199 protein-coding genes, 1 tRNA gene and 1 other RNA gene (2 of these 201 running past the window's edge) are annotated in these 230,686 nt (G+C 42.8%); 112 read left to right on the forward strand and 89 right to left on the reverse strand.

The window, feature by feature from the left end; translation table 11 throughout:
- On the reverse strand, positions 1-505 hold the 5' portion of the coding sequence (locus ACYVNW_RS02775) for a DUF3667 domain-containing protein (protein WP_460678317.1). 230 nt of this gene lie to the left of the window's left edge; 505 of the gene's 735 nt are visible here — the first part of the coding sequence; the start codon lies at positions 503-505; its stop codon lies off the left edge, out of view.
- Positions 506-853: 348 nt separating this feature from the next.
- Here ACYVNW_RS02775 and ACYVNW_RS02780 point away from each other — a divergent pair, with 348 nt between their 5' ends.
- The 26 genes from ACYVNW_RS02780 to ACYVNW_RS02905 all read left to right on the forward strand — a co-directional run bounded on the left by ACYVNW_RS02780 (position 854) and on the right by ACYVNW_RS02905 (position 37,801).
- Positions 854-1,180: an ArsR/SmtB family transcription factor gene (locus tag ACYVNW_RS02780; RefSeq protein WP_460678318.1), complete on the forward strand. Its 327-nt coding sequence runs from the start codon at positions 854-856 to the stop codon at positions 1,178-1,180.
- 40 nt (positions 1,181-1,220) lie between these two features.
- Entirely contained in the window at positions 1,221-1,799 is a 579-nt protein-coding gene (locus tag ACYVNW_RS02785; protein ID WP_460678319.1) for a DUF6428 family protein, read from the forward strand.
- Between the two features lie 13 nt (positions 1,800-1,812).
- On the forward strand, positions 1,813-2,232 hold the full coding sequence (locus ACYVNW_RS02790) for an arsenate reductase ArsC (protein ID WP_460678320.1): 420 nt from the start codon (positions 1,813-1,815) through the stop codon (positions 2,230-2,232).
- Positions 2,233-2,236: 4 nt separating this feature from the next.
- Positions 2,237-3,325 carry an ACR3 family arsenite efflux transporter gene (arsB, locus tag ACYVNW_RS02795; protein WP_460678321.1) on the forward strand — a complete coding sequence of 363 codons (1,089 nt, stop codon included), beginning with the start codon at positions 2,237-2,239 and terminating at the stop codon, positions 3,323-3,325.
- 1,062 nt (positions 3,326-4,387) lie between these two features.
- A complete protein-coding gene (locus ACYVNW_RS02800) occupies positions 4,388-5,119 on the forward strand; it encodes an ImuA family protein (RefSeq protein ID WP_460678322.1) in 732 nt (243 codons plus the stop codon).
- A 19-nt stretch (positions 5,120-5,138) separates the two neighbouring features.
- Positions 5,139-6,623: a Y-family DNA polymerase gene (locus tag ACYVNW_RS02805; protein WP_460678323.1), complete on the forward strand. Its 1,485-nt coding sequence runs from the start codon at positions 5,139-5,141 to the stop codon at positions 6,621-6,623.
- Positions 6,624-6,636: 13 nt separating this feature from the next.
- Positions 6,637-9,822: an error-prone DNA polymerase gene (locus ACYVNW_RS02810; RefSeq protein ID WP_460678324.1), complete on the forward strand. Its 3,186-nt coding sequence runs from the start codon at positions 6,637-6,639 to the stop codon at positions 9,820-9,822.
- Between the two features lie 193 nt (positions 9,823-10,015).
- Positions 10,016-11,269, forward strand: coding sequence for a YdcF family protein (locus ACYVNW_RS02815; protein ID WP_460678325.1), 1,254 nt, complete (start codon positions 10,016-10,018; stop codon positions 11,267-11,269).
- Between the two features lie 18 nt (positions 11,270-11,287).
- Positions 11,288-12,166, forward strand: coding sequence for a hypothetical protein (locus ACYVNW_RS02820; RefSeq protein ID WP_460678326.1), 879 nt, complete (start codon positions 11,288-11,290; stop codon positions 12,164-12,166).
- Positions 12,167-12,613: 447 nt separating this feature from the next.
- Positions 12,614-15,835, forward strand: coding sequence for a SusC/RagA family TonB-linked outer membrane protein (locus ACYVNW_RS02825; RefSeq protein ID WP_460678327.1), 3,222 nt, complete (start codon positions 12,614-12,616; stop codon positions 15,833-15,835).
- Between the two features lie 22 nt (positions 15,836-15,857).
- Positions 15,858-17,393: a RagB/SusD family nutrient uptake outer membrane protein gene (locus ACYVNW_RS02830; RefSeq protein ID WP_460678328.1), complete on the forward strand. Its 1,536-nt coding sequence runs from the start codon at positions 15,858-15,860 to the stop codon at positions 17,391-17,393.
- Between the two features lie 60 nt (positions 17,394-17,453).
- A complete protein-coding gene (locus ACYVNW_RS02835; RefSeq protein WP_460678329.1) occupies positions 17,454-19,505 on the forward strand; it encodes a glycoside hydrolase domain-containing protein in 2,052 nt (683 codons plus the stop codon).
- A gap of 14 nt (positions 19,506-19,519) precedes the next feature.
- On the forward strand, positions 19,520-20,431 hold the full coding sequence (locus tag ACYVNW_RS02840) for a glycerophosphodiester phosphodiesterase family protein (protein ID WP_460678330.1): 912 nt from the start codon (positions 19,520-19,522) through the stop codon (positions 20,429-20,431).
- 1,197 nt (positions 20,432-21,628) lie between these two features.
- Entirely contained in the window at positions 21,629-24,718 is a 3,090-nt protein-coding gene (locus tag ACYVNW_RS02845; RefSeq protein WP_460678331.1) for a SusC/RagA family TonB-linked outer membrane protein, read from the forward strand.
- Between the two features lie 10 nt (positions 24,719-24,728).
- Positions 24,729-26,276, forward strand: coding sequence for a RagB/SusD family nutrient uptake outer membrane protein (locus ACYVNW_RS02850; protein WP_460678332.1), 1,548 nt, complete (start codon positions 24,729-24,731; stop codon positions 26,274-26,276).
- A gap of 31 nt (positions 26,277-26,307) precedes the next feature.
- Positions 26,308-27,165, forward strand: coding sequence for a PKD domain-containing protein (locus ACYVNW_RS02855; protein ID WP_460678333.1), 858 nt, complete (start codon positions 26,308-26,310; stop codon positions 27,163-27,165).
- Positions 27,166-27,215: 50 nt separating this feature from the next.
- The gene (locus tag ACYVNW_RS02860) at positions 27,216-28,064 is read left to right on the forward strand and encodes a glycoside hydrolase family 16 protein (RefSeq protein WP_460678334.1); all 849 of its coding nucleotides are present in this window, start codon (positions 27,216-27,218) and stop codon (positions 28,062-28,064) included.
- Between the two features lie 118 nt (positions 28,065-28,182).
- Positions 28,183-29,760, forward strand: a complete 1,578-nt coding sequence (locus tag ACYVNW_RS02865) for a glycoside hydrolase family 30 protein (RefSeq protein WP_460680989.1) — start codon at positions 28,183-28,185, stop codon at positions 29,758-29,760.
- A 52-nt stretch (positions 29,761-29,812) separates the two neighbouring features.
- On the forward strand, positions 29,813-31,048 hold the full coding sequence (locus ACYVNW_RS02870; protein WP_460678335.1) for a multiheme c-type cytochrome: 1,236 nt from the start codon (positions 29,813-29,815) through the stop codon (positions 31,046-31,048).
- A gap of 793 nt (positions 31,049-31,841) precedes the next feature.
- Positions 31,842-32,117: a PqqD family protein gene (locus tag ACYVNW_RS02875; protein WP_460678336.1), complete on the forward strand. Its 276-nt coding sequence runs from the start codon at positions 31,842-31,844 to the stop codon at positions 32,115-32,117.
- Entirely contained in the window at positions 32,117-32,587 is a 471-nt protein-coding gene (locus ACYVNW_RS02880) for a lasso peptide biosynthesis B2 protein (RefSeq protein ID WP_460678337.1), read from the forward strand. Before ACYVNW_RS02875 ends, ACYVNW_RS02880 begins: the two co-directional genes overlap by 1 nt.
- Positions 32,584-34,398: an asparagine synthetase B family protein gene (locus tag ACYVNW_RS02885; RefSeq protein ID WP_460678338.1), complete on the forward strand. Its 1,815-nt coding sequence runs from the start codon at positions 32,584-32,586 to the stop codon at positions 34,396-34,398. Before ACYVNW_RS02880 ends, ACYVNW_RS02885 begins: the two co-directional genes overlap by 4 nt.
- A 53-nt stretch (positions 34,399-34,451) precedes the next feature.
- On the forward strand, positions 34,452-34,595 hold the full coding sequence (locus ACYVNW_RS02890; RefSeq protein ID WP_460678339.1) for a hypothetical protein: 144 nt from the start codon (positions 34,452-34,454) through the stop codon (positions 34,593-34,595).
- A 153-nt stretch (positions 34,596-34,748) separates the two neighbouring features.
- Positions 34,749-35,696, forward strand: coding sequence for a hypothetical protein (locus ACYVNW_RS02895; protein ID WP_460678340.1), 948 nt, complete (start codon positions 34,749-34,751; stop codon positions 35,694-35,696).
- On the forward strand, positions 35,680-36,759 hold the full coding sequence (locus ACYVNW_RS02900; RefSeq protein WP_460678341.1) for a hypothetical protein: 1,080 nt from the start codon (positions 35,680-35,682) through the stop codon (positions 36,757-36,759). Before ACYVNW_RS02895 ends, ACYVNW_RS02900 begins: the two co-directional genes overlap by 17 nt.
- Positions 36,746-37,801: a prenyltransferase/squalene oxidase repeat-containing protein gene (locus ACYVNW_RS02905; protein ID WP_460678342.1), complete on the forward strand. Its 1,056-nt coding sequence runs from the start codon at positions 36,746-36,748 to the stop codon at positions 37,799-37,801. The genes ACYVNW_RS02900 and ACYVNW_RS02905 overlap by 14 nt, the downstream gene beginning before the upstream one ends.
- Here ACYVNW_RS02905 and ACYVNW_RS02910 read toward each other — a convergent pair.
- Positions 37,798-39,006, reverse strand: a complete 1,209-nt coding sequence (locus ACYVNW_RS02910; RefSeq protein WP_460678343.1) for a nucleotidyltransferase family protein — start codon at positions 39,004-39,006, stop codon at positions 37,798-37,800. The genes ACYVNW_RS02905 and ACYVNW_RS02910 overlap by 4 nt on opposite strands.
- Before the next feature lie 1,913 nt (positions 39,007-40,919).
- Entirely contained in the window at positions 40,920-41,606 is a 687-nt protein-coding gene (locus ACYVNW_RS02915; RefSeq protein WP_460678344.1) for an ADP-ribosyltransferase, read from the reverse strand.
- 116 nt (positions 41,607-41,722) lie between these two features.
- Here ACYVNW_RS02915 and ACYVNW_RS02920 point away from each other — a divergent pair, with 116 nt between their 5' ends.
- Both ACYVNW_RS02920 and ACYVNW_RS02925 read left to right on the forward strand, forming a co-directional pair.
- The gene (locus ACYVNW_RS02920) at positions 41,723-43,429 is read left to right on the forward strand and encodes a hypothetical protein (RefSeq protein WP_460678345.1); all 1,707 of its coding nucleotides are present in this window, start codon (positions 41,723-41,725) and stop codon (positions 43,427-43,429) included.
- 19 nt (positions 43,430-43,448) lie between these two features.
- Entirely contained in the window at positions 43,449-44,771 is a 1,323-nt protein-coding gene (locus tag ACYVNW_RS02925; RefSeq protein ID WP_460678346.1) for an HNH endonuclease, read from the forward strand.
- 287 nt (positions 44,772-45,058) lie between these two features.
- Here the strand turns inward: ACYVNW_RS02925 and ACYVNW_RS02930 are convergent, their stop codons facing one another.
- Complete coding sequence (locus ACYVNW_RS02930; RefSeq protein ID WP_460678347.1) at positions 45,059-46,717, reverse strand: DUF4209 domain-containing protein; 1,659 nt, start codon at positions 46,715-46,717, stop codon at positions 45,059-45,061.
- Between the two features lie 53 nt (positions 46,718-46,770).
- Positions 46,771-48,441, reverse strand: coding sequence for a hypothetical protein (locus ACYVNW_RS02935; RefSeq protein WP_460678348.1), 1,671 nt, complete (start codon positions 48,439-48,441; stop codon positions 46,771-46,773).
- An 86-nt stretch (positions 48,442-48,527) separates the two neighbouring features.
- On the opposite strand from ACYVNW_RS02935, the gene ACYVNW_RS02940 reads away from it, so the two are divergent.
- Positions 48,528-52,856, forward strand: coding sequence for an NACHT domain-containing protein (locus ACYVNW_RS02940; RefSeq protein ID WP_460678349.1), 4,329 nt, complete (start codon positions 48,528-48,530; stop codon positions 52,854-52,856).
- 76 nt (positions 52,857-52,932) lie between these two features.
- On the opposite strand, the gene ACYVNW_RS02945 is transcribed toward ACYVNW_RS02940, so the two are convergent.
- The 3 genes from ACYVNW_RS02945 to ACYVNW_RS02955 form a co-directional block, all read right to left on the reverse strand.
- Positions 52,933-53,793, reverse strand: a complete 861-nt coding sequence (locus ACYVNW_RS02945) for a restriction endonuclease (protein ID WP_460678350.1) — start codon at positions 53,791-53,793, stop codon at positions 52,933-52,935.
- A gap of 97 nt (positions 53,794-53,890) precedes the next feature.
- Complete coding sequence (locus tag ACYVNW_RS02950; protein ID WP_460678351.1) at positions 53,891-54,694, reverse strand: hypothetical protein; 804 nt, start codon at positions 54,692-54,694, stop codon at positions 53,891-53,893.
- Between the two features lie 36 nt (positions 54,695-54,730).
- Positions 54,731-55,558: a hypothetical protein gene (locus ACYVNW_RS02955; protein WP_460678352.1), complete on the reverse strand. Its 828-nt coding sequence runs from the start codon at positions 55,556-55,558 to the stop codon at positions 54,731-54,733.
- 560 nt (positions 55,559-56,118) lie between these two features.
- Between ACYVNW_RS02955 and ACYVNW_RS02960 the strand changes: the two genes are divergently transcribed.
- The 7 genes from ACYVNW_RS02960 to ACYVNW_RS02990 all read left to right on the forward strand — a co-directional run bounded on the left by ACYVNW_RS02960 (position 56,119) and on the right by ACYVNW_RS02990 (position 63,576).
- Positions 56,119-56,880 (forward strand): hypothetical protein, encoded by a 762-nt coding sequence (locus ACYVNW_RS02960; protein ID WP_460678353.1) that lies wholly within the window; start codon positions 56,119-56,121, stop codon positions 56,878-56,880.
- Between the two features lie 148 nt (positions 56,881-57,028).
- A complete protein-coding gene (locus ACYVNW_RS02965; protein ID WP_460678354.1) occupies positions 57,029-57,295 on the forward strand; it encodes a helix-turn-helix domain-containing protein in 267 nt (88 codons plus the stop codon).
- Positions 57,292-57,615, forward strand: a complete 324-nt coding sequence (locus ACYVNW_RS02970; RefSeq protein ID WP_460678355.1) for a hypothetical protein — start codon at positions 57,292-57,294, stop codon at positions 57,613-57,615. The genes ACYVNW_RS02965 and ACYVNW_RS02970 overlap by 4 nt, the downstream gene beginning before the upstream one ends.
- Before the next feature lie 239 nt (positions 57,616-57,854).
- Complete coding sequence (locus ACYVNW_RS02975) at positions 57,855-58,409, forward strand: BfmA/BtgA family mobilization protein (RefSeq protein ID WP_460680990.1); 555 nt, start codon at positions 57,855-57,857, stop codon at positions 58,407-58,409.
- A gap of 43 nt (positions 58,410-58,452) precedes the next feature.
- A complete protein-coding gene (locus tag ACYVNW_RS02980) occupies positions 58,453-59,388 on the forward strand; it encodes a DUF5712 family protein (protein ID WP_460678356.1) in 936 nt (311 codons plus the stop codon).
- On the forward strand, positions 59,388-59,531 hold the full coding sequence (locus tag ACYVNW_RS02985) for a hypothetical protein (RefSeq protein WP_460678357.1): 144 nt from the start codon (positions 59,388-59,390) through the stop codon (positions 59,529-59,531). Before ACYVNW_RS02980 ends, ACYVNW_RS02985 begins: the two co-directional genes overlap by 1 nt.
- Before the next feature lie 238 nt (positions 59,532-59,769).
- Positions 59,770-63,576, forward strand: a complete 3,807-nt coding sequence (locus ACYVNW_RS02990; protein ID WP_460678358.1) for a DUF7149 domain-containing protein — start codon at positions 59,770-59,772, stop codon at positions 63,574-63,576.
- On the opposite strand, the gene ACYVNW_RS02995 is transcribed toward ACYVNW_RS02990, so the two are convergent.
- A complete protein-coding gene (locus ACYVNW_RS02995) occupies positions 63,559-64,467 on the reverse strand; it encodes a TaqI-like C-terminal specificity domain-containing protein (RefSeq protein ID WP_460678359.1) in 909 nt (302 codons plus the stop codon). The two genes, ACYVNW_RS02990 and ACYVNW_RS02995, sit on opposite strands and share 18 nt — an antisense overlap.
- Before the next feature lie 142 nt (positions 64,468-64,609).
- On the opposite strand from ACYVNW_RS02995, the gene ACYVNW_RS03000 reads away from it, so the two are divergent.
- Complete coding sequence (locus ACYVNW_RS03000) at positions 64,610-65,203, forward strand: master DNA invertase Mpi family serine-type recombinase (RefSeq protein WP_460678360.1); 594 nt, start codon at positions 64,610-64,612, stop codon at positions 65,201-65,203.
- A gap of 113 nt (positions 65,204-65,316) precedes the next feature.
- Here the strand turns inward: ACYVNW_RS03000 and ACYVNW_RS03005 are convergent, their stop codons facing one another.
- The 7 genes from ACYVNW_RS03005 to ACYVNW_RS03035 all read right to left on the reverse strand — a co-directional run bounded on the left by ACYVNW_RS03005 (position 65,317) and on the right by ACYVNW_RS03035 (position 70,269).
- Complete coding sequence (locus ACYVNW_RS03005) at positions 65,317-65,628, reverse strand: hypothetical protein (protein WP_460678361.1); 312 nt, start codon at positions 65,626-65,628, stop codon at positions 65,317-65,319.
- Positions 65,629-65,637: 9 nt separating this feature from the next.
- The gene (locus tag ACYVNW_RS03010; RefSeq protein WP_460678362.1) at positions 65,638-65,811 is read right to left on the reverse strand and encodes a hypothetical protein; all 174 of its coding nucleotides are present in this window, start codon (positions 65,809-65,811) and stop codon (positions 65,638-65,640) included.
- A gap of 108 nt (positions 65,812-65,919) precedes the next feature.
- Complete coding sequence (locus ACYVNW_RS03015; RefSeq protein ID WP_460678363.1) at positions 65,920-66,441, reverse strand: ORF6N domain-containing protein; 522 nt, start codon at positions 66,439-66,441, stop codon at positions 65,920-65,922.
- A 124-nt stretch (positions 66,442-66,565) separates the two neighbouring features.
- Positions 66,566-67,783, reverse strand: a complete 1,218-nt coding sequence (locus tag ACYVNW_RS03020) for a site-specific integrase (RefSeq protein WP_460678364.1) — start codon at positions 67,781-67,783, stop codon at positions 66,566-66,568.
- A gap of 248 nt (positions 67,784-68,031) precedes the next feature.
- Positions 68,032-68,399: a transfer-messenger RNA gene (ssrA, locus tag ACYVNW_RS03025) on the reverse strand.
- A gap of 157 nt (positions 68,400-68,556) precedes the next feature.
- Positions 68,557-69,789: a pyridoxal phosphate-dependent aminotransferase gene (locus tag ACYVNW_RS03030; protein ID WP_460678365.1), complete on the reverse strand. Its 1,233-nt coding sequence runs from the start codon at positions 69,787-69,789 to the stop codon at positions 68,557-68,559.
- A gap of 87 nt (positions 69,790-69,876) precedes the next feature.
- Positions 69,877-70,269, reverse strand: a complete 393-nt coding sequence (locus tag ACYVNW_RS03035) for a DUF1573 domain-containing protein (RefSeq protein ID WP_460678366.1) — start codon at positions 70,267-70,269, stop codon at positions 69,877-69,879.
- Positions 70,270-70,404: 135 nt separating this feature from the next.
- Between ACYVNW_RS03035 and ACYVNW_RS03040 the strand changes: the two genes are divergently transcribed.
- The 3 genes from ACYVNW_RS03040 to ACYVNW_RS03050 all read left to right on the forward strand — a co-directional run bounded on the left by ACYVNW_RS03040 (position 70,405) and on the right by ACYVNW_RS03050 (position 74,640).
- The gene (locus ACYVNW_RS03040) at positions 70,405-72,837 is read left to right on the forward strand and encodes an alpha-ketoacid dehydrogenase subunit alpha/beta (RefSeq protein ID WP_460678367.1); all 2,433 of its coding nucleotides are present in this window, start codon (positions 70,405-70,407) and stop codon (positions 72,835-72,837) included.
- A 63-nt stretch (positions 72,838-72,900) separates the two neighbouring features.
- Complete coding sequence (locus ACYVNW_RS03045; protein ID WP_460678368.1) at positions 72,901-73,479, forward strand: nitroreductase family protein; 579 nt, start codon at positions 72,901-72,903, stop codon at positions 73,477-73,479.
- A 366-nt stretch (positions 73,480-73,845) separates the two neighbouring features.
- Positions 73,846-74,640: a murein L,D-transpeptidase catalytic domain family protein gene (locus ACYVNW_RS03050; protein WP_460678369.1), complete on the forward strand. Its 795-nt coding sequence runs from the start codon at positions 73,846-73,848 to the stop codon at positions 74,638-74,640.
- 64 nt (positions 74,641-74,704) lie between these two features.
- Here the strand turns inward: ACYVNW_RS03050 and ACYVNW_RS03055 are convergent, their stop codons facing one another.
- The gene (locus ACYVNW_RS03055) at positions 74,705-76,267 is read right to left on the reverse strand and encodes a L,D-transpeptidase scaffold domain-containing protein (RefSeq protein WP_460678370.1); all 1,563 of its coding nucleotides are present in this window, start codon (positions 76,265-76,267) and stop codon (positions 74,705-74,707) included.
- Positions 76,268-76,466: 199 nt separating this feature from the next.
- Between ACYVNW_RS03055 and ACYVNW_RS03060 the strand changes: the two genes are divergently transcribed.
- Positions 76,467-77,015, forward strand: coding sequence for a DinB family protein (locus ACYVNW_RS03060; protein ID WP_460678371.1), 549 nt, complete (start codon positions 76,467-76,469; stop codon positions 77,013-77,015).
- On the opposite strand, the gene ACYVNW_RS03065 is transcribed toward ACYVNW_RS03060, so the two are convergent.
- The 4 genes from ACYVNW_RS03065 to ACYVNW_RS03080 all read right to left on the reverse strand — a co-directional run bounded on the left by ACYVNW_RS03065 (position 77,004) and on the right by ACYVNW_RS03080 (position 81,246).
- The gene (locus ACYVNW_RS03065; protein WP_460678372.1) at positions 77,004-77,630 is read right to left on the reverse strand and encodes an HAD family hydrolase; all 627 of its coding nucleotides are present in this window, start codon (positions 77,628-77,630) and stop codon (positions 77,004-77,006) included. The two genes, ACYVNW_RS03060 and ACYVNW_RS03065, sit on opposite strands and share 12 nt — an antisense overlap.
- Before the next feature lie 67 nt (positions 77,631-77,697).
- On the reverse strand, positions 77,698-78,933 hold the full coding sequence (locus ACYVNW_RS03070; RefSeq protein WP_460678373.1) for an MFS transporter: 1,236 nt from the start codon (positions 78,931-78,933) through the stop codon (positions 77,698-77,700).
- A gap of 77 nt (positions 78,934-79,010) precedes the next feature.
- Positions 79,011-80,318: a UDP-N-acetylglucosamine 1-carboxyvinyltransferase gene (gene murA / locus ACYVNW_RS03075; protein ID WP_460678374.1), complete on the reverse strand. Its 1,308-nt coding sequence runs from the start codon at positions 80,316-80,318 to the stop codon at positions 79,011-79,013.
- A 193-nt stretch (positions 80,319-80,511) separates the two neighbouring features.
- On the reverse strand, positions 80,512-81,246 hold the full coding sequence (locus tag ACYVNW_RS03080; RefSeq protein ID WP_460678375.1) for a DUF4290 domain-containing protein: 735 nt from the start codon (positions 81,244-81,246) through the stop codon (positions 80,512-80,514).
- Positions 81,247-81,459: 213 nt separating this feature from the next.
- Between ACYVNW_RS03080 and ACYVNW_RS03085 the strand changes: the two genes are divergently transcribed.
- Positions 81,460-82,560: a mandelate racemase/muconate lactonizing enzyme family protein gene (locus tag ACYVNW_RS03085; protein WP_460678376.1), complete on the forward strand. Its 1,101-nt coding sequence runs from the start codon at positions 81,460-81,462 to the stop codon at positions 82,558-82,560.
- Here ACYVNW_RS03085 and ACYVNW_RS03090 read toward each other — a convergent pair.
- From ACYVNW_RS03090 to ACYVNW_RS03110, 5 genes are all read right to left on the reverse strand, one after another.
- A complete protein-coding gene (locus ACYVNW_RS03090; protein WP_460680991.1) occupies positions 82,550-83,902 on the reverse strand; it encodes a deoxyguanosinetriphosphate triphosphohydrolase in 1,353 nt (450 codons plus the stop codon). The genes ACYVNW_RS03085 and ACYVNW_RS03090 overlap by 11 nt on opposite strands.
- Positions 83,903-84,269: 367 nt before the next feature.
- The gene (locus ACYVNW_RS03095) at positions 84,270-84,395 is read right to left on the reverse strand and encodes a hypothetical protein (protein ID WP_460678377.1); all 126 of its coding nucleotides are present in this window, start codon (positions 84,393-84,395) and stop codon (positions 84,270-84,272) included.
- A 100-nt stretch (positions 84,396-84,495) separates the two neighbouring features.
- Complete coding sequence (locus ACYVNW_RS03100; RefSeq protein WP_460678378.1) at positions 84,496-85,875, reverse strand: dipeptidase; 1,380 nt, start codon at positions 85,873-85,875, stop codon at positions 84,496-84,498.
- Between the two features lie 667 nt (positions 85,876-86,542).
- Entirely contained in the window at positions 86,543-86,716 is a 174-nt protein-coding gene (locus ACYVNW_RS03105) for a hypothetical protein (protein WP_460678379.1), read from the reverse strand.
- A gap of 61 nt (positions 86,717-86,777) precedes the next feature.
- Complete coding sequence (locus tag ACYVNW_RS03110; RefSeq protein WP_460678380.1) at positions 86,778-87,053, reverse strand: hypothetical protein; 276 nt, start codon at positions 87,051-87,053, stop codon at positions 86,778-86,780.
- A 395-nt stretch (positions 87,054-87,448) separates the two neighbouring features.
- On the opposite strand from ACYVNW_RS03110, the gene ACYVNW_RS03115 reads away from it, so the two are divergent.
- Complete coding sequence (locus ACYVNW_RS03115) at positions 87,449-88,885, forward strand: tetratricopeptide repeat protein (RefSeq protein WP_460678381.1); 1,437 nt, start codon at positions 87,449-87,451, stop codon at positions 88,883-88,885.
- Positions 88,886-88,905: 20 nt separating this feature from the next.
- Here the strand turns inward: ACYVNW_RS03115 and ACYVNW_RS03120 are convergent, their stop codons facing one another.
- The 3 genes from ACYVNW_RS03120 to ACYVNW_RS03130 all read right to left on the reverse strand — a co-directional run bounded on the left by ACYVNW_RS03120 (position 88,906) and on the right by ACYVNW_RS03130 (position 92,335).
- On the reverse strand, positions 88,906-89,205 hold the full coding sequence (locus ACYVNW_RS03120; protein WP_460678382.1) for a hypothetical protein: 300 nt from the start codon (positions 89,203-89,205) through the stop codon (positions 88,906-88,908).
- Positions 89,206-89,438: 233 nt separating this feature from the next.
- Entirely contained in the window at positions 89,439-89,816 is a 378-nt protein-coding gene (locus ACYVNW_RS03125; protein WP_460678383.1) for a helix-turn-helix domain-containing protein, read from the reverse strand.
- A gap of 239 nt (positions 89,817-90,055) precedes the next feature.
- Complete coding sequence (locus ACYVNW_RS03130) at positions 90,056-92,335, reverse strand: ATP-dependent helicase (RefSeq protein ID WP_460680992.1); 2,280 nt, start codon at positions 92,333-92,335, stop codon at positions 90,056-90,058.
- 128 nt (positions 92,336-92,463) lie between these two features.
- Between ACYVNW_RS03130 and ACYVNW_RS03135 the strand changes: the two genes are divergently transcribed.
- From ACYVNW_RS03135 to ACYVNW_RS03145, 3 genes are all read left to right on the forward strand, one after another.
- The gene (locus ACYVNW_RS03135; RefSeq protein WP_460678384.1) at positions 92,464-92,961 is read left to right on the forward strand and encodes a hypothetical protein; all 498 of its coding nucleotides are present in this window, start codon (positions 92,464-92,466) and stop codon (positions 92,959-92,961) included.
- 86 nt (positions 92,962-93,047) lie between these two features.
- Positions 93,048-95,063 (forward strand): thioredoxin domain-containing protein, encoded by a 2,016-nt coding sequence (locus tag ACYVNW_RS03140; protein WP_460678385.1) that lies wholly within the window; start codon positions 93,048-93,050, stop codon positions 95,061-95,063.
- Between the two features lie 27 nt (positions 95,064-95,090).
- A complete protein-coding gene (locus ACYVNW_RS03145; RefSeq protein WP_460678386.1) occupies positions 95,091-95,591 on the forward strand; it encodes an FKBP-type peptidyl-prolyl cis-trans isomerase in 501 nt (166 codons plus the stop codon).
- Between the two features lie 50 nt (positions 95,592-95,641).
- On the opposite strand, the gene ACYVNW_RS03150 is transcribed toward ACYVNW_RS03145, so the two are convergent.
- Complete coding sequence (locus tag ACYVNW_RS03150) at positions 95,642-96,343, reverse strand: hypothetical protein (protein ID WP_460678387.1); 702 nt, start codon at positions 96,341-96,343, stop codon at positions 95,642-95,644.
- 22 nt (positions 96,344-96,365) lie between these two features.
- Positions 96,366-96,584, reverse strand: coding sequence for a hypothetical protein (locus ACYVNW_RS03155; RefSeq protein ID WP_460678388.1), 219 nt, complete (start codon positions 96,582-96,584; stop codon positions 96,366-96,368).
- A 148-nt stretch (positions 96,585-96,732) separates the two neighbouring features.
- On the opposite strand from ACYVNW_RS03155, the gene ACYVNW_RS03160 reads away from it, so the two are divergent.
- A complete protein-coding gene (locus ACYVNW_RS03160) occupies positions 96,733-96,873 on the forward strand; it encodes a FeoB-associated Cys-rich membrane protein (protein WP_460678389.1) in 141 nt (46 codons plus the stop codon).
- Positions 96,874-97,101: 228 nt separating this feature from the next.
- Here ACYVNW_RS03160 and treY read toward each other — a convergent pair whose 3' ends face one another.
- From treY to ACYVNW_RS03190, 6 genes are all read right to left on the reverse strand, one after another.
- Positions 97,102-101,322, reverse strand: a complete 4,221-nt coding sequence (treY, locus tag ACYVNW_RS03165; protein WP_460678390.1) for a malto-oligosyltrehalose synthase — start codon at positions 101,320-101,322, stop codon at positions 97,102-97,104.
- A 156-nt stretch (positions 101,323-101,478) separates the two neighbouring features.
- Positions 101,479-103,311 carry a malto-oligosyltrehalose trehalohydrolase gene (treZ, locus tag ACYVNW_RS03170; protein WP_460678391.1) on the reverse strand — a complete coding sequence of 611 codons (1,833 nt, stop codon included), beginning with the start codon at positions 103,309-103,311 and terminating at the stop codon, positions 101,479-101,481.
- Positions 103,259-105,436, reverse strand: a complete 2,178-nt coding sequence (gene glgX, locus ACYVNW_RS03175; protein WP_460678392.1) for a glycogen debranching protein GlgX — start codon at positions 105,434-105,436, stop codon at positions 103,259-103,261. Before glgX ends, treZ begins: the two co-directional genes overlap by 53 nt.
- Positions 105,437-105,695: 259 nt before the next feature.
- On the reverse strand, positions 105,696-106,901 hold the full coding sequence (locus ACYVNW_RS03180; RefSeq protein WP_460678393.1) for a BamA/TamA family outer membrane protein: 1,206 nt from the start codon (positions 106,899-106,901) through the stop codon (positions 105,696-105,698).
- A gap of 114 nt (positions 106,902-107,015) precedes the next feature.
- The gene (locus ACYVNW_RS03185; protein ID WP_460678394.1) at positions 107,016-107,594 is read right to left on the reverse strand and encodes an NUDIX domain-containing protein; all 579 of its coding nucleotides are present in this window, start codon (positions 107,592-107,594) and stop codon (positions 107,016-107,018) included.
- A gap of 87 nt (positions 107,595-107,681) precedes the next feature.
- On the reverse strand, positions 107,682-107,987 hold the full coding sequence (locus tag ACYVNW_RS03190; protein ID WP_460678395.1) for a glycine zipper domain-containing protein: 306 nt from the start codon (positions 107,985-107,987) through the stop codon (positions 107,682-107,684).
- A 227-nt stretch (positions 107,988-108,214) separates the two neighbouring features.
- Here ACYVNW_RS03190 and ACYVNW_RS03195 point away from each other — a divergent pair, with 227 nt between their 5' ends.
- The 13 genes from ACYVNW_RS03195 (at position 108,215) to ACYVNW_RS03255 (ending at position 121,673) form a co-directional block, all read left to right on the forward strand.
- Entirely contained in the window at positions 108,215-110,014 is a 1,800-nt protein-coding gene (locus tag ACYVNW_RS03195; protein ID WP_460678396.1) for a glycoside hydrolase family 15 protein, read from the forward strand.
- Between the two features lie 227 nt (positions 110,015-110,241).
- Positions 110,242-110,490, forward strand: coding sequence for a hypothetical protein (locus ACYVNW_RS03200; RefSeq protein ID WP_460678397.1), 249 nt, complete (start codon positions 110,242-110,244; stop codon positions 110,488-110,490).
- Positions 110,491-110,687: 197 nt separating this feature from the next.
- Positions 110,688-111,194 carry a GbsR/MarR family transcriptional regulator gene (locus tag ACYVNW_RS03205; protein ID WP_460678398.1) on the forward strand — a complete coding sequence of 169 codons (507 nt, stop codon included), beginning with the start codon at positions 110,688-110,690 and terminating at the stop codon, positions 111,192-111,194.
- A 71-nt stretch (positions 111,195-111,265) separates the two neighbouring features.
- Complete coding sequence (locus ACYVNW_RS03210; protein ID WP_460678399.1) at positions 111,266-112,087, forward strand: thiol-disulfide oxidoreductase DCC family protein; 822 nt, start codon at positions 111,266-111,268, stop codon at positions 112,085-112,087.
- Between the two features lie 6 nt (positions 112,088-112,093).
- Positions 112,094-113,014 (forward strand): TIGR01777 family oxidoreductase, encoded by a 921-nt coding sequence (locus ACYVNW_RS03215; RefSeq protein ID WP_460678400.1) that lies wholly within the window; start codon positions 112,094-112,096, stop codon positions 113,012-113,014.
- Between the two features lie 11 nt (positions 113,015-113,025).
- Entirely contained in the window at positions 113,026-113,532 is a 507-nt protein-coding gene (locus tag ACYVNW_RS03220; RefSeq protein WP_460678401.1) for an SRPBCC family protein, read from the forward strand.
- A complete protein-coding gene (locus tag ACYVNW_RS03225) occupies positions 113,489-114,013 on the forward strand; it encodes a hypothetical protein (RefSeq protein ID WP_460678402.1) in 525 nt (174 codons plus the stop codon). Before ACYVNW_RS03220 ends, ACYVNW_RS03225 begins: the two co-directional genes overlap by 44 nt.
- Positions 114,010-114,396, forward strand: a complete 387-nt coding sequence (locus ACYVNW_RS03230) for a ribosomal maturation YjgA family protein (RefSeq protein WP_460678403.1) — start codon at positions 114,010-114,012, stop codon at positions 114,394-114,396. Before ACYVNW_RS03225 ends, ACYVNW_RS03230 begins: the two co-directional genes overlap by 4 nt.
- Before the next feature lie 140 nt (positions 114,397-114,536).
- On the forward strand, positions 114,537-115,298 hold the full coding sequence (locus ACYVNW_RS03235) for an oxygenase MpaB family protein (RefSeq protein ID WP_460678404.1): 762 nt from the start codon (positions 114,537-114,539) through the stop codon (positions 115,296-115,298).
- A 279-nt stretch (positions 115,299-115,577) separates the two neighbouring features.
- Complete coding sequence (locus tag ACYVNW_RS03240) at positions 115,578-117,170, forward strand: DHA2 family efflux MFS transporter permease subunit (RefSeq protein WP_460678405.1); 1,593 nt, start codon at positions 115,578-115,580, stop codon at positions 117,168-117,170.
- 28 nt (positions 117,171-117,198) lie between these two features.
- Entirely contained in the window at positions 117,199-117,642 is a 444-nt protein-coding gene (locus tag ACYVNW_RS03245) for a MarR family winged helix-turn-helix transcriptional regulator (protein WP_460678406.1), read from the forward strand.
- 53 nt (positions 117,643-117,695) lie between these two features.
- Positions 117,696-118,544 carry a universal stress protein gene (locus tag ACYVNW_RS03250; protein ID WP_460678407.1) on the forward strand — a complete coding sequence of 283 codons (849 nt, stop codon included), beginning with the start codon at positions 117,696-117,698 and terminating at the stop codon, positions 118,542-118,544.
- Between the two features lie 192 nt (positions 118,545-118,736).
- Complete coding sequence (locus ACYVNW_RS03255) at positions 118,737-121,673, forward strand: M16 family metallopeptidase (RefSeq protein ID WP_460678408.1); 2,937 nt, start codon at positions 118,737-118,739, stop codon at positions 121,671-121,673.
- Between the two features lie 190 nt (positions 121,674-121,863).
- On the opposite strand, the gene ACYVNW_RS03260 is transcribed toward ACYVNW_RS03255, so the two are convergent.
- From ACYVNW_RS03260 to ACYVNW_RS03275, 4 genes are all read right to left on the reverse strand, one after another.
- Entirely contained in the window at positions 121,864-122,808 is a 945-nt protein-coding gene (locus ACYVNW_RS03260; RefSeq protein WP_460678409.1) for a hypothetical protein, read from the reverse strand.
- Positions 122,792-123,430 (reverse strand): Fe(II)-2OG oxygenase family protein, encoded by a 639-nt coding sequence (locus tag ACYVNW_RS03265; protein WP_460678410.1) that lies wholly within the window; start codon positions 123,428-123,430, stop codon positions 122,792-122,794. Before ACYVNW_RS03265 ends, ACYVNW_RS03260 begins: the two co-directional genes overlap by 17 nt.
- A gap of 602 nt (positions 123,431-124,032) precedes the next feature.
- Positions 124,033-124,734, reverse strand: coding sequence for an endonuclease III domain-containing protein (locus ACYVNW_RS03270; RefSeq protein WP_460678411.1), 702 nt, complete (start codon positions 124,732-124,734; stop codon positions 124,033-124,035).
- 123 nt (positions 124,735-124,857) lie between these two features.
- Positions 124,858-127,236, reverse strand: coding sequence for a mechanosensitive ion channel family protein (locus ACYVNW_RS03275; RefSeq protein ID WP_460678412.1), 2,379 nt, complete (start codon positions 127,234-127,236; stop codon positions 124,858-124,860).
- 188 nt (positions 127,237-127,424) lie between these two features.
- On the opposite strand from ACYVNW_RS03275, the gene ACYVNW_RS03280 reads away from it, so the two are divergent.
- Positions 127,425-127,685 (forward strand): hypothetical protein, encoded by a 261-nt coding sequence (locus ACYVNW_RS03280; RefSeq protein WP_460678413.1) that lies wholly within the window; start codon positions 127,425-127,427, stop codon positions 127,683-127,685.
- Positions 127,686-127,698: 13 nt separating this feature from the next.
- Here the strand turns inward: ACYVNW_RS03280 and ACYVNW_RS03285 are convergent, their stop codons facing one another.
- Positions 127,699-128,091, reverse strand: coding sequence for a VOC family protein (locus ACYVNW_RS03285; RefSeq protein ID WP_460678414.1), 393 nt, complete (start codon positions 128,089-128,091; stop codon positions 127,699-127,701).
- Positions 128,092-128,206: 115 nt separating this feature from the next.
- On the opposite strand from ACYVNW_RS03285, the gene ACYVNW_RS03290 reads away from it, so the two are divergent.
- On the forward strand, positions 128,207-128,608 hold the full coding sequence (locus tag ACYVNW_RS03290; protein WP_460678415.1) for a hypothetical protein: 402 nt from the start codon (positions 128,207-128,209) through the stop codon (positions 128,606-128,608).
- A gap of 175 nt (positions 128,609-128,783) precedes the next feature.
- Here ACYVNW_RS03290 and ACYVNW_RS03295 read toward each other — a convergent pair whose 3' ends face one another.
- Positions 128,784-129,125 (reverse strand): HopJ type III effector protein, encoded by a 342-nt coding sequence (locus tag ACYVNW_RS03295; protein WP_460678416.1) that lies wholly within the window; start codon positions 129,123-129,125, stop codon positions 128,784-128,786.
- A 104-nt stretch (positions 129,126-129,229) separates the two neighbouring features.
- On the opposite strand from ACYVNW_RS03295, the gene ACYVNW_RS03300 reads away from it, so the two are divergent.
- The 3 genes from ACYVNW_RS03300 (at position 129,230) to ACYVNW_RS03310 (ending at position 132,101) form a co-directional block, all read left to right on the forward strand.
- Positions 129,230-130,090 carry a hypothetical protein gene (locus tag ACYVNW_RS03300; protein ID WP_460678417.1) on the forward strand — a complete coding sequence of 287 codons (861 nt, stop codon included), beginning with the start codon at positions 129,230-129,232 and terminating at the stop codon, positions 130,088-130,090.
- Between the two features lie 297 nt (positions 130,091-130,387).
- Positions 130,388-131,044 (forward strand): hypothetical protein, encoded by a 657-nt coding sequence (locus ACYVNW_RS03305; protein ID WP_460678418.1) that lies wholly within the window; start codon positions 130,388-130,390, stop codon positions 131,042-131,044.
- The gene (locus ACYVNW_RS03310) at positions 131,031-132,101 is read left to right on the forward strand and encodes a phosphoadenosine phosphosulfate reductase domain-containing protein (RefSeq protein WP_460678419.1); all 1,071 of its coding nucleotides are present in this window, start codon (positions 131,031-131,033) and stop codon (positions 132,099-132,101) included. The genes ACYVNW_RS03305 and ACYVNW_RS03310 overlap by 14 nt, the downstream gene beginning before the upstream one ends.
- Positions 132,102-132,125: 24 nt before the next feature.
- Here ACYVNW_RS03310 and ACYVNW_RS03315 read toward each other — a convergent pair whose 3' ends face one another.
- Positions 132,126-133,574 carry an RtcB family protein gene (locus ACYVNW_RS03315; protein ID WP_460678420.1) on the reverse strand — a complete coding sequence of 483 codons (1,449 nt, stop codon included), beginning with the start codon at positions 133,572-133,574 and terminating at the stop codon, positions 132,126-132,128.
- 203 nt (positions 133,575-133,777) lie between these two features.
- Between ACYVNW_RS03315 and purL the strand changes: the two genes are divergently transcribed.
- The 4 genes from purL (at position 133,778) to ACYVNW_RS03335 (ending at position 137,952) form a co-directional block, all read left to right on the forward strand.
- A complete protein-coding gene (gene purL, locus ACYVNW_RS03320; protein ID WP_460678421.1) occupies positions 133,778-136,144 on the forward strand; it encodes a phosphoribosylformylglycinamidine synthase subunit PurL in 2,367 nt (788 codons plus the stop codon).
- Positions 136,144-136,533 carry an SMU1112c/YaeR family gloxylase I-like metalloprotein gene (gene gloA2 / locus ACYVNW_RS03325; protein WP_460678422.1) on the forward strand — a complete coding sequence of 130 codons (390 nt, stop codon included), beginning with the start codon at positions 136,144-136,146 and terminating at the stop codon, positions 136,531-136,533. The genes purL and gloA2 overlap by 1 nt, the downstream gene beginning before the upstream one ends.
- A gap of 2 nt (positions 136,534-136,535) precedes the next feature.
- The gene (locus ACYVNW_RS03330; RefSeq protein WP_460678423.1) at positions 136,536-137,249 is read left to right on the forward strand and encodes a tRNA1(Val) (adenine(37)-N6)-methyltransferase; all 714 of its coding nucleotides are present in this window, start codon (positions 136,536-136,538) and stop codon (positions 137,247-137,249) included.
- A gap of 190 nt (positions 137,250-137,439) precedes the next feature.
- Positions 137,440-137,952 (forward strand): metallophosphoesterase family protein, encoded by a 513-nt coding sequence (locus tag ACYVNW_RS03335; protein ID WP_460678424.1) that lies wholly within the window; start codon positions 137,440-137,442, stop codon positions 137,950-137,952.
- On the opposite strand, the gene rnhA is transcribed toward ACYVNW_RS03335, so the two are convergent.
- Positions 137,949-138,404, reverse strand: a complete 456-nt coding sequence (rnhA, locus tag ACYVNW_RS03340) for a ribonuclease HI (RefSeq protein WP_460678425.1) — start codon at positions 138,402-138,404, stop codon at positions 137,949-137,951. The genes ACYVNW_RS03335 and rnhA overlap by 4 nt on opposite strands.
- 115 nt (positions 138,405-138,519) lie before the next feature.
- On the opposite strand from rnhA, the gene ACYVNW_RS03345 reads away from it, so the two are divergent.
- Positions 138,520-138,593: transfer RNA gene (locus ACYVNW_RS03345), tRNA-His, on the forward strand.
- Here ACYVNW_RS03345 and ACYVNW_RS03350 read toward each other — a convergent pair.
- Positions 138,585-138,821 (reverse strand): hypothetical protein, encoded by a 237-nt coding sequence (locus tag ACYVNW_RS03350; protein ID WP_460678426.1) that lies wholly within the window; start codon positions 138,819-138,821, stop codon positions 138,585-138,587. The two genes, ACYVNW_RS03345 and ACYVNW_RS03350, sit on opposite strands and share 9 nt — an antisense overlap.
- A gap of 486 nt (positions 138,822-139,307) precedes the next feature.
- Between ACYVNW_RS03350 and ACYVNW_RS03355 the strand changes: the two genes are divergently transcribed.
- Positions 139,308-140,831, forward strand: coding sequence for a DEAD/DEAH box helicase (locus ACYVNW_RS03355; protein WP_460678427.1), 1,524 nt, complete (start codon positions 139,308-139,310; stop codon positions 140,829-140,831).
- 127 nt (positions 140,832-140,958) lie between these two features.
- On the opposite strand, the gene cysM is transcribed toward ACYVNW_RS03355, so the two are convergent.
- The 3 genes from cysM to ACYVNW_RS03370 all read right to left on the reverse strand — a co-directional run bounded on the left by cysM (position 140,959) and on the right by ACYVNW_RS03370 (position 143,589).
- Positions 140,959-141,831, reverse strand: a complete 873-nt coding sequence (gene cysM / locus ACYVNW_RS03360) for a cysteine synthase CysM (protein ID WP_460678428.1) — start codon at positions 141,829-141,831, stop codon at positions 140,959-140,961.
- 12 nt (positions 141,832-141,843) lie between these two features.
- Positions 141,844-142,656 carry a serine O-acetyltransferase EpsC gene (gene epsC, locus ACYVNW_RS03365; protein WP_460680993.1) on the reverse strand — a complete coding sequence of 271 codons (813 nt, stop codon included), beginning with the start codon at positions 142,654-142,656 and terminating at the stop codon, positions 141,844-141,846.
- A 159-nt stretch (positions 142,657-142,815) separates the two neighbouring features.
- A complete protein-coding gene (locus ACYVNW_RS03370) occupies positions 142,816-143,589 on the reverse strand; it encodes an SDR family NAD(P)-dependent oxidoreductase (RefSeq protein WP_460678429.1) in 774 nt (257 codons plus the stop codon).
- Positions 143,590-143,774: 185 nt separating this feature from the next.
- On the opposite strand from ACYVNW_RS03370, the gene ACYVNW_RS03375 reads away from it, so the two are divergent.
- On the forward strand, positions 143,775-145,043 hold the full coding sequence (locus tag ACYVNW_RS03375) for a glycoside hydrolase family 2 TIM barrel-domain containing protein (protein WP_460678430.1): 1,269 nt from the start codon (positions 143,775-143,777) through the stop codon (positions 145,041-145,043).
- A gap of 127 nt (positions 145,044-145,170) precedes the next feature.
- Here the strand turns inward: ACYVNW_RS03375 and ACYVNW_RS03380 are convergent, their stop codons facing one another.
- The gene (locus tag ACYVNW_RS03380; protein WP_460678431.1) at positions 145,171-146,667 is read right to left on the reverse strand and encodes an MFS transporter; all 1,497 of its coding nucleotides are present in this window, start codon (positions 146,665-146,667) and stop codon (positions 145,171-145,173) included.
- Positions 146,668-146,963: 296 nt separating this feature from the next.
- Here ACYVNW_RS03380 and ACYVNW_RS03385 point away from each other — a divergent pair, with 296 nt between their 5' ends.
- Entirely contained in the window at positions 146,964-147,350 is a 387-nt protein-coding gene (locus ACYVNW_RS03385) for a transmembrane 220 family protein (RefSeq protein ID WP_460678432.1), read from the forward strand.
- Positions 147,351-147,469: 119 nt separating this feature from the next.
- Here the strand turns inward: ACYVNW_RS03385 and ACYVNW_RS03390 are convergent, their stop codons facing one another.
- The 5 genes from ACYVNW_RS03390 to ACYVNW_RS03410 all read right to left on the reverse strand — a co-directional run bounded on the left by ACYVNW_RS03390 (position 147,470) and on the right by ACYVNW_RS03410 (position 152,339).
- A complete protein-coding gene (locus ACYVNW_RS03390; RefSeq protein WP_460678433.1) occupies positions 147,470-148,996 on the reverse strand; it encodes a TolB family protein in 1,527 nt (508 codons plus the stop codon).
- A gap of 108 nt (positions 148,997-149,104) precedes the next feature.
- Complete coding sequence (locus tag ACYVNW_RS03395; protein WP_460678434.1) at positions 149,105-150,361, reverse strand: aspartate kinase; 1,257 nt, start codon at positions 150,359-150,361, stop codon at positions 149,105-149,107.
- Positions 150,361-151,176 (reverse strand): DUF3298 and DUF4163 domain-containing protein, encoded by an 816-nt coding sequence (locus tag ACYVNW_RS03400; RefSeq protein WP_460678435.1) that lies wholly within the window; start codon positions 151,174-151,176, stop codon positions 150,361-150,363. Before ACYVNW_RS03400 ends, ACYVNW_RS03395 begins: the two co-directional genes overlap by 1 nt.
- On the reverse strand, positions 151,173-151,646 hold the full coding sequence (locus ACYVNW_RS03405) for a GNAT family N-acetyltransferase (RefSeq protein ID WP_460678436.1): 474 nt from the start codon (positions 151,644-151,646) through the stop codon (positions 151,173-151,175). Before ACYVNW_RS03405 ends, ACYVNW_RS03400 begins: the two co-directional genes overlap by 4 nt.
- Positions 151,647-151,649: 3 nt before the next feature.
- Positions 151,650-152,339, reverse strand: a complete 690-nt coding sequence (locus ACYVNW_RS03410; protein ID WP_460678437.1) for a YggS family pyridoxal phosphate-dependent enzyme — start codon at positions 152,337-152,339, stop codon at positions 151,650-151,652.
- Positions 152,340-152,342: 3 nt separating this feature from the next.
- Here ACYVNW_RS03410 and ACYVNW_RS03415 point away from each other — a divergent pair, with 3 nt between their 5' ends.
- A complete protein-coding gene (locus ACYVNW_RS03415) occupies positions 152,343-152,771 on the forward strand; it encodes a DUF4296 domain-containing protein (protein WP_460678438.1) in 429 nt (142 codons plus the stop codon).
- On the forward strand, positions 152,752-155,115 hold the full coding sequence (locus ACYVNW_RS03420) for an endonuclease MutS2 (RefSeq protein WP_460678439.1): 2,364 nt from the start codon (positions 152,752-152,754) through the stop codon (positions 155,113-155,115). Before ACYVNW_RS03415 ends, ACYVNW_RS03420 begins: the two co-directional genes overlap by 20 nt.
- A 400-nt stretch (positions 155,116-155,515) precedes the next feature.
- Here ACYVNW_RS03420 and ACYVNW_RS03425 read toward each other — a convergent pair whose 3' ends face one another.
- Positions 155,516-156,220 (reverse strand): hypothetical protein, encoded by a 705-nt coding sequence (locus ACYVNW_RS03425; RefSeq protein ID WP_460678440.1) that lies wholly within the window; start codon positions 156,218-156,220, stop codon positions 155,516-155,518.
- Between the two features lie 167 nt (positions 156,221-156,387).
- On the opposite strand from ACYVNW_RS03425, the gene ACYVNW_RS03430 reads away from it, so the two are divergent.
- Both ACYVNW_RS03430 and ACYVNW_RS03435 read left to right on the forward strand, forming a co-directional pair.
- Positions 156,388-157,086 carry a CoA transferase subunit A gene (locus tag ACYVNW_RS03430; protein ID WP_460678441.1) on the forward strand — a complete coding sequence of 233 codons (699 nt, stop codon included), beginning with the start codon at positions 156,388-156,390 and terminating at the stop codon, positions 157,084-157,086.
- 11 nt (positions 157,087-157,097) lie between these two features.
- On the forward strand, positions 157,098-157,754 hold the full coding sequence (locus ACYVNW_RS03435) for a 3-oxoacid CoA-transferase subunit B (protein ID WP_460678442.1): 657 nt from the start codon (positions 157,098-157,100) through the stop codon (positions 157,752-157,754).
- Between the two features lie 127 nt (positions 157,755-157,881).
- Here the strand turns inward: ACYVNW_RS03435 and purE are convergent, their stop codons facing one another.
- Positions 157,882-158,406 (reverse strand): 5-(carboxyamino)imidazole ribonucleotide mutase, encoded by a 525-nt coding sequence (gene purE, locus ACYVNW_RS03440; protein WP_460678443.1) that lies wholly within the window; start codon positions 158,404-158,406, stop codon positions 157,882-157,884.
- 123 nt (positions 158,407-158,529) lie between these two features.
- Positions 158,530-159,669, reverse strand: coding sequence for a 5-(carboxyamino)imidazole ribonucleotide synthase (locus tag ACYVNW_RS03445; RefSeq protein WP_460678444.1), 1,140 nt, complete (start codon positions 159,667-159,669; stop codon positions 158,530-158,532).
- Positions 159,670-159,933: 264 nt separating this feature from the next.
- On the opposite strand from ACYVNW_RS03445, the gene ACYVNW_RS03450 reads away from it, so the two are divergent.
- From ACYVNW_RS03450 to ACYVNW_RS03460, 3 genes are all read left to right on the forward strand, one after another.
- Positions 159,934-161,394, forward strand: coding sequence for an NADP-dependent isocitrate dehydrogenase (locus ACYVNW_RS03450; RefSeq protein ID WP_460678445.1), 1,461 nt, complete (start codon positions 159,934-159,936; stop codon positions 161,392-161,394).
- A gap of 219 nt (positions 161,395-161,613) precedes the next feature.
- On the forward strand, positions 161,614-162,855 hold the full coding sequence (locus tag ACYVNW_RS03455; RefSeq protein ID WP_460678446.1) for an MFS transporter: 1,242 nt from the start codon (positions 161,614-161,616) through the stop codon (positions 162,853-162,855).
- A 32-nt stretch (positions 162,856-162,887) separates the two neighbouring features.
- Entirely contained in the window at positions 162,888-163,505 is a 618-nt protein-coding gene (locus tag ACYVNW_RS03460) for a hypothetical protein (RefSeq protein ID WP_460678447.1), read from the forward strand.
- A gap of 3 nt (positions 163,506-163,508) precedes the next feature.
- On the opposite strand, the gene ACYVNW_RS03465 is transcribed toward ACYVNW_RS03460, so the two are convergent.
- The gene (locus ACYVNW_RS03465; RefSeq protein WP_460678448.1) at positions 163,509-163,985 is read right to left on the reverse strand and encodes an NADH-quinone oxidoreductase subunit B; all 477 of its coding nucleotides are present in this window, start codon (positions 163,983-163,985) and stop codon (positions 163,509-163,511) included.
- A gap of 2 nt (positions 163,986-163,987) precedes the next feature.
- The gene (locus ACYVNW_RS03470; RefSeq protein WP_460678449.1) at positions 163,988-164,602 is read right to left on the reverse strand and encodes an NADH-quinone oxidoreductase subunit A; all 615 of its coding nucleotides are present in this window, start codon (positions 164,600-164,602) and stop codon (positions 163,988-163,990) included.
- Here ACYVNW_RS03470 and ACYVNW_RS03475 point away from each other — a divergent pair.
- Complete coding sequence (locus ACYVNW_RS03475) at positions 164,601-165,818, forward strand: BaiN/RdsA family NAD(P)/FAD-dependent oxidoreductase (RefSeq protein ID WP_460678450.1); 1,218 nt, start codon at positions 164,601-164,603, stop codon at positions 165,816-165,818. The two genes, ACYVNW_RS03470 and ACYVNW_RS03475, sit on opposite strands and share 2 nt — an antisense overlap.
- Before the next feature lie 71 nt (positions 165,819-165,889).
- Here the strand turns inward: ACYVNW_RS03475 and ACYVNW_RS03480 are convergent, their stop codons facing one another.
- A complete protein-coding gene (locus tag ACYVNW_RS03480) occupies positions 165,890-166,570 on the reverse strand; it encodes a hypothetical protein (RefSeq protein ID WP_460678451.1) in 681 nt (226 codons plus the stop codon).
- A gap of 4 nt (positions 166,571-166,574) precedes the next feature.
- Positions 166,575-167,213, reverse strand: coding sequence for a hypothetical protein (locus tag ACYVNW_RS03485; RefSeq protein WP_460678452.1), 639 nt, complete (start codon positions 167,211-167,213; stop codon positions 166,575-166,577).
- A gap of 52 nt (positions 167,214-167,265) precedes the next feature.
- Between ACYVNW_RS03485 and ACYVNW_RS03490 the strand changes: the two genes are divergently transcribed.
- Positions 167,266-168,282: a threonine aldolase family protein gene (locus ACYVNW_RS03490; protein WP_460678453.1), complete on the forward strand. Its 1,017-nt coding sequence runs from the start codon at positions 167,266-167,268 to the stop codon at positions 168,280-168,282.
- 188 nt (positions 168,283-168,470) lie between these two features.
- On the opposite strand, the gene ACYVNW_RS03495 is transcribed toward ACYVNW_RS03490, so the two are convergent.
- Positions 168,471-169,484 carry an aldo/keto reductase gene (locus tag ACYVNW_RS03495; RefSeq protein WP_460678454.1) on the reverse strand — a complete coding sequence of 338 codons (1,014 nt, stop codon included), beginning with the start codon at positions 169,482-169,484 and terminating at the stop codon, positions 168,471-168,473.
- 109 nt (positions 169,485-169,593) lie between these two features.
- Here ACYVNW_RS03495 and ACYVNW_RS03500 point away from each other — a divergent pair, with 109 nt between their 5' ends.
- A complete protein-coding gene (locus ACYVNW_RS03500; RefSeq protein WP_460678455.1) occupies positions 169,594-170,679 on the forward strand; it encodes a DNA topoisomerase IB in 1,086 nt (361 codons plus the stop codon).
- Between the two features lie 45 nt (positions 170,680-170,724).
- Here ACYVNW_RS03500 and ACYVNW_RS03505 read toward each other — a convergent pair whose 3' ends face one another.
- On the reverse strand, positions 170,725-173,097 hold the full coding sequence (locus ACYVNW_RS03505) for a M56 family metallopeptidase (protein WP_460678456.1): 2,373 nt from the start codon (positions 173,095-173,097) through the stop codon (positions 170,725-170,727).
- A gap of 10 nt (positions 173,098-173,107) precedes the next feature.
- Positions 173,108-173,470 (reverse strand): BlaI/MecI/CopY family transcriptional regulator, encoded by a 363-nt coding sequence (locus ACYVNW_RS03510; protein ID WP_460678457.1) that lies wholly within the window; start codon positions 173,468-173,470, stop codon positions 173,108-173,110.
- 167 nt (positions 173,471-173,637) lie between these two features.
- Here ACYVNW_RS03510 and ACYVNW_RS03515 point away from each other — a divergent pair, with 167 nt between their 5' ends.
- Together ACYVNW_RS03515 and ACYVNW_RS03520 are read left to right on the forward strand one after the other, a co-directional pair.
- The gene (locus ACYVNW_RS03515) at positions 173,638-174,489 is read left to right on the forward strand and encodes an SDR family oxidoreductase (protein WP_460678458.1); all 852 of its coding nucleotides are present in this window, start codon (positions 173,638-173,640) and stop codon (positions 174,487-174,489) included.
- Positions 174,490-174,602: 113 nt separating this feature from the next.
- Positions 174,603-175,118, forward strand: coding sequence for a c-type cytochrome (locus tag ACYVNW_RS03520; RefSeq protein ID WP_460678459.1), 516 nt, complete (start codon positions 174,603-174,605; stop codon positions 175,116-175,118).
- A 53-nt stretch (positions 175,119-175,171) separates the two neighbouring features.
- Here the strand turns inward: ACYVNW_RS03520 and ACYVNW_RS03525 are convergent, their stop codons facing one another.
- Positions 175,172-176,335 carry a DUF1624 domain-containing protein gene (locus tag ACYVNW_RS03525; protein WP_460678460.1) on the reverse strand — a complete coding sequence of 388 codons (1,164 nt, stop codon included), beginning with the start codon at positions 176,333-176,335 and terminating at the stop codon, positions 175,172-175,174.
- A gap of 93 nt (positions 176,336-176,428) precedes the next feature.
- Here ACYVNW_RS03525 and accC point away from each other — a divergent pair, with 93 nt between their 5' ends.
- Positions 176,429-177,913 carry an acetyl-CoA carboxylase biotin carboxylase subunit gene (gene accC, locus ACYVNW_RS03530; RefSeq protein ID WP_460678461.1) on the forward strand — a complete coding sequence of 495 codons (1,485 nt, stop codon included), beginning with the start codon at positions 176,429-176,431 and terminating at the stop codon, positions 177,911-177,913.
- 317 nt (positions 177,914-178,230) lie between these two features.
- On the opposite strand, the gene ACYVNW_RS03535 is transcribed toward accC, so the two are convergent.
- Positions 178,231-178,689, reverse strand: a complete 459-nt coding sequence (locus tag ACYVNW_RS03535) for an NUDIX domain-containing protein (protein WP_460678462.1) — start codon at positions 178,687-178,689, stop codon at positions 178,231-178,233.
- 89 nt (positions 178,690-178,778) lie between these two features.
- Here ACYVNW_RS03535 and ACYVNW_RS03540 point away from each other — a divergent pair, with 89 nt between their 5' ends.
- Positions 178,779-179,363, forward strand: a complete 585-nt coding sequence (locus tag ACYVNW_RS03540) for a riboflavin synthase (protein WP_460678463.1) — start codon at positions 178,779-178,781, stop codon at positions 179,361-179,363.
- A gap of 61 nt (positions 179,364-179,424) precedes the next feature.
- On the opposite strand, the gene ACYVNW_RS03545 is transcribed toward ACYVNW_RS03540, so the two are convergent.
- Positions 179,425-180,567 (reverse strand): tetratricopeptide repeat protein, encoded by a 1,143-nt coding sequence (locus ACYVNW_RS03545; protein WP_460678464.1) that lies wholly within the window; start codon positions 180,565-180,567, stop codon positions 179,425-179,427.
- Positions 180,568-180,658: 91 nt separating this feature from the next.
- Between ACYVNW_RS03545 and ACYVNW_RS03550 the strand changes: the two genes are divergently transcribed.
- Positions 180,659-180,958 (forward strand): hypothetical protein, encoded by a 300-nt coding sequence (locus tag ACYVNW_RS03550; protein ID WP_460678465.1) that lies wholly within the window; start codon positions 180,659-180,661, stop codon positions 180,956-180,958.
- Positions 180,959-181,031: 73 nt separating this feature from the next.
- Here ACYVNW_RS03550 and ACYVNW_RS03555 read toward each other — a convergent pair whose 3' ends face one another.
- Positions 181,032-181,265 carry a hypothetical protein gene (locus ACYVNW_RS03555; RefSeq protein ID WP_460678466.1) on the reverse strand — a complete coding sequence of 78 codons (234 nt, stop codon included), beginning with the start codon at positions 181,263-181,265 and terminating at the stop codon, positions 181,032-181,034.
- 275 nt (positions 181,266-181,540) lie between these two features.
- A complete protein-coding gene (hscA, locus tag ACYVNW_RS03560; RefSeq protein WP_460678467.1) occupies positions 181,541-183,397 on the reverse strand; it encodes a Fe-S protein assembly chaperone HscA in 1,857 nt (618 codons plus the stop codon).
- Positions 183,398-183,560: 163 nt separating this feature from the next.
- Here hscA and ACYVNW_RS03565 point away from each other — a divergent pair, with 163 nt between their 5' ends.
- Positions 183,561-186,350, forward strand: a complete 2,790-nt coding sequence (locus ACYVNW_RS03565; RefSeq protein ID WP_460678468.1) for a TolB-like translocation protein — start codon at positions 183,561-183,563, stop codon at positions 186,348-186,350.
- Positions 186,351-186,609: 259 nt separating this feature from the next.
- On the opposite strand, the gene ACYVNW_RS03570 is transcribed toward ACYVNW_RS03565, so the two are convergent.
- The 3 genes from ACYVNW_RS03570 to ACYVNW_RS03580 all read right to left on the reverse strand — a co-directional run bounded on the left by ACYVNW_RS03570 (position 186,610) and on the right by ACYVNW_RS03580 (position 189,835).
- Positions 186,610-187,353 (reverse strand): copper homeostasis protein CutC, encoded by a 744-nt coding sequence (locus tag ACYVNW_RS03570; RefSeq protein ID WP_460678469.1) that lies wholly within the window; start codon positions 187,351-187,353, stop codon positions 186,610-186,612.
- Positions 187,354-187,415: 62 nt separating this feature from the next.
- Entirely contained in the window at positions 187,416-188,432 is a 1,017-nt protein-coding gene (locus ACYVNW_RS03575) for a N(4)-(beta-N-acetylglucosaminyl)-L-asparaginase (protein ID WP_460678470.1), read from the reverse strand.
- A 71-nt stretch (positions 188,433-188,503) separates the two neighbouring features.
- The gene (locus ACYVNW_RS03580; RefSeq protein ID WP_460678471.1) at positions 188,504-189,835 is read right to left on the reverse strand and encodes a dihydroorotase; all 1,332 of its coding nucleotides are present in this window, start codon (positions 189,833-189,835) and stop codon (positions 188,504-188,506) included.
- Positions 189,836-189,963: 128 nt separating this feature from the next.
- Between ACYVNW_RS03580 and ACYVNW_RS03585 the strand changes: the two genes are divergently transcribed.
- The 9 genes from ACYVNW_RS03585 (at position 189,964) to ACYVNW_RS03625 (ending at position 199,795) form a co-directional block, all read left to right on the forward strand.
- Positions 189,964-190,383: a DoxX family membrane protein gene (locus tag ACYVNW_RS03585; RefSeq protein ID WP_460678472.1), complete on the forward strand. Its 420-nt coding sequence runs from the start codon at positions 189,964-189,966 to the stop codon at positions 190,381-190,383.
- A 77-nt stretch (positions 190,384-190,460) separates the two neighbouring features.
- Positions 190,461-191,813 (forward strand): DEAD/DEAH box helicase, encoded by a 1,353-nt coding sequence (locus tag ACYVNW_RS03590; protein WP_460678473.1) that lies wholly within the window; start codon positions 190,461-190,463, stop codon positions 191,811-191,813.
- Positions 191,810-192,085, forward strand: coding sequence for a hypothetical protein (locus tag ACYVNW_RS03595; RefSeq protein ID WP_460678474.1), 276 nt, complete (start codon positions 191,810-191,812; stop codon positions 192,083-192,085). The genes ACYVNW_RS03590 and ACYVNW_RS03595 overlap by 4 nt, the downstream gene beginning before the upstream one ends.
- Positions 192,086-192,099: 14 nt before the next feature.
- The gene (gldC, locus tag ACYVNW_RS03600) at positions 192,100-192,432 is read left to right on the forward strand and encodes a gliding motility protein GldC (RefSeq protein ID WP_460678475.1); all 333 of its coding nucleotides are present in this window, start codon (positions 192,100-192,102) and stop codon (positions 192,430-192,432) included.
- Positions 192,433-192,437: 5 nt separating this feature from the next.
- Positions 192,438-192,845, forward strand: coding sequence for a hypothetical protein (locus tag ACYVNW_RS03605; protein ID WP_460678476.1), 408 nt, complete (start codon positions 192,438-192,440; stop codon positions 192,843-192,845).
- Positions 192,846-192,944: 99 nt separating this feature from the next.
- Complete coding sequence (locus tag ACYVNW_RS03610; protein ID WP_460678477.1) at positions 192,945-196,406, forward strand: response regulator; 3,462 nt, start codon at positions 192,945-192,947, stop codon at positions 196,404-196,406.
- Positions 196,407-196,408: 2 nt separating this feature from the next.
- Positions 196,409-197,248 carry a CheR family methyltransferase gene (locus ACYVNW_RS03615; protein ID WP_460678478.1) on the forward strand — a complete coding sequence of 280 codons (840 nt, stop codon included), beginning with the start codon at positions 196,409-196,411 and terminating at the stop codon, positions 197,246-197,248.
- The gene (locus ACYVNW_RS03620) at positions 197,238-197,825 is read left to right on the forward strand and encodes a chemotaxis protein CheB (RefSeq protein ID WP_460678479.1); all 588 of its coding nucleotides are present in this window, start codon (positions 197,238-197,240) and stop codon (positions 197,823-197,825) included. The genes ACYVNW_RS03615 and ACYVNW_RS03620 overlap by 11 nt, the downstream gene beginning before the upstream one ends.
- 29 nt (positions 197,826-197,854) lie before the next feature.
- Positions 197,855-199,795: a response regulator gene (locus tag ACYVNW_RS03625; RefSeq protein ID WP_460678480.1), complete on the forward strand. Its 1,941-nt coding sequence runs from the start codon at positions 197,855-197,857 to the stop codon at positions 199,793-199,795.
- Positions 199,796-199,804: 9 nt separating this feature from the next.
- Here ACYVNW_RS03625 and ACYVNW_RS03630 read toward each other — a convergent pair whose 3' ends face one another.
- Entirely contained in the window at positions 199,805-200,293 is a 489-nt protein-coding gene (locus ACYVNW_RS03630; RefSeq protein ID WP_460678481.1) for a methylated-DNA--[protein]-cysteine S-methyltransferase, read from the reverse strand.
- Between the two features lie 59 nt (positions 200,294-200,352).
- Here ACYVNW_RS03630 and ACYVNW_RS03635 point away from each other — a divergent pair, with 59 nt between their 5' ends.
- From ACYVNW_RS03635 to ACYVNW_RS03690, 12 genes are all read left to right on the forward strand, one after another.
- On the forward strand, positions 200,353-201,036 hold the full coding sequence (locus ACYVNW_RS03635; protein ID WP_460678482.1) for a heme exporter protein CcmB: 684 nt from the start codon (positions 200,353-200,355) through the stop codon (positions 201,034-201,036).
- 125 nt (positions 201,037-201,161) lie between these two features.
- A complete protein-coding gene (locus tag ACYVNW_RS03640; RefSeq protein ID WP_460678483.1) occupies positions 201,162-202,337 on the forward strand; it encodes a carboxypeptidase-like regulatory domain-containing protein in 1,176 nt (391 codons plus the stop codon).
- Between the two features lie 37 nt (positions 202,338-202,374).
- Positions 202,375-203,076: a cytochrome c biogenesis protein CcsA gene (gene ccsA / locus ACYVNW_RS03645; RefSeq protein ID WP_460680994.1), complete on the forward strand. Its 702-nt coding sequence runs from the start codon at positions 202,375-202,377 to the stop codon at positions 203,074-203,076.
- A gap of 6 nt (positions 203,077-203,082) precedes the next feature.
- Positions 203,083-203,298, forward strand: coding sequence for a CcmD family protein (locus tag ACYVNW_RS03650; protein ID WP_460678484.1), 216 nt, complete (start codon positions 203,083-203,085; stop codon positions 203,296-203,298).
- 111 nt (positions 203,299-203,409) lie between these two features.
- The gene (locus tag ACYVNW_RS03655) at positions 203,410-204,843 is read left to right on the forward strand and encodes a Glu/Leu/Phe/Val family dehydrogenase (RefSeq protein WP_460678485.1); all 1,434 of its coding nucleotides are present in this window, start codon (positions 203,410-203,412) and stop codon (positions 204,841-204,843) included.
- A gap of 179 nt (positions 204,844-205,022) precedes the next feature.
- Positions 205,023-205,433, forward strand: coding sequence for a cytochrome c maturation protein CcmE domain-containing protein (locus ACYVNW_RS03660; protein ID WP_460678486.1), 411 nt, complete (start codon positions 205,023-205,025; stop codon positions 205,431-205,433).
- A 9-nt stretch (positions 205,434-205,442) separates the two neighbouring features.
- On the forward strand, positions 205,443-207,956 hold the full coding sequence (ccsA, locus tag ACYVNW_RS03665; protein ID WP_460678487.1) for a cytochrome c biogenesis protein CcsA: 2,514 nt from the start codon (positions 205,443-205,445) through the stop codon (positions 207,954-207,956).
- A 113-nt stretch (positions 207,957-208,069) separates the two neighbouring features.
- Positions 208,070-208,831 carry a Rossmann-like and DUF2520 domain-containing protein gene (locus ACYVNW_RS03670; RefSeq protein WP_460678488.1) on the forward strand — a complete coding sequence of 254 codons (762 nt, stop codon included), beginning with the start codon at positions 208,070-208,072 and terminating at the stop codon, positions 208,829-208,831.
- A 40-nt stretch (positions 208,832-208,871) separates the two neighbouring features.
- Positions 208,872-209,204: a 2Fe-2S iron-sulfur cluster-binding protein gene (locus ACYVNW_RS03675; protein ID WP_460678489.1), complete on the forward strand. Its 333-nt coding sequence runs from the start codon at positions 208,872-208,874 to the stop codon at positions 209,202-209,204.
- Positions 209,205-209,243: 39 nt separating this feature from the next.
- Positions 209,244-209,486, forward strand: coding sequence for a Fe-S cluster assembly protein IscX (gene iscX, locus ACYVNW_RS03680; RefSeq protein ID WP_460678490.1), 243 nt, complete (start codon positions 209,244-209,246; stop codon positions 209,484-209,486).
- A 103-nt stretch (positions 209,487-209,589) separates the two neighbouring features.
- The gene (locus tag ACYVNW_RS03685) at positions 209,590-210,102 is read left to right on the forward strand and encodes a KdsC family phosphatase (RefSeq protein WP_460678491.1); all 513 of its coding nucleotides are present in this window, start codon (positions 209,590-209,592) and stop codon (positions 210,100-210,102) included.
- 24 nt (positions 210,103-210,126) lie between these two features.
- Positions 210,127-210,696, forward strand: coding sequence for a Maf family protein (locus ACYVNW_RS03690; RefSeq protein WP_460678492.1), 570 nt, complete (start codon positions 210,127-210,129; stop codon positions 210,694-210,696).
- A 2-nt stretch (positions 210,697-210,698) separates the two neighbouring features.
- Here the strand turns inward: ACYVNW_RS03690 and ACYVNW_RS03695 are convergent, their stop codons facing one another.
- The 8 genes from ACYVNW_RS03695 to ACYVNW_RS03730 all read right to left on the reverse strand — a co-directional run bounded on the left by ACYVNW_RS03695 (position 210,699) and on the right by ACYVNW_RS03730 (position 218,088).
- Complete coding sequence (locus ACYVNW_RS03695) at positions 210,699-211,637, reverse strand: Ppx/GppA phosphatase family protein (protein WP_460678493.1); 939 nt, start codon at positions 211,635-211,637, stop codon at positions 210,699-210,701.
- Between the two features lie 133 nt (positions 211,638-211,770).
- Positions 211,771-213,021, reverse strand: coding sequence for an ABC transporter permease (locus ACYVNW_RS03700; protein ID WP_460678494.1), 1,251 nt, complete (start codon positions 213,019-213,021; stop codon positions 211,771-211,773).
- Positions 213,022-213,023: 2 nt separating this feature from the next.
- Positions 213,024-213,932: an ABC transporter ATP-binding protein gene (locus ACYVNW_RS03705; RefSeq protein ID WP_460678495.1), complete on the reverse strand. Its 909-nt coding sequence runs from the start codon at positions 213,930-213,932 to the stop codon at positions 213,024-213,026.
- A gap of 133 nt (positions 213,933-214,065) precedes the next feature.
- Complete coding sequence (dnaJ, locus tag ACYVNW_RS03710) at positions 214,066-215,229, reverse strand: molecular chaperone DnaJ (protein ID WP_460678496.1); 1,164 nt, start codon at positions 215,227-215,229, stop codon at positions 214,066-214,068.
- A gap of 113 nt (positions 215,230-215,342) precedes the next feature.
- Positions 215,343-215,939 (reverse strand): nucleotide exchange factor GrpE, encoded by a 597-nt coding sequence (locus tag ACYVNW_RS03715; protein ID WP_460678497.1) that lies wholly within the window; start codon positions 215,937-215,939, stop codon positions 215,343-215,345.
- A gap of 208 nt (positions 215,940-216,147) precedes the next feature.
- A complete protein-coding gene (locus tag ACYVNW_RS03720; protein ID WP_460678498.1) occupies positions 216,148-216,828 on the reverse strand; it encodes a cell division ATP-binding protein FtsE in 681 nt (226 codons plus the stop codon).
- A gap of 6 nt (positions 216,829-216,834) precedes the next feature.
- Positions 216,835-217,038, reverse strand: coding sequence for a fructose-6-phosphate aldolase (locus ACYVNW_RS03725; protein WP_460678499.1), 204 nt, complete (start codon positions 217,036-217,038; stop codon positions 216,835-216,837).
- Positions 217,039-217,062: 24 nt separating this feature from the next.
- Positions 217,063-218,088: an aldehyde dehydrogenase family protein gene (locus ACYVNW_RS03730; protein WP_460678500.1), complete on the reverse strand. Its 1,026-nt coding sequence runs from the start codon at positions 218,086-218,088 to the stop codon at positions 217,063-217,065.
- 100 nt (positions 218,089-218,188) lie between these two features.
- On the opposite strand from ACYVNW_RS03730, the gene ACYVNW_RS03735 reads away from it, so the two are divergent.
- Together ACYVNW_RS03735 and ACYVNW_RS03740 are read left to right on the forward strand one after the other, a co-directional pair.
- Complete coding sequence (locus ACYVNW_RS03735; protein WP_460678501.1) at positions 218,189-218,542, forward strand: 4Fe-4S dicluster domain-containing protein; 354 nt, start codon at positions 218,189-218,191, stop codon at positions 218,540-218,542.
- A gap of 101 nt (positions 218,543-218,643) precedes the next feature.
- The gene (locus ACYVNW_RS03740) at positions 218,644-219,414 is read left to right on the forward strand and encodes a C40 family peptidase (RefSeq protein WP_460678502.1); all 771 of its coding nucleotides are present in this window, start codon (positions 218,644-218,646) and stop codon (positions 219,412-219,414) included.
- Here the strand turns inward: ACYVNW_RS03740 and ACYVNW_RS03745 are convergent.
- The 7 genes from ACYVNW_RS03745 to ACYVNW_RS03775 form a co-directional block, all read right to left on the reverse strand.
- Positions 219,399-219,626 carry a hypothetical protein gene (locus tag ACYVNW_RS03745; RefSeq protein ID WP_460678503.1) on the reverse strand — a complete coding sequence of 76 codons (228 nt, stop codon included), beginning with the start codon at positions 219,624-219,626 and terminating at the stop codon, positions 219,399-219,401. The two genes, ACYVNW_RS03740 and ACYVNW_RS03745, sit on opposite strands and share 16 nt — an antisense overlap.
- 74 nt (positions 219,627-219,700) lie before the next feature.
- On the reverse strand, positions 219,701-223,036 hold the full coding sequence (locus ACYVNW_RS03750; protein WP_460678504.1) for a T9SS type A sorting domain-containing protein: 3,336 nt from the start codon (positions 223,034-223,036) through the stop codon (positions 219,701-219,703).
- A 164-nt stretch (positions 223,037-223,200) separates the two neighbouring features.
- Complete coding sequence (locus ACYVNW_RS03755) at positions 223,201-224,604, reverse strand: exonuclease domain-containing protein (RefSeq protein WP_460678505.1); 1,404 nt, start codon at positions 224,602-224,604, stop codon at positions 223,201-223,203.
- Between the two features lie 783 nt (positions 224,605-225,387).
- Positions 225,388-227,205 carry a membrane protein insertase YidC gene (gene yidC, locus ACYVNW_RS03760; protein WP_460678506.1) on the reverse strand — a complete coding sequence of 606 codons (1,818 nt, stop codon included), beginning with the start codon at positions 227,203-227,205 and terminating at the stop codon, positions 225,388-225,390.
- A 20-nt stretch (positions 227,206-227,225) separates the two neighbouring features.
- Positions 227,226-228,836: a CTP synthase gene (locus ACYVNW_RS03765; RefSeq protein ID WP_460678507.1), complete on the reverse strand. Its 1,611-nt coding sequence runs from the start codon at positions 228,834-228,836 to the stop codon at positions 227,226-227,228.
- 140 nt (positions 228,837-228,976) lie between these two features.
- Complete coding sequence (locus tag ACYVNW_RS03770; protein WP_460678508.1) at positions 228,977-230,302, reverse strand: peptidoglycan DD-metalloendopeptidase family protein; 1,326 nt, start codon at positions 230,300-230,302, stop codon at positions 228,977-228,979.
- A 51-nt stretch (positions 230,303-230,353) separates the two neighbouring features.
- Positions 230,354-230,686, reverse strand: the 3' portion of a protein-coding gene (locus ACYVNW_RS03775; protein WP_460678509.1) for a hypothetical protein. It continues 294 nt past the right edge of the window; only the last 333 of its 627 coding nucleotides appear in the window; the start codon falls outside the window, past its right edge — the gene reads right to left on this strand; the stop codon is at positions 230,354-230,356.

Raw genomic sequence — 230,686 nt, forward strand, 5'->3', positions numbered from 1 at the left:
TACCAATACCCATCACAAAACAAAGGAGAATAAGTATTTCGTAAAAGTTGTAACCATATTTCCGGAAAAATAATTTTGTCCACATAGCGATCATCATGCCCATCATGATATTGGCATAGCCGTAATGTGTCTGAAACCAATTGATCATTGCACTGGTAGCAGGCATTTGACTGCCCTCAAATTGAATGTATTCCTCCTCTATATGAAAAAAGTGATTGATAACTGTATATATTAGTGAAGTTACAATGATGAATATGATCGGTTTGACAAGCCTGCTGCGGTTTTCTTCTATAAAGTGCCGCACACTTTGGCCTGGTCTTAACAACAACTCCTTAACCGTATACAAGATTCCTTTTTCAAAGTGCAGCAGATGTTCTATCTCGTGAATGATGTAGTGGCTATTGATTCGCTTTATCACTGCTGGCTGCCCACATTCGGGGCAAAATTTACTTACGATTGGTGCATTACAGTTCCTGCAATCCATAATTATCTGATCATTGATCATAGAATTCACTTTAATTAATACGAGATGCAACCATTGAAAAACTGGTGGCGCCAGTAAGAAATCACATTTCGGGACGCCTTAAAGCTTAGGCATTAAATACCCCTAAGGTACAAAACTTTACTACATATAAATTTAATTTGCAGAGGAATAAGTTCCACATGTTGTTTTACCATTGACCCCGACCTGGTTTTACGACGGACCTTGAATATGAAAGTTCAGCCTATAAAAAAAGTTAATCCAAAAATGATTACTTGCTTATTAATTATATCAATAGGTTTTTGAATGCCTCAACCATCGAAAATTTAATTATTAATGGAGTGAAATTAATTGTAATATTGCAATATAATTATGGGCTTAACCAAAACAGAAATATTTACCGAAGAGCAGAATAGGCTGGCTACCATGCTGAAGGCCATGGCACATCCCGCCCGTATTGCCATCCTTCAACATATTGTAAAAGCGAATGCCTGCATCTGCGGTGATCTTGTTGAAGAATTAGGATTGGCTCAAGCAACTATCTCACAGCACCTGAAAGAGTTAAAAAATGCAGGACTGATACAAGGTACTATAGAGGGGGTTAGTGTTTGCTATTGCATAGAACCAAAGGCTTGGGCAAAACTGCAAAAAGAATTAGGATATTTTTTCGCTACTTACAAAGAACCTAATTGCTGCTAAAAAAATTTGAATGTATTAATCGCAATATTGCAATAATGTAATGAAAACTAACGTGAATACTGCAAACACCATGAACTGGCAATGCTTTAAGGAAATACTTTGGCAATATCCTGATCTTAACCTGCAATTCCGATATGCCGATGGCAAATTAGTGGATGCAGCTTACCATATCACAGAGATTAGACAGGCCCCAATCACATCAGTGGATTGTGGAGGTGTAATGAACGCTTGGACAGAGATCGTTGTACAACTTTGGGTGCCGGAGAACCAACATCAGGAACATTGTATGAAAGTGAGTAAGGCGCTTTCCATTATCGCTATCGTGGAACAGAGGCTGCCATTGAATCCGAACGGCATTGTTAAAATAGAGTTTGGCAATTCCGAATTTGATACCCGCCAGATGTTCCCGAATGAGCTTGCCGTAAACGGTGAAAGCTTATTAGTTGATCTCCGTCCTGACGCGGTGCAGTGCAAAGCCATTACCAGGGGTGGAAGCTGCGGCACTAACAACAAGGGGGAGGAATGCTGTACCCCTGCAAGCACTGAAAAACTGAAAATGCAATTGATTAATCTCGCTGCAAAAGAAAATACCTGCACTCCCGGAAGCGGTTGCTGCTAACAAATATATAAAGATGAAAAAAAACATTTTAGTTTTATGCACCGGCAATAGCTGCCGTAGTCAAATTGCAGAAGGATATTTACGGTTTTATGCAGCCGATAAGGCGAATATCTATAGCGCAGGGATTGAAACGCATGGCGTTAATCCGAAAGCTATTCAGGTGATGGCCGAAGATCATATTGATATATCACGCCATACTTCCAACCATGTTGATGAATACAGCAATATCTCTTTTGATATGGTAATCACGGTTTGTGATAATGCAAATGAAGCTTGTCCATTTTTTCCTGGCAGAGTTGAGCGCTTCCATCAAAATTTTCCTGATCCTGCCAAAGCGACGGGAAGTGAAGCAGGCATCATGGATGAATTCAAACGTGTGCGCGACTTGATTAAAAATTATTCGGCGACGTTTATCAATCAACATTTAAGCTAAACCTATGTCAGTAAATCATTGTGCTCCCGCGTCCGAACGAAAAAGATTAGGGTTCGTTGACCGGTATCTTACACTATGGATTTTCTTGGCCATGGGTATCGGTATAGCACTCGGTTACTTTGTGCCATCAACCGCCGGTTTTATTAATTCCTATTCAAGCGGTACTACCAACATTCCGCTTGCCGTTGGTTTGATCCTGATGATGTACCCACCGCTTGCCAAAGTGAAATACGAGAATATGGGTGAGGTATTTAAAAACACCAGGGTATTAACGGCCTCACTGGTTTTAAACTGGATCATCGGCCCGATACTAATGTTTGTCCTTGCTATCACATTATTGCGCGACCATCCTGATTATATGGTGGGCTTGATTCTGATCGGCCTTGCCCGTTGTATCGCAATGGTGGTTGTTTGGAATGAACTGGCCGAGGGCAACCGTGAATACGCCGCAGGACTTATCGCTATGAACAGCATTTTTCAAGTGTTGTTGTATAGTGTTTACGCCTATGTTTTTATCACTTTTCTGCCACCACTATTTGGTATGGAAGGATTAGCAGTAAACATTACCATTGGCGAAATAGCCAAATCTGTAGGCATTTATTTGGGTATCCCTTTTGCTGCTGGTGTAATTTCCCAATATGCGCTTATCCAATTGAAAGGCGAGGAATGGTTTCAAACCCAGTATGTACCGTTTATTTCGCCTGTTACGCTGATTGCTTTGCTTTTTACCATTGTGGTCATGTTCAGCCTGAAGGGCAATCTGATTGTACAGATACCATTTGATGTGGTGCGTATTGCAATACCTTTGGTAATTTATTTCGCCATCATGTTTGTTATCAGCTTTTTTATCGGCAAATCATTTGGTGCCGATTACAGCCGCAGCACCTCAATTGCCTTTACCGCTACTGGTAACAACTTCGAGTTGGCAATAGCCGTTGCCATCGGTGTATTTGGCATCAATTCAGGCGAGGCTTTTGCAGGTGTGATAGGTCCATTGGTAGAAGTGCCTGCGCTGATCGCCCTTGTTAATCTCGCTTTTTGGTTCCGCAAAAGATATTTTTCAAGCAACCTTGAGAAAAGTATATTACATTAACCCGTTGGCGGTATTAATTCTATTTAATAGAATTGATCTTAAAGTTATTTTTGAGCATTCTTTCATCAAAATGTCTAACAAAAGCTTCTGCTACATTGTCTCATAAATTGGCACCAATTTCGAGTTAGTAAGTTGTTGCAATATTGCATTCGTTGGTGCAGAAGAAAAGTTGGTTATTCGTAGATCACTGTGTTTATCTGTGATTATATAAAAATCTTCAATGTTAGAGATACTCTTCTGTGCTAATGGCGTTTCATGGTATACAGTGAGGAATCCCAACCCAGGCTTGCCACTAAAAATAGTTTTAATAGCGAAAAAATTTTCCACCTAAATATCGAAAGAACATCCTTTCATCTACTAATTTCACATTTGATATTTTTTCCGTGTTGTATTGGAGCTATATCAACAAAAATGTCATCCAATATTTCATTAATCATCCGTAGATTTATTTTTGTTGTAAATTCAGAATCTTCAATCGTAAAAGTATGGAGTGATGTTATTATTTGACCTCCTATATTAAATGTTAGCTTTTTCATAGTGAATAATGTAGTACACCATAACTCTAATGTAAATGCTAATCATCAGCGCATACATCACTTCACTCACATATTTCCCTTTAATGCAATTGTTCCTATATTGTAACACCGTCATACCAGCAACTTTTTGCTATCTTTTTCATAAATATCTGTAAGCTACCATAGATGGCGCATGTGGTCACATAATCTAAATCGGTAATCGAAATTTCAATTGTTTTTAAGTTAGCTGTCAATCCCGCCCAAAGTCATATAAAGCTGTTTGAATTAAATTTTATGACTTATTTCAAAAGTTGGTAACTGGTAACCTTAACCATTCTACCTCATTTAATTGGTATATTTTTGAATTCAACAATAAATGTGAAGTTAAATAGCGCCTCATTAAGGGTTGCTATTTATAGATTAATACCGAATTTCTTTCAAAAGCAGCATTAATCCTTGCGTTTGCTAAATTTTTTAGCATAAATTTGTAGTGTATCAATCACCGCAAACATGAAATCATCTCTATCACAGTTAACGCACTATGCTTATGCTTGAAGCCAAACAAAGCATCATACAACAACTACAAGCCGATATCCTTGAGTGGCAGGGTATATATATACCAAAAATAAACCATAGTCATTTAACCGGATTAGAGGTTATAGAAAAGGCTTTCCCAAATGCCTTGTTTCCTATAGGTGCCTTGCATGAATTCGTTTGTGCCGAGCAGGAACACCGTGCGGCTTGCGGTGGCTTTATTGCAGGTTTGCTGGCTTCATTAATTAAAGATAACGGCCTATGTCTCTGGATTAGCACCTCCAGGCAGCTGTTTCCACCTGCATTAGCCATGTTTGGCATTCAACCTGATCATGTCCTGTTTGTAGATGCGGCAACCGAACGGGATGTATTATGGGCTACCGAAGAAGGATTGAAGTGCCGTGGAATTACTGCAGTAATTACCGAAATAGCAACATTTACAGTTGCACAGACCCGCAGGCTGCAATTGGCCGCAGAGCAGCACCATTCTACCTGTTTCCTGTTGCGCAACTGTGTGCAGGGTAACCGCGCATCTTTATGTGCCGCCAGGTGGCAAATTACCCCCATGCCCAGCAAGCCATTGCAAGGAATGCCAGGTGTGGGGTTACCACGATGGGAAGTGGAGTTGCTAAAGGTTCGTAATGGCACGCCAGGTAAGTGGATGGTCGAATGGTCATCCGGTATATTTACCGTAATTGCGGAACAACAAAATACAGTAAAACACATGAACAGAAAGGTAGGATGAGCAGATGGAGCAGCGCTTTATGTCTTTATGTTTTCCCTACCTGATTACCGACTGGCTCACGCTTCGTAAGCCGGAACTGGCGGGTTCTCCTATTGTATTTGCATTGCCGGAACGGGGAAAAATGATTATTTCCGCTGTTAATTTAGTTGCAGCAAAGCAAGGTATTAAGGCAGGTACACTTCTGGCCGATGCAAAAGCAATAGTTACCGGTTTACAGGTTTTTAATGATAAACAGGAAAGAGAAACTAAGCTATTAACCGCCCTTGGTGAGTGGTCTATCATCTATACGCCCATAATCGCCATTGATCCACCTAACGGATTAACTTTCAACATCAGCGGCTGTACCCATTTATGGGGTGGTGAGCACAATTATATAACAGAAGTTACCAGCAGGCTCAAAAGTAAAGGGTATGTAGTTAAGGCAGCTATTGCCAGTACCATTGGGGCAGCATGGGCTAATGCACGTTTCGGCCAGCAGAACAAAATCATTGCACCACGGCAGGAAAGAGCTGCCATATTACATTTGCCGCCTGCGGCTTTGCGATTGGACGGCATTGTGCTGGATCGCCTACATAAGCTGGGGCTTACTGCTGTCCATACCTTTATAGATATTCCTCGTTCCAATCTTAGGAGACGTTTCGGTGAGGGCTTACAGCTTCGGTTAGACCAGGCGTTGGGCATCAGAACTGAGCGCCTGCAACCTTTGCAACCTCAGCAACCTTATCAAGAACGTCTGCCTTGTCTGGAGCCCATTTATACGGTTATTGGAATTGAGATTGCTATTGAGCAGTTATTAGCTATGCTTTGCCAAAGGCTGGAACAGGAAGGTAAAGGGGTACGTGCTGCTACATTAAAATGCTACCGTGTAGATGGCAAGATAGAACAAGTAAATATTGGAACCCGTAAAGCTTCTCATCAGGCAGCGCATTTGATGACATTATTTGAACTGCAAATTCCTTCCATCGAACCGGCATTTGGCATTGAGCTGTTTGTGATGGATGTTACCGAGGCAGAGAAGGTAGAAGTGCAACAGGAACACTTATGGATAGAGAGATCGGGTTTAAATGACAATGGCGTAGCTGAACTTTTAGACCGTATCTCGGGCAAATTGGGTGCTAAACGAGTACACCGTTATCTTCCCCAGCAGCACCACTGGCCCGAATGGTCGGTGAAAAGCACTGTGTCATTGTTAGAAGTGCCGGTAAACAATTGGCCAACTGATAAGCCACGTCCCACACAGCTTTTGTTGCGTCCGCAGCCCATAGAGGTCAGCGCCCCTATACCGGATGATCCGCCAATGCTGTTTCGTTATCAAAATATAGTGCATTATATAAAGAAAGCGGATGGTCCCGAACGCATTGAGCGGGAATGGTGGCTCAATCAGGGAGAGCATCGCGATTATTATGTAGTAGAAGATGATGCCGGCAGGCGTTACTGGCTATTCCGCTCAGGTCATTATGCAGCAGCTCCACATCAATGGTTTTTACATGGCTTCTTTGCTTAATTCAACGCTGACAATGTTATATAGCGAATTACAAGCCACTAGTAATTTTAGCTTTCTGCGTGGTGCCTCTCATCCGGAGGAACTAGTGAGGCAGGCTGCCGCATTAGGGTATAAGGCGATTGCTATCACCGATTATAACAGCATGGCAGGGATTGTACGCGGCCATGCAGAAGCCAAGAAGCAAGGTATACAATTCATTCCCGCCTGTAGATTGAACCTGATAGATGGCCCGGCCTTGTTGGCTTATCCCACAAATAAAGCTGCTTACAGCAGGTTATCTGCTTTGCTGACGTTGGGCAATTTGAGAGCCGAAAAAGGAGAATGTCATCTATACAAGGAAGATGTGTATCAGCACCAATCCGGTATCTGCTTTGTGGTGGTTCCACCTGCAGGCCTGAATGATGCATTTGATTTTGAGCAAAACTTTATCAGCGCAATCAAAGAGTATCGGCAAAAATTTAAAGCCCAGTTGTATTTAAGTGCAAACCGCACTTATCAGGCCAATGACCATAAGCGTTTATTTCGCTTATCGCAGTTGTCCAAAAGGTTGGATATACCTATAATAGCTACCAACGATGCATATTACCATGTGCCCGAGCGAAGAGAGTTGCAAGATGTACTGACTTGTGTTCGGGAGAAATGCACAATTGACCGTGCTGGCTTCCTGTTATATCCTAACGCAGAGCGTTATCTGAAACCAGTTATTGAAATGCAGCGCCTGTTCAAGCAGTATCCAGCCGCCTTGGCCTGTACTGATGCCATTGCGAATGTCTGCACGTTCTCGTTGGATGAACTGAAATATATTTATCCTGAAGAAATTTGCAATACGGGCCGTACACCGCTGGAAGAACTGAAGTACTTAACCTGGAAAGGTGCCAGGGAACATTTTGGTAGCACAATTCCGGAAAAGGTTGAAAGTACACTGCACCATGAGTTGAAGTTTGTCGAGGAGATGAGCTATGCTAATTATTTTCTTTTTGTGTATGACATTGTTCGCTTCGCCCGCGAACAAGGCATCCTGTGCCAGGGGCGAGGCTCTGCTGCTAACTCTGCGGTATGCTTTTGTTTAGGTATAACCTCTGTTGACCCTTCCAAGTTTGACCTGCTCTTTGAGCGCTTCGTTTCCTCAGCCCGTAACGAGCCGCCTGATATTGATGTGGACTTTGAGCATGAGCGTAGGGAAGAGGTGATACAATATATTTATAATAAGTACGGCAGGGACAGGGCTGCCATTGTAGCTACTGTTACGCAGCAACGGCAAAAGGGCGCGATACGTGATGTGGGTAAAGCAATGGGATTATCCGTAGATACGGTGAACCGTTTGTCTGCTGCTATTTGGGAGCATACAGATGAATGGTTTGATGCCAGGCGGCTGGTAGAGCAAGGCCTCAGCCCTGATGAACCATTGCTCAAAAAAGTAATTGAGCTAACAGCTCAGATGCTAGGCTTTCCGCGTCAGTTGGGGCAGCACACAGGCGGCTTTGTGGTAACCCAAGGTAAGCTCTCAGATTTGTGCCCGATCATGAATGCACGTATGGTCAACCGTACCAACATTGAATGGAATAAGGATGATATTGATGTTTTAGGCTTTTTAAAAGTAGATGTTTTGGCCTTGGGTATGCTCACCTGCATCAGTAAAGCTTTTAAATTGTGCGAACAGTATTACAATCATCCGCTAACACTGGCCACCGTACCGCAGGATGACCCGGGTGTTTACCAGATGGCTAGCCGTGCCGATACCATTGGTGTATTCCAGATCGAAAGCCGTGCACAGCAGGCTATGCTACCCCGTTTAAAACCTAAAAAGTTTTATGACTTGGTAGTTGAAGTTGCTATTGTAAGGCCAGGCCCGATTCAAGGTGATATGGTGCATCCTTATATACTAAGGCGTAATGGTGAAGAGCCGGTAGAATATCCATCGCCCGAATTAGAAGCTATATTGAACCGCACATTAGGCGTACCATTATTTCAAGAGCAGGCCATGAAGATAGCCATAGTAGCTGCAGGTTTTACACCGGCAGAGGCAGATGAACTTCGCAGAAGTATGGCCACCTTTAAATTTAAAGGGCTGGTCAATAAGTTTCAGGAAAAGCTAATAAATGGTATGCTTGAGCGGGGTTATACCGAAGAATTTGCCCAGCGCATCTTCAAACAGTTAGAAGGTTTTGGCAGCTATGGTTTTCCGGAGAGCCATGCAGCCAGCTTTGCCTTGCTAGTTTATGTATCGCTATGGTTAAAGTGTTATTATCCGGATGTATTCGCAGTTGCATTATTGAACAGTCAGCCAATGGGTTTTTACCATCCGGCACAGATTATTATTGATGCCCGCAAACATGGAGTGGAGTTTAGGCCTGTAGATGTCAACTATTCTGAATGGGATTACACTTTGGAGAAACGAATTGCCTATTATGCTCCAGTGCGTATAGGCTTCCGGCAGGTGAGAGGGGTACGTGATCAGGATATCATCACCTTAATTGCCAACAGGGGCCAGCCTTATCAAACCATTGCAGAGCTGCACAGCGTCGGGGTATCACAAGCGACCCTGGAAAAGCTGGCAGATGCGGATGCATTTGGTTCTATGAAGTTAAGTCGAAGGCAGGCACTATGGGAGGTGGCCGCTTTGCAGGATACGCCACTGGGTTTGTTTAAAGATCAACCTTCAGAAAATGCAACAGAAGCACAAATCCAGTTGCCTTTCATGCATCCGGCAGAACAAGTGATGCAGGATTATGCATCATTATCGCTATCCCTAAAAGCACATCCGATAAGCTTTATTCGTCAGCAGCTTTCACGTTTAAACATACTTTCCAGTGAAGAGATTACTAATACAAAAGCTGGTACTAAAATTAAAGCAGCAGGTGTAGTGCTCTCCCGCCAGCGCCCTGGTACGGCAGGCGGCGTATGCTTTATAACCATTGAGGATGAAACCGGCACGGCCAACTTAGTATTATTCGAAAAGCTATTTGATATTTACCGAAAAGAAATACTCGGGGCTAAGCTGCTGATGGTCGAAGGCTGGTTACAACGTGAAGGGCAAGTTGTTCATGTGATTGTTAATAGCTGCCATGATCTCACTGGTATGTTCAGCCAAGCACTTGCCAAAGGTACAGAAATGCCATTTCAGGTGGATAACAAGCGGACACAGGTACGGGAAAATGCTGTTGGGGAAGTGTTGCCCAAAGCACGTAACTTTAGATAACAAAGCAGTATAGTGATAATTATTTAAATTAGTGAGTTGCCTTTAAATAATAAAGCCAACAAGCGCAATGTTGTAAATTTTACAAATCACAATTACTATCGGAGTTTAAGAAAGTATTAAATAAATCCAAATATTAATGTTGATTTGATATTTAGTTCATGCTTATTTATGTTTTTTGTTGAGATTATTATTTATGAAAAGATTAATATATTCCGCTTTACTATTGCTGATTTCGTCCAATTTGGCATTATCTCAATATAATAACACATCAGCGGTGAAATCTCCCTCTTCAGCCGATGAGTGGATAACGATGAAAAATTATTACCTGTTGTATTTGATTGAACAGAATACTGCGGTAAAACAACTGCTCACAACAGATACATCATTAAACAGCCTGACTCAATTAAAACGTACCAACTTGCAAAATGCGATTAGCAGTTGCAAAGAGGCTGGATGCCTGGTGGAAAGCATGAAGTTTACCGATAGCGAAATCAAGCAGGTAAGCAGCCGGTTGGCTAAGCTTTATCAGCCCGGCAATGCGCTGGGTAAACTGGTACAAACACAACTCATTCCTTCAGCGGCATATTACCTTTACAAAAGTTCTGCCCCGGCTGATTTTCTGGTAAAGGCATGGGAACAGGATGCCGCAGGAATTAACTACACCATTGATGTATATGCCGGTGGGAAGAAGCCTAATTATCCGCTTATTGATTCTATAAGTTTTAACACTAAACGCAAGGGATATTTCCCTTTGGTGTATGATGCTGTAACGGTTTTATCGGGCGATTCAAAGGCCGACCGCCTGTTTTTTCAATCGCCTTTAAGAGCCGCATTATTATTTCTGCAACTCAATGAAAGGCAGGATCCGGCTCATTATGAGCCGATGGCTGCTACTATCAACAAAGCTGCTGTTAACCAGGTAGCCCGCACCAATTGGAAGCAATATCCTTATACTGCCCTGCTGGTGCTGGGCGCCGGCCCGGATGACTTAACCACGCCCCTTAGTGCCGAAGGTATGCTCCGCTGCCGGCTGGCTGCACAAAGCTACCAGCAAAAGTTAGCGCCATTCATCATTGTTTCGGGCGGTAATGCGCATCCTTATAAAACAAAATATAACGAGGCCGAAGAAATGAAAGCCTACATGATTAAAGTACTGCACATTCCTGAACAGGCGCTAATTGTTGAACCCCATGCCAGGCATACCACCACCAATATGCGCAATGCAGTGCGTTTAATTTATCGTTATCATATCCCTACTGATAAACCTGTATTGGCTGTAACCGACAGATTGCAGCATAACGGCATTATCAATATGGCAGCGCGCTGTGAGCGGGAGTTAAAATATGTGCCTTACCGTTTAGGCAAATCTGTTGATGATACCGGGGTAGAGTTTTACCCGATAATAGATGCCTTCCAGATTAATCCTTATGAACCGCTCGATCCTTAGTAGCAATCTATAACCAGTATGAAGTATAAACTATTAACAGGTGTAATTGCACTGGCTTTGTTAGGCTATGCATTTACACACAAAGCCACAAACATGGCATTAACCCGCGAAACAACTATAGATTCGCTGGGTGCCTGCCAGGGTATATCTTATCAGAAAGGTAAAGTATTTCTATATGGCGACCGCGAAGTGGGTATCATACGGGAGTTCAAATGGGTTAACGACAGCCTGGTTGACCAGCACCACGAAATGAAGCTGACCCAAAACGGGCAGGATGTAATTAACCATCCTACCGGTATAGCCTGCCATGGCAATGCCCCGGTATTTATAGGCAATTCTATCCGCTTGAATACTGAAGGCACCAAATGGCGGGCTGTTATTTACTGTGTTGATTGGCAGGGGCTGCAAAAAACAGGCACACTTGATGGAAATTTACTCAACACCATTGAAGACGATGCTTGTATACAAGGCACCCGGCCCGAGTATGTACAATACAAGCATAAATGGTATGTAGCCACTGCCGATTATGGTGGCACCAATAACGAAGTACGCCTATATGACCCGGAAAAATTAAAAGTATGTAAAAAAACGAGCGATCCCGGTGTGCTGGTTAAAAAGTTCAGTTGTATGCCCTGGGTGCAAAACTTACACTGGGTAGCTGATAAAGGTATGCTGGTATTGATACAAAACCAGATAGAAGGGCGTAAGTGGCGGTTTACCTATGTAGATTTAGAAAAATCAATAAGTTCAGGTAAAATGCAGGCAGCCGACGAAATTGACATCAATAGCCGCCAGGATGAACTGGAAGGCTTTTCCTTATTAAATAACAGCAAACAAGGTATAGCAGTAACCTCATCGCGCAAAAACAATGTGAATTATATGAGTACCAACTGGTAGCTACAACGGGCTTGTTTCCATCATTTAAAAAGGCATCACAATACGTGGTGCCTTTGTTGTTTGTGCTTAATATAAACTTAATACAGTTGTACTATTGGCTTAAGGTTGCGCCTATACTTTTGTTGCCAATATCATAACTATTTAGCGCTGCTGTTGGCAAGTACTTATACAACAGATGTTCATTTTAACAATCCTTTAAATTACTGTCTGGTTCCATCCGCTATTAACCCAAGTGCCTATGTAAATAAGCTACCACATATTTCAATTGTGTACACAAAAAAGCCGAAAAATGCGCCAACATTTTCCGGCTCTGAAATCAATTGCCAATAACTCACAAAGCGGTCGCCTGCTTTACAGTTTTAACAATCAAAAATTAAACTTATGAATAAAAAGATTACTCCTAATCTTTTACCTGCCCTTTTAACAAAATTTAACCTTTTTCTCGTCTTGTTTATAGTTGGGATAGCTAATGTGCACTCAAGCGCTTTTGCTGCAACATCACCTTTCAAAATAGTATCAGGCACGGTTACCGATGACAATAACGAACCCTTACCAGGTGTAAGCATTTACGATAAAAACAACCGCGCAAAAGGTACTACTACCGATATAAACGGTAAATACAGTATTAATATTGAAGAAGGTACTACACTGGTATTCAGCTTTGTGGGTTACATTACCCAAGAGGTAAGCACCTCACAGGCCACCCCTGTTAATGTTAAACTCAAGCCACAATCAAATTTACTGAATGAGGTAGTGGCTATTGGTTACCAAACCCTGCGTAAAAGTGATGTTACCGGTGCCATCTCCAGCGTTAAAGCCAATGAGCTTAACCTTACTGCACCTACTTTAGGGCAGGCCCTGGTAGGTAAAGTTGCCGGTGTACAGGTATCGCAAACCAGCGGTGCGCCTTATCAGTCTACTAAAATACGGGTTCGGGGCATTGGCTCCTTTATTGCCAATTCCGATCCGCTGTATGTAATTGACGGTTACCCGGCGGGTAATGATGTATACATCAACCCGGAAGATGTGGAATCAATTGACATTCTGAAAGATGCGGCTTCTGCTGCCATTTATGGTTCGCGGGCTGCGGGTGGTGTAGTTATCATTACTACCAAACGCGGTAAAGAAGGCAAAGGCAAGTTTGAATATGACGTGCAAACCGGCTTTAGCCAGCTGGCCAAAAAAGTAAAGCTGCTAGATGCCGACCAGTTTGCGCAGCTGGTAATTGATGGCCGCAACAACGCCTATTATGATTTATGGACCAACTCGGGCAAAACATGGAACAACTCCATGTATTCAGACAATAATGCCACCCGTATTGCCAATGTAGGCAATGCCAGCAGTGTGAGCATTCCGCCTTATCTGTATGATTTTGCAACGCAAAGCCTTATTCATCAAACGGTAAATACCGACTGGCAGGATGAATTGTATCACAACGCTTTTTACCAGCGCCATACCTTATCGTTTTCGGGCGGCTCTAAAGATATCCGATACTATGTAAGTGGTGGTTATCAAAACCAGGATGGTATCATCCTGACTTCGGGCCAAGAGCGTTACAATTTCAGGTCAAATATTGAAGCCGATGTAAACAGCCGCCTGCATGTAGCTGCCAACATCGGTTATACGCAGAACTATAATAAGGAAATACAAGAAGGCCGCTTTGACCATGGACCTGTATTAGGGGCTTTAATTTATATGCCTTTCTTTCCGGCTTATAATGCCGATGGCAGTTTAGCTACCAATGCTGCAGCAGCACAATCATCAGCTTACGGTTATCAGAGTATTGAAAACCCGGTGGCACTGGCTACCCGTACCAAAATTACCCGTAAAGGTTATCGTACTACCATTAATGCCAATGCCAGCTACAAAATTTTGCCTGAATTGATTTTTAAGGCAAATCTGGGTACGCAAAACTATAATGAGAAGTATGAGTATTACTTGCCTACTACGCTAAGCAGCGGTGCAAACCCTCCGGGTTCGGCAGCTTCTATTGCAGCTGCCAATGCAGTAGCCACTACCACCAGCGTTAACGATCTGTTGGCTGAGTTTACATTAAACTACAATAAAAACTTCGGCAAACACCATATTGATGCCTTAGCAGGTAATACCGTACAACGCACAAATACCGATATTATAAGTGTTACAGCACGGGGTTTTCAAAATGATAAACAACCAGAAATTACAGGCAAGGGAGCCGATCCGTCGTTTTTTACATTGAACAACAATACAGGAAAAATAACTACCACCCTGTTTTCATACCTAGGCCGTATCAATTACAATTATGCCAGTAAATACTATTTAACGGCTTCTTTTCGTGCAGATGGCGCTTCCCGCTTTGGCCCTAAAAATAAATTCGGTTATTTTCCGTCGGTAGCTGCCGGTTGGACGTTATCCGAGGAGCCGTTCTATAACAACTTGCTGGGCGAGCAGTCTACAGTTAAATTACGGGCCAGCTGGGGTAAAAGCGGCAACTATAACATCAGCGATTATGGTTATTATCAATACTATTCGAACCCTACCGGTGTGGTATTCGGTAACAGCAGTGCAGTGGCCTCTGCAATTTATCCGCTGGGCATTGCAGATCAAAGTTTAAGCTGGGAATCAACATCACAGTACAATTTTGGTGCAGATATAGGCGTATTAAAAGGCAGGCTCTCGTTTATTGTAAACTATTACCTGAGTAACTCGCAGGATATATTATACCGCCAGCCTATTTCGGCTATATCGGGCAGTACTACAGTACTTACCAATTTACGCAATTCGCAAATCCGTAACAAGGGCTTGGATTTCCAGTTGGATGGCCGTGTTGTGAATGCTAAAGATTTTACGTTTAACCTGAGCGGCAATATTTCTCTCAACCGCAACATGGTAACCAAGCTGAGCGGCAACAATACCATTATTGTTAACGGCGCAGAGCGCTCGTACCTTACTAATATTACCCAGCAAGGCCAGCCTGTGGGTATGTTCTACGGTTTTAAAGTAGGTGGCATGGTTACCCCCGAAAACATTGGCAAGCTGGCCCCTTCGGCCTCGCAATCCAACCCGCTGCACGTAGGCGATTTATGGTTTGTAGATACCAATGGTGATGGTGTTGTAAATGATAACGATAAAACCGTTATCGGCACTCCTTACCCTAAATTCACGTATGGTTTTGCCTTAAATTCTACTTATAAAAAACTGGATTTCAGCGCCTCGTTCAACGGCTCACATGGCAACAAAGTGCTTGATGGCCAGGATTATTATCTGTACAACATGGAAGGCTCGGGCAACCAGTATGCAGATGTAGCCAACCGCTACCGCAATGCAGATGCACCTGGCGATGGTACTGTTTACCGGGCTTCGCGCGCGGGTACGCAAAGCAACAGCACGCGCTTGTCTAATTTCTACTTACAAGATGGCTCTTTCTTACGCTGTACCAATATTACTTTGGGCTATACCCTTCCTAAATTATTGAACGGTAAATTGGGTATTACCAATGCCCGGATTTTTGCCAGCGTAGTTAATGCATTTACCATTACCAAATACAAAGGCTACAACCCCGAGGTGGATTATAACTACAGCTCAGGTGCTTCAAACAACACCCAACCTGCCAACCTGGCTCCGGGTATTGATTATGGTGTATACCCGTTGGTGCGTTCGTACAACTTAGGTTTAAGGGTAACTTTCTAAATCATCAATTAAAGAAAACGAAATGAAAAAGAAGATATTGACTATTACCTGCTTTACCGCCCTGGTTGTTGCAGGTACTGCGTGCAGAAAAGGCGCATTAGATCAGGTTCCGCGTAACCAGGTAACCCTTGCAGCTGCATTAACCACGCCGAGCGATGTACTTACTGCCGTAAATGGTATCTACCAATCGCTGCGCAGCAGCAATAACATTGGCGAAAACAGCGGCCTCTGGACAGATGAACGCTCAGATGACACCGGCCGTAACGATAACCAGTCGAACGCAGGTGAGCCGTTTCAATTCAATGATTTTTCGTTACTGCCCAGCAACACTTACTTAAAAAGCCATTGGGTTTCTTTGTATGGTACCATTTCGAGAGCTAACGTGCTGTTATCGAACATTGACCAGGTGCCGTTTACCGACCCAAATCAAAAGCAGCAGTACATTGCAGAAGCTAAATTTTTAAGGGCATTAATGTATTTTCATCTGGTGCGCCTTTGGGGCGATGTGCCGCTGGTAACTACCAACTTTTCAACAGTAGATGAGGTAACCTCAGCTACTTACCGCGAAAAGCAGGCTACCGTATATGCACAAATTGTAGCTGACTTAAAAGATGCTTTAAACAGCAATCTGCCTAACCTGCAAACCGGTGCTGGCATTGGCCGTACCTCCAAGGCCGCAATTAATGCCACTTTAGGCCAGGTATATTTAACCATGGCCACCATGCTTGATCAGGCTAACCGCCAGGCCAATTTAAATAATGCCAAAACCTATTTGTTAAATGCTTACAACATGAAAAATTTTGGCACATTAAGCAGCATCCCTTATTCTGATGTTTTTGATGTAACCAAAAAGTCAACCTGCCCCGAACTGATTTTTCAAATTGTGAACAAGCAGGGTGATCCTACCTATAGTTCTTCTGTGGCAGCCAACAACCAGGCAAAAGGTGAAACCATTAATTCTTTAATTGTATCTTCGGGAGTGGGCGGCAATGTAAAGCCGGATTTAATTAAGGATTATGAAACCGGCGATCCGCGCATGGCTTATTCTGTTAAATATGCCAATGATCCTATTGTGAAGGATTACTTCATCACCAAGTTCAGGGACAACAGCGCCGCAGCATCAAATTTGGGTTATGGCGGTAACGATTGGATTTTAATTCGTTATGCTGATGTAATACTGATGCTGGCCGAAGTAAGTAATTACTTAGGTGATACCGGCAGCGCCATACAGTATTTAGATATGGTACGTGCCAGGGCAGGTATGCCAAGCTATGCCGTATCTATGGCAAACGCTGGCTACAGCAGCAAATATCCTACTTTAAAGCTGGCCATTTTGCACGAACGCCGTGTGGAACTGGCTTTTGAACATCATCGCTGGTTTGATTTGCTGCGTACCTTTACTACCGATGAACTGATAAGCTATTTTAGAAGCAAGAGCCAGGCTGATTATGGTATTGCCAAAGTAAGTAACTTTAGCAGTAAAGACCGTTATTATCCTATACCATTTGATGAGTATAAACTTAATCCGGAAAAGATGTATCAGAACCCGGGTTATTAATTTGTTTCAAACCTGTTTAAGGAGGAACAGTTGTTCCTCCTTTTTCTTTTATTTAGGCTTATGAAGTATTTATCTGCCCTTTTGTTATTATTTGTTTCCGCCCTGGCGGCAGCACAGCCGGCCAAACAGGTTAATGTATTCGTAGGCTCCTCGGGTGATCACGGGCAAATGTCGCCGGCTGCTTCTTATCCCTTTAGTATGCTCAGCATCGGGCCGCAAACCTATCCTAATTTGCACATGGGGTACGAGCATAAAGCCAAAATGTTTCTGGGCTTTACCCATAACCGCTTTGAAGGCGTAGGTTGCCAGGGCAGTGGAGGTAATATATTGATCAAACCCTTTATCGGTACCGATTCTGCAACAGCTTTACTTAAAGCTACAGAAAGCGCCGGGCCCGGGTTTTATCAGGTGGGTTTCACCAATGGCATAAAGGCAGAATTTGCCGTTGAAAGAAACTCCGGTACAGAAAATTATACTTTTCCCGCAGGTGTTCAAAAATGCTTTATGCTTGATTTAAGCCATACGCTCGCTAACCGTTTTGTAGCCGAAGAGCACCAAATACAAGGCAACGAAATTAGCGGTTGGATTGACTCGCGTACTACCTGCAATGTGGGTACTTACCGCGTTTATTATGCCATCAGGTTTGAGCAGCCGGTTGAGTTCGATGCCGTTAATGAGCATTGGCTTCTGGCAAAAAATAAAATTAAAACAAGCACTCAGGTGCAACTGCATATTGCGTTTTCTTCTGTTGATGTAGCGCATGCCCGTAATTCTTTAAACATTAACAGTTACGCACAGCTAAAAGCAAAAAGCGAGCAAGGATGGAACCAAGTGCTTGGTGCAATACAAGTTAAAGGCAGTGCCGAGCAAGAAAAGCTGTTCTATTCCATGCTTTACCGCACTGTGCAATCGCCGTATGTGGTATCTGAGCCTGATGGTACTTACCGGGCTACCAACGGCAACTTACAGCACACCAACACCGCAGTTTATAACGGCTGGGCTGTATGGGATAATTACCGTACCCAGCTGCCGCTGCTATCATTGCTTTTTCCTGACCGGTATCAGGGCATGATGAATTCAATTGCCCAATTATATACTTATGGCAAAAAGGATTATGCCACGCAGCATGAACCGTCTAACACTGTGCGTACCGAACATGCCATTGTTGTACTGTTGGATGCTTACCGCAAAGGCTATAAAATGAACTTCAGCCAGATTACTGATTCGCTTATTGCCGAGGTAAACCGCTTGGATTTTTCCCACCCCGATAAAGCTTTGGAATCGAGCTACGATACCTGGGCGCTATCCCAGATACTGGCGATAAGCGGCAACACTACATTAAGCCGTGAGTATTTGCAAAAAGCCGCTGATTATCAATCTTACTGGAATAAGGATTTTAAAGATTTAAGCAAGCCCGATGTTGACCGTGTTTCTGCACGGGGTATGTACCAGGGTACCGTATGGCAATACCGATGGCTGGTACCGTTTGACGTAAAAGGATTAATCGCCTTAACCGGCGGTGAGCAGGCTTACCTGCAACAGTTGGATACTTTCTTTGACAACGATTATTACAACCATGCCAACGAGCCTGACATACAAGCGCCGCTGATGTACAACTTTACGTCTCAGCCCTGGAAATCGCAAGCCCTGGTGCATAAGTATGCGGCAGATACGGTAGTGCAATATTACTTCAATGACAATAGCCGGGGCATTGATCCTTTTGTGGGCGTTATTTACCAAAACAAGCCCGATACCTATGTGCGCACCATGGATGACGATGCGGGTGCTATGTCGGCCTGGTATGTGTTTGCCGCTTGCGGTATTTCACCCGCTTGTGTGGGCTGGCCGGTATACTATCTGAACGTGCCTTTGTTCAAGGAAGTGAAGTTTAACCCCGAAGGTGGTAAAACCTTTATTATACAGGTAAAAAACTTTGCGGCTAATCATAAATACATTCAATCTGCTACGCTCAACGGCAAGCCACTCGACCGCAACTGGCTCAGCCACAAAGAGGTTACCACAGGTGGCATGCTGGTTATCACAGCAGGCCCAAAGCCGAATAAAAGCTGGGGAACTACCCAACAGTGGATATCAAGTATCGATGCAAAATAGAAGCTATAACAACAATGAAATTTAAATTTTTAACTGTGCTTTTGTTGCTTTCAGCAGGTATAAGTAATTTGTATGCACAGCGCAAAAGCCATGCAGACAGCTTAGTTGCTCAGCTGCACAACCCCAACGATAAGCATGTAATGGTTGCCGCCCACCGGGGCGACTGGCGCAACGCGCCTGAAAACTCATTACCGGGTTTTAAAAGTGCTATTACTATGGGGGTAGATATTATTGAACTGGATTTAAACAGAACTAAAGACGGCGTTATTGTAATTATGCACGATGCCACCATTGACCGTACTACCGATGGCAAAGGGAAACCATCTAACTATACTTGGGAGGAACTGAAAAAGTTTCATCTTCGCAACGGCTTGGGCCGGGTAACACAAAATTCAATACCAACGCTGTTTGAAGTGATGCAACTGGCTAAAGGCAAAGCGTTGATTAATTTAGACAAGAGCTATAATTATTACCCCGAGGCCTATCAGATATTGAAGCAAACCGGAACATTAAGGCAAGCCATATTCAAAGCCGAAGCACCTTATGAAGAGATAAGCAAACGTTACCCGGAACTGTTAGACAGCATTGCCTACATGCCTATTGTAAACTTAGATCAACCCGATGCCCGGCAAATCATCACTACCTACCAGCAGCACATGAAGACGGTAGCGTTTGAAATGAATTTTAAAACGGATACTTCGGCAATACTAACCAATACAAGTTTCATCAGGGCACACGGCTCAAAAGTATGGATTAACTCCTTATGGCCAAGTTTGAATGCAGGGCATGATGATGACCGCGCCGTTGAAAACGGAGATGTGAAAAACAGCTGGGACTGGATTATTGCACGTGGAGCAACCATCATTCAGACCGATAGGCCCAAAGAGTTGCTTGCTTATTTGAAAAAGAAAAAGCTACATTATTAACTATCTGCTTAGGTAATTCTTTATCAAGATAGGTGTACCTGTGTTTTTCAACTGGCTTGATCTAAGGTAAACGGAAAATGTTGCTGTAGCGAAATGCATCAGTTCTAAAATCTTCGGTGTCTATACTAAAGTTGCTTTCCTGACTCACTTGTACGAAGCGTCATTTAAAACTAACAACAATTTAAAACCTTTCATCATTCGCTGTCCGGTATTTTTTATACGCAACTTGAACGAAAAGTTCTGATTTCATCCGAATTTTTCTCTTGGATCAAATTGTTGCATAGGCAATAATTGGTGTGGCAAACTGTAACTTAAATAATGATACAGAGTAATTTCGCCACGTTGCATTTGGTCAATTATTAATATAATTAAACTTTTGGAGGCTTGTACACGTACGTCTACATGTTTTTGACTTTCTGATTTTTCGGTAGGGGCATTGTAATGACCGACTTATTTAAGGCCGGCTTGAGATTCATGGGCTTCTGAATTTTCAGTAGCGCATGATTAATGGTCATCCTCTCTGTTGATCTGTCAATTTAATGAATTTTCCGTTTTGCACCGGATTGGATTGTGTTTTAAACCACCATCGACGGGCCCAAAGGAAGCAGCACCTTGTTGCCTTCGTATATATCGGAATCTGTTTCGATTTCAGCAGGGCATTGTTCAAAACTTCCACCAAAGCATTTCAAAATCTTACCAATTCTTGGGGGGTAAATAATACCGGGTGAACCAGGAAAAAAGAACAACCTTCCCTCTCATGATTCAAAAAAATAACAGATATCAATGGCGGTTTTTTTAAAGAAAAAACAACTAAAAACCTATTGTATTTAACTTAATTTCTAAAGTTAATTAAGAGCGTTAATTTATTTCCTAGATGCTTTTTAAAGACATAAAGTATTGACTATTAATTAAATAACAAATTTTGCTCTTGTCCATTAAATATATTGGCAAATTTGTAAAAGTCTTATTTACAACTGGTTATATAATCTCTTATATGATTAGGCCTTAATTATATACATTTGCGCAACCAATTACTGCCTGGCACTTCAGGCAGACAAACAAAAGGTAAATCATTTTAAACTTTTAAATTATGCATGTAAAAACATAAGATAAACTTTTATTGCTCTTGCGCTATGCTGTAATAGCATTATTAACAATAATAATTTTTCAAATTCACAATCAATTTAATTTTAATCCATGAGAAGGAAACTTACTCTCTTTTTCTTTTTACTACTTGGCTGTATTGGTATAGCCAGTGCGCAAAGCACCATTACCGGTACAGTCACTGATAAGTCTGGTCAGTCTCTTCCGGGGGTAACTGTGCGTGTGCGCGGAACTTCAAGCGCTGCAGCTACAGATATCAATGGCAAATACAAAATTTCTACACCTCCAAATGCAACATTGATATTTTCATTTGTAGGATTTACCAATCAAGCTGTGGCAGTAGGAGATCAATCTGTGGTTAATGTTACATTAACCGAAACTACCAATAGCTTGAATGACGTTGTTGTGGTTGGTTACGGAACACAGCGTAAAAGTGTTACCACCGGTGCAATAGCAGGCGTAACCGCAAAGGAGTTCGAAGATCAGCCAGTTACTCGTATTGAGCAAATACTTCAGGGCCGCACCGCAGGGGTAACCGTTGGTACCAGCAGTGGTCAGCCAGGTGATGGTGGCTCAGTTCGCGTTCGTGGTATTACATCATTTAACAATAACGATCCGCTATGGGTAGTTGATGGTGTAGTAGTAGACAACGGTGGTATTGGTTACCTTAACCAATCAGATATTCAATCTATAGAAGTATTAAAAGACGCTGCTTCGCAAGCTATTTATGGTACACGTGCTGCTGCGGGTGTAATTTTAGTAACTACTAAAAAAGGTCAGTCAGGCCGTTTGCAAATCAATTATTCCGGTTGGGTAGGTACACAAGCACCAGCCCGTAAGCTTGATTTGTTGAACGCTACCCAGTATGCTACACTGCGTAATGAGTCAAGCGTAAATGCCGGAGGTGCCGTTAAATTCGCTAATCCAGCGTCATTAGGACAGGGCACCGATTGGCAATCGCAAATTTTTAACAATAGTGCAATTAAGCAAAATCATGAGTTGAGCGTTAGCGGTGGTGGCGATAAATCTACTTTTTACACATCTTTTGGCTATTTAGATCAAAAGGGTATAGTTGCCTCTCCAATTTCACAATACAAAAGGATAAACTTCAGGGTTAATGAAACCTACAAACCAGCTAAATGGTTAACTTTTGGTGAAAATATAGGTTATACTTATAACAAAACCTTAGCAGTTGGAAATACCAACAGTGAATTTGGTGGTCCTTTAAGTTCAGCTATTAATCTTGATCCTACAACTCCTGTTTTAATAACAGATGCAAATGCTGCATCACAAAGCCCATACAATAATACCGGAATTGTACGCAATGCACAAGGTTACCCATATGCAATTTCAAGCAATGTTGGCCAGGAAATTAACAATCCGCTGGCTTACATTCAAACCCGTTTAGGTAATTATAATTGGGCACATAACATAGTGGGTAATGCATATGCAGAAGTTGAACCCATCAAAGGTTTAAAGTTCCGTTCTACACTGGGTACAAAACTTTCATTTTATGGTAGCGAAGCATTTACACCGGTGTCTTATCTAAACTCATCGACCATTACTTCGCAAAATAATTACAATCGTCAATCTACCCGCTTAACTAACTGGAATTTAGAAAATACTGTTTCCTATACCAAAACGTTCGGTAAGCACAACCTTAACGTATTGTTAGGTCAGGGCGCTTACAGTGACAATAACAGTTATAGTACAGGAGCAGTTTATTACAATTTACCGGTTAATACCTTTAATGATGCTTCATTAAACTATAACATACCAGCTACGCAAAGAATAGCTAATGGTAGCGAAGGCCAAGAGCACCATGTGAGCTCATTGTTTGCACGTTTAAATTATGACTACCAGGAAAAATACATTTTTCAAGGTATTATTAGAAGAGACGGATCATCAAGATTTGGTGCAAATTATAAGTATGGTAACTTCCCATCGTTCTCATTGGGATGGGTACCTACCAAAGAAAGTTTCTGGCCAGAAAACAAAGTGGTTGATTTCTTGAAAGTAAGAGGTGGCTATGGCGTAGTTGGTAGTGATGCGATTGCTGATAATGCGTTCCTTTCTACAATTGGTAGTGGCCGTAATTACAGCTTTGGAACAGGAGATACCTATTTAATTGGTTACAGCCCCAACGCACCATCTAATCCTAACCTGAAGTGGGAACAAACGGCTCAAACCAACATTGGTATAGATGCGGTTTTATTCAATGACTTTACGATTACCTTAGAGTGGTTTAAGAAGAAAACTACAGGAATTCTTCAAAATCCGCCTATTCCGTTTTACACAGGCGCAATTTCTAACCCGGCAGCCAACGTAGGCGATATGAGCAATTCCGGCCAGGAATTGTCTATAGGTTATCACCGTAATGTTGGTAAATTTAAACTTGGTTTTGACGGTAACGTGAGCCACCTGAAGAACGAAGTTACCTATTTGGGTAATGCTCAGCAATACTTAGATGGTGCTGGTTTCCAAAACATTCAGGGTGGCATAACCAGAACTACTGTTGGCCAGCCCTATGGCGCATTTTTTGGATATGAAAACTTGGGTATTTTCCAAACTCAGTCGGATATTAATACGTACGTTTCAAGCAAAGGTACCCGGATACAACCTAACGCACGACCAGGTGATTTTAAGTTTGCTGACATAAACGGAGATGGTCAGATTACTGATGCCGACCGTAATTATATTGGTAATCCATTCCCATCATGGCAGTTTGGTTTTACTTTCACGGCAGCATATAATAACTTCGACTTTTTAGTGTTCGCACAAGGTCAGGCAGGTAATAAAATATTCCAGGGCTTGCGTCGTTTGGATATCACCAATGCTAATTATAACACCAGAGCGTTAACCAGATGGACAGGCCCGGGTACTTCTAATACTTACCCGATATTGGTAGATGGCGACCCGGATGGTAACTTTAACAGAAACTCAAGCTTTTATCTTGAAAATGGCTCATACCTGCGCTTCAAAACTATCCAGTTAGGTTATACTTTGCCTAAATCATTAATTGGCCATGTTGGCATGCAGAGAGCACGTGTGTATGTGAGCGGCGAAAACTTAATTACGTTAACTAAATATGACGGATACGATCCTGATATCAGCGGCAGTGTTGACCGTGGTTATTATCCTCAGGCGCGTACCTTCCTGGTTGGTTTAAGTGTAGGATTTTAATAATTAAATAATGAAAAGACATATAAAATATTTATCAATTTGTGCTGTAGCAGGAACAGTTGCAGTAGTTTCCTGCAAACGCAGCTTTTTAGACGTAAAACCTAAAGGCACTGATTTGGAGTCAAACTATTACACAAACCAAACAGAAGCTTTTAATGGCTTGATAGCTATATATGATGTGGTAGGCTGGCAGGGCGGAGGTTTGGTAACCAAAGAAGGTGCTATGGATGCCGCCTCTGATGACCATTATGCTGGTGGTGGTAGTGCGACAGATGTTACCGATTTGCAAGTAATGTCTAATTATACATTGAATTCTGCTCAAGGTCCGTCTAACGAATTATGGCGGGCTGGTTTTTCAGGTGTGTTTAGGGCAAACTTTTTGCTGTCAAAACTTCCCAGCGTTCCAATGGACGAAAATACTAAGAAGAGATATGCAGCCGAGGCTAAAGCGCTTAGGGCATATTTTTATTTTGACCTTGTTAGGCTGTTCAAAAATGTACCATTGTTAACTACGCCAGTAGCAGCCGACCAAGTGTTTAATGTGCCGCAAGCTACACCTGCAGCTGTATATGCTCAGATAGAGCAGGATTTAAAAGATGCTATCGCTGAGTCTAATCTGCCTAATACAGTTAATGTTACAACTGATGGTGGCAGAATAACAAAAGGTGCTGCGCATGCGCTATTAGGTAAAGTTTACTTATATGAACAAAAATGGGCTAATGCTGCAACTGAACTTAAAGAAGTAAATGGTACCCCGGGGCAGTTAAATGCTACTTATGGCTATCAATTGCAAAGCAACTTTGCAGATTTGTGGAAAACGAAAAATAAATTTAATAGCGAATCTATTCTTGAAGTAGCTCACTCTTCGCAATCAGGAGGTAACTGGGGATGTACTGCATGTACTGAAGGCAACATACTGAATGTAATGGTAAACCCGCGTGATTACACACAACTTAAAGCAGGAGCGCCCGATTATATTGCGGGTTACAGCTTTTTGCCTTTTACTGTTGATTTCTTTAACTTTATTCACAATGATCCGCGTAATGCTGCTACTGTGGCTAACTTGGATAGTTTGAAAAAAGCGGGTATTGCTAATTATACACCAGGCTACATGAATACAGGCTACTTTATCAACAAATTTGCCGGTCATACTGCCGACAAAACAACCGGAGGTGGAGATGCAGTGTTAAATTACCCTCAAAACATTTATGAAATCCGCCTGGCAGATACGTACCTGATGGAAGCAGAAGCTATAATTAAAGGCGGAGGCGATATGAGCCGCGCTGCTGCTTTAATGACTGCTGTTCATACACGTGCTTATAGAGACGGTACTACCCATGCATTACCAGCAACTTTGGATGCCATTAAAAGTGAAAGACGCGCCGAACTGGCGGGTGAAGGCCACAGATGGTTTGATTTAGTAAGATGGGGTGATGCTGCAAATGTACTTAGATCAAGAGGATTTGTAGCCGGCAAAAACGAGATATTACCTATACCTATGTCTGAGCTAAATAACACACAAATAAAGCAAAGCAAAGAGTGGGGAGGAACATTATAATTTACCTTAGTTAATTAATGTATTTTAAAATATGAAACTTAGAAAGAAACAAGCATGTGCATTATTAGCATGTGCGCTTACAGCCGGCATTTATGCCGGTTGTAAACCTGAAAAATTTGGTAACGGTAATGGTTTGGATGCACCGAACCTTTCATCTTCATTCACTGCTACCCCATTAGCTAATAAGCCTAATTACTATATTTTAAAAGCAGATGAAGCGGGCGTAACCAGCTACAAGTGGGATTTAGGTGATGGTGGTGGCTCAAACAAAGGAAGTTCAATTGATACCGCGTTTTTCCCTGATGCTGGCAAATATACAGTGACACTATCCGTTTCAGGAGCAGGAGGTACAGTAAAAACGTCTTCAAAAGATATCACCATAGCCAACTCTGACCCAAAATCAGGCAATCTGGTTTTAGGCGCAAAAATGCAAACCGGTGATGATGCTTACTGGAAACATATTACTATCTCACCAGGTGTAACAATGACTATGACTAATGGTAAAATGGTTGCCATTGGCGGAAATAGTGGTCATGCTGCTGTTTATCAACCAATCAACGTGGTTGCAGGCCAAAAATACAAAGTGGATATGGTTGTTTCAGGAAGCGGTGCAACTGATACCTGGTTTGAAGTTTATGTAGGTACTGATGTACCAAAAGATGGCCAGGATTATAGCTCAGGGGGTAAACTGATTTCGTTAAACACATGGTCAGGTTGCGGAAAGTCCAATTTTAGCGGCAAATTATCTTCTTTAAGTTGTGACGGTCCAGGAAATACAATTACTTTCAAAAATTCTGGTGTAGTATACTTAGTGATTAAAAGCGGTGGTGCTAATTTAGGAACTACTGGAATATCCTTTAGCAATGTTGAGCTTAGGGGAGTAAATTAATTATATTTCACAAGCCGCCTGCAAAGCAGGCGGCTTTTATTTTTTTGTAAATGAAGATAACAATACTAATTACAGGTTCCGCTATTATATTAAGTGTTTTATCATGCTCAAAAAAGACGAGCGATACACTACCCGATTTTGTGCCAATTCAACAAGCACCCAAAAATTACACTTTCGAAAGTACCCCATCCTGGTCGGATGATTTTAATGCAGATGGCGCACCCGACGCTTCCAAGTGGGGTTATGATGTAGGTGGCAGCGGATGGGGAAACCACGAGTTACAATACTATACTAATACAACCGATAATGCTGTGGTTAGAAATGGTATGTTGAATATCATAGCAAAGAAAGAACCTATGGCGGGCATGAATTATACATCTGCCCGTATGGTTTCAAAAGCGCCTGCTAATTTGTTATATGGTCGTGTTGAAGTAAGGGCAAAAATTCCTGCAGGTTTAGGTACATGGCCCGCCATTTGGATGTTGCCTAACGATTATGCTTATGGCAGCTGGCCCAATTCAGGAGAGATAGATATTATGGAACATGTTGGGTATGATCCGGGTAACGTTCACTTCAGTATTCATGATCAAGCCAACTATGCTACAAATTCGAAGACAAGCACAGCTTATATTCCAAGTGCCATGGCAGAATACCATTTATACCGTATGGATTGGACACCTGAAAGCATAAAAGGCTATTATGATGATCAAATTGTTTTTACCTTTTTGAATGATGGAAAAGGCTCATTTGCAACCTGGCCTTTTGATAAGCCTTTTCATATAATGCTCAATTTAGCTGTAGGCGGAGATTGGGGTGGTGTCAAAGGAGTTGATGATAAAATTTTTCCTGTTGCAATGCAGATTGATTACGTTCATTATTACAAGATGCTCACAAACTAATCGCAGGTATTTAAAATATAGTAGCAAGCGTGTAGATTTCAAGCTATTGGTATTAAAAATAGTACCAGATGGCTGCTCTTCAATATTCAGCCTTTGAGGCATCACCCAGCAGCTGTTGATGCAAATTACTATAACCCGCAAAAGCTACCCAACGACAAATAATAATTACGATTTTGTATCATTTCAAATCCTGTTTTTACCTTTTTCTCATCTCAAACATTTTCCTATGAAATATACACATAAACCGGGGCTAATTTTAAATTTATTGATCGTATTGATACTGGTGCAGTTCGGTTGTAAAAAGAAAGGTGATAGCAATAATGAACAACCAATCAGTCAAAATAAACCACCGGTTACCACTGGTAAATCTGATGTGGCGTTGTGGCTTACGATGCCTGATCGGACAGTACAATTTGCTAAACAAAATGTAGGCTTAAATTTTTCAACGGAAGTAAACAATAATCCAACTATTGTAGTAGATACCACCCAAACATACCAAAGTATTGATGGATTCGGATTTACTTTAACGGGAGGGAGCGCCAGTTTAATCAACAGTTTGAGTGCCGACCAGCAGAACAACTTATTGAAAGAACTGTTCACAACAGACAGCACTTATATTGGCATCAGTTATCTTCGGATAAGTATTGGAGCATCTGATTTAAGTGCTACAGCTTTTACTTATGATGAGCTGCCGGCAACAGTTAATGAAGATCCTAATCTGAATTATTTTAATATTGATAAAGAGCGAGCCGATTTAATTCCCGTATTAAAAAAGATCATTGCGCTCAATCCTTCCATTAAAATTTTAGCATGTCCCTGGACTGCTCCGACCTGGATGAAAAGTAATGGAAGTTATTCAGGCGGAAGCTTGAAAACACAATATTATGGAGTCTACGCACAATATTTTGTAAAATATATCCAGGCCATGAAGGCGGAAGGCATAACCATCGATGCAATTACACCACAGAATGAGCCCTTAAATCCTACTAATAATCCGGCTATGGTGATGCAGGCTGATGAGCAGAACTCCTTCATAAAAAATAATTTAGGGCCGGCATTTAGAAATGCAGGTATAAATACCAAAATAATCTGTTACGATCATAATACTGATCGGATAGATTACCCAATAATTTTATTGAGCGATCCGGTGACTAGTCAATACGTGGATGGTTCTGCTTTTCATTTGTACGTAGGTACAATAGATGCGCTTGCACCTCTGCACAGTGCCTTTCCAAATAAAAACATTTACTTTACTGAACAGTGGACATCATCAACAGGCAGCTTTAGTGGTGATTTGCAATGGCACATTAATAATCTCATTATTGGCGCTACGCGTAACTGGAGCCGCAATGTAATTGAATGGAACCTGGCTGCTGATGCAAATACAGGTCCTCATACCAACGGCGGATGCACTACCTGCCAAGGAGCACTTACTATTTCAAATAATAATACAAGTCGTAATGTATCATATTATATAATTGCCCATGCTTCCAAATTCGTTCGGCCAGGTTCTGTGCGTATTGCCTCAACAGTAATTAGTAATTTACCTAATGTGGCATTTAAAACGCCAGATGGAAAAAAAGTACTAATTGTATTGAATAACAGCTCTACTTCACAGAATTTTAATATTAAGTTCAATAACAAATTGGTAAGCCCGGTATTGAATGCCGGTGCTGTAGCTACATTTATCTGGTAACACTAAAGGCTCTATAAGAATAAATTACTTGTGTTAGATTACCTTAGTTTACATGAATAAAGGCAGATTAATATTATATGCAGCAATATTTATGTTGCCTGTCATGTTAATTTTTTCGCAATGTTTTACAGACCTTCCATCTAAAGATCCGCGTGGTATATTGTATGCAGGTTCAAAAACCTGCATACAATGCCACAAGGATATTTACTCGAATTATTTACATACAGCGCATTTTCAATCTGTACAACTGGCAAGCAGTAAATCAGTGAGTGGTAGCTTTGAGGCGGGCAATAATAGTGTTTTATATAATGACGGTTTTGAAGTTGTAATGCAGAAGTGCAAATCAGGATTTTATCAAGCTGCTTATAGGGATGGCAAGCGCCTGCATACTGAGCGAATAGATTTAGTTTTTGGAGGCGTAAAGGCGGAAACTTATTTATATTGGAAAGGAAATGAGCTTTACGAATTACCAGTCTCTTACTTCAAACGTTTACATCAATGGACTAATAGTCCTGGGTATGCAGCCGGTCAACCCAATTATAGTCGTATGATTGTTAAGCGCTGCTTCGAGTGCCATAGCTCATTTGTAAGCGAAGCTTCAACACAAACGTATACCATGCATTCTTCTACGAAATACAATAAAAGCTCGTTAATATTAAACATCGACTGTGAACGTTGCCATGGCCCTGCTGCTAATCACGTGAATTACCACAATGCCTATCCCGGTTTAAAGAATGGGATGTACATTGCGCGTTACAGTAAACTTACCAGAGCGCAAAAAGTTGATATGTGTGCGGTTTGTCATTCGGGTAATAAAGGCGCAATGTACAAATCTACTTTTTATTTTAAACCCGGCGATACTCTAGCCACCTATCAGGAGCCGGATTTTGTACAGCAACACACTAATCCAGCCACTTTGGATGTGCATGGCAATCAAACCCAAATGCTTGCCGCCAGTGCCTGCTTTATCAAGAGCAGTATGGATTGTGCTACCTGTCATAACACCCACCAGCAAGAACGTGATAATTTAGCTATGTATTCGAAACGCTGTATGCAATGCCATAGCACTACAGACCACAAATTTTGTAAAATGCTTCCTAAGCTTGGAAGCGCAATATTAAACAATTGTATTGATTGTCATATGCCTGCTAAGCCATCAGATGCTATCCGTGTACAAACAGGTAATAAAGCACTCGTTGCACCTTACATGGTAAGAAGCCATCGAATTGCTATATATCCTGATATTACAAAACTGAAATCTTACGTAAAAAGCATATCGCATTCGTAATAAAATGAAAAATAACGTATTCTTATAATAATTGCGATAAGCAGCAAAGAAAGAAGTGTATTGCTTTTTTATATGTAGGCAAAAGCCAAAGGCAGATTTTTTCCGAGTGTATATAAATGTTCAGTGGGCTTAGCCTTGCAATATCATAGATGAATGACAATATTGAACCTTTAAATTCATCTACTACCAAAGCATCAATAATATAGCCAGTTGGGTAAATGGGGTATGCAACCAACCGGAATACCGTAAAACAGCATCGGGGTACTTCTTGAATGAGCCAACCGGTTTAAATGGATAGGCATTTAAAGCTGCAATATTGAGCCAGGAAAAAGAGAATGTTTACACCGCCATTCTCAGGCACAAGACAAAGTGCTACGAATAAAGCATCTACCAAAGAGCAACTGCTTGATTGATTTTCAGTAAAACAATTAATGCATTAAGGGCTAATGTAATAGAAATCTGCTTCTGAACTGCTTAAATTATTTAGCTTCCGAAGCAGCTTATACGTTTTAATATAGTAATTAATAAATCTCCCATTCCTATTTTTAGATAGAATTGTAAGTAAATATAGATTATAGACAATAATTTTTATTTAATTAAAAACGAGTTATATACAGAGATTTGTTGAATATTTTTAACTCCATTCCAGATCTTAGCCTAAACTGCTTTAGCTGTAAAATGTCTCAATGATTGAACATTATTTATATAATTTATTTTCTTGAAACTCACTCATAGATATTTGAGTTCATATACTATACAGCAATTTAATTCAGCCAATAATAAATCTGCAACTATGAATATAAAAGAAAAGAGTGTTGTTATTTTGGAGGATACTTTGACCCAGAAACTGGGTGATAAACTTGTGGTAATGAATTTAAGCACCGAACATTTTTATGAACTGGATGAAACCGGCAAGCGCTTTTGGGAACTACTGGCCGAACATCATGAAGTTGATAAAGTAATCCGGCTACTGATGCAGGAATATGAAGTAAGTGAAGAGTTGCTGCAAGAAGATATGACACGCTTAATTGAAGACCTTGTTAAAAATAAGCTAATTAATGTAAGTTGATGTACAAGAGAGCAGATTTTAATTTATTAAGTCAATCTTTAAAGTGCTACCGGCATTCGGTTTACAAAAGCCGCCTTTTGGTGATGTTAATTGAGGTGGGGCTACTTACTGTCGGACTGCAAAAGACAAAAGCTGTTTTAAACCGCTTTTTTACTGCTGCTGCTGCACAGCCTGATGCTGATGCGGCTTTCATAATTCTTGATCGCTACGCAACTGTGTTCAACGAAATTAAAGTACAGCCTTTTTTAAAGGGTCGGTGCCTTTCACGTTCGCTGGCTATGCAGTACGCATTACTCCGTCGGGGAGTAAGTACAGATTTGCGCATCGGTGTTAATATTGAAAAAGGAATATTTGATGCACACGCTTGGCTGGAGCGAAAAGGTATCATATTAAACGACCATCCTGTAAACACCGGTAACTACTTTGTATTACCTTCTGACAAATTGCAATCAGCATTGAAATTCAAATGAGCGGATTCATTGGCTTAATTTCCCCGAACCTTCAAACCTCTAGTAGCGCACTGTTAGATAACTGCCAGCAAGAAATCGCTTCATGCTGTAATGATTATTTAGGTAACTGGAAAAGTGCCAACGCTGATATGCGGTTTGGCTGGCTCCGGGTAGCTGATGATACTGAAAGTGAGCAGCAGCCATTTACTGTTAACCAGCAAATCTATATTACCGGCGATGTGCGGCTGGACAACCGTGAACGCTTAATCGGGCAGCTTTGCCAGCACTTTAATGCCATTGACACCTGCACGCCTGATACCTATATAGTACTATATGCCTACATGCACTGGGGCGAAAAAATGATGCAGTACCTGAGTGGTGACTTTGCGTTTGCGATATGGGATGAGCAGACTGAAACCCTATTTTGCGCCCGCGACCACTTCGGTATTATTCCACTGTACTATGCCCAAAATGAGCATGGGTTTTTCTTTACCAACTACTACCGGGCGCTAAAGCATGTACCCGGCCTGATGCAGGATCTGCAACACCAGGTACTACTGGATTATTTTTTTGCCGGAAGAAATCAAAGTTTTGAGCATACAGTGTATAAAGACATTTATAAACTTCCGCCTGCGCATCAGCTTGTATATAAACACCACGGCAAATTTACAATCAGCCCTTATTGGCAGTTACCACAAAGCACAGCGCCATTACCTGACACTACTGCCGAAGTTTATGCTCACAAATTCCAAGAGCTGTTTAAGCAATCAGTAACTGACCGTATTCGTAACCGGCGTATTTCCTGCCATTTAAGCGGGGGCATGGACAGTTCATCTATAACTGCGGTGAGTAAAAAGGTAATGGCTGACAGCTATGGTGATAATTTTCAGTTAACTGCCTATAATTATACTTTAGGGTTGCCAGTAATAGAAAGCGAAGGTTTTTTTTCTGAGCGCATTGCCCGACATTTGGTTATTCCCATCAAGCATTATCTGGCCGACAATGAGAAAAATAAAGGTTCGTTGTCTCAGGCCACGTGGTTTCCTGAACCGGCTGAGGCAACTGTAGCGGCGCCTGAAGGTGGTATGATTGCCGATACCCTTAACGCGTCAAGAATCACCTTATGTGGTTTCGGAGGCGATCCACTATTTGAGTACCAGCCGGCTTTATGGCTGCAACACATCAAAAGTTTACAATTAGGCCGATTGGTAACCAACAGCTATAATTTTGTAAAAACCCACGGGCGGCTCCCACCTTTGCATTTAACCAGCTTTATAAAAAAGCACATGAGAACCGAGCAGACAAGGCTCATTGCGGTACCTGCCTGGTTTAAACCTGGCTTTTTTACAGAAGATTATCTTGCACGTAAAAAAGCGCTTATGGCCTCGCCCCAACGTTTATCAAGTGGCATGTTCACACATCCGTTTTGGTCTTTTTTGTTCGAAATCAGTCACCCTGGTTTTAGCGGTTTACAGATGAAATTTAGGCAACCTTTCTTTTCGCTTGATTTATTTAATTTTATACAGAGTGTACCACCGCATTTATTGTATAATAAGTTACTCATGCGGCTGGCTATGATGCCTTATTTGCCAATAGAAGTTTTACAACGGCAGAAAACGTTAGCTTACAGTACGTCGCCATTGCAACAGCTTAAAAATGATGGTATTGTTGAGTTACTGAATAAACACTTGCAATCCCCACCAACCTATCTGGAATCTATCATTGATATTCCTGCCCTACTGGAAGTAATAAATGATCCGGCAAATTTGAAAAAAGCAGATTACTTAAAAATCAATACTTTAACTAATATTTTAACCTGGAACAATTTGTGATATATTTGTTTTAACTAAATAATTATAAAAAACACTCTTAAAACAATTTATTTATGCAAACAGAAAACAGCACAAAGAAAGTTTATCAATCGCCTGTTTTAAAAGATCTAGGTAAAATTGGCGAAGTTACCAATACTGGCCCGGTACAATCTCCAAACGGTTTTGACAGTGCCGGTGTTGGCAGCTACAATTCCTAAAGATTACATGCAAAAAAACTTTTTCAAGTTTTTTCCCAGAATGAGGGAGATGATCGTTTCTCTTCCCCCTCATTTTGCTTACAAGCAAATCTTTACACCACACAGCAACGATATAAGGTAGTATTGAACTGCCTGCAGTCAATCAAATAACTTATGCAGTACAATATCAGCTTTACACAAGTAACTAATGCTGAGTTCAAAAAGCTAACTAATACATTTTCATTTAACTTACTAAGTAGTAGCACCTCCGTAAATGGTGATGGTGAAAAGGCGTTTGCAGGCATTGCTGACACAGGTGATACTTGCATGCTATTTGAATATTTTGATTTGACGGATAAAGCAAACTTCTTAATATCAGCAAATGGCAAATTGGTACAATACACCTTCACGGAAGCCGCTTCCCCTGAAACTATACAAGCATTAATCAGGGGCAGTATCACCAAATATTGCCTGCAGCAGCAGGGCTATTTTTGCCTTCATACGGCGGGTATACGGATAAACAATAAAATTATACTTTTTTTAGGTCGTAAAGGAGCCGGGAAGTCAACGCTATCTGCTTATTTTAGTTTGCAAGGCTGGCCGGTTTGGTGTGATGATTACGGAGTACTTGTACAGCACCTCAACGGTTTTGATGTTGAACAGGGAGAGCAGCTATTAAAAGTAACGGAAGCTACCGTTGCCGCTTTGCAGTTGCCGGCAAACCAGCTGAAAAGTGTTTTTACATATGCAGATAATTATGCACCCCATACACCTGACCGGCACATGGATGGTAAATATTATTTTGGAAGCAATGATAATATGCAAAGTCACAAACCGCTGCCTTTGGCCGCTGTATATTTGCTGCAGCCTCGCGAACACGCGCCACAGCACCTACTTGGCAGGCCACTATCGGGAAGCGCTTTTACACTGCTGATGAATGAAATTATGCTGCCGGGTTTAAATTCAAAAAAGTATCTTCAACTGTATTTTAATTCAGTTAAAACCCTGCTAGATCACGTACCTATATATGCAGTTTATGCACCTGATGATATTACAAGAATAAATGAAGTATACCAAGCTGTTTTAAACACTGTTATTACCCACAATGAGCCTGCCTGCTAAACCTTACTCACTTGCACAAGCGATCGAAGGCTTCTTTGGTGTGTTGCCTGAAGCTTTGGTTTCTGCCACGCAACTGGACCTATTGAAAGGAGCCGCCCAATTACTACCGCCAATTACCAGGTTAGGAATAGAATGCCGTTTGAACAGGCAACAACAGGTAGATTTACAACTATGCCTGCGCCGAGATGAAGACGACTTAGACAATCTGGTGCACTGGGTGAAAGAAGAAATTAAAATTGAGGCGGCAGAACAGGCCGGATTAATTAATTTTTTTGAGCACTGGGCCGATAGTTCAACTACTTATCACCAATATATCGACGAAATTTATCTGGAACTGGATGTGCTGCCATCGGGCTACCAAGTGCCGTTGCTTTTCTTTTCCCTTGAGCAAAAGTTATCTTCTTCTGGCCACAAACAGCACTATTTATCTATGTTAAATAACATAGCCGGCTCCGGGCGCAGTTATTACCCGCTGCTCGATAAAATTATTGCTGCTTGTCCGGATGGAGCGTTTGTAGCCTATCTCGGAATTTTATTTTCGCGGGATATTGATGTGTTGCGGGTTAACGTGAAAAGAATACCCGCACATGAAATCATATACTTTTTACAGCAGATCGGTTATGCTTATATAACACCAGAATTGAAATCATGGATTGACTGGGTTCATAATTATGCTGACCGTGTTACCTTGTGCCTGGACATTGGCGCAGACATTTATCCAAAAGTTGGTTTTGAATGCTTTTGGAATGATCAGTTGCTGAGTATAACTGCTCTTGAAAAGTTTTTGGAAGAACTAACAATAATGGGGTTATGTGAGGCTGAAAAAGTAGAAGCCGTGCTCAATTGGACTCAGGATATTTTTCCTGGTGACATTGCATCCTGGCCCGAGCACCTTTGGGTAGAAACCTTGCATCGGCCCGAGCACGAATTTACTTACCTGCGCAAACTAATATCACATATTAAGCTTAGCTATCAGCCCGGGCACCAATTAGAAGCAAAGGCTTACCTCGGCTTTGGTAATTTGTGGATGAAGTTAAATACACATACCGTTGAACCTAACTGATCATATTACTGCAAGTATTAAAAAAGGCATTGGGTTTCTTGCAGCCAGTCAGCTACCTGATGGTAGCTTTACTTGTTACGTTTCTAACAATGAACCTATGTTTGGCTTTGGTAAGCCTTCAAAATTATGGTGCATTGAAGATAAGATTATATTCCCATCAATACTCATCGGAAATGCGCTACTATCTATTAAGGAACACCCCAAAATTGAGGCTATGTTAAACAACATTGCCCGGTTTTTGATGCAACATAGAGAGCAGGGCAGCGTATGGAAGCATTACGTCCAAGGGCACCCCCTGTATAAAGTAAGCCCTTGCGATATAGATGATACAGTTTGTGCCTCTGCTTTTTTAAGCGCCATGCAAGTAAGCTTACCACCCAACAAAAATGCTATACTTAGTAATGTTGAACCCAATGGGCTACTCTACACTTGGTTTACTTTAAGGGCTAACTTAAATTTTAACGCCACTTATCTCCGCTTAGTTTTAAAGGAACTGGCAATGCCAATTGCTTCATTTAAATTTTGGAATACATATAGCTGCAGCCGAAAAGATGTTGATGCGGTTGTAAATGCTAATGCATTGTATTACTTAGGCGACTCTTTCAACACTCAGCCCATAATTGATTTCCTGATCAGCATTATCCAACAGCGGCAGGAAGCAGATTGTGATAAATGGTACCGTAACGTTTTTACGGTATATTATTTTATGTCGAGAAACTATAAAAAAGGCATTGATAAACTGGAAGCAATAAGGCAGCCGATCATTAACCGGATTTTGAAATCTATTAACCCCGATGGCTGCATAGGTAACAGCATTTTGGACACTTGCCTTGCACTTTGCACTTTATATAATTTTAATTCTTACAATGAGGTGCTAGCAAGTTCAATACAATATATCATACAAAATCAAGCGAGTAATGGCAGTTGGGTAAGAAGACGCTTTTATTACAGCGATGCAGCCCAATCCGTAGGGTGGGGTTCAGAAGAACTGACTACAAGTTTATGCCTAGAGGCACTGAACCGCTATAACAAGATTCTTTAATCGTTTTTGCGGTCGGCATTTGATTGTTCATACAGTATTCTGAAAGGTTTTGTAAGTACCAGTAAAGGTACTGCCCAAGCCGGCAGATTAAGCTTTAAATCATTTAAATTGGGTTTAAAGATACTTAACAGGGCTTTTGTATTAAAATTTAAACTTTGACTAAAAGTTTGGTGTGAGTTAATTACTTTAAGCAATTGCAGGTAACTCCTGTTATAATTTTGCGGATACTTTTCAATAAGAAATAACTGGTATAAAGTTGGTGAATACGTTTTACAACTGAAATTAATTCCTAAAATTTCCGAAAGGGCTGTTAATCCCGAATACAGGAACTTCTCATAGCCATATGTTTTAAATATGCCAGTAATTACATCCCAGGTGTATCGGTTACCAGCAGTTTGTATCATGCATGCCAAATCAATCAAGTATTTAAATTTCCATAAAGGTTCTTTAATAAGATGATGAGAGGCGGTACAAATAAAATCATAAGTTTCGGTCAGGCCGATCTCATCAGGCTCAGTTTGCCAGCGTAATGCTTTGGCAAAAAAATTATAGTCTGGAAAATTACCGAAATAACTTTCCAACAAACGCCATTGAATCTCTACCGAGCAATTCAATCCTGATGTATGAAGAGGGGGGGTAAAAGAAAGCTCTTTGTAATTTTCAATTAGATAAGGTAAATATTTATCGGCTGCATCAAATTTAGGTTTATAACCATTCTGTTTTAAATAACTGCGTATGCGGCAGACATCGTCAACCTTTACAAGAAAATCAATATCAGAGCTCTCCCTTAAAAATGGATTTTTATAGTAATTATTGGCAAGCATGCTTCCTTTATAAGGAATAACCGTAATGGACAGCGACTTAAAATCATTAAGTAATTGCCGTGTAAGCTTGAACTGATAAAAACTTTTCTGCGTAATTACCCTGGCGTCAATTTTTAACTGGTTAAAAATTAAGCTATCTATTTGAACATGATGGTTGATTACAACATCATATATAAAACCCCTGATGTTGTTTATACATACAATACGGTAAAATGCAGGCCAATTGACTGTAGTACACTTCAAATAAGCATGTATATGATTTGCTTGCTGAATACCGAAGTATAATCTTGATAACAGAATGATTAGTACCTGCTCGGTACTATAGGTCGATTTTAACTGATCAATCGATTTTACTTCTGTCTGCATCAGTTGTTTTTGCATTCGCTTTATATTTGACCCATCGCATCTTCCAATCAATCATAAAGGCTTTTTCTAAATCAATTAATGAGAACTCGTAACCATTGCTAAATGCATGTATCAATACATCACTTAAGGATATCAATTGAACTGATAACTTATCATTCTCACGATATTGACTGATAAAAATTAACGCTTTCTGGACAGACATACTGAAGGATCAAGGAGTTGAGATACTTTATCATGTAAAGATACCAATATTGAACAAGCAGTACAAAGCAATCCTGAGAATCAATACCCTTTACTATTAAAGATTTTAATAGTAAAGCTCTTATTAATTTTTATTCTTGTTTGGTTGTTAATTGCTCAGAGAGTTATTAACTACAAGGCTGTCCAATAAGTGAAAGAGTATTTGCAAACAACTCGTTAATTGTTGCATTTGCGAAAAAATGTAGTCTGTGTAAAGACGTAGAATTAGTTTGTTTGTAAAATATAAGAAACTAACAAAGCACTTCGGCCTCATCGTAAGTTCATCTTGAAGAAGATAAAAACTGATACTAATATAAGCAAAAAGCCTCAATTAAATATATAATGAGGCTTTCTATTCGTAAATTAGTGGAGCCGGAGGGAACGCTAAAAATAGCGTTACAGGCTCTTATTCGATATCTATTTGTTGGTATATAGCCCTGCTCACCGGGTGCTCACCAAATGGCCACTAATTGACCCCTAAATTATGCTACTTAGTGTATTGAATAAAGATAAGAACTATCAATGAATTGTGCAAATTTAAACGTTTTGATCTTTGAATCAGTTAGATGAATGCAAAATAAACTTATCTATTTAACATCAACTTTTCGGTTTTTATAAGTTTGCACGGCTGTTAATTTCGGATTTTTACAAATATTTTACAACTGCTTGAATTTTAATGACTTGTATAAAGGTAGTAATAAATTGCGATGGTACAATTTATTCCAAAATAACAATTAGTGTAATGTGCAATAAGCCAATCATTGATAATGTTTAGTTATCCATTATTCGACTTTAATTAAATATGGCAAAATTGTGTCTAAGAATCCGTTGCCTTGAACAGCTTTTTGTTGCTGAAAACTTAAAGCAAAATAACCAAAGATATCCCCATGTAATTTTTGTCAATAATATTACTCGTGATAATCTTGCTGGCGGCTCCGCCAGGCGGAGCCCTTGAACCCGCTTTTGATATTGCAGATTCCCAATTTGATCAATAGCCAATCAATGCGCCGAGAGGTAGTTACCAACTCACTGGCGTAACGCGCTGAAGATCAATGTTGGTGTTTGCAGGATCTAATGGAACCTGCATAAAACTCTTCAAGCTCTGCGGAGAAATACAGGGTGTTGCCTCCCGCTCGCGAATGACGCACCCGAATTGGTCATCCCGGTTGGCACGGCAGCATTTCCCGGTCCGATGTACGCGTATAATGGTAAAGTGTTTATCGGCAGCCAGTTCCATCAGCTCGACGCCCCCAAAACGTTTGCGCAAACTTATATGTGACATATAAAAGAGAATGCGGGATAGCGTTTTGATCGTACTTATACATTGAAGTTTACTAGCATTTGATAGATTATTTCAGCTAAGTTTGTATGTGCTTGTTGGCAAGCCTGCTCGTTCGTGCAAAGATTTCATCAGCCATTCGTAAACCAATAATTTGAAGGGCAGGTTTGCGCAAAAATTACAGAGATAAGAAAGAAAATTGTATCGTTTGAGGACAGCGTCGACAGAACTCGCTTTGCTTTAAACGGATTGGGACTATAGAAAAAGGAATTTTACTAACACTTCAATCAGCAATACAGCTCAAATTGCTCCCGCTTTAAAAGTTTACGCGAAAGAACTTTCGGATTTTGATTTTGAGCTTATCAAACAACCGCCTACAAGGAAACAGCGTAAAGGGAAATAGTACCTGTCAATCAAACAAACCTGGTTTTTCTTTCTGATTGGCGATCTTTAAATTGCGATTATAGTTTAAGACTTCGTCAGCCTCTTCTGTCGTCTCCTCCATTTCAACAATTAGCCGGTCATCTTTTTCTACAATTGACTTTATTAGCAACTTTGTGCCTTTAATAAATAACACTTCGTTCTCTATGGCATTGTTTGTTGATCTCGATATATCACGGGCATTACTTTCCGATTTGAGCGTTTTGATCCCGTAGATTAATTTTTCAGAAATCCATTCATCCTTGGAAGTCGACATGTAGCAGGGATCGATTAATACCTTTCCCTTTTTACTTTCAAAATAGGTTTTATAGGAATTTATATCTTCCACGTATTTCGTCATCCGGTAAACAGTTTGATCATTATAAGGAGGAACTGATTGTAAAGCTTTCAGCAGCGCTTTGTCATAGGCTGCAACCTTAACTGTTAAGTCAAGGTAATTACCTCTTATTGCTCTGTTTAATGCTTTGCTTAAGTCGCCGGAATAATTAGTAATGGCATCGGCATCGACAAGTGAAATGCTGCCATCAATTACATCTTTGAGATTGGCAGTTTTAGCAGGGTTTTTCAAATATTCTTTAGTGAGAGGAACATACCTTTTGTCGTAAATGCCCTCTTCGTTTTTAGCCGCTTTGATTTTTTCTTGACTTTTATCCATGGTGAATAAAAAGGTAAAAACTTAGCAAAGTTAAGCTATTTGTAATTTTTATTAGGTCGTCATTTAGAACCAATGCCAACCATTATATTTGATTGACTTAAACCAATTGTCATAAGATGCAGACACCGAAATATCTAAATGTATTAATAAGCTATAAAGAATTATTTGGAACAGATGGTACGCAAGAAGAAGCTAAACAACTGATCGCAGGGATCAATTCCGCCACCATTCTATACAAATTTGCCCACATAAATTTGTACATGTATCTGGCACAACCAGGGCCGGAAGGGAAGGCACTACAGCTCAAAATGCTGAAAAGCTTCCTTTCATTTACAAACATTGAATTTTCGCAGCGATTCTTAGTAGCCATAAACCAGGTCGAAGCCGACGGGCAATGGCCAGCGGTCTTTTGGGAACATTCCACATTATTGTTCTTTGATTTGATCTTTGAAAACTTTGTTGACGGTCCCGTGCAAAGGCTCTCCGAAATAGAAACAGAGAATATCCTTAAAGCTTATCTGATTATCAATAGCATAACCAATAACCGTTTCACCGTAACTCAGGAAGAAATTCAGTCCGCTGTTGAACTGGACAAATTGGAGGACATTTTTCTTCCTCACTTCATTTACCAGCGCGATTACGAATCGAATCTGGATTTTAGCAACCAACTTAACAGAGGCGTAGAGCTTTTTAAATATTTAGAAAGCTCTACGGTATATAGACCTTACGTTCAAGGCTACTATAATTCCTTACAGGTAAAAGATTATAAAGACCTCTTTTATAATACGCTGACGGTTTGGGCTCAGGCGGAAATTGACGGTCCTGTTGGTGATCGCAGAGCGCAGATTTCATTTTCCCAGCTATTGCCACTTACCAATATCGCTTTCATTGACACATTGGCGATCAACGGTCAACTGCAAAATTATAAGTCCGATAAAAGTTTTACGGCAATAAGGCAACAACCATTATTTAAGATTGGGCCTACAGAATATTTGATACTGGACATCAACTTTTTGAACGACAAACTTTACAAAGGTCAGCTTTTTAGTTTCAACACCTTCCTTAAAACAAACGGTTATCGGGGTAATTTTCTTTCCGTAAAAGGAAAGGAGTTTATGGAGGATATATATTTCCGAGCATTAATGTTAAGGTGCTTCCCCACATTCAAGAATTTAAACGGAGATGAGGCTGTCAAAATCGACGGCGGCGAACTTTGCGATCATTACGCTAGGAAGGTCAATAAGGTGCTGTTGATAGAGTTCAAAGATGTGCTATTGAACGCTGATATTAAAGAAAATGCTGATTCAGCAGCGATCGATTTAGAACTGAATAAGAAATTTATGGCTAATCAGTCCAATAGCCCAAAGGGCATTACCCAACTTTATAATGCTGTCAAATATCTTGAGACAACAGACGTCGTTAATGATAGCTTAGATCGCACTTCTAAGACCGATATCTATCCGGTAATTGTTTATACAGATCGCTCGTTTGGCCATGATGGCATTAATAAAAAGTTCAGACTCGAATTCCGCAAATTGTTGGAACAAGACACTTGGGTAAACCTACATATCAATGATGTGTGCTTTGTTAACCTTAATTATTTTGAGGTACACGAACAATACTTAGCAGGGGAGTTGATTGACATCTTTAAACTGTTTGATGAATTCGGCAAATATGTCGATCAACCTGATAATAGCCTCACCCGGTTCGAAGTCTTTTCGCGTGCGTACTTTGAGGAGAATGATTTGCCGGATATTAAAGATAATCCAATATTCGCCTCAAATGTTGCAGCAATCATGCCTCAGCCAAATCCTGAAAACTAATTGATCAAAATCAATAGACATGGCCGATAAAAATAGCACTGAAAGCAAGTCAGAACCTGAAAAGTTTAAGTTGGAGTTTTTGCTTAAATCCTTGAATGAGTCATTTGGATTTAAGCTCGCTACCCGTAATCCAAACAATATTCACAATTTTTTTCAGGCGTTTTTGGGCATTTTTCCCGGCGTGCTTGATTATGAAGCCCGAACGATCACTTCATTAACGGTGGTGACGGATGAAATGCGAAGTAATTTGCGTGCATTTGTAAGCCAACATGAAGCAAAATTGAAAGTGCTTAATGGAGTAGAATCTTTTATTAGCCGCCTGTCAAATGGGGACCAGTTATTTATCATACCTCAAATCAAACCTACACAACAGCAAAGTATTGCTTTGCATAATTATTTGGTTGCGGAGGGTGATGAGGAAAGATACATTCAGCTTAGCGCTCAGACTAATGATATGTTTAAAGACCTAATGGAAGATTACCTATTATTTCCTTATGGCGCTAAACGTCAGACAATCGGAGAACCAATTAAGGCAAACAGGGTTTGTCGATTTTGTGGTAAGAGCATGCCGGAAGTTACTTTTACCAAAAAAGCCCATGCCATATCGGAAGCACTGGGAAATAAAACCTTAGTGCTCACAGAAGAATGCGACGATTGCAATCAGAAATTTGCTACAACCATTGAACCGGATTTGATCGAATACTTTGCTCTTAATAGAGCCATTTACGGCATTAAAGGCAAGGGTGGTGCAAAAAACTACGAGGGAAAAAACTTTAAGATCTTTCGCGATGAGAAATTAGAACTACATTATTATGATAGTAATAATAATGGCGATCCGGAAGAACGTCGGGGGGTGGATATGCCCGGGGAAATTACCTTGGAAAGCAATAAGGAAGTCGCCAAACAAAATATTTACAGGACGCTCGTCAAGTATGCACTGAGCGTAATTGATAGTAGTTATTTAAAGCATTTTACAAAAACGATAAAGTGGATCAACGCAGACTTCGACGCCGATAAATTGCCGCCCGTCGCAGTATTCTTCTTTGATACGATTATTGACCAACCAACTATTACGCTATACATCAGGACAAGCGAAAAAATGGAATTCCCATTCGCGGTTGCAGAGTTACACTTCGCTTTGAGTAAATACTGCTTCATTATTCCATTCTCAGACAAGGACGATAAAGGCTTTATTACTCAGGAAACTTATCAGGTTTTCTTTGACAAATTTAAACACTACACGTTGTTAAAGAGCTATGCTACATTTACCGATCTTTCTGACCCGGTCTCAAAGCCCTTTGCTATGCGTATAAATTTTGAAATGAAAAATAAAGGGGAATAACCTATATAAACGGTTAAACTCGGCTCTTATTCTGTTCAATATAATTGTAGTACTGCGATCTTTTAGAATTGGTCAACGGCAGCTTATCAAAATTAAAGCCGAATTGCTCCGCCGACAATTCAAGTCCAATACAGGCAAAACCCCAGATAAGATCATTATTAATATTCGGTAATCGTTCAAGCGCATTAGTAAGTCTGTCTTCTGCATTTGGATGTCGCCCTTGCCCCCTGTTTACAAGCTGATGGAATTAGTGATATAAACAGGAGGCGTTTCAATTAAAAACTGAGTTAGACAGATTGTTTTAAAAGATACTTGTCAAGTTGCAGGCTTAATTTTAATGCAAGCCACCATGTGTAAAATCCAGCAGGAGCGAAAAAACGTGAGGTGCTATATTTACCGTGGGCTACCAAGTTTCTAATGTTGTTGCCAAACGATTCATTTAGCAATCCTTCCAGGTCAAATAGTAGATCTTCTGTAAGAATCTCTTTCAAATGACTAAAAAAGAACGCCAGGCTATTCTCAGTTTGAATATCTTCCAAAATTTTCTTTGTAATTATTCCATGCGTTTTGAGTACATGCCGCAACCCGTTTTCGATCTGCGGAATCAACAATTGAACCGCGACGGCAAAATTTCCGCAAAAGCCATGGTATAGCCCGTGGGTGAAAATATCTATTCGGTCTTCAGGAACAAATTTGCTTTTCTCAATCAGCCAAAATATCTCCGTCTCGCTTATCGCGAACTTATCGGTAAATTTATCGTAAGCCGGTCGCAGTAATGTTTTACAATGTATGTCTCTCGTCATCGCCGCATCTCTGTAAATAAGATCAGCATTATCGGGGCTTACTGCGACAGTGTTTCCTTCTTCATCGGTCATAGTTGATCCCATGAACTTGAGAAATAAATACTCCTCAGTTTTATCTTTCAAATCATCGACGAATTTCTGCTTAACAGGAAATTCTCGATCGATGAGCCAATATATTCCCTGAAACACATGTTGAAAGTCAGGAATCTCAAATTCTAATTTCTTCAATGGTATTGGTGGCAACTGGCCGATTTTTTCCTGTTGCTGCGCCGCCAATTTTAGAATCTCGACCATCTTTGTTCGAAGTCCCTCAGTTTCAGAACTCTTTATCTTCAATTGGCTGAAAACTCGAATGCCTTTCTTGTATAACTCAGCTACCGAAAATAGTAGAGCGTTACCCCGTGAATGGTATTCATCCGCCTCCATAATATAGCCTCTCGCAACTTCTGTCCCGAATGTCAAAGAATCGTTAGGTAATAATAACGCCAGCACATGGTTGCATTCGCGGTAATGCCTAAATTCTCTTAGGCTCAAAAATGGCTGAACAGCAAGCTTTATTTTATTAGTTAACAATTCATACTTCTCCTGGTCCATAAGAAGGGGAATCATTTCTTCACTTAACTTCGTAATGGAATAACAATCACCCATCATATCTGCGTCCATTGTGTCCTGCCAGATCGGATTTGCGATCTCTTCCAAAAGAGCTGTCCTCCCTTTACCTAAACCGGATAAAATCCTTAAAATCCGGATGTAGACATCCCTTTTTTCACTCAAACTTTCATGTTCCGCAGTTAGTGACAAGTAAGCTTCAATTGATCTTTTAGCATTACTGAACTTATCCTTCCTATTGATCTGCAAAATGTCATAGAAATACGCCCGGATGATTGGATTGATAATTTGGGGGGTTATTTCCGTAAGTACAGCCAACGTTTCCTGTCCGGGCCGATGTTCATTGATATCCTTTACTTTACTGTTACCATTCAAAAGATCAAGTTTTAAGACCGCCTCTAAGTAGGTCATTAACTCTCGCTCGCTTTCGCTTAAATTGATATCTGCTAACTTTCTCTCAATTGTTAATTGTATTTGACCGAGTCTGTGGTCGGCATTGAAATTTAAATTTAGGATGCTTGCAGCGTCGTTCATATTGTTGATGAGATTTTGGTCTTTTATAAAAGGTTCGTTTGAATATGCTGCGTCTATTTTGTTTGGTTAAAAATGGCTTTGATTTGGTCTGCGATCGCCAGTTGATCTTCTTTATAAATCCCTTCGAATCCAATACTATAATTGTCGAAATCGGCCATTGCCTTGCTAAAATTGGCAGTAGAATTGACCTTTAACCACTGCTTTTTCCTTTCCCGGGTTCCTTTGTGGTAGCGTAGTATCGCATCCTTTAAAAGCCTCTTATTCTTACTCAGCAATTTGCTATTCTCGAGAAAAAAATCACAACTGATCATCGTCACCGGCAAAATGGCTTTGAATTTTGATGAGAGCTCAATTGAGAGCTCAGGGCCATTATTGATGATGAAATCATTGACAGCTACTACACCTGCGTGTGGTTCAGAATAAATTATTATTGGATAAATTTTCAATTTTTTTAACGGGATGCTAATCTCAAATAATTCCTTTGGATGGTCAGAAAGATGTTGAAGACATTTATGTAATTGAACAACTCCTTTTTTATCGCTTATAAAATTATCGTTCAGGTACTTTTTAAAAGCATTCAGATTCTGTTCCTGCCAATCTTTATAATGAACCGTCGATGTCTTGATCTCTATAATGAAAATATCGGTCTCGTTTAAAATGAGCGTCATATCCGGCGTTTTTTTGTCGTCTGATGGGATCACTCTATATCCTTTTTGATGAAATGATTGGAACACTTTTCCTAACAGAAATTTCTCCACATAGTAGCCAAAAAAAGCCTGGAAGCTCGACTTTGAAAACTGTGGGATGTAAGACGACAACGATCCCTCTTTAAACAGAAAATAGCCCCAACCCAACTCAGAGATCAACGATAGATCATGAGTTCCTGTGAAACTCAAATTGCCATTTGACAAACGGATAAATGGTTTCATCATGATATCAAAGACTGAAAAGGCAACATCGTTTTTTCCAGGCTCTAATACCAAATTCAAATTGTAAAGTGTTTGATGGATGGGATCCTCCGGCGGGATGCAGATCAAAGGATCGCTTGTTTGAATTCGTTTATCTTGCTCGATCTGTAAAGCTAGGTATAGCAAGCTAACATCGCCCAGTTTGTTAATTCCAAGCATTTCGCAAATCGCTTTTTCAAACGCCGGATAACCAGTCCCTGTAATTTGTTCCAAAAAGTCTATAAAAATGGCTTGCTTCATCCCACCAGTACGAACAAAGCTCGAAGAATTGGCGCCGTTCATATCCTGCATCATCATTATTTGCCATAGAAGATCATGGGTATCAGATTTTTCACCAATACCGATTTGTCGAAAATGATGCTCATTATAGATCATTATCGTTTCCAATACGGCCAAAGCGATGTAATCAGGACGCTCATACATAGGCTCCAAACTCGTTTCAGTTTTCTGGAATAGGTCAACCAGGATTTGGTTTACAATTAAAGGCGTAGTTAGAAAATGCTTAGGGAAGCCATCGAATACTAAATGTCGGAACCGTTCACCATGTGAATCCGGCAGTTTAGAAACAAACCAATTGATGAAGGGATTATTAATATCTCGCTCACTGCTTCGGGATAGCGTCATTTTTAAACGGCAGAACAAATTAAATACAACGTCTCGATTCAACCCGTCTAATCGCTCAACGTTTTTTTCGGGGATGTCATTTTGAGGATAGAATGCGGAATAGGTTAAAACCGCGTGATACTGTTGATCCATTTAGCATTTATAATTGATTAAAGATAATGCTTTAAAAAGCACTAAATCTGTCTTTCGATGTCTCTATCTCCAAAATATTGATAAAAATGCCGACCTTAACCTTACCGATTATGCCAGAAAATTATCAAGAAATAAATCAAAAAGAATTCTTAGCCGACTATGAAGATTTCGCCATTACTCCTCCGGCGAAGTATAATTTTGATCAGTTACCATTCAAAGATCTCCCTCCACGCAGATTTGAGCAATTATGCCTTAAATATTGCTATAGGAACTATGGCATGGAACGCTGTACGCTTTATGGAAAGCCAGGTCAAAAGCAGTTCGGGCTCGATATTTTGGTTACCGGGGAAGATGATGATTATATACTTTATCAGTGTAAACGGGTAAACGAGTTCTTGGGCACCGACCTTGCAGATGCTATCAAAGTTTTTCAGGACGAAAAGCATCAGGAAAAATGGTACGCAAAAACTTCAGAATTTATTCTATTTTCTTCAAATGAATTGATTGAAACCTCCTTTGTCGAGGAAATGGAACGTCAACGCAAAGTTTTACATGAGGTAGGCATAAAGCTGAATAAATTAGGCAGTATCGAACTATCTGAACTTTTGAAAAATGAAGTTGAGATTGTATATGAGTTTTTTGGAGAACAATGGGTTAAAGGTTTTATTAAACCTGAAATATATCAACCCTATTTGGCAAACCTTGTCATCTTACCCGAAAAGAAAATTTATAGTGAGGTACGGGACTACATCCCTCGAAGTTTGACAAATCCCGAAAAATCTAAAGAGAGTTTAGGATATAGGTTTTACGACGCAGAGCCGTTGACCGACTATATCAAAGAGCTTCATGCGGATAATAAGCCTGCAAGAGTGATGATTCGATCAGATGCGGGACTTGGGAAAAGTAAAGAGCTGGAACATCTCGCAAATCTTTATAGTAAGCCAGGCAGGTATTATCCGGTCATCATTCGCCTCAAATTGTACCAGGGCGACCTGGAAAAATTAATTGGCGCATTCTATGAATTTTGGAAATCAATACCCAGGTCAAGGCTTTTTTTGCTTTTCGATGGATTAGATGAGGTTCCGAATATTCACCTGGACACCTTCATCTCGCAGTTCAATCTGTTTTTGCAAGAGTATGAAGCAGCAAATATTTTGGCGACTGTGCGTAATAGCTTTTCTCTGCGTTCTGTTGGAGATGGCGTTGACGAGAATAGTGTTTTAAAGCCGCAATATCTCAAACCTCTCGATCAACGGGAAATTGAGAAATATATAGCAGATCGAGGCAATTCCAGTATTCAAATCAAGCGATTTCTGGATCTTTGTGTTGACAGACGTCTGAGCGATCTCCTCAGTAATCCTTTTTACCTCAAAAACTTAGTCGATTTATACCAACATGCGTCCCTTAAATTCCCTGATGACCGGGCTGATGCGATAGCACAGATCATAACTTTAAAGATGGAGCAAGATCGTTTCAAGTTTCCATCAATGCCATCAGCCGATCGCTTTTTACTTCTTGGGAAAAAATTAGCGGTCTATCTGACATTGACAGGCAGAAATTCTTTTCCGGAAAGCCAACTGACCGAGCTAACCGATCTGAATATTTCTGAGATCAGATATTGCTCACTATTTAGTTGTGAAGAGAATGACAATACATTATCTATCTATTTTGAACATAATAACTTTCAAGAATTTCTTACTGCCGCATATTTAAGTAGTTTAAGCTGGTTAGAACTAAGACAACTTCTTTTCCATGAACCGGCCTTCTTGATTCTTAAGCCCAGGCTGGTTAATACGGCTAATTATCTATTTACTTTGATGGATAAGGATAGTGAACTATATCTCAATTTCTTCAATACCTTGAAAAGTCATAATGCCGAACTTTTGTTGAAGTTTGAGAAGGATAAGATTGACTCAAATACGCGTTTCGAGATATTTAGGTACTTGGTGCTGGAGGGTAAACGGGAAGGGATAAATTACCTTCGTGGAAAGTACGAAGTAGAAGAGCTATTAGCCTATGTTCTACACAGTCCAACAATTCTGAATTTCCTCTTTGAAGAGCTTGAAGATCCGTCAAGTTCGGCTATCCATAGACTTTGCTTGTTAGAGATATTGAGGGATCTCAATACAAGTTCTATTATAGGAAAAGAACGAAAATATCTTCACCTCTTACTAAAGAATATCATTAAATCTCAGGAAACGCCGGCAGTCCATGACATGGCGATTGATGTCATGGTTCGCCATCTCTTCGTTGACAATGCTGATATAAACTTGTGCGTTAAGAAATGCCCCAACAGAAACACCAAGATTGTCCGTGAGAACATTCTCAAAATGATCAGAATTGGTGGGGATGGAAAGTATTTTGACTACATTTTAGAAAGCGCTGACTTACTTTTCCGAACTGACAGCAATACTTATTCCCAGTTAGGGAATGATTTTCTCGAAATCGTCCTTAACTTACTCAATCCAATTACTGGAGTTAAATGGTTAGCCTTCGCAAAAACTAACATAGAATTATTAGGAATTCTATTAGACGGTCTTTACGATCCGTCGGAACGAATGGTCATTCAACAAATCAACCTGAAACTTGCCACACTATATAAGCAAACTAAAAATGACGTCATATTGGACGAGTATATGGAGTTTGTTCACGCTATACACCGCAATCTTTCTGAAGGTAAATGGGGAAATCTTGCCTTATTCTTTATTAACACTGATACAATTGAAAGGGCATTTTTTGAATTGCTGAAGAAAGAAGATACCGTTTTGTACCGAAGCTCGATCGGTGCAGACCTTGCAAATCCAACGATCATAGATCTTTTGATAGAAAAAGTTCGTTCTGGGCTGATACCTCAAGATTCTATAAGATTAACCGGTAACTTTATTCATTACTTTAAACGATTCGACCTATTCAACTACCTTAAAGATCAAGTGAATTTGTTGATACCTGATTTCTTTAAACCTGTTGTCGAAACACAAGTTAATTGGCACGAGTTGAATGAACGGCGAACTGCGAGAGATTTCGAGCTATTAAAAGGTAAAGAAATTTTTCTTGCAGAAGCCGCAATGATTTTCAAGGAAGTAGCACGACTCAAAGATTTTGAAGATGATTGGTTTAATCTCGAGTATAGTGAGAAAGCTGAGATTAAAAAGATCGTTACCAATAATATTATTTTTCGAATGATCGAACGCGGGCGTATTACTGGCTACAACGCTTTTGTTGAATGGATTGATGAGTGGAATTGGGATTACTACGTATTTACCCAACTGACCAAGTTTGCGTTGGAAATGAAAAAGGTGATACCTGAATTTTGGTCTAATTGGATGCAACTATATGTAACTAATGTATTGTTATCGGAAATAGATTTTAAAAAATCTTTGAAGAAACTTGATAATGGTGGATATACAACAACGAATGGAGCAAGGCAAATACGTGGTCTATTCATGGCTGATTTTATAGTGCTGCCGCAAGACGTACTCTTTGACATACCAATCTCTGACACAAGTGGTTTCAGTCAGTTGAAGCCTTCGCCGGTTAAAAAAGACTATTTATTTTTAAAGGTCATTGACAAAGTCGAAGACGTCGATGCTTTCAAACAGCGTATTCTTGTCAACTTAACAAAAGATTTCCCAGTACCAATAGTACTTGAAACTCACTGTAGCATTTGCAATTACTTACAGATAGTTGAGGCTATACCATTACTGATCGATCATTTGCGGAAAAAATCAACCCCTACAGATGTTAAAGAGTCAATTGTGATTACCTTGAATATGCTTGACATTGATCCGGTCATTCTCGTAAACGAACTAAAGGAGTTGACAACCATTACAGCTCCCTGGCATTGGGAATTATTTAAGCCAGTTTTCAACGAAATTGTTAGCGGGAACATCATTTGGGATCGATCAGAATGTCTTAATTTGATTGAAAGGTCAATTCAAAAAAATAAAAACGAGTCCCGTTTAAAATGGCGACTTATCAAATCTGCACTAAAGTTGGGGTCTAAGAAAGCAGCAGATCAATTCTTTGCATTTATGGGCAACACCAAGAGTTGGAGTGATTATGCAGATGTCGAAGCCAAAGACTTCACTAACGTTGTTACTTATGATCCTAAGAAATTAATAACCAAGTGCATAAGTTTGCTCAAAGAATCGGTATTGAGTAAAACGAGAGAACGACCAGAAATGGTCGAACGTTTTGTAACCCAGCTCATAAGGCAAATCGCAGTACAAAGTTATGACCTGATGCTGTTTTCGCTGAGTAGCTATGAGTCTTTGATTGTTAAACTTATCGCCATTAAACCGGAATTGGTTCACCTCCGTTGGTACGAAAAAGATTTGGTTAGCGACTATTACATTCAAGCTGCAACATTCGAAGAGGAAAATACTGTGCTTAACATGATAAGATCAATTACATAATCAGACGCGTTGCCCAGATAATGGTTAGATGAAGCTTTCAGAAAAAAAAGATACGAGAACAGATTGCGAGGTTATCCTAACCAGGATGTGACAGGTTCCAAATTAAACCGCTTTTTGACAATGCCAAATGCCTTTTATCAAATAGTTCTTTCATGATCATCCAAACCTGATCAGTTAGTGCAAATGACCTTTTTGAGCTTTTATCAAGTTTTGCAAAGTGTCCCGTGATGGATATCCGTTGAAAAGACGTTTCCCCTTCATCGTGTTTCAAAAGCAGTTTCCGGTTGAGAGGATAATCTATCGTCATTGTTTTTAATAGCTCGCCCCGTCTTTGTCTCTCTTTGGAAAATTCCCCCAGAAATTTACTTAGTGAAATGGTGTTTCCATTAAGATCATGAAGTATTACGTTGTGCATGGCGAACATTTCTTCTTCATTCGCGACGTCAATCCTCTTATCACCAAAATCTACGCTGGTAACAACGCCACGAGAGACAATGGCACCGATGTTAATATTCAGGGTACCGAGCTCAAAAGTCTTGTTGTACGCGTTATCATTTTCACCGGCCTCCCACAATTCAACAAGCTTTATGCCTTTGTAAGCAGCGTAGGTAAGGGTATTTGGCGTATATCCAGACTTGCAAACTATAATGCCACTTGTTATATCTGAATCCTCCATGATACCAGCCAGCTTCATAACGACATCTTCATCAACTTTTTTATTCCAGTACTTACATTCTATAGCGGTGAGTAACCTTTTCTGACCGTCGAATTGTTCAGTTAAGACGTCAACCTGATGTTCAATCGTGGATTTTCCTTTAATTTTACAATTCTGGCCATAACCAATTATTTTAATTCCATCGCGTTTTCCAAGTGAAGTGTAGATATATTTGGTAATAGCTTCGTATTCCTTCCAATCAAGTTCGTATTCTTCCGCCATGACTTTTTTGCGATTTTTTGGGTTGTTAGATGTGGTTTCTAAGCATAATAAACAGTTCCAAATCCTGATTTCCAGTATTAATGAACAAATCAGCAATTTATTTGGTCGGGCCGTTCCTTTCGCCGGTTTTGACAGCTCCGAGGTCATCCCATGTTTTTAACTTAACCTTTGCAACATTTTCCGTCTCGTAAAGCATTGGCATTTCCTTGTTATATGGCAGGGCAGCGTGCATTTCTTTGATCAACGACCTTGCTGAGTCAACGAGCTTAAATATTCGCGGCTGTAATAGTTGGTAATCGATTCTATCTTCAGTTTTTATATCTTTCGGCGCGACATTTCGGGTGTGAATGACCTCATTTCTGATATCCTCTAATTTGCTGAACGTTGAGTATGATTTGAATTGGCCGGGGTCCTTCATTTTTAAAGCGTTTGGTAAAATTTGCCTGAGCTTTTGTGTCGTGGATTTCCACCGCTGAACTTCTTTTACATCCCATATTCTCTCACCATCTTTTCCTTTTTCAGTGTAGCTATATCCCGGTGGTATCAACGCATTACATAAGCATTCGACAGCAGTGTAAGCCATGATAATAGCAACCTTTACATGCTCAAAGTAATCATATATCTGGGTTATTTCGTCGTTGGCCAAAACGTAAAGAGTTCGAGTTGAGAGCTTTGGTTCGATTAGATTTTTATAAATTGACTTTGCGAGTTTCAATTCGCGATCGGATGCGTTTAGATACATTGCAGTGGCATTCGGCATATCGAAACTAATCGTTGATTTGCCAATTCTGAGTGTGGCGATCTCTTGCATAGCAATATCTTCATTGAGATCTTCAACTTCATAGATCAGTAGTTTTGCCTTTCTTTTATCCGAAATATGGTGTGTTATTCCATCTGCCATGTCCTAAAGTTTTTAGTTGCATTTATGATGCGTTATCTATTCGTTATCTAAAGTAAAATCCACGCGTTGATAACCGTAAGAGATGTAAAGATAGGGGGGCTTCAAAGCTTCCTGTATATCGTTTTGAATAATAAATCCTCGTCGATATTTTGTCTCTTTTAAAATTTTCCCTTCCTTGTCAAATTGACGCTCTATTATACCGCTGATTTTGAAAATCTCATTATTGAATGACCCAAACTGCAGTGCTCCGCCAACTGCCTTATCTTTCTCAGACAATATGACTTTTTTGATGATTTGCAGCGGAGTCAATCCGGGTTCGTTTTCAGAAACCTCTTCTCCTAATTTACTACCGGAGCCAAAAAACAATAAGCCATCTTCAGTCAATATTTCTTCGAAGTCATAGGTTATGCTGTCGGGGTTAATCGTTGCAAAGAACCTCATTATTCTGACTCTTTTCTCATGCAGACAATATCCTCCGAGTATGATCTCACTAAGTCCGTTTTTTTGAAGGATTGGCACAAGTTCTTCTGAAACCTCCTTGTAAACTTTAAATACCAAAGCACCGATTGAAGGAATTGACAAATCGGATAGATTTGTCATCACAGTTATGTTATTCAAAACTTCACTAATTGCATCTTTGACTGAGTAGGCGTTTATTGAACTTCCCACTACAGCGAGGCCAAATTGAGTTTCGTAGGCCCATTTATCGAAGTCAGCTTTTGAACTTGCAGGCTCTTTTATTCTAAACGGAACAGCGAACAACTTGATGCCTTTATCCATGTGACCTGCGTCTCCAAAGGAAATCCTTGAATCAGCACTAAATGAAACTCTCTCGCCATCTCTCTTAACAATTACTAACGTCATGATATAGATTTCTAGAAACTAAGCTAAATAAAAGTAATATATCAATGTAACGATTTTGACGACACCCTTGTATGCGCTTGGTTGAGCCCAAAACAGTTACCCGGTCAAAACCATCCGGATTTTTTTAGTATTTTCGGGTCTATATCGGTATTTTTGTACCATTAGAGAGGTGAAACACTAAAACGGCGACCATGGCCTGATGAATTCATCGTAAGCAATTGAAATTTTGCACGAAATAGAAATATGAGTGTTGCCCAGGTGAGCGCAAGATATAATTAATGCAGTTTCTTCGCACAAGAAAGAATGTCTTATCTATAGGCGATTTATAGCTTCGTATAGCACATTCCGGCATTTGTATGGACGATAGGTTCATCCTAACTTCCGAAGTAGCGCAAAGTAGTTCCCACGTGCAAAGCACAATATCTAGTTTTTTGACACCGAAACAAAATTAAATGATAATCAAGAACAGATAACTATTTATTATCGAATTACCGACAATGTTAATTTGAGCATACAAAACCATCTTTTGGACTAAGCGTTTTCTAATAAACGTTTTTCCTATGTCTAGCCCAAGCCTATATTTCAAATTCCGAGATCCTTTCGACTTTTCACCAAACCGTTTCGAGATAGGCAATGCCATCATCCAGAACAAAGGGCTAGCCGACAACTTCTTTTTAAAGAAACTTTATGATTTAGAGGAAGATGAATACGGCCCGTATTATTACTTCCATTTTGATTATTTTTCAATAAGCCATCCTGATCAGGAAGAACAGTATTTCAATCATGTGACGGATATAGTGATCAATCGCATCGATCATTATAAAAAGAAAAGCCCTTTTTCCTCCAGTTATCCCGATCACATGGCCAGCGTAAAGAAGTTGGAAGCATTCTTAGCCTTTCTGAAAACCATTGACCGCTGGCATAAGCTTGAACCAATAGAATCAGTAATAGCCGAGAAAGACCGGGAGATAGATAGGTTAAACGCTAAAATCGAAATGCTGGAAGCGCAACTGAAAGAAGCGACTAAGTATGATGCCAGTGAAAAGATCGTACTTAGCAAAGGCGGTTTGGTTGTATTTATGGATCTGATACACCAGATACAAGAGCTGAAACTATCTAATGGTAATAAGCTGGCCCGCTCGCAAGGGCAAAGCCCGTGGTATAAAATGATCGCCAAGTACTTCAAACACGGCGATAAAAACATCTCTATTGATACCGCACATAACTATTTCCCGGCTAATAAAGACGACAAACCAGCCAAGTATATTGACATCGCTGAAGAAGATAAGCTTTTCAAAATAACCCCTACGGACAAGGAATAGCGTTTACGCTTCAAATCTGACCAAACGCCATCATTGGTCATTCATTTAGCCCTTTTGCCCCCGACTTTTGAACCATTGCGTTCAAGGGAATCCAAATGATCGTCCCCTTGAACCGGTTTAATGATTAACTCAAAACACGAAGGGCAGAATGAATTTAGAGATCATCACCAAAGAAGATTTAAGGGAGTTTGAAGGTAGGCTCCTAACAGAGATCAAAAAGCTTATACAACTCGACGGGCAGGGCGCGTCTAAGAAATGGCTTAAAAGCAAAGAGGTCAGAAAGCTGCTGAAGATCTCACCCGGTACTTTACAGAATCTGCGGATCAATGGCACGCTCAGCTTTACCCGCATTGGCAGCATCATCTACTATAAGCTGGAAGATATTAACAAGCTGCTGGAAGGAGGCGTCAAATGAAGACAGCCATTTCAACACCGGCACTTGCTGGTTACGCGAAACTGCTTTGCCAAATGAGTAAGGACGAGCGGCTAAGTGCGACGCATGTCAGCCTGTTTACAGGACTCTTTGTCCACTGGCAGCGCAACGGCTTTGCCAGTCCTTTTGCCATTACGCGTAAGGCACTGATGGCTTATAGTAAAATTGCGTCGATAGCGACTTACCATAAGTGTATCAGGGAACTGGATGCTTACGGTTATATCAGCTACCAACCGTCTTACCATCCCAAGCTCGGCAGTCAGGTTTGCTGGCCTGCTGATTGGCAAATCTTAAGAACATGATGAAAAGGAATATCTCAGTATCGACCGATCTATGGATCAACCTATCGAGATATCTTATGTCCCTTCGCGAAAGCGGGGGGGAGCGAGCGGAAGTCGGGCGCACCCGACTTTTTCCGCTCGCCCTGCGGGGCTGAGGCGGTTTTGCGTATACCGATGGTATACTTTGCCCCCCGCTTTCTGCTATAAAAAAGGAAAACAGTATACCAAGCGGTATACCGGACAATGAAAATGTGTGAATGATGGCGACAAATGAAAATAACAAAACGATAAGGTTTTCAGAGAAAACAGATAACAAGCTGCAAGCTGTCGCTAATAAATGCGGCTTGTCAAAGCTGGATCTGTTTACCTACATGGTAGATTATTTCTACAAGACCAAGAAAGATCCAAGAGACCTGAACGACGATTTGCTAAAGAATGCGATTAACCGAAAGACCGATAATATTGTGGCATTTATTAAAACGCAGGAGCAAGACTTGTTGATACCCATCAAGAAAGACGGTGAGAGGCTGGGTGCTTCGCAAAGACAGATCATTGAGTATTTCAACAAGCAGATCATTGCTCATAATAAACAGCAAAAAGAATCTTATGATGGGCAAGTATTGGCTATTGGCAAAGTCGTCGATTACCTAAGTAAGTTGGATACTGCACAACTTGATAAGAATAAATTGAAGAAACGTTTCAGCGGCATATTGGAACATTACATGACAGAGCGGGAGAAAATGACCATGCTCAGTAAGCAGGCAGATAAAGAGGAACTGACGCGCTTTACCAGGGAACAGGTAAATAACCTATAGATGATCAAATCCACAGAGCGACTATAGTTAAAGAGTAACGAGTATGCATATCAACATCACCAAGAGCGAGACCGGCAATAACAAGGGCAGCAGTAGCCAGTTAGTCGCCTATCTCGAAAAAGAAAACCGGCTGGCTGAAAAGCTGGATCAGTATCATCAGCCGGAACAATGGTTTAGCCATGGCCGGGATAACATCCAGCCTTATGAGGTCAGGCAGAGCATCGATAATAATGTTGCCAAGCTTTCGAAGGACGACGCCAAGTTCTTCCTGATCAATATCAGTCCGAGCGAAAAGGAGTTGCTGTATCTGAAGGAACAATATGGAACAGAAGGCGCAAAAGCTTACCTGAAAGACTATGCCAATTTAGTTATGGATACTTATGCTAAGAACTTCAAGCGTAGTGGTATCGATGGCAACAAAGACCTGGTTTATTTCGGCAAGCTGGAGCAGAACCGTTACTATTCTTATAAAGACCTGGAGGTACGCAAAGGCAGAGCAGTAAAAGGCGATATTAAACCTGGTGAAAAGATGCACATTCAAATCATCGTTAGCCGCAAGGATGCGAGTAACAGCATTAAGCTCAGCCCGCTCAATAACTCGAAAGGGAAGAATGCTGCCCACAGCCAGAAGGTCGGTCAATTTGACCGGGTTGAGTTTAAGCAATTATCCGAAGCTTTATTTGATCGCATGTTTAATTATGACCGGGAGGTTAAGGAGTCATTTAAGTATGCCAACACGCTTAAACATGGTACTTATGAGCAGAAAGAGGAAGTCAAAGAACTATACCGGATTGAGCAGGCTAACAAAGTTTTCACTGGGCAAGGCCACAGTCATGGTACTGGCCTAGTAGATACTTTGTTAAAAGGAGGTCAATATATAGGCGGGGCACCTGCGCAGGATGACCACCAGCGTCGGAAAAGGAAAAGAGGTCGCGGCTATGGGCATGATAATGATCAAAGTCAAGGGTATTCAATGTAATGGAAATTGAACACCATGCGGCTGCGGCAGGTTGCTGCATTACACCATGCGCTTCGCGCCGGGTTCCATTCCGCAGCCAGCCTCGCCGCCGCACGCAGGCAAGTATTCGTTTCTCATACACGCCTGCTTTCCAGCGCACATAACAGTAACGGTCACCGCACCGCCACCATAAAAATACCCGCGCAGGGAAATTGTCAAGGGTACATAAACAACGGCTATCGCCGTTGCCCTTGACAATTTCCCTGCTTACGGCTCCGGTTGTTTAAGCGGTGCAATGACCTCGTGTGTGCAGCAAACGGGAATTCAAACGCTAATAAGTGCAATCGAAAATTTTTATTGTCTAATAAAATAATACCTTTAAATTCGATATATTTTCAGCTAATGACTATTTCCTTTATCACCCTAGTTCAAAGTTTAAATAAGGCGTATCGGTTAATCAAACCTCGTCGTGAAGATTTGGACGAATTTAAAAGCAATTTCTTAAAGCTATTAAGCCGAATAGACGAAAAAGAAAGCGAGGAAAATGTTAAGGGGCATTTAGCTGATTTCCTAAAATCTACCTATTATAAAGATAACCATTTGATTGCCACTAAGGAACGTGCAGATTTAGTAATCCATTTGGATAAGGATGCCAAATCACCTGTTGGGGTACTATTTGAAGTTAAAAAGCCTGGCAATAAGGCGGATATGATCACAAAGGATAATTTGAATGCAAAAGCAATGCATGAACTCATCCTTTATTTCTTACGAGAACGCTTTAATAACAAAAACATATCACTTACCCACTTAGTCATTACCAACATTTACGAATGGTTTGTATTTGACGCTTCTTTATTCGAAAAAGCGTTTGCACAAAATAGTCAATTACAGAAAGCATACAAGGAATGGGAGGCTGGCCAAAAGGTAAGTTCTAAGACTGATTTATTTTACAAGGAAATTGTTAAGCCGTTTTTGCATGAGCTTGATAAGGAATTTTCGTTTACTCATGTTGATATCAGAGAGTATAATAAATACTTAAATAGTGACCGGGAAAAAGATGATAACCAGCTTATACCTCTTTATAAGTTCTTCACACCCGTTAACCTGTTAAAACTGCCGTTTATCAATGATAGTAATTCGCTTGATACCGGCTTCTTCAAAGAACTTCTACATATAATTGGTCTTGAGGAAACAAAAGAAAGCGGTAGAAAAATTATACAGCGTTTACCTGAAGTTAAACGGCATCCCGGATCATTACTTGAAAATGCGATAAACATTTTAGAAGTTGAAGGTACGGTAAGAAAGGTTTCTAACAGATTTCTAACAGGAAAAAATTATGAAGAGCAGTTGTTCAATTTGGCACTTGAACTTTGCATCACTTGGGTCAACAGAATACTGTTTCTTAAATTGCTTGAAGCACAGTTATTGAAGTATCATAACGATAACTCAAAATTCCGTTTCCTTAATGTCCAAACGATTAGAGACTATGATGAGTTATATAAATTATTTTTTCAGGTACTCGCTCGACAAAGCAACGAACGAACAGCTCTCATTCAACAAAAGTATAGTCATATCCCATATTTAAATAGCTCTCTATTCGAAATATCTGCCTTGGAGGATGTTTCTATTAAGATTAATGGATTAGATGACAACCTCGATATCGATCTGTATTCCTTTTCAATCCTAAATAAAAAGAAGCAGAAAGGTGTAAAGGAGGTAAAATCAATGAATACGCTTCATTACTTCTTTGCATTTCTTGATGCTTATGACTTTTCTTCTGTTGGTAAAGAAGAGGTGCAGGAGGAAAATAAAACAATCATCAACGCTGCTGTCTTAGGCTTGGTTTTCGAGAAAATTAATGGTTACAGGGATGGGTCAATATATACGCCAGGAGCAGTGACTATGTTTATGTGTCATGAAACCATACGAAAAGCCGTAGTTCAAAAGTTTAATGATACCTATGGATGGCTTTGTGAGACGTTAGAAGATGTTAAAAACTACATTTCAGATAAAAGAAACAGGAAAGATATTCTAGAATTTAATAAAGTAATCGAATCGATTCGCATCGCAGATCCAGCAGTAGGATCAGGCCACTTTCTTGTTTCCAGTTTAAACGAGCTTATCTCTATCAAAGCAGAACTTGGGATTTTAGCAGACAATGAAGGAAATCGGTTGAGTGATATTGATGTTAGTATTGCAAACGACGAATTAGTTATTACTTACCACAGGACACAAACTTTTTTTGACTATGCTGTCAATAATACCACATCTGGCGGCTTTCAAATAGCCCCTGAGATTCAAAGAATTCAACAAACTTTATTTGATGAGAAAAGAAAAATAATTGAGGGTAGTTTATTTGGTGTAGACATTAATCCTAATTCAGTTAAAATATGCCAACTAAGGCTGTGGATAGAATTACTTAAGCACGCTTATTATAGGTCGGAGGAGAATTACACACAGCTTGAAACGTTACCTAACATTGATATTAATATTAAGCATGGTAATTCTTTGCTGAACAAGTATTCATTGACGGAAGATCTTTCAGACGTATTTAAAAAACAGAAATTTGGGGTTAATGACTATCGTTTAGCTGTCGAGTCTTATAAAAATGCCCCAAACAAAGAAGCTAAGGCTGAACTACAAAATTTCATAAAGACTATAAAAGAACAGTTTCATGAAACAGTAAGTCGTCGAGATCCCAGACGTAAACGCCTGTCAGAGGTAAGAGGACAGTTGGCACTTGCTCAAAATAATCTTGATCTCTTTGGAAAGAAGCGAACTGAGAAAGAGATGGAATCTGAGGTAAAAAAGCTGGCTCAAAATATCGAGAAAATTGAGAATGAAATTTCTGAGATCGAAAACAATGCAATCTACCGTAATGCATTTGAGTGGCGTTTCGAGTTTCCCGAAGTCCTAAATGAAAAAGGGGACTTTGAAGGCTTTGAAGTGATCATTGGGAATCCACCTTACATACAATTGCAAAAGATGGGAGCTGACGCAGATGCCCTCGAAAAAGGTAAATATTCGACTTTTGTGCGCACAGGTGATATTTACTGCCTATTTTATGAACAGGCAATAAAGCTTTTAAAACAAAATTACTATTTCGGATTTATCACCTCAAATAAATGGATGCGGGCAAACTATGGAGTCGCAACACGTAAGTTTTTCTTAGAAGAAACAAACCCTTTACTATTAGTAGACTTTGGTGGATACCAAGTCTTCGATTCTGCCACCGTAGATACAAACATCTTGATATCCCAAAAAGCCAGTTATCAAGGAGAGACACAAACATGTTTGTTAAATAAGAGCATCGGTAGTCTAGAAAAAATGAGCGATTTTATTCGACAAACTATATACAGTCAAAGTAACTTAAAGCCAGATGAAGGCTGGGTCATTTTATCTGCAATTGAAGCCGGTATTAAAAAGAAGATTGAAACATTTGGAACGGCACTAAAAAGTTGGAATGTGAAAATCAATTTTGGCATTAAAACGGGATTAAATGAGGCTTTTATAATTGATAAAGAAAAGCGGTCTGAACTGCTGAAAAAATGTCCTAAAGCAGATGAAATTATACGTCCAATTATTCGCGGCAGGGATGTAAAGAAATTTAAAGTAAAGTTTGCGGACAAATGGCTTATACATTCTCATAATGGAACAGCTCGCGAAGAACGCATTGACCTCGAATCGGACTACCCGGAAATATATAAGGAGTTATTAAAAAAGGAAAGTGAACTACGGAACCGTTACGATAAGGGGCAGCACTGGTCTAACTTAAGGAATTGTGCCTATTTAGACGAATTTGAGAAGCCGAAAATAATATGGATTGAGTTATCTGACGAACCGAAATTTGCTCTAGATAAAGCTGGTTATTTTGTAGAGGCGACTGCTTTTTTTATGACTGGCCCTAATTTAGAATATCTTGTGACTTTTTTAAATTCCAAAGTAGCTGATTGGTATTTTGATAAAATTACAACAACCTCAGGTGTTGGAACGAATAGATGGAAGAAGGTATATATTGAGAATCTTCCAATCCCCGTACCCAACGGTGAGCAGATGACGCGGTTGAAAGAAATTTCTGAAATTTTAACAGGCGAAACATCAAAAGACAATGAAGTGATTGAATGTAGATCTTTGATGGACAATTTAATATTTGAACTCTGCAACTTAACAGACGAAGAAATAGCCATTATATCAAGTTTCAGGCGTTGAAATTTTATTAAATGACTTTATATACTCCCGTTCTTCCAAGTCAAAACCATAAAGTTCAAAAAATATTTCATCGATTTGTTGTTCTAATTGTGATATATCAGAGCCGTTTTTCAGGTTCAAGGTTTCGATGCACTGATCTACAAGCCCCTCAACTGCCTTTTGCTGAATATGAGAAGGTTTGGGAACTAAGTGAGGCTCTAATGCTTGAACACTTACGATAACATCGCCTGTGCCGGTTTGCGGGGAATTTTTTAATAATTCCATTTTACTAACGGATGAATTTAAATACCCAACTATAAATTTCAAATCCCTACCGATTGCAAAACAAACTGTGTCCAAACAATAAGCGCCTGTGGTATCATAGGAAAATCTTAACGCAGAACCAACTCTTTTCCATAATATTTTGGGTTTTTCAAAATCTGCCCAATAATTGGAGCCAAATCTTTGTAAAGCGTACCATTCATACCTTATACCGGTTTCCGCTTTGTTACGTTTTTTTAATAAATCCTTATAATTTTCTAGATGGCGGTACACTGCATTGTATTCATTTTTAAAGCTTTCCTCTGCTTCTAAAGATGCTTTTTTTATATTTTCATCTGTGTGGAAAGGAAAGTGCCATGGTATAAATAATAACGAATCAGTTGAATAATTCGCGTGAAATTTAAACGTATCCCTGCCGCGAATAATTGGACGTATAATTTCTGCATTTTTTGACGATTCATTAACTAGTCTATTCTTAGTATCAGAATCAATTATAAACGCTTCATTACATCCTGTAAGAACGCCTCGATACATTTGAATATTCCAATCTTTCAATGGAGTCCCAGCGGCCAGAATTTTGTCCTTTATTCTAGCCTCCTGTATCGTAAGGATAGCCCATCCTGCTTCCATAGAGAACCCATCTTGTATAGAATGAAATTGTCGAATATAATCGCTCCTTATTCTTCAGAAATAAGTGCTGTAGCTAATACTATTAGTGGCTTAGTTTATACTTGTCCTGTTTAAATAAATTACTTTAAAAACTTATACAATTATGAATTACGGCTATATCCGCATTAGCACGGACAAACAAACTACAGATAATCAAAAGTTTGAGATTCAAAACTTTACATCTAAAAAGGAAGTCATAATAGACGAGTGGATTGAGGAAACCATTAGCTCAACAAAAAAATTAGAGGTTCGAAAGTTCGGCGCTTTGTTGCAGCGAATGCAAAAAGGAGATGTGTTGTTTGTGTCAGAGCTATCTCGTCTAGGCAGAAATTTAATGCAAATTATGAAAATCCTTCATGACTGCATGGAAAAGGATATCATGGTATATACTATTAAAGAGAACTATGAATTAGGAAATAATATCAATTCTAAGGTTCTTGCTTTTGCTTTTGGGCTATCTGCAGAAATTGAACGCAATTTAATTTCCCAACGCACTAAAGAATCACTCGCCCGTAGAAAGGCCGAAGGGCAAATTCTAGGAAGACCTAAAGGTAGTAAATCCCAAGTTCGTAAACTTTCCGGTAAAGAGGACGATATCAAATCGCTAATGAATAAAAAGATATCTTATAGTGCTATCGGGAGAATTTTGGGAGTTCACCGCTTAACTGTTTCTTCTTTTGTGAAGGAAAAGATTTAATGATGAGATTATTAAAAGAATAAATAAACCAGTAACTACCATTATTTGGTAGTTACTACATATAGGTACAAGTTTTAATGTCCAATAAGTGATAGCCCTATTAGACCACTTATTCACTTAAGCGAGGAGAGGTTGAAAATATATAAATCATATTTTTCTGCCTCTCCTAAAGTTGGCCACCAGCATTTGTCACCTTCGGTTATCAATACGTCATCATTGGTTTCCAAGCGTACAGTTTCTAGAAAGTCTAAAATAAATAGGGCCTCATGAAAATTTGCTACTGCTTTTATTCCACTCCAACCGTAGCTGTTATCGCCATTATTAATACCTAAATCAATCAAACCAACAATTCTTGCCAATTCGACGTGAACTGAGTGGTCAGGATTGTGAAGATTAATACCGTCGCCTGTAGCATAAATTTTCATAATATGGATCTAATGATTTTTTGTTAGTGGATAATGCGCCAACTCATACTCTTTAATCAGTACACTCAATGCCTCCATTTCTTCTGACGCTTCTGATCCTTCTTTTACATCACTCTGCATCAAGTCATACAGACGAGCTAAGGCGTCTTGATATTGCTCTTCTGTCTTAATCCGCTTTGCCATATTTTAATTAAATATAAATTATCCTTTTAATAATTAAAGCTGTTGATTCAAAAATATTAAGGGGTCACAATTTGTGACCCCTTAATATAACGCAAATGTCAAAGCTAACTATCTCTTTAATTTGAACCCTACTGGCTCCCTTGGTTCATTCTTCTGCTGTATTATTTGCTTTAGCGCTTGAAAGATAGATTGAATATCATCGTCGTGCTGAACGACTAATTTCTCTAACTGCTCAAATTTAAGCAGCAAATCTTTTTGAGAGATGAGCATTTCTCGGAATTTAACAAACACCTCAATGATTTTAATACTCATCGCTATTGCCTGTTGACTCTTAATCACGTTTGCAAGCATTAGAATTCCGTGTTCACTAAAAGCGTAAGGCAAAGACCCGCCTAATGACTGGCGTGAAGGTATCGCATTTTGCGATACCATAAAGTCTACTTCTTTATCAGAAAGTTGAAACATGAAATGCTGTGGAAAACGATCAAGGTTACGTTTAACCTGTTGTCTTAAACGTTTTGGCATAGTTCCATACATTTGGGCCAAATCCTTGTCCAACATCACTTTAATTCCTCTGATAAGAAATATTTTTTCAGCAATCTCCTGATCGCGCGTGCTAAGTTCTTCCATTTTTACTGTTTTAAGATGATTTTAAGTTTTAGCTCTAGCGTTTTTGATTTTTATCTGTGCTGCCAAGCTGAAAGTTATTTGATGTTCCAAAATGGAACATCAAATGTCGTGTTGTTTTATCGTGCTAGCTGGTTTGCAGCTTCTTTCGTAGTGCTCCCATATCTTCACCAACCTTTAGATCTAAAATCCGAGCATAGTGCTGAGTTGTTTTGATATTAGTATGTCCAAGCATTTTAGATACGCTTTCAATAGGCACACCGTTTAACAAGGTGACGGTGGTAGCAAATGTGTGCCTAGCAATATGAAAGGTTAAATCTTTATCAATACCGCATAGGTCTGCTATTTCCTTCAAGTAAGCATTCATTTTCTGATTGCTCAATATCGGTAATAACCGATCCTCAATTTCGCATTGTGGATGATCCCGATATTTCTCAATGACGGATAGTGCATAAGGTAATAAAGGAATTCGTGATGGGGTGTCAGTTTTTTGACGGCTGGTAAAGATCCATTGCTCGCCATCGAAACCGCGAACGATCTCTGAACGCTTTAGCTTTTGTACGTCCACATATGCCAAGCCGGTATAGCAGCTGAATAAGAAAATGTCCCTAACCTGATCCAACCTGGTACTCACAAACTTTTTAAAAGCCATCAAGTCAAGCTCTTCTTTTGAAAGGAAAGGGCGGTCAACTTTTTTGATTCGAATCTTGTAATTTAAGAATGGGTTAACTGTTATCCACCCGTTGGCTAAACAGATACGGACAATCTTCCCAAAGTTTTTGATGTATTTAAATGCCGAGTTGTTATTGCACTTTCTGACAGACCGGAGGTAAAACTCAAATTCGGTAATGAAATGGTGGTCTATCTGTTTAACCCGGATGTCTTTCTTTTTGTACTTCCATTGCATAAAATCAATGGTATGTTTTAATGTTGTTTCATATCGGGTTGCGGTTGCGGGAGCAAACTCTCGGTTGACCAGAGCCATCACTTTTCGGTTATGCTCTTGAAAGACCTCCACTAACATCATCGGTTTTTCAATTTTACCTAAATACCGATTTTTGATTTTCTCTGCTGTAATCTCTTCATCGTAATCCTTGAGATAGCGGGCCGTGTCATTAATTTTCATCTCCAATCTGTTTAGAGTTGAATTGACTTCCTCTATCTCAGGCGTCCTTCCTTTGGCTCGTCCTTCACTTGGATCCCATAATTTGGGCTCAATTCTTTCACCGGTTGCAAGTTCAACACGTTGTCCGTCCACAGTAATCCTCATGTAAACCGGAACTTTCTGCTCTTTGGCATTTGCTCTCTTTTTCAGATAAAAGAGAATAGCGACATTTTTAGTCATAAAAAAAAGCTGTTAAAAGTTAAACAAAATTAACTTCGCAGCATAGTTTAAACAAGATGTTCACTCGCTGAACATGTTGATAGTCAGACATTTTAATACCTTCTGGTGAGCAGCTTAGTGTAAAGTGACCTGCTCACCAGAATAGTCACCAAAATGGACGTTCAACGGTGAGCAAATCAAACCAAAATGTAACAAAAAACCCCTCAAACATAGCGTTTGAAGGGTTTTAGTGGTTTTTGATACCTACTTAGTGGAGCCGGAGGGATTCGAACCCTCGTCCAAACATGGTATAAGGTAAGCTTTCTACATGCTTAGTACTGTTCGGTTGTCGGGAAGGGGAAGGTCAGTTACTCACCTGTACCGTCTTCCGTAGGTGCTTTATCTTGCTCGCTTATCACACCTTAAGCAAGCCAGTTTTGTTTATCGATGCCCCATATACCGGTTCAACAAAACGGAACACCGGCGGGACAAAAGCTATGCTAATTCTAAATTAGGCAGCTAAGGCGTAGTTATTTTCGCCATTTGAAAGTTTGAGCGTTCAGATTATAGCGCTAATTCACACAACGCGCTGCATGCTTACTTACTTATCTCCATCCTGTCAATTCCGGTCGACCCCATATTGTTGGTGTTGGCAGATGCCAGCAGGTGATATCTTTACAAAGATACAAAATTTGAGCCAGACTTGTTTGACCTGCCAGCAATGAATTATTGACAGTACTCTATTTACATAGCGAACATATAGAAATAAAGTACTGCCAATAATGGCCGGTTGACTAAGATTGCACTGTGTTTTCAGTTAAAGCAGAGTTTTCTACTCGGCCGGGGTATTGCCGTAGTGCTTGATTTAAACAGAGCATGGCACGTTGTAAATCGTATGCATTTAATACGTATGCCATGCGTACTTCGTTAATACCGGCGCCAGCAGTACTGTAGAAACCCGTGGCCGGTGCCATCATTACGGTTTCATTCTCATGGCTGAATTCTTCCAACATCCACTGGCAAAATTTGTCCGCATTGTCAATAGGAAAACGGGCCACTACATAAAATGCGCCGCCAGGGTTAGGGCAAAATACGCCTTCCATCTGATTAAGGGCATTTACTAACAGATTACGTCGGTGGGTATATTCAATACTGACTGTTTCAAAATAACTATCTGGGGTATCTACAGCGGCTTCGCCGGCAATTTGCTCCAGCATACCTGGGCTCAAACGCGCCTGTGCAAATTTAAGGGCGGTAGATAACACTTGTTTGTTTTTAGTAATCAGGCAACCCAAGCGGGCACCACAGGCGCTATACCGTTTACTTACCGTATCCATTACAATTACATTTTCTTCCAGGCCTGCTAAGTGCATGGGCGAAATGAAATCGCGGCCGTCATAGCAAAACTCACGGTAAGCCTCATCAGCAAACAGGTATAAATCATATTTCAGAACCAGTTGCTTCAAAGCTTCCATTTCTTGCTGAGAATATAAGTACCCCGTAGGATTATTAGGGTTGCAGATAATAATGGCCTTGGTTTTGTCAGTAATCAGTTTCTCAAACTCGCTGATTTCGGGTAAGGCAAATCCGTTTTCTATATAAGAAAGGATTGGTTTTACCACAATATCGCTCTGGCAGGCAAAACCGTTGTAATTGGCATAAAACGGTTCGGGAATTATCACTTCATCACCTGGGTCCAGGCAGGTCATCATGGCAATGGTAATCGCCTCTGAGCCACCGGTGGTTACAATAATGTTCTCCGGGGCAATGCCATAATTAAGCTTATTGTAATACTCTACCAGCTTTTTGCGGTAGGAGAGGGTACCTTCTGACGCTGTATAAGCCCATACTTTAAAATTGATGTTTTTAATGGCATTGAGCATGCCTTCGGGCGTTTCAATATCAGGCTGGCCAATGTTGAGGTGATATACTTTTTTACCTTCGTTTTTGGCTTTATCAGCAAATGGGGTAAGCTTACGTATAGGCGAAGCAGGCATGTGCTGCCCTTTCAATGAAATTTGTGGCATAGGTTACAAAATTAATAATTTCTGGTAAAAAGAAAGGGAGATGCCTTATCAGCATCTCCCTTACAGTATGTGTAGTAAAAATATTACTTAGCGTGTGTTGGCTGCAACAACCTCGCCTACAATGTTTAAGTATTTTGTAGGTGTTTTTGAATTAGATGTTACAATAATGGTTTTGTTAAACGGCTGCGCTACAGCGGCGTTGTAAGTGATTTTAATGCTGCCATGTTCACCTTTTTTAACCGGGGTTTTGGTGTAATCAGCAATGGTGCAACCGCAGGTAGGTTTTACTTCAGTTAAAATCAGTGGTTCCTGGCCAACGTTTACGAAGTCAAAAACGGTGGTAACCGGTTTGCCTTGTGCAATCTTACCAAAGTCGTGTTTCTCTTCGTTGAATTTAAACTCAGCTTTGTTGTCGTCCTGTGCAGAGGCTTTAAAGGCAAAACCCAAAACAACCATGCACAATATCAGCAATTTTTTCATGTTCTTATTTTTATTACACAAATATAATTTTAATTATGCAAAATCAAAATAGCACCCTGACAAGTTATTCTATATAGCCGGTCTACCAATTACCGAACAGAATTTTATACTTTTACCGCAAAAACAAAATTATATATGCCTGAAGCCGCAACACAGGCAACCGGAGGGTTCAATCCTTCTGAGTTGAGTTTTGATGATTTCAAACAAATTGTAATTAATGATTACCGAGTAGGCTTTGAAAGTCGGCAGGCTGCTTTGCTGGGCCGTCGTGAAGTGCTTACCGGTAAAGCCAAATTCGGCATTTTTGGCGATGGCAAAGAAGTAGCGCAAATTGCAATGGCCAAAGCCTTTAAGGCGGGCGATTGGCGCGCTGGGTATTACCGTGACCAAACTTTTATGTTTGCGACCGGTATGAGTACGCTTAAAGAGTTTTTCGCGCAGCTGTATGCCAACCCCGATATTGAAAAAGACCCTGCATCTGCCGGCCGGCAAATGAATTGCCATTACGCCACCCGTTATGCCAATACTGATGGTACCTGGGTAAATCAAGCCGAAAGTATGAACTGCTCGGCAGATATATCTACCACCGGCGGTCATATGCCGCGTTTATTAGGCTTGGCTTACGCTTCGAAGTTATATCGCCAAAACCCCGGTTTGGTTGATATGAAGCAGTTTTCGGTAAATGGTAATGAGGTGGCCTTTGGCACTATTGGTAATGGTTCTACTTCAGAAGGCTTGTTCTTTGAGGCTTTCAATGCAGCGGGTGTATTGCAGGTGCCTATGGCTATTTCTGTGTGGGATGATGCCTATGCCATATCTGTACCTGCCAGTTTGCAAACTACTAAAGAGGATATATCTGAAGTGTTGAAAGGTTTCCAGCGTGAGCCCGGTACCAACGGATATGAAATATTTAAAGTACGCGGATGGGATTATGTAGCTTTATGTGAAACCTACGAGCGTGCTGTTGAATTATGCCGTACCGAGCATGTGCCGGTACTGATACATGTAGTAGAAATGACGCAGCCGCAAGGCCATTCTACCTCGGGTTCGCACGAGCGTTATAAAACTAAAGAGCGTTTAAATTGGGAGGCAGAGCATGATTGCCTCTTGCAGATGCGCCGCTGGATGGTAAAATCAGTCATTGCTACCGATGAGGAAATGGATGCTTTAGAGGCAACGGCCAAAAAAACTGTACGCGAAGCCCAGCGTGAAGCTTGGGATGACTTGGCGAGCGAAATAAAATCTGAATTAAAACAGGCGGTTCAACTGATTAACGAATTGGCAGGTACAGCATCGGCAGCTGATGAGTTATATAAAATAGGCACCGAATTAAATAATTTTTTAGACCCCAGTCGCCGAGAGGTAATGGTTGCAGCCCGGAAAGCCTTGCGCTTAACGGTTGCTGATGCTAAGGCTCAACGTGAACCATTAATTCAGTGGTTGAAACAGCAGGCGGCTGATAATGATGAACGCTTCAATTCAAAATTATTTACCGATACGCCACAATCACCTTTAAACGTAGCTGAGGTTAAACCTGAATATGGTACAGACAGCAAATTGATGGACGGCCGGGAAGTATTAAATACCTGCTTCGACCTGCAGTTTGGCCGCAACCAGGCTTTAGTAGCTTTCGGTGAAGACGTGGGCGCTATCGGTGATGTAAACCAGGGCTTTGCCGGTTTGCAGGCCAAATATGGTAACCTGCGCATTACCGATACCGGCATCCGTGAGGCTACCATTATTGGGCAGGGTTTAGGCTTAGCCATGCGTGGCCTGCGCCCAATCGCCGAAATACAGTACCTTGATTACCTTTTATATGCTATCACCGTGTTGAGCGATGATCTGGCCACCTTAAGCTATCGTACACGAGGCGGACAAAAAGCACCGCTGATTGTGCGTACACGGGGCCACCGCTTAGAGGGCATCTGGCACTCTGGTTCTCCACTTGGCGTACTTTTAAATACTATGCGTGGCGTTCATATCTGCGTACCGCGTGATATGACCCAGGCTGCAGGCATGTACAATACGTTGTTACAAGGTGATGAGCCTGCTATAGTGATTGAATGCCTGAACGGTTACCGCCTGAAAGAAAAATTACCGACCAACGTAGCCGATTTCACAGTGCCTTTAGGCAAAGCAGAAATTATGCAGGAAGGTACCGATGTAACTGTAATTTCTTATGGTTCAACCTTGCGTATTGTGATGGAAGCTGCACAGGAATTAAAGGAGATAGGCATCAACATAGAAGTAATTGATCCGCAAACCCTGTATCCGTTTGACCGGGAACAGCTATGTGCTGCCTCCCTGCAAAAAACCAATAAACTGCTGATTATAGATGAGGACATTCCGGGCGGAAGTTCCGCTTATATTTTGCAAAAAGTGCTGGAGCAGCAGAAGGGCTATTATTACCTGGATGCCGAGCCGCGTACCTTATGTGCCTATGAGCACCGTCCACCTTATGGCTCTGATGGTGATTACTTCTGTAAGCCATCTACCGAGGATGTAATAGAAACAGTATACGCGATGATGCACGAGGCCAATCCGGCCAAATTTCCCTCAATGTATTAATTGGTATAGCATAGCTACCACATATTCCCTAATTTAGCGCCTGCCAAAACAGGCGCTTTTTTTATGAATGAACAATTTAACGCGATAGCCCAAACTATCAAGTCACGCCGCAACATCAAACCGGCAACCATGAATGGCCAAAAGATTGCCAAAGCAGATATTGAAGCTTTGATTGCCCTGGCCGACTGGGCGCCCAACCATGGTTCAACCGAGCCCTGGCGCTTTGTAGTATATGAGCAACCCACAGCTTTTTGCCATAAACATGCAGAAATGTATCAGCAAAATACAGCAGAAGAGAATTTTAAACCTGCTGTACATCAAAACTTGATGAGCATGGGCGATAAAGCCTCTCACATTATCGTGGCTTATACCAAACGTGGTACCAATCCTAACATTCCGCAATTCGAAGAAATAGTAGCTACATCTTGTGCTATTGAAAACCTGCTTTTAGGCGCTACTGCTGCCGGTATTGCGGTTTACTGGGGCACAGGCGGACAAACGCTTAAACCAGCCATGAAAGCTTATTTAGGCCTGGGTGAAGAAGATCAAGTAATGGGTGTATTTTATTTAGGTTACACTGATGACCAGCCCGAAGGTAAGCGTAAAACACCGCTCGAAGAAAAGGTGAATTGGGTGGAATAATTGACTTTAAAAGTTAATTTATATTATCCGGCAAATCTTTGATATTTATTACGTCATTGCGAGAACGAAGCAATCTTTATGTGCCTAACCAAACAGCGCATAGAAATTGCTTCGTTCTCGCAATGACGTTTCTTGTTTTTTAAAGTAGCGAGTGTGGAATTACTGGCTGTTCAGAATTAACTTTCAGGAAATTTAATACTCGATATAGTCTATTGATTAACTATAATGATAATCAGATGACTTGACAAAGCCACTTTTATGTGTATATTTGTTATACAATCACAAAGCAATTATAGGCCCTTCTAACTTAAGCCCGCTGACCTTTTTATTTTGTTCTTAATTTAGAATTAAATTCTCAACGGAAATATGAAGAAAAACATTTGGTGGATTGCAAGTTTACTGATTATCGCTTTTATCTCAGTATTCAGCCGTGAAACGGTAGTTGCAAAAAAAACACAAAAGCTTCAACAAGCTGCTTTTAAAGTAGCAACTTCACAAAAAGACTTATTTAATCAATATATAGACAGCGTTTATCAAACTGCTCAGTTAGCTGAAGCCAGTTTAGATGTAGCTGTATTTCAAAAAGCAGTAACCGGTTATTACAACCTGAAAATGGATGGCAAGTTGCCGGCCAACAGTTCGGTAGTAACTGTGGTAGATTTTACCAAATCAAGCCGCACCAAACGGATGTGGATTGTAGATTTGATGAAGAAAAAGTTATTGGTAAATACCTGGGTAGCCCATGGACAGGGTAGTGGTGATGATATGGCCAGCCAGTTTTCAAACACTGCAGAATCACATCAGAGCAGTTTAGGTTTTTATATTACCGATGATATTTATTACGGTAAACACGGCCGTTCTTTACACTTGAATGGTATGGATGCCGGTTTTAATGATAAAGCCCGTGCTCGCGATATCGTGGTACATGCTGCTGATTATGTGTGTGAAAAAACTATTGCTCAATTAGGCCGCATTGGCCGCAGTTTTGGTTGCCCTGCGGTATCGCCACTGGTATCTAACCAGGTAATTGATATCATTAAAGGTAAATCAGTGTTGTTTATTAACGGTAATGATCAGCGTTATACTTCAAAATATTTGAATGCCGATGCCGCTGCTAATTTTGCTTTAACACCTTCAAAAGAGAAGTTAGCTACTATATAAATCTATTTTATATCCTCTTAATAAAACAAGGGCCCTGTATTTATAAATACAGGGCCCTTGTTTGTTATATGGCGTGTTGCTCTTTGGTAATTTTATGTTTTTGCATGTGGGCAAATAACACCATGTCCAAACCATATACATCTTTCCTAAACTGGATAACATTCGTTGCCGGGTCCAGCCAACAAGTCATGTAGGTGATGTATACCGGCACCTTTTTAGGCAAAGTTAAATTTTGCGGCTCGGGGTTATCTTTTCCCATATCCTGCTCAATGGTTTGATATTTCTGTCCATCGCCAAATAAGGCATGCGCTAAATCTAAGGGGCGCTCTACACGTACACAGCCATGGCTTACGGCACGCATCGATAAATTGAAAGCGCCTTTGGCTGGGGTATCGTGTAAATAAACACTACTGTTATTTGGGAACAGGAATTTAATTTTACCTAAAGCGTTACCATCACCGGGCTGCTGTTTAAATGAATATTCACTGGCACTGGCTGAACCCCAGTCAATGGTTTCAGTATCTTCTACCTTTTTACCGCCTTTATAAACGTCAATATTTTGATTCGACAGGTAGTAAGGATCGCTGGCGGCATGTTTAATGATTTCGTTGTTGGCAATGCTTTCCGGAATATTCCAAACCGGATTGACCTGAGCTACATTAATCATGCTGTTCAATTGCGGGGTTTCGCGAGAGAAGGGGCGGTCTTTGTCGCTGCCTTCATTGTATTCAGCCAGGGTGATTTCATTATCCATATTGCGACCCTGACCTACACAAACTTTCATGTTCATGGTAGATTTACCATTTTCCATCACATCCAAGCGATAATCCGGAATGTTTACAACTACATACTTGGCAGCATCAGGTTTATTCTTCCAGCGCAGGCGTTCCAGGTTTACACGTATGGTGCGCTCGGTTTCTTCTTTGCTCATGCCTGGTGCCAACACGCCGCTGGCCAGTGCCTTTTGTAAGGCCACATACTGCGCACTTTTAGGCTGAATGCTATCCAAAAATGATTTAATGTTGGTAGCATTTAGTGCCGCGTTCATGGAGGCGCTATCAGGGCGCAGGGTTTTAGTATAATAACGGGCGTAGATTTTACGCGGGCTAATTACTCCATACTCCAGTGCGTTGGCATAATCAACCAGTGAGTTGGCCGCTAATAGTTCTAAATGAGCCATAACTTCGTAAGCCTCTTTTGGTGATTTGATGGCTGATTTGCTGGTAATTTTGTTGACCAGTGCCATCATTTCATCACCTTTGAATTGCTCAGGGTTGAGGCCATGCTGACCGGCGCGCTGGCAATAATCTGCCAGGCTGCGTAAATCATTATTTTTCAAGTGGTCCATTACAAAAACCGGGTCATTCTCATTGGCTTCGTAAAAGGCAGTAATCTGATTCGGATTAGTGAGCGTGCCTTTTTCTTGCTCCAGTACTTCTTTAAATACCGGTTCGTATTCTTCAGGTGTTATCTTTTTATACACCTTATTTTTACTGATTTTGTACAAGGCTTCGCCCATGTCAGAGCGGCTCTTTTTACGACAGCTTTGCATCAGCAGGGCCAGGGTAACCAGCGCCAGGCTAAGTGAAAGCAGTACACGGCTTCGGGAAAGTATATTCATTTTCATAGCGTAAATATTCATGTGCACATCAGAATGCAATACTTATACCACTGCTTAAATTGTATGCACACCTTTAGGTTGTAATCAAAAATGTAAGCTAAAGCTCTTACACAAATGATATTTTTATGTAACTAACGACATTGCCACCTTTATTTTGTTGTATATTATTGTAGGCACAATCAATTTTAAAAAGCGAATTTAAATCATGACTGAATCCCAGTTACCCGAAGTTTGGATGCGCGGCCCTCAGCCCCAAATACCGGCCCTATTACAACCAATAGCTTTTGCACTGCAGCAGGCACGTGAAGAAATCGTTGCCCTGATGCAAGATTTTCCCGAGCACTTATTATGGCTGAAACCCGCTGGGCTGGCTTCACCCGCCTTCCATTTGCAGCATTTGAGCGGGGTGTTGGATCGTTTGTTTACTTATGCAAAGGGCGAAGCTTTGAACGAAGACCAACTAATTTATTTGAAGGCTGAAGGTAAACCGGAAGCCACTGCTGGAGTATCACAGGATTTTGTCAACCAATTTAACAAACAGGTGGATAAAGCGATTGCACAATTACAACAAACGGATACAAATACGCTTACCGAGGCGCGGGGGGTAGGGCGTGCGCAGCTGCCCTCTACCGTAATGGGGCTATATACGCATGCTGCCGAGCATACCATGCGCCATTTTGGGCAATTGTTGGTTACTGTAAAAATTTTAAAAGCCGCCGGGCTTAACCCGGCGCTTAGTCAGTTATTGGAATAATTCGCTCATGTGTTCGAGCGTAGGGTACTGGTAGGTGGCTGTGCCGGCAGGATAGTCGCCTTTTTCATCGCGCAGGTAGGTGGGCATCCCTAAATCTTTCCCGGCTTTAATTTCAGATTCTACATCATCACCCACAACTAATACTTCTTCAGGTTTCAGGTTGTATTTGGTGATGATTTCTTTGAAGGCATCCAGCTTCTTTTTATCAGTTTTTTCGGGGTCAACTACAATGGTTTCCTGATAGTCTGCTCTTAAGTTCAACATATCGAATTTGCTTTCCTGCATTTTGGTGAACCCCATGGTCACTAAAAACTTTTGTGCTTTAACCTGCTGCATGAAGTGATAATCCGCATAAGCCTGCATAGGTTGATCGTAAGCTAAATTGTTTAACAGGTCGATGCCTTGCTGCTTCAACTCCGGCGATACACCATGTTTATCTGCCACCTGCTGAAAAGGCTTTTTCATGATTTCTTTTTTAATTTCCTGAATAGCGTCTTCCCCAATTTCATTCTTATGTTCTTCCAACAAATCAATCAAAGGTGCAAAAAGGCGGTCGCCAATAGAGTTTACGGGGTATATGGTGTTGTCGAGGTCGGTAATAATCGCTTTTATCATTTTATTTGTGGGGTTAAGCTGACTTAACAACTGTAAAGAGCCAGGGTTTCATTGGTGACAACAATCCTCAGCTTAAACTTGAAGCTACCTTTGTTTTACTGATGCTTCGGTATAAAGCTAATGTTCCTAATGCGCCAGCGCAGCAAGCAGTACCTACAACATACCAAAGCGCACTGTAACTTGCATGCAGTACCAGCTGACTGCCAATGGTAGGTGCCACTATGGGGGCCAATGACCACGCCATGGTATATAACGCAGCATACTGCCCACGGTTGGCAGGGGTAGTGCGCGCTACCCAAAATGAGTTCATAAAAGGCATACTGATGATCTCGCCCACTGAAAGCAGGATAATACTTATAACAGCAACTACAATGCCTGCGGGCAATACATTTTGTACTGCATAACCAATACCAATTACCACTGTGCCCAAGGCAATGTAAATCAGCGGATGTTTCTTGCCATCCATATAATACACCAGCGGCATTTCAATTAAGGCGATAAGCAAACCGTTGAAACCCATTAATGCACCGATGACACGCTCGCTTAAATGCCATTGTGTTTTAAAAAATTCAGGTTGCAGGGTGAACATCTGGAAAAAGCAGGCTGCATATAAAACGATTAATGCAATGAACATGAGGTAAGTGCGATCCTGATAAGGAGAGCGCATTTCATCAGCAATGGCTTTGACCTGGGTTTTTATTGTTTTTACAGCAGAAAAGGGTAATACTTTTATCAAAATCAATGCGGCAAACAGATTGGTACAGCCATCTACCCAAAACAACAGGTGATAATCAATGGCTGCCAAAAAGCCACCCACCGCACCGCCGAAAGCCCAGCCTAAATTAATAGCCAACCGGTTTAATGAATAGGAGCGCGTAGTGGTCTCAGGCGAACTATAATGCGCTATGGCTGCTGAGTTAGCAGGGCGAAAGGCCTCATTACATACGCTTAATATAAAGGTGCCTATGCCAAGGGTAGCGAATGTTTTTTGATAGCCTAACAGCATATATAACAAGCCGCCGCTAATTAATGCCATTAGCTGCACGCTGTAAAAACCTAACTTATCTGTAAGCCTGCCACCCAAAAAAGCACCCGCAATTGAGCCTGCACCAAACAAGGCCATAATATAACCGGCTTGTGTAATGCTGAAGTGCAATTGCTGGGTACAATAAATAGTCATGAACGGAATGACCATCGTACCGCTCCGGTTAATAAGCATTACTAATGACAGGTGCCAGCTGTTGGCTGATAAACCGTTGTAGGTGCTGGCATAAATACGGAAGGGGTTGGGTAAGCGGGGCATGACAGGTTGAATTTGAAGGTACAAAAAAAGCACCGGGGTTTGGCCGGTGCTTTTACAAAATGATTGTTAAAGGTTAACTATATTCTTGTAATATCGGCACCCAAGGCTTTCAGGCGGGCATCAATATGCTGATAACCACGCTCAATTTGCTCGATGTTGTAAATGGTGGATTTGCCCTTGGCAGACAGTGCTGCAATCAATAATGATACACCGGCGCGAATGTCAGGCGAGGTCATGGAAATACCGCGCAGCTGGGTTTGTTTATCTAAACCGATTACGGAAGCACGGTGCGGATCGCACAGGATGATTTGAGCGCCCATATCCAGCAGTTTATCCACAAAGAACAGGCGGCTCTCAAACATTTTTTGGTGAATTAATACTGAGCCTTTGGCTTGGGTGGCTACCACCAGTACGATGCTCAGCAAATCGGGGGTGAAGCCCGGCCATGGCGCATCAGCAATGGTCATGATGGAACCATCAATAAAGGTTTCAATCTCGTAATGCTCTTGTGCGGGGATATAAATATCGTCACCACGCAGTTCCAGCTTAATACCTAAACGGCGGAAGGTGTCAGGAATAATACCCAGCTCCTTATATTGTACATTTTTAATGGTAATCTCAGAACCGGTCATGGCAGCCAAGCCAATGAAAGAGCCAATCTCAATCATATCCGGCAGCATCCGGTGCTCAGTTCCTTTTAGTTCGGTTACCCCCTCAATGGTAAGCAGGTTAGAGCCAATACCGCTGATGTTGGCGCCCATGCGGTTCAGCATTTTGCAGAGTTGCTGCAGGTAAGGCTCACAGGCTGCGTTATAAATAGTAGTAGTTCCTTTAGCTAACACAGCAGCCATTACAATATTTGCAGTACCGGTTACCGAAGCTTCATCCAGCAATATGTAAGTGCCTTGTAAGTCTGAGGCATCTACGTTGAAAAAGCCCTCTGTTGGGTCGTAGTTAAATTTAGCGCCAAGTTTTTCAAAACCCAAGAAGTGCGTATCTAAACGGCGACGGCCAATTTTATCGCCACCTGGTTTTGGGATGGCAGCTTTACCAAAGCGTGCCAGCAAAGGGCCTACTATCATGATGGAGCCACGCAAACCGCTGCCTTTGGCTTTAAACTCATCTGACCGGAAGAAATCCAGGTTGATATTTTTAGCTTCAAAAGTATAGGTATCAGGACTTAAGCGTTCCACGGTTACGCCCATATCGCCCAGTAATTCAATCAGCTTATTTACGTCCTGAATATCAGGTACATTGCTGATGGTCATCTTTTCGGGTGTTAATAATACAGCTGAAATAATTTGTAAGGCTTCGTTCTTCGCTCCCTGTGGTACAATTTCACCTTTTAGCGGTTTGCCGCCTACAATTTCAAATGCATTCTTCATATCGTCGGTTTAATAATTTATAACAAAGCCAAAGCTTAATTGGCTGCAAAGATTGTACAAAAATTGCACATTGCGAATAGTACATGCCGAATAGTGCTATAAACTATACCCTTTGCAGCAAAACAAAAAAGGGTAATTACATAGCGCAGGTACGCAATTGATAATTACCCAATAAATTTTGTAAACAGTAAGCTTATTGTGGCCGCTGGCGGTTTTGGTTGTTATTCCGCTGGTTTTGATTACGATTCTGGTTGTTGTTATTCCGCTGGTTGTTATTGCGGTTTTGCATATTCTGGTTGCTGCCCCGCGGATTGTTGTTGCTGCGGCCGCGTTGGTTGTTATTGGTAGGTACCGGGGTGCGATATTCTACTTTATTGAGGTTGATATTTTCCTCCAGTTTAAGCTCCCCGCGCGAAAGTTCATACAAGTCAGAAAGAATACTTTCATCGCTTACCGAATCCTTGTTCCATTGCACATAAGCCATTTTCATGAAGTTGGCTATCGATTGTACCATGTGCTGCTTACGTACCGGCTCGTCAATACTTTTGGCCTTTTCAATCATCAGCTCGATGGTTTTGCCGTAGTGCTTGTACCTGATGCGTTGGTTGGGGTACTTCAAAGGCTCCGGCTTAAACAGCGCCGCTTCGGGTTCAGGCTTCGGGTAGGGCGCATCTACATCAATGCTATAATTAGAGATAATATAAAGGTGATCCCAAAGCTTGTGTTTAAAGTCGGCCACATCGCGCAGGTGCGGGTTTAAAAAACCCATCAGGTCAATTACTACCTGGGCGTAGCGATTACGTTCTTCCTTGGTAGGCAGTTTCACAATATATGCCACCATGTTTTGCACATTGCGACCGTATTCAGAAAGGATGAGTTTACCCCGCGTAGAGTTATAATCGAAAATTGGCGTAGTTTCTAATGCCATGTATTGTATTTATAAAATAAGTTTTATTCGCTCTTTTATTTATTGCAGCTGTTTAGCACAGCAAAAGAGACAAAACAGGATAGTAAATGCTATTTTATTAAAGCGGTAACGCAAATATAAGCTAATTGTGTTGAAGCTGCAAAAGAATATTTATGGTACACATTTATGTATCTTCAATTGTATTGTTTAATATTTTGCCTCAATTTTAATTTTATGCAAATTACCCACATCGACATCTACCGTTTCAGTATCCCCATGGAACCCTTTACCATTGCTACCGGCACTATGGATTCGGCACAAAATACCTTCATCCGGGTACATACCGATGCAGGCTTTTATGGCGTGGGCGAATGTTCGGCCTTCCCTATGATTACCGGCGAAACGCAGGATACCTGCCTGGCTATGGCACGTGATTTTGCTAAACTATGGATAGGTACCAACCCACTTGAAATAGAACACCGCTTACAAGAACTGCATGATGCCGCTGCTTTCAACAACACCATTAAGAGTGCTTTTGATATGGCATTGTATGATATTGCTGCTAAAAATGCTAACCAGCCTCTGTACCAGTTTTTGGGCGGCCGCCGAAAGGATATAGAAACGGATATTACTGTGGGTATTTATGCGCCCGAACTGATGGCTGAAAAAGCATTGGCCTTTTCACAACAGGGCGCTTCAGTAATAAAGGTAAAATTGGGTATGGATGCAGTAATGGATGTAGAACGGATCCGGCAAATCAGGCTGGCGGTAGGGCCGGAGTTGAAACTCAGGGTAGATGCCAACCAGGGTTGGAGCTTTGAAGAAGCCGTACTGGCTTTGCAAGGTATATCGAAGTTTGATGTGCAGTTTTGCGAGCAGCCACTGCGTACCTGGAACAATCATCGCCTGCCAGAACTGCGTAGTTTATCGCCAGTGCCTATTATGGCCGATGAAAGCGTGTACAATCACCATGATGCCCGGCAGCAACTCACCACCGGTTCCTGCGATTATATTAATATTAAGTTCGCCAAATCGGGAGGTATCAACGAAGCTATGAAAATTCAGGATTTGGCGGCCAGCTATCAGGTGCCCTGTATGATGGGCGGTATGCTGGAGAGCCGCATTGCCCTAAGCGCCCAACTGCATTTTGCCATGGCTATGCCCAATATTAAATTTTACGATATGGACACCTGTATGCTGGGCCATCGGGCCGACCCATGCTTAGGCGGCGTTCAATATCAGGGTTTCCATCTTACTATTGATGATACGCCCGGTATAGGTGCCGATGCCAGAGAAGAATATTTGGCTCAATGCGAGCGCTGGACTATCGGATAGACGGAAACTCGATGCCTTTGATGTGCTTGTAGAGCTCAACCGCGTATAAGTCCGTCATTCCTGATACAAAGTCCAGTACGCTTTGTATTTTGGCGTATAGGCTGTCATCCGTACTGATGAATTGCTTTGGAATTAAAGCCACCAGCTTTTTATGGTACTTACTGTTGTTTTCAATAAGTGCAGGGATAAATTCTTCCAACAAGCCGCCCATCACTTTGTAGCCGGCTATTTCAATCTGCACTACGGATGAATAGTTATAGATCTTTTCAATCGAGATTTTTTCAATAGCTTTCCATGCGGTTAACAATGGCTCGGGCAGGGCATCAGTTAATGCCTTATCAAATTCGCCTTTTAATAATGCTTCCTGATAGTCTAAAAATAGCTGGGCGCAGGCTTGGGTAATGGTATTGATGGCACGGGCCCGTAACAAACCTACTTTCGCATCTTCATCGCTGTAATCGGTTTTTAGCCGGTCGGCCAGGGTGCCGCTGCTGCTGTTACAGAGTGGGAGCAGTAGGGCTTCTATTTGTTCGTAAGTAAGTATTTTAAGGCGATGTGCATCTTCTAAATCAATAATATTATAGCAGATATCATCTGCCGCTTCAACCAAATAAACTAAGGGGTGGCGTTTGTAAACCAAAGGGTGATCTCCGGTTTGTAGCATTCCCAGCTCTTCGGCTACCTTTTTAAATGTGCCTTCTTCCGACTGAAACCAACCGTACTTTTTTTGATGAATATTGCCTTTTTGGTGCCCGGCCAGTGCTTCGCAAGGGTATTTAACGATCGAAGCTAAAGTGCTGTAAGTTAAAGCAAACGCGCCGTTGCCTTTGCCGGTAAAAGGATGGGTAAGTATTCGTAATGCGTTGGCATTACCTTCAAAATGAATCAGATCCTCCCACTGCCCGTCGGTTAACTCAGCTTTGTATTTGATGCCGGGCCCGTTACTGAAATAGTAAGAGATAGCAGCTTCGCCCGAATGCCCGAAGGCCGGGTTACCCATATCGTGCGCCAGGCAGGCGGAGGCCACAATATTGCCCACTTCGCTGATGAGCGGCAGCCGTTCATCCAAATCGGGTTCCTGCTTTTTTAAAGCGTTGTAAAATATGCGCCCTAATGAGCGGCCTACGCTGGCTACTTCCAAACTGTGCGTTAACCGGTTGTGTACAAACACACTACCAGGCAAGGGAAACACCTGTGTTTTGTTTTGCAGCCGGCGGAATGGAGAAGAAAATATTAAACGGTCATAATCGCGCTGAAACTGTGAGCGGGCCTCATCTTCATCAATAGCCGTGTAGTTTTCAGCACTCCAGCGCTTGGCCGAAAGCAGTTTTTCCCATTGCATCATTTGGTAAAAATAAGGGTTTGCGCGGAAATGCAGGATTAATAGAGTTGATTGTTCGTGTTAAAGTAAATGTTACAATGGATGTTAAATTGCTGCGAACCTTAAACTGCGATTTACTTGTAATACTTTGTTGTAACGGATTGACTATATAGTAATTCACCACCCGCTGTCATGCTGAGGCCCTCGAAGCATGGGTGCACAGGTTTAACATCGTAGGATTTCTGCAACCATGCTTCGAGGGCCTCGGCATGACAACATCAGTTCACAAATAAGAGATAAGATTGCTTAAGATAATACCATTAGCTTTAAAACAGCAAAGCCGGTAATAGTCATCACCGGCTTTGCTGTTTATTATCCTGAAAGAATTTTACTTCTTTTTCTTATTACCGCTGCTCATTTCTTTGGCGGCTTCACTTTTCTGCAGTTTTGAAGCTTTTGGGTCTTTCATTTCTTTTGAGGCTTCGCTTTTTGAATTTGATTTTGTAGTTGCCATGATAGATGTTTTAATAAAGTTGATACTAAACAATTACATCTGTATCAGTACAGCTACTGTGCCAAAACATGTATTTATTGAAAATAAATTAACTTTAAGTTTATTTATTGCTGTTGCTCAACTCATTAAAATGTTTGTAAAACAACGGAATGGTTTCAATACCCTTATAATAATTAAACAAATCGTATTTTTCGTTAGGCGAATGCAAGGCATCACTGTCCAGTCCGAAGCCCATCAATACAGTTTTAATACCCAGCTCTGCCTCAAAAAGCGCTACAATTGGGATGCTGCCACCGCCACGTGTAGGTATAGGCTCTTTCCCGAAGGATTCGGTAATTGCCTGTTGTGCTGCGCGGTAAGCAACACTATCTGTTGGTGTAACCACCGGCTCGCCACCATGATGCGGGGTTACTTTCACTTTAATGTAAGGCGGTGCAATCTTGGTAAAGTGCTCGGTAAACAATTGAGTGATTTTTTGCGAACTCTGGTTTGGCACCAAACGCATGGATATTTTGGCATTGGCTTTTGATGGCAACACCGTTTTGGCGCCTTCACCTATGTAGCCACCCCAGATACCGTTTACCTCAAGAGTAGGTCGGGTTCCTGTACGCTCTAAGGTAGAATAACCCTTCTCGCCCCAAACATCATTAATATCCAGGTCTTGCTTATACTCTTCTTCATTATAAGGCGCAGCGTTTAAGGCATCACGTTCTTGCTGGCTCAATTCAATTACATCATCGTAAAAACCCGGGATGGCGATATGGTTATTTTCATCGTGCAGGGAAGCAATTAGTTTAGCCAGTATGGTTGCCGGATTGGCAACTGCACCGCCGTATACGCCCGAATGCAAATCGCGGTTGGGGCCGGTTACTTCAACTTCGAGGTAAGATAAACCGCGTAAACCTGTTTCTAAAGATGGGTTTTTCATGCTCAGCATTGAGGTATCCGAAATCAGCACCACATCAGCTTTCAGGCGGTTTTTGTTTTCCTTTACAAAGGTGCCCAAATTGTCGGAGCCGACTTCCTCTTCACCCTCAATCATAAATTTAACGTTGCAGGAAAGAGTATTGGTTTGCATCATTAACTCGAAAGCCTTAATGTGCATGTAAAACTGGCCTTTATCATCGCAGGCACCACGGGCATATATTTTTCCGTCACGTATGGTTGGTTCAAATGGCGGACTTACCCACAAGTCCAGCGGATCGGGCGGCTGTACATCGTAATGCCCGTACACCAGCACGGTAGGTTTGCTTTGATCAATAATCTTTTCGCCATATACAATAGGATAGCCGGCAGTTTGGCACACTTCCACATTTTCTGCACCGGCATCTTTCAGGCGTGCAGCTACATAGTCGGCAGCTTTAAGTACGTCAGCTTTATATTTAGGGTCGGCGCTTACTGATGGAAAGCGCAACAAATCAAACAATTCGTCCAGCATGCGCTGTTTGTTTGCTTCTACATAATTTTTAATGGTATCCATAAGTACATATGTTTACCTGCAAATATATAAATGCTATACCGCCTTGCACTAAAAAGCCGAATTTTTTAAACATGGAATCAGCCAGATGTTAGACGACAAAACAGGTAACCAATTAGTGTGGAAAACTTTACGGATATATGGAGAATAAATATAGAAACAGCAAATGTTAACTAATATTAAAATAATATTTTTGTAATAACCTAAACTGTGGTTGATATATCATTTGCTATAAAGCAGTTATATCAGAGAGGGTAGTGTGGTAAGATTAGGTGGTGTATTAATGAATTGAAGAACTGAAATTAATTATCAATGCTTATTGTTAGGCCAGTAGCTAATTAATTTCAAAGCTTTTACCATTTTAATCAAGAGATAATTGCCTATGAAATAACCTTATTTACAACGCGCACCAGTATTTTTTTGCAGTTAGCATATCATTTATATCAAATGTGAAGCCTACCTTTTGTTTAGGGCCTTTTGAATTGATAGGAGAGAATCACAACAGCTTTATCTGTTGCTAAAAACTGATAAGCCGGTGTATTAATTTATTCAATACAGTATAATAAACAATAGTAGTGTGCAGCTTTAATAAGTTATTGACTCGTGTCAATAATATTTCGGTTTGCAAAACTTAAAAACAAGCTTTGCAAACCGAAGAGTATAGCTTTTACTATTGTATTGTTCCTAAATCACTTTTAGCGCTACTTGTGCTTCTTTCTGCAAAATCAGCTTTTAAAGTGCTGGCATTAACCGGCGGCTTTGCTGCAGTACTCTTTTTAGTAACCGATAATGCGGTAACACCTGAAGTTAAGATAATTGCAGCTGCAATAAGTGCTTTTTTCATGACTATATGGAATATAGGTGATTATGTATTAAACAGGACCTCAGAGAAATAATTGAGATAATTATTTTGACTTGGCTTTAGTAGTTGTTGTAGTAGTTGTAGTAGTAGAGTTAAACTGAACTGTACCTACATCACTCTTGTCACCTGCAACTTGTACAGTGCCTACATCGCTTTTGTCGCCTGCTACCTGAACGGTACCTACGTCGCTTTTGTCGCCTGCAACTTGAACGGTGCCTACGTCGCTTTTGTCCAATTTAGGCTGTACGTTTTCTTTGCTGCAAGAGGTCATTGCAAAAGTAGAAACTGAAATTAAGGCGATAGTAAATAGCTTTTTCATGTGATTATAATATGGATGTTAATAACTAATTAATTTGTATGTAATGATTCTATTAAAATAAAGTGCTTACTGAACGATGCCCACGTCGCTTTTGTCGGCAATTTGAACGGTGCCTACGTCGCTTTTGTCCATTTTAGGCTGTACATTTTCTTTGCTGCAAGAAGTCATTGCAACCGTTGATGCGATTAGGGTAATTATTGCTAATATTTTTTTCATAAAAAGTTACAAGCTAATGTGTTGTAATGTTTATTTGAATTAACACTACAAATGTAATTATGGTTTTTTAATTCCCAAAAAAAAGTTGAAATTTTTTTGAGCTACGCTTTTTTTAAAGAATGATGCATAATTTTTTTTATATTATAACTTTAATTAATATTGAGCGTATTACCACATCAATGAAAAAACTGTACTTAGTGCTGATGCTATGCTTTGGAGTTCTGTATGTGTACGCGGACGTGATGCCCGATGTTGCTGCGAATGACACCAACGAAGTAAACAGGCTGAATAAGTTAGCTTACAACAACTATCGTGATAATGCGGATCAAACTTTGATTTATGCGCAGCAGGCTTTAGCTCTGGCCAATAGGTTAAATTACAATAACGGGAGGGCGGAGGCATACCGCTTGGTTGGGATTGGAAATTCTACACTTAACCAACCTGATAAAGCCATTCATAATTACTTGATAGCTCTTAATTATTTCAAAGCTGCAAAAAACATGGCGGGCGAAGCTAAAGTGTATAATAACATTGGTAATGAGTATCAAGAAATAGACTTTGATAAAGCGCTCCAGTTCTTCGACCAGGCACTCACTTTAGCCACACGGCTTAATAATAGTAAACTCATTGCTGCCCTAAATTTGAATATGGGTAATGTGTATTACCGTAAAAAACAATTTACCAGCGCTATAAAAGCCTATAAAGTAAGTGAGCGTATTTTTACCGAACTTAAGGATACAGCTGATTTAGTGCAAAGCTGGAGAAATGAAGGGGTGATTTATTTTAAAACCCAGGATTTTGCTGAAGCTAAACGGTTGCTTACTTATGCGCATGACCAAGCCAAGGTGCATGATATGAATACTATTGTGGCTGGTGTGAATTTGACGCTTACAGCGCTATACGCTGCCGAAAAGAACTTTACTGAGGCTGAAAAGGCTTTAAACGAAGGTCGATCATATGCTGAGTTAACAAGAAACACTAAGCTGTTGTACGATTACCTGATTACAGCTTACGAAATGGAATTTAAACGTCAGAACTATAAGGCAGCTGTGTATTATCTGCGAGAGATATACAAAAAGGATAGTATAGATAACCGATCAAACAGTTCAACCAAGCTTACCTTATTGCAGGAACAGTTTAAACAGCAGGATTTGCAGCAAAAAACCTTGTTGGAACTGCAGCGTCAAAGTTATAACCGTTACCGCTTTATTGCTGCAACTATAGTAGCAGGTTTGCTTATTGTAGTGATAGCTTTGTTAGTTGGTAACATTAAACGCAAAGCAGAAACTAATAAGCGTTTGACTGACTTGAACGCTGAGGTGAATTATCAGAAGGATAATTTAGATCGTATCAATCATCATCTCGAAGAAATTATTGATGAGCGCACCAAAGATTTACAGGATAAGAATGCGCGCTTATCAGAATACTCGTCCTATCTTTCGCACCAGATACGCGGACCTATTGCCACATTAAAGGGATTGCTCAACTTGGAAAAGGAAAGCCTGTTAAGCCAACGTGAATGCCTTAATATGATGGATAAGTGCGTTACTGATATTGATGAAAAAATCATTGATATCAGCGATATGCTTCACGATAGCGAAAATAAGGTACTATAAAGTTTGTTAGCAGTAATTAGCTACCTGTAAATAGAAGGTAAACTGGAGTGTATCTGCGCTTCCATCAGGCCCAGGTACATGCAATACCAGGCCACCATGTGTAAAATAAGCAATTGCCTGTGGTGCTTGTAGCCTTTGGTCTCAAAAGCCAGCGTTTCGTTACCTGCGGTTACAAAAAAGCTCACTTCGCCCTTTTGAGGAACAAATTTGGATTTTAAAAGATCCACTACCTTTACTTTAAGCTTTGTAGACGGATCATGTATAGTGCTGCCATTTTTAGGTGCAGCATTCCGGGTTAAAGAAACAAAGTAGTTTGACATCACTGGTAGATTTAATGCAACAGTGATTGAACAATTATTACTCCAAAATGGCTATTTAGGGTCAGAAAAATAATTTTTGTGTATTGGGTAATTTATAGCCTATAAATTACATAAACGTTATTATACTTAACTCAAAGTATATCTTGTGCTAAGTATAATAATCGTGTATTATGCAGGGAGAGATGTAATTAGAGAAGAAGTGTCAATAATTTTAAACACTTATTATAAGGTAATTATACAGCAAGTGATTTCTTAATGTATAGTTCCTCGTACAATTCAATTACCTTTTTTTGTAAAGAGGCAATTTCATTTTCGCGTTCGGCAAGTTTCTTTTGGGCAGCGCTGTTAACACCAGCGGCAGGTTCCATTTGCGCTACATTCTCTTCAGGCATTAGCAAATTGGTTACATTCATTTCAAATATTGCCGCAATCTGTTCAAGGCGCGAAAGATTGACATCGGTAACACCGGTTTCAATTTTCGACAAAGCAGGTATAGAAATACCAAGACGTCCGGCTACCTGCTCCTGACTCCATCCATACTTATGCCGGATCATCCTGATATTTTTGCCTACCTGTTTGTTGGCTTTGTTTTGGGTTAATACATCACTCATCGTTTAATCTTAATTAATTTAGGGAAAAAGGGGTATTTAAGTAAGTGCAAACCCAGTGCCAATGCTTAACTATGCCTTAAATGCTGCTTTTTAAGCAATTAATTAAAAAATGAGGCAAGGTTTGGGGTGACGTTTCCCCATAACTTGGGTAATTGTTGCACCATTTATTTACAAAAACTTAACACAAAAAGGCCAGGGCTATAAAGCCCTGGCCTTGTACGTTCAATATTTATAAGTCTTTACTCGGGTTGGCCGCTCACAATACGCAGTTTAGCGAATTTGAGCAGCAGTTGTTTCTGTCCGATTTCCTTAAAAAATATAGTGGCTTTTACATCCGGCTTTTTGCCATCAAGACTTACTACTTTGCCATAACCAAAACGCTCGTGCTCTACTTCCTGGCCAACCTGTAAATTGCCGGTATCAGAAGGTGCAAAGTTTGCAGAAGGCACATGTGCTTTAGCCAGCAGCGAAGTAGTTTTTACTTGTGGCTTCGGTTTAGAGAAGCTATCTTGGTTGCGGCTCCAGGCGGTGCGTTCCTGATCAAAGAACGGGTTGCTGCCTGCAGCAGGCTTGGCAGTAAAATCAAGCTCGAGATACTTGGCATCAATTTCATCTAAAAAGCGGCTCGGCTCACAGTTAATAAGGGTGCCGAATTTAAAGCGCGAGGTTGCATAACTTAAAGTTAGTTTATACTCTGCACGGGTAACAGCCACGTAAAACAAACGCCGCTCTTCTTCCAAATCACTGCGCGAGTTTAATGACATTTGGGAAGGGAACAGATTCTCTTCCAATCCAACCACAAATACCTGCGGAAACTCCAGGCCTTTGGATGAGTGGATGGTCATTAATGATACGGTATCAGCATCTTTGTTTTTGTCGTTGTCATCGTTAGTCAATAAGGCTACATCCTGCATAAATACATCCAAGCCTTTTTCTTCCAAATCTTCACGTTCTGAGAACTCTTTAATACCGTTAAGCAATTCTTGGATGTTCTCGTATCGGTTTAAGCCTTCTACAGACTTATCCTCATACAAATCTTTTAACAAGCCCGAATGCTGGGCGATGTGCAAAGCTGCATCATAAGCCGGGCTTTGCTGCGCCAAAACTTGGAAGCTTTGTATCATGTTACTGAAATTTCCCACAGCTGTAGCACTGCGGCTATCCAGGTAATGCGAAGGGTTGGTAACTACATCCCAAAGGGTCGTATTATTTTGACCGGCAGCCAAAATAAGTCGGTCAACAGTAGTGTCGCCAATCCCACGGCGCGGATAATTAATTACCCTTTTAAGAGCTTCCTCATCATTTGGGTTAAAAGTGAGCCTGAAGTAAGCAATTAAATCCTTAATCTCTTTACGCTGATAGAAGGAGAGACCGCCGTATATTTTATACGGAATATTGAGCTTACGTAATGCCTCTTCCATGGAACGCGATTGCGCGTTAGTGCGGTACAAAATAGCAAAATCATGCCATTTAAGTCCTTTGGTAGTGCGCTCCTGCATAATGGACTCGGCTACGGTTTTGCCTTCCTCGTTATCACTAAAAGAGCGGCTTACTTTAATTTTATCTCCACTTTCCTTTTCCGAAAAAACATCTTTTTTAAGCTGGTCCTTATTATTGGCAATAATGCTGTTGGCAACGTTTACAATGTTTTGTGTAGAACGGTAGTTTTGCTCCAGCTTAAATACTTTCAGATCGGGATAATCCTTCTCAAAATTTAGGATGTTCTGAATGTTAGCTCCACGGAAGGCATAGATACTTTGGGCATCATCACCCACCACACAGAGGTTTTCGTTAACAGCAGCCAGGCGTTTCACAATCAGGTATTGCGAAAAGTTGGTATCTTGATACTCATCCACCATCAGGTACCTGAATTTGTGCTGGTATTTGTTCAATACCTCAGGATAATTGCGTAAAAGCTCATTGGTTTTAAACAGCAAATCGTCAAAATCCATCGCCCCGGCACGGTAGCATCGGGTAGCATACATCTCATATACTTTGCCCAAATTCCCCCGGCCCGATGAAAAATCATCAGTCTGGATAGCCGCATTCTGCTGGTACTCCTGCCACGAAATGAGGTTGTTTTTAGAAGCTGAAATGCGGTTGTATACAAAGTTAGGGTTGTACAACTTGTCATCCAGGTTCATCTCCTTCAGCACTGCGCGCAGTACGCTCTTGCTGTCGTCGGTATCATAAATGGTAAAGTTGCTGGGGTACCCCAGTTTGCTGGCCTCCACACGCAATATTTTGGCAAATACCGAGTGGAAGGTACCCATCCATATATTCTTGGCTTCGGTGCCTACTACCTGCGTGATACGATCTCGCATTTCGCGGGCAGCTTTATTGGTAAAAGTAAGCACCAGGATGTTAAAAGGATCAACCCCTTTACGCACCAGGTGCGCTACCCGGTAAGTAATTACTCTGGTTTTGCCCGAACCAGCACCGGCTATAATCATTACCGGCCCCTCAGTTTGCTCTACCGCATCGCGCTGAGCCGGATTCAGACCTGCTAAATAATTCAAATTCTCTCCCATATCAATGCCCGCGAAATTAAGGTTTTTAACTTAATGAATTACTAATGTTTTTGGGATTAAAATTTCAGCTCTGAAAAGAACAATAAGGTATGTTTTCGATGTTTTAGTCAAATAATATGATTAACCGCTTTTTTCAGTTGTTGGGCGTTACTATTTTACTTTTGGGGTATGTGATTATTATGGCTGATACCATACAAATCCTCGCAGCAGATAACATCAATACAATAATACTTACTGGTAAACTTGCCACTATAAAACAGCGAAAATACCGGGGAAATTACTCATATTATATTTACCTGCTTAATACGAAAGAACGTTTTGTGATCGGAGGTCATGAAGTGGGTTGTTTTGATTATGGTGCTTTTCAAAAGAAAGTGCGGCCCCATCAAACTGTTTATTTGCGCTTAATGAAAAGAGGGGGGCTTTTGTTACCAGCCGACCATCAATCGGTTATTGATATCATGGCGGACAATATGCATTACTTAAATATGGAATGTGTTAAAATAGAGGCAAAAAAGCTTTTATTTTGGCTGGCTAGCGGCCCCTTTATTTTATTTTTTGTGATTTGGTTGCTGTATAAGAAACACCAGGTGAAACAAATTTTCAACCGATAATGAATACATAAGGGCACTTTGTTGTTGAGTTACTGCAAACAATTATAAGTTTGCATCTTTATAACCAAAAGTAATCATCTGCCTACATGAATCGTCTCGCTCAATCTTCATCCCCTTATTTACTGCAACATGCCAATAACCCGGTCGATTGGTACCCTTGGGGGCCGGAAGCTTTACAAAAAGCTAAAGACGAAAACAAACTGATACTGGTAAGCATCGGCTACTCGGCCTGCCACTGGTGCCATGTTATGGAGCACGAAAGTTTTGAAGACCAAGGTGTTGCCGCCGTGATGAATGAACATTTTGTATGCATTAAAGTGGATCGTGAGGAGCGCCCCGATGTAGACCAGATTTATATGAGCGCCGTACAATTAATGACCGGCCGTGGCGGCTGGCCGCTCAACTGCATTTGTTTGCCCGACCAGCGACCTATTTACGGCGGCACCTACTTTCCGAAAAATGATTGGGTAAGCCTGCTATTCAACCTGGCCGATTTCTATCAACAGAAGCCGCAGGAGGCAGAAGATTATGCTGTACGATTAACGGATGGTATCAAACAATATGAATCGGTCAATTTTATTGAGCATCAATCCGAGTATAAGAAAGCCGATTTGGAACTGATTGTAACCAATTGGAAGAAGCATTTTGACATGAATGAAGGTGGTACAGGCCGTGCCCCCAAATTTCCGATGCCCAACAACTGGCAGTTTTTAATGCGTTATGCGCACTTAATGCAGGATGAAAGTATTACGCTGGCCGTAAAACTTACCTTGCACAAAATGGCTTATGGTGGTATTTACGACCATATAGGCGGCGGCTTTGCCCGGTATTCGGTAGATGGCCGCTGGCACGTGCCGCATTTTGAAAAAATGCTGTACGATAACGGCCAGTTGGTAAGCCTCTACGCCGAAGCTTATACGTGGCAGCAAAATGAGTTGTACCAGCAGGTGGTAAAAGAAACGGTAGCTTTTTTAGAACGCGAATTAATGTCGGTTGATGGTGGCTTTTATTCTGCCCTTGATGCTGACAGCGAAGGAGTAGAGGGCAAGTTTTACACCTTTAACAAAACCGAACTGGATGACTTATTGGGTGAAAATGCAGCTCTTTTCAATGCTTACTACCATGTAACTGATGAAGGCAACTGGGAAGAGGAAGAAACCAATGTGCTGTACCGCAAAGAGAGCGACGAATTGCTGGCCAAACAGTATAACCTCAGCCTGTCCGAGCTGCGAAATATCATCCACACCAGCCGCGAAACAGTGTTCAATTACCGCAGCAAGCGCATCAGGCCGGGTTTGGATAATAAGATACTGGCTTCATGGAACGGCTTAATGTTAAAAGGATTATGCGATGCCTACCGTGCTTTTGATGAACCTCAGTATTTAGAACTGGCATTAAAGAATGCCAGATTTTTACAAGCGAACATGATTACGCCCAATCAGCGTTTAATCCGGATTTACAAACCCGGAGCCAACCAGCAAAGCGGCCCGCATATTGCTTTTTTGGATGATTATGCCAATGTGATTGATGGTTTTATTGCCCTGTATGAAGTTACGTTTGATATAGCATGGCTCAATTTAGCCAAACAACTAACTGAACAAGCCATTGCCCACTACTATAGTGGTACCGAAGGCATGTTCTTTTACACCGCCGAAGATGATAAGCAGTTGATTGCCCGTAAAAGTGAAATAATGGATGGAGTGATTCCTTCATCCAATTCAGTAATGGCTACTAATTTGAAAAAGTTGAGCCTGTTTTATGCCGATCAGCAGTTTGAAGATATAGCTGCCCAATTGCTGCGCAATTTGATGCCTTATATGGCTAAATATGGTTCTGCGTATTCTAATTGGGCCAACTTACTGCTGTTAGAAATTGCCGGAATCAACGAAGTAGCAGTTACCGGGCCCGAAGCTGAAACTTTGCGCTGGGAGATGGAACAGCAATATGTACCCAATAAAATAATATTGGGCGGTATGCAGGAAAGTTTACCTTTGCTGCAGCAGCGCATTACTCAGGAGAGCCGTATTTTTGTGTGTAAGGACAAAACCTGCGGCCTGCCGCTGACCTCTGTTGCTGATGCCTTAAAACAAATTAAAGCCTGAAGGCTTATTATACTTAAAAACAACCCGATGAAAGTACAACCCAATCACGTAGTGTCATTAACCTACGATTTGTATGTAAACAACCCCGAAGGCGGCGAATCGCATGTAGAAAGTGCTACACAAGAGCAGCCCCTTACGTTTTTATATGGCGCTGGTCAGATGCTGCCTAAATTTGAAGAAAACTTAAGTACATTATCAACAGGTGATAGCTATGATTTCCGTTTAGCTGCCGAAGATGCTTATGGCGAATATAGCGATGAGGCAGTAGCCAGCTTGCCTAAAGAAATGTTTCAGGGTACTGAAATGCCCGAAATTGGCGCCGTATTGCCTTTGCAGGATAATCAAGGCAACCGTTTCCAGGGCCAGGTAGTATCTATTGCCGAAGATGGTGTGGTGGTAGACTTAAATCACCCAATGGCTGGTCAGGAACTGCATTTCAAAGGCCAGATCATTAACGTTCGCCCGGCTAACCCTGAGGAGTTACAGCACGGCCACGCACATGGTCCTGATGGTCATCACCAGCACTAATTATAAAAGCAAAAAACCGGATATTATCCGGTTTTTTGCTTTTAATGTCTTTATAATTCCAGATTTGAGCCTTTGAGTTTGCAACTCAGTAATATTCGGCACGAAATTTCCCTGCCGTTTAATGTAGCAGGGTAGAAGCTTTTGTCATCATCGCTCAGCTGGTCGATCTTTACAGCCAGCACTTTTTCTCCGTATACATAAGATTTGATATGCACCCTGTAATCGGCCAATCTTCCTGCCGGACTAATTAGAAATTCTAAGTACACAGTGGGTTCTCCATATCCGGAAACATAAGCAAAATCGTATAAATCTTTAGGAAGCCTGAAAAGGTTTAGGTAGGGCAGATACCCGAAATACCGGCCTCCAATGCGAATGGGTTTTGTAATTGTATCGCTTTGCTTAAAGTCTTCATCTACTACATACTTTATTCCTGAAGTACTGTCGTCAGGTGCCTCGTAAGTCAGCAAATGTTTAGTGTAATTGTAATGCTGCATTAACTTACCGGTTTTATCAAAAAAATGCCATGTGCCGGCTTTCTCATTATGTTCATACAGGCCGCTGGCAACGGGTGTATTTTTTTTGTAAAAAGCCTGATATAAGCCTTGCATCACTTTCTTATTGGCACTAAGTACGTGGTATTTAATACTTACTTCCGGGGTAATTTTATCTTCTACCTGTGTGGTGGCCTCTTGTGCGTATGCACAAATGCTACAAAGAAGAAACAGGGTTGATAGCAAATATTTAAAGCTCATTTCTGTGCAACATAGCATTAATCTATCTCAATAACAACTGTTCGCCGATGCTCTGTATGTCATCAGCATCCAGGCTGCTGCTACCTTCCGTTGCCCACGTAAACATTGTGTCTTTGAACAAAGTGAGCGTAAAATTATCAGTCACTACTTCATAATAAGTTTTATCATCCTGCTCATAAGGATGTACGCGTGCGGGTAATTGCTGGCTGTTAAGGGCTAAAGTAATATCAAAATCTTCCATCAAAAAACAATTTTTATCATTATAAAACCCCAAACCGGCAAGAGGGTTTGTATGTACATCACATCTATTACTTGTATTGTTATACCGCAGAACAATGCTTTAAAACACACGTTGTAATAATTAGCGAACCAGTTAAAAATTACTCGTCATGACATTACCCATCGCCACCGGAATTGTAGGACTTATAATGGTACTTGCCGTTTTTCTGATTATCAGGCAAACCATAAAGCAAGGAAAACAGAAAGAGCGGGAAGAAGCCAACAAAATAAGCGACAGTAAGAGGATTTAAAATTTGATAACGTTTGGGCTATTAACGCATTATGGGGCTTTTGGGAAATAACCGATAAACAAACCTTGCCCAGGCCTGTTGATTTAACTATAACTAAAAAATAAAATTATGTTTCCTCCCATTTTAGGTATCGCACTTTTTGTTGGTTTTATTGCGCTTGCGTTGTTTCTGGTGTTCAGGCAAAAAAGCGGCAGAAAAGATTAAGCTGTATAGAACAGCTTATCCAAATCAAAGTCGGTGGTATAGCTTCACCCAATTGAGCAGCTTTGCCGCCAGTTTCTTGCTTAACCGCTTTTCCGACAGGCGCCACAGCCAATTGTTCTCTTCGGAAGCCGGATTATTAATTCTGGCCTGTTCATCTAATCCTAATATATCCTGTACCGGAAGTATGGCAACTTCTGCCGCCGATGCGTAAGCCATTCGTGCCAGCACTTTGTGAATATTTTTGGCCGATACCTTTTGCCCGATATATTCTTCCAGTTGCCGTTTCACGTTTTTATCCGCATCCTGCCGGTACCAGCCTACCGAAGTGTTATTATCATGGGTTCCGGTATATACAAAATAATCAGGTTCGTAATTATGCGGAATGTACAGGGATGATGGCATTGTATCGCCAAAGGCAAACTGTAATACCTTCATGCCAGGTAGGCCAAATTCATCGCGCAGCGCAAAAACTTTTTCGTCAACATCACCCAAATCCTCAGCTATAAAGGGTAATTCGCTTAAGGCTGATTTGATAGCGGAAAAGAACCCGCTGCCCGGCCCGGTTTTCCATTCGCCGTTGCGGGCGGTGGTTTCATTGGCCGGCACTTGCCAATAAGCCTCAAATGCCCTGAAATGATCTAAACGAAGCAAATCGAATAGTTCCATGTTTTTGCGCAGGCGGTTTATCCACCATTGGTAGCCCGTGGCTTTCAACTGGTTCCAATTGTATACCGGCATCCCCCACAGTTGCCCATCAGCATTAAAATAATCTGGCGGAACGCCGGCTACACCTATGCGGTTACCCTGGTTATCAATACTAAAGATGTTACGGTTGGCCCACACATCGGCCGAGTCATAGCTGACATAAAATGGTAAATCACCAAACAGCCGAATGCGGTAGGTGTGGCAGTATTCTTTTAATTGGTGCCACTGTTGTGTAAATTGAAATTGCAGCCATTTTACCTTATTTAAAGCGGCTTGGTTGGCTTTGGTAAAGCGGTTAATGGCTGCCGGTTTTCGTAATTTTAAGTCGTCGGGCCACTGGTACCAGGGTTGACTGTTTTGCTGCTCGCGGATAACGGTATACAGCGCAAAGTCATTCAGCCAGTAGGCTTCGCGTTGGGTAAACGCTTCAAACTGCTGCTGCATGCCTGCAGGCGTATCTTCCAGATACCGGTGATAGGCTTTGGTAAACAGCGCCTCTTTGCTGGCAGTTACCTTTTCAAAATCAACTTTATCATTTAAGGGCAACCCGTGCTGTTCCAGTTCATTGGCTGTAAGTAAGCCTTGTTTAGCCAGTTCATCCGGACTAATCAATAATATATTACCCGCCATGCTACAGGCCGAACTGTAAGGTGAGAACTGCTGGTCGGCACTCACCGGGTTAAGTGGCAGCAGCTGCCAGATGCTTTGCCCAGCCTTGCTTAAAAAGCGGGCAAAGCGGCGTGCCCCCGGGCCAATATCTCCAATGCCATAAGCTGAGGGAAGCGAAGTAATATGCATTAGAATACCGGCGCTGCGTTTGTTTTCGGGCTGGTGGTATAATTTTAGTAAAGCCATCGGCAGCCTGCCCAACACGTCTTGTACTTGTAATTCGGACTGGTTAATGCTGCCCTGGGTATTCACTAACTGATGTTGCCACTGAGCGGGCGCTTCTTCGGGTAGTACAATGCAGGTATCTTTCCAATTTATTTCAGTTAACGCAGATGGCGCTGCAACTTGGGCTAAGCCAACAGGAACAATCACCACTGCCCACTCTGCATGATACCGGCGGGCGAAGGCTACAATGTGATCTGCATACGTGCCTTTTACCTTTAAAGGCAGATAATGACCTTTAGTGAATAACTCGGCAGATTGCTGCCGCTGCTTAAACAGCAGCTGAGTAAACCAAAGTTTAATTTGCCCGTTGTAACGGTTGCTCCATAGTTGATTGATTAAATCCTCTGGCTCCTGGTTATCTTCGTTTAACTGTTGCAGTAACTGGTTGCGTAATTTATAATCCACCGGGCGGCGGTTATCGGGGTCTACTAGGCTTAAATCCCAAAGTTCGCATCCCTGATATACATCTGGCACGCCCGGGCAGGTAAACTTTAACAGCACTTGTGCCAGTGAATTAATGATGCCATAATCGGCTATGCGCTGTTGAAATTGGCTGAATGATGCCCAGAACTCCCGGTTTTTATTCAGCAAACCAGTTGCAAAGTTAAGTGCCGCCTGCTCATACGTTTCGTTGTTATCGGTCCAAGTGGTATTTACTTTGGCTTCGCGCAAGGCTTTGGTTAAATATTCAGATAACCGTGTACTGATGTCGTCTTCATACTGGCCCGGCATGGCATACACGCCGGTTAGGGTTTGGTAAATGAAATATTCATCATTGGCATCGGGTGCGGTATCTTGTTTGAGATCTGCATTTAATTCCTGCCAATGGCGTACAGCCTGCAGCCATTCTGCGGGCAGGTCAGTTAACACATTCAGGCGGGCGCGTACATCTTCGCCGCGTTTGGTATCATGTGTAGAGGTGCCGTTAATGGATAGCGGCCAATATTTCTGGCGCTCCTTCATCAACTGGTGAAATTCCTTGATGCCGCTGCCGAATGCTGCGGGCGCATCGCCAACCTCATTATGACCGATAAAGCGGTTGTAAGTATACATCAGGGTATCTTCAACCCCCTTTGCCATCAGCGGCCCGCTAAATTGCATTAGGCGCTGGTAAAATTGCAGCGCCCGTTTATTGTAATCAGCCTTGGCATGCTGTGGTTTGCGGAGTACTACCTCTGAAATCAAGTCAAAGGCTGATGTTAGTTCCGGATGAGCACTTGCAGCGGTATGAATTAATTTTTTGAGTGTTTGTTCATCTTCATGCTTCAGCGGCATTTGGTTGCCATAGTATCTGTACACCGGGCAATGAATGAGCAATTGACCAATGGCTTCTTTCAATTGCTCTGAAGAAATATCAGTCAGTAACTTTTTATCGCCTAATTTGAGTTGATAAAACAGCTGGCACAAATTGTCCAGTTCGCCGCCCATGTGCTCTTTTAAAATGTGAGCCTTCTTTTGTAAAATCTGTTCTTCAACCGGTGTGTCATCGTTTACCAATTGCTGATAGAACCGGGTGAAATGCTTTTCGGCACCGGTATTTGTAAACAGGTTATTCACCTGTGCTAAAAAATCATAACCGGTATTGCCCTGCACCGGCCATTCATGCGGCATATCTTCGCCTTGTTCCAAAATCTTTTCGGTAACAATGTAAGTTTCAGGGCCAGCTAACTGACGAAGGCGGTTAAGGTATTGTTCAGGATCATACAAACCATCAATATGGTCAATGCGTAACCCCTGAAAAATGCCCTGATCGGTAAGTGTTTTTATGTATTGATGAAACTCGTTGAATACGGCCTTATCTTGTATATTAAGGCAAATTAAACTATTAACCGTAAAAAAACGGCGGAAGTTAATGCGTTGATCGGTTTCCTCGTAGCTGCATAGGCGGTAAGCTTGCTCGTCTGCAATCTCGGTCAATAAATCCGGACTGTTGTTAACGGCTTTAAGTGAACGGTTAATGTATTCTTTGCCTTTTTTGTCAGCAGTAAAAGCCTGAAGATTGGCTCTGAATTCATCCCATTTTTGTGCGAAAGTGTCGGTACTGCTTTGCGCGTTATCAAAGCTGTTAAGCAAATCTTGTAACTGGCTGTTTTTAGTTTTCGCCGAGCCGAAAATGCGTGGATAACTTTTAGGGCTTAAAGGCCAATAGCTGTCGTAATATTTTAACACCAGCCTGCCATCCATATAAGCAATAGTTAGCTCACCGCCCTGAATCACCTGTTCCAGCGGGCTACCCAAAAAGGGGACCATCAGGCGCTCGTCTTTGAACAAAGTACTAGTGCGGGCACTTTCAAAAAAAGTGGCATAGGCGGACTGGCTGCCTTTTTCCAGCACATCCATCAGCCAGGGATTGTGCTGACTGTAGCCCATGTGGTTAGGCACAATATCCTGTAGCCAGCCTATCTGTTGTTCTTTAAGCCGGGCGCTGATTTGTAACAGTTGGTCTTCAGTGCCAATTTCGGGATTAATACGGTGCGGATTTACGCCATCATATCCGTGCGTACTTCCGGGATCGGCCTCAAACACCGGCGAGGCGTAAATAGTACTTACACCCAATTGCTGCAAGTAACCAATGATTTGCTCAAATTCAGCAAAGGTAAATTTTTGATGAAACTGCAGGCGATAGGTCGCTACCGGATTGTACATATGCTGGTTGTAGTAGATTTTTAAAGTATACGATTTTTATAAAAACTGTCATCTCGACTGTAAAGAGAAATCTTCCTCGAGAAGCCTATCTGTTGTAGATGTATCTTATGACGAAGATTTCTCCCTATGGTCGAAATGACACAATTTAATGGTTTGTTAACCGCCGTAGATGCAAAATGATTGCGAGGATAAGTCAAAAATTCCTCCGGCGTTATTTGAATTGAACCCCGGCCCGTTCCATTGTACATCGGCTGAAGCCATTAATAGCTTCCATTCTGCTTTTATGTTGGGCAAATCAACTTGTTGCGGCTGGTCAGAAAAATTCATGGCTATAGTTACCTTATTGTCCTTATGCCAACGTTGCAGAATAAGGGTTTGGGCCTGTTCATCGCAACTTACTTTTAAACTGTTACGATCGAGCACATGCAGGGCAGGGGTCTGCTTACGCAAGGTGATCAAGGTTTTATAAAAGTTGAACATCACCTGGTGCTGGCCTTCATTTACCAAATTCCATTGCAGTTTAGATTGGTTGAAAGTTTCTTCATCCATCGGGTCAGGTGCTTCGCCTTCTGCATGGAAAGCAGCAAACTCCTGTTTTCGGCCTTTACGTACGGCTTCGGCCAGTTGGGGGTCGGTATGGCTCACGAAGTACAAAAAGGGGTGAGGCTCGCTCCACTCTTCGCCCATAAACAGCATCGGGAGGTAAGGGGCAACCAGTACTGCACCGGCCATCAGCTTTTGCATTTCAAAGCTGAACAACTGGCTGCTGCGTTCCCCTAGCATGCGGTTACCCACCTGATCATGGTTTTGCGAGAATACGATAAATTGCTGACCGCCGTTTTCAGTAGCTTGTCCGCCGAATAGTTTACGGCGGTGTGATGAGTACTGGCCGCTATACACATAAGCATCCTGGTATGCTTTTGCCAAATCGGCTATACCGTTAAAATCTTCGTAGTACCCGCTTCGGTCGCCGCCTGCAGTAATGCGCAGGGCATGGTGAAACTCATCAATCCATTGGGCGTCCATACCCAATCCGTTTTTACTTTGTGGGTTGATGAAACGCGGGTCGTTTAAATCGCACTCCACAATGAGGTAATGCGGCCGCCCGGTTTGCTGGATAAGCTGGTCAACTTCAGTTTTTAACTGACTGAGAATATGCTCAGCTCCAAAATCTTTAATGGCATGTACTGCATCCAGCCGCAGAGCATCTACATGGAAATCACGAAACCACATTAACGCGTTTTGAATGATGTATTGCCTTACACCATCGCTCCACTCATCATCTACATTTATAGCATTGCCCCAAGGGGTATGATATTTATCGGTAAAGTATTTGCCAAAGCTGTTGAGGTAATTGCCCTCGGGGCCTACATGGTTATACACCACATCAAGCACCACAGCTATACCTTTGTTGTGGCAGGCATTTACCAATTGCTGCAAGCCTTGTGCACCGCCATAAGAATCCTGCACGGCATAGGGGTAAACCCCATCGTAACCCCAGTTGCGGTTACCCGGAAACTGGGCTATAGGCATAATTTCAATAGCGGTAATGCCTAATTCTAACAGATAATCCAGCTTTTTCTCGATGCCCGCAAAGGTGCCTTCGGGGCTAAATGTGCCGGTATGTAGTTCATACAGCAGGTAGTCGGCCAGCGGAATATTTTTCCAGCTGTCGTCCGTCCACTTAAAGCTATTCAAATTTACCACAACCGATGCGCCATGTACGCCCTCTGGCTGGCTCAATGATGCTGGGTCGGGCAGGAATTCCTTGTCGTTTATAACCACTTTGTACCAGTCGCCGGCTTTCAGCAAAGGTGTAGTCAACGTCCAGTAGCCATATTCTAGTTGCTGCAAAGGCAGCACCTGTTTGGTGCTGCACAATTTGATACCTGCGGTTTGGGCTTCAGGTGCCCAAACCAGAATTTCTGCTTCGCCGTTATTGTTGATGCACAGCCCCGGCCTCCGGGAGATAAGTTTTTGGATGCTCATTTTGGTTTACCGGGTAAGTTAAAACAACAACAGTTCGGCCTAATACTTTTATTTTTTCACCTGCCTTGCATACTTCATGATCTGATAAATCATCTTTGGCGGTATCTAACAGCTTGTGCCATTCTTTGGCGTAAGGGCCATCAGGTAATTGATATTCAATCGGCTCGTAATGGGCGTTGAAGATGACATAGAACCGGTCATCCACAACCTCTTCACCTTTAAAATCATGCATGCGCAGCTTTTCACCGTTGATGAATACGGCCATAGATTTGGCAAAATCATGGTTCCAGTGTTCATCATCCATTTGCTGGCCTTCAGGTAAAAACCAGGCTACATCCTCCACCTCGCCTTCGGTTTCGGCACCCTTAAACCAGCGGCGGCGGCAGAATGAAGCGTGTTCTTTACGTATTTTTATGACTTTTTTGGTGAATTCGATCAATTCCTGATCAGCGTTTTCCCAGTCAATCCATGATATTTCATTGTCCTGGCAGTAGGCATTGTTATTACCTTGCTGTGTGCGACCCAGCTCATCACCGGCCACCAGCATGGGCACGCCCTGCGACAAGAACAGCGTAGCTAAAAAGTTCTTTTTCTGCCGCTCGCGGATGGCGTTAATTTCCGGGTCGTCAGTTGGCCCTTCTGCGCCATAATTGCACGAGCGGTTATCATTATCTCCGTCGTTATTATCCTCGCCGTTGGCATCGTTGTGCTTATCGTTGTACGATACCAGGTCGTTTAAAGTAAAGCCATCGTGGGCAGTAATGAAGTTAATGCTGGCTGTAGGGCTGCGGGCATCTTCCTGGTATAAATCGGCGCTGCCTGTAAAGCGCTGGGCAAATTCGGCCAGTTCGCTGTCGGCACCGCGCCAGTAGTTGCGTATGTTATCTCGGTACTTACCGTTCCACTCAGCCCATCCATGTGGAAACTTGCCTACCTGGTAACCACCTTCGCCTACATCCCAGGGCTCTGCAATCAATTTTACCTGTGAGATGATGGGATCTTGGTATATAATTTCAAAGAAAGAGCTCAAACGGTTAACATCCCGCAGTTCGCGGGCCAAAGCTGAAGCCAAATCAAACCGGAAACCATCAACGTGCATTTCTGTAATCCAGTAGCGCAGGCTGTCCATAATGAGGCGCAGCACACTGGGCAGGTTGGCATTTAAAGTATTTCCGGTACCTGTATAATCTACATAATAGCGCTTATTCTCGTCGCTTAGGCGATAGTAATCTTCGTTATCAATTCCTTTAAAAGATAGGGTTGGGCCCAGTTCATTACCTTCGGCGGTATGGTTGTATACCACATCCAGTATCACTTCAATACCTGCTTTATGCAAGGCTTTCACCATATCTTTAAATTCGGTAACCTGTCCACCGGTTACGCCGCTGCTTGAATAGCGTACATCAGGCGCTAAAAAGCCGATGGTATTGTAACCCCAATAATTGGTCAAACCTTTATCCAGCAAATGCTGGTCGGTTACAAAATGATGCACAGGCAGTAGTTCAATAGCGGTTATACCCAGTTCCTGTAAATATTTAATGCTGGCTGGGTGTGCAATGCCGGCGTAAGTTCCCCTGATTTCTTCCGGAATTTCCGGATTCAGTTTAGTGAACCCCTTAACATGGGCTTCGTAAATAATGCTCTCGTGCAATTCGAGGCTTGGCGATTTATCATTGTCCCAATCGTACTCATTATCAATAACCACTGATTTGGGGATGAACGGCGCACTGTCGCTTTCGCTGAAGCTCAGATCTTTGCCATCACTGTTCAAATCATAACCAAAAAGGGTATCGTTCCAGTCAATGGTTCCGGCAATTGCTTTTGCATAAGGGTCAATGAGCAGTTTGTTGGCATTATAGCGTTTACCTTCATGCGGCTCATAAGGGCCATGTACACGATAGCCGTACAATTGTCCGGGCTTTACATCGGGCAGGTAAATATGCCAAACCTGGTGCGAGCACTCGGTAATAGTAATTGCTTCTGTTTCCTTCGCGTCTTTTTCTTCATCGAACAAGCATAATTCCACTTTAGTAGCATGGGCGGCATACAAAGCGAAATTTACGCCTTTGCCGTCATAGGTGGCACCCTGCGGATATGCGGTGCCGGGTAGTACAGTTCTATTCATAGGTATGGTAGTATATATTCAATATATGTTTGAATTAAATTTATAAGCAATTAAAATGTTTGTTGGAGGGGCTACAGCAAGATGCATGAAACAATGCAATAATTGTGCAAAAGCCGGTTTAGCGTCGCATTGAACACCAAGTGTAAATCTTGAATATTTTTTAAATTACTGTATGTCAGTATATTGTATATTAACAATATGGATATAAATAACAATCAGTACTGTGGAAAAATAGTTGGTTTAAATCAATCAATTGTGTTTAAAATGCTTCACCTATGGACAGGTTGAAAGCAGAGTTATTGCGGCTGCGGGCAAAGTCAAAACCGATGTTGGTGTTCGAGCCTTTATTAAATTTTATACGTAAGCCTGCACCTGCAGCCGGGTGTACATATTTATACTGACCGGTTACCGGCTCGGTTACTGAATTAGCATTGGCAAATACCACAAAACCCAGTAAGCCGTTGCGGGTAATATCACGGCGGTATTCGGCTTCAACATCAATCAGGCCCCGGCCCCGGTAACGGTTTTGGTCAAAGCCCCGGCCCGAGCGGTTAAAAGGGTCCCAGCCGATGCTTGGTAAATCCAGGTAGGGGGCGCCGCTATCCAGGGTAGTCCAAAAATAGGCCCAGAGTGCAAGCGTATTTTGTTGCCGCGAATGGCTGAAAGAAATGTATTTGCGTATATCCAGATATAATGACTCCCATTTGCGGCTGCTGCCAAACATAGGCGAATTATAGCGGTAAATAATATTGGCGTAGCAGCCAGGCAAAGGGTTGAGGGAGTTGTTGCGCGTATCGTACAGTAAATTTAAAGTCGGCCCTGCTGAGAAAGAATTTTGGCCGTGGCGGGTACCTAAATCGTAGCCACTAAATTCTGCCAGATTATCGGTGGGCGTTTGCGATTGGATGTTGATGCGGTAATCAATATCATAACCTATACCTAATAGCAGATAAGGTTTAATACGGCGCAAAATGCTTTGATATAAGCGGATATAACTATAATCAACTAATAACTTTTCGTCGGGGCGTGGCCGTCCGCCTAAGCCCCAGGTATATTGTGGGTATACCATAAAGCGGCTATCGCCGCTGATAAACCATTTATTGTCTTTAAGCCAGATGTTTGAACGTATAGGTATACCGTAGCGTTGATGAAAATTCCAGTAAGGTGAAAACGAAATACTGGATAAGTTGGTGGTTTTGCGGTTGCCCAAATAAAAGCCTGCAGTGGTAGAGGTAATGAGCGCCCTCCCGCCACCGGGTATGGTAGAGGCCGTGGGCAGAAATGAAAAGTAAATGGTTTTACCCGGCTCGGCCTTCACGCGGGTTTTTCGTACATCAAATACAGATCGAAAAATATCAATTAAATCCTTCTGGTTAACCGTATCGGGCCGGCTTTTATCCAACGAGTCGGGCAGGCGGTCGGGCGCAGCAGGTTGGCGGGCACCCTGCGCTAAACAACAGATCATCCCTGAACAAAAAAACAGAAGTACAGCTAACGTAAATCTCAACAGCAAAAATTAAAATATAGGGCAGGCCTTAATTGGGTGATGGCTAAATATAAGCATATATTCAAATTATAATCAAGGTTGTATAAACAAGAAGAAATGCTGCAACAACAACATGGTTTTGGCATCTATAATTTCGCCCTGTTGCAACATGCGCTTGGCATCAGTATAACTAAGATGAATCAGGGTAATATCTTCATTTTCACCTTCGGCGCCGCCGCCTTCCGATACCTTGTCGGCTTCGGTGTAGGCTGCCGTGTACAGGTGCAGTAATTCGGTAATGCCCCCGGCTGAAGTATAAATTTTTCCTGCAAAAACCGGCTCTTTAACTTTGTAACCCAATTCTTCTTCAGCTTCCCTGATGGCCGCCTCTTCGGGGGTTTCTCCCTCGTCAATCAAACCGGCGCAAGCTTCGGTAAGCAGGCCGGTATCGCTGCTGTTTAAATAAGCAGGCATCCTGAATTGCTGTGTAAGCAAAAAAGTTTGCTGTTCCTGGTTATACAGCAGTATGGCGGTAGCATCGGGCCGGTAATATACTTCGGCTTCCATATCAACCGCTTCACCGTTTTTCATAAATTTTTGATAGGTGATGTATTTGAGCGGGTATTTACGTTCAGAGAGCGTTTCTTTGTTGAGTATTTGTACGTTAGCCATAATATAAGATAGATGTGTAATAATAAAGCCTGTAGTATAACTCTTACTACAGGCTTTCCGTTTTTATAAATCCGGTATTTATATTAATTAATGATGGCGTACATAAGTACGACGATAATGGTGTGCACGGTAATAAGCACGACGCTGTTTCACTTTTTTGCGGCGAATTTCGTTACCTACCACGTAACCACCACCGGCACCAACTGCAGCACCCAATACGGCACCACCTACGTTTTTACCAATTAAACCACCGGCAATTGCACCGGCGCCACCGCCAATCAGTGCACCTTTAGCTTGTGAACTCATGCCTCTGCGGCGGGTTTGGGCCATACTGTCATTGGCCGAAATCATTAATGCAAAAATAATGCTGAACGCAAAAAGTATCCTTTTCATAGTTTTTGTTTTTTAAGTTGATAAAGAACAACTGTTATTAAATAGATGTGAAACCAAAATATTTAAAACAGCTATTTTGTTTTAATATATGATCTAAAATTAGATGGATGGTTTAATCCAAATTGTAATTATACAATACAGGCTTGACTTATTATAGCAAAACAAACCGGCTTGTAGTTGTTGTAACAAGTAATAATTTTTGCTGCGCTTCAAATAAATTTTAGTACATGACCGAACAATCCTACAACCGCATAGAAGATTATGGTATTATAGGTAACCTGCATACAGTGGCACTGGTATCAAACCAGGGTTCTATAGATTATATGTGCCTGCCCTGGTATGATTCGCCTACGGTTTTCGGCGCCTTACTGGATAACGAAACAGGCGGCCAGTTTTACATCAGGCCTGATCTGGAGGATTTGACGTACAAGCAATTGTACCTCACAGACTCGGCTATCCTGCTTACCCGCTTTTTTTCTGAGGCAGGAATGGCTGAACTCACCGACTTTATGCCGGTAGATGAAGATGGTGGTGTAATGACGATAGTACGTAAGGTAACAGCTATACGCGGTGATTTAACGTTCAATTTAGTGTGCCGGCCACGCTTTAACTATGCCAGGGATCAGCATACGGCAACCGTAGCTGCCGATAACCGCATCGTTTTTGAAAGCGGCGAAAACCAGTTGCATTTGTGGACAGATATACCCTTGCAATTGGATGGCGATGACATCAATACCAGCTTTTCACTTAAGCAGGGCGAAACTATTTGCTTTGTGTTGCAGAACAATATTGAGGGCAGCAGTTTTGCACACCAATACCACGAGTTTTGCCTCAAGTGTTATACCGATACTTATACCTACTGGCGCAACTGGATTAACCAGTGTAATTTTACAGGGCGCTGGGTAGAAACGGTTCGGCGCTCCTCTATAACCTTAAAATTGCTCACCTCTTACAAGCAGGGTTCAGTTATAGCTGCGGCAACTTTTGGCTTACCCGAAATATTGGGAGGGAAGCGCAATTGGGATTATCGTTATGCCTGGATACGCGACGCCTCGTTTACCATGTACATCTTTCTGCAGCTCGGTTTTATGCATGATGCTGAATGTTTCATGAAATGGATTGAGGGCCATTGTATTGAAGATGATATGCACCTGCTGTATACCTGGGATGGTAAAGCCATACCTGATGAAGAGGAGCTGGAGCATTTTTCGGGTTATAAAAATTCGAAGCCGGTACTGATTGGCAACGGGGCGAAAGGGCAAAAGCAAATGGATATTTATGGCGAGCTGATAGATACCATTTACCTGTACAATAAATATGGCGGGCAGATTACGTACAACTTTTGGAAGAGCCTGGCCCGCCAGGTAGAGTATGTGATAGACCACTGGCAAGATGCCGACCACGGCATTTGGGAGGTGAGGGGCGATAAGAAGGAATTTTTGCACTCAAGGCTGATGTGCTGGGTAGCAGTTGACCGCGCCATTAAAATAGCCGATCATCGCTCGTTTCCTTATCCGTTGGAGCGCTGGCACACCGCGCGCAACAAAATTTATATCGACATCTACGAAAACTTCTGGAATGAAGACAAGCAGTCGTTTGTGCAAGCCAAAGGATCTGATAAACTGGATGCCTCGGTATTGCTGATGCCCTTGGTGCGCTACATGACACCAACTGATGAACGCTGGCTCAAAACACTCGAAGCGGTGGAACGCGAGTTGAAGCTTGATGTGTTGATTTATCGCTATCTAAATAATGACGACGACGGAGACGGCCTGGATGGTGAAGAGGGTACTTTTACGATTTGCTCATTTTGGTATGCCGAATGCCTGGCCAAATCAGGGCAGGCAGAAAAAGCCAACGAGGTATTTGCCAAGCTACTTGGTTATGGCAACCCGCTTCGGCTGTTTTCAGAGCAGTTGAGCAAGAGGGGAGAACAGCTGGGTAATTTTCCTCAAGGTTTTACGCATTTGGGTTTAATCAGCGCTGCCATCGCTATTAATAAACTTAACTACAGAAAAGAAAATTAAGTGTAATTATTTGAAGTTTCGATTGTAATCAAATAGATAAATCAAATCAATAGCGGGTTCAAGTTTGATTTAACGTTGTATATAGGCTATTTGAGTACCAAGCTTGTTACAATGGCCCTGATAAACGTAAATAGTTGTTTTTTTATTACAAAATGCAGCTTCAATCTTAAACTATTTACAGGGCACGCTGTATTATATTTGTATAAACCATCAAACTAATACCTCCTATGATACTCATTACTGCATTTGAAGCTGTAGAGCTTCAGCAACACCTGTTTAGTAACACATTGTATGATTATCCTGTTAATCACTCTGGTGGCGATGACGACTATGATATGGTTGATGACGATGATGATGAGCAGTTTGAGGATGAAATGAGTGATGAGAACGACTTGCACGAAATACAAGCCGCAGACGATTTAGGCGAGCCTGACCCTGAAGATGATGATCATCTGCCCGATGAGGAGTTACAGTAATTTCTGTACTTTAAAGTACTGCCTTACGTTTTTTTGATGAAAGGCACTGTATTACACATCATCGCCTTTTTTGTGATTACCAATAGGAGCAATGTGCTAATTGTAACGACAATCAATTAATCAACACTTTCGCAAAATAAATTTCATTCAAACTTTCAAAACATTTTGAAAGTTTGAAAAGTTGTTTACCTTTGTATATGCAACTGCCAGAAGCAAAACAAAAGTTTATTGAAGCCTGGGGTAAACTGGGGTCGGAGTGGGGGATTAACCGCACCATGGCTCAGGTACATGCCCTGCTGCTGGTATCGCCCGAGGCGTTGACTACTGAAGAGGTAATGGAGCAGTTGAGTATATCGCGTGGTAACGCTAACATGACGCTGCGCGATCTCATAGACTGGGGCCTGGTGGAAAAGCAACACAGAGCTGGCGAGCGGAAAGAATATTTCTTTGCCGATAAAGACACCTGGAACATTGCCCGCCAGGTAGCCAAGGAACGTAAAAAGCGCGAGCTTGACCCGGTACTGAAGGTGCTGAATGAGGTTGCCAACATTGAAGGCGACGAAAAAGATCCGGCATACAAAACTTTCAAAAAGTCATTAACTGATATCAATAAATTAGCTAAAAACGTGAACCGTACTTTAGAAACCATGATTAAGGCAGAAGAAAGCTGGTTTTGGGGTTCAATTTTTAAAATATTTAAGTAAGCATATATTTTTTGATCTTAATTTTCATATTTTATTGAAAATTCAAATAGTATAAAACAAATAAAAATGCCATGAAGACCTTAGCCCAACACCTCATTTTATACGATGCCGAATGTCCGCTGTGCCGGGTATCTACCCAGGTTTTCGTGAACGCAGGTATGCTGGACAGTAATGGCCGGGCTGATTATCAGCATATGCCCGAAGTTGCGTGCCCCGTAGTTGACCGCCAGCGTGCCGTAAATGAAATTGCATTGGTAAACACGGCAACAGGGGAGGTGACTTATGGCATTAAAAGCTTGTTTAAAATTTTTAGCAGCTCCTTCCCTATACTAAACCCGCTGTTCAATAACGCTGCATTTTTATGGTTGATGACCAGGGTTTACGCCTTTATCTCTTACAACCGCAGGGTAATTATGCCTGCTACTAATCAGGAGGCAAATGTCTTGCAACCCTCTTTCCGCTTAAATTATCGGTTACTGTATTTGACATTTACTTGGCTGGTGGTAGGCTGTACACTCACTGCTTATGCCCACTTATTAACCCCCATGGTGCCAGTTGGTAATCCATACCGCGAGTATTTGATTTGCGGTGGGCAAATCTTGTTTCAAGGTATACTTATAAGCCTGTTAGTTCCAAACAAATGCTGGGATTACTTGGGCAATATGATGACCATCTCTTTTGGTGGAGCTTTACTGTTATTACCAGCTTTATTGGTAGCACACTTTGTGCAATTACCGGTATTTGTATACATCGGCTATTTTATGGCAGTTGCCGGCTTGATGTTTCTGGAACACATCCGCCGCAGCCGTTTGCTCGGTTTGGGTTGGGCGCTTACCTTGAGTTGGGTGGCGTACCGCTTAGGCGTTTTAATGCTGATTTATTTGTTAAACTAAACGATCATGAAATATCAAAAAATTATACTGGCAGGTGGCAACGGCTATTTAGGAACAGTATTAAGCCATTATTATAGCGATAAAGCAAAGCAGATCATTATTTTAAGCCGAAAGCCTAAAACTGCTGAAGGCAATGTTAAAACCTTGGTTTGGGATGGCCGGACGATAGGCGCCTGGGCTGCTGAAATGGAAGGGGCTGATATGTTGATTAACCTTTGCGGTAAAAATGTAAACTGCCGTTATACACCCGAAAACAAACGGGAAATACTGGACTCAAGACTGGAGCCGACCGGCTTATTAGGCAAAGTAATTGCTCAATTAAAACAAGCGCCTAAATTGTGGATCAACGTAACCTCAGCCACTATTTACCGACATGCCGAAGACCGTCCGCAGGATGAAGCGCATGGCGAAATTGGCGAAGGCTTTTCTGTAAATATATGTCGCCAGTGGGAGAAAGTATTTTTTGATGCGCATACGCCGAATACCCCCAAAGTAGCGCTGCGTATGGGTATTGTACTGGGTGAAAGTGATGGGGTATTTCCACGCCTGCACAATCTGGTGAAATTTGGTTTGGGTGGCAAACAAGGCAATGGCAAACAATATGTGGCCTGGATACATGAACATGATGCCGCCTGCATAACCGAATGGCTACTACAGCATCCTGAAGCAGAAGGCGTATACAATTGCACAGCCCCAATGCCGGTACAAAACAAAGTATTAATGCAGAACCTGCGCCGGTTGGCTGGTGCACCATTGGGTTTACCTGCCCCCAAATGGATGCTGGAGATAGGGGCCCTACTCATTGGTACAGAAACCGAACTGATTTTGAAAAGCCGCTGGGTGGTACCCACCCGTTTAACAAATGCCGGTTACCGGTTTACCCATCCATTAATTGACGGGGCGTTAAAAGATATTTTGCATAAATAGAAACTCAAATTATGTCTATTATCAAACTCACCACCCATATTAAAGCACCGCTCGAAACCTGCTTTAACCTGTCCCGAAGTATTAATGTGCATCTGCAATCTATGCAGGCGCACCATGAGCGTGCTGTCGCAGGCATTACTTCTGGGTTAATGAAGCTGAATGAAACTGTAACCTGGAAAGCCCGTCACTTCGGTATTCCATTTACCATGCAGGTTAGGGTTACTGAATTACAGGCCCCATCCTTTTTTGCCGATCAGATGGTAAGTGGCCCGTTCAAGATGATGCGTCATTACCATTATTTTAAAGCAGCAGCCGGAGAAACGGTAATGACAGATGAATTTGTGTTCCGCTCACCTTTGGGTTGGCTTGGCAGGGTGGTAAACAAACTAATTTTGAAGCCATACCTTAAAAAACTTCTACAGCAACGCAACCAAACTATCAAGCTGTTAGCAGAAACTCAAACCTTTACCTATCATGAACACCTTTTATCAGTATCCAACCTCAACCCGGCGGCTTAAAATCATACGCATTTGTGTATGGATAATGATTACCGGCCTGGCATTAAGCGGCGTTACGGCATTTCCGCTCGAAACCGAACTTCACTGGCTCAATACCCATGCAGGCGCTTTCCCTTCAGGTATGCAGGCGTGGTTCGAGCAAGTGTACCAAGCCATTCATCAGGTAAATTTGAATTATCCTTATTTAAGCTATGGCACCGATTGGCTGGCCTTTGCCCACCTAATGCTGGCATTGTTGTTTATCGGCCCTTTAAAAGACCCGGTTAAGAATGTGTGGGTCATCCAGTTTGGTTTGATAGCCTGTGCGTTTATTTTGCCGCTGGCTTTTGTGGCTGGCAGCATTCGTGGTATTCCGGTATTCTGGCAGTGGGTAGATTGCTCATTCGGAATCATTGGCTGCGTTCCGCTGTTCATTGCGTATCATCATATCAAAAAGCTGGAAATACCGGCTCATCAATATCACCTTAACCCACAACCATGAAATTTAAGTTTAACCCGGTGTATTTCGTTTTCACCATTATTTTATTTATCACCGAGGTACTCATCGGCGCTTATCTGACAGATGCTATCATCCGCCCTTACGGCGGCGACTACCTGGTAGTTATCCTGATTTACTGTTTCATTAAAAGCTTTTTTAACTGGCCGGTGCTGCCTGTGGCAGTAGGTACGCTACTGTTTGCTTATCTCATTGAGGTGTCGCAGTACTATCACCTGATCGCCTTACTGGGCCTGGGCAACTCCGATTCCGCCAAACTGATTATGGGCTACTCATTTGAATGGATTGATATGCTGGCTTATACTTTGGGCGTTATCACCATAATAATCATAGAGGCAATGGCCGGAAATTTGAAAAAGGTAATGTAAAAAACAAATACTCTTGTCATTTCGACCGCAGGGAGAAATCTTCTTCATTTAGCCTGTTTACGATATACTTATCGCTCGAAGAAGATTTCTTCCTGCGGTCGAAATGACAAGCTGAGAAATTAAAAAACTGTATAATCACTATGAAATACTTCACCCATCCCAATTCGATTGTTCGCGAAATTTGGGGAAAGGCCGATACCATACTTTTCATTTTTGCCGGGGCCGCCGCCGAGTTTGCATTAAACAAAGCGGTAGATTGGTTGTACTTCACCGGCCAATTACCGGCTGACCCCTTGGGTCGATTATTTTCCACTGTGGAGTACGCCCGGCAGATTGTTTTTTCTACCGAGGAAGGAGCTCATGTTGCCATTGACCGCATCACCGCTATTCACCAGGGCGTAGAGGCGGCCCGTGGTGCACAGATACCTGATTGGGCTTACCGTGATGTGCTCTTTATGTTGATTGACTACTCCATCCGCTCGTACGAACTCTTAGAACACAAACTCAGTGATGCTGAAAAAACCGAGGTGTTCGATACCTTTTACAAAGTAGGCGTCCGCATGGACATCAGCGGTTTACCGCAAACTTACCCGGCCTGGGTAACCATGCGCGAAGCACACTTGCAGGATAATTTGTATAAAAGCGATTTCACTGTTGACCTTTATCAACAATACCGTAAACATTTGGGTTTTATCCGTTACTGGCTGCTCAAACAGGTACAGGTGCTGGTGGTATCACAAACCGTACGGCAATACCTACAGCTAAATGGCTTCCCCTTGCTTAAGCCGGTTATCCAATTATATCGCCTCAGCCGCCTCATTAAGTTCGACTGGCTGATTAAAGAAGCCATACTGCCATCAGCTTACAAAGCGCAGATACGTAAGCTGGATGTAAAGGCATAAATGATAAATTAATATGTCATACTGAGCGATAGCAAAGACTCTATACGCATGGTTTGGCTCTCTTATTTTACTCATACCAACCGTTGAATGGTAGCAGCAGAGTCGTTCATCGGTGCGGCCTATGCACCTATGTTTCGAGTGCCTCAGCATGACAGTGTCTGTTTATTGCTGTGCATTTTCTTCTGTACTCTTAGATAACACTTACAACGAGAAATTAATTAACTATAGATTAGTTTGATATCAAACCATTGGGTGTTTAACTTTGTATAGTACTTACTTATGGCTACAGCAATAACAGCACCGGGTTCATTGGTAGAATATGGCTTCAGGCGTACCATTATTACCGTTACAGCGGTATTTTGTGCCCTGCTCGAAATTATTGATACCACCATTGTTAACGTAGCCCTCAATAATATGAAGGGTGAGTTAGGGGCTACCATCAATGAAATCAGTTGGGTAATTACCGCCTACTCATTGGCCAATGTGATCATCGTACCCATGACCAGCTTTTTATCTCAGCAGTTTGGCCGGCGCAATTATTTTGCGGCTTCAGTTGTCATTTTTACAGTATGTTCGTTCTTGTGCGGTAATGCCACCAATATCTGGGAATTGGTGATTTTTCGCTTCATTCAGGGTATGGGTGGCGGTGCGCTGCTGGTAACTTCTCAAACCATCATCACAGAAAGCTGGCCGGCCGAAAAGCGGGCTATGGCACAAGCTATTTACACATTGGGCATCATTGTGGGCCCTACATTGGGCCCGCCACTGGGTGGTTATATTGTAGACAACTTTTCGTGGCCGTTCATTTTTTATATCAACGTTCCGGTAGGTATTATTGCTACATTATTGACTTTGCAATACGTAAAGAGTCCGCAATATGAGCAAAAGCAGCCAGTGAGCCAGGTAGACTGGTGGGGTATTGCCTTATTGGCCATAGGGGTATCATCCCTGCAGTACGTGCTTGAAAAAGGCCAGGAAGAAGACTGGTTCAGCAGTGGTTTAATTATTGCCTTAACCGTTACAGCAGTGCTAGGTATTCTGCTCTTTATATGGAGGGAATTGGACTATGAGCACCCGATAGTTGAATTGCGAGTGCTCAAAAACGGTAACCTCCGTATCGGGGTTATGCTATCCTTTATCATGGGCTTTGGTTTGTTTGGTTCTACTTTTATCATTCCCTTGTATACACAATCATTGCTGGGGTGGACAGCCCAGCAATCGGGCATGTTGCAATTGCCCAGTACATTATTTGTGGCCTTTATGATGCCCCTGGTGGCACAGCTCATACAGCGGGGCGTACCGCAAAAGTATCTGATTGCCATAGGGATGTGCATTTTCTTTATTTACAGTTATATGTGCTATGGCGTGATTACCAGCTACACCAGTGCCGGTGATTTCTTTTGGCCGCTCATCATCCGGGGCTTTGGTTTGGGCATGCTTTCGGTGCCTATCAGTACCATGTCGTTATCTACACTCAAAGGTAAAGAAATAGGGCAGGGTGCCGCATTTTCGGGCATGATGCGGCAGTTGGGCGGTTCTTTTGGTGTGGCTTTGATCTCAACATTTGTATCGCGGCAATCAGAATATCACCGCAGTAATCTAGTGAGCCACTTAGATTACAACAGCTTAAATGTACAGCAGCGCGTGGCTCAACTTGCCGCAGGTATGCAGGCTAAAGGCATGGATGCGGGCCGGGCCCGGCAAATGGCTTATACCATGTTGGATGGCACCGTAAATCAGCAAGCCACCTTACTGTCATATATGGACGTATTTTTATGGGTAGGGGTGATGTTCCTTATCTTCGTACCTATTGTGCTGATTTTTGTAAAGACCGCCAAAAATAAAGTCAGTTTAGCTGATGCTGCTCACTAACGCTCATATTTAATTACAGTTAAACGTCATGTTAGCCGATACTAAAACCGACCTGGGCATAGAGCTGGGTAAAGCGATTACCGAATTCAGGAATAAGCTTCGCCAATTTATTCACCAAAAGTTTAAGGAGCACCAAATCAACCTTAGCTTCGAAATGCTGGAAGTGCTAGGTTACCTGTGGAAAAAGAACGGCATGAACCAGCAGGAAATTGCAGACCTGACGTTGAAAGATAAATCGAGCATTACTTATCTCATCGATAACCTGGTGAAACGTAACTTGGTTACCCGTGTAGAGGATGATAATGACCGGCGTAATAAACTAATTTTTCTGACTCCCGAAGCACAGCAACTGCGCGAGCAGCTGCACCCCTGGGTGAACGAAATGTATAGCGTGGCCTCTAACGAAATTTCGGTAGATGAAATGCAGTCCATCCTTAAACTCATCAGCAAAATGACCGCTAACCTTTCATAACATTAGTGTAGAGTTAAGCGTTATATATTATAACCAATTAACTCAACCTGCTTATGAAGACGCTACTCGTTCCGGTTGATTTCTCAACCACCTCAGATCATACTTTGAATTATGTAACCGCTTTTTGTAAAGATGCGCCCGTAGGCCGTATTATCCTGCTCAAATCGTGCTATACTTCTATGTATGCCGAGATGTTACCTTCCATTGATTATGTACAGGTAAACGGTGAATACAGCCGGCAGGAACGCCATCAAACCGAGTTACACGTAACCGAGATTGCCAGCCGACTGCAGCAGCACGTAGGTAGCGATATTAAAGTAAAAACCGCCATTAGCCGGCAACCACTGTTGCGGGCCATCCAGGGGATGATTGCTCAGGAGGAGCCCGACTTGATGATCATCGGCAGTGATGGTAACCGTTATGTAGATGAAAGTTATATTGGAGAGCAGGCCATTGGTATTGCCCGCACCAGCACTATATCAGTATTGGTTGTGCCCAGTGGTTATGTTTATGAGCCTGTTAAACGTGTGGTGCTGGCCAATGATTACAAAACTATATTGAAAACCAAGGCCCTGCAGGCACTCGAAAAGCGTTACGATTGGCTGAAACCTCAAATATTGGTACTCAGCGTAAATACGACCAAAGAGCCTGCCACCAATTACCAGGAGCGCAGCCAGATAGAGAATCACCTGCAGCAGTTGTTGCGCAATTATGATTACCAGTTGCATTACGTGAACAACCGTAATGCCTTGAACGCTATTACCGGATTTTCCAGCCAGCACCAGGCGCAGATGATTATCGCTTTGCCGGGCAAACACAGCTTTTTATACAGCCTTACCCACCGTAGTATTACCGACGGTTTATCGGCCCAAGCCAAACAACCGGTATTGATATTAAAATAAATTTTAGTACTGGTGTAGCATTTAGCTACCCGGCTGCGTCATAGGGGTGTTGTTTTAGTTAAATAAAGCAATAATTGTTTGATGGAAAGCCTGCGCGCAATGCGCAGGCTTTTGTTGTTTATGGTGTAACTCAGTTTTTAATTGACACCTGCTGTTTATTCTATATATTTAGCCTTTAAACCTTTAAGTAACATGAACTTTAAACTATTGATGCTGGGCGTATGTGCCAGCGTGGGCAGCTTTACGGCCGCCGTTGCGCAAACCACTTACGCCTGGAAGCAGGCTACCGCTAATGGCTATACCTACAAGTATGTCACCGGCGACCCTACCCATGCCCGCTTCTACACCCTCAAAAACGGCATGACCGTTATCCTAAGCCCAACCCCTAAGCAACCCCGTATTCAAACTTACATTGCCGTAAAGGCAGGCAGCAAAACCGACCCGGCCGACCATACCGGTTTGGCGCATTACCTGGAACACATGATGTTTAAGGGTACCAACAAATACGGTTCTTTAGACTGGCAAAAGGAAAAACCCCTGCTGGATAAAATTGATAACCTTTACGAGCAATACAACTCTACCAAAGACGAGGAGAAGCGCAAAGCTATCTACAAGCAGATTGACCAAACCTCGGGCGAGGCGGCCAAATTTGCCATTGCCAACGAGTATGATAAGATGATGGCCTCAATGGGGGCACAGGGCAGTAATGCCTTTACCTCATTTGAGCAAACCGTTTATACTGAAGACATCCCCAACTCATCGGTTGATAAGTTTTTAACCTTGCAGGCCGAGCGTTTCCGCGAGCCGGTGTTCCGTATTTTCCATACCGAATTGGAAGCCGTGTATGAGGAGAAGAATCGTGGCCTCGACAGCGACCCCCGCAAAGTGCAGGAAGCTTTGTTTGCCGCTATGTTCCCGAACAACAATTACGGCAAGCAAACCACCATTGGTACGGTAGAGCACCTGAAAAATCCGTCGCTGAAAGCCATCCGCAATTATTACTATACTTACTATGTGCCTAACAACATGGGCATCATCATGTCGGGCGATTTTAACCCGGATGTGATGATCAAGAAGGTGGATCAGCATTTCGGGTACATGAAGAATAAGCCGGTGCCTGCCTATACCTTCGGCCCCGAAAAGCCAATTACCAGCCCGATACAGCGCGACGTGAACGGCCCTACACCGGAGAATTTGACTATCGGTTTCCGTTTCCCTGGTGCTAATACGCACGATGCACAAATGCTGAATTTGGTAGGCGATATCCTCACCAACGGTAAAGCCGGTTTGTTCGATTTGGATTTGACCAAAAAGCAAAAATTACTGAGCGCCCGAGCCAGTGCCGAAAACCTGAAGGATTACAGCGTATTGATTTTGCAGGGCAACCCGGTAAAAGGCCAGTCACTGGACGAAGTGCGGGCACTGATGCTGGCCGAAATTACCAAGCTTCGTAAAGGTGAGTTTTCGGATGATTTGATTCCATCCATCGTGAATAACGATAAAAAGAACATCATCCTGCAAAACGAAAATTATGGCAACCGTGCCGGTAACCTGATGGACGCTTTTACTTCTGGCGTAGACTGGCGCAACCGCGTGGCCGATGTAGATGAGCTTTCGAAAATCACCAAGGCGCAAATTGTGGCATTTGCCAACAAGTATTTAACCGATAACGATTATGTAATTGTATACAAGCACCAGGCCGAAGACAAGAGCATTGTGAAAGTAGATAAGCCGACCATTACCCCGGTGGCGGTCAACCGCGATGCACAGTCGGCTTTCCTGAAGTCCATCAACGACATGCCGAGCAACCCGGTATTGCCGCAATGGCTGGATTACGCCCGCGATATACAGCATGCCAAAGCCGGCCCGGTAGATGTGCTGGCCGTGCAAAACAAGGATAACAGCCTGTTCCGCCTGTATTACCGTTACGATATGGGTAGCTACAACAGCAAACTGCTGCCTATTGCCGCCCAGTACCTGCAATTTTTAGGCACCGATAAAATGAGCGCCGAAGATTTCAGCAAGGCTTTTTATAAGCTGGCGGCTTCGTATAACATCAACGCCGGTACTGAGATTACTACGGTAAGCATTAATGGTTTGCAGGAAAACTTCAACGAGGCATTATCGCTGTACGAAGACCTGATTGCCAATTGCAAGCCCGATGAGCAGGCGCTGGCTGGTTTGAAGGCCCGCTTAAAGAAATCGCGCGATAACGCCAAACTGAACAAGGCCGCTATTATGGCAGGTTTGATGAGCTACGCGCAGTACGGCGAGAAGAATCCGTTCAACAACGTATTGACTAATGAGGAATTGGACAACCTGAAGGCTGAAGATTTGGTGAACCTGCTGCACAGCATGGCGCAGTACAAGCATACCATTTTGTACTACGGTCCGCAAACGGCTACACAGGCGGCTTCTACGTTGACTGTGCTGCACCGCAAGCCTAATCAGTTTTCGCCATACCCTACAGCTACCGTGTTTACCCGCAGCAACCCGGAGAAAACCCGCGTATTGTTTGCCGACTATGATATGGTACAGGCGGAAATCAACTGGGTACGCAACGAGGCCCCTTACGATGCTGCCAAAACGCCTACTATTGAGCTGTACAACAACTACTTTGGTGGCGGAATGAGCAGTATTGTGTTTCAAACCATACGCGAGTCTAAAGCTTTGGCTTACTCCACCTACGCCTTTTACCAGGCTCCGGCCAAAAAGGAAGACCCCAACTACTTTGTAGCCTACGTAGGCACCCAAGCCGATAAATTTAACGAAGCCATTGCCGGCATGAATGAGCTGCTGACCGATTTGCCGGAATCTGAAAAAGTGGTAACGGTGGCGCGCGAAAACATCCGCAAATCGTTAGAAACAGATAGGGTGATGCAGGACGATATCCTGTTCAGCTACCTGAACGCCCAGCGCCACGGCCTGGATTACGATGATCGTAAGAATACCTACGCCGCGGTTGACAAGCTAAGCTATGCCGATATCAAAGCCTTCCACGATGCCGAGATCAAAAGCAAGCCTTTCACTTACTGCGTGGTAGCCTCCGAAAAACGCGTAACTGACAACGACCTGAAAAAATACGGTGACCTCACCAAACTGAACTTAACCCAGTTGTTCGGGTATTAATTTAGGTTTTTGCTCGAATAGAAAAGCCGCCTTGTCAGTGATGATGGGGCGGCTTTTTTTAGTATTTATTATTGATCTTTGTAATTAAGCTAATTCCCAACCTAGTACTTACTACAGTTATAGTAAAAGTATTAACATTTTAATTAATAAAAATTTGAATTGATTGTCAGCTATAATCGAAATTAATTCCTTAGTCATTTCCATAGTCCCAGCTGTTGTCAATTGGTAGCTCATGCGCGTCAATACCATAATATTCAGCTGGGTCATAAATTGCAGTTTGAGTAAATTGACCTCCATAGCCAGCCAAACTTAATTCCTGATGACTATTTAATTTAAGATCACAACTGTAGCAAATAAATTTAGTAGGTAAAATTATCTTATCATATGTAATATTACCTTCCACGAACCTATCTTCAGAAATAGATATTACTTTTCCGGATAAAACGCCATCAGCTGGGCAAACAGTGCATTTTTCAAGTTTGAAGTAATCGCCATTGTAGGCTCTTGCTTTTGAAACTCCATTTTCAATTGTAAGCAATTTGTCTTCAGGTGTTAATCCTTCAAAAAACAATTGGGATCTCTTTATTTTTTTCTTTACTTCCTCAATTAACGCATTATTCGATTTGGTTATCATTTCTATTGCGCCGTGAGCTTCATCATGCCCAAACAAATCTATTAGCGTTTTTCCAAAAAAAGCTAATAGGATTTCGCACGCCTTATAGTAATCCGCCAACCACAACTTAATTGGATACGAAAGAAACGCAGCAGAGCCTGAATGCAATTCCTCATTTCGCTTTTCGATCAATTTCAAGCAATTATCAAGTTCAATTCTTGTGAAACCTGTTACTAATTGAGTGCATCTGTCAAACACTGTTTTCGCTACAATAGATTTCGGTGGACCACTTACCTTTTTGTATCCGAATGTGTATAAGATGTTTTCACCTTCACGAGGATCAGCTAATAGAACTGGATGTACACTTGAAAGGGTACACCTACCTAAAAACTCTATAACAAGCGCACTCCAAAAACCAAACATTGGGCTTTCTCTCTGTTCACTCATTGCCTTTTCTGCATAGACTTGACATTTATTCCACAGTAAATCAAAGTCCCAGACGGTTTCAATATTTTCTTTCATTTATTAATATTCGTTTTAAACATCTTTTTGATTGTTCCTCTATCTTAACACTAGGTCTTTTGTGCAAGGTTTCCCAGTTGTTTATGATTAGTACTTTTTTAGGAAACCAGTCTATAGCGACTTCTTTTTGTTTGAAACGTGTTGAATTAATGATATCTTCTAAAACTGAGGTTTCTTTTCTGGATATCATACAGTTAATATCATATCGCATAAAGAGCCTCGTATGCTCTTTATTAGCAGTTATGATAGGAGAATAAAAATCAAGATTTCTTCCCCTAACAAACCAAAATTCTCTTTCTAATGGTTTTAATTCGCTCTCACAAGTATACTTTAATATAGGGTTAATTATTGTGGGTGTAGGGCTATCTATACCTGCTTCATATCTAAACATAATATATTTAGGAGGAACTCTTAAATATGCCCCATCTGTATGATATGGAAATGCACCTAAACCATATCGCATTGAAAGAGAAGGTTTATTCGCCAGTATTGTATCTTTAGGAATGAGAGTATCTATTAAGGGGCCATCAATTCTACTCGGAATTATAGTTCCTAATCTTTGAGCAAAATTAATGTATTCAATATCTGTCATTTCAGTTTCTGCAAAACCTTGTTCTTCCAAAATTGTGATTAGCTTCATAGGAAATCAAAACATTACTTTTCTCAATGAGTCATTGCTAAATGGACATGAGGAGCTGAATTACATATAAATTAACACTTGGAAAACTCACTCATGTGTTTCAAATCTTTTAAATACAACTTAAACCAAATGATTCGGTATAAATTTATTAAATCTTACCTTCACTTACCTTCTTTTTTGAATGTATGTACATCAATTTAAGATTTGAAATGTTTAACAGCTGCTGCAAGGGAAGGTACAAATGCTCTTCACTCGCGCTCGTTTGCAACGAGTGAGTACTCTGTTGAGCGTTTGCAACGCGATTGTATGAGTGTAGAGGGGCGTTACAAACGCCGAACAGAGGCAAGCGTCTCGATTCAAACGAGCGCAAGAAAAGTGTTCATGAACGTTCACGGGTGTTCACGGGTGTTCACGCTCACCAAGTTTAATTATGAATAAAATTTAAGATAGTGATGTATTGATTTAAATATCAACATCTTAAATAGAATTTAAATTCTAATCAGTTAAATTTCACCTACTTAAACGTCATAAAAAGCGTTCACGAGCGTTCACGACACATGAACGTGAACACTGGCACGGTAGTGTCACTTACTCACCAGTTTCTGCCCGGTAGGGCATAAATCCAGCAGCACACATTTTGTGCATTCCGGTTTGTAATGGTGGCATATTTGCTGGCCGTGGCGCATCATTACCTGGTGGTTGTCGTACATTTCCTGGGCGGTAAAATCGGGCGGCAACAGGTCCTCCAATACCTTATGGGCTTTAGCCTCGCCAATTTTGGCATCAATAATACCTAAACGTGCCGCCACCCTAAAGTGGTGCGAGTCTACCGGCAGTGCCTTGGCCCGCAGGTTACTAAAGGAGAGTACCGCCGCGCTGGTTTTGGGGCCTACGCCGTTCATTTCTTCCAGCCATTTACGGGCATCGGCCACGGGCATATCCTGCAAAAAGTTGAGAGATAGGTCGCCGCAACGCTCGGTCACCAGGCGCAGCACCTGCTGTATGCGGGGCGCCTTTTGCTCGGGCCAGGTGCAGGGTTTAATGGCTGCTTCCACCTCGGCGGTAGGGGCATCACGAACGGCCTCCCAGGTACCAAATATCTCCATCAAGTTCTTAAACGCCTGCCCCGAGTCGCGGTTCTTGGTCCGGTGTGATAGTAGTGCCGACACCAGCTCGCTCAGAGGGTCCAGGTCATGAAAGTACTTGATCTGGCGGCCGTATACATCGCTCAGGCGCTGGTGTATCTCCAATACAAACTCTTCTTTGGTGGGCGTGGCTACTAACATAGGTTTATCAGTTTTATAGGCCTCCGCAATTATGCCTTTGTTGAAAACCTGTTGCGGTGGCAGGTAAGTGCACCAAATGTTATGCCGTAATTAATCTATAGTAAAATTTGTTGCCTTGTTGGCCTACATAATCTTCATTTGTGCCTCAGTTAACCTGGTAATCAGCTGCCTGAACAGCCGGTTCTTGAAGGCCGACTCTACGTAGATATTGCTAATCCATACCAGTACCCGCAGTTCAACGGCATCGCCGGCTACGGAGTTAATCAATACCTCCGGCGGCATATTCTTCACGGTATCATCCAGCTTGTCAATCTCTTCTTCAATAATTTTACTGATCGCATCAATATCGGTAGCAATATTCACCTTAAAAAGCAGCTCCGATTTCACATAAGCCGAGTTCAGCGTCCAGTTCACCAGGCGGTTGGAGAGTAAATCCCCGTTAGGGATAATCACCTCCGAGCCCTGCTGCGTGAGCATACGGCTGGAGCGGATGCCAATATCCTGTATCTTGCCTTTCTTATCGGCCAGTTCCACATAATCGCCAATCTGGAAAGGCTTTTCAAAAATCAGGATAATGCCCGACACAAAATTGTTGACGATGTTTTGCATGCCCAAACCAATGCCCACACTCAAAGCACCTAACACTACGGTCAGTTTATCCAGCGGTATACCCGAAGCCGTTACCGCCAGCAAAATGCCGATAATGGCAATCACCAGCCGAATCAGCGTTAATTTGGAACTCTTGTGCTCTACCTGGCTGCTGGAGAAATCCACCGTTTTTTCACCGAACAACACACCCACATTTTTTTGCAATACGTTGGAGATGTAGACAATAACCGCAAAGAACAATACATTATTCAATGTAAAGGTAACGCTGCCAAAAGTGCGCGGTTTAGCTAGAATGTGCTGAATAAAAGCAAACACACCACCGGCAATGCTCAGGTTAATTAAAAACACCAGCACCCACAAAATGACTGCCACAACCGAAAGTGCCTTTTTAAACGAAGCCCGTGTATTGCCGATGTTGAGGCGCGAAAACAGTCCGCCGCCGCAGGAGCTCACTTTGATTTGTAACTCCAGCGCATCAGTAAATATCTGGATAAAGATGGCCAATCCGATGATTTGTGTAAGGCCGATGATTGCTGTAACACTGTATACCTTAGCCAAACTGATACGCCCGAAGATGTTGGATACAATGGAAAAGAAGTTGAGCAGTAAAAAGATGATCAGCACCGGGCGCACAAACTTTTGCGAAATGTTGACCTCCTTCAGCTTTTTATAGAACCGTACGCCAATATACAGGGAAGCTACGTTTAATGCCATTAACCACAAACGCATGTAGACGGCTGTGTGCACGGCGGCATTGGTGAGCACGGTAACCACATATAGCAGTACGATGAATAGCCAGTAACGCAGATCTTTTTGAGGCAGTTTCTTCCAAAAATCAATGGTGAGCAGTATCAGCAGGGCAAACTCAATCAGCTCAATGTACAGTGAGGGCGCATCCGGCTCGAATAGCGGGGTGAGGTTGAGTATCACAATCAGCGTAGCCAGTATAGGGATAGGGCGGATGTATTTAAACTCCAGCTGACCCAGGGTTTGTTGGTTATCGGGCTTTTTTGCATTGCGGTAATTGAGGTACACCCATAAAAAGAAAGCTGCGCCGAATAAGATCAGCAGCGTGCGGTTATCCCAGGTGGATTTCAGGAAATAGCCCAATATTTTATTCTGCCCCTCGTATGAAGCGCTGATGAGCTCACCTACGCTGCTGCCGCGCGCTTCCTGCCTTGGGGCGGCCCATATGTAAGGCGACTCGCGCCCCAAAGCGCTCTGGCCTGAGGTTTTGAGGCGCTCCACAATATTGGCCTGCAAATCGGCCACATCCAGGTACACGGCTGATACATCGGCAAGCAAGCGGCTTACCGTATCGAGGCTGGCGGTAACTGATTTTCCTGCATTTTGCAGCCGTAGTTTGATGTCTACCAGCTGGCGGGTATACAGCTGCTTTTGCGTAGTATCGCCGCTGTTCACAGCCAGTACAGAATCGCTGCTGAGATCAACCACTTCTTTTGACATGCGCTGCAACTCGTTGCTGGATTTTGACAACGTGTTGCGCCAGTTGGTGAGCCGCTCTTGTGAGTTGTTCAGGATGAGCTGGTAACCTTGCAGCGTTTTGGTATCAATTACTTTTTTGGAAACACTGAGGTCAGTTTTAATAGGATTCACGCTGCTGCGGATGTCCTTCAGGTCGATGGTGATCTGCCCCGAGCCATAGCCTTTCTTACTGGCCGCATTAATTTCGGTAATGGCAGCCTGCGCCTTTTGCAGTTTGAAAAGCAAAGTATCGGGTAGCGGAACGCCTGAGTCATTTTTGAGTTCTATTTTGCTTTGCGCCAAAGCGGGAACAGAACCAAACAGGCAAAGCAGCAGCAATGCAAAGTACAGGGTATGTTTGAAGATAAGGGAGTGGCGAATGTAGGAAAAACAGTTACGGTAAATCATGCAGTATACGTTTGTTGGCCAGGCGGGAAGCCGGGCCGCGTTCACAAAAGCACAAGGTGTGCGGTACACAATAAAAAAACTTCAGGCCGCTTTGTTTGGCGAAGGTAAGAATTAGGCCAAACCTGAGGCGTAGCAACAATGTTCTGTTTTTATATTTACCTTGCCTGCCATACATCAATAGCAATACCATGAGCAAAACCAGCACCATTGGCTTCTCCTATAAAGTAGAAGGCGTAACCTTACAGCCAGCAGAGGGCCAGTTGCGTACCACCGGCAGCTTTATCAGCCAGGACATCATCGAGCAAATTAACGAGCAACTAAAGCCACAGCATTTTAAAGTAGACGAGCGCACCTTGCGGCCTAAATACGTAAACGACCAGTTGTACCTGGATGGCTTTGCCATTGAGATACAGGAGAAAAAGGAAGTCGGTTTTTTATCGGGCCGATAACTTCGCTAAACGTTTAGCTGGTTTGGGTGCTTACGGCCCAGTAATTACCGGCAAAATCCATAAAAGCGCCGCGGGTGTCCGGGTCGCCGGGTTTGTTTGCCGGGGTTTCTATCACCTGGCAGCCCTGGGCGATGGCTGCGTTGAAAGCGGCAAATACATCGGGCACGTAAAAGTGTAGCATGGTGGTGTTGGCGACGTAGTTTTCGGTGCTGTTGCTCAACATCAGAACGGTGTCATCCAGTTGCAGCTCGATATGTGCAATGGTGCCGTTCTCATGATCGAACCGGCGCAGTTCGGTGGCGTTAAAAACGGCTTTTAACAGGTCTACCAGTCGCTGGGCATCATCCACAATGAGGTAGGGGGATAGGGAGTTGTAATTTTCGGGTTTGTAGGCGGCGGGCATCATGATTTGATGTATTTGATCTTAAGGGTAGTAAGTTATCAATAAATCTTTAACTGCGCATTGACAATGCATATTACATTGCATAGGTTTGGCATACGGACTGCTTTAGCCTACACCTTTGAATATTAAACTTAGATACTTACTGAACGCCTGCGTTATTATTGCTCTTGTTGACGCTTTGGGCTCACTGGCCTCCCGGCAATTCTACTTCAATTACGCTTTTATCATGCCTGTATCAATTGGGGTGTATACCACATTGGCCTTGTTTGAAAACAAAGTTGGCAGATTAAAAGCTGCGGTAATTTATACGGCCCTGCTTGGTTTATTTGATGCAACTGTTGGTTGGAAAATTTCGCAATTGTTACAAGCAAATACGGGTGCCGTAAATAATCACCCAAGTGCTGCAGTGTGGGCGGCAACTGTGATATTCGTAATGCTTTATGGTGCTTTGCTGAGCCTGCTTACAGCAGGTATTTATAACTTTTTGAGCAAGCGAAAATCTACATTGAACATCAAATAACTGGCTGCTTAATCTGGGTAGGCACTTGATAATCTTTTGCATCACATTACATTATTCTGGAGTTAACCACTTTTGTCATTGCGAGGAACGAAGCAATCTCGTAGCTGTGCATCTTCGCCCTGTATACAACGAGATTGCTTCGTTCCTCGCAATGACAAAGTTTTATACATAAACCTTACTTCGCTTTCAACGCCTCACCTTCAAACGCAATGCCCGCCCAGCCGTGGGCCATAAATTGGCGGATGTTTTGGTGGTCGGTGCTTTCGGGGTGTTGCAATACGGCCTGGTAGTGCTCAGCAAATAAAAGCAGGGTATCTTCAGCGCTGAGGTGGTGGAGCTGGGCAAAGGCAAACACCCTGGCGCTGCCTTGGTTCTGGGTAGCCTCGTTGTAGGCCTCGCCGTTTTTAAAGGCCGTAGGCTGATGCTGGTAATAGGTATCTATAAATTGCAGCACCTCCGCAAACGGAACGGACTGTGTTTTTAAGCCGGCTAACAGGTTGGTGAGTTGTTCTTTCATGATGAGGGCAAAGGTAAGGGATGGTGGATTATGTTTCTGAATAAAAAAGGCACGAGTGTAAGCGCGTGCTGTTGTAAATGATAGCGCCAATAGCTATCGCTTTAATGGCATCCCTGTTAACCGAAAGCCAGATTGAAGGGAAAAATGTATATTGGTACACACAAATGAACAGCCAGAAAAATTATACTTTACAATGGGGCCCCGCACGAAATTGGGTACTTTTTGCTTTGATTACCGTATTTATGTTGTGGCTTGCTCATGCGCTTGCATTTTTTCCGCATGAATATGCGCATGCCATTACGGCCTGGCTGTTGGGTTGGAAAAGTAACCCGCTTGCTTTAAATTACGGTCATGTGAGCATAAGTAATTTGCTGGCGCAATTTGATATTGACGAAAACGTAGATTATGCGCCCATATTTGCCAGCGGGCGCCATTACCAGGCGGGTATAATTGCTTTAGCCGGTTTGTTTTTCGGCAATTTTTTGTTCACCTATCCTTTAAGCCTTTGGGGATATCGCTATGCAAAACAACAGGGTTCATACACCTGGGCTTTGTTTTTTTACTGGTTATGCGTGGCCAGTGTAGGGAACCTGATAGATTATGTGCCGGTAAGAACATTTGCCTATACAGGAGATATGCATACGCTGATTACGGGCTTTAACTGTTCGCCCTGGTGGGTAATGCTGCTGCTGGGCATTCCGTTTTTGCTGATTTTAATTCACCTCTTGTTTTCTTTTGCACCACAAGCTTTACATTGGCTTTTTCCTGCTTCTGCAGGCCGGCGGGCTATCATGGTGCTGCTTACCGCTTTTGCAGTTTTCGGGTTTTACGGCGCTGCGGGCTGGTCTGCCACTGATCCGACTTCGCATCACATTTCGGTATACTCGGTATGCCTGTTGGTGCCGCTTGCTACCATCCTTGGTTTTTGGGTTACAGATCGGTTTTGGTTAAAGCTTAAAAACTAACTTGCAATGCCTGCTGCTGATTTAAGTCTTATACAGGGCGGCTTAAATTCTCATATATTACCCAGCACTCTCGTGCGTGATAAAGCATTAATTTTGGGATTATTGCTATAGCTGCGTTTATGCCTAAGCGAGTATGAAAGTGGTTACTTTACTGCTCATATGGCGGACGGGAGTCCTTGTTTCTGGGGTACATTTAAGTCGGCCTGCGGAAGACTTAAACCAGTATGGTATTAGTATTTAAATAATATACATTATATATTTACATTTAAAGTAATTCATAATATAGTATCGACATAAATGGATCAATCCACATTAAAAAATCTTCGTTTAATTATTCCGGGTTTAATAAGTTTATTAGCAATTTTTTATCCAATAAAAATTTTAAAAATATATGATTTAAACAATTTTATTTCATCTATCAAAGATTGGAACGATTTAATCCCGTTGATAACAATGCCATCTTTGATTGGAGTATTATATTATGTTTCAAATATAAGATATGTATTCTGGAAATCAGAATTACATAAAGTGCAAGAAAATATTAAAGATAGATTGGTAGACACCTTTATAAATGATTATACTTTACAGCAGCAGGCCAGTTTGAAATCTGATAAGAGTAGAATAATGAGAATATTCTACCACTTTGTCGATAGTCATCCTTCTCTTACCACACAGTCCCAAAATGTTAAGTTCAATGGATTAATTTGGACAACATTCCTGGACACTTCAATAATCACTTGCTTTTTTGGTGCTGCTAGTATTACTATTAGCATAATTTTAAAAATTAAAGTTCTAATGTTATATGGGTGGATTTTAATTGTTGTTTGTATGGTTTCTTATGCCGCTTTCCGTTCACTCACAAAAAGGCATTTAATGTATTCCAATGAACAAATTGATAGCATAATTCAGCTTTTTAAAGCTGAACTAAAAAATAAATTAAATGATATTTTGTGACAAATCTTTGAATGGTTTAGCTAAAAGAAACTACAATACAATTGAACTTATCAAACAGTATTATTTACAAGATGATCAACCATGGTACATTGGTTACAGTGGTGGTAAAGATTCATCCGCTCTACTAAAACTTGTTTTCTGTGGATTAAAAGAAGTAAATCTCCCCAAGAAAAATATAAATGTGATATATTGTGATACAGGTGTGGAAATACCAGTTTTATCTAAATATGTTGCAAAAACATTAAATGCGTTTCAATTAGAAGCTGATAAATTTAACCTACCATTCACAGTAAAAATAGCCAAACCTGTAATTCAAGATACTTATTTCAGTAAAGTAATAGGAAGGGGATATCCACCTCCTTCTAATAAATTTAGATGGTGTACTGACCGATTGAGAATTAAACCTATTCAAGCTATTATAAAAGCTCATGCTCAAGAAGCGCACACGATATTATTGGGAGTAAGAAAAGGTGAAAGTAGCAAAAGGAACCACACTATAGATAAGCATAAGACAGGGGATGAGTTTTTTCTTAAGCAAAAAGGAAATGCTAAATCTTTGATATTTACTCCAATTATAAATTATGATATTACAGATGTGTGGAATACATTAATTTATAATGTATATCCACATAGCATCGATGTGAAAGAATTAAGTAAAATATATAAGAATGCAAGTGCTGAATGTCCTATCATCAAAGATCCAAAGGATTCTCCATGTGGTAAAGGAAGATTTGGTTGTTGGACTTGTACAGTCGTAAAAGAAGATAAGGCTGTGACAAATCTAGTAAAACAAGGGTATGTGGATCTAAAACCATTGTTAGATTTTCGAAATTGGTTAAGTTTTGTTAGAAACCTGCCTGAATATCGATGTAAAACTCGACGTAATGGCCTAGTTGGTTTAGGGCCATTCACGCTTAAAGCGAGAAGTGAAATCCTAGATCGACTGTTGAAAACTGAAATTTTATCAGGAACATCTCTCATTACTACTGAAGAAATTTACTACATAAGAACGCTTTGGAATGCTGATATATCAAATGATAAATACAAAGAAGATTAAGCGTTTAAATTGTCATTTTCTCCGCTAATCCTCCGGCCTCTCCTTCGGATCTGCCATTCTTACAATCCTCGGCTGAAACTTCGCCAGTACTTCCACCAAATCGTGCTGGGCTTCCATTACGGCGTGGATGTTTTTGTATACCATGGGGGCTTCGTCCAGGTCGGAGCCAAGCAGGGTAATTTTCTTATCCAGCAGTTCGGCTTGCACCAAATCGCGCTTTACGGTTTTAAAGGCGGCGCTTCGGCTCATTAAACGCCCCGCACCGTGGCTGGCGGAGTTGATGCTGGCCGGGTCGCCTTTGCCGCGTACCACAAAGCCGGGCGTGCTCATGCTGCCGGGTATAATGCCCAGTACGCCTTTGCCGGCCGGGGTAGCGCCTTTGCGGTGCACCATTACCTCGGTGCCGTCGGCCAGTTGCTCCTTCCAGGCAAAGTTGTGGTGGTTTTCTATACGCAGCAGGGGCTGCAGTTGCATGGCCCGGGCTATCTTGTTGTGTATCTCGTGGTGGTTGGCGCTGGCATAGTCGCCGGCCAGGTTCATGGCCAGCCAGTACTCTTGTCCCTCGTTGCTTTGCAAATCCAGCCAGGCCAGGTGGCGCGCCTCATGGGGCAGCTGGGTTTTGGTCATGGCCAGGTTGGAGTAATAGCCCGCAATGCCCGCCCCAAATCCGCGCGAGCCGGAGTGGGAGAGCAGCGCCAGGTAATTACCCGCCGGTACGCCTTCCAAAGCGCCTTCGTGTACGTTGAGTTCGCCCCATTCCACAAAGTGGTTGCCGGTGCCCGAGGTGCCCAGTTGCTTGTAAGCTTTATCCTTCAGTAAACGCACCTGTTTAATGGCATTCCAGTCTGGGCGGTCAAACAGGCTGGTATCGTCGTGCTTTTTGCTCTCGCTGCCCATGCCAAAATGGGTGTGTTTCAGCAGCAGGCTTTTCAGGTTATCCGTTTTATCGTCTATGGTACCAGACGGCAAATCAAAAATGCTGAGGCACATACGGCAGGCAATATCTACACCCACGGCGTAGGGGATAATGGTATCGGCCGTAGTGGCCAGCACGCCGCCAATAGGCAGGCCGTAACCCTGGTGGGCATCGGGCATCAGCGCCCCGGCTACCGAGATGGGCAATTGTATGGCCGTACGCATTTGCGCCAGTGCCCCGGCCTCAATATGTTCGGCGCCATAAACAGGGAAGCTGGCGGTTTCCTTTTTCAGCTCCTGCATCGAGCTGACCTGTTTTATCAGTTTACCCTCTTTGCGCAGTTCAATCACGCGGTCGGCAACGTTTTTAAACTTGCCGCCGTTTTGCTGCGCGTAGGGTTCAGGGTTGTTCATCAGGGCTTCGAGGTGCGCCATTAGGGTGGGCTTATCCATCACCTTGTGTTTGAGCAAGCCGTTGGCTACCCTGCTGAACAAGATGACTACATCCAAATCCTCAATGCCCAGGTTGATGATTTCACCATTGCTGATCTTTTCCATATTGCGCTATCGTTAAATCCTCCCGAAAGGAGAACAAATATTATCCTGTTTTGCTAATGCTGCAAAATAGTACAACAACTGCGCAGCCTTTTTGCGCACTAAAAAAATAATTTTTGGAGATCCGACGTATCAAGGGCGGTCCGGGTTACTCAGGCTTTAAATCACAATACCTGTAAAAATGCATCAACCGTACAAGTACTGACATGTTTATGCCACTGTTTCAGATGTTCGGCGTAACACCTGAAACACCTGAATTATTGAATGTTCAAATTAATGTGCTTTACCTTACGGGCTTTAGCGCTAATTTTCTAATTTTGGGCGTCTTTTCATCCCTAAAAGCAACTATAGTGGAGCAAAACGAATTAACTACCGTTGAAACTGCCAAAGATTTAGGCCTGCGGCCCGAAGAATTTGATCGCATCAAAGAAATTTTACAGCGTACCCCCAACTTTACCGAACTTTCTATTTTCTCGGTGATGTGGAGCGAGCACTGCTCGTACAAAAACTCTATCAAATGGCTTAAAACCCTGCCGCGCGATGGCGCACGCATGCTGGCCAAAGCAGGTGAGGAAAATGCCGGCCTGGTAGATTTAGGCGATGGCATAGGCTGTGCCTTTAAAATTGAATCGCACAACCACCCTTCGGCGCTGGAGCCTTACCAGGGTGCAGCTACAGGCGTGGGCGGTATCAACCGTGATATCTTTACCATGGGTGCACGCCCCATCGCGCAGCTTAATTCCCTGCGTTTTGGCGATTTGAACAACGAGCGGACCAAGTGGTTGATTAAAGGTGTGGTAAAAGGCATCGGCGATTATGGTAATGCTTTCGGCATTCCCACCGTAGGTGGCGAATTGTTTTTCGATGAATGCTATAATGTAAACCCATTGGTCAACGCTATGTCGGCCGGGATTGTTAAGGCTGGCGAAACGGTATCAGCTACCTCATACGGTGTGGGCAACCCGGTATATATTGTGGGTTCATCCACAGGTAAAGACGGTATACACGGTGCGGCATTTGCCTCTAAAGATATCACCGAAGATTCGGTAAACGATTTGCCTGCCGTACAGGTAGGCGACCCTTTCCAGGAAAAATTGTTACTGGAAGCTACCCTTGAAGTGATTAAAACTGGTGCCGTAATTGGTATGCAGGATATGGGCGCAGCCGGTATCATTTGCTCCAACTCCGAAATGTCGGCCAAGGGTGAGCACGGTATGGTGATCTATCTGGATAAAGTACCTACCCGCCAGGACAACATGAAGCCTTACGAAATCTTGCTGTCTGAATCACAGGAGCGGATGCTGATTGTGGTGGAGAAAGGCCGCGAAGCGGATGTACAGGCCGTATTTGATAAATGGGATTTAAATTGTGTACAGATAGGCGAGGTAACCGATACCAAGCGCCTTGAATATTACATGAACGGCGAACTGGTGGCCGATGTACCTGCCGATGACCTGGTGTTAGGCGGTGGTGCCCCGGTATACGAGCGCGAATATCGCGAACCGGCATACTATCAGCAAAACCAAGCCTTCAGCATAGATAATGTGCCGGTACCCGAAAACCTGGTAGATGTGGCAGAGCATTTAATTGCTCACCCTAACATTGCCTCCAAGCGTTGGGTAACCGACCAGTATGATTCCATGGTAGGTACCGCTAGCATGACCACCAATCGCCCCAGCGATGCGGCAGTAGTGGCCGTTAAAGGCACAGATAAAGCCATTGTGCTTACCGTAGACTGTAACTCCCGCTATGTATACGCCGACCCGCAAAAGGGCTGTGCTATTGCCGTAGCCGAAGCTGCACGTAACATTACCTGTGCAGGCGGTGAGCCGGTAGCTATTACCAACTGCTTAAATTTTGGCAACCCTTATGTGCCCGAAGTATACTGGCAATTTGTGGGCGCCATTAAAGGAATGGGCGAAGCCTGTACCAAGTTTGGAACCCCGGTAACCGGCGGTAATGTGAGCTTCTATAACCAGTCGTCAGACGAAGGCCCGGTATTCCCGACGCCAACCATTGGTATGCTGGGTGTAATGGATGACATTGAAAATATCATGACTTCTGATTTTAAACAACCAGGTGATTTTATTTACCTGATTGGCGAATCGGTGAATGATATTGCTTCTTCTCAATACCTGGCTTCTTATCACAAAATTCAGGCAGCCCCGGCACCTTATTTTGATCTGGATAAGGAATATGCCATGCAGCAAACCGTGAAAGAACTGATTCAGCATAAAGCCATCGTTTCGGCGCATGATGTAGCCGATGGTGGTTTATATATTGCCTTAACCGAATCTGCCATGCCAAATGGTTTGGGCTTTGACATTGCCACCGATGCAGAAATCCGCAAGGATGCCTTCCTTTTCGGCGAAGCGCAGGGCAGGGTAGTGGTAAGTGTATCACCAGAGGAGCAGGACCGCTTTGTAGAAATGATGGCGACCAGCGAAGTAGAGTTTTCATTGCTAGGTACAGTAACCAACGGTTTCTTCCATGTAGATGAAGAACTGTTCGGCCACGTAACCGATGTGAAATTAACTTACGATAACGTACTGCACGTAACCTTAGGCGAATAATGTTAAAACTGAACCGCATTCATCACGTAGCTATCATATGCTCAGACTATCAGAAGTCGAAAGCTTTTTATACCGAAGTATTAGGTCTGCGGGTGGTTCAGGAATTTTTTCGCGAAGAACGTAAATCATATAAGCTTGATCTGGAAGTTGCATGGCAATACCAGATCGAGCTTTTTTCTTTTCCTGATCCGCCTTTGCGCCCATCAGGGCCCGAAGCTGCCGGTCTGCGCCATCTGGCCTTTGAAGTAGATAGCGTAGAAGAGGCCGTTGAACATCTTACACAAAAAGGCGTAGTAGTGGAATCTATCCGCATTGATCCGCTTACCGGCAAACGCTTTACCTTTTTTGCCGACCCCGACGGCCTGCCATTAGAGTTTTACGAAAGATAAGCATGGGCGATATATTTCGCTTTAAACAGTTTGCTGTCAACCAAACCGGCTGTGCCATGAAGGTGAACACCGATGGGGTACTGCTGGGTGCATTGGTTGGCAATGAACAACCAAGCACCATTTTAGACATCGGCACTGGCACTGGTGTTATTGCGCTCATGTTAGCACAACGTTTTCCGGAGGCCACTATTGATGCCGTTGAAATTGACGAACTGGCTGCCCAAACGGCTTACCAAAACTTTGCGCATTCGCCCTACGCCGAACGGTTGCAATTACATCCAGGCGATTATCAAATATATCTTAATCAGCACCCGGATAAAGAATATGATTTGATTGTAAGCAACCCACCTTTTTATATACAATCTTTAAAATCGCCACACACGCAAAAATCTGTAGCTAAACATGCGGATGAACAATTCTTTTTTACGCTGATACAACAGGTTGTAAGTCATTTGAGCGATGAAGGGCAATGTTGGCTGATATTACCTGTAAATACTGCGGCATTGGTGAAAGAACTATCTTCTGGGGTACAGTTATACCTTCAGCACTCGGTGCTCATCGGTTCCTATCCTGATAGCATTCCGCACCGTGAGGTATTGGCTTTGGGCAAGCGCAGGGGTGAGATAATCACTGAGGATTTGCATATTTATAATGAGCCAAAAGTGTATTCACAGTTATATCAAACCTTGCTTAAAAATTTTTTGACAATATTTTAATTTCCTATACTGCTTGTTATTCAGCACTTCATTGCGAGGTACGAGCAATCTCTATACGCCTAATCGAGGCACAAAGCAGAGAGATTGCTTCGTACTTCGCAATGATGTGTGGGTATGCTGCTTTAAAAAAATAAATAGTATTTCAATAATTTTCATCCTTTTCCCACATCTTTCCGTCCTTTGCTTCACCATGACTAAAATCGGCCTTATATCTGATACCCACGGCTACCTTGACGATGCTGTGTTCACCCATTTTGCCGATTGCGACGAAATATGGCATGCCGGGGATTTTGGGGGAAATGTGGCCGACCGCTTAGCGGCATTTAAACCCTTAAAAGGTGTATATGGCAATATTGATGGAACCGGCATTCGCAAAGATTTTCCGCTTAACCTGCGCTTTAAGTGTGAGGATGTGGATGTATGGATGACACATATCGGCGGTTATCCCGGCCGGTACAATGCAGCCGTAAAGCCGGAAATTTATACCAACCCGCCGCAGTTATTCATTACCGGGCATTCACATATCCTGAAAGTGATATTTGATGAAAAAATTAAATGCCTTCACCTTAACCCCGGCGCCGCAGGCAAGCAGGGCTGGCACAAAGTACAAACCCTGATGCGTTTTGAAATTGATGGCAAACAGATTAAAAACCTGCAGGTGATAGAACTGGCACACAAGGGTGCGCCTATCAAAAATAATTAAGCGTTTCCGGTTTCAAATACGCTGTCAATTAATAGCTGTGGTTGCTTGGCGGCAGCTACCGCCAGGCGGTCGCAGCGCTCGTTTTCGGGGTGGCCGGCATGGCCTTTAATCCAAACAAAACGGATGTTGTGCAATTTGCTTACCTGCAGGTAGCGCAGCCATAAATCTTTGTTTTTTTTACCGGCAAATCCTTTTTGCAGCCAGCCGTGCACCCAGCGCTTTTCAATAGCATCCACCACATATTTAGAGTCGGAATAGATGGTCACCTGCTGGTTGGGGCTTTTCAATGCTTCAAGACCAACGATGACCGCCAGGAGTTCCATACGGTTATTGGTGGTTTTGCGAAAGCCGGCCGATAGCTCTTTATAATGCTGGCCGGAGCGCAATATGGTACCATAACCACCCGGCCCTGGGTTGCCGCTTGAAGCGCCATCTGTAAAAATTTCTATCATCTCAATTTTGGAGCGGCAAGTATAGCCAAATTACATCAGAGGCGATAAGTATAAAGTTTCAAAAAAGTCTTGCATAAATTCAGGAGTTTCCTATTTTTGCAGTCCCAAATATACGGTAGGTATAGCTCAGTTGGTTAGAGCACCAGATTGTGGTTCTGGGGGTCGTGGGTTCGAGCCCCATTACTTACCCGAAAGCCTCTCATTAAAATGAGAGGCTTTTTTGTTGGGATAAAAATTATCGAGGCTGCTTAATATGAAGTTACCCCATTCTGCTTGTTGTTCATCAACTATTACAGTGCAAAATCCGTAACGCTGCCCTTCCATCTCAACTCCTTTTGAATCATCAACATGTAAGTCAATGTTAAAAGCTAAAGGGTATTTTGAAGATTGAATGCCACTACTGCTGATTGCTGCCAAATGTCGGATTTGATTGATATTGCTTAAAAAGTTCGATAGTTCCTTTTCGGATGATTTCGGTACCTAACAATTTTTGTAAAAGAGTTTGCTGTTCAGTTTCAAAGGTTTTGCTTCCGGGAATTATAGTGTCATCTAAGTCGAATGATATTTTCATAGAGCCTTACATGGAATCAAAACTTCACTGTTTCGCTTTTATTACATCCATTGGTGTCGATTTCAAATATTTTCGCTAATGGAGGTGTTTGTGATGATATAAAGATATAACTGTACTCTTTTAAATACAAAAAATGAGTTGAGAGATACAATCAGAACCTTCGAAGTGACTAATATTTATCAACTTGTCATGAAAAAGTTATATCATATTTAACCACTTCATTTACTTTTCCACATCCTCCCTTAAATGTCGATTTGGCTATGTTGTTGCTACGATTTATCAGCAGCTCATCACCAATTAACAGCTGCTACCACGACAAGAAGAGAAGGATTATGGAAAGCACCAATACCAAACGCCCGGCTAAATTATATGACTATCAGGAAGCCGACATCAATACCTTATTTGATAAATTAAACACCACACCCCAGGAGCATCGACTGTTATACCAGTTGCCTACCGGTGGCGGCAAAACGGTGATATTTTCTGAAATCGCCAAGCGCTTTATCAGCCAGCATTCACAGAAAGTAATGATATTAACACACCGCATTGAGCTGTGCAGGCAAACATCCAGTACCTTGAAAAGCTTTGGTATTAAAAATAACATCATTAACAGTGCAGTAAAGCGGGTAAGCCGGAAAAGCGATTACAGTTGCTACGTGGCAATGGTAGAAACCCTGAACAACCGTATACAGGAGGGCCAGATTGATACCGACCAAGTAGGTTTAGTAATTATTGATGAGGCGCATCACAACTCGTTTCAGAAACTGCTGGATAAGTTCTGTAATGCCCGTATCATCGGTGTTACGGCTACGCCATTCAGTTCAGACTTTGAATCGCCCATGCGCGATAATTATCATGAACTGATTGTTGGAGCAAGCATCAGTTCATTGATTGAGCAGGGTTACTTGGCGCAGCCTGCCACCTGGCGGTATGACGTGGAGCTGAACACTTTAAAAACCACCGGCGCACACGGAGATTTTACGGTGAGCACATCTGATGAGCTATATTCATCTCCGGCCATGCTTGAATTGCTGCTGCATGCCTACGAGGAACATGCCAAGAATAAAAAGACCTTAATATTTAACAATGGCATATTCGCCTCAAAAGCCGTATGCCAGATGTTCACTGATGCCGGTTACCCGATACGGCATTTGGATAACAACACCCCTTGTGCAGAGCGCGAGGAGATATTGAAATGGCTGAAGAATACACCCAATGCAATATTAACTTCTGTATCTATCCTAACCACAGGTTTTGATGAACCTACCGTAAAAACGGTAATCTTAAACCGGGCCACTACCTCATTAACCTTATATCATCAAATGATCGGCAGGGGCTCACGTCGTTTGCCCAAGAAGAAGGCATTTACCATTATTGACTTAGGCAATAATGTGGATCGCTTTGGCGATTGGAGCAAACCTGTAGATTGGCAGGATATATTCGACCATCCGGAAGCTTATTGCGAAAAGATACATGCCCAGTTGAGCCACGAAGCACACGCAATGCCCTCCGAACTGCGTTCGAAATTTCCGAACAGCCTAGAAATCTCTTTCGATGTACAAAAGGCCTATCATGAAGCCCTTGAAAACGAGCAAAAAGCCAGCACCGTAATTGCCGACTCCATACAACAACATGTTGCCATGTGCGTAGATAATAGCGATATGATTGCCGATGCCATGGCCTTAGCCGAAGAATTAAACAAAGAGATTGAATGGCGTGTAAAGCAGTACGGCAAGTGCCTGGGTAAAGTGACTAAAAATTATCTGGAATGGCTGCAGGAGGATTATAAAACCAAGCTGAAAACGCTGATACAAACCACCATGCAGCAAAAGAATTTAACTCAGGCAGCTGCGTAAGGTTCAAGTTGGGGGTTTCCTTATCCAGCTTTGTCATTGCGAGGAACGAAGCAATCTAGTCGTTAGCATAGCGAAGAGGAAAAGCTACGAGATTGCTTCGTTCCTCGCAATGACAAAATATGGGCAATCACCCAAACAACTCACTGCTCAAATACCGGTCGCCGCGGTCGCAGGCGATGAATACGATGGTTCCCTCCGTAAGTTCCTGAGCCAGTTTTATTGCGGCAGAGCAGGCGCCGCCGCTGCTCATGCCGGCAAATATGCCTTCCACTTTGGCTAACTGTCGGGCCATGTGTACGGCATCTGCTTCTTCAATATCCATAATACGGTCAACCCGGCTCGGGTCAAATATTTTGGGCAGGTAAGCGGCCGGCCAGCGGCGAATGCCCGGGATAGATGAGTTTTCGGTAGGCTGGCAGCCGACGATTTGTATGTCCGGGTTCTTTTCTTTCAAAAATTTGGAGCAACCCATAATGGTGCCAGTGGTACCCATAGCGCTTACAAAGTGAGTAATTTGCCCGTCGGTATCGCGCCACATCTCGGGCCCGGTAGATTTATAATGCGACAGGTAATTATCTTTGTTAGCAAACTGGTTGAGCAGGAAATAACCATCAGATGCGCCTTTGTTCTCTGCATAATCGCGGCAGGCTTCAATGCTCTCCAATAAAGTTACCTTAGCGCCGAAGGCTTCCATCGTAAGGGTGCGTTCGCGGGTAGAGTTGGCGGGCATCACCAATTCGATTTCCAGGTCAAATAACCGGGCAATCATGGCCAGCGCAATGCCGGTATTGCCGCTGGTAGCTTCTACCAGTTTTGTGCCTGTTTTAATCTCGCCGCGTTCCATAGCGCTGCGTATCATGTTCAACGCCGCGCGGTCTTTTACGCTACCGCCGGGATTATTGCCTTCCAGTTTGGCAAAAATACGAACGTTAGGGTTCGAGTTGAGCCGGGTAATTTCTACCATGGGGGTGTTACCCACCAAATCAATTATGCCTGCCATAGTATGCTATATTTATGGAGTTGTATTTATGTTTTGTACTGTGATGGTAGGGTTGTGATAAACCGTAGAGTAGGGCGCTACACTTTTTGTAAGCCATACATTACCGCCAATAGTACTGTTATGGCCAATCACGGTATCGCCGCCTAAAATGGTAGCGCCTGAATAAATTACCACATCATCCTGCACGGTAGGATGCCGTTTGGTATCGGCCATAAACTTGTGTACGCTTAAAGCACCCAAAGTAACCCCCTGGTACATTTTTACATGCTTGCCAATAGTACACGTTTCACCAATAACAATACCGGTACCATGATCGATATGAAAATATTCGCCAATGCTGGCCGACGGATGGATGTCAATGCCGGTTACTGAATGTGCATGCTCGGTTAAAATGCGCGGAATGAGGGGGACGCCCAGCAAAGCAAGGGTATGTGCAATGCGGTAAAAGAAAATAGCATAAAAACCGGGATAGGTACGAATCACCTCAAACTCGCTGCGCGCAGCAGGATCGCCTTCGTAAATGGCCTGCATGTCTGTATTCAGCGTATGGTACAACTCAGGCAGGCGGTTAAAAAATAAGGTAGCCAAATCGGCGGCATCTGCTTTAGAAAAGCTGTTTAAAGTGTTGATCATCTCGGCCAACGTGGCTTCCAGTCGTGTAGCTTCTGCTTGTACATCGGTAACCTTACAAAAAGATTTTACTGTTTGCTCAGGGTAAAACAGGTGCATTACAGCTAAAGCCCAGTCGGCAATGGCGTTGTTGGGTGCCATGCGCTGCGCGCTAAGTTGCTTTTCAAATAAGTGCCTGTAAAATTTCTCATTCATATTGCCTGCCGCCAATGCTGTACAATTTAATCAAAATGCAGAGTTAGATATTTTAACCGGATTTACATTGCATACTTTATGGCAACAGCTAAATCTAACATACGGTTGACAGTATTTGTAAAAAGTAGGCAATTTGGCAACTACCACGCCTTAACTAACTTAAGCCGGCAACTTCACACCTGATATTCGTTCACATTCAGCTAAAAACTTATTTTGTAGGGCAACATCAGCGGCAGCTTTCAAAAACTCCTGTTGTTTTTGGTGATAGAAGTATTTTCCGCTTACCAGCGCTGCGGCATCGTTGCTGGTGGCCAGCCAGGTTTGAGTTTTAGGCGCTTCCTCTAAACTGTCGGGCGCACCTGAGCCACCCATTTTTGTAGCTACCCAGCCGGGTTCTAAAGCGTTGCTGTATACCTGAGGCCAATTGCGGGCTACGGCAAACGCCAATAAAACATCATGTAACTTGGAGTCTGCATAAGCATTGAACCCGCTCCAACGGCGGGTATCCCAGGTTAAGTCTTTCAAGCTGGTGTCGCCATCACGGTGCAGGCCCGAACTTACATAAATCAGACGGTCGGGGCGCTCCATCAGGCAGGTGAGTAAATAAGGTGCCAAGGCGTTAACGGCAAATACCAGAGGCAGTCCATCTATTGTATTGTTTTTGGCTGGCTCCCGGTAGCCTATACCTGCATTATGTATTACAGCGTCAAAGCGACCGAGGCGGTTAGCCTCTTCGGCTACTTTGCGGGTTTCAGCAATGCTTGACAAGTCTCCGGCAATAGCGTTTGCCGCTCCGGGAACGGCGGCCAGCGCTTCCTTTGTGCGTTGCTGGTTACGGGCATGTAATACCACTTCGTGCCCCTCATTAACTAATATTTGAGCAGCCATCTGGCCCAAACCGTCGGCTGAGCCGGTAATGAATATGCGTGCCATTGTTTAAATATTTTTCAATGATTCTAATACTCATCATGAATGTATTGTTCTTGTTTGCTGATAAAATTTATAACCAAAGTATTGAAAATTCATTTTAAATGCTGGTGCGTAAATAATCAATTACAAATACTACGGGCATTTTGCTGGCACAGGTATTATCTTGATATTGGCACTTTCGTATATCTATGAAGTTAAAAAATCTTATCAGCTGCCTGATACTGCAGGGAATATGTGTGGTTGCCATGGCACAACCGGTAAAAGTAAAGGTACAAGCTACTAAGGATGGTTATACACTGATTCGGAATAACAAACCCTATTTTGTTAAAGGCGCAGGTGGTACCAGCTATACTGATCGCCTGGTGAAATATGGCGGCAATTCCATACGGACATGGGGCACCCGTGGAGGACAAAAGGTATTGGATGATGCTCAGAAATTAGGCCTGACTGTAACTATGGGTTTGGATGTAGCCCGCGAGCGCCATGGTTTCAACTATGACGATACTGCTGCGGTGCATCAGCAATTAGAACATTTGCGCCAGGAAGTGATTAAATACCGCAATGCACCGGCATTATTGATTTGGGGCATTGGCAACGAACTGAATTTGGATTATAAAAACCCGAAAGTGTGGAACGCTGTAAACGAAATTGCCGAGATGATTCACCGGGAAGATCCCAATCACCCGGTAACTACTATGCTTGCTGGCGTCAATAATCAGGTCGTGGCTTACATTAAGGAACGCTGTCCGGCTATTGATTTGCTATCGGTACAAGTATATGGCGGTTTGGCTAGCGTGCCCCAGCAACTGCGCAACGCCGGGTGGGAAAAAGCGTATATGGTAACAGAGTGGGGCCCAACCGGGCACTGGGAAGGCCCGCAAACACCATGGAAAGCATCGGTAGAGGAAACCAGCAGCGAGAAAGCGGCAGTATACAAAAGCCGTTACGAAGCTTCCATAAAACAGGATAAGCACTGCGTGGGTTCGTATGTATTTTTATGGGGGCAAAAGCAGGAGCGTACACCCACATGGTACGGCTTGTTTACCGAGGCCGGCGAAGAGTCTGAAGTGGTGGATGTAATGCAATATTTGTGGACCGGTAGCTATCCCAAAAATAAGGCGCCGCATTTATCCTCATTTTTAGTGGATGGTAAAAAGGCTACTGACGGCGTTTATTTGCAACCCGGAAAGTCTTACCCGGTTGTGTTAGGCGTGCAGGATCCCGACCATGATGCGCTTACCACCCGCTGGGAATTGTTACCTGAAAGTACAGATTTAAAACAAGGCGGCGATCACGAATCAAGGCCTCAGCCTATACAAGGATTAATCACAAAGGCAGGGCAGCAAAGCGAATTAAAAGCACCGGAAAAAGAGGGCGCATACCGCTTATTTGTTTATGTAACTGACGGCCATAACAACATAGCTACGGCTAATCTTCCCTTCTACGTAAAGCCGTAAATATTACAAAAAGTCATTTCGACTGTAAGGGGAAATCTACTTCATCAAGCCAGTCTGCTGAAGACTCATCGCTGGAAGAAGATTTCTCCTTACAATCGAAATGACAAGGTTGAGAGCGAACCAACCTTTATGCAGAGCGCTTGAGCATTTGCTGCGCCCGGTATGTTTTCAATTTTCTCTTCACTACGGCCGATGGCTGATAGATACGTTCAGCCATATCGCGGCCTAAGTTCTTGCGCATACGGTGGCGGGCCTGTACACGCATGTGGATGACCACGCGGTCGCGATCAACTTCACCTTCTTCTTGTATACGGCCTAAAAATTTGAGCGACATCAGTGCCAATAAACCTCCAATTACAAAGAAATAGTTCCAGCCCTGCAGGTGGAGGAGCGTTAAGTTTAACATGCCGTGGCTGCTGCCAAACTGCATATTCCAAACAAATGGGTGGGTCGCAAAAAAGTCGGCTGCCAAACCGCCAATTAACGGTGCAATGGTAGAGCAAGCAGCCACAAACATATTTTTAATAGAGATATAGGCAATAGCCTCATGCTGTGGTGCCAGTTTGATACCAATATTGGTTAATGCCAGGTTTATGCCTGCTACAGCGCTGCCACTGACGATATGTATGGCTAATAACATCAGTAAGGTCATCATCCGGTTATCGGGCATGGCGGTAAACGCAAAGCCAATAATACAGGCTACATACAAGGGTGCACAAATGCTGATGATGGTTTTATTGCTAAACCAGTCGGAGTATTTACCCCAAAGTTTAAGCGAAAAAATACCACTGATCTGCCCCAAAATACCCAAGCCAATGATGTATGATAAGGGCAGGCCGATGGTTTTCATCATATAAACTGAAAAAAACGGGGTAGCCAAATTTAAGGCAAAGGCCCAAAAGGAGTTAAAGAAAACCAGCTTCTTAAAATTTTTGTTCTTTAACGGTTTACTTACCAGCTGCATCAGCTTGTCTTCCATCGGCTGTGGCTGCGGTTCGGGGGTACCCAGCAACAAGCCAACACTAATTAAGCCCAGGCTGCCGCCAATTAAGAACATCACATTGTAAGCCAGTTGTTCGCTCGAAGGGTAATGGGCTTTGATATAGTCCATGCACAAGGCGGTAGCTAAACTCAGCGTAATGTTTAATATTTGCGATAACCGCGTACGGCGAGAAAAGTAAGCACCCATCGTATCAGATGGAATCAAATCCTTCATCCATGAGTACCAGCTGGCACCGGCTATATCACCGAAGATATGCTGGAAAAACAACATGATAAACAACACCTGCAAGCTGGTAGTACCGCTAAATAGAAATGGAATTAAACCGATAGCTACAATAGGGATTCGGGCCAGCAAGTTAAAAAGGGCTGCTACCACCCGGCGGTTTTTGAAACGCCTTACCAGCCAAACGGATAACAATTGAAAAACAGTAGTGAAAGTGGGCAACGCCGATAACATACCAATATGAAAGTTGGTAGCGCCCATGTGGATGGCCATTGCGGTTAAAAAAGTACCGCTGGTGAACACTACCATGGCCTCGGCCATTAAGCCATCGGCCATTACCAGTTTCAGGCCGGCATTTACCTGCTGACTGGTTAAGTTTTTTGAAGTACGTAAATTCATAGTCAAAAGCATCCATCTATCTCCGGATGCTTGGTTCGGGGTTTAACAGTTTAAATAAATCAGGGACACAAAAATACGTGCAAAAAATCGTATAAATGTTGTGCGTTAAACGAAAATTGTAACCGGATTGTTATAAATTATTGCTTACCCAGAAAGTGTTTTGAGCTTGTACATAAGGCATTTGTAATAGGCCAAAGCAGTAGAGTTTAACGCTGGTAAGATTTTGATGCATTGCTGTAACCTGAACATTTGCATTTATTGAACCCGTTTGCTAACCTTGACCTTAAATCATCAATATGTTGCTCCGACTGCTTAACGTTTTGTTTTTTATCGCCTTTATGGGTTTTGGCTATGTAAACTTGAACGACCCCGATGCCTGGTTGTGGGTGAGTATTTACCTGGCGGTATCTATTTGCTGTTTGCTGGTGGTATTCGGTAAGTATTACCCGAAAATATATCTGGCGCTTTGTGCTTTTTATTTGGTTTACGCAACCATTATTTTCTTTTATCAGGATGGCGTGCTCGACTGGATCATCCGCTACCATACGCCCGGCATCGCCGAAACCATGAAAGCTACCAAACCCTGGATCGAAAGCACACGCGAATTTTTCGGGCTATTAATTATTACCGGAGCTTTACTGATAAATTATTTTGCAGTGAGGAAAAAGGCAGGCCTCAGATAAGTTTTCAAAAAAATGTCATTGCAGGCGATAGCGTGGCAATCGCACGGAGGCATCTGGCCTCTGTACAGCAAGCCGTTGCTACGCTATCGCTCGCAATGACAATGTTCAATGAGAAGGATTTATTTTCCGCTCATATCTGTATTGCTGATAAAAGCAATATGTTTGCCATCCGGTGACCATGAAGGGGTGTTGATACTGCCCTGACCACCAAACACATAAGCCAGCACTTTAGGTTCGCCTTCACCATTCATTGGCAGCATACGGATGTATACATGCTTGTAAGGCGGGTGATCGCCTGGCTTAACCTCTTCTTTTAGAAAAGAAAGATACACTATCCATTTGCCGTCGGGCGAAATGTGGGCAAACCAGTTGTTGTAATCATCTTTGGTGATTTGCTCTTGATGACTACCATCCGGGTGCATACGCCAGATTTGCATCAACCCTGAACGTACAGAATTGAAATAAATGTATTTGCCATCCGGAGTGTATTCGGGGCCATCGTCCAAGCCTTCGGTAGTAGTCAAACGCTCTTCGGGGCCACCGTTTACAGGCACCCGGTACACATCAAAGTTGCCGTTACGCTCTCCGCAAAATACCAAACTCCTACCATCCGGCGACCAGCCATGCAGATAGGAGGGGCCACGAGGGGTAACTTGTTTTGGTATACCTCCGGTTACCGGTACTGTATAAATGATAGAGCCACCCAGTTCTTTCACAAAGTTACTTAAGCCAATCTGCTTGCCGTCAAAAGATAGTACGTGGTCATTGTTGTTGTGTTGCACTTCGCCGGTGTTGAGTAACTGCGGCTTACGGCTGGCTAAATCAAAACGATACATCAGACCTTTGCCATCGTTGTAAATCAAAGTTTTACCGTCGGGTGTCCAGTTTGGTGCCTGTATTGAGTTGGGAACTTTATAAATAATCTCACGGTGGCCGGTAGCAATATCTAAGATTTCGAGATTACTGCCCAAATTCATTGGTGTATTTGAACTTGATACGCCGTTGTAAGGGATGGTAATGCTTACATCATCAAACATACCAGTCTCGGTAACATTTGGATTATGCGCGCAAACAAATATGCCTACGTAAACATCATCGCCTAAATCAACATTTTGTACTTGCTGCACCACAAAGGGCTTACCAAATTGCGCTGCCCGCATGGTAAATGTGTTACCGGTACGTTCCAACTGCAATACATCAGCATGTTCAAGCGAAAATTGCTTCTCCTGCGTTTCTGCGCCATCCCGTTCGCGGTACTGCAAAGAGGTTAAGCCGCTGCCATGTTCAACGGCACTCACATGAGCCGAATTGCTTTCCATTGATTTTCGCACCATCCAGCCGGCTTTGCGGTGCGGGTCGACGCCTTTGCCCTGGAAGGATACACGGCTGTACAGCAAAAAGTCGCCTTTCATCTTCTTCCATACCAAATGGAAATCGTCATGCGTGGCCCATACATTCTGTCCTGAACTGGAAATTACATAATGACGGTTTTTCGGGGTGAAAGCAGATGTGCCGGGTTTAGCCAAAGTGCCTATATCACTCTGGCCATCAAAAATACCTACCGGTTTTTGCTGTGCCTTTGCAGTAAAACAAAATGCAGCCAATAGGGCAACGCCCATGGCAGACGAGAAACGAAGGTTGATCATATTTAGAATTGGTTAACAGTAAAGCTACTGAAATTCAATTAATAATAAATATGCAAAACCTGATTGTTACAAAGAAAAGGCATCCTGCTCATAGCGGATGCCTTTGTGTTATTTAAGTACCATTTGCGCCGTACTCCGGCTTAGTTGCTCAAGCAATACTGTTTTGCCTGAAGTAAATTGAGTAAGTGTTTCGGGTTGGTAATGCCTTAAAGTAATTAATTGTAAACTCTGGTTATAGCGGCAATTAAAATCAATTTGCAGGTCGTTCAACAGCGCTTTTAACCGGGTAGCATGGTCATCAAAGCAAACACTAATGCTAAGCGCCGATAACTGCAGGGCATTAATTTTAAGATGGTGTTTAGCCAGCAGGCCGGTTAAAGTGCTCAAATGCTGCTCAGATACAAACGCCTGGTTACGGGCAGTAATCGAAAGCAAAACCTGGTTCTGCTTTAAAATAATTACCGGTTTTTCGAATTTAATATATTGATTGCCCTCAATGCGTGTGCCTAGTTCAGTAGGTTGAGCGAATGATTTAACCAGCAGCGGAATGCCGGCATCAGATAATGGCTTAATCGTTTTGGGGTGGATGATGGTAGCGCCATAATACGTCATTTCAATGGCTTCGTTGTAACTCAGCGCATCAAATTTAATGGTATCTGAAAAGTATTTGGGGTCGGCATTGAGTACGCCGGGCACATCCTTCCAGGTAGTAACAGCCGAAGCTTGTAAGCAGGCTGCAAAAATTGAGGCGGTATAATCTGAACCCTCACGGCCCAAAGTAGTAGTAAAGTTCTCAGAAGTTCCGCCCAAAAAGCCTTGGGTAACTACTACGCCTTGTTCAAGCATAGCTGGTATATCCTGTTGAATGGAGGTGCAGGTTTTGTCCCAATCCACTACACCTTCGCGATAGGTATTATCGGTATGCACGTAGCCGCGTACATCCATCCAGCGGCTTGTTATACCACTTTGGTTCAAATACGCATTTACAATACGGGTGGATAACAACTCACCGATGGATACCAACTGATCATATATAAAATCATAATCATCATGCGGCTCATCTTCCAGCATCCAATCAATTTCTACAAAGGTATTTTCAAGTTCATCAAATACCGGGTGAAGGTCTGCAAATAACTCACTAACAATGTTTAGATGGTAATCTTTAATTTCCTGAAACAATGCAGTTGTATTGCCGGCCTGGGTAACGTAAGCATCTGTTAACTTTTCAAGTGCATTAGTGGTTTTACCCATGGCAGACACTACGACCAGCAATTGTTCTTGCGGGTACAGTTTTATAATTTCGGCCAGATTAATGACACCGGCCGCATCTTTTACTGATGCGCCTCCAAATTTAAATACCTGCATTATCGTACATATATAGCAGCCGGTGAATCAGGCTTTATTAGTTTTTTTAATTTATTATACGGTATCTCAATTGAGGTTTGACCCGCAGCATAAGGTTTGATCTCATACGCGTTGTACAAAAATTTAATGCCGGTTGGGGTTACTACAAAGTTATCGTTCAGGCTGAATTTGGCATCTTTGAAAAAGTAATCATGAGCCAAGCTCGCCGTTGGCGATAACAATTCCTCCTTCCTGAATATAGTATCAGCAATTTGAGTGAGTTTCGGCTGGTATCCGCTTACAAAAATATCATCCAAACCCAGTGGCTTTTTGTTCTTGGTGTCCCAGTTCAAAAAGTTGGTGATTGTCATGCCATGCGCGCCGCCTTCATAATAATAACCGGATAACTCAATGGCGAGCAGGGTAGAATCCTGGTCAATTACGCGTGCGTGGCTATCCAGCGTATAATACATTGAGCCTTGAATGCTGCCTTGCTTTTTGTCCTGGTTGTACAATTTTATCAGCCGGGTAGCCGCATCTTGTATGTTGGTTGCCTTTAAGCGATAATCGCCGCCAAACATCTTACTCAGCCGTTGGTTAATGGTGTCATTCAAAGCCATTTGTCCCTCAAAAAACGGATAGGTAATCACCGCTGAAGTACAGGTACTATCAGGCTTGCTTCCGCAATCGCCGGCGCGCTGTTTAATGGTTTTATATTGATAGGTAAGTGTATCTGTTTTAACATCCGAGCTTGCTATCCTGTTAGGTGGTTTGGAGTAGTTACAGGCGAACAAACAAAGTGAGATTAAACTCAAAGGCAGATGGTATAATTTCATAGCTTAAAGTCTGATAATTGTTGTTTAGACAATGAGGCGTTTAACCAACCCGGTTCAATGTTCGCCTCATATTTATGGTAAAAATTAATGGCGGGCTCGTTCCAATCCAATACCTGCCAGGTCATGCCGTTAAAGCCAAGTTCCTGCGCTTCTTGTATCAGGCGGTTAAATAGTAATTTGCCCAAACCTTTGCCCCGCATACTTTCTGTAACAATTAAGTCTTCAAGGTACAGGCGGCAGCCTTTCCAGGTGGAGTAGCGAATATAGTAAAGCGCAAAACCTGCAATTACACCATCCACTTCGGTTACAAATGCTTTCCAAACCGGGCGCTGACCAAAGCCTGCATCTTCAAACTCTTGTAATGTTACGCTTACTTCCAGCGGTGCCTTTTCGTAGGCAGCCAGTTCCTGTATCAGTTCCAGCAGGCGGGGGCAATCTTCTTTCCGGGCTACTCTTAAATGTACAGCCATTGCTTAATTGTTTTTCCAGTGTTTAATTACCCTTTTGCCAAACACGCTGCTGCCCAGGCGCACCATGGTACTGCCCTGTTCAATGGCCACTTTATAGTCTGATGACATGCCCATTGATAATTCGTCAAATGTGGACTGGCCTTTAAAATAGCTTTCTTTTAAGCCCTGGAAAAAGGTGTCCAGCTCATAAAACTCTTCTTTAATCTGCTTCTCATTATCCGTGTTGGTGGCAATGCCCATCAAGCCGCGAATGCGTACATGTTTCAAAACAGCAAACCCTTCGCTGCGCAACAACTCTATGGCTTCGTCAAAACCTAGCCCAAACTTGGTTTCTTCATCGGCAATGTAAATTTGAAGCAGGCAGTCAATCACCCGGTTATTTTTGGCAGCGTGTTTATCAATCTCCTGCAACAGCTTCAGGCTATCTACCGATTGTATAAGGCTGATAAACGGGGCTATATATTTTACTTTATTGCTTTGCAAATGGCCCAATAAATGCCACTGAATGTCCTGGGGTAGTTTCTCGTGCTTTTCTACCAGTTCCTGTACTGTATTTTCACCAAATATGCGCTGGCCTGCATCATAAGCCTCTTGTACATCTTCAACAGGCTTGGTTTTTGATACCGCAACAAAGGTTACGTTGATACGATCGAGCTCGTTTTTCAGTTGAGTTATATTATCTGCAATACTCATTTAATGCGTAAATTTGCTAATTGCTTCAATTTTGAAGCGCCGCTAAATTACAGAATGCGTAACTATAGTAACTTGTTTTTTTTGCTGATGCTTTTTTTGTCGGCCTGTGGCGGCAAAAAAGTACCGCCCGAAATTATACAGCCTAATGAAATGGCAGGCGTGCTTACCGATGTACATTTGGTTGACGGCAGTATTTACAGCATGCCCAATCAAACGCCAGACACGCTGTACAAATATGCATTAGACCGCTATACGCGGGTGTTTAAACAACACCAAACAGATTCGGTACAGTTTAAGAAGAGCCTGCAATATTACAGCAAGCACCCGGATAAGCTGGATGACATTTATACCCAAGTGGTACAAAACCTCGAAGAGAAAGATAAACAAATTAACCCCACAACTGACCCTAAAAATGCTTTACCCGCCAAATAGTACTGATAAGCTGGGATTTACCGAGGTAAAGGAACTGATACGTGCCCATTGCCTGAGCCCGATGGGTGAGCAAATGGTAGACCGTATACAGGTAATGAACAATTATGACCAGATACGCAAGTTTCTGAATCAGGCCAATGAGTTTAAAACGATACTTACGCATGATACGGCGCTGCCTATACACCAGTTGTTTGATATAAAAACGCTGGCTAATAAAGCACGCATTGAAGGCGCATTTCTATCTGAAGAAGAATTTTTTCAGGTACATGCTTCACTTAGTACTGTGTTTGCGGTGATCGGTTATTTCAATGAGCGCGAGGGCCGGTACCCTAATCTGGAAGCCCTCTTTGAAAATTTACCAATTGAGAAGGCCATCGTAAAAAAGATTGACCAGGTAATTAACGAAAAAGGCAAAATCCGTCCGAATGCTTCAAGGGCGTTAGCGGATATTACTGACAGTATTGCCCGCTCTGAGCAGGAAGCCCGCAAAAAAATAGACCAAATATTTAAGAACGCATCAGCCAACGGCTGGACTGCCGACGGTACTTTAACCATTCGCGATGGTAGGTTGTGTATCCCCGTTCTGGCCGAAAACAAGCGAAAGTTGCGCGGCTTTATTCATGATGAATCGGCCACAGGGCAAACGGTGTATATTGAGCCTGAAGAAGTATTCACGCTGAATAACCGTGTGCGCGATTTGGAGTTTGAGCGCAGGCGCGAGATTATTCGCATCCTGACGGCGCTTACCGACGAATTGCGCCCTTATGCGCCATTGCTACTCTCATACCACAGCTTGTTAACCAAACTGGATTTTGTACGTGCCAAAGCTTTATTCGCTATTGATATTGAAGGCAACATGCCACAGGTAGTAAACGAACCACGCTTCCATTTGACTAATGCGCGACATCCTTTATTGTATCTAAGTTTTAAAAAGGAGCAGAAAACGGTAGTACCATTAAATGTGCAGATGGACGAAAGTACCCGAATTATTGTGGTATCAGGGCCAAATGCTGGCGGTAAATCGGTTTGTATGAAAACGGTGGGCTTATTGCAGCTTATGGCACAGGCTGGTTTATTAATTCCGGCTGATGAGCATAGCACTGTAGGGGTTTTCAAACAAATATTTGTAGATATCGGCGACGACCAGTCTATTGAAAGCGATTTGAGTACCTACAGTGCGCACCTCTCCAAGATGAAAAATTTTGTGGAGCAGGCCAATGCTAAAACTATGATATTGATTGACGAGTTCGGTACAGGTACCGATCCGCAATTCGGTGGCCCTATAGCCGAAGCCGTACTTGAATCGCTCAATCATAAAAAAGTAAGGGGGATGGTCACTACGCACTACTCCAATCTTAAGGTATTCGCCAGCAATGCCGAGGGGCTGGAAAATGCTTCGATGTTGTTTGATAACGTAAATATGAAGCCCCTTTATATATTGGAGGTAGGTAAGCCTGGCAGCTCATATGCATTTGAGATTGCACAAAAAATAGGCCTGCCTTCGCAGGTACTCAATCTGGCCAAAAATAAAATAGGTACCAACCAGAAAAAGGTTGATACACTGTTGGTGGATCTCGAGCGTGAAAAGAAAGAGATTTACGACAGCAAAGTTCAGATTGAGCGCCAACAACGACGGGTTAATGAACTGTTGAAAGAGAACGAGCAACTCAAAACCTATCTTGAAGAAAACAAAAGAGCCTTGATGCGCGAAGCCAAGCAGCAGGCACAAAGCATCATTACCAATGCCAATAAACTGGTTGAGAATACTATTGCCGAGATAAAAAGCAGTAATGCCGATAAAGAGGTAACCCGGCAGTTGCGTAACAACCTGCAGCAGGAACTGCAGAAGAACAAAGTAAAGCCAGAACCGAAACCAGTGTTAGCTGCCAAAGATGATGAAATTCGTGCAGGCGATTGGGTTCGGTTGGTAGACAGTGGTACTACCGGGCAGGTACTGGAGGTAGCCAAGGATAATGTGATTATTGCTATGGGCGAATTGCGTACTGTGGCAAAGCGCAAGCGGGTAGAGAAGATAGATAAAAAGGAAGTACCCAAAGATGTACGCCGCAGCTTCTCGGGCTCTACCAGTGATGTGGCCAGTTTTAGTCCGGAGATAGATGTGCGTGGTATGCGCGGCGAAGATGCCTTACATGCCATTGAAAAAATGCTGGACCGTGGCCTGATGATGGGCGTGAGTAATCTAAAAATTCTGCATGGTAAGGGTGATGGTATTTTGCGCCGCCTCATCCGCGATTACATGCGCAAATATGACCAGGTAAGCCACATGGAAGATGAGCACGCTGACAGGGGGGGAGATGGTGTAACCTATGTGTATTTAAAATAAGATAGGCTTTTTCAATGTGAGGAACGAAGCAGCCTCGTAGTCAAGCATTATACAATGTGCTGACAGCAAGATTGCTTACTTCTTCGCAATGACGATATTATCAGAAAAATTAATTAGAATTAATTACTGCGAACCTTACCGTTTAGGGCAGCTTTTACAACGCTTTCCGCGCTTATATTTTTTGCAGCACTTTTTGAATGCTGCAAAATCGGTAGGGCTAAGGCTCTTTAGTGGTGTGCCGCTAAATGCTGCCTCAGTTATATATTGAATTAGTTTTTCGTCTATACCACAACTCATCTGCTACTAATAACGTCTGCAAAGATAAGTTATTTTTAATCATTATAAATAAGGCGTTCAATATTAACTATTGAACGCCTTATTTACTGAACATGATTATTGGCTATTCGCCGCCGGTTACTTTACTGCCGTCTTGTTCGGGGCTGTTGCTGCCGTAATCGGGGCCGCGTTCATTTTCGGGCTTATAATCAGCTTTACCATCGTTTTGATTGTCTTCGGTAATTTGGCCGTTACCTTTTGTCTGTAACTCACCATCTACTTTTTGGCCGCTGGTTCCATCGTTGTCAGCAGTACCGGTTTGGGTTTCTTGTCCGCCATTACCGTTGGGGTTGGTGCTGCTGTCAACTTGTGGTTCACCACCACCTACTTTTTCTTGTTCTGGTGCTTCTCTGTAGCCGGTATCATCCTGGCCTTTTTCTCCTTGTCCCATATTTGTATTTGCTGCGCCGGCTTGTTCGGCTGGTTTAAAATTATTGTTTTCGGGGTGTTCTTCTAACGGCTCTGTACGCTTAAAGTAGTCGTTGTCGTAACCTGCATTCTGCGAGGTATTGGCCGCATCATCACCCGAGCGGGTTACGTTTGGCTCGCCAAAATTCTGGCCGCCCATACCGTGGCTTTCATAACCTTTATTGTCAGGGTCTTTGTCGTTACTATCTCCAAAAAGGTAAGAACGCTTTAAATCCTTTTCTTCTACCTCATTATCATCTACCTGGGTAACCGATACCGGCGGGTTAGAAGTCTGCTCGGTATGGTGTGGGTAATCCTGGGTAGGTTCTTCGTCGTATGGTTCTTTATCGTCAGGTATCATAGGTGCTATGTATTAGATGTTGTTTATAGAACCGAAAGGATGGAGAAAATGTTTGTCAGCAAATGAATTTGAAACAGTGGGTTGAAGGGTAACTGATAAAAACAATACTATGCATGCATAGTATTTAATAAAATTTGTACATTAGCCGCCAACCAATTATATACCTAATGAATAAAGTAGTAACTGATGCTGAAACCGCCATCAGTGATATTCACAATGGCGTGACCCTGATGCTTGGCGGCTTCGGCCTGTGTGGTATACCCGAAAACTGTATTGCTGCATTGGTAAAAAAAAGAGTAAAAGATTTAACCTGCATTTCCAATAATGCCGGGGTAGATGATTTCGGTATCGGCCTGATGCTTCAGCAGCGGCAGGTTAAAAAAATGATATCTTCTTATGTGGGTGAAAATGCGGAGTTTGAGCGCCAGTTGCTGAGCGGCGAACTGGAAGTAGAGCTTATTCCTCAAGGTACCTTAGCCACACGGTGCATGGCTGCAGGCTACGGTATGCCGGCAATTTTTACCCCGGCAGGTGTGGGTACTGAGATAGCCGAAGGTAAAGAAGTTCGCAACTTTAACGGCAAAGATTACCTGATGGAAATGGCTTTCGATGCTGATTTTGCACTGGTAAAGGCTTGGAAAGGTGATACGCAGGGTAACCTCATCTACCGTTCAACTGCACGTAATTTTAATCCTGTGATGGCTATGGCAGGTAAAATTACCATTGCTGAAGTTGAAGAATTGGTACCGGCAGGAGAGTTAGACCCCGACCAAATTCATACGCCCGGCATTTATGTGCACCGCATTTTTCAGGGCGAAAAGTACGAAAAGCGTATTGAACACCGCACCGTTAGAAAGCACGAATAAAGAGGTAAAAGATGTTAGATAAGCAAGGCATTGCCAAGCGCATAGCGCGTGAAATAAAAGACGGATATTACGTAAACCTGGGCATCGGCATACCCACGCTGGTAGCCAATTATATACCTGAGGGTATGGATGTAGTACTGCAATCAGAAAACGGCTTATTGGGCATGGGGCCTTTTCCTTGTGAAGGCGAAGAGGATGCCGATACCATAAACGCCGGTAAGCAAACCATTACCACCTTACCGGGTTCAGCAATTTTTGATTCAGCCATGAGTTTTGGCATGATCCGGGCACGAAAGGTCAATCTCACTATTCTGGGCGCTATGGAAGTTTCTGAAAACGGTGATATTGCCAACTGGAAAATACCTGGCAAAATGGTTAAGGGTATGGGGGGCGCTATGGATCTGGTGGCTTCTGCCGAGAACATCATCGTGGCCATGCAGCATGTCAACAAAGCCGGAGAGTCCAAGCTATTGCCTCAATGCACCTTGCCGCTTACCGGCGTAAATTGCGTGAAAAAGATTGTAACAGAATTGGCAGTTTTAGATGTGCTGCCCCAAGGCGGTTTTCAACTCATTGAACTGGCACCAGGCGTAAGCGTAGAACAGGTAAAGAATGCTACTGCTGGAAGGTTAGTAATTGAGGGCGAAGTACGGGAGATGGTAATTTAAAGAATAGAAAGATGGCAGGTATTAAGCATTGTCATTGCGAGCGATAGCGTGGCAACCGCTTGCTATACAGAGGCGCAGATGCCTCAGTGCGATTGCAACGCTATCGCTCGCAATGACAAATTGTAGCCTAAAACGTATCAAACCCGTTTTCGTAGCCTTCACCTTTCAGCGCCGTTGCTGATTCTTCTACTTTCTTCGCCAGTTCAGCTTTAAATGCAATCAGATTCTGCGTCAGATATTCATCGCCGGTGGATAAAATCTGCGCTGCTAAAATACCAGCATTTTGCGCCGCATTTACAGCTACCGTTGCTACCGGAATGCCATTAGGCATCTGCACGATAGAAAGCAGCGAATCCCATCCGTCGATTGAATTACTTGATTTTACCGGAACGCCAATAACAGGCAAATGCGTAAGTGAAGCCACCATACCCGGTAAGTGTGCCGCACCGCCGGCACCGGCGATGATTACTTTCAATCCGCGGTCGGCGGCTGACTTGGCATAGCTGAACATGCGCTCGGGGGTACGGTGGGCCGAAACTACGGTAAGTTCATAGGCCACGCCTAATTGTTTCAGCACATCGGCGGCGGCCTGCATCACCGGCAGGTCTGATTTACTGCCCATAATAATGCCGGCCTTTATTGTTTGTTCCATAAATATAACTCGATTATAAATCTGTCATTGCGAGCGATAGCGTAGCAACCGCACGGAGGCATCTGCGCCTCGGTATAGCAAGCGGTTGCCACGCTGTCGCTCGCAATGACAAAGTAAAATATCTTAACTCACTACCTTTAAGGTCTGCTGCACCATTCGTGCCCGTTCAATGGCTTTCTCGCGGTCGGCATCTACAATGGTCACATGCCCCATTTTGCGGAAAGGTTTGGTAAGTGTTTTGCCATAGAGGTGAATATATACGCCGGGGCATTTCAGTACTTTTTCAATTCCCTGGTAAACAGCAGGCCCTTCGTAGCCCGCCTCACCCAGCAAATTGATCATAATAGCGTTCGACAGGCTTTCGGTATTACCTAAAGGCTGATTGAAGATAGCCCGAAGGTGCTGCTCAAATTGCGATACCACGTTGCCTTCAATGGTCTGGTGGCCACTGTTGTGCGGGCGCGGAGCCAATTCGTTTACCAATATGCGGCCTTCTTTGTCTAAAAACATCTCAACCGCCAGCAGCCCCACAATACGCAGGTCTTCGGCAATCTTTTTGGCTATGGCCGTAGCTTCCTGCTGCACTTCGAAGGGCAGGGTAGAAGGTGAAATTAAAAATTCTACCAAATTAGCTTCAGGGTTGAATTCCATTTCTACCAACGGAAAGGTACTTACCTCGCCCCGTTCATTGCGCGCTACGATGACAGCAATTTCTTTTTCGAAATCAACCCAACGCTCAATCAGGCTTGGCGCGGTAAACGCACCTGCGAGGTCATTTTCATCTACCACTTTGTAAACGCCTTTACCATCATATCCATCGCGCCGCAGCTTTTGGATATAAGGAAACGGGATAGATGAATTTTTAAGTTGTTCGGCAGAAGATATAATTTGAAATTCGGCAGTAGGAATATCATTCTCCTTAAAAAACTGCTTTTGCAGCCCTTTATCCTGAATAAGCCGGATAACACGTGGCTGAGGGTATACTTCTACACCTTCGCGCTCCAGTTGCTCTAAAGCATCTACATTTACTTTTTCAATTTCAATGGTGAGCAAATCCACCTTTTTGCCAAAGTTATATACGGTTTCATAATCGCTTAATGAGCCGGTTACAAATTCATCGCACAACTTGCGGCAGGGTGCCTCCTTGTCAGGGTCTAATACCTTAACAGTTACATTGTAATTGATGGCCTGCTGTATCAGCATACGGCCCAACTGGCCGCCGCCCAGAATACCTAAGCGTAAATCGCCGTAAAATGCTTTCATATTTGGATATGCAATTTTACTTTAAATGTTTCAAAAAGCCTAAACAGTATTTAAAAAGGCTGTTCCGGTATGGTGAGTATTTGAAGAATACTTAAAAAAGATGTTTAACTCAAAATTTACAACAATGCTGTTGTTGCCCTGTTTGCATCATAAATAAACCAATAATTAAAGCATCATACCCTTACTTTAAATATAATTAGCTTCAAAAGAGCGCTTAAAAAAGGGTATATTTGCGCTTTGTTTACCATAAAAACAGTTTTTTGAATGAAGACCAAAATTGCTGTAGCTAAAGGTGATGGTATCGGTCCAGAAATTATGGATGCCGTGCTGCGAATCTTTGAAGCTAACGAAGTTGCCCTCGATTACGAATTTGTAGAAATGGGCAAATCATATTTCGATGCCGGCCACTCTACCGGTATGACCGAACAAGCTAAAGATACGATTGAAACTTTGGGCGTATTGTTTAAAGGCCCGATGGAAACCCCAAAAGGAAAAGGCGTTAAAAGTATCAATGTAACTGCCCGTAAGGTTTGGAATACGTATGCCAATCAGCGCGACTTCCGTTCATTGAATGGTGTGCAAACTGTGTTTTCAAAAGCGGGTATTCCTATCAACATGACAATTGTTCGTGAGAACATTGAGGACACTTATGGCGGCATTGAGCACATGATGACTAACGACGTGGCTGTAGCCCGCCGTATCATTACCCGTCCAGGCTCAGCACAGGTAATTCGCTACACTTTTGAAATGGCCCGCCGTAAGGGTTACAAAAAAGTAGCCTGCGGTCACAAAGCCAATATTATGAAACTGACCGATGGCCTGTTTTTAGAAACGTTTTATGCCATCGCCAAAGAATACCCTGATCTGCAAGCTACAGATATTATTGTAGATGACCTGTGCATGAAACTGGTATCGCACCCGGAAATGTTCCAGGTAATTGTATTGACCAACCTGCAGGGAGATATTGTATCTGACCTTTGTGCCGGTTTGGTAGGTGGTTTAGGTTTCGCACCATCGGCCAATATTGGTGATAATATCTCAATTTTTGAAGCAGTGCATGGTACCGCACCTGATATTGCAGGTCGAAATATTGCTAACCCAACTGCATTGCTATTATCTGGCATCTCTATGTTGCGCTATTTAGGTTTCACTGCCAACGCAGCTACCATTGAAAACGCATTGCTATATACTTTGGAAAAAGGTATGCACACCGGCGACTTCGGCGACCGGAGTACGCCATCGTTGAACACCACAGAGTTTGCCGATTGCATTATTACCAATCTGGGTAAACATCCAAGTTCGGGCGGTGCATTTTCTCAACCCAATTTTGAGTGCCATACCAATATTGAACACCACCCCGCTCAAAACAAAATTACTGTCAGCGAACCCGACATTGAGGAAACTATTCAGGGCGTTGATGTATTTGTGGAATATACCGGCCAGCCTGCTGAGTTGGCAGCACTGGCGCAAAGCAAGCTGAATGATAAGTTTAAATTGATTATGATTTCAAACCGGGGTACCCAGGTTTGGCCAACAGGCTCTATTTATACCGAACTGGTAAATCAGTACCGCATACGTTTTGAGAAAACTGAAGGTGTTACTTTATCTCAAAAAGATGCACTTGCTATTGCAGCTGATGTATCTGATGCGGTTAAAGTATGTTCAGTTGAGTTTCTGATGAAATTTGGTGATAAGATGGGTTACTCATTGGCTCAAGGCCAATAAGCATCTGCCGTTTTTAGATATGCAAGGGTTAGCTTCAAAAAGCTAACCCTTTTTGTTTAGGTTGATATTTTGTTTTATACAACTAAAAGGTGTAATCAAAACTTAGCAAGGTGTTTTTAAATAGCTATCTTGCTTATACCTAATCAATAACATCTACCTACTTTGCCAGTTCGTTTACCAGTATTAAAGGAAAGTACCGGGTTACGGTATTTTACCTTTTTGTATTTATACATTATGCAGGGCATACCCTCAGGGTTTGCTTTAACTGCGATGGCTAATTATTTAGCCGGTCAGGGCTTGAGTTCGAAAGCCATCGGTACATTTGTAGCCATTGTTGGCATTCCCTGGATTGTGCAGTTTGTTTGGGGGCCGATTATTGACCGTTACCAATATTCAGTTATCGGGCATCGTAAACAGTGGGTAGTGCTTACCCAATTGGTTGCTTTTTTGGCTTCACTGAGTTTATTACTGGTACATGATCCGGCTCAGCAGGTGGGCCTCATGTCGGCTGTATTTTTCACGCATAGTATATTCGCCTCCGTTCAGGATGCCAGTGTAGATGCCATTGCCATCGCCATAGTGCCCGATCATGAACGTGGCCGTGTAAACGCTTTTATGCGTGGTGGTTATTTGCTGGGAATTGCTATTGGTTCGGCCGGCCTATCTACTGTGTTACACCATTATGGCTTCCGCATGGCGGCTTCGGTTCAATCAGCACTACTATTGGTGATGACGGTACTAACCTTTTTTATTAAGTTGGATAATGCCGATCAGTTAATACCCAAATTTGGTAAGTCTGTTCGTTCGGATAGTACACATCCTGACGAAAATCCAAGCCTATCATGGTTATTTAAGGAGTTATACACAGGCATTGCCGAGCGCAGCAACCTGCAAACTTTCGCCATTATTGCCCTGGTATATACCTGCGCCAGTATTTTTATACGTTCCTTCTCTTACTATACTATACATAACCTGCATTGGGCCGATCAGGAGATATCGGTATTGCAGGGTGGCTGGGGAACTCTGGCTACGGTGCTGGTGACCATAACCGGAGGCATAGTGGCCGATAAGATTGGGCCCGAACGTTTGCAGTTGAAAGTAATGCTGGTGCTATGTACTTTTTTGATTGTATTTAACAGTCTCGGTTTTTTATGGGTACACCGGCCGGTTACGGTAGCCGGGCTGATTTTATGGAACTTTGCGGACCCCATGTTCAGTGTAGCGGCTATGCCGGTACTGATGGCACTTTGCAGGCAAAAAGTAGAGGGATCGCAGTTTACTACCTATATGGCAATGGTGAATTTTTGCGATGTGCTGGGTTCTTATGTATCAGGCTGGGCTTTAACGTTTATTGCAGCGCCTCATTTGGGTATCGCTTGCGGATGCTTTATTGCCGTAGCGTGCTTAATTACAATATACCGGCGGCGTATGCAAAACACATTAGCGCCTGTGAGTAATTAATTGTCTGGCAACTTGTATAAATATATTGTTTTATGAACACTGCACTTATTAATATACCGTATTTGCTTGGTAAAAAAGTAGCACGGCAGTTGGTGTTTGATGATGATGGCTTAACACTGCATAAAGGGTATTCAAAAGTAACTGCAAATGTTCTATGGGAAAATCTGGCAGCCCTCCGTTTAAAAGTCACTCCAATTTCCGGGGTCTATTGCACGGTTGGTCGGCAGTATTGCATTGAGTTAAAAACCGAAACGGGCGAGGTGCACATGATCAGACTCAATAGTTTATACAAAATAAAAAGAAAGCTGTATGAACAATTATGGTCTGAAGTATACCAGCAGTTATATAACTTTCATTTCAGGCGCGTGCTCAATTATTACCTCGAACTGCATTCCATCGGGCAGGTATTTGAAGTTAGCGATGTGAAAATCTATACAAATGGCATAAGTTGGGACAATCAGCCGGTACTGAACTGGACAACACTGGAAGTTAACGCTTACAACCGGTATTTTGTATTGCATAGCAGGCACGGTAATTACCAGCGCAAATTTTTGTATTACGGTCGGGATTGGAACGCCTGGCTGCTACTGGAAGTCTTAAAGCAAGTTGTATCGGCAAAGAATAATGATATCAGGCGGCGCAGAGCTTAATAATTAAATTGTAATCAGCGCTTCGCCTTCAATCTTTTTTTGTAGCTCCATTATAGCGCCAATTAAGGCTTCGGGGCGTGGGGGGCAGCCTTGCACATATACATCAACGGGTATCACACGGTCAACGCCCTTAACTACGTGGTAACCATGCTGCCAGTAAGGGCCACCGCAGTTGGAGCATGAGCCCATCGAAATTACGTATTTGGGATCGGGCATTTGCTCATACAAGCGTTTAATACGCTCTGCCATTTTAAAGGTAACCGTGCCGGCGATAATAATTACATCCGCCTGCCGCGCAGAGGGGCGGGGGAAAACACCCAGGCGGTCAACATCATAAGTACTGGCATACATGCCCATCATCTCAATGGCGCAGCAGGCAATACCAAAGCTCAGCGGCCAAACCGATGAGAGGCGTGCCCAGTTCAATAAATCATTCAGCTTGGTGACAACTATGCCGCCTTCTTCATTCATCTTCTCCATACTCACGGGGCTGGTTTTTTAAAAGCTGGTTTAAACATCGGTTTTTTTGCAGCAGCCGGATTAGCGGCAATTTCTGCTGTAGTTGCCGCCGAAGCCGCTTCAGGTGGTGTAGTTGTTGTAGAAAATAGCCTTACAGCATAAACGCTTTGTTCTGCATTTAACTGTTCGTATACACTAAGCGGAATTTTAACATCCGTTTTAGCCACTTTCGCCACAGGCTTAATCCATTCTAAATCCCCTTTGCGCCATACATACACCAAACCTAAAATCAGGATGGTAACAAACGCAAACATTTCAATCAAACTAAAAGTACCCCAGCGCGGTTCTTGGGCAATAATAGTTTTATCGGCAAATACCGTAGCCCATGGAAAAATGAAAACCATTTCCACATCAAATAGCAAAAACACCAGGGCAATTACATAAAAGCGGGTGTTGAAAGGCAGCCAGGCCGAACCTTCCGGTTCTTCACCGCATTCATAAGTGGTCAGCTTCTCGGGCGTAGGGTTGTTAGGCGAAATAAGGCGGGCCATAAACATGGTAACGCCTACCAATATAAAACCGGTAATCAGAAAGATAAATATCTTTCCAAATTCTGATATTTGCGAAACCTCGCTCATGGCTGCAAATTTAACAAATCCAACCCAGTTTGATGCAATAATAATAGGTGCCGGTGCCTGCGGATTAATGTGCGCAGCACAGGCCGGATTATTGGGCAAACGTACCTTGATTTTGGAAGGCAATAACCGTCCCGGTGCTAAAATATTAATTAGTGGTGGCGGCCGTTGTAATTACACAAATCTGTATACCACGCCCGAGCAGTTTGTTTCGGCAAATCTGCACTTCTCTAAATCAGCCTTCGCGCAGTGGACGGTTGAAGACACCCTAAATTTTTTTAGTGTTTATGGCATAGAAGGGAAAGAGAAAACACTGGGTCAGCTTTTTCCGGTAACGGATAAAGCGCGTGATGTGGTTAAAGTATTTACCGATGCCTGCGAGCAACTGGGGCAAGAAATATGGCTGGAATGCCTGGTGAAGCAAGTAGATCAAAATGCTGGCGGTGGTTTCACGGTTGTTTTCGAACGCAACGGCCGGCAGCAGCAATTGCAGGCTCCCAAAGTAGTGGTGACTACCGGTGGCTTGCCGGTACAAAAATTAGGTGCCTCTGATTTTGCTTTACGTTTGGCCAAAAAATTTAATCTAAACATCAGGCCAACTGCACCTGCATTGGTGCCGTTAACCATTACGGGTAAAGATCAAACCTGGTACCAGCAACTCTCGGGCAACAGTATCTTTAGCAGGGTATGGAATGATCGTATCAGTTTCGAAGAAAATATATTGTTTACCCATTGGGGGTTAAGCGGCCCTGCTATTTTGCAAATATCTTCTTACTGGCAGCCGAGTGAATATATCTACATTGATTTATTACCAAAGAAAAACATTGTTGAGTTAATAGAAGGTGAGCGGGTTGTGAGTCCTAAAAAGACATTGCTCAATCTGCTGGCACCGCTTTTCACACGTAAGTTTGCCGAAGCCTTGGGTTATCAGCTACCGGTTGAAAAGAACCTGGCCTCGCTCAGTAAAGCAGACATTAATTGGATTGAACAAGTTATTCACGAATTTAAAGTAAAACCGGCAGGAGACAAAGGCTACGATAAAGCTGAGGTAATGCGCGGTGGTATTGATACTGCCGAATTATCTTCTAAAACATTGGAAGCAAAAAAAGTACCTGGCTTATACTTCGGCGGCGAATGTGTTGACGTAACCGGCTGGCTGGGGGGATACAATTTTCAGTGGGCCTGGGCCTGTGGTTTTGTAATTGCGCAGCAATTGTAAAGAAAAGCCTCAGTTAAACAAAAGGCTCATCTGTAAAAACAGATGAGCCTTTTTATTCATGTTATGTAAGTTTATTTGCCGGCCTTCTGCTGATTTTTAACGTAATAATAATTGGCAATCAATGCCTCTGTTTTGTTCAATGAATATTTGCCGGCTTGTATTTGTTGTACTACCTGCGGTTCATCGGCCATAATATCGCTCATTAAGTCTATAAAGTTATCATTTGTAATTTGCGTAAGCTCAGAGGGAGAGGCACCAAAGTAGTAAGTGGTTTTAGAGCGGCCACCCTGACCACCGCCAAACGATATGCCTACGCCGCCACCGCCGTAGCCACCAAAGCTGCCACCGCCAATACCTGCCGATATGCCCGGACTGATGCCAAAGCCACCACCTCCGGTACCGCGCAGTACATAGATTTTTAAAGGCTCATCGGCAAGCACTTGAATGAAATCCAGCTCATTTTTGCTCCAGTTGGCATTCATGGGGGCAGGTGCTACCACAAAGCTATCGCGGCCAGCTACAAAGTAGCGCAAATCACTGGCGGCAAGTTCTATTTTGTTGGCTTTGTCATCTTCTTTAAAAACAATAAAGGCCTGCCCTTTTACCGGGCCTTTACCTGAAGGTGCGCTTTGAATCAAGCCGGTCATTTTGTTGCCTTTCACATCTTCGAAATGGCCGGGAATGAATTTTTTACTTTGCGCCTTTACCGCAAATGAACTTGAGATTAACAAAAATAAAAGGGCAATCCGCATAAATTTAATTTTCTGTTCCTTCTTCCGTAGAAGTTGTTGTATGTTTAATAACACCAGTTTTATAAGACTCTATTAAGTCTTCCATTTCACTATAACTGAAATTTCCCACTTTAATTTCCTTTACCAGTACTGTATTGTCACTTAGTAGTTCACTCATTACCTTTTTGAAATCGCCACGCTTCATTTTAGTTAGGTGATCAGCATCAGGGCCAGTGTAGTAAACATTATTGTTATAACTCAAGCCACCGTTAGATGCCAAGTTGAGTAAACTGTATTTGCTTCCTATATATTTCTTTTGTGCAATGCCATATAATTTGGTTGGCTTATTCAGCAACACTTTTACAAAAGGAGTTTTATGTAAATCTTCTTCGTGAGACACTACAAAGCTATCAACGCCAATAACAATGCTTTTAATGTTCTCAGCCTGAATTTTTTGATTTTCCGCATCCATTGTTGGTCTGAATTTGATGGCACTGCCTATTGAATAAAGCAGGTATTTCTCGTTAGCGGGTTTAGCAATAAAGCCGGAATGTTTAGCGTTGGTTGAATCGTAATAGCTGCCTGGCTGCCAGTCACTGAAAATTTGTGCCTGTGATTTGAAACTAACGCTTAAAAATGCGATAATTAGTAAAATTCTGTACATAAGATTTAGATATTTGAGGAAGCTAATTTATAAATAAAACTACACAAGATTGATGATGACTGTTGATTTACGCAGCGATACGATTACCAAACCCACGCCCGGCATGCTGGAGGCGATGTGGAGCGCCAAAGTAGGAGATGATGTGTTTGGGGAAGACGAAAGCATAAATGCCCTAGAAGAAAAAGCGGCCCGTATGTTTGGCATGGAGGCCGGCATCTTTTGCCCATCAGGTACCATGACCAACCAGATTGCTATTAAGTGCTTTACCCAACCGCTGGATGAGCTGATTGCCGACCAAACCGCACACGTATACCGTTATGAAGGTGGAGGCATTGCCTTCAACTCAGCAGTATCTACCCGTTTACTCAACGGTGAACGGGGCCGTATTACTGCCGAAATGATTGAGCCTGAAATTAATGCCGAAAATATCCACTATCCGCATACCAGCCTGGTGGTGCTCGAAAACACCGTGAACAAAGGCGGCGGTAGCTGCTATTACCTGAAGGATATTGCACCTATAGCCGAGTTATGCCGTCGTACTAATCTTACTTTGCATCTGGACGGCGCCCGCATTTTTAACGCATTAGCTCACACAGGTGATAAGGCCGAAGAATATGGCAAATACTTTAACGGTATTTCGGTTTGCTTGTCTAAAGGTTTAGGTGCACCCGTAGGTTCGGTGTTACTGGCTGATAAAGCGACTATTACAATGGCCCGCCGTATACGGAAGGTATTAGGCGGCGGTATGCGCCAGGCCGGTTTCCTGGCTGCGGCTGCCTCTTATGCACTCGATCATCATGTGGAGCGCTTGAAGACAGATCATGCTCATGCCCGCATCCTGGCCGATGAATTGGCACAGTGCAATTGGGTGACCGGTGTGGTACCGGTAGAAACCAATATTGTATTATTTGATACGGTGAAACCGGCTGCCGAAGTAGTGCAGGAACTGGCTGCCCATGGTATTAAATGCAGCAGCACCGACAGGCAACGCATCCGCTTTGTAACTCATCTGGATGTGCATCCTGATCAAGTGGAGTACACGGTGAGTGTGTTAAAAAAATTAAAATAGAAATTTCGGATTTCGGAGGTTCAATATCGGATATATTTACCACCACGTCATTGCGGGGTACGGGCGCCATCTCTATACACCATGTCTCAATCAGGTGTATAGAGATGGTTCCCGTACCCCGCAATGACTTTACTTTAAAGTATCCAAATAAAATTCCGAAATCGAACCTCCGAAATCCGAAATCAAACCTACCTATCTCTTCCCTGAAAATCTACCATCCAGCCGGGGTACTCTTGTCCGAGGGCGCTTACTTCGTCTATACGCTTCAGGTCATCGGCAGATAAAATAAATTCTGTTGATTTGATATTGTCGCGCAACTGTTCCGGTTTTTTGGCACCGATGATGGTACTGGTCACACTGGGCTGTTGCCTTACCCAGGCCAATGCCAGTTGCGCCACTGAGGCATTGTGCTGTTTACTTAAACCGGCCAGTACATCTACAATGTCATAAGCCTTTTCCTTATTGATCGGCGGAAAATCGAACTCATCACGGCGCGAATCACCGGCCTTTTCGTTATTGCGGGTATATTTGCCTGATAGAAAACCACCGGCCAATGGGCTCCAGGGCATTACGGCCAGGTTTTGGTCGGCAGCCAGCGGTAATATTTCGCGCTCAATATCGCGGCCGGATAGGGAATAAAAATATTGTAAGCCTACAAATTTGTTCCACCCTTGCTTTTCGGCAATTCCTATAGCTTTCATCACCATCCAGGCCGGCCAGTTACACACGGCTATATAACGTACCTTGCCGGTAAGTACAATATCATTCAGTGCCCGCATGGTTTCTTCAACCGGCGTGCGGCGGTCAACGCCATGCACATACAGAATATCTATATGATCCATTTGCAGCCGCTGCAAACTTGCATCTACGGAGTTGAAAATGTGGTAACGTGATAAGCCGATGTCATTTACCGCATCGCTCATTTTGCCGCGTACCTTAGTAGCAATCACCAGCTCGTTACGGTTAAGGCCTAAATCTTTGATGGATTGTCCTAGCAGTTTTTCCGATTCACCAATTGAGTAGACGTTGGCCGTATCAATAAAATTAATACCACTATCCACAACAGTCTTCATCAACTCGTTCACTTCCTGTTGTTGTATACGGCCAATGGCTTCCCACATGCCTTTGCCGCCGAAGGTCATGGTGCCGAAGCAAATTTCAGATACCAGCAAACCGGTAGAGCCTAAAAAGTTGTATTTCATGGTTGCGTTTGTTTGATGTTAGCAACCCGGCAAGCAGCGTAATTGTTTATAACTATGGTTAGTATGGAATAAAACTTAAGTTATCGCTGCTTGTTTACTCATTAATATTATGAACCGCCTCGAAAAAAAGCTTGAAAAAATTGGCCGCGATCCAAAGATAACGGCCAAAGCCGTAGGGTTGCGCTATGTAACAGATAGTAGCCCCGGTTATACCCGCAAACCAGCCGGTAAAGGATATGCTTATTATGATGCGCAGGGTGAAAAAGTAACCGATAAGGAATTGATCGAACGGTTTAACAAACTGGTCATTCCACCAGCTTATACCAAGGTATGGATATCTCCGCACGAAAACAGCCACCTGCAATTTACCGGTACTGATGCTGCCGGCCGCAAGCAGTACCGGTACCATGCCGAGTGGAACCGTATACGCAACCAATCCAAATATCACCGCCTTCAGGCATTTGCAGCGCATTTGCCAGCCATACGCGAGCAAGTGGAAAAGGATTTGGCCCACCGCAATTTCGATCATGATAAAGTTGTGGCCCTGGTGGTGCGGTTAATGGAGCTGACCAGCATTCGCATCGGAAATGAATCTTACAAAAAACTATATGGGCATTACGGCTTAACCACGCTGTTGAACAAGCATGTGAAAATTGAAGGTTCGAAACTGAAGTTTGAGTTTAAGGGCAAAAAAGGTGTATATCATAATATTAAACTTCAAAGTCCGCGTTTGGCAAGGCTGGTTAAACAATGTAAAGATATACCGGGTAAAGAGCTTTTTCAGTATTACGATGATGAAGGGGAGCGCCACACTGTAGATTCAGGTGATATCAATACCTACCTGAAAACTATCACCGGCGAAGATTTTACAGCGAAAGATTTCCGTACCTGGGCCGGCAGCGTGAGCGCATTATTTGCATTTAAAGAGGCAGGCGAGTATGAGAACCAAACCGAATGCCGCAAGAAGGTGATCAGCGTGTTGGATGAAGTAGCGGTTAACCTGGGTAATACACGTACGGTTTGCAAAAAGTATTACGTGCACCCCACCATTATCAAAAGTTACGAGGAGGGTACGTTGTTTAAATACATCAGCGGCTTGGACGAAGATCAGGAAGAAAAAGTTTCGGAGCTGAACCTGGCCGAGAAAGCGTTGCTCAACATTCTGGAAAATGAAAAACTGGCCGAAGCCAGTTAATCGTAAAACTATTAATTAACGCAATAAAGAACGGGTGTGTGCTGTTTAAGGTTTTTTTGTTGTAATAATAATGACACCGTCTTTTCCTTTGCCACCATATAAAGAAGTGGAAACGGAGTCTTTCAAAATGCTTATGGTTTTAATGGAGTCGCCTTTAAGCTTTTTGTAATCATCCATAGTTGCAGCTTTGCCATCAATCACGATGTAAGCTTTATCCGTATTGATTTGTTTGCGGTCGGTGGTGTAACGAAGGGTAAACGTTTTTGTAGTTGGGTTTAATAATGAGTCAACTTTGGTTCCTTTGTTCACAATCATTATCCGATGGTTATTGGAACTGGTCAGCGCTCCTTTACCGGTAAATTTGAGTACATTTCCATCTTTAGTGGTAATCAATATAGCGCCATGCTCACCTTTAGGGCCATACAAAGAAGTAGCGGCCTCTTTTCCGATTACATTTACGGTTTTAATTTCGTTGGGATTAAGCTGGTCGGCGCGGTAATTCACCACATTTCCGTTCACTACGGTTAGCGTTTTGGTTACATCATTTGGCGGGCTCAAATAAATCACATCAGCCGTTTGACTGCCAGCAATTCCCTTAACGTCCGGAACCTGAGTTTTAATAGCCGTATTAAATGTTACGGCATTAACATGATCGGTTACATAAGCATACGACGGAATTTTGGTGGTAACTAAAAGGGCACCATTTTTGGCTTTAGATCCAAAACGTTTGGTTGCCACTGCGGCAGTCATGAAGTTGATGTTACCTATATTTTGCGGTCTTAAACTTTGCAGTATCTGGGTGGTTACTTCTTTTCCATCTACTGTAATATATAAGTTTTGGCTGTTGCTGAACTGGCTGAAATCAGTACGATTGATAATCATACTGCTCTTTCCACCTTTTGCGTTTGGGTTAACAACAATCACATTGTTGTTTCTGTTCTTATCCATGCGTACCTCAGTGCCTTTAGGACCCAATATAATGGTATCGGCATTGGCAGCAGAAGGCATATCAAAACTGTATCTTATTGTATTTAGTGTTACCATTGGTTTAGTAGTAGTGTTCAGCTTTAAAGGCCCAATACCATCAATCGAGCTTCTGAATTTTAAGCCATCAGGCGAATGCTTTGTGGTAATCACCACTACCTTTTTATGAGGATTAATGGCAGGTGATAAATTTTCAAGCCGCTTTCCTTCTATGATGTCAACTGATGCAATATCGTCGGGGTGTATTTTTAGAGCTTGCTGACCTACACTTTTACCATCTACCAGGTACTGTGTGGTATCAATACTGGCTTCATTAAAGCGAAGGCTGGTAAGCACCCCGGTTTTATGCGGATTAGTATCTATTGGCAGGGCTATAGGCATACTTAAAGGTAGCCGGCTGGCTGCATTCACACTCATATTTGGAGTGTTCCGTTTGCCTGAATCAGCAGTGGGTAAAGTCTTAGTCACCTTTACTGCGCCCATAATCTGTGCATTTACTTGATCTGCAAAGTTGATGGTCATGTGCTTAATAGTGTTGCGTGTTTTGACCGCCACGTTGGCTTTCGAGAAAGTAAAACACAACAGTAAGCCGGCAGCCAGAGGTGCCACAAACACATAGCGGGTTAGCTTCGCTCTCGAGGACTTTTCACTGTTCATCATAATGATACGCTTTTTTAGTTTGGAGATATTGAAGTGGTTCACCATGGCTGGAGAGCCGGCGGTTAAAGCCACGTGTAATAGGCTGTACTGGTAGGCTTTGCTGTCAATGCCTTGCTGTAATATAGTTCGGTCAGTGATAAACTCAATGTTTTCGGCTATGGCGCGTTTCATTAGCCACACACCGGGGTTAAACCAGTATACAATCAGACTCAGTTCGGCCAGTAAGATATCCAAGGTATGCCAGCCCGTAATATGCACTTGCTCATGCGCCAGTATGGCTTTCAGCTGTTCAGGTTCGTGATGTTCGGGGTTGATGTAAATACTTTGCCAGAAAGAAAAAGGATTGATGCGCTGATTAATGGCTTTAATTCGGTAGTTATATAGTGTTTTCTCTTTTGCCTTGCGGGTTAGCCTGAACAAGGCGGTGAGTTGTACCAAGAGCCTGATAAGCATACAACCAATGCCTAATAAAAATATTACTTTACCTATCAGCCACCAATCGGTATGCTGAACTGGCTGTACTGCAGCCCCATTTGTTTGCCAGTTAATTATAATAACTTGTACAGCTTGTACAGGTTGGGCCAGCTGCTGGTGCCGTTGCACAAAAGCCGAGAGGTCAACCAGCGGGTATAGTGCCGAGAATAAAATAGCGCAAATTAAATATACCCGGTTTAAACTATAAAAGGTTAAACGGCGCAGTACCAGATAATAACCGGCGCAAAACAGCAGCAAACTGATATTAGCTTTAAGCAGGTATTCAAACAAGGCAGGCATAGGGGAAGTATTAAGGTTTTTTCCGTTCTATAAGGTTAATGATCTCTTGCAATTCATCAGCGCTGATCTTCTTTTCTTTGGCAAAAAAAGCAACCAAGTCTTTATAGGAGTTTTGAAAATAGTTATTGACAAAGCCGCTCATAAACTTCTTCTTATATTCTGCTTCGGGCAGGGCCGCATGGTAGCGGTAAGAGTTTCCTATCTTCTCGCTTCTTACAAACCCTTTTTTCTCCAGGTTTTTTATAGTAGAAGCTAAGGTAGTGTAGGGGGGCTGCGGCTCATTCATGGCATCTAAAAAGTCTTTAATAAAACCACCGTTCACCTGCCATACAGCCTGCATAGCTTCCTCTTCCTGTTGTGTTAATTTTTCCATATCTACGATAACTTCGTAAATCTACGAATGTTTCGTATAAGTGCAAATCTTTTAACAAAATTTAACAAAATATTTTCAGTTGCCCTTGCTGTGGTATTTTGTAGTGCTATAAATTCCGGCAATCAAATCAGGCTTTCTTTTGTAGTATTGCATCAAAGAATTATATCATGCCTTTCAGAACTACCGTAATTACTGGCGCTACATCAGGAATTGGAAAAGCCACTGCTATAGCGCTTGCCAAAAAAGATCATGCGCTTTACCTTCTGGTGCGTAATGTTGAAAAAGGTGAACAGTTGCAGCAGGAAATCATTAGTGCAACAGGTAATCAATATATATATATAATTTATTGCGATTTAACCGATATGAAAACGGTTTGTACCGCTGCCAGCGAGCTGAGGGGAAAGCTGTTTGCTATTAATACGTTAATTAATAATGCCGGTGGGATTGTGCCCAACCGCCAACTGAGTAAGGATGGAGTTGAGCTAACTTTTGCTCTTAATCACTTAGGACATTTTTTGCTTACAAATGCGTTAATGCCATTATTGGAACGTGGGCAGGCACGTATTATCAATTTAAGTTCTGCAGCGCACAAGATGGGCAGACCCGTATTCAAAAATCTTCAATTTGAGTATGACTATTCTGCTTTAAAGGCTTACGGACAAGCAAAGCTTTTTAATATTTACTTTACAAAATCGCTTAATGAGCGTTATGGATCTAAAGGCATTACTTCATACGCCGTGCATCCGGGTGTGGTGAAATCCAACTTCGGAAGTGAATTGGGCGGTATCAGCAGTGTTTTAATGTGGCTGATCAAACCATTTATGATTACGCCGGAAAGGGGAGCCGAAACGTCAATCTACTTGGCCGGAGAAACTAAACTCAGCCCTAAACTCAGTGGCAAATACTTCAACAAAAAGCAACCGGCCAAAACATCATTGATGGCAGACAATGTTTCCGCCCGAAACAAGTTGTGGGAAATTAGTGAAGCGTTGGTGAAAGATTTTGATTGCTATTTATAATTATGACTGTAAAAGTTCAATGTTCATGAATTTAAAGTTGTAACATTTAAAATACTTTTGTCATGTTAATGTCTGAATGATTATATTCACGCTTTAATTTTAACTATTACCCGATGCAATTCAACAAAAAACTATTGGTTACGCTTGGCTTAATGTCGGGTGTGGCGTTCATAGGTTTAACCTCAATGCAGCAGCCGCAACAGGAGGAAGAAAAGAAAGCCGTTAACTTAAAAGTGTTACCTAAAAATCTTACTCATGAGCAAATTGAAGGCATTATGAGCGAGTGGGCACATTCGTTAGGCGTACGTTGCAACTTCTGCCATGCGCCTAATCCTGAAACCAAAAAGATGGACTGGGCCAGCGATGCCAAGCCAGAAAAAAATATGGCTCGCCTGATGTACAAAATGGAATCAAACATCAACAAAAAATATTTTAAAGCCGGTAAAGATTCATTAGGAATGGTGGTAAAAGCCGGTGTAAACTGCTACACCTGCCACAACGGCAAAGCCCACCCTGAAGTAACTGTACCTCCGGCTCCACAACGCCGCCAGGGTCCTCCTGCGGGTGGTATGCCGCCTGCCGGTACGCCACAGGGCGGTCAGCAAGCGCCTCCTACGCAGGGTAATTAACAATAAAGCCCCGGCCTAATGCCGGGGCTCTATTTTTACAGGTGTTTTGTTGTTTACAAATAACTTAACCACCAGTCATTTCGTTTAGCCCTTATGCGCATAAACCAGCGGCAGGGAAAATATAAGATAATTACCGCCAGTAACCACAATACATACACCATACCCAAACCTACACCATACGGTGTATGCAAGGCTTGCGAGTACAGCAGCAAGGCTCCTGAAAAGATGCGCAACAAGTAAATGTGCAGCAAGTAATAGAACAAAGGTACACGCCCGAACACTACCATTATCCGGGTTAACTTATTGTGAATAGGTTCAACTAAGGCCAAAAAGATGAGTGCCGGGCCGAGGGTAACCAGCACATACAATAAAGAGGGCGGATATTTTTGTACATTGATAAAGGATAACGTTGAGCGCAACATATTTTCCTGCGGTTGCCAAAAGCGTGAATCGCCGTAAAAATTGCCCGAACGAAGTACAATAAACAGCAGTATCATACCTGAGCCTATACTTAGCAGTAATTTACGACGGCGCTGTGCATCCATTTTGTACACTATTCCGAAACAATACCCTGCCGCCATTACACCCACCCAGGGAATAAGCGGGTAAATGATCCAAAGTTTCATACCGAACCAGGTTTGCGTCCGTCCGCCGTTGTGTAATAACTGCCACCATACCTGCCAACCCTGAGGTAATGATTCGGTACTTATTCCGTCCAGCAAATTGTGCCCGGCAATTAATATGAATGCAAACGCTGCAATTACAGGCATAGGCAGGTAGACAAGTCCGGCTAAAACAATCATGCTTACACCAATTGCCCATATCACCTGCATAAAGCCGAAAGTGAATGGTAATTGCAAGGTAAAGCCGAAGGTAAGCACCGTAAACTCAAGCAAAATAAGCCACAGGCCGCGACTAATTAAAAATTCCGCTGCCTGCCTTTTAGTTTTCCCCCGCTTTAATAACAGATAAGCTCCTGTTCCGGCCAGAAACACAAAACAGGCTGCACAGAAGTGGGTAATAAATCGGGTGAGAAAAGCAGGGGTAGAGGCCTGTGTTAAATTGGAAGCGTCAAATGTATCGCGGCTGCAAAAATCCCGGGTATGATCTAAGGCCATCAGCACCATCACTAACCCACGTAGTACATCAATTGAATCAATTCGTTTTTTAACTGGCGTAGCCAGTACTGGATCGGGTGTTTGTACTGCAGTTTTCATATGTGCGTTAGGTTGAGTTATAAATGTACAATTATTGCCCAACAAAGCTGTTGTGTTATCAAAACTTGCAAAATCTTATTACTTTGGTGCACGATGAAAAAAATTCTGGTAGCCAATCGTGGCGAAATTGCAATTCGGGTAATGCGTTCGGCGCGTGAGATGGGTATACAAACCGTAGCCGTGTATTCGGCCGCCGACCGTAACGCCCTTCACGTACGTTATGCTGACGAAGCGGTATTTATTGGTGAAGCGCCTTCCAGTCAATCCTATCTCGTAATCGATAAAATAATAGAGGCCTGCCGCAAAACCGGCGCTGAGGCCATACATCCGGGCTATGGGTTTTTATCAGAGAATCCGGCCTTTGCCCAAGCGGTACGCGAGGCAGGCCTGATACTAATCGGCCCTTCGCCAGAGGCGATGGAAATTATGGGCAATAAGCTGTCGGCCAAAGCGGCTGCACTGAAGTACCAGATACCGATGGTGCCGGGCACAGAGAAGGCCATTACTGATGTGCCTGAAGCCAAACGCAAGGCTATAGAAGTGGGGTTCCCCATCCTCATCAAAGCCGCTGCCGGCGGTGGCGGTAAAGGCATGCGCATTGTAGAACAGCCGGATGATTTTGAAGAGCAAATGCAATTAGCCGTATCAGAAGCTACTTCAGCTTTTGGCGATGGCTCTGTATTTATCGAACGTTACGTTTCATCTCCCCGCCATATTGAAATACAAGTGTTGGGCGATACGCATGGCAATATTGTGCACCTGTTCGAACGTGAATGCTCGGTGCAGCGCCGGCACCAGAAGGTGGTGGAAGAAGCCCCCTCGTCAGTGTTAACGGCCGAAATACGAGAGCGAATGGGTAAAGATGCGGTGAATGTGGCCCGCTCAGTAAATTATACCGGCGCTGGTACCGTAGAATTTATTTTAGATGAGCAACTGAATTATTACTTTCTGGAAATGAATACCCGCCTGCAGGTAGAGCACCCGGTAACGGAACTCATTACCGGTATTGATTTAGTGAAAGAACAGATTAAAATTGCCAGAGGTGAGGCTATTAGTTTCAAACAGGAAGATTTAACCATACAGGGCCATGCTATCGAGCTGCGGGTATATGCCGAAGACCCGGCCAACAACTTTTTACCCGACATTGGCACCCTGCAAACCTACGTAACCCCTAAAGGCCCCGGCGTTCGGGTGGATGATGGCTTTGAACAGGGCATGGAAATTCCTATCTATTATGACCCTATGATTGCTAAACTGGTAACCTACGGGCATAACCGTGAAGAAGCCATTGAACGAATGACCCGGGCGATTGAGGAGTATGAGATTACCGGTATTCAAACCACTTTGGGCTTTGGTAAATTTGTGATGCAGCACCCGGCTTTTACTTCCGGGCAGTTTGACACGCACTTTGTAAAGAAATATTTTACGCCCGAGGTATTCAATGAGGAGCATGAAGATGAGGCGTTTATTGCAGCGCTGATTGCCGAGCAATTATTAAGCAATAAGAAGCAAGCCAGTATAAGCAGTATAAATTCTGCTGTAAATAGTAACTGGATTGAAAGAAGGAGAACTTTATAAATTAAAATGAAATATACAGCTTGTTGCACCTGTTGCAAGGTGCTGCGTGCAGCGGGGGCAGCAGGTGCAGCAGGCGCAGCACCCTGAAGCAGTGCGCAGCACCCGCAGCACCACGCAGCAGTGGCATGTTGGTGTCAGTAGTTTAAGTACACAAAATTTGTTATGGCGAGGAGAAGGAACGACTAGGCAATGGCACCAAGCATCTTTATTTTATATAGCGTGCTGTTGCCGCGCATGGCAATGACATAAAGGGGATTAGCTTTAATAAAATGAAGAATATCTCCCATTGCAGTCGAAATGGGAAATATAATGAGCGCCTAATTTAATATCTTCTCCAATTCATCCAAAAAATTTACTTGTGCCGGATTTACTTTTTCGCGCGCATTAGCTAAATCAAACCAGGCGGCCCGGTCAACCTCCGGTACACTAATCCATCTGCCCGATTTATAAGGATACTCCATTTTAAAGGTATTGCTCACTACTGTATCTGCATCAATATTACCCTCAACAGCCCAGGCGCTTACTACCTTTCCACCTTTCTGCTTAATAGGTGTCAACGGCCGAAACTGGCCTGTGATCACAGTGCCTGTTTCTTCTGCAAATTCGCGTTGTGCGGCAGCTAATGGTTCTTCCTCCGGCGGGTATTCGCCTTTGGGCACCGTCCAGGCACCGGCATCTTTATCTTTAAAATAAGGACCGCCGGGGTGTACCAGGAAAACTTCGATTTGGCTGCTGATTATTCGGTATAATAAAATTCCGGCGCTGTAACGGGGCATGCAGGTTATGATGTTGGTATGAAGAAAACTTCGATCAATAGTTTTAGTTTTGCGGCATACATTTATATCCTACTTATACCACACTATATATGTTTACCGGAATTATTGAAACTTTAGGAAAAGTTACCCATTTGCAGTCAGAGCAGGGCAATTTGCATATTACTGTTGAATCGGCCATTGCCGGGGAATTAAAGATCGATCAGTCGGTAGCGCATAATGGGGTATGCCTTACGGTGGTGGGCTTGCAAAATAATCAGCATACGGTAACTGCCATTGAGGAAACCTTGAACAAAACCAACATTGGCAACCTGAAAGTGGGCGCCCTGGTAAACCTGGAGCGTTGTATGCAAATGAATGCCCGTTTAGACGGACACATTGTGCAGGGCCACGTAGATCAAACTGCTGTATGCACCAAATACACCGAGCTGGAGGGCAGCTGGGAATATACTTTTGAATATGATGCCAGCCGTGGCAACGTTACGGTAGAAAAAGGTTCTATTTGTATTAACGGCATCAGTTTAACCGTAGTTAACTCAAATGCAAACAGCTTTTCAGTAGCGATTATTCCTTACACTTATGAGCATACCAACCTGCAGCAGGTGCGCGAAGGATCTGTTGTGAACCTGGAGTTTGATATTATTGGTAAGTATGTGGCCCGGCTGATGAACAGGTAACCTCAAACAGTAAGCGGTATATTTTCTTTTGCCTTTAAAAGTTAGGGATGTCTGTTGCCTCTTAATTCGTTAATTGCGCCAGCCTGCCTTTAGTGAAATTTATATAAGTAAGCTGTTTTGCATCCGGTTTGGTACCCAGATACTTTTTGTAATATTTAATAGCATTGCTTTTATCTTTCATTTCATCGTAAAGTGAGGCTAATGAATAGTACAACAGCGGGTCGGCATCAAAGCTTAAACCGCGCTGATAGGCTGCTACCGATTTAGGATACTTTTTTTGCGTTTGATAAGTTCCGGCCAGTTCACCGTAGTAGGTAGTGATGGAAGGGGAGATGCTCTCCTCAATTGTTTTTGACAGATACTTAATAGCCATATTCTTATCATTCAGCTTTTTATAGCACATAGCTGTAAAATAATAAGAGGTTTCGGTTTGCAGCTCTTCACCCATGCTTACTAAAGTTTCGGCGCCACAGGCATAATCCTTCAGGTGGTAATAAGATTCTCCCATGCGGGTAAGCGTTTTGTTGGAGCGGTCGCCCAATTGTACCAGTTGAGTACAGGTCTTCAGCGTTTCTTTCCATTTTTTTTGAGCATAGGTAAGCTTGATGTAACTCTGTAAAATGGAAATATCAGAGGAATCGACGGCGATAGCGGTACCCAGCACTTTTTCGGCTTGTGGCAACAAATTCATGCTTACATAAATGTTGCTGAGGTCTGAGGCCACGTCCGGCTCGGCAGGGTCAAGCTTATTGGCTTTTTGCAGGTAAGTAATATATCTCGGTATATCATTTTCGCCAAAGCTGAGTTTAGCCAGTTGTTTGTAGGCTAAAAAGTTTACAGTATCTCTGGCCACAATCTGTTGGAAATAAAATTTGGCTTTTATTACATTTCCTCGTCTTACATTAATAGAAGCCAAATTATATAAGGCTCCCATGTTGGTTGAGTCGCTGTTATAAATGCGCTGGTAATACACATCAGCATCGTTCAGGTGGTTCGACATACGTGAAGAATAAGCCAGTTGAGATAAAGCCTGCACATCGGTAACCGGTTCGGGGTATACGCTTTTAAGATAAGTCAGTGCTTCTGCATAACGCTGCGTTTGGTAATAGTCAATTAGCCTGCTATTGTCAACTTTAGGTGCAACCTGCGCCCGACTGACCATTGCTGTAATAATAAAGAGGAAGCAGAGATAGATGCCTTTCATATAACTAAATTATTAGTTATAGTTGTTAAAAGCAAGATTTAAACAAAAAAATAATTATGGAGTTGTTTATATAACAACAACTTAAAAAGTTATGGACAAGATTAAAAAGTTTGATTTAATGGAAAAGATTGTGCACGAGTTAGAAGACCTGCGCAACAGTCAGCAAGCTATTATTCAAAAACTGGGTAAGATAGAAGTGGATAATATAGATTTGGGCGACAAGCGCCTGGAAAAAGATTTGCCTGATATGCACCAGCGCGTAGCCGATAACCTGGATGCTATCTCCGGCCTGTTGGACAGCTTTGCCGAGCAAACTGATAAATTCAGCAGTAGTAACAATATTGCCAGCTTAAAAGAGCAGGAAGCTATTAATGCGGCAGCAGGTAAGTAAAGTATAAACTGTTGAAACAATAAAGGGTGGCTCCATGAGCCACCCTTTATTGTTTATTAAAATATCACATGATTCAACCGCCATGATTGGTAGCAATCTCAGGCTTTTCATGATCGCTGTTGTATTTGGTGATGGCCTTCAGGTAATTTTTCTTTTCAAAAAACTTAACCGCTTTGGGGTCATCCTGCACCATAGCCTGCAGGTTGACTAAACTAAAAGGTTGAATGGGGCCATCCTGCTTTTGTATTCCCACAATCGCCAGTGCGTTTGAATACACCTTGATATCCCCGTCAATCACCTTAAACATCCAACAGCTGTCTGTGGTTAGTTTAGGCTCAAAAGTACCTTCATAATCACCTCTGGCAATGCTGATGGTCCATGGTATTGTTCATCATCTGTCGCATTTGAAATTGCATCATTCTGTTGTTAACCACGCTTCTGGAGGCGGCAACATAGTTGAAGTTTTGAGCCACAGAAGATAAGCTCATTAAACAAAAAAGCAGCATTACCCCTGTAATGCTGCAATATCGTATAGGTTTAGTCATGCTCAAAGCTAACAAAGAGTCAGCAAACCGGCAATGCCTACTCTATGCTTTTTCCCTTCATGGCCTGGCCAATGGCCATATCCATTACGCGCTCGGCAAAGGGGCGGGTATAGTTGTTCAGTTCGTCTACCTTCTTTAATATCAAATCTTTTTCGCCACTGGTTAATGCCTCCTTTAGGGCATTAATGTATTGCTGCGTTTCAGCAATTTCGGGTATCGACAGAAAATCTTTATTTTTTTCAACAAAGCGTTCTGCCGTGTATACCATTTGTTCTCCCTCGGTGCGGGCCTCAATCAGCATACGCTGGGCTACGTCATCCTTGGCGTGGGTAATGCTATCCATCAGCATTTGCTCTACCTGCTCGTCGGTAATGCCATAAGCCGGTTTTACATCTACCTCCTGTTTCACGCCCGAGCGCAGTTCAATAGCTTGAATTTTTAAAATTCCATCGGCGTTCAGCAAAAAATTAATATCTACTTTAGGCAAGCCAGCAGGCATAGCCGGAATGCCTTTTAATTCAAACTCGGCCAATCGGCGGTTTTCTTTCACCAAATCGCGCTCACCCTGGTAAACAGATATTTTCATGTTCACCTGCCCGTCAATAGAGGTCGTATACTGCCTTCCGGCCTTGGTGGGTACTTTAGAGTTGCGCGGAATGATGACATCCATCAGTCCGCCCATGGTTTCAATACCTAATGACAGGGGGGTAACATCCAGCAGCAGCACATCTTTACGGTTGCCGGCCAGTACATCGGCCTGAATGGCAGCACCCAAAGCTACCACTTCATCGGGATTCACATCATCGTGCACTTCGCGCCCGAAGAATTCGGCTACTTTGCGTTTTACCAATGCGGTACGGGTGGAGCCACCCACCATTACCACTTCATCAATATTGGCAACAGTTAAGCCGGCATCGTTTAAAGCATTTTGGCAGGCATTAATAGTTTCCTGTACTTTGGGGCTAATGAGGTGCTCAAAAGTGTTACGGTCAATGGTAAACCAAATGTCGCCCTGCTTTTCGTTAAATAAACTTTGGTGTGCAAAAGCTTTTTTTGCTTCTTCAGCCTTCAGGCGCAGGGTTTGAGCCAATTCCCGGTTTTCGGCCAGGTCGGCAGGGTTAATTTGGTTTTGCTCAATCCAGTAATTGACAATCAGGCGGTCAAAATCATCACCTCCTAAAAACGTGTTACCGTTTGTGGCCAGTACTTCAAAAATACCATTCTGAATTTGCAGGATGGAAACATCAAAAGTACCGCCGCCTAAATCATATACCGCAATGGTTTTGCTCTCTTCAGGGTTTAAGCCAATGCCGTAAGCCAAACTTGCCGCGGTGGGTTCATTTACAATACGCAATACATCCAGCCCGGCCAGTTTACCGGCATCACGTGTAGCCTGGCGTTGCGAATCATTAAAATAGGCCGGCACAGTGATTACCGCACGGGTGACCGGCGTTTTCAAAGCATGTTCAGCCCGCTCTTTCAGTTCTTTTAATATCAGCGCCGAAAGCTCGATAGGTGTATAAAATTTATCGTTAACGTTAATTTTTACCAGGCTTTCGGTATCATCGTCAATAATTTTATACGAAAAGAAGTTTTTGTAATCCGCAATATCATGATAGGAACGGCCCAGCAGACGCTTTACTGAAAACACAGTATTGCGCGGGTCGGTCACCAGCAGGTTGCGGGCATCGTTACCTACAGTTACATCGCCGGTAGAGCCAAAGTGTATTACAGAAGGCACCAGCACACCTTTACCGGTATCATTAATTACCTGTGCCTGCTTGTCGGGATTGATGAAAGCCACCAAAGAATTGGTGGTGCCTAAATCAATACCTACAATGATATCCTCCTTCTGTAACGAACCTGTAGCCAGGTTAATGGAAACTTTAGCCATGATGCAAATTTAACAAAGGGCAAAAGTACACAGTTTTGCTTGAGTACGTGTCATGCCAGTGTGAATTGAACAGCGCTTTGTTTACTGACCGGCAATTGTTATTTTCACCCCAATGTTATCCACTGTTCGTTCTGCTTCCAGTTTTTGCCTTAGCTTGTTACTGATGTTTTTTTTATTTACAAAACAGGCTAAAGGGCAGTTTGGCAGTAACCCGCCATCGGTGAAGTGGCAGCAGATAAACACGCCTTCGGCACGCATTATTTTCCCGAAGGGGATTGATACTACAGCTTTCCAGGTAGCCAATATTATTAACCGCATCAATCCAGTAGTAAAGCCTACTCTGGGCAAGCGACAAAAGCTGGTAAACATTGTGCTGCAGAACCAGACACTGGTAAGTAACGGGTATGTGGGTTTAGCACCCTTCAGAAGTGAGTTTTATTTAACGCCGGAGCAAAATAGTTTTGAGTTGGGCAGTCTGCCCTTTGCCGGGCAGCTGGCGATGCACGAGTTCAGGCATGTACAGCAATACAACAATTTTGATGTGGGCCTCACCCGCGCATTGCACCTGGTTTTTGGCGAAGGCGGTCAGGCCTTGGGTAGTGCATTGTCCGTTCCCGACTGGTTGTTTGAAGGTGACGCCGTATACAACGAAACCCTGGTGAGCCGCCAGGGACGTGGCCGCCTGCCTTATTTTTTTAATGATTTTCGAAGCCTTTGGGCTGCTGGTAAGGATTACAGCTATATGAAACTGCGCAACGGATCATACCGTGACGTGGTGCCCAATCATTATCCTTTAGGTTATATGCTGGTGGCTTACGGGCGAGAACAATATGGCAGCAACTTTTGGGGCAGGGTAGGGCAGGATGCCGCTTCTTTTGAAAGTCCGTTCTTTCCGTTGCAACATACCGTTAAAAAATACAGTGGGCAAACCTTTAAGCAATTTACTGCCTTGGGTATTAATTATTTTAAGGAGCAACTGGTTAGCCCCGCTCAGCAAAGTGCAAATGCAGCATTGAACAAAAAGCATTTCGAGGCAAATCTGGAGTACCCTGTTTTTGCCGATGCGCATACACTGATTTATAAAAAATCAACTTACCGTAGCCGGCCGGTGTTTGTAATTAACTATGATGGCAAGGAGCGTACGATACGGGTTAGTGACGTGGTGTTGGATGACTATTTTAGTTATGCGCATGGTAGGTTGCTTTACACCAGCTACCGGCCCGACCTGCGCTGGGGCAACCGTGATTATAATGAACTGATTGAAATTGATGTTGCCACCGGAAAACAGCGGCGCATTACCCGCAAAACCAAATATTTTGCACCGTCATATAGTTTGGGTGGTGATACCATAGTAGCAGTAAAAATTGGGCCTTCAGGTAAAAGTTATTTGCATTTGCTTAATGGTGAAACCGGCAGGTTGTTAAAAGAGATACCAAATGCAACGCAGGTAATTTATACGTACCCTAAATTTTATAATGCTACACAGGTAGTATCAGCTGTGCGTAAACCAACCGGCGAGATGATGCTGGCGCTTATTGATATCAATACTGGTAGCATAGAGGAGTTAACAACACCGGCATTTACTCCTGTTGCCTTTCCGGTTGTGAAGCGGGATACTGTTTACTTTACAGCTACGGCAGGTAATAATGACCGCCTATATGCTTTGACTATAAATGATAAACATTTATATCAGTTAAGCAACGATTCTCTGGAAGCCTCATTAGGTAATTATCAGCCCGCAGTGTCTGCCCAGGATATTGCATGGGTAAGCCCCAGCGTTGCGGGCTATCAACTGCATAGTTTGAAACAAAGCGATATAAAATGGAAGAAAGTAAACTCCGTGCAGCCGCTAACTGATTTTGGTATTACTAACCTAAGCAACGATCCGGCAGCGCACATAGCTGATGATACCTCATTTACCAAGGCCTTACCCGAAAAGAAATACCCTAAATTTACGCACCCTTTCAATTTTCACAGCCTCATTCCGTATTTTGATGACCCGGATTATACGGTATCTCTACAGGGGCAGAATATATTAAATACGTTTGTTACCAATCTGGATTTTACTTACAACCGCAACGAGCAATACAAAAAAATCAGCTTTAGCGCTGCTTACGGTGCCTGGTTCCCTTATGTGTTTGGCAGCGCCGGCTATACTTTTGATCGCCGCGGCTTCTCCACCCGCTTAAATCAAAATATCTATTGGAACGAGAAGTCAATTCAGGGTGGTGTTATCATTCCCTTAACCTTATCAAAAGGGCAGTTTGTTACTGGCTTGAACTTAGAAAGCAGTTTAGTATATAGTGCGCTTGATGTGGACAGCCGCTATCAGGCGCTGTTCCGTTATGGTTCATATACTTATTCTGACAATACCATCAGCTTCAGCAACCGGGTGCAGCAGGCACGGCAAAACATATATCCGCATTGGGCACAAAATATCACAGTGAATTACCGGGGTACAATTAGCAGTATCAACGCCCGCCAGTTTATGGCCAGCGGTAATTTCTATTTTCCGGGCTTGTCGGCCAATCACAGCTTCGTAATCAACGCAGCCTGGCAGGGGCGAGATCATGCTAATAATATTTATACCAACAACTTTCCTTTTTCCAGAGGTTATACCGCTGCAAATTTATATGAAATGAGCAAGGTAGGGGTGAACTATCACTTACCTTTGCTGTACCCCGACGCCGGTTTTGCCAACCTGATTTACCTGCTCAGGGTAAGGGCAAACTTGTTTTTTGATGCCACCAGAGGTTCTTATGAAAACAACCGTAATCAGTTTGTAAAAGCTAACTTCCGTACGGCAGGTGCCGAGTTATATTTTGATACCAAATGGTTCAACCAGGCATCAGTAAGTTTTGGGCTGCGATACAGTTATTTGCTGGACGAAGATTTGTTCGGCGGGTACGATCATCACCGTATATCATTGATTGTGCCGCTGACTTCGTTTTGAGTGAGATAAATATACTGAAGTTGTCACTTCGACAGTAGGGTAAGTCTCTTCCTAATATTAAGTCCTACCCTTGTCACCCTGAGGCACTCGAAGGGTAGAATGCAGAAACGCTCATGTGTGCAGCCTGTACGCCCATACTTCGAGTGCTTCAGCATGACAAAGAGCAGTTCATAATAAACTTTTCTTACTAACTGCTGAAGACTTCTATATGCGGTAAAAGGTGATATAGCGGAAGATTTCATTGATGCCCGGCAGCCGGCTAGTTAGCCAACTCAATTAATTGTTTCACCCGTTCGCTATCAGTTTCATCAATTTTATATTCGTTAACACCGGCGTGGCCACCCATCATGATATGGGTATTATGATATTGCATCGCACTGTTGCGGTAGGTGCGGGCTGAGGCATGTACTTCATTTACCCCTGTAAAGCGCACCAGGCTGTTCACATTATGCTCGCTGATACCGCCGCCCGGCATAATACTGATGCGGCCTGCGGCTTGTTGTACTAAATGATTGATCACGCTGGCACCTTCCATAGCAGTGGTTTTGCCGCCTGATGTCAAAACACGTTCACAACCCAAATCGATGACATCATCAAGCGCTTGATAGATATCAGCCGTCATGTCAAAAGCACGATGGAAGGTAACACCCAGGCCGGCTTTCAAAGCGGGTTCGATTAACCGGCGGCAAGCTTCCTTATTAATAGTACCATCAGCATTCAATGCACCAATTACAATACCATCACATCCGGCAGTAATGCAAAACTCAATATCAGCCAGCATCATCTCCAGTTCAATATCACCATATAGAAAGTCACCACCGCGCGGACGGATCAAAACATATTGTTTAATATTGAGTAATTGCCTTGCCACGATAATCTGGCCGGGCGATGGCGTAGTACCGCCCTCATGCAAGTTATTGCAAAGCTCTACCCGCACAGCGCCGCCTGCCTGGGCGGCAAGTGCAGAGTTAACCGAATTGGCACAAACTTCGAGTGTAATCATAATAGTGATAAGGAGTTGAATTCAATACCCTAAACAAGTTTGGAGTATAAAAGTTGTAAGGTTTAACCGTGGTAAGCACTTTTGCCATTCACCAGTAAATCCTGCTTTTGCTGATTGCAAACTGCAAAATTAAAGCCCGATTGTATAGCATAAGCACCGTATTCACCTTTTTTATTTAAAGCCAGAAAGCCTACCTGTATCTGTTTAGCCGTATCCGGTTTCTTTTTAATAATGCGGTTTACGGCTTCGCGGCAGGCGTCTTCTGGTTTATAGCCCTGACGCATCAGTTCAACCACTAAAAAGCTGCCCACGTTACGAATCACTTCTTCGCCTACACCCGTAGAGGTAGCGCCGCCTACTTCATTATCTACATATAAGCCAGCCCCAATAATAGGACTGTCGCCCACGCGGCCACGCATTTTCCAGGCCATGCCGCTGGTAGTGCAGGCACCCGAAAGGTTACCTTTTGCATCCAGCGCCAGCATACCAATAGTATCATGGTTATACTCGCTGCCGGGAATGCCCTTTGAGTTTTCAATGTTAATGATCGGCGCATATTTTGCCGTCTTCAGCCATTCCTTCCAGGCTTTTTCAGATTCAGGCGTTAATAATTTATGTGCCTTAAATCCTTGCTGCACGGCAAACTGTGTGGCACCTTCGCCCACCAGCATTACGTGTGGGGTTTTTTCCATCACCAAACGGGCTACCGATATGGGGTGATCAATAAACTCCATAGCTGCCACGGAGCCGCAGTTGCCAAACTCATCCATAATGCAGGCATCCAAAGTTACATGCCCGTCGCGGTCGGGGTAGCCGCCGGGACCAACTGTATGATTACTTAAATCGCTTTCAGTTACACGTACACCGGCTTCTACAGCGTCAAGCGCACGGCCGCCATTTTTGAGCACTTTCCATGCGCCTTGGTTAGCAGCTACGCCAAAGCCCCAGGTAGAAATAACAATGGGGCCGCCAGCCACAGGCAGTAAGCCCGAAAAAGATTTGGCAAAAGTGGTTTTGGCCAGGGCACTGAAAGAAGCCCCGGCAGCAGACAGTTTGATAAAATTTCGGCGGTTAAACATATGCGCCTAAGGTAACAGATTTAGCTTTAATAGCTACATTGTTAACTTTAAATTTACAATTGAGTCTTGGGTTATCTCACAAATTGCATTCGCTTACCTGTATGCGTATCTATAACCTGTTGATTGCTGTAAACCAGATTACCCGATACTATAGTATGAGTAACTGATGACGAAAACGCAGTGCCCTCAAACGGACTCCAGCCGCATTTATAGCGGATGTTACTGCGTTCAACTGTTTGGGTGTGGTTCAAATCTAGCAGCACTAAATCAGCCCAATAGCCTTCGCGGATGAAGCCCCGCTTTTCAACCTGAAAACAAATAGCTACGTTGTGCGCCATTTTTTCAACTACTTGTTCGAGGGTAATTTTATTTTGATGATAGAGTTCCAGCATGGCCGGTAAAGCGTGTTGCACCAATGGGCCGCCGGATGGAGCCTGCAAGTAGGGCTGCTCTTTTTCCTGCAAAGTATGCGGGGCATGGTCGGTAGCAATTACATCAATACGTCCATCTAATAAGGCTTGCAAAATTCCTTGCTGATCATACGCGGTTTTAATGGCAGGGTTCCATTTGATGAAATTGCCTTTGGTAGCATAATCAGCATCATTGAACCACAGGTGGTGTACGCAAGCCTCGGCAGTGATACGTTTTTCGGCCAGAAGTTTTACTTCAAACAGCGAAGTTTCTTTGGCGGTAGAAATATGCAGGATGTGTAAACGGGTGTTATGCTTCTTAGCCAGCTCAACCGCCATATAAGAAGAAAGGTAACAAGCTTCTTCGCTCCGAATTTCGGGATGACAGCTTACTGGTATCGCATCACCATATCGCTCTTTGTAAAGGGCTAAATTACGGCGGATGGTGGCTTCATCCTCACAATGCGTGGCAATCAGCATAGGCGATTGTGCAAAAAGCTTTTCTAATGTTTCCCGGTTATCTACCAGCATATTGCCGGTTGAAGAGCCCATAAATACCTTAATACCACAAACATTCCGTGTATCAGTTTTCAATACTTCGTCCAGATTGTCATTAGAAGCACCCATGTAAAAAGAGTAGTTGGCTACTGATTTTTGCGCCGCTATTTGATATTTTTCTTCTAATAGTTCCTGCGTAAGTGTGTTAGGCACTGTATTCGGCATTTCCATAAATGAGGTAATACCGCCGGCTACTGCTGCACGAGATTCGGTGTAAATGTCACCTTTATAAGTAAGGCCGGGTTCGCGGAAATGTACCTGGTCGTCAATGCAACCAGGCAACAGGTGCAGGCCTTCGGCGTTGATGATTTGATCGGCATGTGCATCAATAGTGGTATCAATACGGTCAATCAAACCGTCTTTTATTAATACATCACCTATAAACTGGCGGTTCTCGTTAACTATGGTAGCTGCTTTAATCAGGATGGAAGACATAGGGGTAAAGTTAACAGTAAATAAATAATTAAAGCCGATAGATGTTATTCAATTTCTAATCGGGTGAATGTGAAAGATTTTTGTAATTAGTTTAGTAGTCAGTTGTCTTACCTGTACATTGATCTAAAATGTTATTCAACAAAAAACTCACTTTCATCATACGTATATTACTTGGTACAATTTTCATTGTTTACGGAGTAGTCAAGCTTTTGGGGATACAACTGGCTAAACTGAATCTGCACGGTGATATCAACGATATTGATCCTGTTACACTGGTTTGGTATTTCTTCGGATACTCGCAGTTTTATGCAAAATTTATTGGTGTAACCGAACTTCTTGCCGGCCTGCTGATGTTTCCGAAATTAACAAAGCGATTAGGAACCATGATGATTTTTGGTTTGGGTGTCAATATTACTGTAATGGATTTTTGCTTTGATTTTCCTGAAGTTAAATACAATGTAATGGTCTACACGCTTTTAACTTTATTATTGCTGATAGATGATTATAAGTTCTATTTGAAACTTTTTTTCACCAAAGACGATAATTGAACTGCTTAAGCAGTGTTCAATTCCCTTGCTCCCCGCTCATCCGTCCATTCCCAAACAAAAATCTTACCTTTGCCGCCATGGCAGTTACTTTTGATGATTTTGGATTTAACCGGCAGGTACTGAATGCCATTGCCGATGCCGGTTATGCCGAGCCTACACCTATACAGCAAAAGGCCATACCGCCGGTGTTAAACGGGCAGGATGTAATGGGCATTGCACAAACCGGTACGGGCAAAACCGCCGCTTATGTATTGCCGCTCATTATGAAGCTGAAATATGCGCAGGGCGAGCATGCCCGTGCATTAATTATAGCGCCCACCCGCGAGCTGGCCATGCAAATTCAAGAGAATATTGCCATTTACGCCAAATACACAGATTTGCGTACTGTGGTATTGTACGGTGGTTTAGGGCCTAAAACACAAATCGAGTCCATTAAAAAAGGGGTAGATATTATTGTAGCTACACCTGGCCGCTTTATGGATTTGTACCTGGTCGGGCACATTATTACCAAGCCGCTACAGGTACTGGTGCTTGACGAGGCCGACAAGATGATGGATATGGGTTTTATGCCGCAAATCAATCGCATACTTGAAGTTGTGCCGCGTAAACGGCAAAATTTACTGTTCTCGGCTACCATGTCTGATAAAGTGCAGCAGCTGTCGGCCAACTTTTTGGAGTTCCCTACCATGGTGGAAGTTACGCCGCAGGCTACTCCGGCGCAAACCGTTAAGCAGAGCTTGTATTATGTGCCCAACATCAAAACCAAAATCAACCTGCTGAAATACTTGCTTGATGAAGAGGAGCAGGGTATTACCAAACTGATTATCTTCTGCATCACCCGAGCCTCGGCAGAAAGCGTATATAAGTTTTTAGTGAGGCGGTATGATGATAAGCAGGTAAAAGTTTTACATGCCAACAAAGGGCAAAATACCCGTATCAATTCTATTAATGCTTTTAAAGCGGATGAAATTAAGATACTGGTAGCAACAGATGTGGCCTCACGCGGTATCGACGTAAGCAACGTAAGCCACGTCATCAACTTTGATGTGCCGGTAGTGATCGAAGATTATGTACACCGCATAGGCCGTACCGGCCGGGCTTTTCAATCGGGTGTGGCCATTACCTTCTGTAACCCTGCTGAAGAGTATCGTATTCATAAAATTGAGAAACTGATACGCAATCCCATCCCGGTTTGCCCAATGCCCGAAACTGTGTTTATAGAAGAAACACCTTACGAAGAGCGGCAGGACCAGGCCAAAGAGATTGACCTGCAAAAACGAAAAGAAAACCCTGAATTTAAGGGCGCCTTTCATGAAAAGAAAGCTTCTAACATGAAGAGCACCACCAAGGGAAAGGCGAAACCTGCCACCGGAGGTAAAGGAAAATTCAATTCAAAAAACTCAAAATCGTTTTCTAAAAAGCACAGATGAAATTAAAGCTTACCCCACTTAACTTTGCCACCGCATTTTTTGTAGTGATGGCTTTTGTCAGTTGGTATACCAAAGCATCGCTGGTGGCAGGCAGCAAAACCCTACAGTGGGGTGGTACTATTGCCATTGTTTATATAGTGCTGGCTGTTGCTGCCTTCTTCTTGGATGCCACCTTCCGCTATTTTTTTACCGAAACTAAACGCCTCTGGATAGTTGAACTGAGCTTTATTGTGTTTACAGCCGTTCTGTACCTGTTGGCTGCCCATAAATGATTTAATATTACTGAATGAAAACTGCTGAAATAAAACTGACCATTGAATTAGACGATAATAACGTTCCGCAAAACATACTGTGGGAATCCACCGACTCGCAAAATAAGGAAGCCTTGCCGGTGAAGTCAATGATGCTGGCCCTGTGGGATCACAATTACCGTAACACCCTGCGGATTGACCTTTGGACCAAAGACATGCCAGTGGATGAAATGAAGCGTTTCTTTTATGAAACCCTGCAAACCATGGGCGACAGCTTTTTGCGTGCCACCGGCGAAAAAAACATTGTGGAAGACCTGCGTGATTACTGCGCCCACTTTGCCGATAAAATGGAAATCACCCAACAATAAGTACCATGCGCCCCAGAACTTTTGTTGCTTTTGTAAGCTTTATTATCCTGGCTGCGGGTACGTATTGCCCACTCATCAGCCCCTTTAGGTTATTGCACTGGAATGTTTACCAGCTGAATAAACCTTACGGCTTTGTATTGCTGCTGGTTGCTGCAGCTGGGATCATTACCGTGGTAATGGGGCGTACCAAATCGGCTAAAATGATAGCCCGTTTAAGTTTGCTCCTGGTGATTTTATTATACGTTGCTGCGGTGCTTAAAGTGAACAATACTTTCAGTTTTATACCCTTTAAAGGTGTTGCCGGATATATGACGAGGCAGCTGAAATTTTCTTGGGGCTGGTTTGTATTGTTCTCAGGCGCTTTATTAAGTGTTCTTACAACTTTCGATACTAAAAGAACTACAATACGCTAAAATATAGGGTATTATTATATTTTTGCATAGGCGTCAACTGTCTGTCGGGCGGTTTGCGCCTATGCTTTTTACATCTGATATCTTCGTAAAACAATTATAATGTTTAAATTATCCTTCCGTCAGCAGGTAATGACGGGTTTTGCTTTTGCCATTGTACTGGTATTCATAGTCGGTATTTTTTCTTACCGCAGCATCAGTCAGCTTCAGGATGATCAAAAATGGGTAGATCATAGTCAGCAGGTCATCAAAGCATCACACAACGTTTTGCAATACCTGATTGATGCAGAAACAGGTATGCGTGGTTATGCGGCTACCGGCAAACCGGCATTTTTAGATCCTTACAATGCTGCTATTCCGCGTATTACCCAAAACTTAACCACTTTAGAAACCCTTACACAGGATAATCCGGTTCAGCAGCGATATATTGATTCACTGGAAACGCTGACTAATACCCAACTGGTCCTTTTAAAAACTAATATTGATACTTACAATGCTAATGGATTGGCTTATATGGTGCAGCGTAATATGCTGCTTAATGGAAAAGCTCAAATGGACAGAATCAGGCGTAATATTGACCTGATTAACCAGCATGAAAGCGATTTATTAAAAGAGCGTAAAGCGCATACCGAAGATGCATCAACCTATACCATTGCTACCATTGTAATCGGATCGCTAATCTTTTTGATTATCATCATCATCCTTTTCATTTACATTCAGAAAACCTTTGCCGAACAAAAACGCATTGAAGAAGAAATTAAGCAAGCCAATACTTCGTTAGAGCAAGTATTAGGCGAAAATGAGAACAAAAACTGGCTGCTTACCGGTACAGGCGCTTTAAATGAAAAATTGCAGGGACAGCAAAGTGAAAAAGAGCTCACCAACAATATACTTACCGAAATATGCCGCTATACAGGTGCCATAACCGGAACCATTTATTTGTATAATGATGATGAGCATTACCTGGATTTGTATGCTTACTATGCATTTCATAACATAGGTGAAGTAAAACAACGCATACAGCAAAGCGAAGGCTGGGTAGGCCAGGTTGCAAAAGATCAGCAAACAGCAATTATTAAAGGCCGTTTAAATGAGAAACTGGAATTGCAAACTTCGGTCATCAGCCAGGAACTGGCTGAGATTATGATTGTGCCTTTCTTTTTCGATAAAAAGTTGAAAGGTGTTATGGAGGTGGCTTTTCAACAAGAGCTTACTCCAATACAGCGCGATTATATTAATGCAACGGCCAATGATATTGGTGTAGCCATTAACACTGCGCAGGCCCGCACCATAATGCACGATTTGTTTGAGGAAGTACAGCAACAGGCCGAAGAACTGGAGGCGCAACAAGAAGAAATGCGCGTAACCAATGAGGAATTGCTCAGCAAAACCGAAATGTTGCAAGCCTCTGAAGAAGAACTGCGTGTACAACAGGAAGAACTTCGCACCATCAATGCCGAACTGGAAGAAAAAGCCAGCCTGCTGGAAGAAAAAAACCAGGCTATTGAAGAGGCGCGGGCTGCCATTACGGTAAAGGCTACAGAACTGGAAACCACAGGCCGTTATAAATCGGAGTTCTTGGCTAACATGAGCCATGAGTTGCGCACGCCATTGAACAGTATCCTGGTACTGGCCCGTATCCTGAAAGATAACAAAACCGATAATTTGAGCGACGACCAGATTAAATACGCCAGTGTAATTTTTAACGCCGGTAATGATTTGCTCACGCTGATTAATGATATCCTTGATCTGTCCAAAATTGAATCGGGCAAGATGGATATGCAGTTTGAGACCGTGAAGGTGACTGAAATTGTTAAAGATGTGGAAATGCTGTTTGCTGAAATGGCCCGCAACAAAAAAATCAATTTTACCAATAGTATTACCGACGTAGCTTCAACGATATATACAGATAAAGTAAGGGTAGAGCAGGTCATTAAAAACCTGTTATCAAACGCCTTTAAATTTACCCCTGAGCAGGGCAGCATTGCAGTCAATGTAACCGCAGGCGATAAACCAGATACCATCAGCTTCCATGTGAAGGATTCGGGTATTGGTATACCGGAGGCCAAGCAGAAACTGATTTTTGAAGCTTTCCAGCAAGCTGATGGTTCTACCAGCCGCAAATATGGTGGTACTGGCCTGGGCTTGTCCATCAGCCGCGAACTTGCAGCACTATTGGGCGGAAAAATAACGCTTAGCAGCAAGCCGGAGCAAGGCAGTGAGTTTACGCTTACCATTCCATTGAAAATGGAACATGCAGGCAAAACTGAGGAAGATGTACCTACTGTTGAAAATTTCAACCAGGAGCCTGCTTTCCTGAAACCGGCATCAGCCGTAATACGTAATCCCGACGATAACCGCGAGCCGCTGGTGGTAATTGTAGAAGATGATAAAAACTTCGCCGATATTTTAAAGGATTACGCTTCCGAGCATGGTTATCAATCGGTAGTGGTAAGCGAGGGTACCAATGCCCCCGAGATTGTAAAGCAGCACATGCCCGATGCGGTTATTCTTGATATTATGCTGCCCGGTAAAGATGGCTGGCAGATATTAAAGGAGCTGAAAAAGGATGAAGCTACCATGCACATCCCGGTACATTTAATGTCGGCCGGTGAAGCGGCAGAAAACCGGGTACGCAAAGAGGGGGCTATCAGTTTTATGAAAAAGCCGATCAATACCGAAACATTGGACAAACTGTTCGGCGATATCATGAAGCAGAGCGGCACAGAGTTTAAGCAGATATTGCTGGTTGAAGACCATGAAGCTCAAAGCCAGGCGCTTAAGGACCTGATGCAAAAGCAAGGCATTACCGTTGACCAAGCCTATACCGGTGATGAGGCATTGAAGCTTTTAAATAAAAATGAATACCAGTGCGTGATTCTGGATTTAAATCTGCCCGATATCTCGGGGTTGGATTTATTAGACCAAATTAAAGAGGTTGACCGTTTTGCTGCCCTGCCGGTAATTGTAAATACCGCTATGGAGCTTGATAAAACGGCTGTAAGCCGCTTAATGCAATATGCCAACGCTATGGTGATGAAAACCAATAAATCTGCCGACAGGCTGATTGATGAGGTAAATTTATTCCTGCACAAAATCAGCACCAGCCCGGCACCGCAGCCGGCTCCGGCGGCAGGTAATGCAGGTGCGGCAAAACCTAAAGTTGGCGTTACCAACCGTAAAGATATCCTTAAAAACAAGAAGGTACTGATTGTAGACGATGATATGCGCAACATCTTTGCCCTAAGCAGCGCCCTGCAAACGTATGACCTGAAGGTAGAGATAGCCAACGATGGGGAAGAGGCCATTACCAAGCTGGATGAAACCCCTGATGTAGATATTGTACTGATGGATATAATGATGCCTAAAATGGACGGTTATGAAGCTACACGCCACATCCGTAAGCAAAGCAAATGGGCCAAGCTGCCGGTAATAGCCTTAACGGCCAAGGCCATGAAGGATGATAGGGAGAAATGTATGGCTGCAGGCGCTAATGATTACATTACCAAGCCGGTAGATATGGACCGTTTGATCTCATTAATGCAACTTTGGCTCGGGAATTGAATATGAGTAGTGTGCAAACTTCTGCTTATACCATTACACCATCTCAAATTGCTGAGTTAACCGATGTCATAAAGAAAGTACATGGCTTCGATTTTTCTGAGTATTCCAAAGCCTCCCTCAGTAGGAGACTGGTACGCATTATGCAGCTTAAAAAGCTGACGTATTATGATTTGAAACATTTGCTGATCAACGATCACGAATACTTTCAGCCATTTTTAGAAGAAATTACGGTGAACGTTACAGAAATGTTCCGTGATCCTAATTTTTATAAAGCGATTAATACTCAAGTGTTGCCTTACCTATCCAGCTATCAGCACATTAAAATGTGGAGTGCGGGCTGTTCATCTGGTGAGGAGGTATATTCCTTGTCTATACTGATGAACCAGGCAGGGTTAAGCAAAAAATCGTTTATATACGGCACCGATATTAACACCGATGTATTGCAGGAAGCCAAAAAGGGAATATACAATCTGCGTAAAATTAAAAGTTATGCAGAAAACTATGCCCTCACCGGTTTGCCGGGCTCGTTGTCTGATTATTTTACCATCATGTATGATGCCGCTACCATACATTCTGAGCTGAAGCAAAACACACTCTTCTCGGTGCATAACCTCATTTCGGACAACATTTTTAACGAATTTCAGCTCATCAGCTGCCGTAATGTTTTTATCTATTTCGAAATTGAATTGCAGGAGCGCATCCTGAACTTGTTTTACAAAAGCCTTTGCCCGCTCGGCTTTTTGTGCTTGGGCAGCAAAGAAGCAATACGATCTGATTATTTTAAATCGAGGTTTAAAACAATTAATAGTAAGGAAAATATCTACCAAAAAATTGGCAATTGATCAATCCATAATCGACCGATATAAGCAAGCCGATGTTTTGCTGCTGGGAGGGTCTGCTGGTTCTTTCAAGTTGATGTTTCGTGCTATAAAGGCATTTCCCGCAAAGTTGGGTAAAGCGGTAATCATCATATTGCACCGAAAAAAAAATTATTCGAGCGATATCGAAAAACTGTTCGGCGAAAACAGCCGTATATCTATGCGCGAAATTAAAGATAAAGATATCATCAGTAAAGATATGGTTTACATAGCCCCGGCCAACTACCATACCTTAATTGAGCGTAATGGCTTATTTGGGCTTGATGTTTCAGAACCGGTTTGGTATTCAAAACCCTCCATTGATGTTACATTTGAAAGTGCGGCTAACACATATGGTAAGCGCTGTGCTGCCATTTTATTTTCGGGCGCTAACCAGGATGGAGCCGAGGGTTTACTTAGCTTACGTGCCAACGGAGCTTTAACTATTGTGCAGCATCCGGAAGATGCCGAGATGGCCGAAATGCCCAATGCCGCCATACATATTAATGGAGGCGAATATATTTTACGCAACCAGGAGATATTTGAACTTTTACAAAGCTGACCTTAACAACATAATACTCAACCCTTACCATGACCCAGGTAAACATATTGATTGTAGACGATAAAGAAGAAAATATCATTGCACTTGAAGCTTTGCTAAAGCGTAATGATATCAAATTATTTTCTACCACATCTCCCAACGAAGCACTGCGGATAGCTTGGGAAAATCCCATTGCCATTGCATTGGTTGATGTACAGATGCCCGAAATGGACGGTTTTGAGTTGGTTGAAATGCTCAAATCTAATCCGCGTACCCGCGATATCCTGGTGATTTTTGTAACCGCTATTTCTAAAGAAGCCAAATATGCCGTAAAAGGCTTAGGCACCGGCGCTGTTGATTACCTGTATAAACCACTCGACCCATATATTACCTCTGCCAAGGTAGATTCCTTTATTCAACTGGCCCGCAGTCAGGAAGAAATACGTTTAAAAAATGAAGAGTTAAAGAACTATGCTTTAGTAGTAAAAAACTCTGCTGATATTATTTGTTCCATCGATGTTAAAAATTACCGCATTGAAACTATTAACCCGGCCATAGAGCGGGTGCTGGGTTTTAAACCCGATGAGGTGCTGGGCAAAAGTATTATTGATCTGGCTGCCAAAGGCGATAAGATAAAAATCAGAACCAAATTGGATGAGATGGCCGTAAACAATACGGACACTTTATCATTCGAATGCCAGTTTGAAACTTTCAGCAAACGCATTATCTGGGTAGAGTGCCGCATGTCTTACCGAACCAAGACGATATTCATCAACATCAGCGACATATCGCCGCAAAAAAGTTTTCAGGAGCAGTTAATTAAATCTAAGGAAGCGGCTGAATATGGTAAAAAAGTGAAAGAAAACTTTTTAGCCAACATGAGCCATGAACTGCGTACGCCTATAAACGGCATTGTAGGTTTAACCAATTTGCTGCGCAATACGCCGATGGACGACCAGCAAAACAGCATGCTCGATTTACTGGAGGTTTCTTCACAATCTTTACTGGGTGTAATTAATGATGTGCTCGATTTATCTAAAATTGAAGCCGGCAAATTCAGTATTATTCGTACCCCCAATGATATCCGCAAGCTTGTTAAATCGGTATTTGATTTAATGAAGTTTAAAGCCGACGAAAAAAATATTGAATTATTGCTGGAAGTAGATGAGAACCTGCCGCAATACATCATGATAGATTCGTTGCGTTTTAACCAGGTGATGATGAACTTGCTGAGTAATGCCATAAAATTTACAGAGCGTGGCCACGTTAAACTCAGGGTAATTGTACAGCATAAACACCGCGATCAGGTGAAACTTAAGTTCAGTATTGAAGATACGGGTATTGGCATTGCTTCAGACCGCCTGTCAAAGATATTTGAATCTTTCGAGCAGGCTGAGAACGATACATCCATTAAATATGGTGGTACCGGCCTGGGTTTAACCATTGTTAAAAAGCTGGTTGAACTTAAAGGAGGGGAGCTAACGGTAAGCAGCCAGATTGGCAAAGGCAGTATATTTAATGTAACCAACTGGTTCGCTATATCTCATGAGCCAGCAAACGATGGAAAACCGGTAATTCCGAAAAAGTTGACATCTTTTCCGCATTTGAATGTGCTGGTAGCCGAGGATAATTTGGTGAACCAGTTTATGCTTTCAAAAATATTAAGGGACTGGGAAGTAAATGTTGAGGTGGTAGACAATGGCCGTAAGGTGCTCGAAAAATTAAGTAGCAAAGATTACGACCTGATTTTGATGGATACCCACATGCCCGAAATGAACGGCTATCAAACAGCAAAAGCAATCCGCCTTGATTTTGATGAGCCTAAGCGCAGTATACCTATCCTGTCGCTATCAGCAGCCTCCTTTGATTATGAGCAGCAACAGGCCATATCCTCCGGTATGAATGATGTGTTGCCTAAGCCTTTTCAGGCGCATGAACTACACCAGAAAATGCAAAAAATGCTGAATCCTGCTGAGGCAGAACAGATTTAAATTTGCCTCTTATAAGGATAACTGCATTTGCCCTTTGCCACAAACGGTAGCTTCATGGTTGAGTAACCATTGCTTTCGCCATAAGCCGCCTGCATAGCCCGTTAAACTACCGTTGGCACCAATAATGCGGTGGCAGGGCACAATGATCCATAAATTATTTTTGCCGTTGGCTGAGGCAATGGCCCTGATAGCCAGCGGATTTTTCATTTGTGCCGATAGTTGCGTATAGCTGCAGGTATCACCAAAGCCGGTCTCCATCAAATGCTGCCACACACTTTGCTGAAAGGGCGTACCAGCCTGCTTTAAAGGCAAATCAAACGCGCGGCGTCTGCCCTCAAAATATTCATTCAATTGGCTGATGGCCATGTTAAGCACTGCGTTTTCTGTACTGGTAAGTACTTCAGCGGGCTCATCGGTTACTTTAACACTGGTTATATACCCTTCATTTTCGGTAATAATGGCAACGCCAAGCGGCGTGGCCATACAGGCGGTTTCCATACCTAAATGTAAAAGATTAATATAATAATATAAAAAACCTAAAACTATATTTGCAACTTATGATGGTGTTCAGGCAAACCTGGTATCTGCTTAAAAAAGAAATATTGTTAGAGTGGCGATCCAAATACGCATTCAGCGGTATTTTGTTGTACCTGGTTTCTACTGTATATGTCTGCTACATCTCTTTCAATCTCAACCCCGGTTTTAAAGAAAGTTCAGGTTATGCCATCATCTGGAATACCCTGTTTTGGATTATCCTGCTATTTGCATCAGTAAACGCTATTGCCAAAAGCTTTGTGCAAGAAAGCCGCAACCGCTGGTTGTACTATTACTCAATTGCGAGTGCGCAGGCGGTGATTATCTCCAAAACGGTTTATAATATACTATTAATGGCAGTGCTTAGCACAATGGCTTTAATTGTGTATCAACTGTTTTTCAGTAACGGCTTGAATGACACTCTTTATTATTTTTTAGCGGTGCTCGCCGGAAGCATTAGCTTTTCCACAGTACTTACCATGGTTTCTGCTATTGCGGCTAAAGCAGGTAATAGCAGCACTTTAATGGCTATTTTAAGTTTCCCTGTAATCATTCCGGTATTGTTAATTACAATTAAAGTAAGCAAAAGCGCCATGGATGGTATTGAACGCAGCCTGAGTTACGGAAGTTTTGGAATATTGGCTGCTATAAATGCTATTGTGATTGCTACCGCATTATTACTGTTCCCGTACCTGTGGCGCGATTAGGCAACAATTCATAAACCTAATCATATTCTAATGGCTTAACATAGCTAAATGCATTATCTTCGTTTGCGTAAACAGGTATGCAGTCCTCAAGCCTATTTAAACTTCTTTTATGTATCACGCTTTGGATGCCCGTTTTGGTTTTTGCGCAAAACGGAACTATTACCGGGCGTATCACTCGCAGCGACAGTAAGGCTCCCATTGAAAAGGTTAGCGTATTTTTAAATAATGCTACATACGGCACAGCTACCAATTCAGAGGGTTACTTCACCCTAAGCGGTATCAAACCCGGTCAATATGATTTGGTGGCTACTTCTGTAGGTTACAATTTGTATTCGCAGCCGGTGATGGTAAGTAATACGCCTGTAAACTTAAGCATACAACTGAGCCCCAAAACTACCGAGCTGCGTGGGGTAGTCATCACTACGCCTGAAGGCTGGCGGCGCAACTACGAGATGTTTGTCAAGTACTTTGTGGGTACCAGTGCTGACGCCAAAAAGTGCAAGATCGTTAATCCGCACGATTTGTATATGGTGTATGACAGAAGCACCAAAACGCTTGAAGCATCATCCGATGATTTTATTATAATAGAGAATTATGCCCTGGGTTACCGCGAGAAGGTGTTGATCAACGAGTTTAAATATAACGGTATTGATGAAACAACCGAGTGGAGTACCCGCGCTTTGTTTGAAGATTTGCCAGGCAGTGCTTCGCAAAAGCAAAGATGGCAGCAGCGCCGTGATGATGTTTATTATGGCTACAATACGCACTTTTTTCGCGCATTGGCGGCTGGCCGAATGAAAGAGGAGGGGTTTGAGATACGGACGCTGGTGAGAAAGCCCAATCCGTTGCGGCCGCCCGAAAAAGTGATTCAGCAAAAGATGAATTACTTTCAGCGAGTAAAAATTAATAATGATTCTGCCAATTACTGGATCAATAAATATAACCTGCCCAAATGGGACGACAAACTTTTCAGGCTACCCATGATTCAGGAACAAATTATGCAAAGCACGCCACAGCCCGGCATCTTTGTGCTGGCTTACCGGGATTTGCTGTATGTGACTTATAAAAACCGCTACGAAACTGAGCTGTTCAGGGATGTATATCACCCCTTAGATATGGAAAATTACGAAACCACAGTAATTACCCTGCTCGAACCCTATGCCGTTTTTGATGCTAACGGGCATATCCTCAGTTCGCACAGCACGCTATATGAAGGTAGCTGGACAAAGAACAAAGGCGCTGAGTTGCTGCCTTTAGATTATGTACCCAAAGGCGGTCCGCCACATGCTACAGACAAGTAACAATACCTGCTAAAGGTATGCGGCCTTGTATAAATTTATATACCTTTGCACATCCTTTTTAGATATGACAAAGTTCATTTATCAATCGTGGTGGAAGGTACTTGCGGTTGTTACCATATTTTACACGCTGATAGCCGGCTTTTTGATTGAAGTGCCGCGCCTGCCTATTGTACACGAAACCATCCGTAACACTTATTACCATGTACCCATGTGGATGGCCATGTTCACCGTGTTTGTAATATCGGTTGTATACAGCATCAAGTATTTGAACACCGGTAAAGTAGAGTATGATCTGATAGCCGTAGAATGTGCCAATACTGGCGTATTCTTTTACATATTGGGACTCATTACCGGCATGATATGGGCCCGGTATACCTGGGGCGAATATTGGAGCAATGATCCCAAACAAAACGGCGCTGCTATTGCTTTCCTGTTGTATTGTGCTTATTTGATTTTGCGCAACTCAATAGATGAAGAACAGAAACGTAACCGCATATCAGCCATTTATAACATTTTTGCATTTCCGGTAATGATTGTGCTACTATTGGTTTTGCCTAAACTAACTGACTCATTGCACCCCGGTAGTGGGGGTAATGGTGGTTTCGGCAACATGAAATATTCGAACATGATGCGCCTGGTACTGTATCCATCATTTATAGCCTGGAGCCTGATTGCGGTTTGGATTGCATCGCTGCGTTACCGTATGCGTTTAATTGATTACAAAAATTATTCAGAATAATTGCTGATGAAAAAGTTAACCTGCTTTATAGCATTGCTGCTATCATACATAACCACATTTGCACAAGCACCAGCTACGGTTGAGATGGCAGATGATATGCGCCAATCGGGCAAAATTTATGTTGTGATTGCTGTTATTGTGGTGGTGTTTGCCGGCCTGGCGGTCTATCTTTTTTCCATGGATCGCCGTTTAAAGAAACTGGAACGCGACAGGGATATTTAAGCGCAGCGTCATTAAACATAACAAACGCTTAAAATATTTGTTATGCATGCATAGTAATTTTATCTTTGCAAAGTTTTAAGAAGAACCAATTATTTACTCAATATTTTAAACATGGCTAATAATCAAACGGTTGATGGTTTAGATACTCACTTTTTTGCCGATGTATGTAAAAACTTCGACTATGCCGCCCAGTTTACCCAACATGATGCCGGTTTGCTGGACCAAATCAAATCATGCAACAGTGTTTACCGTTTCCGTTTCCCCATCCGTAAGGGTAATGGTTTTGAGGTAATTGATGCCTGGCGTGTAGAGCACTCACATCACCAATCGCCAACTAAAGGCGGTATCCGTTACAGTGAAATGGTGAATGAAGATGAAGTGATGGCACTGGCTGCACTGATGACATACAAGTGTGCGATTGTAAACGTACCTTTTGGTGGCGCTAAAGGCGGTATCAAAATCAACCCTAAAGCTTATACCGAGCAGGAACTGGAGAACATTACCCGCCGTTATACAGTAGAATTAACTAAAAAGAATTTTATAGGCCCCAGCATTGACGTACCTGCGCCCGACTATGGTTCAGGTGAGCGCGAAATGAGCTGGATTGCCGATACTTACGCCACCATGAATCCGGGACAACTGGATGCTTTAGGCTGTGTAACCGGTAAACCTATCGCTTTGCATGGTATTGCCGGTCGGCGCGAAGCCACCGGTCGTGGTGTGGCTATTGCTGCCCGCGAGTGTGTAAGTGTAGGCGAGGATATGCAGAAACTGGGTTTAACCGCAGGCCTTTCCGGCAAACGTGTTATCGTACAGGGTTTGGGTAACGTAGGTTTTTATTCAGCTAAATTTTTGGCCGAATTTGGTGCTACCATTGTTGGTATCTGCGAATTTGAAGGCGCTATTTACAATGCCGATGGTTTGGATGTAGAAGCTGTATTTCAGCACCGCAAGCAAACCGGTTCTATCTTAGGCTACCCGGGTGCTACAGATTTCAAAAATTCAGGCGAAGGTTTGGAGCAGGATTGTGATATATTGGTACCCGCTGCACTGGAAAATCAGATTACTGAAGCCAACGTACGCAACATCAAAGCCAAAATTATTGTAGAAGGTGCTAATGGCCCTACTACACCTGAGGCTGAAACCATTTTTTACCAAAATGGTGGTATCATCGTTCCGGACATGTATGCAAATGCCGGTGGTGTAACCGTTTCTTACTTTGAGTGGCTGAAAAACTTGTCGCATGTGGCCTTTGGTCGTATGAACCGCCGTTTCGAAGAAAATTCAAACCTGAACCTGGTAAATATGGTAGAGGGTTTAACTGGCGTAGCTTTAACGCCGATGCAGCGTGCTACTATTGTAAAAGGTGCATCAGAGTTAGAACTGGTAAACTCAGGTTTAGAAGATACCATGATTCGCTCTTACCATGAGATTCGTGAAGTATATACATCAAACGAAAAAATTGATACACTGCGTACCGCTGCTTTTGTAGGTGCTATTAATAAAATAGCCATCAGCTACAAAAACTTGGGTGTGTGGCCGTAAATAAATCTTACAATAAATAATACAAACGCCGGTACCTTACACGTACCGGCGTTTTTGTTGGACAGAAATCTATGATTATATTATCAATAACAATTCTAAATAATATATATCCCTTGTAATAAACCTATTTCGCTATACGTTTTGTATTTTTGCAAAGTAAATCACCCACTTAATAATTAATGAAGAAGAGTTCAATATTTGGCATCATTGTAATTGCAATTGCCATCGCAGTAATTATTAGTACATATTCAAATACAAGCACTTACGGTACTTTTACCGATGCTATAAAAACCAATAGCGAATTACATATTGTTGGGCATTTGAACAAAGAAAAGGAACTGTACTACGATGCTCACAAAGACGCTAATTATTTTTCATTTTATATGAAAGATAATCAGGGCAAAGAGTGTAAAGTAGTATTTACTGGTACCAAGCCCGAAGATTTTGAACGTTCGGAGCAAATTGTGTTGACCGGACAAATGCAGGGCGCTGAGTTTCACGCTTCAAAAATTTTAATGAAGTGCCCATCTAAATACACCGAAGACAAGGTAAATATCACCGAGGTAAAGGCTAAACAAGCCAGCCTGTAATTACACTGAATGGATACTGTTTATAAAGGGGAACACCTCTTACCGGGGCACTTAGGCCAATTTTTAATCGTTCTGGCTTTTGGTACGTCTCTAATCTCTACCCTGAGCTATTATTTTGCTACGGTAAATAAAAATGATGCTACTGTTGCCGCTTCATGGCGTAAAATGGCCCGCGTTAGTTTTTACATTAATGTGGCTGCTATTGTTGGCATAGGCGCATCGCTGTTCTATATCATTTTTAACAATTATTTCGAATATCATTACGCCTGGGCCTACTCTTCGCGTACGCTGCCTGTTTACTATATCATTTCCAGCTTTTGGAACGGGCAGGAGGGCAGCTTTTGGTTATGGACCTTCTGGCAAGGTATTTTAGGATTAGTGCTTATTGCCAAAGCTAAATCTTGGGAATCTCCGGTATTAACCGTTGTGGCATTATCTCAAGCCCTGCTGGCTTCTATGCTGTTAGGCATAGAGCTTTTTGGTTTACGTATCGGCAGTTCGCCATTTATTTTATTGCGGGATGCGGTGGAAGGCCCGATATTCAAGCAGCCAAATTATCTGGAATTCATTAAAGATGGCAGTGGCATGAACCCCTTGCTGCAAAACTACTGGATGGTAATTCACCCACCAACTTTATTCCTGGGTTTTGCCTCTATGGTAGTGCCGTTTGCCTATGCTATTGCAGGTTTATGGCAGCGCCGTTTCAAAGAATGGGTGCAGCCGGCTTTGTCCTACTCATTATTCTCGGTTATGATACTGGGTACCGGTATTGTAATGGGTGCTTTTTGGGCTTATGAATCGCTTAACTTTGGCGGTTACTGGGCTTGGGACCCAGTAGAAAATGCTTCCATATTGCCTTGGTTAACGCTGATAGGCGCTGTGCACGTGTTAGTGGTATACAAAAATACCGGGCACTCGTATTTTACGGCTACTTTTTTAGTACTCATCAGTTTTGTGCTTACTCTTTACGCCTCATTCCTTACCCGTAGCGGCATTTTGGGCGAAACATCAGTACATGCCTTTACTGATTTGGGGATGACGGCACACCTTGTGGCTGATGTAGTAGTTTTCCTGGTTATTAGCGTTTGGTTACTGGTAGTGCGCTGGAAGGAATTGCCCATTACCAAAAAAGACGAAGAAACTTATTCACGCGAATTTTGGCTGTTTGTAGGTTCAGTATTTTTAGCGCTGTCCTGCTTCCATTTATTCCTGGTTACTTCTATTCCGGTGTGGAATAAGCTGTTTGGCACCCATATGGCACCGCCTACCGAGCCGGTAAAACATTACAATGTAATTCAGGCTTCGTTTGCTGTTGTAATTATGCTGCTTACCGGTTTCAGTCAATTTTTAAAGTATAAAAACACTAACTCGGCCAAGTTTTTCATTCGGGCATTAGTTTATTTGTTAGTGTCCGGTATTATTAGTGGAGTTATCATCTATGCCACCGGTGTATATCACTTGCATTTTATTTACGGTACCTTGCTGTTTGCTGCTGTGTATTCGGTAATGTCAAACGGTAAAGTGCTGGTTGATGCCTTCAGCGGTAAATTGAAATTGGCCGGTTCGGCTGTGGCTCACATGGGTTTTGGTTTGCTATTAGTGGGAGCTGTAATTTCGGGTGGTACCCAACGTATTGCATCCGTAAATGAGTCAGGGGTGATCGAAGTGCAGGACTTTGAAAAGGCTGCCAACCCACGAGAAAACCTGATGTTGTACCGGAACAAACCCGTGCAAATGGGCGATTACCAGATCACCTATATTGGCGACTCCTTATCATCGCCCAACCATTATTTTAAAGTGGCTTACAAACGTTTTGATAAAGCCGGTAAAGTGGTTGAACAGTTTGTTTTAAAACCTAATGCCCAGGCTAACCCGAAAATGGGCCTGGTGTCATCACCCGATACACGTCACTACCTGTTTCATGATTTATACACACACGTTACGGCTGCACCTTTAAGGGATGAAATGGAAGCCAGCGCCGATGGCGATGCAGAGCATGCCATGAACAGTGAAAACGACGACAAAAATTACAACGAACCCGTAACCCATGAAGTTGCTGTAGGCGATACCATCCGTTACCGCGATGGTTTTATGGTTCTGAAAGGCTTGAACAAGCAGCCTAAAATTAACAATATCACTTTGGGCGGAAACGACATAGCAGTAGGTGCCATGCTGCAAGTAAATGCAGGTGGCCGTACTTACACCTCCGAGCCGGTGTTTATGATTAAGGATAATAACACTTTCGATTTTGCCCGTAAGGTAGATGATGCCGGCTTGAAGCTGCGTTTCTCAAAAATTAACCCGGAAAACCATAAGGTGCAAATCATGGTATATCAACAGCCGGAAAACAAGCGGCCTTACATTGTAATGCACGCGGTTGATTTTCCATATATCAACTTTTTCTGGTCGGGTGCTATCATTATGGTTATTGGCTTCTTTATGTCAATTTTAAAGAGAAATAAGGAGCTGGCAACAGCGGAAAACAAACCGGTGGTTAAAAGAGCTAAAGCTGGAGTAGCTTAAATAAAATATTGTCATTGCGAGGGACGAAGCAATCTCGTCGTATGTATATCTAACAAGTATAGGGGCGAGATTCCTTCGTCCCTCGCAATGACAAAGTTCATATATTTATACTCATGCGCATCACCATCATCGGCTCCGGTAATGTAGCTACCCATTTGGCGGCTGCGTTTAAAAATGCAGGGCATCGCCTGGTTCAAATTTACAGTCGTAATTTGCAGCATGCGTCTTTATTGGCTTATCACGTAAATGCGGAAGCCGTTGATGATTTAAGCCAGATCACCGCCAATACAGATTTATTTATAATAGCAGTCAAAGACGATGTTATTACTGCTATTGCCGGGCAATTAGCGCATTTTAACCGGTTAATGGTGCATACTTCGGGTGCTGTTCCTTTGAGTGAGTTGTTGGCAGTAAATTCTAATGCAGGTATATTTTACCCGCTGCAAACATTCAGTAAAACAAAGGAAGTGAACTTTTGGGAGGTGCCTCTGTGTATTGAAGGAGCTGATAATACCATTACAGAAAGTTTAACAGAACTGGCCCGTACCATCAGTAACAACGTTTATCAGGTAGATTCTGCTCAGCGCAAAATTCTGCATCTGGCTGCCGTTTTTGCCTGCAACTTTCCTAATTACTTATATCATATTGCTCAAAACCTGCTTGGCCAACATCAATTGGATTTTAACCTGATCCGCCCATTGATTTCTGAAACTGCGGCTAAAGTACAAGAGGCATTACCCGCTGAGGTGCAAACTGGTCCTGCCATACGTGAGGATGAAAGTACCATGGCGGCTCACGTAAAGTTATTGGAGAAAACACCCGAACTTCAGCTGATTTATACGATGTTAAGTCAGGGTATCATCAAAATGAAGTAAAGGCAAACGGCACATAGCTAATTTTGTTACTTTTGCGGGAATGGAAATTTTTAAGATCAAAATAAATTTCGAAGAGCCGGATCATGCCCCGGTTGAATTGCCTATCGCCGAAGGCGAATCTGTACTGGATGTATGCCTTGAAAACGGTATCGAACTGCAACATAATTGCGGTGGTGTATGTGGTTGCAGTACCTGCCATGTGTATGTAACTAAAGGCATGAATAATATCCAGGAAATATCAGATAAGGAAGAGGACTTTATTGACCGCGCTGTAAACCCGAGAATTACTTCGCGTTTGGGCTGCCAATGTGTGGTGCTTGACGGTGATATTGAAGTTACCATTCCGGACCAATCACAATTCATGGGTCACTAATTTTGTGCACTACTTTAAAAACCAATCATTATTCACAACATGATTCAAGATAAATTTTCTCTCCCGATACATTGGAACGATTACGAAGACATCGCCATGGGGCTTTACGAAAAGTTCGGTGATGACTTTAATGAGTCTAAAATATACCGTATTCGCTTTACCGATTTGGTAGAGTGGGTACTCAGCCTGCCAAACTTTACCGACACACGCGAGCAGTCGAACGAAGGCCATCTGGAGCAAATTCAATCGGCATGGGTATACGAATGGCGCGATAATCAATAAGTCGTTTCGAAGGAGTCAGGAAGCAGAAATCTAGAGCCAGGATTTTTGTTTCCTATTTTTGAATAAATTAGTTCTGGTTCTTGACTCTTGTTTCTACACTGCCATGTTAGACAAACTAAAAGATATTACCACCTTTATTTTTGATGTTGATGGTGTACTTACCGATGGTTCTGTATTTGTAACCGAAAGTGGTGAGCAAAGCCGTGCATTCAATATCAAAGATGGCTATGTATTGCAGCTGGCTGTAAAGTTAGGTTACAATTTATGTGCTATATCGGGCAGCCGCTCTAAAGTGGCATTGCACCGCTTAAATAGCTTAGGTATTACTGATGTTTATCTGGGCAGCAACACTAAAACCGAAAAGCTGAAAACTTACCTCGAGGAGCGAGGCATCAGCCCGTCACAGGTTTTATACATGGGCGATGATATTCCCGATTTGGAAGCCATGAAGATGGTAGGCTTACCGGTTTGTCCTGCTGATGCAGCTGAAGAGATAAAGGCAGTGAGTGTATATGTTTCTCCTTTAGCCGGTGGTAAAGGCTGCGTACGCGAAATCATGGAAAAAGTACTTAAAGTACAAAAACAATGGATGGGTGCTGAGGCTTATAGCTGGTAATCATTATTAAACTTACTTGTGTTTATGAAAGGCTTGCCTACAGTTATTTTAGCTTCAAAATCGCCTCGCCGCCAGGAGTTGCTGCGGCAGATGGATATTGATTTTCGCATTGTATTAAAGGAAGTCGACGAATCTTACCCTGAAGGTTTAACACCCGAAGCAATTGCCGTTCATATTGCGGAAAAAAAAGCCATGGCTTTTGATGAAGCTGTGACTAACGAGATTGTGCTCACGGCTGATACCATTGTATGTATTGACGACCAGATTTTAGGCAAGCCAACTGATGCAGCGCATGCTGTACAAATGCTTCGCCAATTATCGGGCCGGGTGCACCGTGTAATCACCGGTGTATGCATTATGCATAAAGGCGAGGTAAACAAATTTTTTGATGTTTCTGAAGTGTTCTTTCGCCATTTAAGCGATGAAGAAATACAAACATATGTAGAAAAGTATCTACCCTTAGACAAAGCCGGTGCTTACGGCATACAGGAGTGGGTAGGGGTAACCGGTATTGAGCGCATCAATGGCTCTTATACCAACGTAGTAGGCTTACCTACTGAGAAAGTGTACCAGCAGTTAAAACGATTGATTTAAGTTTAGCCTGCTTTAACTTTTAACATTTCCGCTACAACACCTTCTTTTAACGAGTAAGCAGACATGCAGACCTGATCCGTATGCAATTTATCCATCAAGTATTTAGTAATTAATCCGGCAACTACAATCATATCTACACGTACCGGCAATATAGCCGGGTTTGCGGCACGTTGCTCGTGTGAAGATGCTGCCAGTACATCAAATAATTGAAGCAGCTTTTGTGTATTGAATGTGTAGTTAATCTGCTGTTTCCAATTGAGGGTTTGGCCATTGTCAATCTCTACTAATTCCGCAAAAGTTTCAAAAGCCCCGGATGAACCAATGAGTGTGTTGATATGCTGCGGCCCCAGGGCTTTGTATAAAGGCTTCAATTGCTCATCTAAATAATTAAATAAAGCTGCTGTCTGATCGGCAGGTATAGGATCTTGCTGATGGAATTTAGCCATTAAGCGGGCGGCACCTATTTCGAAGCTTTGCTTCCAAAAAATCTCGTCTTTGTTGCACCAAATGAGTTCTACACTACCGCCGCCAATGTCCACAATTAAGTTATTACCGTGGTTTAAGCAACCAGCTGCTTTTATACCTTCGAAAATATAACCCGCTTCTGTATCACCGTCGATAGTTTGAATTTGAATGCCGGTAAGCTGATTTACCTGCTCTATAAATTGCTTGCCGTTGGCCGCACTACGCATTGCGGAGGTAGCCAGGGCTTTAATATCATCTGGCTTATGCTCATCAATTAATGTCTTAAACCGCTGTAAAGCTTCAATGCCACGTTGATAAGGCTCTGGCCTGATCACACCCTCGTTAATACCACCTTCGCCCAGCTTTACAGCTTCGGTAACATGCTTAATAATATTGAGGAGAGGCGGAGCTCCCTCAACAATAATAAGATGAAAAGTATTGGTGCCTAAATCTAATACGGCAATACGGTTTTTCATTGGTTTTATAAATTTAGTGTATTAGCCATCAAAAACAAGTGTGGCATGTAAAAAAGTCCCTATAAGTAAAACGCCATTGCAGATAGGGTTGCAATGGCGTTTTTATGTTTGATAATTGAAGTTAACGGAAAGCTTACTCTTTGTAAAAGAACCACTTTGCTAATTCGCCGTAACTTGCCTTTTTGCCATACATCAGAATACCTACACGGTAAATGCGTGCAGCAACCCAGGTGGTGAATAAAAAGCCCACTACCATTAAGGCCATTGATAAAAAGATCTGCCATTCGGGTACATGGAAGGGTAAGCGCACCATCATGGCCACAGGCGCAGTAAACGGAATAACGCTTAACCACACCGCAAGCGGACTATCTGGGTTCTGCACCAGAAAGGAAACAGACAGAATGTAAGTGAACAGTAAAGGCAGGGTAATCGGAAACATAAATTGCTGTGTTTCCGTCTCGCTATCCACTGCCGAGCCCACTGCCGCAAAGATGGCACTGTACAGCATAAAGCCGGTAATAAAGTAAAAGAAGAAGTAGCCAATGATGGAACCAAAATGAATGGCAGAAAGGTTGCTCATCAAATACATCATCGGGCTTTGCGGACCTTTGTAGTCGTGCCCTAACAGGTAGGTGACACCTAACGATAGGATGACCCACAACACAAATTGTGTAATACCAACCAAGCCGACACCAATAATTTTTCCAAGCATCAACTGAAAAGGCTTTACAGATGATACGATTACTTCAATAATGCGGTTAGTTTTTTCTTCAATTACACCACGCATTACCTGCGCACCATATAAAAACAGCGACATGTAAATTAATATGGCTCCGGCTACGCCTACAATGTAGGAGGTAGTACTGCTTGAATTTTCTTCACCTGTTTCGGTAATCTGTTTGGCAGCTACTGCATAATTAGTTTTAGCCAGTCGGAGCTTATTGGTATCAATACCGGCTTGCATCATGTTATAATTGGTAGCAATACTGTTAACCTGGCTCTCAATAGCCAAACTGGTATTTAAATTCGGTTTGCCGGTAGAATATAACTGAATGGCATCGGGTTTCTGATAATCTTTAGGAATATACAGGGCAAACTCATCTTCATTCTTTTTAAGCTCGGCCTTGGTTTGGGCCAGGGTAGCGGTGCTCTTTTCAAAATGCAGGTTTTTTTTGCCGGTAAAGTGGTTGTAAAAAACGCCGCTTTCATCAATTACCCTTACCACGCGGGCGGTGCTCATTTCATCACTGTTTTTGTACAGGTATTTCATCACCGTATACATAATCAGCACCAAAGCGGGTACCAATAGGGTCATCACCAAAAAAGCTTTTTTGCGTACACGTGATAAGTATTCGCGCTGAATAATAAGTAAAACTTTGTTCATGATTATAATTGGTTTTGGTTTACTTTCTGTACAAAAATTTCGTGTACGCTTGGAATCACTTCCTTCAGCATCTCAATCTGCACTTTGGGCAGCAGGTATTGCAGTACCTGGTTGGCATCCACACCAGTATTCAATTGTACACGCATTTGGTAGGCATCATCATCGGCAATTTCATCCAGCAGGGTATAAGGTTGCAAAGCATCTGTATCCAATTTACTGCCGGTGTAGCGGATGGTGTAGGTATTGTTCCGGTACGAATTACGGATGTCTTTTACACGCCCGTCCAATATTTTGTGCGACAAATTGATAAGTGCAATAGAATCGCATAGTTCTTCAACCGATTCCATACGATGGGTAGAAAAGATGATGGTAGAACCTTTACGATTTAATTCCAGTATTTCATCTTTGATAATATCCGCATTAACAGGGTCGAAACCGCTAAAAGGCTCATCCAATATGATCAAATCCGGCTCGTGCAGTACTGTAGATACAAACTGTGCTTTCTGACTCATACCTTTAGATAGTTCCTCTACCTTCTTGTCCCACCAGGTTTCCATGCCTAACTTTTCAAACCAGTATTTAATGCGGCGTTTTGCTTCATCGTAGCTTAACCCTTTTAACCGGGCTAGGTAAATCAGTTGTTCGCCAATCGGCATTTTCTTATATAAGCCGCGTTCTTCAGGCATGTAACCGATGCGCTCAATGTGCGATTGGTTGAGCTTTTCGCCATTGAAATAAATCTCTCCGGAATCTGGCGCAGTAATTTGGTTAACAATGCGGATGAGGGAAGTTTTGCCGGCACCATTAGGGCCAAGCAAGCCGTACACCTGGCCGTTGCCTACTTCGAGGCTTACATCGCTCAGGGCGCGATGACCGGCATACTGCTTCACAATATTGCGAATACTAAGCATAGGGTTTAAATTGTTTGAGTAATTAGGGTTTAGATACGGAAGATAGGCGTTTGTTACAACATTGCGGAATGTATTTTAAATAAAAAAAGCCAGCTAATGTATTAGCTGGCTTTTTTATAAAACTCTTATATGCCTACTCAAAATATTCTTTCATCCGCTCAAAGAAGTTCTTCTCATTCTTGCCCGGATTGGGTTTGAAGTTGGGCGAACTTTGCAATTTCTCCAACAGATCGCGCTCTTCGCGGCTCAGGGCCTTTGGTGTCCATATGTTGATGTGCACCAGCTGGTCGCCACGGTGGTAGCTGTTTACTTCGGGCACACCTTTACCCTTGAGGCGCAATATTTTGCCGCCTTGCGTGCCGGCATCTATTTTAATTTTTGCTTTGCCATCAATGGTAGGTACTTCAATACTTGTCCCTAAGGCCGCATCAATAAAGCTGATGTGCAAATCGTAAATTACATTGTTGCCATCGCGCTTTAAGGTTTCGTGCGGTACTTCCTCAATTAAAATAATCAAATCGCCGGGTACACCACCGCGTGGGGCTGCGTTGCCTTTGCCGCTCATGCTCAGTTGCATGCCTTCGCTCACACCGGCCGGAATATTGATGGTAATGGTTTCTTCGCCACGTACCACGCCATCGCCATGGCATACATTACATTTGGCAGTAATTACGCTGCCTTCGCCGTTACAAGTAGGGCAGGTGCTGGTGGTTTGCATCTGGCCCAAAATGGTATTGGTTACACGGCGCACCGCACCCGAGCCACCACAAGTGCTACAGGTTTGGAAGGATGATTTGTCCTTCGCCCCGCTGCCATCACAGGTTTTACAGGTAACCTGTTTGTTTACCTTTATTTTCTTCTCGGCACCGTTGGCTATCTCTTCCAAGGTTAAACGCACCTTGATACGTAGATTGCTGCCACGGGCTACACGGCGACCACCGTTGCCACCCTGACGACCACCGCCAAAGAAACCTTCAAACGGACTGCCGCCGCCAAAGATATCGCCAAACTGGCTGAATATGTCATCCATATTCATGCCCGCGCCGCCGTAGCCGCCACCATTGGCCGACTGCGCGTTGGCTGCATGGCCAAACTGGTCATACCGCTGGCGCTTTTCCGGGTTGCTTAAAACTTCGTAAGCTTCAGCTGCTTCTTTAAAGTTATCTTCGGCCTGTTTATCGCCCGGGTTTTTATCCGGGTGATATTTAATGGCCATCTTGCGGTAGGCTTTCTTTATTTCATCCGCCGAAGCACCCTTGGCTACGCCAAGTATATCATAATAATCTCTTTTTGCCATCTCTATTTATGGGTATAGTGAGCATTAAGTTGTGAATATTGAAAATTAAGAAGGTAATTAGAACCGCCTTCAAAACTCACTACTCACTATCTATTGCTCACCATGCACTAATGTTACGCTCCAACAACTACTTTGGCAAAACGAACTACCTTATCGTTCAGGTAATATCCTTTTTCCAGTTCATCAACTACTTTTCCCTTCAAATCATCGGTAGGTGCAGGAATGTTGGTAATGGCTTCGTGCAAATCAGGGTCAAACTCCTGGCCTTTAGCTTCCATTTCCTTCAATCCTTTTTGAGTAAGGATGTGTTTCAGTTTGTTCTGTACCAATACTACGCCTTCTTTAACTGCGGCCACATCTTCAGAAGTTTGCATAGCTTTAACGGCGCGGTCAAAATCATCAAGTACCGGCAGTAAGGAAGCAATTACATCTTTACCCGCGCTGAGGCGCTCCTCGGCGCGCTCTTTATTGGTACGACGTCTAAAATTATCAAATTCGGCGTACAAACGCAAATATTTATCATTGGCCTGAGCCAGATCTTCTTTTAACTTACTTTCGGCAGACGGTGCTGTGGCTTCCTGCTCAGCAGCTACATTTAATTCATCAGCAAGCGGGTGTTGCTCGTCGCTTGCAGCAGTGTTTTCTGCATTCAGGTCGTTCAGATTTTCAGACATATCGGTATTCGCTTTTTTCTTTTTGTTCCAGAACATATCGAATGATATTGTTCAACAATGCAAATCAAGTACCCTGCCATAAGCATATTTACGCCAGGGTGTCAGTTTATTTAGTAAATGAGTGTTGTTTTGTCGGGGCAGAATGACAGGCTTTTCACAACGAAGAATAAAAGGACAAAGGACAAAAGACAGGTTGTTTTCCCCCATCTTTTGTCCTTTATTCCCAAGTCTTTTATCCCAAAATCTAAATCTCCACGTCCTCCAGTACTTTGCCCGATTCGCATTTGATGATGCGGGAAGGGAAGGTGCGGATGATATGGTAATCATGCGTGGCTACCAATACGGCAGTGCCACCCTGGCTGATTTGTTTCAGCAGCATAATAATATCTTCAGAAGTGTCAGGATCGAGGTTGCCGGTAGGCTCATCTGCCAAAATGATTTCCGGGTCGTTGATCAAAGCGCGTGCAATTACCACCCGTTGCTGCTCACCACCTGACAATTCATGCGGCATTTTTTTAAGTTTGGAGCGCAGGCCAACTTTCTCCAATACATCAAGGGTGCGCTCATCAATCAGTTTTTTGTCTTTCCAGCCGGTGGCTCTCATTACAAAGTGCATGTTTTGCTCAATGGTACGATCGGTGAGCAACTGAAAATCCTGAAATACAATGCCCAGCTTACGGCGCAGAAAAGGAATATCTTTTGTGGCTATCTTTTTCAAATCATAACCTCCGGCATGTCCGTCACCCGTTTGAATGGCCAGGTCGCCATAAATAATTTTCAGTAAACTACTTTTACCCGAACCGGTTTGGCCAATCAGCCACACAAAATCACCTTTGTCAATGTGCAAGTTTACGTCAGACAGTACCAGGTGCTTTTGCTGAAATACGTCTACATGCTGTAGCTTTATAATAGAGTTTCCTATCATGGAGTATTAAAAATCAAGTTTCACAATTTGCCCGAAAGGCAGGTCCTTAATCAGGTTCATAATATGCTCGGCTTTATCGCCCAAACCAATCTTTTCCAGTGATTTTTCGGGGCGATCTACCCTGAAGTAAGCCAGCAGGGTAAAGCGCTCGTCGCGCAGTTGTACATAATCGGGTATTTTGGCTACGCCTTTCACTTTAATAATATACATGCCTGTTCAAAGTTATTGTAAATTTTAAAGTTTCAGCAAAAAATCTAGGGTATCTATACCATCGGCATAATCACTTAACCCGGGCTGCTGGCTGCAACCGAAGTCAACCACTTGCCCGGGTAACGCAACCGGTGCCTGGGTAACCACACATTGTATCTGGTCGGCCTGCGCTTGCAATGTAGCTTGCGCCGATGATAAATCGGCATATTCTTCGTAATGCATTACTGCCAAAGCAGAAGTCAAACGTTCATCCTTTTTCAATAACAAAAAGCCATTATCCAAATGCGGCTCGCGATTTACCAGCAATATGGCTTTGTTGTAATCGTAATTGTTATGGTATTTATGATGGTTAGCAATGGTATGGAATGATTCAATCGATTCAAAAAAAGCGTCAAATATATATCCCTTTGGTGCCATCAGTTTGGAAACATTACGGCAGCCCAAGCCATAGTAGTCAAATATATCGTGCCCTAAGCTGGCCAGTTGTTCTTTAGTTTCCTGCCCGGTAAGTAAGGCAACACTGTTGCGGTTTTTACGAATGATATGCGGCACCTTACCGAAATAATAATCAAAGTAACGAGAGGAATTATTACTGCCGGTAGCAATCACCGCATCAAACCCTTCCAGTTTATTTACTACACTATAGTGGCTGCCCAATTCAGCATCAATGATATTCAGTTGCCGAAGTACATATAAAATCAATCGCGCATCTTGAGTTGAAGCTTTGATTTGCGCATAATGACCGGCTATCAGCGTGCATATCACGTCATGAAAACCTACCAGCGGAATATTTCCAGCCAGTATGAGCCCAACCGTTTTTGGCGCATGGGCTGCAGGTAGGGTATAGCTGTCTAACCATGCCGTTAAGTGTTGAGCCGTTAGCTGGCGGGCTATGGCTTGTACGGCGTGTGCCACACTTTCGGGCGTAAACCAGGCATTGTGGTTGGCTTCGGTAGCAATAAGTTGCTGAAGCTCCGCATCGGGTTGGCGCAGTTTTTCGCCAAGGGCAGATAACGCAGATATTACTTTTTGAGTGTATGAATTTAGCATGTGAATGACAAGTAAGCTTAAACCGTAGCTGCAATTTTTTGTTATATTTGCGGTTACAAAAACAGAAGGCAAATTTACTGATAATATAAGGAATTGAACTATGGCAATTAAAATCACGGATGAATGTATAAACTGCGGGGCATGTGAGCCTGAATGCCCAAACAATGCCATTTATGACGCAGGTGCAGCATGGCGCTTTTCGGATGGTACCGAATTGCGTGGTGTAATTGATTTTGGTGATGGCAACACCCTGAACGCTGAAGAAACACAGGCCGCATTATCTGATGATATCTATTATATAGTACCTGATAAGTGTACCGAATGTGTAGGTTTTCATGATGAGCCGCAATGTGCTGCTGTTTGCCCTGTAGATTGCTGTGTGGATGATGAAGACATCCGCGAAAGCGAAGAAGAACTGCTGGCCAAGAAAGAGTGGCTGCATGCTGAGGCATAATATTGGATAAACATATTACCGAAAGAGGGAACGTGTAATATACGTTCCCTCTTTTTTTGGCCTTATTTTTTGTTTAAGTTGCACCACCTTTATCAACCCGAATGGAATACGGAATTTGTACATTATCTGTGATACCAATGCGCGCCGAAGGTAATGAGCGCAGCGAACAGGTATCACAATTATTATTTGGCGAAACTTACGAGGTATTGCAATGGCAAGAGAAATGGGTGTTTGTGCGCACCAGTTTAGACCAATATGAAGGATGGATTGCGCGTTTACAGGTGAAACTGTTAGGGCATATCGATTATCATACACTGCAATCGGTATCTCCGGTTATTACTTATCGTGCGGTTACGCAAGCTTGGAAAACGCCCGATAATAGCGTCCTCTATTTACCGGCGACCAGTAGTCTGGCCTTTTTGAACGGTACCATAAGTACGATTAACCAGGAGAGGTATGAACTTATAGGGGAGATTGGTAATGACTTTGCTGATTTAGCCGAAGCAGCTTCATCCTATTTGAATACACCATACCAGTGGGGAGGACGTACACATTTCGGTATTGATTGTTCGGGTTTTACGCAAGCGGTGTACCGCATGTATGGTATACAATTAAAGCGTGATGCCAGCCAGCAGGCTACCCAGGGGCAGGTGGTTGATTTTGTTACCGAAATTCAAACCGGCGATCTTGCTTTTTTCGATAATGTTGAGGGGCGCATTACCCACGTAGGTATATTGTTGAATCCTGATACGATCATTCATGCCTCGGGCCAAGTAAAAATCGATCGTTTTGATAGTGAAGGTATTTACTCTGCAGAATTAAAACGGTATACGCATAAACTACGTATTATTAAACGCTATTTGGCGGCCTGATGGCATTGCTTTTTGTACAATACACAGGTGCCCAGAACAAGGCCGGTTGCTATTAATACATAGTTCCATGTGTCCAGTGGGCAATCGGCGTATGGATCCACATTGTCGCAAGGCAAATCAGGATCATCCTGTGCAACAGCCAGATTATTTAAAAATGTAAACAGGCAAAGAGCTATGAACCATAGCTTTTTTCTTTTTATAAAACTCCACATCACTCTCACATTTTAAACCTTGCCTCGGCATGAGGAAAGGCATCTTGTTCAATCTCTTTGTAAGCTTCGCTGCTTTAGTTCTTAATAAATTTTGATTGCCCTATCAGTTCACCGTTTGACCGGGTTAACTGAATCATATAAGTACCCGGCTTCAGGGGCGATACATCATAAGCTGAAACCGTGGTGTTTACCTGGCGGCGCATCATGAGCTGCCCGGCGGTATTGTAAATATTGGCGGCACAATTACCCGCCTCTGTGCTTTTAACCGTAAGGTTAATGGTTTGCACTGCCGGGTTCGGATAAATGCGCATTAAGTTTTGATCTGTCAATAAGGTATTGTCAACTGATATCACCATCGAATAGCTGACATGGTTGTTTATATCATTCTGTACTAAACGATAGTCATTAAGCCCGGCGACTGGATTGCGATCAATGTAGCTGTAAGTATGGTTGCCATTACTTTGCAATTGCGTGATATCATAAAAACCAGTGCTGCCTGCGTCCTTCCGCTGTAAATTAAATCCGGTGTAGGTACCTTCATTGTAAGCTTTCCAGGTAATTTTTATGCCTTCAGATACCTTTTCGGCTTTAAAATTTACCAACTGGTAAGGGGCAAGTGGCCGGGGCCGGATTGCCAGTTCGAAACGGTTGGCACCAAAGCTGGCGGTGTCACTTTTGTTAATCCGAAAGTTGTAAACACCGTACCGGCGGATGTTTAATGAATCTTTCAGGTATTTATCACGCAGCCAGACATTGTAAAGGGTGTCAATACCCCTGATATTTTCAATTTTGATTTTATATAAGTTACTGTTGGCAGCATTCACATTTAATTTAATGGTTTTGCCTTGGGTATAGTCGCTTAGTTTATTTAGCGCTACACGACGGCCATCAGCTGTATAACTCGACATTAATACAGCTGATGAAGTGCTGTTCATGTCCACCGCGTCTTCGCTTCCAAACTGGTCAGTCCAGTCGGGGCTGAAGTATATGCCACAGTAAGTGCTCAACAGGCTGTCCTGCTCTATTTTCATGTAAAAACCAGCCAGTGCATCTGTTTGTTTAGGAATACCCATCAGTATAACAGAAGGCACAAGTTGTTCAGCTTTCATGGTTTCAGTAAATGTGAGTGTTTGGTTGGCGCTGTTCGCCCTTACCAAAAAGCCCTGACCGCTTACTACATAACGTGACGCCCTTGGCGATGAAGTACCTGTGGTGCTGTATACAATATATCCCTGCGAGGGATTCGCATTATCCAACTCATATACAGAGTTGGTAATACCGGTATTGCCTGAAATGACCGCATTTAAATCCAGTGTGGAGGCGTAAGGATTGCCAACCATATTCAAGCCTGCGTTGATGCCCAGCGCAGAAGAATAAGACAACTTGTTTGTAGTGGTTGTGGTGGCACCTGCCGGCGTATACCATAAGTTTACAGCAACATTGTTTTGGTTAAGCGTTCCGGTAGCTGTAACTACCATATCTTCGGGGCCAACAGTAGGGGCAGCTGTAGCTTTGGCTGATGCATTGGTATTGTTGCCAATGTAGTATACAATATAACCGTTGCCAACTGGCAAGGGTATGTTATTGCCACCATCAGATGTGTTAATATTACCAGTGCTGTAAATTTTTGTTATTCCCCGGTGCTTGCCCGAAATAAAAGTGGTATTGTTGTTGGTACCACTTTCATTAAAAACGTATAGTGTAGGGTTATTATTCGCTTGTGTAAATCCGTTAGTGGTTCCTCCCGGACCACTAACCAGCATACCACTGCTGATTAAGTAGCCCGGATTTATATTACCGCCACCACTAATACTTGATGATATATTTACCGGGCTGGTTAGCAAGCGATAAGCCCGGGCCGTGTATACGCCGTTTACTTTAGTACTACCTCCAATAATATAACGTTGCACGTTTACATTGCCAACAATTGATGCACCGCTGGGCATCCTGGCTATGGTTGCACTTGACGCTGCGGTGGACAATAATGTCAGATAGGCTGCGGTGGAAGTACCGGCATTTAATACCGCCGGGCTAACCATGGTTAGTAAACCTGTGCCAGATACAGCGAAATTGCCAACACCTGCAGCCATTGTTTTTGCCCCAGCTCCGCTAAAGGTAACCTTGCTGAATGTGGTACCCTGTGCGCTATTGTCAGTTAATGTTTGGGCTGTGGTACCATCAAATGTGATTAACCCGGTACCTTGGGTGAAAATTGACGAATTGGTATAATTTCCGGCAATGGTTATAGCTCCGGCTCCCATGGTCATTGTACCTGAGTTAGTTAGTGAGCCATTGATGTCTGTGCTGCCCGAACCGCCGGTTATTGTGCTTGAGTTGGTCCAGTTGGTGCCAATGGTGGTGGTATTTGTATAAGTGACAAGATTGAGCGGACTGTTGGTAGTCAGGGCCTTATCTATTTTTAATACACCCGCACCCGTACCTGCAACTGCAGTACCGCTGCTTTCTACCACCAGATTGTTATAGGTAGCTACGCTTGTGTTGATGTTACCGCCGCCGGAGCCAAAGCCTGGTGTTGATGTGGTATAAATGGTTGGTGAAACGCCGGTATAACGAACGGTTACATCACCACCACTGGTGCCAGAGCCGTTAAAGTTTATAGATGCGTATGGGGTAGGTATAGCAGCTAAAGCCGCTGAAGAAGCCAAATACAAACTTGGCGTTGTTTTAGTGCCGGAGGTTACTCCACTGCTGTAGGAGGTAGTGTACTGACCATTTATAGTAAAATACGCAGCATTGCTTGATGTGCTGAGTAAAGAATTTGAAATTATGATTTTACCATTAAGGTACATGTTCCCGCTTTCCAAACGGAAACCACTGCCGTTTTGCACTGATAGCGAAATCAATATATTGACATTGCCGCTTATATTTAAAGTTGATACATAAGAAAAGAAAAAATTGTTATTACCGCCTAAACTTGTGGTATTACCAACATTGATGTTCGAACAATTGATAATACCACTACCCGCCAGATAATTATCTACTTCTCTGTTGGTTTTATTAGCATTGTCGGTGATATCGCCCGATACGTTGAGAGTGCCATTGACAGTCAATGTGGTGGCGTAAACAGCAGTGATAGAAGATACGCCGGTTGTAGAACCAAAAGTTACCGATGCTACATTGATAGTTGTACCGGCAGCAATATTAGGTTGAGAAGAGTAAGCTGTTGAGCTTACACCAATCCTTACAATATCAGGGTTACTGCTGGTAGCATTTACCTGGCCTGGATATGTTGATGAACCATCGCTCGCTGTCCAATTTGAAGCTGTTGTCCAGTTGCTGCTAGTCGTACTTCCGCGCCAGTCATAAGTAGTTGCACCTGCCGAGAAAGTAGTTAGTAAGACTACAACAAAAACAAATAAGCTATATACCCAACGAATTCCGCTACTCATTACAATCGTCAAAAAATAATTTCGATTGACGTAGTATACGGAGCAGAATAAAAATGGTTACCTGTTTAAATAAACCGAAGTGTTTTGAATTTTGTAACGGCGATTAATGATAAAAACGGCTTTTAAATAAAAAATTAATACTTTATCGTCAGGCTTTTCAGTCCTTATGCTACTCTGGTCATTTCATTCAATTTTGCGGCATCGCTACCAAACTTCATAACTTTCCAAGGGTTGTCTTCTGCGTGGCTCAGTATCATATTGCGTATATAGTCGTTACTGCTGTAGTGGGTTAAATACGTTTTAATTTGCTCCAGGTTATCAGCCTGGAAGTATTGGGAAATATAACCCATGCCGTAAAACTGGCCGTTTTCAATCAGCATACAACTGTGCTCATCGGCCGTACGGCCTTCATCGCGCAGCGCAAAGGTGGGTAGCGTTTCTTTTAACGAATTTAGAGCTGCATGTAATCGTTCATTATAAGCTTCTGTATTTTCGTGCCCACCGCATGCGCATGCCGTTGGGCGACTGCCAGTGCAGGTATCGTTATTTTTCTGAATGAAACATAGCTTAGGGCATAGCTCAAATTCATCAATTAATTTTAATACCATATTGCGCCCTTCTAACAGTGTGCTGCAGGTATGGATGGGAGATGAATACTTCCGCCGGCGGTCAACCACCAGGCGAGTATAGCCGCTCTGGTCTTCATAAGTGTAAAGCCCAAACGGAAACTCCAGTTTTTTTTGCGAGCGATTGAATTGTGGCCACAGGCGTTTGATCTCAACGGCTTCAAGTACCAGCGCCATTAGTTCTGTACCGCATTCCTGAAAACTAATTTGGTGAATATGGCGCATAAAATCTTGCCGCTGCGCACCCGAGTTATTGCCACTGAAATGACTGCTTACCCGTTTTTTAATATTAACTGCTTTGCCCACATACACCACCTTACCATGCTGGTTGTGAAAATAATATACGCCTGGTGTAGAGGGTAACTGATCCATGAAATTGCGGTGCAGGTTAGGGGGGAGTACCTGTTCCTTTGACCGTGTTTTTAATGCTGCGGAGATATGATTATCCTTGTCATTTTCCAACAACATGGTAAACAATTCTGCCGTGGCATCTGCATCACCACCAGCCCGGTGACGGCCACTGTTGCTGATGCCTAACTGATGGCATAGTTTCCCTAAACTATAAGAAGGCATACCCGGCAATATTTTTCGCCCCAAGCGAACTGTACATAGCTTGTTACAGTTTAAATCGTAACCGGCGGCTGCCAGATGATAACGCACAAAAGAGTAATCGAAATTTACGTTGTGCGCTACAAAAATCTGGTTGTGCAACAGGTGGTATACATCGGCCGCAATATCTTTAAAGCTGGGTGCCGAAGCTACCATGTCCTCATTTATGCCTGTTAAGGCCTGTATATAAACTGGTATTTCGCGCCCCGGGTTTACCAATGACTGGTACCGGTTCACTACTTTTTTCCCATCATGAATACAAATGGCTATTTCCGTAATACCGTTGGCACTGGCATGGCCCCCGGTGGTTTCAATATCTACTATGGCGTACATCCATCTCAAAGCTACTAAAAAACTTAATGCTAAAATGGTTAGCGATAAATTTTTACTTTAAAATAAATATTGGTTTTAGGTTTCAGTGTTTCATTAGGTTGGGTTGCCAGTTATGAAGTGTTAGTGGATGTTCTTTTTCTTTTTCCGCTAAAGAAAAAGAACCAAAAAGAAAACTCGTGGCTGCGACTTTTTCTTTGAGGGGTGCAGTGGATAGGTGGCCTGTAGTGGCGACCGAAAAAGCCAAGGCCACAGGTGGAAGGCTATGGGTGTGCTGTGAAGGGAGCTGACTTAATCAGAATTTATAAGTTTAAGAATGAACAAAATGCTTGACACCACCGCGTCATTGCGAGGAACGAAGAAATCTTTCACCACCTGACTAAGACAGGATGCATAGAGATTGCTTCCTTCCTCGCAATGACGTGGTGGTAGTATGTTTGGTACCAGTTGTTTCTTGATTCTTGGCTCTTTGCTCTTAATTCTCTTCCTCCTCCCATCAGCCCCTCAGCTTTGGGCGAAAGGCGGGCAGCACGGGGTGGCCCTGAGCGCAAGGTAAAGGCCTTTTAGTGTTTGCACTGGCAACGGGCAAAGCATAGCCTGTTCATACGCAAACACTAAAATGCCTGTGGTGCTGACCGCCTTTGCAGGGCAGGCTTCGTGCGGCAAAAAAGCCTTACGGGGCTGTACTTGATTTTTTGTTACTTTTCGATCAAGCAAAGCGGATAGCATTAACAAAAAAGGGATATCAAATCAATGATACCCCTTTTAATTTCAATGTAAACTCTGTTATTTTTTCTTTGCCTGCTGTATTTGTTGCTGGCGCATCATTTCTTCTAAACGGGCTTGAAAACCGCCTTTTTTCTTTTTTTCTTCAGGTTTCTTTTTGTTTTCCTGAATTTGGGCATGTATCTTTTTATCGTCTACCAATTGCTTAATTAAAAACTGCTGAGCAAAGGTGAGCATGTTAGCCAAAAAGTAATAGTAGTTCAAACCGGCCGGGTAGCTGTTCAGGTAACTCAGGAACATGAATGGCGTGATATAACCGATATATTTCATCTGCCCGGTAGCGCCCGAAATTTGGTTGTTGAAGTAAGTGTAGATGATCGTAGAAGCGGTCATCAACAAACACATCAGACTCAAGTGATCGCCAATCAGAGGTACATGAAAGCCAAAGTTAATGACGTTGTCATAGGTGGATAAATCTTTCATCCACAAAAAGCTTTCGCCGCGAAGCTCAAACAAGCTGGGGAAGAAGCGGAGGAAGGCAATTACGATAGGCATTTGTAACAACAGTGGTATACAACCGCCTAAGGGGTTTACACCTGCCGTACGGTACAGCTTCATGTATTCCTGTTGCAACAGGGTAGGGTTGTCTTCACCAACTTTAGCTTTAATCTCATCCATCTCCGGCTTCAGCACACGCATTTTTGCCATTGATAAGTAAGACTTATAAGTAAGTGGTGATAATACCAGTTTTAACAAAATGGTTAACACCAAAATGATTAAGCCCATATTCCAGCCAAAGTGCTGCAAGAAATTAAACACCGGTAATACCGCAAAACGGTTGATCAGTTTTAACGGGCCCCAACCCAGGTTGATTTGTTTTTCCAGATCGTAACCTTGTGCTTGCAGGGTTTTAAAACGGTTAGGTCCGAAATAAAACTCCATCGGGTAAGTGCCGCTATTGTTGGCAATCAATGACAGGCTGGCGCTCATATCCTTTACGTCTTTAGAATCGACGTTGGTAGTGGTAGCCACATTTACCTTATCAAAACCTTTAGGGGCAATCAATACGTTGGAGAAGAAATGCTGTTTGAAAGACACCCACTGTATCTTTTGATCAGCAACCTGCTTTTTATCGTCTTTGGTTTCAGCCAGATAATCTACATCGTTGTTCATGTTTTTGAAGTAAACGGTAGAGAACTGGCGTTCCTGGGTGATGTCTTTCTCCTGTTTATGCAGGCTGGTAGCCCAATTGATATTGAGCGCTCCGTTACCCACCACGCTTTCCAAACCAGTGAGTTGAACGGTAAAACCTAATTTATAACCGGTTTTGTTCAGTTTATAAATATAATCTACATACTGGGTAGGGCTATAGCTTAAACGCATGGTTACCGAAGTAGCAGTATCTGCGGCAGTATTGGCTACAGTTACATTCTGGAAGTACAACTGATCGGTATTGATTTGCTTGCCACCAGCTGTAAAATGTAAACCAAACTGATTATTGTCGCCGCTGAAGAGCACCAGCGGTTTCTTGTCATAAGTTTTAAAGTTTTTGAGTTCAACCGAATATACACGGCCACCTTTATTGCTTAAAACAATATGTACATCTTTATTGTCAAGTGTAGTGTATTGGGCAGACCCGTAAGTAGCAGCGCCGAATGGTGCTTTCAATACAGCAGAATCTACCACGGTGCTTTTGGCAACGGTGTCTGTTTTTTTAACGGCAGCAGCAGGTTTTAACAGGCCGGCTTTTTTTAATGAATCGAGGTGCTCTTGCTGTTGTTTTTTCTTTAGCTCTGCTTCCGAAGGTTTCATCAGGTAAAATGAACCTGCCAGGATCAGCAAAATCAGGAAGAGTCCCGTGAATGAATTTTTGTCCATCTAATTAAGTATCAAATCTCTTATTGCTTACGGGCATAGGCCAACGAAGCGGCGACAAAGTTAACAAAAAGTGGGTGAGGTTTTGCTACTGTTGATTTTAATTCGGGGTGGAACTGTGCACCTACAAAAAACGGGTGATTTTTCAGCTCAACAATCTCAACCAAACGGGTTTGCGGGTTAATACCCGAAGGAATCATACCAGCCTGTTCATATTGATGTAAGTATTCGTTATTGAATTCGTAGCGGTGGCGGTGGCGCTCAGAGATGTGCGGACTGCCATAAATGGCGGCGGCCTTGCTGTTGCGCTTTAAATCGCAGGCGTAAGCGCCCAGGCGCATGGTGCCTCCTTTAGCGGTGATATTTTTCTGGTCTTCCATCATTCCGATAACCGGATGCGGAGTTTCCTGATCCATTTCTGTACTGCTGGCGCCTTCCAAACCCAATACGTGGCGGCCAAACTCAATTACCGCACACTGCATGCCCAGGCAGATACCAAAAAATGGAATATTGTTTTCGCGTACATAGCGGATAGCCTCAATTTTACCCTCAAAACCCCGTTGGCCGAAACCCGGAGCCACAAGTACACCATGTAAGCCTTTTAACCGCTCTACGGCATTCCCGGGAGTTAACTGCTCCGAATGGATATATTCTACCCGCACTTTACACTCGTTTTTAGCGCCGGCGTGAATGAAAGCCTCGGTGATGGATTTATACGCATCAGGCAATTCTACATACTTACCCACCAAGCCAATGCGAACTTCGGCAGTTGGGTTTTTTAATCGGCCTAAAAAGTCTTTCCAGCTTTCCAATTCAGGCTCTTGCTTGGTAGAAAGTTTAAGTTTAGCCAGTACGGTTTTGTCCAATTGTTCCTTCAACATCAGCAGCGGCACATCGTAAATAGTAGATGCATCAATTGATTCGATAACTGCATTTACATTTACGTTACAGAATTGAGCTACTTTTTTACGGATATCCTGGTTTAAGTGGTGCTCGGTGCGGCATACCAGTATGTCCGGTTGGATGCCATACTCCAACAGCATCTTTACTGAGTGTTGGGTAGGTTTGGTTTTTAACTCACCTGCTGCAGCCAAAAATGGTACTAAGGTTAGGTGAATTACTAATGAATTATTTGAACCGGCTTCCCACCTGAATTGGCGAACTGCCTCAATAAAAGGTAAAGATTCAATATCACCAACAGTGCCACCAATTTCTGTAATTACGATATCAAACTGACCGTTTTCACCCAATATTTTAAAATTACGTTTTATTTCATCGGTAATGTGAGGTACCACCTGTACAGTTTTGCCTAAAAATGCACCTTCGCGTTCGCGGTTAATCACATTTTGGTAGATACGGCCGGTGGTAATGTTGTTAGCCTGCGAGGTGGGGGTATTTAGGAAACGCTCATAGTGGCCAAGGTCCAAATCTGTTTCGGCACCATCTTCAGTTACATAACATTCGCCATGCTCGTATGGGTTAAGCGTTCCGGGATCGATATTGATATAAGGGTCGAACTTTTGGATGGTAACGCGGTAACCTCGCGCCTGGAGCAGTTTGGCTAATGAAGCGGAAATAATACCCTTCCCTAACGACGAGGAAACGCCGCCCGTAACAAAAATATATTTAGTCATGTGATTTTTTCACCCTCGGGGCAGCGGTTTTATACCGGTGCTGATGGTGTGTGTACGGGATACAAAAATAGGAAAATTTCGGCTTGCACTTTCATAAATTTAGAAAATGACAAAAATGAATGCATCTGTCTGCGCCAAAATCATTTTACCTCTATCCAGCCGGTGTTATCTTTCGCATCACTCACTAAATAAAAACTATTAAACCCTGCCAGAACACTTACTTGACTACCAGACGATAAAATTAGCTTACGGGCAGCGGTAGTGGCTGGCGCATCATACAATGGCGCATCAGACTTCAACGCTTGCTTGCGTAACGGGTAAGCAGCCGCAATAGTTTTGCTTCGTAAGTAACCCCATTTGCCGTCGGGCAATGTCACCTTGTACCAGTTCTGCGTAGCCGATTCTACCTGTAACGCCGTATACTGTGGCAGCGTGGCTACAGTGCTGGCGTTATCCGCCGGGGTATTAAGCAGGCGGGTGCTTTTGTCGGTTGTTCGTGCGGTTGAATTTAACAGTTTCTCCGGAGCAGTAACCGGTGCCGGTGCTTTGATTTCGCGGTTCACAAATGGCAGCGGGTCTACGGCGCCATCTGAAGTATATATACCAAAATGCAAGTGGGAAGGCGTAGTATGTGCATTACCGGTATTTCCTACCAAGCCTAGCGTATCACCTGCCCGAACGGTTTGCCCGTCTCGCACCAGCTGGCTGTCCAGGTGAGCGTAGTAAGTATTGTAATCCCGACCATCAGGGCGCATAAATACTACCTTGCCGCCAAGTGTGTTGGTGGTTACCCGGGTAACTATACCATCGGCAGCTGCAACGGCAGGTGTATGTTTAGTGGCAAAAATATCTATGCCCTCATGCCGCCGGCCGCCTTCATCGCGGTTATCGCCCCAAAAGCTACCAATATGCGGTCGGCCTGATGCCGCTACCGGAAAGCTGAGTGATGGCCCTGCGGTAATGGTAAGCGTATATTCGCCGCCACGCAGTAATTCGGGTTGCAGGCGCAGCAGGTAGCTGCCGGTTTTTGACACCTCATAATCCAAACGTAAACCGGCGGTATCGGCCGAGGTAGCCAGCTTTAGTGTACCGCCTGCCTGCTCATGAAATAGATCAATGTAAATATTGAAGTTAAACTCTGGCCGCTTACTAAGCGTAATATGCAGTTTCTGGCCACGCTTAGCATCAAAACGTAGTACAGAGGTTTGTATTTTATCAGCAGCGAAGTAGCCGGTTTCTTTATAAGGGACGGTAATGCTTAAAGCTTTTGTAGGCGCTTGGTTAGCTGTTTGCAGCCAGGCACCACCCATGGCGGTGTGGTCGAGCCCGGCATCTTTCAGGCGTTGCCCGTAAGCATCATGCGGTGATAGCTTTTTGAAAATGGCTAAGGGTGCAGTGCGACTGCAGGATAGGCAGCAGACAGCTACCATAAGTGATAATATATATGCTGAGTACTTAATGGTCATTTTAGGTGCAATGTTTGGTATGAAACTATTGCACCTAAAAAAGGTTTTTTACTAATAAGCGTCGTCTTTTTTCAACGGATCTTCTTTTTTCTCCGGCTCGTTGGACAAGGGCTTACCTGTATTGTACAGATGTACCAAACCGGCTAATTGCTTAAAGTTAAATTTGTCATCAGCCAGATATTTGTCAAGCACTTCTTTGTTGTCAGCAATCATATCCTTGAAATTGTCCATCCTTTGCTGTTTCGACTTGCTGAGAAAAAACAAACCGGAGGTTTTAAGAGCAGTTACAGTATCGGAGTTTTTACTCATATACCACTCGGTTGTAGTACTTGATATACCATTAGCCCCGTAATTGCGATAAATAACTTCATACAATGATATTTT

It is taken from the genome of Mucilaginibacter koreensis, assembly GCF_054783355.1.

Coding starts and splice junctions, on each gene's coding strand:
- ACYVNW_RS03300 (WP_460678417.1), top strand. CDS start 129,230: ATGGCATCCCTGTTAACCGAAAGCCAGATTGAAGGGAAAAATGTATAT.
- ACYVNW_RS03565 (WP_460678468.1), top strand. CDS start 183,561: ATGTTTTTTTTATTTACAAAACAGGCTAAAGGGCAGTTTGGCAGTAAC.
- ACYVNW_RS03210 (WP_460678399.1), top strand. CDS start 111,266: ATGAAGACCTTAGCCCAACACCTCATTTTATACGATGCCGAATGTCCG.
- ACYVNW_RS02800 (WP_460678322.1), top strand. CDS start 4,388: ATGCTTGAAGCCAAACAAAGCATCATACAACAACTACAAGCCGATATC.
- ACYVNW_RS03045 (WP_460678368.1), top strand. CDS start 72,901: ATGAATGAACAATTTAACGCGATAGCCCAAACTATCAAGTCACGCCGC.
- ACYVNW_RS02860 (WP_460678334.1), top strand. CDS start 27,216: ATGAAGATAACAATACTAATTACAGGTTCCGCTATTATATTAAGTGTT.
- ACYVNW_RS03470 (WP_460678449.1), bottom strand. CDS start 164,602: ATGAGCGAGGTTTCGCAAATATCAGAATTTGGAAAGATATTTATCTTT.
- ACYVNW_RS03275 (WP_460678412.1), bottom strand. CDS start 127,236: ATGATTTACCGTAACTGTTTTTCCTACATTCGCCACTCCCTTATCTTC.
- ACYVNW_RS02840 (WP_460678330.1), top strand. CDS start 19,520: ATGAAATTTAAATTTTTAACTGTGCTTTTGTTGCTTTCAGCAGGTATA.
- ACYVNW_RS03410 (WP_460678437.1), bottom strand. CDS start 152,339: ATGAGTATTGCAGATAATATAACTCAACTGAAAAACGAGCTCGATCGT.
- ACYVNW_RS03420 (WP_460678439.1), top strand. CDS start 152,752: ATGCTTTACCCGCCAAATAGTACTGATAAGCTGGGATTTACCGAGGTA.
- ACYVNW_RS02980 (WP_460678356.1), top strand. CDS start 58,453: ATGCATATCAACATCACCAAGAGCGAGACCGGCAATAACAAGGGCAGC.
- ACYVNW_RS03305 (WP_460678418.1), top strand. CDS start 130,388: ATGGATCAATCCACATTAAAAAATCTTCGTTTAATTATTCCGGGTTTA.
- ACYVNW_RS03005 (WP_460678361.1), bottom strand. CDS start 65,628: ATGAAAATTTATGCTACAGGCGACGGTATTAATCTTCACAATCCTGAC.
- ACYVNW_RS03155 (WP_460678388.1), bottom strand. CDS start 96,584: ATGGAAGATTTTGATATTACTTTAGCCCTTAACAGCCAGCAATTACCC.
- hscA (WP_460678467.1), bottom strand. CDS start 183,397: ATGGCTAAAGTTTCCATTAACCTGGCTACAGGTTCGTTACAGAAGGAG.
- treZ (WP_460678391.1), bottom strand. CDS start 103,311: ATGAGCATCCAAAAACTTATCTCCCGGAGGCCGGGGCTGTGCATCAAC.
- ACYVNW_RS03150 (WP_460678387.1), bottom strand. CDS start 96,343: ATGAGCTTTAAATATTTGCTATCAACCCTGTTTCTTCTTTGTAGCATT.
- ACYVNW_RS02865 (WP_460680989.1), top strand. CDS start 28,183: ATGCAAATTACTATAACCCGCAAAAGCTACCCAACGACAAATAATAAT.
- ACYVNW_RS03505 (WP_460678456.1), bottom strand. CDS start 173,097: ATGCCTGCCTTGTTTGAATACCTGCTTAAAGCTAATATCAGTTTGCTG.
- ACYVNW_RS02810 (WP_460678324.1), top strand. CDS start 6,637: ATGTTATATAGCGAATTACAAGCCACTAGTAATTTTAGCTTTCTGCGT.
- ACYVNW_RS03740 (WP_460678502.1), top strand. CDS start 218,644: ATGGAATACGGAATTTGTACATTATCTGTGATACCAATGCGCGCCGAA.
- ACYVNW_RS03220 (WP_460678401.1), top strand. CDS start 113,026: ATGTCTATTATCAAACTCACCACCCATATTAAAGCACCGCTCGAAACC.
- ACYVNW_RS03545 (WP_460678464.1), bottom strand. CDS start 180,567: ATGAAAGGCATCTATCTCTGCTTCCTCTTTATTATTACAGCAATGGTC.
- ACYVNW_RS03490 (WP_460678453.1), top strand. CDS start 167,266: ATGATGACTGTTGATTTACGCAGCGATACGATTACCAAACCCACGCCC.
- ACYVNW_RS03585 (WP_460678472.1), top strand. CDS start 189,964: ATGTTATTCAACAAAAAACTCACTTTCATCATACGTATATTACTTGGT.
- ACYVNW_RS03000 (WP_460678360.1), top strand. CDS start 64,610: ATGAATTACGGCTATATCCGCATTAGCACGGACAAACAAACTACAGAT.
- ACYVNW_RS03670 (WP_460678488.1), top strand. CDS start 208,070: ATGCGCATCACCATCATCGGCTCCGGTAATGTAGCTACCCATTTGGCG.
- ACYVNW_RS03700 (WP_460678494.1), bottom strand. CDS start 213,021: ATGAACAAAGTTTTACTTATTATTCAGCGCGAATACTTATCACGTGTA.
- ACYVNW_RS03495 (WP_460678454.1), bottom strand. CDS start 169,484: ATGAAATACAACTTTTTAGGCTCTACCGGTTTGCTGGTATCTGAAATT.
- ACYVNW_RS03650 (WP_460678484.1), top strand. CDS start 203,083: ATGAAAAAGTTAACCTGCTTTATAGCATTGCTGCTATCATACATAACC.
- cysM (WP_460678428.1), bottom strand. CDS start 141,831: ATGGCAGGCATAATTGATTTGGTGGGTAACACCCCCATGGTAGAAATT.
- ACYVNW_RS03755 (WP_460678505.1), bottom strand. CDS start 224,604: ATGTACGCCATAGTAGATATTGAAACCACCGGGGGCCATGCCAGTGCC.
- ACYVNW_RS03270 (WP_460678411.1), bottom strand. CDS start 124,734: ATGTTAGTAGCCACGCCCACCAAAGAAGAGTTTGTATTGGAGATACAC.
- accC (WP_460678461.1), top strand. CDS start 176,429: ATGAAAAAAATTCTGGTAGCCAATCGTGGCGAAATTGCAATTCGGGTA.
- ACYVNW_RS02835 (WP_460678329.1), top strand. CDS start 17,454: ATGAAGTATTTATCTGCCCTTTTGTTATTATTTGTTTCCGCCCTGGCG.
- ACYVNW_RS03590 (WP_460678473.1), top strand. CDS start 190,461: ATGGCAGTTACTTTTGATGATTTTGGATTTAACCGGCAGGTACTGAAT.
- rnhA (WP_460678425.1), bottom strand. CDS start 138,404: ATGATAGAAATTTTTACAGATGGCGCTTCAAGCGGCAACCCAGGGCCG.
- ACYVNW_RS03725 (WP_460678499.1), bottom strand. CDS start 217,038: ATGTATATTATTAAAGTGAAAGGCGTAGCCAAAATACCCGATTATGTA.
- ACYVNW_RS03200 (WP_460678397.1), top strand. CDS start 110,242: ATGATACTCATTACTGCATTTGAAGCTGTAGAGCTTCAGCAACACCTG.
- ACYVNW_RS02965 (WP_460678354.1), top strand. CDS start 57,029: ATGAATTTAGAGATCATCACCAAAGAAGATTTAAGGGAGTTTGAAGGT.
- epsC (WP_460680993.1), bottom strand. CDS start 142,656: ATGAATGAGAAATTTTACAGGCACTTATTTGAAAAGCAACTTAGCGCG.
- ACYVNW_RS03225 (WP_460678402.1), top strand. CDS start 113,489: ATGAACACCTTTTATCAGTATCCAACCTCAACCCGGCGGCTTAAAATC.
- ACYVNW_RS03260 (WP_460678409.1), bottom strand. CDS start 122,808: ATGAAAGAAAATATTGAAACCGTCTGGGACTTTGATTTACTGTGGAAT.
- ACYVNW_RS03535 (WP_460678462.1), bottom strand. CDS start 178,689: ATGCCCCGTTACAGCGCCGGAATTTTATTATACCGAATAATCAGCAGC.
- ACYVNW_RS02820 (WP_460678326.1), top strand. CDS start 11,288: ATGAAGTATAAACTATTAACAGGTGTAATTGCACTGGCTTTGTTAGGC.
- yidC (WP_460678506.1), bottom strand. CDS start 227,205: ATGGACAAAAATTCATTCACGGGACTCTTCCTGATTTTGCTGATCCTG.
- ACYVNW_RS03065 (WP_460678372.1), bottom strand. CDS start 77,630: ATGATAAAAGCGATTATTACCGACCTCGACAACACCATATACCCCGTA.
- ACYVNW_RS03060 (WP_460678371.1), top strand. CDS start 76,467: ATGACTGAATCCCAGTTACCCGAAGTTTGGATGCGCGGCCCTCAGCCC.
- ACYVNW_RS03205 (WP_460678398.1), top strand. CDS start 110,688: ATGCAACTGCCAGAAGCAAAACAAAAGTTTATTGAAGCCTGGGGTAAA.
- ACYVNW_RS03105 (WP_460678379.1), bottom strand. CDS start 86,716: ATGAAAAAAGCACTTATTGCAGCTGCAATTATCTTAACTTCAGGTGTT.
- ACYVNW_RS03515 (WP_460678458.1), top strand. CDS start 173,638: ATGCCTTTCAGAACTACCGTAATTACTGGCGCTACATCAGGAATTGGA.
- ACYVNW_RS03395 (WP_460678434.1), bottom strand. CDS start 150,361: ATGCAGGTATTTAAATTTGGAGGCGCATCAGTAAAAGATGCGGCCGGT.
- purE (WP_460678443.1), bottom strand. CDS start 158,406: ATGGAACAAACAATAAAGGCCGGCATTATTATGGGCAGTAAATCAGAC.
- ACYVNW_RS03015 (WP_460678363.1), bottom strand. CDS start 66,441: ATGGAAGAACTTAGCACGCGCGATCAGGAGATTGCTGAAAAAATATTT.
- ACYVNW_RS02830 (WP_460678328.1), top strand. CDS start 15,858: ATGAAAAAGAAGATATTGACTATTACCTGCTTTACCGCCCTGGTTGTT.
- ACYVNW_RS03085 (WP_460678376.1), top strand. CDS start 81,460: ATGCAAATTACCCACATCGACATCTACCGTTTCAGTATCCCCATGGAA.
- treY (WP_460678390.1), bottom strand. CDS start 101,322: ATGTACAATCCGGTAGCGACCTATCGCCTGCAGTTTCATCAAAAATTT.
- ACYVNW_RS03635 (WP_460678482.1), top strand. CDS start 200,353: ATGATGGTGTTCAGGCAAACCTGGTATCTGCTTAAAAAAGAAATATTG.
- ACYVNW_RS02815 (WP_460678325.1), top strand. CDS start 10,016: ATGAAAAGATTAATATATTCCGCTTTACTATTGCTGATTTCGTCCAAT.
- ACYVNW_RS02915 (WP_460678344.1), bottom strand. CDS start 41,606: ATGGATAAAAGTCAAGAAAAAATCAAAGCGGCTAAAAACGAAGAGGGC.
- ACYVNW_RS03520 (WP_460678459.1), top strand. CDS start 174,603: ATGCAATTCAACAAAAAACTATTGGTTACGCTTGGCTTAATGTCGGGT.
- ACYVNW_RS03030 (WP_460678365.1), bottom strand. CDS start 69,789: ATGCCACAAATTTCATTGAAAGGGCAGCACATGCCTGCTTCGCCTATA.
- ACYVNW_RS03330 (WP_460678423.1), top strand. CDS start 136,536: ATGGGCGATATATTTCGCTTTAAACAGTTTGCTGTCAACCAAACCGGC.
- ACYVNW_RS03100 (WP_460678378.1), bottom strand. CDS start 85,875: ATGGATACCATTAAAAATTATGTAGAAGCAAACAAACAGCGCATGCTG.
- ACYVNW_RS02935 (WP_460678348.1), bottom strand. CDS start 48,441: ATGGATCAACAGTATCACGCGGTTTTAACCTATTCCGCATTCTATCCT.
- ACYVNW_RS03180 (WP_460678393.1), bottom strand. CDS start 106,901: ATGATCTGTTGTTTAGCGCAGGGTGCCCGCCAACCTGCTGCGCCCGAC.
- ACYVNW_RS03055 (WP_460678370.1), bottom strand. CDS start 76,267: ATGAAAATGAATATACTTTCCCGAAGCCGTGTACTGCTTTCACTTAGC.
- ACYVNW_RS03240 (WP_460678405.1), top strand. CDS start 115,578: ATGGCTACAGCAATAACAGCACCGGGTTCATTGGTAGAATATGGCTTC.
- ACYVNW_RS03485 (WP_460678452.1), bottom strand. CDS start 167,213: ATGTACAGAATTTTACTAATTATCGCATTTTTAAGCGTTAGTTTCAAA.
- ACYVNW_RS03770 (WP_460678508.1), bottom strand. CDS start 230,302: ATGACCATTAAGTACTCAGCATATATATTATCACTTATGGTAGCTGTC.
- ACYVNW_RS02845 (WP_460678331.1), top strand. CDS start 21,629: ATGAGAAGGAAACTTACTCTCTTTTTCTTTTTACTACTTGGCTGTATT.
- ACYVNW_RS03705 (WP_460678495.1), bottom strand. CDS start 213,932: ATGCTTAGTATTCGCAATATTGTGAAGCAGTATGCCGGTCATCGCGCC.
- ACYVNW_RS03735 (WP_460678501.1), top strand. CDS start 218,189: ATGGCAATTAAAATCACGGATGAATGTATAAACTGCGGGGCATGTGAG.
- ACYVNW_RS03540 (WP_460678463.1), top strand. CDS start 178,779: ATGTTTACCGGAATTATTGAAACTTTAGGAAAAGTTACCCATTTGCAG.
- ACYVNW_RS03500 (WP_460678455.1), top strand. CDS start 169,594: ATGAACCGCCTCGAAAAAAAGCTTGAAAAAATTGGCCGCGATCCAAAG.
- ACYVNW_RS03390 (WP_460678433.1), bottom strand. CDS start 148,996: ATGATCAACCTTCGTTTCTCGTCTGCCATGGGCGTTGCCCTATTGGCT.
- ACYVNW_RS02930 (WP_460678347.1), bottom strand. CDS start 46,717: ATGAACGACGCTGCAAGCATCCTAAATTTAAATTTCAATGCCGACCAC.
- ACYVNW_RS03040 (WP_460678367.1), top strand. CDS start 70,405: ATGCCTGAAGCCGCAACACAGGCAACCGGAGGGTTCAATCCTTCTGAG.
- ACYVNW_RS03425 (WP_460678440.1), bottom strand. CDS start 156,220: ATGATACCTGACGATAAAGAACCATACGACGAAGAACCTACCCAGGAT.
- ACYVNW_RS03750 (WP_460678504.1), bottom strand. CDS start 223,036: ATGAGTAGCGGAATTCGTTGGGTATATAGCTTATTTGTTTTTGTTGTA.
- ACYVNW_RS03605 (WP_460678476.1), top strand. CDS start 192,438: ATGCGCCCCAGAACTTTTGTTGCTTTTGTAAGCTTTATTATCCTGGCT.
- ACYVNW_RS03255 (WP_460678408.1), top strand. CDS start 118,737: ATGAACTTTAAACTATTGATGCTGGGCGTATGTGCCAGCGTGGGCAGC.
- ACYVNW_RS03120 (WP_460678382.1), bottom strand. CDS start 89,205: ATGTCAAACTACTTTGTTTCTTTAACCCGGAATGCTGCACCTAAAAAT.
- ACYVNW_RS03405 (WP_460678436.1), bottom strand. CDS start 151,646: ATGGCTGTACATTTAAGAGTAGCCCGGAAAGAAGATTGCCCCCGCCTG.
- ACYVNW_RS03460 (WP_460678447.1), top strand. CDS start 162,888: ATGAACACTGCACTTATTAATATACCGTATTTGCTTGGTAAAAAAGTA.
- ACYVNW_RS02870 (WP_460678335.1), top strand. CDS start 29,813: ATGAATAAAGGCAGATTAATATTATATGCAGCAATATTTATGTTGCCT.
- ACYVNW_RS03375 (WP_460678430.1), top strand. CDS start 143,775: ATGAAGTTAAAAAATCTTATCAGCTGCCTGATACTGCAGGGAATATGT.
- ACYVNW_RS03280 (WP_460678413.1), top strand. CDS start 127,425: ATGAGCAAAACCAGCACCATTGGCTTCTCCTATAAAGTAGAAGGCGTA.
- ACYVNW_RS02890 (WP_460678339.1), top strand. CDS start 34,452: ATGCAAACAGAAAACAGCACAAAGAAAGTTTATCAATCGCCTGTTTTA.
- ACYVNW_RS03625 (WP_460678480.1), top strand. CDS start 197,855: ATGACCCAGGTAAACATATTGATTGTAGACGATAAAGAAGAAAATATC.
- ACYVNW_RS03480 (WP_460678451.1), bottom strand. CDS start 166,570: ATGCGGATTGCCCTTTTATTTTTGTTAATCTCAAGTTCATTTGCGGTA.
- ACYVNW_RS03765 (WP_460678507.1), bottom strand. CDS start 228,836: ATGACTAAATATATTTTTGTTACGGGCGGCGTTTCCTCGTCGTTAGGG.
- ACYVNW_RS03570 (WP_460678469.1), bottom strand. CDS start 187,353: ATGATTACACTCGAAGTTTGTGCCAATTCGGTTAACTCTGCACTTGCC.
- ACYVNW_RS02990 (WP_460678358.1), top strand. CDS start 59,770: ATGACTATTTCCTTTATCACCCTAGTTCAAAGTTTAAATAAGGCGTAT.
- ACYVNW_RS03020 (WP_460678364.1), bottom strand. CDS start 67,783: ATGACTAAAAATGTCGCTATTCTCTTTTATCTGAAAAAGAGAGCAAAT.
- ACYVNW_RS02940 (WP_460678349.1), top strand. CDS start 48,528: ATGCCGACCTTAACCTTACCGATTATGCCAGAAAATTATCAAGAAATA.
- ACYVNW_RS03145 (WP_460678386.1), top strand. CDS start 95,091: ATGAAAGTACAACCCAATCACGTAGTGTCATTAACCTACGATTTGTAT.
- ACYVNW_RS02780 (WP_460678318.1), top strand. CDS start 854: ATGGGCTTAACCAAAACAGAAATATTTACCGAAGAGCAGAATAGGCTG.
- ACYVNW_RS03295 (WP_460678416.1), bottom strand. CDS start 129,125: ATGAAAGAACAACTCACCAACCTGTTAGCCGGCTTAAAAACACAGTCC.
- ACYVNW_RS03110 (WP_460678380.1), bottom strand. CDS start 87,053: ATGAAAAAGCTATTTACTATCGCCTTAATTTCAGTTTCTACTTTTGCA.
- ACYVNW_RS03215 (WP_460678400.1), top strand. CDS start 112,094: ATGAAATATCAAAAAATTATACTGGCAGGTGGCAACGGCTATTTAGGA.
- ACYVNW_RS02855 (WP_460678333.1), top strand. CDS start 26,308: ATGAAACTTAGAAAGAAACAAGCATGTGCATTATTAGCATGTGCGCTT.
- ACYVNW_RS03245 (WP_460678406.1), top strand. CDS start 117,199: ATGTTAGCCGATACTAAAACCGACCTGGGCATAGAGCTGGGTAAAGCG.
- ACYVNW_RS03435 (WP_460678442.1), top strand. CDS start 157,098: ATGTTAGATAAGCAAGGCATTGCCAAGCGCATAGCGCGTGAAATAAAA.
- ACYVNW_RS02880 (WP_460678337.1), top strand. CDS start 32,117: ATGTACAAGAGAGCAGATTTTAATTTATTAAGTCAATCTTTAAAGTGC.
- ACYVNW_RS03690 (WP_460678492.1), top strand. CDS start 210,127: ATGAAAGGCTTGCCTACAGTTATTTTAGCTTCAAAATCGCCTCGCCGC.
- ccsA (WP_460678487.1), top strand. CDS start 205,443: ATGGATACTGTTTATAAAGGGGAACACCTCTTACCGGGGCACTTAGGC.
- ACYVNW_RS03285 (WP_460678414.1), bottom strand. CDS start 128,091: ATGATGCCCGCCGCCTACAAACCCGAAAATTACAACTCCCTATCCCCC.
- ACYVNW_RS03090 (WP_460680991.1), bottom strand. CDS start 83,902: ATGCAATGGGAAAAACTGCTTTCGGCCAAGCGCTGGAGTGCTGAAAAC.
- ACYVNW_RS02895 (WP_460678340.1), top strand. CDS start 34,749: ATGCAGTACAATATCAGCTTTACACAAGTAACTAATGCTGAGTTCAAA.
- ACYVNW_RS03660 (WP_460678486.1), top strand. CDS start 205,023: ATGAAGAAGAGTTCAATATTTGGCATCATTGTAATTGCAATTGCCATC.
- ACYVNW_RS03640 (WP_460678483.1), top strand. CDS start 201,162: ATGCCCGTTTTGGTTTTTGCGCAAAACGGAACTATTACCGGGCGTATC.
- ACYVNW_RS03615 (WP_460678478.1), top strand. CDS start 196,409: ATGAGTAGTGTGCAAACTTCTGCTTATACCATTACACCATCTCAAATT.
- iscX (WP_460678490.1), top strand. CDS start 209,244: ATGATTCAAGATAAATTTTCTCTCCCGATACATTGGAACGATTACGAA.
- ACYVNW_RS03445 (WP_460678444.1), bottom strand. CDS start 159,669: ATGAAAGCATTTTACGGCGATTTACGCTTAGGTATTCTGGGCGGCGGC.
- ACYVNW_RS03385 (WP_460678432.1), top strand. CDS start 146,964: ATGTTGCTCCGACTGCTTAACGTTTTGTTTTTTATCGCCTTTATGGGT.
- ACYVNW_RS03335 (WP_460678424.1), top strand. CDS start 137,440: ATGACTAAAATCGGCCTTATATCTGATACCCACGGCTACCTTGACGAT.
- ACYVNW_RS03050 (WP_460678369.1), top strand. CDS start 73,846: ATGAAGAAAAACATTTGGTGGATTGCAAGTTTACTGATTATCGCTTTT.
- ACYVNW_RS03550 (WP_460678465.1), top strand. CDS start 180,659: ATGGACAAGATTAAAAAGTTTGATTTAATGGAAAAGATTGTGCACGAG.
- ACYVNW_RS03010 (WP_460678362.1), bottom strand. CDS start 65,811: ATGGCAAAGCGGATTAAGACAGAAGAGCAATATCAAGACGCCTTAGCT.
- ACYVNW_RS03610 (WP_460678477.1), top strand. CDS start 192,945: ATGTTTAAATTATCCTTCCGTCAGCAGGTAATGACGGGTTTTGCTTTT.
- ACYVNW_RS03185 (WP_460678394.1), bottom strand. CDS start 107,594: ATGGCTAACGTACAAATACTCAACAAAGAAACGCTCTCTGAACGTAAA.
- ACYVNW_RS02885 (WP_460678338.1), top strand. CDS start 32,584: ATGAGCGGATTCATTGGCTTAATTTCCCCGAACCTTCAAACCTCTAGT.
- ACYVNW_RS03160 (WP_460678389.1), top strand. CDS start 96,733: ATGACATTACCCATCGCCACCGGAATTGTAGGACTTATAATGGTACTT.
- ACYVNW_RS03370 (WP_460678429.1), bottom strand. CDS start 143,589: ATGGCACGCATATTCATTACCGGCTCAGCCGACGGTTTGGGCCAGATG.
- ACYVNW_RS03580 (WP_460678471.1), bottom strand. CDS start 189,835: ATGTCTTCCATCCTGATTAAAGCAGCTACCATAGTTAACGAGAACCGC.
- ACYVNW_RS03190 (WP_460678395.1), bottom strand. CDS start 107,987: ATGAAAAGGATACTTTTTGCGTTCAGCATTATTTTTGCATTAATGATT.
- ACYVNW_RS03125 (WP_460678383.1), bottom strand. CDS start 89,816: ATGAGTGATGTATTAACCCAAAACAAAGCCAACAAACAGGTAGGCAAA.
- ACYVNW_RS02920 (WP_460678345.1), top strand. CDS start 41,723: ATGCAGACACCGAAATATCTAAATGTATTAATAAGCTATAAAGAATTA.
- ACYVNW_RS02900 (WP_460678341.1), top strand. CDS start 35,680: ATGAGCCTGCCTGCTAAACCTTACTCACTTGCACAAGCGATCGAAGGC.
- ACYVNW_RS03400 (WP_460678435.1), bottom strand. CDS start 151,176: ATGAAATTATACCATCTGCCTTTGAGTTTAATCTCACTTTGTTTGTTC.
- ACYVNW_RS03715 (WP_460678497.1), bottom strand. CDS start 215,939: ATGTTCTGGAACAAAAAGAAAAAAGCGAATACCGATATGTCTGAAAAT.
- ACYVNW_RS03510 (WP_460678457.1), bottom strand. CDS start 173,470: ATGGAAAAATTAACACAACAGGAAGAGGAAGCTATGCAGGCTGTATGG.
- purL (WP_460678421.1), top strand. CDS start 133,778: ATGTTTATGCCACTGTTTCAGATGTTCGGCGTAACACCTGAAACACCT.
- ACYVNW_RS02805 (WP_460678323.1), top strand. CDS start 5,139: ATGTCTTTATGTTTTCCCTACCTGATTACCGACTGGCTCACGCTTCGT.
- ACYVNW_RS03355 (WP_460678427.1), top strand. CDS start 139,308: ATGGAAAGCACCAATACCAAACGCCCGGCTAAATTATATGACTATCAG.
- ACYVNW_RS02950 (WP_460678351.1), bottom strand. CDS start 54,694: ATGGCAGATGGAATAACACACCATATTTCGGATAAAAGAAAGGCAAAA.
- glgX (WP_460678392.1), bottom strand. CDS start 105,436: ATGAATAGAACTGTACTACCCGGCACCGCATATCCGCAGGGTGCCACC.
- ACYVNW_RS03315 (WP_460678420.1), bottom strand. CDS start 133,574: ATGGAAAAGATCAGCAATGGTGAAATCATCAACCTGGGCATTGAGGAT.
- ACYVNW_RS03475 (WP_460678450.1), top strand. CDS start 164,601: ATGGCTGCAAATTTAACAAATCCAACCCAGTTTGATGCAATAATAATA.
- ACYVNW_RS03415 (WP_460678438.1), top strand. CDS start 152,343: ATGCGTAAATTTGCTAATTGCTTCAATTTTGAAGCGCCGCTAAATTAC.
- ACYVNW_RS03080 (WP_460678375.1), bottom strand. CDS start 81,246: ATGGCATTAGAAACTACGCCAATTTTCGATTATAACTCTACGCGGGGT.
- ACYVNW_RS02970 (WP_460678355.1), top strand. CDS start 57,292: ATGAAGACAGCCATTTCAACACCGGCACTTGCTGGTTACGCGAAACTG.
- ACYVNW_RS03230 (WP_460678403.1), top strand. CDS start 114,010: ATGAAATTTAAGTTTAACCCGGTGTATTTCGTTTTCACCATTATTTTA.
- ACYVNW_RS03525 (WP_460678460.1), bottom strand. CDS start 176,335: ATGAAAACTGCAGTACAAACACCCGATCCAGTACTGGCTACGCCAGTT.
- dnaJ (WP_460678496.1), bottom strand. CDS start 215,229: ATGGCAAAAAGAGATTATTATGATATACTTGGCGTAGCCAAGGGTGCT.
- ACYVNW_RS02790 (WP_460678320.1), top strand. CDS start 1,813: ATGAAAAAAAACATTTTAGTTTTATGCACCGGCAATAGCTGCCGTAGT.
- ACYVNW_RS03250 (WP_460678407.1), top strand. CDS start 117,696: ATGAAGACGCTACTCGTTCCGGTTGATTTCTCAACCACCTCAGATCAT.
- ACYVNW_RS03745 (WP_460678503.1), bottom strand. CDS start 219,626: ATGTGGAGTTTTATAAAAAGAAAAAAGCTATGGTTCATAGCTCTTTGC.
- arsB (WP_460678321.1), top strand. CDS start 2,237: ATGTCAGTAAATCATTGTGCTCCCGCGTCCGAACGAAAAAGATTAGGG.
- ACYVNW_RS03730 (WP_460678500.1), bottom strand. CDS start 218,088: ATGCTAAATTCATACACTCAAAAAGTAATATCTGCGTTATCTGCCCTT.
- ACYVNW_RS03720 (WP_460678498.1), bottom strand. CDS start 216,828: ATGATAGGAAACTCTATTATAAAGCTACAGCATGTAGACGTATTTCAG.
- ACYVNW_RS03450 (WP_460678445.1), top strand. CDS start 159,934: ATGAAGACCAAAATTGCTGTAGCTAAAGGTGATGGTATCGGTCCAGAA.
- ACYVNW_RS02960 (WP_460678353.1), top strand. CDS start 56,119: ATGTCTAGCCCAAGCCTATATTTCAAATTCCGAGATCCTTTCGACTTT.
- ACYVNW_RS02955 (WP_460678352.1), bottom strand. CDS start 55,558: ATGACGTTAGTAATTGTTAAGAGAGATGGCGAGAGAGTTTCATTTAGT.
- ACYVNW_RS02945 (WP_460678350.1), bottom strand. CDS start 53,793: ATGGCGGAAGAATACGAACTTGATTGGAAGGAATACGAAGCTATTACC.
- ACYVNW_RS03675 (WP_460678489.1), top strand. CDS start 208,872: ATGGAAATTTTTAAGATCAAAATAAATTTCGAAGAGCCGGATCATGCC.
- murA (WP_460678374.1), bottom strand. CDS start 80,318: ATGAAGAATGCATTTGAAATTGTAGGCGGCAAACCGCTAAAAGGTGAA.
- ACYVNW_RS02850 (WP_460678332.1), top strand. CDS start 24,729: ATGAAAAGACATATAAAATATTTATCAATTTGTGCTGTAGCAGGAACA.
- ACYVNW_RS02975 (WP_460680990.1), top strand. CDS start 57,855: ATGGCGACAAATGAAAATAACAAAACGATAAGGTTTTCAGAGAAAACA.
- gldC (WP_460678475.1), top strand. CDS start 192,100: ATGAAAACTGCTGAAATAAAACTGACCATTGAATTAGACGATAATAAC.
- ACYVNW_RS03310 (WP_460678419.1), top strand. CDS start 131,031: ATGATATTTTGTGACAAATCTTTGAATGGTTTAGCTAAAAGAAACTAC.
- ACYVNW_RS03235 (WP_460678404.1), top strand. CDS start 114,537: ATGAAATACTTCACCCATCCCAATTCGATTGTTCGCGAAATTTGGGGA.
- ACYVNW_RS03685 (WP_460678491.1), top strand. CDS start 209,590: ATGTTAGACAAACTAAAAGATATTACCACCTTTATTTTTGATGTTGAT.
- ACYVNW_RS03655 (WP_460678485.1), top strand. CDS start 203,410: ATGGCTAATAATCAAACGGTTGATGGTTTAGATACTCACTTTTTTGCC.
- ACYVNW_RS03135 (WP_460678384.1), top strand. CDS start 92,464: ATGATTAACCGCTTTTTTCAGTTGTTGGGCGTTACTATTTTACTTTTG.
- ACYVNW_RS03430 (WP_460678441.1), top strand. CDS start 156,388: ATGAATAAAGTAGTAACTGATGCTGAAACCGCCATCAGTGATATTCAC.
- ACYVNW_RS03095 (WP_460678377.1), bottom strand. CDS start 84,395: ATGGCAACTACAAAATCAAATTCAAAAAGCGAAGCCTCAAAAGAAATG.
- ACYVNW_RS03630 (WP_460678481.1), bottom strand. CDS start 200,293: ATGGAAACCGCCTGTATGGCCACGCCGCTTGGCGTTGCCATTATTACC.
- gloA2 (WP_460678422.1), top strand. CDS start 136,144: ATGTTAAAACTGAACCGCATTCATCACGTAGCTATCATATGCTCAGAC.
- ACYVNW_RS02875 (WP_460678336.1), top strand. CDS start 31,842: ATGAATATAAAAGAAAAGAGTGTTGTTATTTTGGAGGATACTTTGACC.
- ACYVNW_RS02985 (WP_460678357.1), top strand. CDS start 59,388: ATGGAAATTGAACACCATGCGGCTGCGGCAGGTTGCTGCATTACACCA.
- ACYVNW_RS03380 (WP_460678431.1), bottom strand. CDS start 146,667: ATGAATTTACGTACTTCAAAAAACTTAACCAGTCAGCAGGTAAATGCC.
- ACYVNW_RS03695 (WP_460678493.1), bottom strand. CDS start 211,637: ATGAAAAACCGTATTGCCGTATTAGATTTAGGCACCAATACTTTTCAT.
- ACYVNW_RS02785 (WP_460678319.1), top strand. CDS start 1,221: ATGAAAACTAACGTGAATACTGCAAACACCATGAACTGGCAATGCTTT.
- ACYVNW_RS03555 (WP_460678466.1), bottom strand. CDS start 181,265: ATGTTTAAGGTGATTGACGGGGATATCAAGGTGTATTCAAACGCACTG.
- ACYVNW_RS03115 (WP_460678381.1), top strand. CDS start 87,449: ATGAAAAAACTGTACTTAGTGCTGATGCTATGCTTTGGAGTTCTGTAT.
- ACYVNW_RS03465 (WP_460678448.1), bottom strand. CDS start 163,985: ATGGAGAAGATGAATGAAGAAGGCGGCATAGTTGTCACCAAGCTGAAT.
- ACYVNW_RS03140 (WP_460678385.1), top strand. CDS start 93,048: ATGAATCGTCTCGCTCAATCTTCATCCCCTTATTTACTGCAACATGCC.
- ACYVNW_RS02910 (WP_460678343.1), bottom strand. CDS start 39,006: ATGCAAAAACAACTGATGCAGACAGAAGTAAAATCGATTGATCAGTTA.
- ACYVNW_RS03195 (WP_460678396.1), top strand. CDS start 108,215: ATGACCGAACAATCCTACAACCGCATAGAAGATTATGGTATTATAGGT.
- ACYVNW_RS03575 (WP_460678470.1), bottom strand. CDS start 188,432: ATGTTTAACCGCCGAAATTTTATCAAACTGTCTGCTGCCGGGGCTTCT.
- ACYVNW_RS03070 (WP_460678373.1), bottom strand. CDS start 78,933: ATGCCCCGCTTACCCAACCCCTTCCGTATTTATGCCAGCACCTACAAC.
- ACYVNW_RS03035 (WP_460678366.1), bottom strand. CDS start 70,269: ATGAAAAAATTGCTGATATTGTGCATGGTTGTTTTGGGTTTTGCCTTT.
- ACYVNW_RS02995 (WP_460678359.1), bottom strand. CDS start 64,467: ATGGAAGCAGGATGGGCTATCCTTACGATACAGGAGGCTAGAATAAAG.
- ACYVNW_RS02925 (WP_460678346.1), top strand. CDS start 43,449: ATGGCCGATAAAAATAGCACTGAAAGCAAGTCAGAACCTGAAAAGTTT.
- ACYVNW_RS03595 (WP_460678474.1), top strand. CDS start 191,810: ATGAAATTAAAGCTTACCCCACTTAACTTTGCCACCGCATTTTTTGTA.